This is a genomic window from Pseudomonas sp. ICMP 3272 (assembly GCF_001466905.1).
GTDB lineage: Bacteria > Pseudomonadota > Gammaproteobacteria > Pseudomonadales > Pseudomonadaceae > Aquipseudomonas > Aquipseudomonas amygdali.
Map to the genome: position 1 here is coordinate 1 of NZ_LKEK01000002.1, position 172,183 is coordinate 172,183.

Below are 172,183 nucleotides of genomic sequence, written 5' to 3' on the forward strand. Positions count from 1 at the left end.
CAGGACTCAGCCGTCACTAACGTCGCACTCTGCGTCGTCAGTGCCATCGCGGTTGAAAAGCACTTTAAAGCAGGTGGCTAAGACACGGCTTAGATACTAATGACGATCGTGCCGACGCTCCGCGTCGGCATGCAGTTCGTGACGCTTTGCGTCACACAGCGGTTCTGTGATATCGGGTAACTTGAGGCTCGACTCAGGCCACCTTGTCATTTACACCTACCAGAACCGCTGCTGAGTCAAACGTCCCCACCACTTAGCAGCCAGTTGATCCGCCGAGGTGGCTGCAGCCATCCCCATGCGTTCCTGAAGGCTCTTGCGTTGCACGTAGTGCAGGTGAAACACATCTGCATCCTTGGCGCGCTCGGCCAGGTACTCGTCGCTGGTCTTGAGTTCGTCGACCAGCAGTTTGTCGACCGCTGCCATGCCCAGCCATACCTCACCCGTCGCCACTTCGTCGATGGACAACTGCGGGCGGTAGCTGGCAACGAAGTTCTTGAACAGGTCGTGGGTGATGTCCAGGTCCTGCTGGAATTTCTCGCGACCCTTCTCGGTGTTTTCGCCAAACACCGTCAGGGTGCGTTTGTATTCACCAGCGGTCAGCACTTCAAAATCGATGTCGTGCTTCTTCAGCAAGCGATTGACGTTGGGCAACTGCGCAACAACGCCGATGGACCCGAGAATGGCGAACGGTGCGCTGATGATCTTGTTGCCGATGCAGGCCATCATGTACCCGCCACTGGCCGCGACCTTGTCGATGCATACGGTCAACGGAATACCGGCCTGCCGAATGCGTGCCAGTTGCGAGGACGCCAGACCGTAGCTGTGCACCATGCCGCCACCGCTTTCCAGACGCAGGACCACTTCGTCCTTGTCGGTGGCCAGGGTCAGCAGTGCGGTAATTTCATGACGCATGCTTTCAGTAGCCGAGGCCTTGATGTCACCGTCGAAATCCAGCACATAGACACGGGCTTTTGGCTCGGCCTGCTTTTTTTCTTTTTTCAGGGCCTTGCCCTGCTCTTTGCGCAGTGCCTTGAGGCGCTCCTTGTCGAGCAAGGATTGCTCAAGCCGCTCACGCAGGCCTTTATAGAAGTCATTGAGCCGGGTGACCTGGAGTTGCCCTGCCGTTTTGCGACGCCCCTTGCCACGCATGGACGCAATGGCAACCAGCACCACCACGATGGCGATTACCAGCGTCACGGTTTTAGCCAGAAAACTTGCGTAATCGACAACGAAATCCACGAATATCCCTCATTTGCGTCAGGCCCTTACCAATCAAGGGCCCCAATGAATGCAGCATACCGACGCCCTGTGCGACGCACCAGCTATCGAGCCGTTACAAACCATTAAAACGATGATTTCAAACGAGCGTATGTTTTTTCATTGACAGTCGCCCGGCATCCCTCATAACCTCGACCCACCTTCAACGTACCGAGACGACACGGACGTGGGCAGCATCTACCTGATACGACATGGCCAGGCCTCATTTGGTGCAGACGATTACGACGTCCTGTCGCCTATGGGTGTTCGTCAGTCACAGGTGCTGGGGGCTCACCTCGCGCAGTCGGGCATGACCTTTGACCGGTGTGTATCGGGTGAGCTTCTGCGCCAGAAAGACACCGCACAGCATGTGCTGGGCCAGTACACCGAAGCAGGTATCGAAACGCCTCCCGTGCAGCTCGACAGCGCTTTCGATGAATTCGACGCTGAGGGCGTGATCAGGGCGTTGATACCCGCGATGCTTGTCGATGAGCCGCAAGCGCTGGATATTCTGCGCGACGTCGCTGGCAACCCTGCAGGGTTTCACCGGTTGTTCAACCTGATCACCAAACGTTGGCTGAGTGGCGAGCACGACACGCCGGGGCTGCAAAGCTGGCAAGGTTTCGTGGACCGCGTCAAGGCAGGCCTGGACAGAATTCTTCAGGACGCAGGTCCACATGAGCGCATTGCCGTGTTCACGTCCGGCGGCACCATTACTGCCCTGCTCCACCTTGTTACCGGAATGCCTGCAGCAAAGGCACTGGAGCTGCACTGGCATATCGTCAACACTTCGCTGCATCAGCTCAAATTCAAAGGCAACGACGTTACCCTGGCTTCCTTCAACGGTTACACACACTTGCAACTGCTGAAGACGCCGGCGCTCATTACCTATCGCTGAGCCCGGCCAATCGCGTCCTTGCGGACGCAAGTACTCACCACAAAAGGATCAAGACATGACCTCAGTAGCAGACGCCGTACAAACCATGAAGAACAAGTTCAACCCGGCTGCTGCTGCCGGTCTGGACCTGGTCTTCGGTTTCAATATTACCGACGAAGACAAACACTACGCCCTGATCGTCAAGGACAGCACCTGCGAATTGCAGGAAGGCGAGAACCCGGACGCCAACGTGACCCTGGTCATGGACAGCGCAACCCTCAAGGGCATTGTCAGCGGCGAGACTGATGGCATGCAGGCGTTCATGGGCGGCAAGTTGCGCGCCGAAGGCGACATGATGCTGGCCATGAAGCTCAGCGAACTGTTCCCGGTGTAAACACCTGGCGCTTTGCAGGTAGCACCACCAAAAAACCGAAGCCCCGCCGGCTTCGGTTTTTTTGTCTGTGCCGTTCTGTACAAAGCAGCAATCAGAGCCGCTGATTGCCCGGCAACACGCTAGTCTATAACGCTGCCGCGAGCTTGCTCGCGAATCAGACGATCATTAGATTAGTCAATAGTTTGAGCTGACCATAATAAACACAAGGTATACGTATGGCACTGACTGACCAGTCCACCGGGATTCGCAGCGGCGAAGAACTGGACGCCTCTTTGATAGATCCGTACCTGAAGGCGCATCTGGCGGATCTGCATGGCACCCCGGCGATCAGTCAGTTCCCCGGAGGCGCATCGAACCTGACCTACCTGATTCAGTACCCCGAGCGCGAGTTGGTGCTGCGGCGCCCACCGTTCGGACACAAGGCGCGATCGGCACATGACATGGGTCGTGAATACCGCATTCTCAACCAGCTCAGGAATGCCTTCCCCTACTGTCCGCAAGCGTACCTGCACTGCACGGATGAGTCGGTGATCGGCTCGGAGTTTTACGTGATGCAGCGCGTCAAGGGCATCATCCTGCGCTCTGACCTGCCGCCCGAGCTGGCGCTGGATGCACGACAGACCGAAGACCTGTGCAAGAGCTTCATCAACAAACTGGTGGACTTGCACCGCGTTGACTTCCGGGCGTGCGGCCTGGGTGATCTGGGCAAGCCCCAGGGTTACGTGCAGCGGCAGATTTCGGGCTGGACCGAGCGTTATGAAAAAGCGCGAACCCCTGACGCCCCGGCATGGCAGCAGGTCCAGGCCTGGCTGGCAGACAAAATGCCCGCCGACTCGCCCATCTCCAGCATCGTGCATAACGACTATCGCTTCGACAATGTGATCCTCGATCCTGACAACCCGATGAACATCATCGGCGTGCTGGACTGGGAACTGACCACGCTCGGTGATCCGCTGATGGACCTGGGCAATACCCTCGCCTACTGGGTCCAGGCTGACGACCCGCTACCGGTTCAGTTGACGCGCCGCCAGCCGAGCAATGCGCCCGGCATGCTGACGCGCCAGGCGTTCGTCGACTATTACGCCGAGCGTTCGGGCATCCATATCGACAATTTCGACTTCTACTACACCTACGGCCTGTTTCGTCTGGCCGGTATCGTGCAACAGATTTACTACCGGTTTTTCCATGGACAGACTCAGGACAAGCGCTTTGCCCGGTTCATTGACATGAACAGGCTGCTGGAGCAGATGAGCCTGAATGTGATCACCAAATCCAGCCTTTGACCGCTAACGCCAAGACAAGGAAACGACATGTCCAGAACCCAGCTTTTCGACCTTGATGGCAAGGTTGCTTTTGTTTCAGGTGCCAGCCGGGGAATCGGTGAAGCCATTGCCAGGCTGCTCGCTCAGCAAGGCGCACATGTTGTTGTGTCGAGCCGCAAGCTCGACGGGTGTCAGGCGGTTGCCGACGCCATCATCAGCGAGGGCGGCAAGGCAACGGCGATTGCCTGCCATATCGGCGAGATGGAGCAGATAACCAGCGTTTTCGCCCAGATTCGCGAGCAATTCGGACGCCTGGATATACTGGTCAACAACGCCGCCACCAACCCGCAGTTCTGCAATGTGCTGGACACCGACCTCAGCGCGTTTCAAAAGACCATCGACGTGAATATTCGCGGCTATTTCTTCATGTCGGCAGAAGCCGGCAAGCTGATGCGCGAAGGCGGCGGTGGCAGCATCATCAATGTTGCATCCATCAATGCGGTGTCGCCAGGTGCCTATCAAGGTGTCTATTCAATGACCAAGGCGGCGGTGGTCAACATGACCAAGGTGTTCGCCAAGGAATGCGCCGAGTTCGGAATTCGCTGCAACGCTCTGCTGCCGGGTCTCACAGATACCCGATTTGCATCGGCGCTGGTCAAGAACGATGCGATTCTCAATATGGCTCTGGCGCAGATTCCGCTGAAACGCGTCGCAGCGCCCAGCGAAATGGCTGGCGCGGTCCTGTATCTGGCGAGCGCAGCATCCAGCTACACCACCGGCGTAGCGCTTAATGTAGACGGCGGATTTTTATCTTGATGGCTTGAACTGACTGCCACGCCGAAAAATGAATTAATTTTCCATATTTTAAATTTATGGAATATATTTTCCGCATAACAACAATCCTCTCTGGAGAATGTCATGCGGGAATCCCCTTCTACGTCGCAGGCGCAACTGGGCATCGGGCTGATCGGCACCGGTTTCATGGGCCGTGCCCACGCGCTGGCCTTCGGCAATGCCAATGCCGCCCTTGATCTGCCGGCACGCATTCGGCTGACCGCCGTTGCGGATGCGGACAGCGTCAGGGCCGAGCAGTGCGCCAGCGCCTGGGGCTTCGATCACAGCCACGCTGACTGGCAGCACCTGATCAGTGATCCGCAGGTGCAGATCGTGGCGATCACGACACCCAATCACCTGCACTTCCCCATGGCCATGGCCGCCATCGCTGCAGGCAAGGCGGTGTATTGCGAAAAACCGCTGGCGGTAAGCCTCGCCCAGGCCGACGAAATGCGCCGTAGCGCCAAGGCCGCCGGGGTTGTTACTCAGGTTGGCTACAACTACCAGCACAACCCGATGATCGGCCTTGCCAGGGAAATGATCGACGCGGGCGAACTGGGCGATATCGTCAGTTTTCAGGGTGAGTTCAGCGAGGACTTCATGGCTAGTCCGTCTTCCCCTTGGTCGTGGCGTTGCGAAGCGGCCCATGCGGGCGGCGCGCTGGCCGATCTGGGCAGTCACTTGCTGGCGATGGCTCGCCATTTGCTGGGCGATGTCGAAGCGGTCTGCGCAGACTCCAGCACCGTACACCGCCAACGCCCTGCGAGTAACGGAAGCCAGGAAATGCGCAGCATCGCAGTGGATGACCAGACCCACGCACTGCTGCGTTTTGCCAATGGTGCGCGCGGAACGTTCAGTAGCAGTTGGCTGAAACACGGCTACAAAAACCACCTGAGTTTTGAAATCAGCGGCACCAAGGGCACACTGGCATTCGATCAGGAGCGCCTTAACGAACTGCGCATCTATCGCACTGGCGCAGTTGGGCGCGATGGTTTTCAACGTCTTCTGGCAGGTCCTGCGCAACCCGGTTACGCGGCGTTCTGCCCGGCTCCGGGTCACCAGCTGGGTTACAACGAACTCAAGGCACTTGAGGTACAGGCACTGATTCTTGCGGTATGCGGCAAGGGCAGCCGTGGTCCGGACTTCGAAGAAGCCTGGCAGATCGAGCGTCTGGCGACTGCCATTCGCCTCGCCGCCGCCGAACAGCGCTGGGTTGCGCTCAGCGATATCTGACTTCCTGCAACGCTTGGCAAGGGGGTAGAATGCGCCACATTCAGGCAGCCATTCTGCCCCCTCCCGCCTTTCCTATAAGCACGCTTGCCACCATGCCTTTTGAACTCAGCGTCGACCTGACCACCCTCGCCATTCTTGCTGTCGTTGCGTTCATCGCGGGTTTTATAGACGCCATCGCCGGTGGCGGCGGACTGCTTACCACACCCGCCCTGATGACGGCCGGCCTGCCGCCGCATCTGGTGCTGGGTACCAACAAGCTCAGTTCGACGTTCGGCTCGGCAACCGCCAGCTTCACGTTCTATCGCCGCAAACTGTTTCACCCCAGGCAGTGGATACACGCAGTGGTTGGCACTGCGGTGGGTGCCGCAGTTGGCGCGGTCATTGCGCATTACCTGCCCGCCGAATGGCTGAACCAGATGCTGCCGGTCATTGTCTTCGGTTGCGGGCTGTACTTGCTGTTTGGCGGCACGCCCAAGGCACCATTGGACAGCAACGCGCCGATCAAAAAGAAATGGCAACTGCCACAAGGGCTGGGGCTGGGCTTCTATGACGGTGTTGCAGGGCCGGGTACCGGTGCCTTCTGGACAGTCAGCACGCTGCTGCTTTACCCGGTGGATCTGGTCAAGGCCAGCGGCGTGGCACGCAGCATGAATTTCGTCAGCAATGCCGTGGCACTTTCGGTGTTCATATTTTCCGGCCAGGTGGACTACATCATCGGCCTGAGCATGGGCCTTGCGGTAATGCTGGGTGCCTACTTCGGCGCAGGCACTGCAATCAAGGGCGGTGCCAAGTTCATCCGCCCTGTGTTCATCACCGTGGTATTGGGCCTGACCGTGCGCCTAGCCTGGCAGCACTGGTTCGGGGGCGCCTGAGCGCTCGGCCAGATACGCCTCGATAAGATAGCGGGCGATAGAGCGGTTGGCCGGTAACGGCGGCAAGTCATCGACATGAAACCAGCGTGCGTCTTCGATTTCTTCCACCTGGGGCACTATGTCACCGCTGTCATATTCGGCATGGAAGCCAAGCATCATCGAATGCGGAAACGGCCAGCACTGGCTGCCCATGTATTTCAGATTCTTGATGCGCACCTGCACTTCTTCCATCACTTCGCGGTGCACGCAGTCTTCGGCAGACTCGCCCGGCTCTACAAACCCGGCCAGCGCGCTGTACATGCCGCTGACAAAACGTGGTGAGCGGGCCAGCAGTATTTCATCACCCCGCGTAACCAGCACAATCATACTCGGGGAAATACGCGGGTACAGACGCAGGTTGTCGTGCTCGCAGAACATCGCCCGCTCTCCGCGGATCTGCACCGTCGCACGACCACAGGCCCCGCAAAAGCGATGTTCTCTGGCCCAGGTGCTGACTTGCGCGGCGTAGCCGAGCATCTGGAAGACCGCAAAATCGCCTTCCAGCATGAACTGACGCAAGCCTTGCCAGGAACAGCCCTCGACCGCAACCGAGCGCTCAAGAACCAGCAGGTAGACAGGCTCACCCTCAAAATAGCCGATGCCGTGCTCGCTCTGCACTGGCAAATCCAGCCCCGCCAGCCAGCCTCTGGGGAACATTACCCCGTTGCTATCCAGCAAAAACCCCTGATCACTCTGGACCACAGCCAAACCACCATCGGCCTCGACATCCAGAACTGCAGTTGTCCAACGCTCCGGGCGCGCCATGGAAAAACTCCTTTGCTCAGACTCGAGCTCTATCATGAATCAATTATCGAAGACCGGCTTGTGCTTGTTCATCTGCGCAACCATCGCCAGCTTCAGGTCAGGTGATTGCAGCATGGCTGCGTTCCAGATGGCAACGTGTTCCAGGCCGTCCTCCACTCGGTGATCGCGCATGTAGCTGATCATTTGCTTGGTGCCTTCAATGGCGATGGGTGATTTTCCGGCTATCTCCCGGGCCACCGCGAAGACGCCCTGCAACAGACCTTCCAGGTCATCGAAGGTGCGATTGACCAGACCGATCCTCTGCGCCTCTTCAGCACCGACAGTGCGCCCGGTATAAGCCATTTCGCGCAGCACGCCATCGCCGATGATCCGCGGCAGACGTTGCAGGGTGCCTACATCCGCCGCCATGCCCATGTCGATCTCGCGAATGGCAAACTGGGCGTCGGCGGCGGCGTAACGCATGTCACAGGCCGAAATCAGGTCTATGGCACCACCCAGGCAATAGCCCTGAATGGCAGCCAGAACCGGCTTTCGGCAATTTGCCACTGCCGTGAACGAAGCCTGCATGTCACGGATCTTGCGCCTCAACAGCCGGGCATTACGGCCTGGATCCTTGCCCATCTGGTTGGCAACCGAAGCCAGCAATGCCAGATCGATACCCGACGAAAAGTGCTTACCCGCTCCGCTGAGTATTACTACCCGAACTTCGTCATTGCGCTCGATCCAGTCGAATATGCCGATTATTTCGGTCCAGAACGCCTCGTTCATTGCGTTGAGCTTTTCAGGCCGGTTGATCTGTACGTGAGCAATGCTGTCAGCCAGTTCGACCCGGAAACTTTGATAATCGGTCACGACGTGATCCTCAGGGCATGATGAGTGTTCAGGCGCTGGACTATAACAACAGCTGCGTAATCATCGTAACCGGGCTTAAGTGACATTTGCCGGACCGTCCGCCAGCCGCTCTTCTATATTCACTGTACCCGCTACCGTTAAATAGTGTGAACGGTCAGAATGCAGGGAGGTCCAGTAATCAGTGATAGCAAAACCTATATAGGTTATTAGAGGGCGATACTTGAATACGTCAAAAGCGGCAACCGGTATTGAAGGTCTGGATGACATCCTTGCGGGTGGTCTTTCACGCAGTCATGTTTTTCTCCTTGAAGGAGAACCCGGAACCGGCAAGACAACCGTGGCACTGCAGTTTCTGCAGGCAGGCGCAGCAGCGGGTGAAATATCGCTGTACATCACCCTGTCCGAGACTGAAAGCGAGCTACGCTCGGGTGCCGCCTCACATGGCTGGGAGCTTGACGAGCAAATCAATATCTTCGAGCTGACGCCGCCTGAAAGCCTGCTTGATGCGGACCACCATCAAAGCCTGCTGTACTCCTCGGATCTGGAGCTGGGCGAAGCGACGCGGCAGATATTCGAGGTTGTCGAGCGGGTCAAACCCTCTCGCGTGGTGATCGACAGCCTCTCGGAAATTCGTCTTCTGGCGCAAAGTTCATTGCGCTACAGACGCCAGATTCTGGCGATCAAACATTACTTCACGCGTTATAACGCGACGGTATTGCTGCTCGATGACCTGACCACCGAAGCGCTGGATAAAACCGTACACAGTGTCGCCCACGGGGTTATCCGTCTCGAAGCGCTGACACCTACCTATGGTGCCGAGCGCAGACGGTTGAAGATCGTCAAATACCGCGGCCAGAAGTACCGCGGCGGTTTCCACGACTTCAACATCGCCGAGAACGGCATCCATGTATTCCCACGTCTGGTAGCGGCCGAACACCGTTCCGATTACGCCCGCACTCAGGTCAGCAGTGGCATCACGGAGCTGGACGATCTGCTGGGCGGCGGTATAGAAAGCGGCTCCAGCACGCTTATTCTAGGCCCTGCCGGGACCGGGAAATCGCTCATTTCGCTGGTTTTCGCGGTGCAGGCAGTGGCACGTGGCGAGCGCGTGGGGCTGTTCATATTCGACGAAGAAATGGGCCTGCTGTTCGAACGCATGCTCAAGCTCGGCATTGACCTGCGGGCGCTTCAGGAGACCGGCAATCTGGTGGTCGAGCAGATCGACGCGGCAGAGCTTTCTCCTGGCGAATTTGCGCATCGCGTAAGGCGTGCAGTGGACCGCAAGCAGATAAAAACAGTGATCATCGACAGCATCAATGGTTATCAGGCGGCAATGCCGGAAGAGAGCGCGCTGGTTCTGCACATGCATGAGCTTCTGCTCTACCTCAACCGCCAGGGTGCGTCGACCTTCATGACCGTTGCACAACACGGGCTGGTCGGCGACATGCGCTCACCGGTCGACATAACCTACCTTGCCGACAGCGTTATTCTGTTGCGTTACTTCGAAGCCTTGGGTCAGGTGCGTCGCGCGATATCCATCATCAAGAAGCGCACGGGCACTCACGAGTCCACTATTCGTGAATACCGCATCAGTGCCAGCGGTCTGAAGATCGGTGAGCCGCTTGAAGCCTTTCAGGGCGTACTGCGCGGGGTGCCTTCATACTTTGGCGACAAGAAACCGCTGCTTGAGGATGACGACCTGTGAGTATTCCAGGACTGTTGTCGGAGCGCGCAATCATTCTAGCGCCGAGAGGTCGAGACAGTCAGATCGCTATGCGGATCCTCGATGAGGCCGGCTACCTGGCAACGGTGGCCCAGGACTTGTTCGAACTGGTCAAAGAGTTGAGCGCGGGCGCAGGCCTGGCAATCATCGCCGATGAGGCGTTGCGTAATAGTGACATTAAACCGCTGCTGGACCTCATCGGTCGCCAGCCGGCGTGGTCGGATCTGCCTATCGTCCTGATGACTCATCATGGTGGCCCGGATCATAATCCGTCTGCACGGATGGGTAATCTGCTGGGCAATGTGACCTTTCTCGAGCGCCCCTTTCATCCTGTGACACTGGTCAGCCTGGTCGTCACGGCTGTGCGCGGTCGCAGGCGTCAGTATGAAGCGCGGGCACGCATGGAGGACCTGCACGAAAGTGAAGGCCGTCTGCAGAATGCGCTGAAGGCTGGCAGGCTGGGCTCGTGGTTGCTGGAAGCGGAATACCTCAAACTGACTTGTTCGGATATTACTAAAAGTCACTATGGCCGCAACGAGCAGGACACGTTCAATTACGAAGACTGGCTCGCCGCTGTGTATTTCGAAGATCAGCCCAGAATGCAGTCGGCGCTTCAGCGCAGCCTGGACACCGGTGTCGATCTGATCATCGAATACCGCAACGTCTGGCCGGATGGCTCACTCAGTTGGGTCGATGTGCGCGCTCGCGCCATTCGCGGCAAGAACGGTCTGGTCAGCTCTCTGGCGGGTGTGACCTCGGACATCACCGAGCGCAAGCAAGCCGAGTCGCAATTGCGACGCCTCAATGAAACACTCGAGCAACAGGTTGAAGAACGCACCTCGCAGTTACGCCATAAGGAAGACATTCTTCGTCAGTCACAGAAAATGGAAGCAGTCGGCCAATTGACCGGCGGCATTGCTCATGACTTCAACAACATGCTGACCGGTATCATCGGCAGCCTGGAATTAATAAGAAGACGGCTGGCACGGGGTAATATCGAGGACCTCAACAGCCTGATCGACCTGGGAGTGACCTCGGCGAACCGTGCCGCAGCACTTACCCACCGCCTGCTGGCATTCTCGCGGCGCCAGTCACTGGACTCCAAGCCGGTGGAGATGAACCGCCTGGTCAATGCCATGGACGAATTGCTGCAGCGCAGTGTCAACGAAAGCATACATTTGCAACTGCGCATGGCCAGCGATCTGTGGACCGCAGAAGCGGACCCAAACCAACTGGAGAGCGCCCTGCTCAACCTGGTGCTCAATGCCCGCGATGCAATGCCCGACGGCGGCACGCTGGTGGTCGAGACCTTCAATCAGCAGTTGGACAGGTCGTTTACCAATGCCCATGAGAACCTGCTGCCCGGTGATTACGTGGTGCTGAGCGTCAGTGACAATGGCTGCGGCATGCCGGAAACAGTGATCAGCCGTGCATTTGACCCGTTCTTTACAACCAAGCCTATCGGTCAGGGCACCGGCCTGGGTCTTTCAATGATCTATGGTTTCAGCAAACAGTCGCATGGTCATGTTTCAATCAAGAGTGAAGTAGGCCAAGGCACCACGGTACAGCTGTTCCTGCCGCGCTTTAAGGGGCTTGCAGATGAAGCCGAGCAGAGTTTCCAGAGCAATGCCGTTTACGCCGAAAATGGCGAAACCGTGCTGATCGTCGAAGACGACCCGGCTGTCCGGACGCTGGTCAGTGAGGTACTGAGCGAGTTGGGTTACACCTTCATCGAGGCCGGCGAAGCACTGGACGCCGTGCCGATACTGGAATCAGGCCAGCGTATTGATCTGCTGATCAGCGATGTAGGGCTGCCGGGCATGAATGGCCGGCAGCTTGCAGAAATCGCCAGGCAGCTGCGACCGGAACTCAAAGTGTTGTTCATCACCGGTTATGCAGAGCATGCCGCCGTCCGCGGAGGCTTTCTGGATAACGGTATGCAACTGATTACCAAACCCTTTGCGTTCGACCACCTGACCTCGAAAGTGCGGGAAATGATAGAAGCCTGAGAAACGCTCAGGCTGTGCATGACTCCGACCTGTAAGACGGCCTGCTCACTCGACGGTTAAAGCGCGTCTTCAGGCCAGCAGTTCCTGAATACGCGAATGCAGCGTTTCCATGGTGAACGGTTTGGCGAGAATGGGTGCCTTCAGCGCAATCGGGCTGCCCGAATCGAGTATTTCCGCCGGATAGCCGCTGATGAAGATCACTTTCAACTCCGGTCGAAGCATCACCGCAGGCTCGGCAATCTGTACACCCGAGATACCACCCGGCAGCCGATAATCGGTGATCATCAGGTCAAGGTGGGGTTTGGTCGCCAGAATCTCGAAAGCCTGCTCGCCATTCTCGGCTTTCAGGACACGATAACCCTCTCCAGACAGATAATCGGCCAGAAGCATCAGGATCAGGGGTTCGTCTTCGACGATTAATACGACGTTTTCTGCATCAGCGCTCATTGAACTGCCTTTGATCTTATAAATAGCTGCCATTACGACCACGGCATGCATGGGAGGTTGCGCCGATGTGTGATTAAACTTGATTGCCAGTGGCTATCATCTACATCGCCAGCGGCTTTCACCTGTATCGACAGCAGCTGTCATCTATAAAGGCAGGCAGATACGAAAGACCGAACCCTTGCCCTCTTCGCTCTCTACCTCGATACGACCGCCGTGAGCCATGACGATCTGATCGGAAATGAACAGCCCCAGGCCAAGCCCGGCAACAGCATGGCTACTCGAAACCCGCTCGAATTGCTGAAAGATGCGCTTCTGGTTTTCAGCCGTGATGCCGATGCCCTGATCCCGAACCTCAATGAAGGCCTCACTCTCCCTGCTGTACACATGCACTTCAATCGGTTTGCGCGCACCGTAGCGCAGTGCGTTGGTCAACAGATTGGCAACCACTTGCTCGATACGGAACTCGTCCCAGACACCGATCACCGGCTCGTCGGCAAACCGGGTGATCGTCGAATCGGCGGCGGCGATCTGTGCGGCAAAACTTTCCAGCAACTGACTGACCAGTTCGCTCAAGTCAAACGGGCTCGGCCTGATCGACAACTTGCCGGTGCGAATTCTGGAGACATCGAGCATGTCTTCGATCAGGCGGATAAGGCTCTGAATCTGCCGCTCGTCGCGGTCGACCATTGCCCGCAGCTTTTCCATGGTGAACGCCGACGCGTTGTCCTTGGCCAGGTGCAGCTTGCGCAGCTGGGTCTCCAGAATCAGACCGTTGAGCGGCGTACGCACCTCGTGGGAAACTATGGACATGAAGTCATCACGCATACGGATCGCGTGCTCCAGTTCGCCCTGGGTCGACTGCAGACGCTTGAGCAAGGCTTCCTGCTCCTGACGACTGCGCTCCAGCTCTTCGACCTGCAGTTTCATGGCCTTGCGCTGCCGATACAGATCAACGAAAACATTGACCTTGCTCTTTACCGCATGGATATCCAGCGGCTTGTGCAGGAAGTCCACGGCACCGCTTTCATAGCCCTTGAAGGCATAATTGAGCTCGCGACCGGCAGCACTGACGAAAACGATCGGTATGCTCTTGGTTTTCTCGGTGCTGCGCATCATCTCGGCCAGCTCGAACCCGTTCATCCCAGGCATCTGGACGTCGAGGATGGCCAGCGCGAATTCATGCTGCAACAGCAGAGACAATGCTTCGTCCGCCGAGAGCGCCTTGTAGACGAGTCGATCACCGCGCTTGATCAGCGCCTCGAGGGCCAGCAGGTTTTCCGGCAAATCATCAACGATAAGCAGTTTTGCCTGAATTTCACTTAACATGCGGTTCGTTCCAACTCGACCAGCAAGCGGCCAATATCGTTCAGGGAAAGAAGGTAATCCGGCGAGTGTAACGCCAGGCCCGCCTCGGGCATGGTCGACGCCTGGGCCTGCGAGGGGTCTTGAATCACCGTGAAACCACCATATTTCTTGATCTGCAGCAAACCTTGTGCGCCGTCATTATTGGCGCCGGTCAACAATACGCCAGCCAGTCGCGGGCCGTAGGCATCCGCGGCCGAACCGAACAGAATGTCGATACTGGGCCTTGAGTAAAACACCCTGTCTTCCTGACTCAATGACAGTGAAAAGTCAGACTCCACCGAGACGTGGTAACCCGCTGGCGCAACGTACAAAGTGCCCGGCACGATATCTTCCTTGTCATCGGCTTCCTTGACCGGGATAGCCAAGCGATTCTGAAATACATGGGCCAACTGGCTGCGCCGGTCATCCGGCAAATGCAACACCATCAATATAGGCAGACTGAAACCTGGCCGCAGGTTTCTGAATATTTTCAGCAGGGCCTCTACACCACCCGCTGACGCGCCTACGACAATAGCATCGACCACGGGCAACGGGCCGCAGGACAGGTCATCGTCAAAGGCGGTTCTCATAATTTCCGGTAGATCCGCTCGGGTTTCACCAGCGTCTCGAACGCCCCGCCGTAGGCAGAGAAATCCAGGGTTTCCTTACTGCCCAGCGCCAGAAAGCCGCGATGACACAGCGAATCATGAAATAACCCGAAAGCTCGATCCTGAAGCTTTTTGTTGAAGTAAATCAGCACGTTACGACAGGAAATAAATTGCGTTTCGGAGAATACACTATCTGTGGCCAGACTGTGATCGGCAAAAGTGACGTTCTCGCACAGTGTCTTGTCGAAGATCGCGTAATCGTAGGCAGACGTGTAGTAATCGGCGAAATTGCGCTGCCCTCCCGAGTTACGGTAGTTCTCGGTATAGGTGCGCAGGTTATCCATGGAAAAGATGCCCTGCTTGGCCTTTTCCAAAGAGCTGGGATTGATGTCGGTCGCATAAATGATGGTCCGCTCCAGCAGCCCCTCTTCGCGCAATAGAATCGCCGTGGAATAAACCTCCTCACCCGTACTGCAACCGGCAATCCACACCTTGATCGACGGGTAAGTGCGCAGCACCGGCACGACCTCGTTGCGGATCGCCAGAAAGTGCGAAGGGTCACGGAACATCTCACTCACCGGTATGGTGAGAATCTGCAACAGCTGCATGAACACTGCCGGGTCGTGAAGCACACGCTCCTGCAGGGCCGAGATGGTCGCGCAATCGAACTGGCGCAACGCATGGATCACGCGGCGCTTGATTGACGCACCGGAATAGTCGCGAAAATCGTAGCTGTACTGGAGGTAGATCGCCTCTATCAGCAGGCGCAGCTCGATCTCGATGCTTCGATCAAGGTGCATGATGCCATCCGTTTTTGCGCTCCGGAAAGCGCAGACATTGAGCCCTCATTCAAATGCGCTCCATCTTTGGCAGCCAGACGCGAATCAGTGAGAACAGTCGATCCAGGTCGATGGGCTTGGCCAGGTAATCGTTGGAACCTGCCTGCAGACAACGCTCCTGATCATCTTTCATGGCCTTGGCAGTAACGGCGATGATCGGCAGCTTGCGCCAGCGTGGGTCTTTGCGGATCTCGATGGTCGCTTCGTAACCGTCCATTTCAGGCATCATCACGTCCATCAGGACCAGGTCGATGTCGTCGACCTCATTGAGCTTTGCAATCGCTTCAAGACCATTGCGGGCAATTTCCACCACTGCACCCTTGTGCTCCAGAGCGCTGGTCAGGGCGAAGATGTTACGAACGTCGTCATCGACCACGAGAATCTTGCGCGCTTCAAAGACTTTGTCACGGCTGCGCGCGGTCTTGAGCATCTTTTGCCGCTCGTTGGAAAGTTGCGACTCGACCTTGTGCAGGAACAGCGTGACCTCGTCCAGCAGGCGCTCAGGCGAGCGTGCGCCCTTGATGATGATAGAGCGCGAATATTTCATCAGCTCGGCTTCTTCATCGCGGGTCATGTTGCGCCCGGTATAGACAATCACCGGCGGAAAGGCGCAGATGTCTTCCGTGGACATGCGTTTGAGCAATTCATTGCCGAGCATGTCCGGCAGTTTCAAGTCGATGATCATGCAGTCGTAGACATTATCGCGCAGCAGGTCCAGTGCCTCCTGGGCAAAACCCACCGCAGTGATTTCAATATCATCGTCGCCGATCAGGCGTGCAATGCTGTCACGTTGCAGCGCATCGTCTTCGACCAGCAGGATGCGCTTGACCTTCTGGGTCAGCTTGGCTTCCAGCTTGGCGAACACATCCTTGAGTTCTTCGCGAGTGGTCGGCTTGACGGCGTAGCCAATGGCCCCCATGTGCAGCGCAGCTTCCTGGCGATCCTCGACGGAAATCACATGCACCGGGATGTGTCGGGTAGGTGCCAGCTCCTTGAGACGCTGCAGTACGGTCAGGCCCGAGTGATCCGGCAGGCGCATGTCCAGCAGGATCGCGTCCGGCGTGTAACGTGATGCCAGGTTGAAGCCCTCATCCGCGGCATGCGCGACCAGACAGTCGTAACCCAGTTCATGGGCCAGATCGAAGAGGATCTGAGCAAAGCGCACTTCATCTTCGATGACCAGAATGCAGCGCCGCTGGAACGGTGCCTTGTCACGATCATCGGCGAACACAGCCACAGGTGTTTCCACCGGCAGCGGGGCCGACTGCTGGATGACCGGCGCGGCAGGAACCGGCAACGGTGGCGCGGGAGGCGCGAGTACAACCGCAGACTCACTGCCTGGCTCCTGAGAGCCTTGCTCGACATAGCTTTCCGGCAACACCAGACTGAAAATACTGCCCTGCCCTGGCGCGCTGGTGACACTGATGGACCCACCCAGCAATGCCGCCAGATCACGGGAAATCGACAACCCCAGCCCGGTACCGCCATAACGCCGGTTGGTGGTGCCATCTGCCTGACGGAATGCCTCGAAAATACCCTGCTGATGCTCCTCGGCGATGCCGATGCCCGAGTCGCGCACGATAAACACGATGCCTGCGCCCGGCTGGCGCGAAACGACCATGCTGACAGCGCCCGCCTCGGTGAATTTGATTGCATTGGACAGCAGGTTCTTGAGGATCTGCTCGAGACGCTGGCGGTCCGTGAACAGCATGGTCGGCGCGCCTGCCTGGATGTCGACCGTGAACGCCAGCTTTTTCTCGGCGGCAAGCGGCTGGAACATGCTGCGCAGGCCCTCGACAAGACGAGATACGCTGCTGTTTTCCGGGCGCATTTCGAGCTTTCCGGCTTCGACCTTGGAAATATCCAGAATGTCGTTAATCAGATTCAACAGGTCATTACCCGCCGAATAGATCGACTCGGCAAACTTGACCTGTTCGGCGGTCAGGTTTTCGCCCGGGTTTTCGGCCAGCAGCTTGGCCAGGATCAACGAGCTGTTGAGCGGCGTACGCAGCTCATGGGACATGTTGGCAAGGAACTCGGACTTGTATTTGCTGGCACGCTGCAGCTCGTCCGCTCGCGCCTGCAACTCGGCCTGAGCGATGCTCAGCTCTTCGTTGTTGCGGTCCAGTGCATCACGCTGATCGGCCAGCGCCTGACTTTGATCAGCCAGTTGCTCGTTGGTCTGTTCCAGCTCGGCCTGCTGAGTTTCCAGATGTGCCTGAGACTCCTTGAGAATACGCGACTGCTCTTCCAGCTCTTCGTTGGCCGTGCGTAATTCTTCCTGCTGTACCTGCAATTCTTCGTTGAGTTGCTGGGTCTCGGCCAGCACCTCTTGCAGACGCTGGCGATAACGGGCCGCTTCGATCGAGGTGCCGATGTTGTCCGCAATCAGTTCAAGAAACTCTACATCCTGCTCGGTGAGCGGGCGCAAAAAGCCCAGTTCGATCACCCCGTTGACCTGATCGTCATTGCTGGTCGGCACCACTACTATGCTGCGCGGCGAGCCTTCACCCAGACCGGAAGCCACTTTGAAGTAGTTTTCGGGCAGTTCATCCAGCGTGATGATCCGGTCCTGTTGTGCGGCCTGCCCGACAATGCCTTCATCGCTGTGAATGGTCTGATCCTGCTGCTCCTGTTCGCGAGAGAAACCGTAGGAAGCAGCACGCGTCAAGCCGCCGTGATCCTGGCGAATGTAGACCGCCGCCACCGACGCGCCCAGATACTGAGTCAGAAACTGAAGGATGTTTCGACCCAACATATTGAGTGTCAACTGCCCGAGTACCTGTTCGGCCAGTTCGCTCTGACCGTTGCGCAGCCAGGCGACTTTCTGCAGACGCTCGGCATTGATTTCCTGCAGCCTGAGGTTTTCACTGTAGGTGGCCGAAAGCGAGAGCAAATCCCGTCGCCCGATATACGCCAGGATAGCGCTGACAATGACCACGAATATCAGATACAGGCTGACGGAAAGAATGGTACTGCGCGTGACCTCTGCGTTGCGGGTCAAGCGAAGTTGCTGCTCCATTTCGACAGCCTGATCGTACTCGGTGCGGATCTGATCAGTAATTCGTTTGCCGCGTCCGGCCAGCACGGCGGTTTGATAGTCGCCGTTGTTGCGCCGTAGATTGATCATCTCCTGAGCAAACGCATTCCACTCCTGTTGCATCGTGGACAGACGCCTGAAGCGGTCCTGTTGCGTCGGGTTGTCTTCGACCAGACCCTTGAGCCCTTCCAGCTCGGCAACCAGCAAGGGTTTGGCGATTTCATAGGGGTCAAGAAAATGCTGATCACCGGTTAGCAGAAAACCGCGCATGCCGGTTTCCATGTCTATCGACAGTTTCATCGAGCGGTTGGTGTTATTGATCACCCGGTCAGTGTGCTCGACCCACTGTATGGCCGTGAGCAGATAACTGATCAGCAAAATGAAGAAAACGGCGCTCAGTACCCCCACACCCAATGGCAAGCCGACGTTACGCCCCAGCAGTTTTCGAAAGCGTTGCTCATCGACAACAGACGTCCGATTCATGAAATATCCCTGACGAGTGGATCAAAACCGTAGAGTTTGCCGCAAAGCCACGAAAAACACTCTTATTTCTGACATAGAGGATTGAAATTTCACACATAAATCGGCGATAAGCTCACCCACATATCGCGTTCATGACGTAAAGCCGTCAATCACCCTCACAATTCGCAGTATTTGAACGTTGATTGAACTTCCACCCGGTTTTTATTTACTGATACAAGGACTGTATTAACAGTGGGCAGGCCGCCGCTCGGTTACTCTGAGCTGCCGGGAAAGGATGCATGGCATTCCATGCTGTCTGCGCGATCACCATTTTTCAGGTTTAAGGAGTCAACAATGCCGGACACAGCCCGCACCATTCTCGTGGTCGAAGACGACGCCATTGTGCGCATGCTGATTGTCGATGTGCTCGAAGAGCTGGAATACAAGGTACTGGAAGCCGAGGACGCCACTTCAGCCCTGACTTTTGTTGCTGACGACGCCAGGCACATCGACCTGTTGATGACTGATCAGGGGTTGCCCGACATGAAGGGCACCGCACTGGCCAAAAAGGTCATCGAACTGCGGCCTCAATTGCCGGTACTGTTCGCCAGCGGTTACTCCGAAAACATTGAGGTGCCGCCAGGCATGCACTCGATCGGCAAGCCTTTTTCCATCGACCAGTTGCGTGACAAGGTAAAAAGCATCCTTGACTGATATCAAAACTGTTGTCAGTCACACCGACACGCACGCCAGTACACGCGTACTGATCATCGGCTACGTATGGCCAGAGCCACGCTCTTCGGCAGCCAGCGGGCACATGATGCAACTGATTCAATGTTTCCTCGAGCAGGACTGGCAGATTACCTTCGCCAGCCCTGCCACTGAAGGTGAGCATCGGGCCGATCTGGTCAGCCTGGGCGTCAAGGAAGTACGCATCGCGCTCAACGACAGCAGTTTTGACCTGTTTGTCAGCGAATTGCAGCCCGATGTCGTTGTTTTTGATCAGTTCATGATTGAAGAGCAGTTTGGCTGGCGCGTCGAGCAGCAATGCCCCGACGCTCTGCGCATTCTGGAAACGTCGGATTTCCAGAGCCTGCGCCATGCACGCCATCAGATCCTGAAGGATTCGCTGAACAGTGATTCGGCGGCTGAACGGGGCGATATTTGTGACGCCTCAACGCCTCGGCTTTTCAAGCAGATAGCTTCCAGCGAGCTGGCGCAGCGCGAGGTCGCATCGTTGTATCGCTGCGACCTGAACCTGATGACATCTGACGTTGAAATAGCATTGCTGACCGGTTCCTTTGGGCTGCCCGCCTCGCTGCTGCACTGGTGTCCGCTGATGATTGACGGCGTTCCCGACAGCTTTCGGCCTTTTGCAGAGCGCGCGCACTTCCTCAGCATCGGCAATTTCCGTCACGCCCCCAACTGGGATGCGGTGTTATGGATGAAAACCGCGATCTGGCCGCTTATCCGCCAGCAATTGCCTGAAGCGCAGCTGCATATCTACGGTGCCTACACGCCACCCAAGGCGACGGCGCTGCACAATGGCGCTCAAGGGTTTCATGTGAAGCACTGGGCCGAAGACGCGCTGCAGGTCATGTCATCTGCACGTATTTGTCTTGCGCCGTTGCGTTTCGGTGCCGGCATCAAGGGCAAACTGATGGATGCCATGCTCTGCGGCACTCCGTCAATCACCACTGCGATTGGCGCAGAAGCCATGGGCGGCGGGCTGCCGTGGCCTGGCGTCATTGCCGATAACCCGAAAGACATCGCTGATGCGGCGGTCAGACTCTATAAAGACCAGCCCCGCTGGCTAGAGGCGCAGAGCGCCGGGCTGGCGTTGCTGCAGGCGCGTTACCAGCATCGGCAACACTGCACGAGCCTGATCGAGCGTATTCAGACCCTTCGCAACGGACTGGCAGAGCATCGTCTGGCGAACTTCACCGGCGCCATGCTGCGCCACCATCACCACAAGAGCACCAAATACATGGCGCAGTGGATCGAAGCCAAGAACCGTAACAAGGCTGAAGATACGGTCTAAGCTGGTTTGCGCAGCAGATAGGTATCCATGATCCACCCCCTGCGGTCGCGCGCTTCGGCGCGCAATAGCTTGATCTGCTCGCACACGTCATCGAGCCTGCCAGACACCAGTATCTCGTCCGCGGTGCCCAGATAAGCACCCCAATAGATATCCAGCCCCTGCCCGAGGTAACGCTCGAATGTGCACTGTGCGTCCAGCATCACCACGACATTGCTGTGCTGCTCAAGCGCAGCCGTCGCCAGGCGTCGCCCTGTGGTGATGTGAATCGACTCACCAATGCGATTGAGCGGTATCCGGTGTTGCGCCACCAGGCTCTGAACACTGGTGATGCCGGGAATTACCTGATACTCGAATGATTCCCTGCCGCGCGCCAATACGCGATCAAGGATGCGCATGGTGCTGTCATACAGTGACGGATCGCCCCAGACCAGAAACGCGCCGACCTGATCTGCGCCAAGCTCATCGGTCAACAGCCGTTCGAACAATGCAGCGCGCTGTTCGTGCCAACTCTCGATACCCCGCTCGTAGACGTCAGGGTCGCCTTCGCGCCGTGGGTCCTGAACCTGTACCAGACGGTAGCTCTGATGAGTGATATGGCGCTGGCAAAGCTCTTTGCGCATGCGCAGCAACTCATCGTCGACATAGCCCTTGTCGAGGATGAAGATCACATCGGCACGGTTCAGCGCAGCAATGGCCTGCAAGGTGATCTGCTCGGGATCACCGGCCCCCATGCCGATCAGCAGGATCTGTTTCATCGGATAACCACTCCACTGTGGCAAATCATGTGAGACGCGTGATCGTAGGTGATTTTTGTCAGCGACCGGGCATTGAAGCTGAAAATCAGGCACATTATCGTTCTGGCAACTGCTGAACACGACATAGCCATGAGTAAAACAACAAGAATCGCCGACCCTTCCTACGAACTGATGGACGACCACAACGGGCTGTCGATCATTTATCGCGAGCACGGTTTCCCCTGTCCGCTGGTGCGTTGGCACTTTCACAAGGAATATGAGCTGCATTTGATTGTTGCCAGCTCCGGCAAGGTATTTGTCGGCGATTACATCGGCAATTTCAACCCTGCCAGCCTGTTTCTGACCGGCCCCAACCTGCCGCATAACTGGATCAGCCAGATCGACGAGGGTGAAGTTGTGGCCAAGCGCGACATGCTGGTCAACTTCACCGATGAACTGCTGGAAAGTGGCAATCAGGTGTTTGCCGAACTAAAAACCCTCACCCCGCTGCTGGAACGCGCCCGCTACGGCATCGAATTTCGCTGCAAGCGCACGATTCGTCAGGCCATGAAGCAGATGCAGAAGATTGCCGACTCACGTGGCATCACCCGCCTGGGGCATTTCTTCATTCTTCTCGAGTTGCTGGCCGCCAGCGACGATTATCAGTTGCTCTCCGGCACTGCGGTCGCCCATACCGCGGACGAGCACAGCGTTGATCGCACCAACCGGGCGGTGGATTACATCTTTGCCCACTATGGCCGGGAGCTGCCGCTGGAGGAAGTTGCCGAGTATCTGGGCATGAAGCCAACCTATTTTTCCAGAGTGTTCAAGCAGGCTACAGGCCGATGCTTTGTGGAGTTCGTCAATCGACTGCGCATCAGCAAGTCGTGCGAATTGCTGGCTGATGGCGACAAACCGGTCACTGATGTGTGCTTTGAATCCGGCTTCAACAATATTTCCAACTTCAATCGGCGCTTCCAGCAACTCAAGGGCATGACGCCCTCGCATTATCGCCGTTTGGCCATGCAGCGCCTGACCGAACAAAACCTGTACTGATTCACCCTGCCCTTGCGCCTATCGTCTACGCTGCAGTTGCGGCGAAGCCAGCCTATGGGCGATTCGGCTCTATCGGCCTTTCGTGCGCCAGTGCAAAAAAGTATCAGTCAGAGTGCGGCGCAGGATTTGTCTTTCAGGCCAAACGCCGGTGTAATCAATCCACATCTTCCTCACCTCCGGAAGAGAAAAAAACAATAACCATCCTTCTACTGCTCACTGGGCGTGGAAGAGGAGTGATCAATGAAGAACTCAGCAAAACTTCTGCTCGCCAGTTCCGTCCTCAGCACCTGTTTCGTGTTCAGTGGCAGCGCCACGGCCGGGACCGTGACCATCGCCACGGTCAACAACAGCGACATGATTCGCATGCAGCGCCTCTCCAGGACTTTCGAAGAAAAACACCCTGACATCAAACTCAACTGGGTTGTGCTTGAAGAGAACGTCCTGCGTCAGCGCCTGACCACCGACATCGCCACCAAAGGCGGTCAGTTCGACGTGTTGACCATCGGCATGTACGAAGCCTCACTCTGGGGCGAGAAAGGCTGGCTGCAGGAAATGAAAGACCTGCCTGCCAGTTATGAACTGGACGATGTATTCCCTTCGGTACGTGACGGCCTGTCGGTGGATGGCAAACTGTTCGCCCTGCCGTTCTATGCTGAAGCATCGATCACTTACTACCGCACCGACCTGTTCAAGGCCGCTGGCCTGACCATGCCCGAGCGCCCTACCTGGACACAGATTGCCGAATTCGCTGGCAAACTGACCGACAAGTCCAAGGAACAGTACGGGATCTGCTTGCGTGGTAAGGCTGGCTGGGGAGAAAACATGGCGCTGATCACCACGCTGGCCAACGCCTACGGTGCACGCTGGTTCGATGAAAAGTGGACGCCACAGTTCGATCAGCCAGAATGGAAAAACGCGCTGAATTTCTACGTCAACACCATGAAGCAGTCTGGCCCTCCGGGAGCCTCCAGCAACGGTTTCAACGAAAACCTTGCGCTGTTCAACAGCGGCAAATGCGCGATCTGGGTGGACGCCAGCGTTGCCGGTTCGTTCGTGACCGACAAGAAGCAGAGCAAAGTGGCTGACAGCGTCGGTTTCACCTACGCCCCGCATGAAGTAACCGATAAGGGCTCGTCATGGCTGTACTCGTGGTCGCTGGCGATCCCGACCAGCGCCAAGAACACCAAGGATGCTGCCGAGTTCACCCAGTGGGCCACCTCGAAAGAGTACGCCAAACTGGTTGCCGATACCGACGGTGTGTCCAACGTGCCGCCAGGCACCCGTGCCTCGACCTACACCGATGAATACAAGAAAGCCGCACCTTTCGCCAACATCACGCTGGAGTCGCTGAAGAAGGCCAATCCCAAATCGCCAGCGCTCAAACCAGTGCCTTACGTAGGTATTCAACTGGTCACCATTCCTGAGTTCCAGGCCATCGGCACCAGCGTCGGTCAGCAGTTCTCCGCAGCGCTCATAGGCCAGTCCACTGTGGATCAAGCCTTGCAGAATGCGCAAACAGCGACTGCGCGTGACATGAAACGAGCGGGTTACCCGAAAGAGAAGAAAGAGTAACCGTCCTGTACCAGGGTGAAGGCCAACGCTTTCACCCTGCCGCTAACCTGCGCAACAACTCTGGTGCAATCCGGTTCGGAGCTCCCCATGAATACCTCAGCCTCCCCTGAACGCACGGACCTGTCCGGCGAACAGCAACCGCTCAAAAGCCGTCGATTCAAGCCGGGCTGGTTTCTGGTCAGTCCTTCAGTGGCGCTTCTGCTGGTGTGGATGATCGTGCCACTGGGCATGACCATTTATTTCTCGCTGATCCGCTACAACCTGCTCTCCCCCGGCGAAAACGAATTCGTCGGGCTGGAGAACTTCCAGTATTTCGTCACCGACAGCGGCTTTCTGCCCGGTGCCGGTAACACCTTGCTGCTGGTCGGCAGCGTGCTGGCCATCAGTGTGATCCTCGGCGTGCTGATCTCGGCGCTGCTCGAGGCCAGTGAGTTTTTCGGCCGTGGCATCGTTCGCGTACTGCTGATCTCGCCCTTCTTCATCATGCCCACGGTCAGCGCGCTGATCTGGAAAAACCTGATTTTCCATCCGGTGTCCGGCGTACTCGCGGCAGTGTGGAAGTTCTTCGGCGCGCAGCCCATCGACTGGTTTGCCCATTACCCGATGCTGTCGATCATCATCATCGTGTCCTGGCAGTGGCTGCCGTTCGCGATTCTGATCCTGATGACCGCCATGCAGTCGCTGGACCAGGAACAGAAAGAGGCGGCACGTCTGGATGGAGCCGGCCCCATCGCGATCTTCTGGCACCTGACCCTGCCGCACCTGGCACGTCCGATTGCCGTGGTGGTCATGATCGAGACGATCTTCCTGCTCTCGGTGTTCGCTGAAATCTTCACCACCACCAATGGCGGACCCGGCTTTGCCTCGACCAACCTGGCATATCTGATCTACATACAGGCGCTGCTGCAGTTCGACGTCGGCATGGCCTCGGCGGGCGGACTGATCGCGGTAGTAATCGCCAACATCGCGGCGATCATCCTGATCCGGATGATCGGCAAAAACCTCACCGACAAGTCATGAGGACCTTGCCATGATGACCCTCAAACAATCACGCCGCCTGCAAAGCCTGCTGCTCGGGAGCCTGTCCTGGCTGATCGCTGCGCTGGTGTTTTTTCCGATCTTCTGGATGGTGCTGACCAGCTTCAAGACCGAGATCGACGCATTTGCGACGCCGCCGCAATTGTTCTTTACCCCGACGCTGGAAAACTACCTGCACATTCAGGAACGCAGCGATTACTTTCACTTTGCCTGGAACTCGGTGCTGATTTCCTTCAGCGCCACCGCCCTGGCCATGCTGATCGCCATTCCTGCGGCGTATTCCATGGCGTTCTTCGAAACCAAACGCACCAAAAGCACCCTGCTGTGGATGCTCTCGACCAAGATGCTGCCGCCAGTGGGCGTGCTGATGCCGATCTACCTGCTGGCCAAGACCTTTGGCCTGCTGGATTCGCGGCTGGCGCTGATCATCATCTACACGCTGATCAACCTGCCGATCGTGGTCTGGATGATCTACACCTATTTCAAGGATATTCCCGGCGAGATCCTCGAGGCCTCACGGCTGGACGGTGCCAGCACCCGCCAGGAGATCTTTCGCGTGCTGATGCCGATCTGCAAGGGCGGGCTGGCTTCCACAGCACTGCTATCGCTGATCCTGTGCTGGAACGAAGCGTTCTGGTCACTGAACCTGACCTCATCCGCAGCAGCACCGTTGACGGCACTGATCGCCTCCTACTCCAGTCCCGAAGGGCTGTTCTGGGCCAAGCTGTCGGCGGTCTCGACCCTGGCGTGTGCGCCCATTCTGATTTTCGGCTGGATCAGTCAGAAACAACTGGTTCGCGGCCTGTCGTTCGGCGCTGTCAAATAGCCCGACCCCAAGAACAAGAAGGAATCCAACATGGCTAACCTGAGCATCCGCAACCTGCAAAAAGGCTTTGATGGTCATCAAATCATCAAGGGTATCGATCTGGACGTGAATGACCGCGAGTTCGTGGTCTTCGTCGGGCCTTCGGGCTGCGGCAAATCCACCCTGCTGCGACTCATCGCCGGGCTGGAGGAAGTCACCTCGGGGACCATCGAACTCGATGGCCGCGACATTACCCAGGTCACGCCGGCCAAGCGCGATCTGGCGATGGTGTTCCAGACCTACGCGCTTTACCCGCATATGACGGTAGGCAAGAACCTGTCATTCGCGCTGGACCTGGCGGGTGGCGACAAGGCCGAGATCAAGAAGAAGGTCGATGAAGCCGCGCGTATTCTGGAGCTCGGCCCGTTGCTGGAACGCAAGCCCAAGCAATTGTCCGGCGGTCAGCGCCAACGTGTTGCGATTGGTCGGGCCATCGTGCGCAATCCGAAGATTTTTCTCTTCGACGAACCACTGTCCAACCTCGACGCCGCGTTGCGCGTGCAAACCCGCCTGGAGCTGTCGCGCCTGCACAAAGAGCTGCAGGCCACGATGATTTATGTGACCCACGATCAGGTTGAGGCCATGACCCTGGCCGACAAGGTGGTGGTGCTCAACGGCGGCAAGGTCGAGCAGGTCGGCTCGCCGCTGGAGCTTTATCACCACCCTGCCAATCTGTTTGTCGCAGGCTTTCTCGGCACGCCGAAAATGGGCTTCCTCAAGGGCAAGATCAGTCGAATGGACAACGCCAGCTGTGAAGTCGAACTGGATGCCGGAACCCGCATCAGCCTGCCGGTCAACGGCGCAGGGTTGAGTGTCGGAGCACCCGTGACGCTGGGCATTCGCCCGGAACACCTGAATCTTGCCCAGAACAGCGATTGCCAGTTGCAGGTTATCGCCGATGTCAGCGAACGCCTCGGCAGCGACACCTATTGCCATGTGCGCACCCGCTCGGGCGAGGCGCTGACCATGCGTATTCGTGGCGACCTGGCCAGCCAGTACGGCGAGACGCTGAACCTGCACCTGGACAGTGCCCAATGCCACCTGTTCGACGCTCAAGGTCTGGTGATTGCCAAAGCCTTGCAGACTGTCGCCGCCTGAGTTCCGGAGAGCCCTTCATGAAACTGAGCAAAAACAATCTGTCCCGACTGGACGCCGACATTGCCCTGCCCGCCTACACCGTCGAAAGCACCCGTCAGGGCATTGCCCATATCGGCGTTGGCGGCTTCCATCGGGCGCATCAGGCGTTTTACACCGATGCACTGATGAACAGCGGCGAAGGCTTTGAATGGAGCATCTGCGGCGTCGGTCTGCGCCCTGAAGACAAAGCCGTACGTGACGCACTGGCGCAGCAGGACTATCTGTACACGCTCTACGAACTGGGCGACACGCCAGATACCGAAACCCGCGTGATTGCCTCGATTAGCGGCATGCTGCTGGCCGAAGACAGCCCGCAGGCGTTGATCGACAAGCTGGCCAGCCCGGACATCCGCATCGTCTCGCTGACCATCACCGAAGGCGGCTATTGCATCGACGACAGCAATGGCCAGTTCATGGCGCATCTGCCACAGATCCAGCACGACCTGGCAAACCCGGACCAGCCCAGGACGGTATTCGGCTTCCTCTGCGCCGCATTGGCGCGCCGCCGCGCCGAAGGTACGCCAGCCTTTACCCTGATGTCCTGCGATAACCTGCCGCACAATGGCGCAGTCACTCGCAAGGCGTTGCTGGCGTTTGCCACCTTGCGCGATGCCGATCTGCATGACTGGATCAAACACAACGTCAGCTTCCCCAACGCAATGGTCGACCGCATCACACCCATGACCAGCGCTGCTCACCGACTAAAGCTGGCGGACGAAAAGCACATCGACGACGCCTGGCCGGTGGTCTGCGAACCGTTCGTGCAATGGGTGCTGGAAGACAAGTTCGTCAACGGTCGCCCAGCCTGGGAAAAGGTCGGCGTGCAGTTCACCGATGATGTAACACCCTACGAGGAAATGAAGATCAAGCTGCTCAACGGCAGCCACCTTGCCCTGACCTATCTGGGCTTTCTCAAGGGTTATCGCTTTGTCCACGAAACCATGAATGACCCGCTGTTCGTACGCTACATCCGCGCTTACATGGACCTCGACGTCACGCCGCAGCTGGCGTCGGTGCCGGGCATCGACCTGGAAGGCTATAAAGACACACTGATCGAGCGTTTTTCCAACCAGGCGATCGCTGATCAGCTGGAACGGGTCTGTTCGGACGGTTCGTCCAAATTTCCCAAGTTCACTATTCCGACGATCAATCGTCTGATCGTCGATCAGGGTAATTTCGAACGCGCCTCGCTGGTGGTCGCCGCGTGGGCGCTGTATCTGAAGGGTGTCGACGAGAACGGCACGACCTACAAAATTCCCGACCCACGCGCCGATTTCTGTCAGGCACTGGTGGCCGACGACGCGCTGATTACCCAGCGGCTGTTGCAGGTTGAGGAAATATTTGGCGTTGCCATTCCGAAATCAGCCGAGTTCGTCGCAGCGTTCGAGCAGAACCTCAATGACCTGCGCACGCTGGGCGTCAGCGGCACGCTGGAAAAACTTCTGGCCAACCGCCTTTGAGGTGCGCCCATGTTTCTTGGAATTGACTGCGGCACCCAAGGCACCAAGGTGCTGGTGCTCGATACCGAACGCGGTACTGTACTGGGCGAGGGTTCGGCCTCGCATGGCCTGATCAGCGACCATAACGGCCGCCGCGAGCAGGACGTCGGGCAATGGCTGAACGCGCTGCAACAGGCCACCCGCGATGCTTTGGCGCAATCGGGTGTGTCGGGACAGCAGATTCTCGGCATCGGCGTATCGGGCCAGCAACATGGTCTGGTGCTACTCGATGCTCAAGGTGAGGTGCTGCGCCCGGCCAAACTGTGGTGCGACACTGAATCGGCCCCGGAAAACCAGCGCTTGCTGGATTACCTGGGCGGCGCGCAGGGTTCTCTGCAACGCCTTGGCCTGGTCATTGCGCCGGGCTATACCGTGTCCAAACTGCTGTGGACCAAGGAGCAGTACCCGCAGCTGTTTGAGCGCATAGACAAGGTGCTGCTGCCCCACGACTACCTCAACTATTGGCTGACCGGCCGCTGCTGCACTGAATTCGGAGATGCATCGGGCACCGGTTATTTCAATGTGCGCACCCGTGAATGGGACCTGCCGCTGCTCGCGCACATCGACCCGAGCGGCCGTCTGGGCAAGGCGCTGCCGCAATTGGTGCAAGCACACGAAGCGGTTGGCGTGCTGCGTCCTGAAATCGCCCGATTGCTGGACCTGAACCCCGCCGCACTGGTGTCCAGTGGTGGCGGCGACAACATGATGGGCGCCATTGGCACGGGCAATATCCAGCCCGGTCTGATCACCATGAGCCTGGGCTCGTCAGGCACTGTCTATGCCTACGCCGATGAGGCGCGGGTCAGCGAGCATGAGTCGGTCGCTACCTTCTGCTCATCCTCCGGTGGCTGGTTGCCATTGATCTGCACCATGAACCTGACCAATGCGACCACGGCTATTCGTGAATTGTTCGCTCTGGATATCGTCGGGTTCAACCAGGCCGTCGCCCAAGCGCCAATAGGGGCCGAAGGCGTGCTGATATTGCCTTTTCTGAACGGCGAACGCGTGCCCGCCCTGCCCGATGCTACCGGCAGCATCGTCGGCCTGGACAGCACCAATCTGACCCAGGCCAACCTGTCCCGCGCCGTGGTCGAAGGCACCACCTTCGGCCTTCGCTACGGATTGGACCTGCTGCGCGACAGCGGCATCAAAAGCGAGAAAATCCGCCTGATTGGCGGCGGTTCCAAAAGTGCAGTATGGCGGCAGATCGTGGCTGACATCATGGACACTCCGGTGATCTGCACCGACCACGCAGAAGCCGCCGCGCTGGGCGCGGCCATTCAGGCCGCATGGTGCTGGTCGCATGCCCACGGCAAGGCTGAGGACCTGCAACAACTGTGCGAACGCTGTGTGAGCCTTGATCAAAGCAGTGAGACGCACCCCGTGGTGCATAATGTGGCCGCCTATCAGCAGGTCTATCAGCGTTATCAGGCGCAACTGCGCAAGGTTTGAACCGTTTTTTCATGGAGCACTTATGTTTCTGGTTTGTGGCGAAGCACTGTTCGATATTTTCACCCGCGCTGATGACAGCGGTTCCCTGAACAGATTGGGGTTCGATGCGATTGCTGGCGGCTCGCCGTTCAACGTTGCGATCGGACTGCGCCGTCTGGGTGTGGAAGCCAGCTTTCTTGCCGGGCTGTCCACCGATTACCTGGGTCGTCGGCTGCGTGCCGTGCTGGAAAAGGAAACGGTCAATACCGATCACCTGATCGACTTCGACGCGCCCACGACACTGGCCATGGTCGCCGTGGGCAGCGATGGCTCGCCGACTTACAGCTTTCGCGGCGACGGCTGCGCGGACCGGCAGTTGCGCCTTGAACATCTGTCGGAACTCGATGCGCAGGTACGCGGCATTCACGTCGGCTCGTTTTCGCTGGTGGTGCAGCCGATTGCCGACACACTGCTGGCGCTGGTCGCCCGCGAAAGTGCGACGCGCCTGATTTCACTGGACCCCAACGTGCGCCTCAACCCGGCACCGGACATTCAGCGCTGGCGCAGCCAGGTCGCTACGTTCGCCGAACATGCGCACCTGATCAAGGTCAGTGACGAAGACCTGCACCTGTTGTACCCGGACAGCGATCCACAAAAAATCGCCGAAGGCTGGCTCGGCAAGCGTACGCAACTGGTCATCGTCACCCGCGGCACGCAAGGTGCCAGCGTCTTTACCCGGCAGCATGGTACTTGGTCAGTGCCGGCAAAAACGGTGGTCACCGCCGATACCGTCGGGGCCGGGGATACTTTTCAGGCGGCGCTGCTGACCTTCCTCAGCGAGCGTCAGCTCGATACGCCAGAAGGCTTGTCGACACTGTCACGGGAAACACTGGACGAGATGCTGAATTTTGCCGTCGGCGCAGCGGCGCTGACCTGCACAAAGGTCGGGCCGGATCTGCCGTATCGGCATCAGTTGGGGTGATTCAGTTTTCGACGAGAAACAAAAACAGCGGTACATCCGCAACATGTAACGCATGAAATAAAGTCTTCGTGAGCAAGCTCACTCCCACATTCCGAACCTGTTCCAAGCGGGAGAAGTTTCAGGATTCACTCCCATTTGGAAAGCATTCCATTTGTGGGAGTGAGCTTGCTCACGAAAGAGCCATTACAGTCGCCGAACAAGCAACTGAACCCACTGCCTGGTCAAGCCACCATCCCGGCCTTGATACCTCTGATGCGGGTGTTGATGTCATCCGCAACGTTGTTCTGCTTGTCCTTGAGCGCGTCCTGGACTTTCTGGTCAATGGCCAGTTGGTCCTGAGGTGCCATGGCGTCGTAGTCTTTCTGGGTGACGCCCGTCAGCTTCTCGCGCACTTTCTCTTCGGCTGTCTGCTTCAGAGAGTCCATGAACTTCTGTTCTACCGAACCCGTCGATGCAGTGTCAGTGGTGCTGGTGGCGCTGGCCACTGAACCGATGACACCGTTGTCGCGATCAGCCGTCTTTTCCGACAGTGACGAATCACCGGCAGACTTGAGGTTGATCATCATCCGCGCGAAGGATTCGTTGTAACCGCTGTTGTCCTGCTTGCTGTCTTGCGATGTTGAATTGCTGACCGGCGTGGTAACCGGTGCCGAACCTGATGTCAGGCCAGCGGCGGCAACCGAGCTGAATGCGTCCTGAGACACCTCATCTACGGTTTTGCGCCCAACCACAGCCCGGGAAACAAGCTGCTCAAGCGCACTCGTGCCAATAATCATCTTTCACCTCCTGAGGAACCTGTTGCGCAGGTTCAACAGCAAGTCCAGTGCCAAGTGCGCAATAAATTCATAAGCTACTGATTTTTAAACCTTAAATTCAGAATCTCAGGATCAGCACTGTCAAAAAAACCCATACGTTCTGCCGTTTGCGGCAAACATTCACCGACACAGGCCGCTTTCAGCCTGCCGCACGACCGGTATTGACGTTCAACAGCTCGATCGGCAACGGTTCAGAGAAGTAGTAACCCTGCGCCTGGGTCGCGCCGATCTCGCGCAGCAGCTCGAGTGTTTCCAGATCTTCGACACCTTCGGCGACGACGTTCAGATCAAGGGATTCGGCCATGCGTACGATGGCCCGCACGATGGCCCGGCTGCGTACGCTGGAGGCCAGTCCGAAGATAAACGACTTGTCGATTTTCAAGCCGCTGAAATGGTATTGATGCACATAGCTGAGCGAAGAAAACCCCGCGCCAAAATCGTCCAGCATGACCGACATGCCCTGCTCGGCCAGTTGCTTCATTGACAGGCGTGCCTGCTCGGGGTCGGCCACCAGAGCCCCCTCTGTAAGCTCCAGACACAGACGCCAGGGCGCAACATTCTGTTCAGCTAGCATCGCCAGCACTTCTGCAGCGAATGCCGGACGGGTGATGCTGTAGCTGGAGCAGTTCACATGCACTGGCGGCCAGTGGCCGTTCTCGGGTTGGGCCAGGATGTTCACTACACATTTGAGCATGTAGATATCCAGCCGGCCAATCAGGCGCAACCCCTCCAGCGCGGGCAAAAAGCTTTCCGGCCCGACGATCCGTCCATCCGGCATGCGCCAGCGGATCAGGGCTTCAAACGCCAGCAACTCTCCGGTCCTGACACAGATGACCGGCTGAAAATAGGGGATCAGTTGATCGCTACGCTTCAGGGCCGTGCGCAACGCACCCTCTTGTTCGACCTGATCCGAAACCTCCCGACGCAGAGCCTGATTGAACACCGCGAAACTGTCGCGCCCGCCATTTTTGACCCGGTACATGGCGGTGTCGGCATCGCGCAAGAGATCAGCCGGCTCCTGATGAAAGCGGCTGTCGGCACCCACCACGCCAATACTGCAGGAAGAAAAGACGCTGTGATCGTCGATCACGAACGGCTGCTCGAACGCGGCCAGGATCCGCTGAGCTATGTCCGTACCGGTCTGCAACGGCGTATCGATGCTCAGCACCGCAAATTCGTCACCTCCAAGCCTGGCCAGCAGATCCCCTTCACGCATGCAACTGCGCAGCCGCTCGGCGGCCTGCACCAGGAGGATATCGCCGCAGTGGTGGCCAAGGCTGTCATTGATCATCTTGAAGCGATCCAGATCGATGAACATGACAATCAGCTGCTGGCCGTGCACGCAAAAGTCCTGCCACGCCTGTTTCAGGCGATGTTGCAAGTGACTGCGGTTGGGCAACCCGGTCAACGAGTCGTGGGAGTTTTCATGCTGCAACCTGGCGTTGGCCTGGTCCAGCTCCCGGGTCCGGTCGCGAACCCGGGCTTCCAGGAGCACATTGGCGGTATGGATCGCTTCTGCCGCGCTGCGGCGGGACAGTGCCGTGTCGATGTGGCGAGAGACAAAGGTCAGCAAGTCCTGATCACGCAAGGTATAGCTGACATCCTTCGAATAGCTTTGCACCACCAGCACGCCGCGCACTTGCTCGCCATCGAACAGCGGAATGCCCAGCCAGGAAGAAGAACGACCGGTATTTTTTTGCACCTCGATTTCGCCCAGGCTTTCCAGCCTGCGGGCATCGTCGTAATCGATCAGGCACGGTCGCCGCTGGCCTATCACATACTCGGTAAAGCCGCGCTGCCCACGCCGTGAACGTGGCGGCGTGGGCTGGAATTCGTCGATGTAATAAGGAAAGGTCACTTCGCCTGTAGCGCTGTCGTAAAGGGCGATGTAGAAATTGAGTGCTACCAGCAGCTCGCCGACAATCATGTGCAGGCTGCGAAACAGCTCATTCATATCGCCCGGCTGGCTGGAAAGCTCGGCAATCTGGAACAGAGCACTCTGCAAGTGCTCGGCGCGTTCACGGTCGCGCACTTCCTGGCGCAGGGCGTCGTTGGCTGCCGAAAGCTGTTGCGTGCGCAGTGCCACGATCTGCTCCAGGTCGGTACGCCGCAACAGCCGGTCCAAGGCCATCGCCACATGCCGCGACACCACGGAAAACAACACGCGATCCTGAGCACTGTAGACGCGGGACACGTCATAGACCTGCATCGCGACCATGCCGAATACTTCGTCCGAGGCGTTTTTCAAGGGCGCGCCCATCCAGAACTCCGGCAGACGCCCCACCCAGAAAAAACGACCGTCGGCTTTTGCCCGCTCAATACACGCAGCTTCCAGAAACAAGGGTTGTCCGGTACTCAAGACATACCCGGTGAGCGACATTCGATCGGCGTCGATGAATTCGAACGTCTCGTGCGCCATCGCTTCGTCATCGAAACGGTCGATGTAATACGGGTAAGTGATCTTGCGGCTTTGCTGGTCATACAGTGCGACGTAGAAGTTCTCGGCATCGATCAGCGCACCCAGCTGCTCGTGAATGCCTTGCAGAAAAGCTCCGCGATCCAGCGTGGAACTGGCCAGCAGGCTGATTTCATAAAGAACCCGCTGGGTGTTCTGCGCCCGGATCAACGCAGCGGTCTGCAACAGTGAGCCCAGCCTGGCAGCCAGATCCACCAGCACGGGATGGTCTTTTTCGGCCATTGGCGCCAGCACCCAGCCCAGCACGCCCTCGCCCTGCCCGGCGATTCTGCGATGGAGCTGCAATTGAGCACAGTATGCGTCGAAGTCTTCAGCAGCGATGTGCGCAGGCCAGACGACTGCAGGGTCGCCCTGCCCGAGCAGACATTTCAGCTCGCCTGCAGCGTAGGCCGCCCAGGCGATATCCGGTATCTGTTCCCGTGCAGCGCTCAAAAGTGCGTCGATGGGCGCGTGACTGGCGAATCTGTCATGGTTGGCAGCCAACGTGGTGTCTGGACTGAACGCTACGCTCGGGCATATACCCGTGGCCAGATGTGAGACTGTCATGGAAACACCAGATGCATGAGCCGACGGCGGTCATCTTTAAAAACCATGACCAAAGGTAACAAGTGTGCTGCCGCATTGTTGCAAAGTTCATACCTTTTTGGCAGACCCTTTGCCTGTCAGATGACATCCATGTGACGTAGGGCACTACCCGGCTGCCATACGGGTCAGATTCAGGTGTTTCGCGACCGGCAAGGCAAATGAGCAGAGCTCGGCTATGCTTGCTCGCGGCGTTACACATCCCCCCACTGAACAGGTGACAGTCATGGTCAAGACTTACAGTTACGCAGCGCAGTCTGCTCAGGAAGTGCTCAAACCGTATCAGTTCGAACGCCGCTCACCCGGTGCCGAAGACGTTCAGATCGACATTCTCTACTGCGGCGTTTGTCACTCGGACCTGCATACCGCACGCAATGAGTGGCACAACACACTCTATCCTTCGGTTCCAGGCCACGAAATCGTTGGCCGGGTAACGGCAGTCGGTGCAGACGTCAAACATTTCAAGGTCGGCGACCTCGCGGGTGTCGGCTGCATGGTAGACAGTTGCCAGCAATGTACACCCTGCGCAGAGGGTGACGAGCAATATTGCGAGAGCGGCTTCACAGGCACCTACAACGGCCCGGTATTTGGCGGCGAGAACACCTTCGGCGGCTACTCCGACAAGATCGTGGTCAAGGAGAAGTTCGTCCTGCGCATCTCTCACGACGCCAATCTGGCCGCCGTCGCGCCGCTGTTGTGCGCAGGTATCACCACGTACTCGCCATTGCGCCACTGGAAGGTCGGCCCGGGCAAAAAAGTGGGCATTGTCGGGCTCGGAGGGCTCGGCCACATGGGCGTCAAGATCGCCCACGCCATGGGCGCTCATGTGGTGCTGTTCACCACATCGCCCGACAAGCGTGAAGATGGCTTGCGGCTGGGTGCCGACGAAGTTGTTGTATCCAAAGATGCGGCACAGATGGCAGCTCAGACCAATAGCCTGGACTTCATCCTCAATACAGTCGCAGCACCGCATGATCTGGATGCATTTCTGTCCCTTCTCAAGCGTGACGGCACCATGACGCTGGTCGGCGCACCGGCAGAACCGCACCCGTCACCGGCAGTCTTCAATTTGATCTTCAAACGCCGCAGTCTGGCAGGCTCGTTGATCGGCGGCATCCAGGAAACCCAGGAAATGCTGGATTTCTGCGCCGAACACGGCATCGTTTCAGACATTGAAATGATCGCCATGCAGGACATCAACGAGGCTTACGAGCGGATGCTCAAAGGCGACGTGAAATATCGTTTCGTCATCGACATGGCCAGCCTCAAGCAGGAAATTTCTGCTGACTCAAACGCCGCATGATGCGGGCTGAATGCACCTGAAGAGCCTAGCGCTGCCAAGGACGGCTGCGCGCACAGACATGCCGTACGTCGCAAGGCATGAACTGACTACAGACAATAACCTACTGATACTCATACTCACTGCAAGTGTCGGCAACCGCTTTAAGCCGACACTTGCGCCTGGCTCACGCTGGCATGAGCTTGTCCCGGCCAGAAAAATGAACTATTTATTACATTTTAGTGACTATCACTGACTGCCTTTGGGTCTCAAGTTCACGAAGTCCTTGCAGATACTCATGTCAACGGACGTTTTAACAGGTGAACGAATCATGAAACAACGAGCGACAGTCATCTGCAAACGCGACGGCCAGGTCCTCTACGTGCGCAAACCAAAATCGCGCTGGGCATTGCCAGGTGGCAAGATCGAGGCCGGTGAAACGCCCGCTCAGGCCGCCATGCGCGAATTATGCGAAGAAACAGGCCTGACAAACCTTGATCTGCTCTACCTCGAGGTCTATGAGAAAGATCAGGTTACTCACTACGTATTCACTACGCAGGTCCCGGCCTCAAGCGAGCCTTCGCCGCAGAATGAGATTGCCGCCTGCAAATGGCTGGCTCCGAAGAAACTCGCAGACTTGAAGGCCAGCAGTGCGACCAAGACCATCGTCAAGTCGTATGCCCAGCGGGCCTGAGAGCATCTGGCGCAACGCCAAAGGGTGATCAGCCAGATCGGGTTGAACGGTCAGGCCTGAAGCTGTTCTGAGAGAGCAGACGGTTCATTACCTTCATCCCCGTCTCAGGAGATCCCCTATGACTCAGACCGCCCTGGTTGTTGGCGCAAGTGGCATTGTCGGCAGTGCAATCACACAGTTGTTACTGGAAAACGATTGGCAGGTTGCCGCACTCTCCCGTAGCCCGTCAGCGCGGCCCGGCGTAATTCCGGTGGCTGCAGACCTGCAGAACCCGGAGTCCGTCAGTGCGGCCCTGGCTGATTTGAAACCCACCCACGTTTTCATCACCACATGGTCGCGTCAGGCCACTGAAGCAGAGAACATCCGCGTCAATGCTGCGATGGTGCGCAATGTGCTGGACGCTGTACGCCCCGCTGGCAGTGTGAAACATGTTGCGCTGGTCACCGGGCTCAAACATTACCTTGGTCCGTTCGAAGCCTACGGCAAAGGCACGCTGCCACAGACGCCGTTCAGGGAAACGCAAGCGCGCCTGGATATCGAGAACTTCTATTACGCGCAAGAAGATGAAGTTTTCGCTGCCGCCAAGAAGGACGGTTTTACCTGGAGCGTCCATCGCCCGCACACCGTGACAGGTGTCGCCGTCGGCAACGCGATGAACATGGCGACCACCCTCGCCGTCTATGCCTCGATCTGCAAGGCAACCGGCCGGCCCTTCGTGTTCCCGGGCTCGCGTGTGCAGTGGGACAGTCTGACCGACATGACCGATGCACGTCAGTTGGCCCATCAGCAATTGTGGGCCGCCACGACGCCTGCTGCGGCCAATCAGGCGTTCAATATCACCAATGGCGACGTATTCCGCTGGAGCTGGATGTGGGGGCAGATTGCCGAGTACTTCGGCCTGCAGCCCGCCGAGTTCCCGACCCAGCCTGCCCCGCTGGAAACGCAAATGGCCAATGATCAGGCAGCCTGGACCGATCTTGTCCGCGAGCACCAACTCAAGGAAGGTGATATCAGCCGCCTGATTTCGCCGTGGCACACTGACGCCGACCTGGGTCGCCCGATCGAAGTGGTTACGGATATGTCGAAAAGTCGCAAACTGGGCTTCACGGCGTTTCAGGCGAGTGACGATGCGTTTTTCGAGGTATTTGAAAAGCTGCGCCGTGATCGACTGATCCCCTGAAGCTGCTTGCCCTCTTGTGCCAAGGCTCTGCGTTGGCACAAGAGCGGGCATTTGCTTCGAGCGAAACAGACGCAACAAAAAAGGGTCAACCTCTCGATTGACCCTTTTCTTACCGCCCAGCAGAGCGGATTTTGTCTGGTAGGCGCGATTGGACTCGAACCAACGACCCCCACCATGTCATCCACCACGAGATTGGTTGTGAGCTACGTGCCTGCTGTGGGTCGGCATTCTACGGATATTCAAATGCCTGTCAAATTCTTTTTTGCAGTAACTCTCTGAATACGCGAAATTTTTACCCTGAAGTTCTGCACCCGGAAACAAAAAAGGGCCAGCCTTTCGGCTGACCCTTTTCTTACCGCCCAGCAGAGCGGATTTTATCTGGTAGGCGCGATTGGACTCGAACCAACGACCCCCACCATGTCAAGGTGGTGCTCTAAATCTGGTAGGCGCGATTGGACTCGAACCAACGACCCCCACCATGTCAAGGTGGTGCTCTAACCAACTGAGCTACGTGCCTGCTGTGGGTCGGCATTCTACGGATATCCAGATACCTGTCAACCTATTTTTTCTCTAAGCCTATGAATTACAGCGTTTTTTACCCGTTGACGGGAAGTGACTCTTTTTGCCTGTTGCTGGCAGAGCTTTTGGTTCTCGGGTACGATCGCCACATCGTCAAGAATATTAAACGGAGTCTCAGGATGGCAAATACGCCCTATCCGCAGTCCTACTATGCCGCTTCAGCCAATGCAGCCCCGGAACGCCCGGCGTCGCAGGGTGAAGTCGAGACCGACGTGTGCGTCATCGGCGCTGGCTATACAGGCCTGTCGAGTGCGCTGTTCCTGCTGGAGAATGGATTCCGGGTCACGGTGCTGGAAGCGGCAAAAGTCGGCTTTGGCGCGTCTGGGCGTAATGGTGGGCAGATCGTCAATAGCTACAGCCGTGACATTGATGTGATCGAGCGAACCGTCGGGCCAAACCAGGCGCAGTTGCTGGGGCAGATGGCCTTTGAGGGCGCATCCATCATTCGCGACCGGGTTTCGCGTTACGGTATTCAGTGCGACCTGAAGGATGGCGGTGTATTTGCAGCGCTGACCGGCAAGCAACTGGCGCATCTGGAAGCCCAGCAGCGGCTGTGGGAACGTTATGGCCACACTGGCCTTGAGCTGATGGACAAGCGCCGGATCAACGAAGTCGTTGCCTGTGATCAATACATTGGCGGGTTGCTGGACATGACTGGCGGCCATATTCACCCGCTCAATCTGGCGCTGGGTGAGGCGGCCGCAGTTGAAACCCTGGGCGGCACGATTTACGAGCAGTCGGCGGCCATTCGCATCGAGCGCGGTGCCAACCCTGTGGTCCATACCGCGCAAGGCAAGGTCCGCGCGAAATTCATCATCGTGGCTGGCAACGCCTATCTGGGCAACCTGGTTCCGGAACTGGCTGCCAAGTCGATGCCTTGTGGCACTCAGGTGATCACCACAGAGCCGCTGAGTGATGAACTGGCTAAAACACTTCTGCCGCAGGATTACTGCGTCGAGGATTGCAATTACCTGCTGGATTACTACCGCCTCAGCGCCGACAAACGCCTGATCTTCGGCGGCGGCGTGGTCTACGGTGCCAGAGATCCGGCCAACATCGAAGCCATCATCCGGCCGAAGATGCTCAAGGCATTTCCACAACTCAAGGATGTGAAGATCGACTACGCATGGACCGGCAACTTCCTGCTGACCCTGTCTCGCCTGCCCCAGGTTGGCAGACTTGGCGACAACATCTATTACTCGCAGGGCTGCAGTGGACATGGCGTGACTTATACGCATCTGGCGGGCAAGGTTCTGGCCGAGGCGTTGCGCGGTCAGGCAGAGCGCTTTGATGCGTTCGCCGACCTGCCCCACTATCCTTTCCCCGGCGGACAGATGCTGCGCACCCCGCTTACCGCGTTGGGCGCCTGGTATTACAGCCTGCGTGACCGGCTGGGTTTTTAACTTCGCTGACAGTAAAACGGCACCTTATCGGTGCCGTTTTTGTTTGTGCCGCGTTTATTTCATTTAACGCCGCGTGCCAGCGTTCGTTTCGCCTCGCCCGCCGCCTGCTCCTGTCCGGACTTCGATAAAGCTTCAGCAGCCTGCAACCAGCGCTGCTGATCGACATTGGCGGGCAGCTGCCGGGGCGACTGAACCAGCACCGCCCAACTGCCGGCCTCTTTCCACGCCGATGTGAAGCTGCTGAAACTCATTGAATAGCGACGATCCATGCCCGCATTCAACAACACGGTCTCCTTTACCCGGTTGTAACCGATCAACACGGCATAACGCGGGCCTTTCCACAGTGCAGAACCCTGGGCAAAGCGCAGCATGACCGGATAGCCCGCCGACACCTGAGTCAGCAGGTCCTGTAATTGGCCATCAAGCGGATAGACCATGAAGCCGTATTCCCGCGCAACCTTCTGAATATTCTGTTCGAGGCGGTCTTCGGCACCTGGCAGTTGCAGCGGCTTGTCGAGCAAGCCGGGCGTGGTCTGTACCTGTTGGTTGGCCAGCATGCTTGCCAGCACCATTGGCCCGCTCTGGTAGGCGTTACCCCGGAAGAACGGCACCGACGTCAGTTCGACCCGGTCCGGAAGGCGTTTCATCTCGGGCGTGACCATTGAAGAACAGCCGACAAGACCCATGAGCAAGGCTAAAACCAGCCATGAACGTAATGCACCGGCAGTACCGGAATAGAAAGAGACCGACAAGATGTTCACTCGCTTCAACTGACGCCGGGCAACCCACGACCCGGCCTGGACACCGATCATAGAGCTCTGGGAGTTCAGGGTATAGTCAGGCACTGCGGCTCATCGGGCCGAATGGAGAAAATAGTTCATAGCCCTGCGCCACTGGTCAATTAACCGAAACATGCCTCGTACTAGACTGTCAGTTATCAAGACCGCAACAAAAGCAGGAATGTGGAGGCACTTATGAGCCTGGAACTGACAATCGTGATGCTGCTCGCTTCGTGGCTTGCCGTAGCCAGCGCCATGCTGTGGGGCGTGATGCGCATATCCCGTCGCCATCACCAGCCGCGCAGTGCAGCGCCACCTGCGGCAAAACGGCCGAGCCTGGTAAAGGCTGTCAAAGTACCCGCTGCTGTGGCCAGCTGATAGTTCGTTGTGCCGCTCGGATACAGTTGTCGGCAGTGAAAATGCAAAAAGGTCGACCCGGTTTACCCGGGTCGNAGCCTGGCCTGCTATCAGTGCGCGGAAACCTGAGCAGCAGCCTTTTTGCGTCTTGCTCTGCGTACCAGCATGTTCAGGCCTTCAATGGCTGCCGAGAAGGTCATGGCAGCGTAGATGTAGCCCTTGGGCACATGAGCGCCAAAGCCTTCGGCGATCAGCGTCATACCGATCATGATCAGGAAGCCCAGGGCCAGCATGACCACCGTCGGGTTTTCGTTGATGAACTTCGCCAGCGGGTTTGCAGCAACAAGCATCACGACGACGGCAGTGATTACAGCAATGACCATGATCGGCAAGTGTTCGGTCATGCCCACGGCAGTGATGATACTGTCGATGGAGAACACCAGATCCAGCATAAGGATCTGCACGATGGCCGCGCTCATGCTCAATGCCACGACCGAACCCAGGGCTTTCTCTTCCTCGGTCTTGACGTCCATGCTGTGGTGAATTTCCGTCGTCGCTTTCCAGACCAGGAACAGGCCACCGGCGATCAGGATCATGTCCTTCCACGAGAACGCCTGACCGAACACCTCGAATACCGGCTCTGTCAGTTGCACGATGTACGCCACGGTGCTGAGCAAGCCCAGGCGCATCACCAGCGCCATACCGATACCCAGTTTGCGCGCCTTTTCTCGTTGGTGCTCAGGGAGCTTGTTGGTGATGATCGAGATGAAGATCAGGTTATCGATACCCAATACGACTTCCATGACCACCAGTGTTGCCAGCGCGATCCAGGCTGCCGGACTTGTTGCGAGTTCCAATAGGTATTCCATAGATCACTGCCCTGCCTGAGCCAATATTAGTTGTAAGTCAGATTTATTTATCGGTCTTGCTTTCGGTTTCAGCCGAGCTTTGTGGTGGCTGCTGCACCGAAAGTTCCTGTTTTGCCTCATCAATCGCCTTGGTTGCGGCTTGATGGGTTTCGTCAATCGCCTGTTTTGCAGTGTCGGCTGCAGCATTCACCACATGCTTGGTGGATGACTCTATCTGATCGCATCCAGCCATTACCAGCAGCGAGCAGCCCAGCAGTGCAGCGTAAAGGGGTTTATTCATGGCTTCCTCGGTAAGCAAGGCCGGGCGGCGTGTTCAGCCCGGCGTTGGAAACGGATTCTAGACATTTTGAAACATACGGAAAATTCGATTTTATAAGACTTATACTTCGGTTTTACCGAATCGGCAGAAATCATGCTCAATTACCGTCAGCTTCATTACTTCTGGGTGGTAGCCAAAACCGGGAGCATCGTGCGCGCCTGCGAGCAGTTGAATCTCACCGCGCAGACCGTCAGCGGGCAGATCAGCCTGCTGGAGGCGTCCCTGGGTGTCGATCTGTTCCAGCGCGTAGGCCGGCAACTTGAAATGACTGAAGCGGGTCGCCTGGCCCTGCCTTACGCCGAACAGATGTTTCAGTTGGGCAATGATCTGGAAAACCTGCTGCGCTCGCAGCCCGATGAACAGCAACTGCTGTTGCGCATCGGGGTAGCTGATGTGGTGCCCAAGTCCATCGTGTACCGGCTGATTGCCCCGACCATGAACCTCAGTGAATCCATTCGCATCACCTGCCGGGAAGACAAGCTGGAAAGGCTGCTGGCAGACCTGGCAATCCAGCGTCTGGACCTGGTGATCTCGGACAGCCCCATGCCGCAGCACCTGGATATCAAGGGCTACAGCCAGAAACTGGGAGAATGCGGGGTCAGTTTTTTTGCGACCCGTGAAGTGGCAGAACGTATCGGAAGTGGCTTTCCACAGTGCATGCACGGTGCGCCGCTGTTGATTCCAGGCCAGGAAACCGTCGTTCGCGGCAGGCTGATGCGCTGGTTTGCCGAACAGAGCATCCAGCCGCGTATCATCGGCGAGTTTGATGACAGCGCGTTGATGAAGGCGTTTGGCAAATCCGGCAGCGGTGTCTTTGTTGCGCCCAGCGTCATCGCCGATGAGGTGCAGAGCCAGTATGGCGTACAAGTGATAGGCCACACGGATGCGGTGACCGAATCATTCTACGCCATCACCGTGGAGCGCAAGGTCAAACACCCCGGCGTTGTCGCCATCGCCGAAAGCGCACGAAACCAGCTGTTTACCGACGCAGGTTAGGCGGCAAGCGGGCCGGGATCACGTCTGATCAGCAGCACTGCCAGCACAATCGCAAGAACGATAATGCCAGCGGCGGCGAAACCGACGTTACCCAGACCGAGATGATCAATGACCCTGCCGCCGATCATCGCCCCGATGCCGATGCCAAGGTTTGCTCCGGCGATGTTCAGTGACGCAGCGAACGCAGGTGCTTGCGGTGCGGCCTTGATCAACCGGACATGGCTGACCAGAAACAAGGCGGCCTGGGTGATACCCCATATTGCCAGCGCGACTGGTAAGGCGAACACCGAATGAATGCTGGGCACCACAGCGACCATGCCGACTACCATGAAGGCGCAGAATACCAGGCTGGCAATCAGCGGATGCCGGTCAACCATGCGCCCGCCCAGCGAGTTTCCGAGCAAGCCGACCGCGCCAAACCCCATCAGGCACCAGCCCACCAGGCTGCCGTCGAACCCGGCGAGACGCTCCAGCATGTCCGCCAGATAGGTGTAGGCGGTGAACATGCCGCTGAATACCAGTACCGACAGCAGCACATGCCCCTGCATCATCCGGCTGCGCAAAATGCCGAACTGGTTGAGGATCGACACCGGGTTTTTCTTCGCCGCCGTCCGTGGCAGATAGACCGCCAGCAACAGTGCCTTGGCAAATGCCAGGCCGGCGAGCACCAAAAACGCACTGCGCCAGCCGAAAGCATCGGAAATCAGGGTGCCGATGGGAATGCCGAACACAGTGGCGCAAACGATGCCGAAACCGATTCTGGCAATCGCCCGACCAGCGAACTGCGGCCCGACGATGTCCACGGCGGTCTCACTGGCCAGTGCCCAGAACACCGGCAGCCCCAACGCAGGAATCAGCCGCGCCAGCCCCATCACGGCAATATTGGGTGCCAGCGCTGCCAGTACATTTGAAAAGCCGAACAGCACAAGGATGCTGATAAACAGACGCTTGCGCTCGAAACGCGAGAAGTAGGCAGTCAGAAAGGGACCGAAAGCTGCAACCGTGAATGCGAACAGGGTGACCAGCAGCCCCGCTTGCGAAACCGTGACATCCAGATCGCGGGCAACCGCAGGCAAAAGACCGACAATGACGAATTCTGTGGTCAGCACGGTAAAACCGGCGGCCGACAACAGAAGTATGGGCAACAACATGAATACTCCAGAACAACACTACAGCCCGAAAAACAGGGCTGACACCCCAACAACTCTCGTTGCCACGCTCCGCGTGGCAATGCATTTCGTGACGCTCTGCGTCAGCCAATGCATGCCAATGCGGAGCATTGGCACGATAGTCAGTTGGATTTGCGCATAACGGCAAGGGACGAGAACATCAGCGAGGCTTCAGCCCCGCACGTTTCAGAATCAGAACTTGCCCATGAAGTCGCGCTTGCCGATTTCAACGCCGTTATGGCGCAGCAGGTCGTAAGCGGTGGTGACGTGGAAGAAGAACTGCGGCAAGGCGTAGCTGAGCAGATAAGCCTGACCGTTCAGACGCTTTTCCTTTTCAGTGCCGGGGCGCAGGACGATTTCGATACCCTCCTTGCCGTCGACCTGTTCGGGCGTGATGCTGCCTATGAACGCAAGCGTCTTGGCAAGCAGTGCCTGCAGTTCGGCGAAGGTGGTTTCGGTGTCATCGTATTGCGGGATCTCGACGCCTGCCAGGCGGGCCGAAGCACCCTTGGCAAAATCGACGGCAATCTGCACCTGACGGGTAAAAGGCAACATGTCCGGGAACAGACGCGCCTGCAGCAGCGCTGGCGGCTGGATTTTCTTCTCGGTCGCGTAGGCTTCAGCCTTGGTCAGAACATCGCTCAGCGCATTGAGCATTTGCTGAAAGACAGGAATGGAAGCGGCGTACAGGGAGATAGACATGACATATCCTGATTGAGAAAGGCGCAATTATAGACCCACCTGACGGCAAACACCGTGACACTTTTCAGCGACCCTGCAGATCAGCGCAACAGACACTGGCAATAATATGCGCCACGCCCTACGCTGATCCACCGCCATCACTCAGGGAAGCGTCATGTCCATTGAATCGCCGTCCTCCGAATCCTCCCCGAATGCCGAGGCCCTGCAACTCAACAACACTGAAGTGCGTGTTCTGGGCTGCCTGATCGAGAAACAGGCGACCAACCCGGAAACCTACCCGCTGACCCTTAATGCACTGGTGCTTGCCTGTAACCAGAAGACCAGTCGCGATCCGGTCATGAACCTGACTCAAGGCCAGGTCGGTCAGAGCCTGCGCGCTCTTGAGAGCCGCGGCCTGACGCGCCTGGTGATGGGCAGTCGCGCTGATCGCTGGGAGCACCGGGTCGACAAGACCGTTGAGCTGGTCCCTGCGCAGGTGATACTGACCGGCTTATTGCTGCTGCGCGGCCCGCAGACCGTCAGCGAACTGCTCACGCGCAGTCACCGCATGCACGATTTCGAGGACAGCGAACAGCTCGTCCATCAACTGGAACGGCTCATCGCCAGAGGCCTGGCGATGCTCGTACCCCGTCAGTCCGGCCAACGGGAAGATCGTTACATGCACCTGCTGGGCGATCCGGAGGATCTGCAGGAGCTGCTTGCAGCCCGCCAGCAAGCGCCTGAGCGTAACGCAGCAAACCCGGCTGCAAGCCAGCGTCTTGATGAGCTGGAAGCACGCGTCGCAGCCCTTGAAGAGCGTCTTGCCAGACTGGAGTGATGCCCGCCCCCGTCCGACTCTGTGCGCAGGCCACCACTATCCGGCTCTGGCGAACGCCGCAGCCTGTTGATACTGCTCATCGGTCGGGCGGACGCCGGTATACAGCACAAACTGCTCCAGTGCCTGGATCGCCGCGACTTCATCGCCGCTCACGACGCGCTTGCCCAGGCGGCGGGCAGCCTGGATCAGCGGCGTTTCGGCCGGGGTGGCCACCACGTCGAAAATCGTCTCGGCCGCATCGATGGCCTGCAAGTCAAACGACAACTCGTCAGCCTGGGCACCTTGCATGCCTAGCGGCGTGACGTTGACCAGCAAAGGTGGTCGCACGCTTCCCAGCTCCGCCTGCCAGCGAAAGCCACACGCCTCGGCCAGGCTTTGACCGGCCTGCTCATTGCGGGCCACGATCAGCCCATCGGTGAAACCCGCATCGCGCAACGCGAACGCAACCGCCTTGGCCATGCCCCCGCTGCCGCGCAGGGCAAATGCGCTGCGAGGGACGGCGTGGCTCTCCATGAGTTGCGCAACCGCGATGTAATCCGTATTGAACGCCTTCAAATGCCCGTCGGTGTTGACGATGGTATTGATCGACTGGATGGCGGCGGCGGAAGCATCAAGTTCGTCGACCAGTTCAATGCAGGCTTCCTTGAATGGCATCGAAACCGCACTGCCACGTATCCCCAGCGACCGGATACCCGCCACGGCAGCGGCAAGGTCATTGGGTGAGAAGGTCTTGTAATAGAAGTTAAGGCCCAACTGCTGATAAAGATGATTGTGGAAACGCACACCAAAGTTGCCGGGACGGGCGGCCATGGACATGCACAACAATGTGTCTCTGTTTGCAGTAATGGGCATACGGGTTTCCTCCAGACGGTAATGGCTTGAATATTCGATAAAAGCGTATGCTACGCACCAGTGAACGCGAGGACACGCGCCGCACACCTTACATAAAATTTACTCAGCACTTTCGCAGATTCTTACAATTTCGATGTCATAGTGTTATCCCGTGGCAGTGCTTGAGAGTGATGCAGGCGCGCGACAACGGGTTGAGAGCGAGGAACAATCATGATTCGTCAAATCCCCAAGATCGCCTTGTTTGTAGGTGCCCTGGCCCTTGCTGGCCAGGCGAATGCTGACCGTGGCTGGGGTGGCCCTGCCGTGGTAGGTGCTATCGTAGGCGCTGCCGTTGTCGGGGCGGCGGTATCTTCAAGTCGCGATAGAACCGTGTACGTAGAGCGCGAGCCGGTTTATGTGCAACAACAGCCGGTCTACTACGCACCACCACCGGTCTATTATCAGCCGGCCCCGGTCTACCAGGTTGTCGAGCGCTACCCACCGCCTCCACCGCCAGGCTACTACCATCGCTACGGGCCACCACCAGGCCCGGGCTATTACTACCCGCCACGCGGCCGCTGGTAATCGAACAAAAAACCCGCCTCTTCAGGCGGGTTTTTCATTGGTGTGCTCACACTATCCCCTGCCAATGCAATGTGCCCGACCCTCGTTGTTATCAATGACCACTATTGAGAGTGTCGATTTCTACCTTTCCCGATCAGCCTCTACAGTAGCGGCATGGATTGAGGAGGCAGTTATGACCAAGGTACACATCATGTCCGTCGTCGGAAGTGCAGTTCCAGCGCCACTCAGAGAGCGAGGTCTGCTGGCCTGCTGGTACCTGATTCAGGATGGCGAGCCGGTCAGCGGCCCTCTGGCGTCTTTGCCTGTCGCCGAAGAGTTGTCCCGGCAAATGCAGTGCCAGCCCCTCAACAGCTGATTTTTTCTGCGAACCTCGTGCGTTGCTCCGCACATCCCCTTGCCCGCCTCTTTGAAGGCGGGCTTTTTTTGAGCCAGGGAAAGCAGACGATCCGCCTCAGCCGCGCTCGGCCATAGCGGCATTGACCTGACAACGATGCGCCAGCTTCTGCAGGCGCTTTTCCAGTGCCATGAACACCACACGATCGGTACGACCACTGTCGAGTTCATCGATCAGGTCATTGGCAACCTGACGCAACTCGTGAGCCAGCACCACGCGATCATCGTTCAGGTCCTGTTTGTGAGACTCGAACAAACGATGCAGGTAATCCTGCAACGTGTATTTCAAGCTGTGCCGGTCAGTGGCGCGTAGATGCGTCAGATTGAGACTGATACGGCCCTGCAATTCGCTCAATTCGCCACACAGATACTGCATGCGCCGGGCATAGCCTACTTCGCGGTCGCGTATCTGCTTGCGAGCCTGCTCCGCTTCCTGCTTGCGCTGAATGGCGGGTACAGCCACGGCAACCATCAAGCCCACGATCAGGCCGATGGCCTGCATCCAGCCTGCCCAGTCACTGGGGCGCGATGTAAAGCCGACACCCAGCAGCAGGATGACAACCAGCGAAGCGATGATCACCAGTACCGCGTAATCCTTGCTGACAAACCCCTTGAGCATTGCATGACTCCTTGAATCGGTGACCTGAATGGCATGGAATGCTAATCGGTGCAGGCCTTTCACACCACGACTATTCAATTGTGGTTCGGTTTTAAACAGCTTTGAAAGCAAAAAGCCACTTAACCGCAACTTAACGAAATCCCATTTCCTGCATTTATTAATGAAACGCCCTACGACACCCATCGACATACCGCAAAGTCTGCTCATAAAATGCAGCGTTTTGACGCGATCCCTTCCATTACCACCTTTATCGAGTGAGCCTTGCTCTTGAAAATTCGTCTGTCTCTTCTGGGCCTATTATTTGTACTTACCGGCCCGGCGCTTTCCACTACCACGCTGGCAAACGAATCCGCTGTTCTGAATCGTGATCCTTCCAATCTGCACCTCGCCTCAGGCAGCGCAATGGTCATCGACCTGCAAACCGACAAGGTCCTGTACTCCAGCAACCCGGACGTGATTGTGCCCATTGCCTCAGTCACCAAACTGATGACCGCGATGGTAGTCCTTGATGCCAAACAATCGATGGACGAAGTCATACCGGTCAATATCTCCCAGACCCCGGAAATGAAAGGTGTCTTCTCCCGGGTTAAACTCGGCAGCGAAATGAACCGCCGCGACATGTTGCTGATCACCCTGATGTCCTCGGAAAACCGCGCGGCGGCCAGCCTGGCGCACAGCTATCCGGGCGGCTATCCGGCGTTCATTCTGGCGATGAACGCCAAGGCCAAGGCGCTGGGCATGAAGCACACGGCCTACGTCGAACCCACCGGCCTGTCGGTGTACAACGTGTCGACCGCGCGCGACCTCACCAAGCTGGTGATGGCGGCGCGCAAATACCCGCTGCTCAGTGAACTGAGCACCACCGAGCAGAAGACCGTGACCTTCCGCAAACCGACCTACACCCTCGGTTTCAGCAACACCGATCATCTGGTGCGCAAGGATAACTGGGACATCAAGCTGACCAAGACCGGCTTTACCAACCAGGCCGGTCACTGCCTAGTGCTGCTGACCAGCATGGCCAACCGCCCGGTTTCAGTGGTGATTCTCGATGCGTTCGGCAAGTACACGCACTTTGCCGACGCCAGCCGCATACGCAAGTGGATGGAAACCGGCCAGAGCGGCCCAGCGCCCGAAGTGGCCCTACAGTACAAGAAGGAAAAGAATCTGGTCATGAGACAGACCGGTATTCAAGCCAGAGACTGAGTCACGCTGGCAACGAAAAACGGTCGCGATGCTTGCACATCGCGACCGTTTCTATTTACCCGTTGCGCACTCAGTTGTACTGAGTGACCAGCTTGGTGTTCAGGTAAGCCTCAATGGCCTCGGTGCCACCCTCGGAACCGTAACCGGAATCCTTGATCCCGCCGAACGGGACTTCCGGCAAGCCGATGCCCTGATGGTTGATCGACAGCATGCCCGCCTCAATGTACGTACTCAGCGCCTGAGCGGTCTTCATCGAGGTCGTGAACGCGTAGGACGCCAGCCCGAACGGCACCCGGTTGGATTCGGCAATCGCCTCTTCAACCGTGTCGAACGGCACCAGCAGCGCAACCGGCCCGAAAGGTTCTTCGTTCATGATGCGCATTTGCGGTGTCAGGCCACTCAATACGGTTGGCTCGAAGAAATAGCCCGGCCCCTCGACAGCCTTGCCACCGGCAGACAGGGTTGCACCGCCACGCACAGCGTCTTCGATCAGATCGACCAGCGCAGGAATACGTCGCTCGTTGGCTACCGGCCCCATGGTGGTGCCCGCCTCCAGACCGTTGCCGACCTTGATCTCGCGGGTCAGGCCCACAAATCTCTCGGTGAACGCATCCAGCACCTTGCGTTGCACCAGAATCCGCGTCGGCGATACGCAGACCTGTCCGGCATTGCGGAACTTCGCGGTGGCCAGCACGCGCGCAGCGAGGTCGATATCAGCGTCATCGAACACCAGTGCCGGCGCATGACCACCCAGCTCCATGGTTGCCCGCTTCATATGTTTCCCGGCGAGCGCAGCCAGTTGCTTGCCGACCGGTGTCGAACCGGTAAACGTGACCTTGCGAATCACCGGATGCGGGATCAGGTAGCCAGAGATTTCAGCCGGATCACCGTAGACCAGACCAATCACGCCTGCCGGAACACCGGCATCGGCAAACGCCCGAATCAGCTCGGCAGGCGACGCCGGAGTTTCTTCCGGAGCCTTGACGATGATCGAGCACCCGGCTGCCAGTGCAGACGACAACTTGCGCACCACCTGATTGATCGGAAAATTCCACGGTGTGAACGCCGCAACAGGACCGACCGGCTCCTTGACGACCTTCTGCTCAATGGCCACGCCACGCGAAGGCACGATACGGCCATAGCTGCGACGCCCTTCCTCGGCCAGCCAGTCGATGACATCAGCGGCAGAAAGGGTTTCCATCCGCGCCTCGGCCAAGGGCTTGCCCTGCTCCTGGGTCATGATCCGGGCAATGTTGTCGGCACGCTCGCGAATCAGGTTCGCGGCTTTCTGCATCAGCTTGTAGCGATCATAGGCCGAGGTCGCGCGCCAGGTGGCAAAGCCACGCTCGGCAGCCGCCAGGGCTTCATCAAGGTCGGTGATACCGGCATGCGCCACAGTGCCCAGCGCCTCGCCCGTCGCCGGGTTGATGACTGACAACGTGCGATTGTCGCGGCTTGCGCGCCATTGACCATCGATATAAAGCTGTACGTCTGGATACATGAAAAATCTCCATAGGTAGTTGAAAAAACCGGCGTGGCTGAGCGATCAGATTCGCTGTTCGGCCCCGGCCATCGGTAGAGGGGCGTCGATATCGTGCTCGCCGCCCATGGCCTCGTATTTCTTGCGCAGGGCCCTGAGGTCCTTCTGCGTGAGGCCGTCGAGGTTCAGCAACGAGTTCTGCGCATCCTTGGTCACGCGCAACAGCTCGTCGACTTTCAGGTGCAGGACATCGTTGTCACGGTTCTGCGTGTTCTGGATCAAGAACACCATAAGGAAGGTAATGATGGTAGTCGACGTATTGATGATCAACTGCCAGGTATCGTTGTAGTGAAACCACGGACCAGTGAATGCCCAGAGGCAGATCAGCACGACGGCTGAAGCAAAGGTGGCCGGGCTGCCCGCCCATTTTGAAAGGGACTGGGAGAATCTGGAGAACTTCATCAACAACTGCCTGAACACGGGGTGTCTTACATGGACACCGCTAGCGCCTTGAAATTTCCTGCAACAGGTCGACCTGTTCAGCTGACTGACAGACTTTGACGGCTATTCAAACCTGGGAGGACATGTGTCCGCCCTTCTCACGGGAAATGAGTCGCGGCTGAAATAACGTGCCTGATGCTTCAGAAACGGCACCCGCCAAGGCACCGTTTCAACCGCGCAAACGTTTCATGAATTTACAGAATCGGCTTGCCGCCCGTCACTGCATAACGCGAGCCGGAGATGTAGCTGGCTTCATCCGAGGCCAGCAGCACGTAGATGGGCGACACTTCCACCGGCTGACCTGGACGGCCTAGCGGTGTCTCGCTGCCGAAGCTCTTGACGTCTTCGTCGGTCATGGTCGCCGGGATCAGCGGGGTCCAGATCGGGCCGGGGGCCACGCTGTTCACGCGGATACCCTTGTCACCCAGCAACTGCGCCAGACCACCGGTGAAGTTGGCAATCGCGCCCTTGGTGGTCGCGTATGCCAGCAGCGTCGGCTTGGGCATGTCCGAATTGACCGAACTGGTATTGATGATCGAGCCACCCCGCGGCATATGCGGAACCGCGGCCTTGCAGATACGAAACATCGCAGTGATGTTGATATCGAAGGTCTTGACCCACTCTTCGTCAGAGATTTCTTCCAGCGTTTCGTGATTCATCTGGAATGCGGCGTTGTTGACCAGCACATCGATACGGCCGAATTCAGCCACCGTCTTGCTTACGATGTCTTCGCACTGTTGCTTCTGAGCCAGATCACCCGGCAACAGCAGACACTTCATACCGGCCTCTTCGACCCAGCGCTTGGTTTCTTCCGCGTCTTCATGCTCGTTCAGGTACGAGATTGCAACCTGCGCGCCTTCTCGTGCAAAGGCTATGGCAACAGCGCGACCGATGCCGCTGTCGGCACCGGTGATCAATGCAATCTTGCCCTGCAGACGCCCGGAGCCCTTGTAGCTTTTTTCACCGCAATCGGGATAGGGGTCCATCTTGCCCTGCAACCCCGGAACCTCTTGCGGCTGACTGGCAAACGGCGGCTTTGGGTATTCTTCGTTCATCTGAATAAATCTCCCTGGCTCAATAAAAACTGACTGAATAAAAAATAGTGCTGCCCCTTGTCGCCGGGCACCGCCACACGCGACAAGGGGGTTGATCCGCTGCGGCAATCAAGCACCCGGCTTGAGAACCACCTTGGTCCAGCCTTCATCACGCGCGTCGAAATGCTGGTAGGCCGCAGGACCTTCCTCAAGTTTCAGACGATGGGAAATGATCTGCGAAGGCTTGGCCCGATCATGGTGGATCAGCTCGGCCAGACGGCGGTTGTAGGCCTTGACGTTGGCCTGCCCGGTGCGAATCTGCTGGCCTTTGAACCAGAACGAGCCGAAGTCGAAGGCCATTTTGCCTTCTTTCGCCAGATCGTTATGCGCGCCCGGGTCCTGTGGCACGAAAACACCCACGACACCGATACCGCCAGTGGCCTTGGTCGAGGCCACGAGGTTGTTCATGGTGACGTGATTGGCCTCATGACCATGACGGTCGCAACACTGATAACCCACGCACTCGCAACCGCGGTCGGTGCCTTTGCCATTGGTAAGGTTGAGAATCTGATCCACCGCACCCTGCTCCAGCGAATTGATCGGCGTCGCGCCCATTTTCGCAGCAAGCGCCAGGCGATCCGGGTGGTTGTCGACCACGAAGACTTGCGAAGCACCCTTGATCATTGCCGAGTGCGCAGCCATCAGACCAACCGGACCGGCACCGTAAATGGCAACACTTTCGCCCGGCAGCAAGCCCGCCAATTCAGTGGCATGCCAGCCGGTAGGGAAAATATCCGAGAGCATTACGTAATCGTCTTCGCGCTCGGCGGCGTCTTCGGGTAGCAGCAGGCAGTTGAAGTCTGCATAAGGCACGCGCAGCAACTCGGCCTGCCCGCCTTCGTGGTCGCCCATGTCGGCAAACCCATAGGCCGCGCCAGCGCTGCCGGGGTTGGCGGTCAGGCAATAACCCGTCAGACCCTTTTCACAGTTTTCACAAAAGCCGCAGCCAATATTGAACGGCAGACACACCCAGTCGCCCACCTTGATGCGGTCGACGCCTGCGCCGATCTCGATGACCTGGCCCATGTTTTCATGACCAAAGATACGCCCGGTCTCGAACGACGTACGGCCTTCGTACATGTGTAGGTCCGAGCCGCAGATATTCGTGGAGGTCACTCTAATAAGAGCGTCCGTTGGCTTCTCTATCTTTGCATCCGGTACGTTTTTGACACTGACGTCACGCGGACCGCTATAGACGATGGCTTTCATAGTGGGGCTCTCCTGAAGTGAAAATTCGATTGAGCTTTTTATGACTCACCGAATGTCTGTCACGAGAGAAACAGTCATGTTCAAAGCGATTGCCTTCACACCTGACGAGTGGTCGCCGACAAGGCCGACACAGAGCTGTTTGCACCTACGCTTTTGCACCAGATCAGCCGACCGGCAATGACCGGTGCGAGCCGCAAATAAAGCATTTGCACGCCCAGTCTTATGGTATACCATCAGACGAAATACAACAGCACTCGATCCGGGAGTCGTTCATGAGCTTTGAAATTCGCAAAATCGTCAATTACACCGAAGAAACCTTTATCGAAGGCGGCAAGGCCACCGACAAACCGGTCACCATGATTGGCCTGGCGGTGGTGATCAAGAACCCGTGGCTGGGCCGCGGATTCGTCGAAGACCTGAAACCGGAGATTCGTGCCAACTGCTCGGATCTGGGTGAACTGATGGTCAAGCGCCTCACTGATGCGATTGGCGGTGCAGATAAAATCGAGGCCTATGGCAAGGCTGCGGTGGTCGGCGCGGACGGCGAAATCGAACACGCTTCAGCAGTGATCCATACCCTGCGCTTTGGCAACCACTACCGCGAAGCGGTCAAGGCCAAGAGCTACCTGAGCTTTACCAACAAGCGCGGTGGCCCAGGCACGTCCATCCAGATTCCGATGATGCACAAGGATGATGAAGGCCTGCGCTCGCACTACATCACGCTGGAGATGCACATCGAAGATTCGCCGCGTGCCGACGAAATCATCGTAGTCCTTGGTGCCGCCAACGGTGGACGCCTGCACCCGCGAATCGGCAATCGTTATATCGACCTGGAAGAACTGGCGGCCGAAAAGGCCCAGTAACTCATGAAGGGCTCGTCGCCCGATCACCTTTGTCATCTGCGCAGGAGCGGTCCATGATTCAGCTCACCGCTGAACACACCCAGGCGGGTACCAGCTATCTGGCTACCGGCCAAGGTCACCCCGTGGTGTTGATTCACGGGGTGGGCCTGAACAAGGAAATGTGGGGCGGCCAGATCGTTGGCCTGGCCACGCATTATCAGGTAATCGCCTATGACATGCTCGGCCATGGCGCCAGCCCGCGTCCGGACCCGGACACTGGCCTTCCGGGCTATGCCGAGCAACTGCGTGAGTTACTGGAGCATTTGCAACTGCCTCAGGCGACGGTCGTCGGTTTCTCGATGGGCGGGCTGGTGGCAAGGGCGTTCGCGCTGGAGTTTCCACAGCATCTCGCCGGGTTGGTGATTCTCAACAGCGTGTTCAACCGCAGCCCTGAACAGCGTGCAGGCGTCATTGCGCGCACCAGCCAGGCAGCCGAGCACGGGCCGGACGCCAACGCAGGCGAGGCTTTGTCACGCTGGTTCAGCCGTGAGTATCAGGCGGCCAACCCGGCACAGATTGCGGCCATTCGGCAGAATCTGGCCAGTAACGATCCGCAAGGCTACCTGACTACCTACAAGCTGTTTGCTACTCAGGATATGTACCGCGCCGAGGATCTGGGCGATATTCGCGCACCGACGTTGATCGCCACGGGCGAACTTGACCCGGGATCGACGCCCGAAATGGCCCGCGAACTGGCCGCGCGCATCCCTGGTGCCGATGTCGCGATATTGCCCGATCAGCGTCATATGATGCCGGTTGAATCGCCACGCCTGGTCAACCAGGTATTGCTCGGTTTCTTCGAAAAGATCGGCCTCGACAAACCGGCGTCCGCTCACCATTCGATCAAGGGGATTGTTGCATGAGCCTTACCCGCTTTCAGATGTGCATCGACGGTCAATGGGTCGATGCGTTGTCCGGCAAGACCTTCGACAGCCTCGATCCGGCGCTGGCCGAACCCTGGGCGCAACTGCCGGATGCTGACGAAGCTGACGTCGAACGGGCCGTTCAGGCCGCCCAGAAAGCCTTCGAGGGTCAGGCCTGGCGCGGCCTGACGGCCACGGCACGCGGCAAGCTGCTGCGTAAGCTGGGCGACCTGATTGCCGAAAACAAGGAGCAACTGGCACAGCTGGAAAGCCGCGACAACGGCAAACTGATTCGCGAAACCCGCGGGCAGGTCGGCTATCTGCCCGAATTCTTTCATTACACCGCAGGGCTGGCTGACAAACTCGAAGGCGGCACTCTGCCCCTCGACAAGCCCGACCTGTTCGCCTACACCGTGCACGAACCGATGGGCGTAGTGGCCGGGATCATACCCTGGAACAGCCCGCTGTACCTGACCGCCATCAAGCTGGCCCCGGCACTGGCGGCAGGCAACACCATTGTTCTCAAACCCTCGGAACACGCCTCGGCCACCGTGCTTGAGCTGGCGCGTCTGGCGCTTGAAGCGGGTATCCCGCCCGGTGTGGTCAACGTCATCACCGGTTACGGCCCGAACACAGGCGCGGCCCTGACCCGCCACCCGCTGGTGCGCAAGATTGCCTTTACCGGTGGCGCGGCCACGGCTCGCCACGTGGTGCGCAGCAGCGCCGAGAATTTCGCCAAACTGTCACTGGAGCTCGGCGGAAAATCACCGAATATCATTTTCGCCGACGCCGATCTGGACAGCGCCGTCAATGGTGCAGTCGCAGGCATCTATGCGGCGTCCGGGCAAAGCTGTGTGTCCGGCTCGCGACTGCTGGTGCAGGACGAAATCTACGATGAATTCGTCGAACGCCTGGCCGAGCGCGCCAGTCGTATCAGGATCGGCAATCCGCAGGATGAAACCACCGAAATGGGTCCGATGGCCACGGCCCAGCAACTGGCCGTGGTAGAAGGTCTGGTGGCGGACGCGCTGGCCGAAGGTGCACGCCTGCGTCTGGGCGGCAAGCGCCCGAAGCTGGACAGCCAAGGCTGGTTCTATGAACCTACGCTGTTCGAATGCGACCGCAACTCGATGAAAATCATGCAGGAAGAAGTGTTCGGCCCGGTGGCCTCGGTGATTCGTTTCAAGGACGAAGCCGAGGCGCTGGCCATTGCCAACGACTCACAGTTCGGCCTCGCCGCCGGAATCTGGACCCGTGACCTGGGCCGCGCGCATCGCCTGGCGCGGGATATTCGCTCAGGTATCATCTGGGTCAATACCTATCGTGCCGTGTCAGCCATGGCGCCTATCGGCGGTTTCAAAAACAGCGGCTACGGCCGCGAGAGCGGGATAGACTCCGTACTGGCCTACACCGAATTGAAAACGGTGTGGATCAACCTTTCGCAGGCGCCCATGCCTGATCCATTTGTCATGCGTTAACGAGGCCGCTGCGATGATCGAACCGAGTATCTACAAAGAAGTCATGGCGTCATTCCCTTCAGGCGTCACAATTGTTACCACGCTGGACCCCGAGGGCAATCTGGTCGGTATCACCGCCAGTGCGTTCAGCGCGCTGTCCATCGACCCGGCGCTGGTGCTGTTTTGCCCCAACTACGCATCGGACACTTACCCGGTGCTGCGCGACAGCAAAAAATTCGCCATCCACTTGCTGTCTGCCGACCAGCAGGTCGAAGCCTATGCGTTCGCCAGCAAGGGCAAGGACAAGACCAAAGGCATCGAGTGGCACTTGAGCGAGCTGGGCAACCCGCTGCTGGGCAAGGCAACCGCTATCATTGAATGCGAGCTGTGGCGCGAATACGACGGTGGCGATCATGCAATCATTGTCGGCGCAGTGAAAAACCTGATCCTGCCCGCTGTACCAGTCACACCAATGGTTTATCACCGCGGCAAGATGGGCGCACTGCCAGCCATCGTCTGAGGCTGCGCCGGGCGGTTTTGGTGGTTGCAGGCATCGGCGTGATAAACTCGGCCGCGACCCGGGTTCATCCGTCCGGGCCATGCAGCAGCCCGCGTGGTTCGTGGGCTGCCGACATGAGCGAGACTTTGTTTCCAGCCACGGTTTCCAGTCACGTTTTTACTTTGACAGCCCCATTCCGAGCACACCCGATGAAACGCCTGCCACTCGATGACACCTTCAAGGTCAACCGCAACCCCGTCACCCTGCGGGAGATTGTGCTGGACAAGCTGCGCAGCGCGATCATGAATTTTCAGCTGCTGCCGGGCGATCGTCTGGTCGAGCGTGATCTGTGTGACCGTCTGGGCGTCAGCCGCACCTCGGTACGCGAGGCGCTGCGCCATCTGGAATCCGAAGGCCTGGTCGAGTTCGCCGATGCCAAGGGCCCGCGCGTTGCCATTATCACCCTGGCAGACGCGTGCGATATCTACGAGCTACGGTGCGTACTGGAGGGCCTGATTGTTCAGCTGTTCACCCTGCGCGCCAAGCCCAAGGACATTCGCGCCCTGGAAAAAGCCCTGGAGGAAAATCGCCAGGCGCTCAAGGAAGGCGAGCTGCAGCAAGTGATCGATTCGGTTCAGGGTTTCTATGACGTGCTACTGGAAGGCTCCGGTAATCACGTCGCCGCAACACAGCTGCGTCAGTTGCAGGCGCGCATCAGCTACTTGCGCGCCACCTCGGTCTCCCAGGAAAACCGCCGCGGTGCGAGCAACAAGGAAATGGAACTGATGGTCGAGGCCATCAAGAGCGGCGACCCGATGGCCGCGCATCAGGCTTCGGTCGATCACGTGCGCAACGCCGCACGCGTGGCACTGGAATATTTGAAATCCAAGCAGGACGAAGACACCAAAGTCCGCGAAATCATCGCGCCCGTGGCACTCAAAGAACCCCGCATAGGGCGCTGACATGGTCACACCGCGCTTCTGCCCTCAATGCGGATGCGCTGACCTGGCTCAGCGCGTCCCCGAAGGCGATACCCACACGCGGTTGATTTGCGGCGGCTGCCAGTACATTCATTACGTCAACCCGAAGATCATTGCCGGCTGCATCATCGAGCAGGAAGGCAAATATCTGCTGTGCCAACGCGCCATCCCGCCGCGCCCCGGTACCTGGACACTGCCTGCCGGGTTCATGGAAAGCGGCGAAACCACCGAGCAGGCGGCGCTGCGTGAGGTCTGGGAAGAAACCGGGGTGCGCGCCGAAATCGTCTCGCCCTATTCCATCTTCAGCGTGCCGCGGATCAGCGAAGTCTACATCGTGTTCCGTGCCATCGCGCTGGAAGTCACCGGCCAGTTCGGCCCGGAAACCCTGGACTACCAATTCTTCGCCCCTGAAGACATCCCGTGGGACAGCATCTATTACCCCGCCATCCGCCAGATACTGGAACGCTATATCGAAGAGCGTCAGGCGGGGGTGTATGGCATCTACATCGGCAACGACGACACCGGAAAGGTGCATTTTATTCGTTAAGTGCAGCTCCAGGCGAAGCAGTCCGGGCCGCACCTGGATTTTGTCTGCTGCTCAAGGCTGTCCCTCAACTATCACGATTTCGGCCTTGGCTGCGCCCTGTCGATGGCTCATGGCGTTCTGGTATTGCGGCGAGTGATAGCAGGCAACTGCCTGCTCGTAGGACTCGAATTCGATAATCACCGTGCGTTGTGGCGTCGCACGCCCTTCCAGCGCTTCGGAACGCCCGCCCCTCGCCAGAAATTTGCCACCAAACAGCACGAACGCTGCCGGGGCACGCTGGGTGTATTCACTGTACTGCTGAGGGTCGGTTACATCGACGTGTGCAATCCAATAGGCCTTCATCGTGATCTCACTGTTTCAATGATGGGGAATCTGTGAAATATTCTGTCTTATGGTATACCACGATTCATCTACCCATAAAACCGGGATACTGAACATGGCATTCGACCGCATCGAAGACATCATTGAAGACTACCGCCTGGGCAAGATGGTTTTGCTGGTTGATGACGAAGACCGGGAAAACGAAGGCGATCTGCTGCTTGCCGCCGATTGCTGTTCAGCACAGGCAATCAGCTTTATGGCCCGGGAAGCACGCGGGCTGATTTGCCTGACGCTGACCGATGAGCACTGTCAGCGTCTGGGCCTGGAGCAAATGGTGCCGAGCAACGGCAGTGTCTTCGCCACCGCGTTCACGGTGTCTATCGAAGCGACAACGGGCGTGACCACTGGCATCAGCGCGGCAGATCGTGCGCGTACCGTTCAGGCCGCCGTCAACCCGCACGCAGTACCGGAGGACCTGGTGCAGCCGGGTCATATCTTCCCGTTGCGCGCGCGTGACGGCGGCGTACTGACCCGCGCCGGCCACACTGAGGCGGGTTGCGACCTGGCCAGGATGGCTGGCTTTACGCCTGCGTCGGTCATTGTCGAAGTCATGAATGACGACGGCAGCATGGCAAGGCGACCAGACCTGGAACTGTTCGCCGAGAAACACGGCATTCGTATTGGCACCATCGCCGATCTGATCCATTACCGGCTGAGCACCGAGCACACCATCGTCAGGATCGGCGAGCGCGACCTGCCCACGGTACACGGCACCTTCCGCCTGTTCAGCTACGAAGACCGTATCGAAGGTGGCGTACACATGGCCATGGTGATGGGTGATATCCGCCGCGACGACCCTACTCTGGTGCGCGTGCATGTGGTCGACCCGTTGCGCGACCTGGTCGGTGCCGAATACACCGGCCCGTCGAACTGGACGCTCTGGGCTGCGCTGCAACGGGTGGCGCAGGAAGGTCGCGGCGTGGTGGTGGTGCTGGCCAATCACGAATCCTCACAAGCGTTGCTGGAGCGAATTCCGCAACTTACCCAGCAGCCGCGCCAATACACCCGCTCGCAATCGCGTATCTATTCCGAGGTCGGTACTGGCGCTCAGATATTGCAGGATCTGGGTGTCGGCAAGCTGCGCCACCTCGGCCCGCCACTGAAATACGCAGGTTTGACCGGCTACGATCTGGAAGTGATTGAAAATATTCCGTTTCCCGGCTGACCGACAAAAGTACCGCGGGCACGCCCCACTGCCTGCGCTCGGCAGCCGCATGGGTTTACCGTAAAAACATCCGATGAAGGCATTTTGACAGGGCAAAACGCTTGCAGAAAGTTTGGAATACCATAATATGACATTCCATAAACACACGAATTGGTCAGGCGCGCCCGGCAAGGGACAGCACTAATAACAGCACCTGACCTGTACCAGGTTTCAAGGCCCATTGGACCTACTGCTCCCGATTACGCGGGCAAGAAAAGCCCGCTCAAAACACAACAAATGAGGGCGTGAAAATGGTGTTGAACAAACGTGCAGCAGCAGTTCTGGCGGCCGGCGTGCTGGCTCTCTCGAGTGTCGCCGCGAGCGCCGCCGAGAGCGTCAATTTCGTGAGCTGGGGCGGTTCCACCCAAGACTTCCAGAAAGAAGCCTGGGCAGCTCCGTTCAGCAAGGCCAGCGGCATCACCGTCGTGCAGGACGGTCCCACCGACTACGGCAAACTCAAGGCCATGGTCGAAAGCGGTAACGTTCAGTGGGACGTTGTCGATGTCGAAGCCGACTTTGCCCTGCGTGCCGCCAGCGAAGGCCTGCTGGAGCCTCTGGACTTCAACACCATCAAACGCGACGAGATCGACAAGCGCTTTGTCACCGACCACGGTGCCGGTTCGTTCTTCTTCTCCTTCGTGCTCGGCTACAACGAAAGCAAAGTGGGCGCCAAACCACCCGTCGACTGGGCCGCCATGTTCGACACCAAAACCTACCCCGGCAAACGCTCGCTGTATAAGTGGCCAAGCCCTGGCGTGCTTGAACTGGCTCTGCTGGCCGACGGCGTAGCACCTGACAAGCTCTACCCGCTGGACCTCGACCGCGCCTTCAAGAAACTCGACACCATCAAGAAGGACATCGTCTGGTGGGGCGGCGGCGCGCAGTCTCAACAACTGCTGGCCTCTGGCGAAGTGTCGATGGGCCAGATGTGGAACGGCCGGGTCTATGCCCTGCAACAGGACGGCGCACCGGTGGGTGTGAGCTGGAAACAAAACCTGGTCATGGCTGATTTTCTGGTCGTGCCAAAAGGCGCAAAAAACAAGGATGCCGCGATGAAGTTCATCGCCAATGCAACCAGTGCCAAAGGCCAGGCAGACTTCTCCAACCTCAGTGCCTATGCCCCGGTAAACACTCAGAGCGTTGCACGCCTGGACTCAACACTGGCACCTAACCTGCCGACCGCCCATGTTGCCGATCAAATCACTCTCGACTTCGCATACTGGGCCAAGAATGGCGCGGACATTGCGACACGGTGGAACGAATGGCTGGTCAAGTAAAAATGACAGCGGTCGCGCCTCGTCAACCCATCCCGGCCGGTGGTGCTCCGCGCACCGCCGGCGCGGCACACGACAAGGCGACGAGCATGCAGCGATCTCCTTCCCTCGCTCAGCGCTGGCGTGGCAGCCGCAATCTGCTTCCGGCGCTGATCTTTCTCGGACTGTTTTTCTTCGCTCCGCTGATCGGCCTGCTGCTGCGCGGCGTGCTTGAGCCGGTGCCGGGCCTTGGCAACTACGAACAACTGTTCGCCAACTCGGCCTACTCGCGGGTGCTGCTCAATACCTTTTCCGTCGCCGGTCTGGTGACCTTGTTCAGCCTGCTGCTGGGCTTCCCGCTGGCCTGGGTCATCACGCTGGTGCCGCGTGGCTGGGGACGCTGGATTCTGAACATTGTGCTGTTGTCGATGTGGACCAGTCTGCTGGCACGCACCTACTCGTGGCTGGTGCTGTTGCAGGCGTCCGGAGTGGTCAACAAGGCGCTGATGGCGATGGGCATTATCGATCAGCCACTGGAAATGGTGCACAACCTGACCGGTGTGGTGATCGGCATGAGCTACATCATGATTCCGTTCATTGTCCTGCCGTTGCAGGCGACCATGCAGGCCATCGATCCGATGGTGTTGCAGGCCGGCTCGATCTGCGGTGCCAGCCCATGGACCAACTTCTTCAGGGTATTCCTGCCGCTGTGCCGTCCGGGACTGTTTTCCGGGGGCCTGATGGTGTTTGTCATGTCGCTCGGTTACTACGTTACCCCGGCGCTGCTGGGTGGCGCGCAGAACATGATGCTGCCCGAATTCATCGTCCAGCAGGTGCAGTCGTTCCTCAACTGGGGGCTGGCCAGTGCCGCCGCTGCGTTGCTGGTGCTGATTACGCTGGTGCTGTTCTACTTCTACCTGAAGCTCCAGCCGGAATCCCCGGTCGGTGCCAGTAACGCGAGGTAAACCGCCATGCTCCTGACACCCAATGCCATGAGCCCCGGCCTGCGTACGGGTCTGTACCTGACCACTGGCCTGATCGCGCTGTTTCTGTTGCTGCCGATCCTGTTCATCGTCCTGCTGTCATTCGGTTCATCGCAGTGGCTGGTATTTCCGCCTCCCGGCTGGACACTGAAGTGGTATCAGCAGTTTTTCTCCAACCCGGACTGGATGGCGGCCGCCATGTCGAGCTTCAAGGTCGCGATTCTGACCACCATTGCCTCGGTGGCGCTGGGCCTGCCCACCGCTTTCGCGCTGGTGCGCGGCCGGTTCCCCGGGCGCGATTTTCTGTACGGCGTCTTCACCTTGCCGATGATCGTGCCGCTGGTGATTATCGCTGTTGCCGTGTACGCCCTGTTTCTCAAACTCGGTTACACCGGCACATTGTTTTCCTTCGTCGTCAGCCATGTGATCGTCGCCTTGCCGTTCACCATCATCTCGATCATCAACTCGCTGAAACTGTTCGACCAGTCCATTGAAGATGCCGCGGTGATCTGTGGCGCGTCACGCTTGCAGGCGATCTACAAAGTGACCTTTCCCGGCATCCGTCCGGGCATGATGGCCGGCGCGCTGTTCGCGTTTCTGGTCTCGTGGGATGAAGTGGTGCTGAGCGTGATGATGGCCAGCCCGACCCTGCAAACCCTTCCCGTAAAAATGTGGACCACCCTGCGTCAGGACCTGACGCCGGTCATCGCTGTTGCCTCAACGCTGCTGATCGCCCTGTCGGTGCTGATCATGTTCATCGCCGCGACCCTGCGTCGCCGCAACGAAGCCAGGAGTACTTCATGAGTGCCGTGATCAAAGACCCCACCCATCAGGATCAGAAAACGCTGGTCAGCCTGTGCAACCTGAACAAGCACTACGGTGACTTCGCCGCTGTCGACAACATTTCCCTGGATATTCAGGACGGCGAATTCCTGACCTTTCTCGGCTCCAGTGGCTCGGGCAAAAGCACCACGTTGTCAATGCTCGCCGGTTTCGAGACGCCCAGCTCGGGCGAGATCCTGGTCAGCGGCAAATCGCTGGTCAATGTGCCTCCGCACAAGCGCGACATCGGCATGGTGTTTCAACGCTACTCGCTGTTTCCGCACCTGTCGGTATGCGACAACATTGCTTTTCCGCTGGCGATCCGCAAATTGCCTGCGGCCGAGCGCGAGAAGAAAGTCGATGCGATGCTCAAGCTCGTCCAGCTGGAAGAATTTGCTCACCGCCGCCCTTCACAACTGTCCGGTGGCCAGCAGCAACGAGTCGCCATTGCCAGAGCGCTGGTCTACGAGCCACGCATCCTGCTGATGGACGAGCCGCTGGGCGCACTGGACAAGAAGCTGCGTGAAGACCTGCAGGACGAACTGCGTCAGTTGCATCGTCGGCTGGGCATCACCATCGTCTATGTGACCCACGATCAGGAAGAAGCCATGCGCCTGTCCCAGCGCATCGCGATTTTCAGCCACGGCAAAATCGTCGGTCTGGGTTCGGGTTATGACCTGTATCAGGACCCGCCAAATGCCTTCGTTGCGTCGTTTCTCGGCAACTCGAACTTCCTCAGGCTCAAGGCACAGGGCAACGCAGTAGCAACGTTTGAAGGCCTTGCGCTGGCGATTCGCCTGACCCCGGGCCTGAAGACCGATCAGGACGTTCTGCTCATGGTTCGCCCGGAGAAAGCACAGGCGCTGAGCGTTGAACAAGCTGCTGACATACCACTTGAAGCAGGCTGGAACGAAGTGAGTGCCAAGGTCACTGAGGTGCTTTTTCTCGGCGAGAGCCAGACCTGTTCGGTGGTCACCACAGGCGGCACTGCCATGACTGTCAAAGCGCTTTCAGCGACCGGCATGCTGCTCCGGGCTGGCGACCCGGTGCGGGTGCGCTGGGCCGCTGCCGACGCGTGTATCTACACCGAATGGATGGACAGCGACCTGAACAAGGCAGCGGGGGCGCACTGACGCCGGTAGGCACGCGTCAGTGGTTCGCCGGTGACGGATGCAAAGCGAGGTAGTCACGCAGAAACTCCACCGTGACGCGGACCTTGGCCGAACTCATCAGCGGTGAGGTATGAACCGCCCAGATGTCCGCGTTCTGGCGGTATTCCGGCAGCACCTGAATCAACCGGCCTTCGGCCAGATCAGTACGTACATCCCAAAGCGAACGCAGCAACACGCCGCGCCCGTCCAGGCACCACTGGCGGGCGATTTCGCCGTGGTTGCTGGAAAGGCTGCCGGTCACCTTGACGGTTTCAGCGCCTTGCGGCCCGTTGAGATGCCAGATGCCGAACGGCCGGTCGCGCTCCTTGATCACCAGGCAATCATGGTTGGCCAGCTCACCGATGCTCAGTGGCGCCCCGTGATGTTTCAGGTAAGCGGGGCTTGCGCACAACACGCGCCAGTTACTGGCCAGGTGCTTTGCACGCAGATGCGGGGCAATTTCGTTGCCGACGCGGATGTCCAGGTCGACGCCCTCCTCGATCAGGTCGACCAGCCGGTCCTGAATATCCAGACGTATATCCAGCTTCGGATAAAGCGCCGCCAGCTCTGACAAGGCAGGCGCTACGAAACGGCGACCGAAGCCCTGGCTGCTGACCACTCGCAGCAAGCCGCTGGGCTCGCCGTGCAGCGCAGCAACTTCATCGCCCATCTGCTGCACCGACTCCAGAATGCCCTTGGCCCACTCATAGACTCGCTCGCCGTCTTCAGTGATCGATACTTGCCGCGTTGAGCGGTGCAACAGCACCACGCCCATATTCTGCTCCAGCAGTTTGACCCGCTTGCTGACATAAGCAGCGGACATGCCCAGCTCATTGGCGGCACCCACGAAGCTTGAGCGTCGAGCAACGTGGATGAACACGTTCAGGTCATCAAGGTTTGGATAATTCACGATTCGTGTTTTCTCAATCCATCAATCAACTGATTATCTTTATATCGTGTGCTTATAGCATGGATGGCCTGTGTGACTCATCCCTGACAAGCCGCCGACAAGAGTGCCCGACATGAACAACAAGAAACTGCGTATTGCTGCCATCGCCGGTGACGGCATCGGCCTTGAAGTACTGCCCGAAGGCGTACGTGTGGTTCAGGCTGCCGCCGCGAAGCACGGTCTGGAGCTGGAGTTCGAATACTTCGAATGGGCCAGCTGCGATTACTACCTGAAGCACGGCAACATGATGCCGGACGACTGGTTTGAACAGCTCAAAGGCTTCGATTCGATCTTTTTCGGTGCCGTGGGCTGGCCGGAAAAAGTGCCAGACCACATCTCCCTCTGGGGCTCACTGCTCAAGTTTCGCCGCGAGTTCGACCAGTACGCCAACATCCGTCCGGTGCGGCTGTTTCCCGGCGTGCCCTGCCCGCTGGCCAATCGCGAACCGGGCGACATTGATTTCATCGTGGTGCGGGAAAATACCGAAGGCGAATACTCGTCGCTGGGCGGGATCATGTTTGAAAACACCGAAAACGAGTTCGTGTTGCAGGAATCCGTGTTCACCCGTCGTGGTGTCGACCGTATTCTCAAGTTCGCTTTCGAGAGGGCCAGCAAACGCGAGCGCAAGCACGTGACGTCCGCGACCAAATCCAACGGCATGGCGATCAGCATGCCCTATTGGGACAAGCGCACCGAGGCGATGGCCAGTCAGTACCCGGACATCAGCTGGGACAAGCAACACATCGATATTCTGTGCGCGCGCTTCGTGCTGCAACCCGAGCGCTTCGACGTGGTGGTGGCCTCCAACCTGTTCGGCGACATCCTCAGCGACCTCGGCCCGGCGTGTGCCGGCACCATCGGCATTGCGCCGTCGGCCAACCTCAACCCGGAGCGTAATTTCCCCTCGCTGTTCGAACCGGTGCACGGCTCGGCCCCCGACATCTTCGGCAAGAACATCGCCAACCCGATTGCGATGATCTGGTCCGGCGCGCTGATGCTGGAATTCCTCGGCCAGGGCGATGAACGCTTCACAGCAGCTCATGACGAGATCATCACCGCTATCGAGCAAGTGATTGCCAGTGGCGACGTCACACCGGACCTGGGCGGCAAGCATTCGACCCAGGAAGTGGGTGCAGCGATTGCCGGACGGGTATCTGCCGCGCAGTAACTGCCGACGTTACCTCATCCGGCTTGCGGCGGTCTGGCCTGTTCTTCCAGCAACTCCACGAAGCGAGTCAGGCTGCGCGATACGGTGCCTCGACGCCAGATCAGCCAGGTGTGCAGGTAACGAAACTTTTCGGACAACGGCCAGACACTGACTGTGGCACAACCGGGCATGCTTTCCAGCATGCTGCGTGGCATCAGCGCCAACCCGGCACCTGCGCTGACGCAGGCCAGCATGCCGTGGTATGACTCCATTTCGTGGATCTTGCCCGGTACTGCGGCGTCCTCGGTAAACCAGCGTTCGAAGTGGTGCCGGTACGAGCAGTTGGCACGAAACGCGTAGATGCTTTCACCGCTCACATCCCGCCCGCGCTTGACCGGCGCGTGGTTGAGTGGCGCGATGATGACCATTTCCTCTTCGAATACCGGCACACCCTCGAGTGATGGATGCAGCACCGGCCCGTCGACAAACGCAGCAACCAGGCGCCCGGCAAGCACACCGTCGATCATGGTGCCGGACGGCCCGGTGGACAGGTCCAGTTCGACCTTGGCGTTTTGCTGGTTGTAGACCGCCAGCAACGCAGGAATCCTCACGGCCGCCGTGCTTTCCAGCGAGCCCAGCGAAAAAGGCCCTTGTGGTTCTTCGCCAGAAACCGCCAGCCGCGCTTCCTGTACCAGGTCCAGTATGCGCCGCGTGTAATCGAGAAAATTCCAGCCGGCAGGCGACAGTCGCAAACGGTGTTTTTCGCGAATGAACAGGTCTACGCCCAGATCCTGCTCCAGCTGTTTGATACGCGTCGTCAGGTTCGAGGGCACGCGATGAATATGCTGCGCAGCGGCGCTGATGCTGCCGTGTTCAGCCACCGCCTTGAACATCTCCAGCTGAACCAGATCCATTTCATTCTCCAATCATGAACGATACGCTCATTATTATTCAGTTTTGGAAAGCATTGCACGCCTATATTCTGGTCCCACTTCCCACCTCAACAGGATGGCGCAATGACTACTGTCACCAGCAACACCCATGCAATCTCGATCAACCCTGCCACCGGCGAGCAGATCGGCCACTATGCCTTCGAATCCGCCGCTGCGCTGGATCAAAGCCTGTCGCGCGCGGCGGCCGGTTTTGCCGGCTGGAAGCGCACGCCGGTTCAGCAACGTGCGCAACTGATCATCGCCATGGGTCAGGCCCTGCGCGACGACGCCGAAAACATTGCACAGATGATCAGCCGGGAAATGGGCAAGCCCGTGGCGCAGGCCAGGGGCGAAGTCGAGAAATGCGCACAGTTATGCGATTGGTATGCGGCGCAAGGCCCGGCAATGCTGGTGGCCGAAGCGACTCAGGTCGAGCATGACAAGGCACGCATCGAGTACCGTCCGCTGGGCCCTGTTCTTGCGGTGATGCCGTGGAATTTCCCGATCTGGCAAGTATTGCGCGGCGCAATTCCGACATTGCTGGCAGGCAATACCTACGTGCTCAAGCATGCACCCAACGTCATGGGTTGCGCATACCTGATGCTCGACGCGTTCAAGCGCGCCGGTTTCCCGCAGGGCGTGTTTGAAGTCATCAACGTGGCTGCCGAGGGCGTCTCGAAGGCCATTGCCGACCCACGCATTGCGGCCGTCACGCTGACCGGCAGTGTTCGCGCTGGCCAGGCCATTGGTGCTCAGGCCGGTGCGGCGCTCAAGAAGTGCGTGCTGGAGCTGGGAGGTTCCGACCCGTTCATCGTGCTCAATGACGCAGACCTGGATCAGGCTGTGAAAGCGGCTGTCATCGGTCGTTTCCAGAACACCGGGCAGGTCTGTGCCGCGGCCAAGCGTTTGATCATCGAGCAAGGTGCGGTCGAGGAGTTCACGCGCAGGTTCGTTGAGCAGACTCGCCAGTTGGTGATCGGCGATCCGTTGTTCGGCGAGACCTACATTGGTCCGATGGCACGCTTCGATCTGCGCGATGAACTGGATGCTCAGGTTCAGGACACCCTTGCCGAAGGCGCGAAACTGTTGCTGGGCGGCAAGAAGGCTGATGGCCAAGGCAACTACTACGAGCCGACCGTACTGGGCGACGTGACCGACCAGATGACTTCCTTCAGGCAGGAGCTGTTCGGCCCGGTAGCATCAATCATTACCGCCCGCGACGCGCAGCACGCTCTGGAGCTGGCCAATGACAGCGAATTCGGCCTGACCGCGACGGTTTATACCCGCGACCTGCAACTGGCCGAGCGCATGACCGAGGAACTGGAAACCGGCGGTGTGTTCATCAACGGCTACAGCGCTTCAGACCCGCGCGTGACCTTCGGCGGTGTGAAGAAAAGCGGTTTTGGCCGTGAGCTGTCGCACTTCGGTGTACGCGAGTTCTGCAATGCACAGACCGTATGGCGGGATCGTCACTGAGGGTTGGGAAAATACCCTCTTGACCATGCTGGAGCGTGAGGAACGATGGGTGTCTGGAAAACACCATCGTGCCAATGCTCCGCGTTGGCATGCATTGGGTGACGCTCCGCGTCACAGATCTGCAGCCTGGCTCGGTATCGAGCGCAAATAAGTGTCAGGCTTTGGTGCCGCCTGTTTCTCAGGCCGGATTGAATGATGCACCATGGCTGCAATGTGACGCAGAGCGTCACCCAATGCATTACCACGCGGAGCGTGGGAACGAGCATTATCGGGGGTGTCAGCCCTGTTTTTCGGGCTTTTCAAGTCTGGAGTGACGATGAGCGCTCTGCGTCCGGTCTTCGCAACAGCGCAGAGTGATCATTCGTCGCCCGTTTCCACAATCGCAGGCTCACCAATCGTATAGAAATGCCCGCCCGCCACGTAATGAAGGCTGCGCCATTTCGGGTCGGCCTTTTCGAATTCCCAGTGCCCGTCGTTGAACACACGGGTGTCAGCCCAGGCGCCGATGACCTCGCCAATGAACAGGTCGTAGGTCTGTTGATTGTGCGGCTCCGGGATGACCTTGCAGATCAGCCAGGCAGAGCAACCGACAACCAGCGGCGTGACATGATCTTCAATCAGAAACAGGTCGACATTGGCTTTATCAAGCTTGTCCGGGGTGAAGACCTTGCTCTGGGTGCCGACGTCGAAGGTCATCTGCAATTGATCCAGATTGGGCACCTGCAACGCAAAATAACCGCTCTTCTCCACCAGCCCGCGGGTTTTGGTCATCTTGTCGATCACCAGTGTCACCTTGGGCGGCGAGAAATCCAGCGCACAGGCCCAGGCCGCAGCCATGACGTTGTGAGTGCCTTCATGACTGGAGGACACCAGCACAGTCGGGCCGTGATTGAGCAGACGGTAGGCTTTTTCCAGCTCGACAGGACGAATGTGATTGTCCACTTGAAACCCTCGAAAACATGATTCGTACCGCTACCGGCAGAGCAGCGAAATAAGGCATTCTGCGTACGCCAGCCGTACTGCATGGTGTGGCTGCACACGAACCCTCTCACGACTCATAAGGCATCGGATTGAGCAGCATAGACAGCCAGAACCCCAAAGTGTTCGCCCTGGTACTGGCGGCAGGCCGAAGCAGGCGTTTTGGTGGCGATAAACGACAGGCTGCATTGCCCTGTGGACGTACCTTGCTGACCGCAAGTCTTGAAAACGCTGGAAAAGAATTCAGCAACGTGGGGCTGGTACTGCGTGCCGACGATGACGCTGAAGCACTGGGTATTCCCGCACAGGTAACAATCATCCGCAGCGAACATGCCGACCTGGGCATTGGCCACAGTCTCGCCAGCGGCATTGCCGCCGTAATGGACTCCGCTGCCGAAGCCGTCGCCATTCTGCTTGCAGACATGCCCTGGATAACGCCGCAGACCCTGCGCGAACTGGCCGCACTGGCCAGTCCTCAGCGCATTGCGGTGCCAATGCATGGCGGCCAGCGCGGCCATCCGGTGATCATTGGTCGGCAGTTCTGGCCGGCACTGCTGACGCTGAAAGGCGATCAGGGCGCTAAGGCCCTGATCATGAACAACCCGGAGGTGTGTGACGTACTGAATTGCGATGACCCTGGCATTCTGCGCGACGCCGACACACCGTCAGCGCTGGCGCAAGCCTGTGCGCAATACCTTAAACCTCGGCACGACTGACACCGTTGGCCACGCGCAGGATGTCAGCCATCACCGCAATAGCGATTTCGGAAGGCGTCTTGCTGCCCAGGTTCAGGCCGATGGGGGCATGGATTCTCTCCAGCACCCTGGCATCCAGCCCGCCGATCCGGCCCAGACGCTCCAGACGTTTGCTGCTGGTGCGCATAGAACCCATTGCACCTATGTAGAACGCCTCGGTGCGTACGGCTTCGAGCATGCTCAGATCGTCCAGTTTCGGATCATGGGTCAACGCCAGTACCGCCGTCGAACTGTGACAGCCACCTTCGGCAATGAACACCGCAGGTAATACACCGCGGACCTCGACACCCGGCATCGAAAACCCTGAGGTGACCTCGACACGCGGGTCACAGACGATGACTTCATAGCCCATCGCGACGGCAAAACTGGCGCAGAACTCCGCCACCGGCGATAGCCCGGCAAGCAGCACGCGATACACCGCCCCCATACGAATGCTGATGCGTTCGCCGTCCACCTGCACCCGCGCCTCGCCCATCGTTGCAGGCCCGATTTCTCTCTGCCCACCGCCCAACTGCACGTGCCTGCTGACCAGCTCACGTCCAGCGAGCGCCTGCTCGATAGCCCCCAGATGTGCATCCGCTTGCGGGCTAGGTGCAATGAACTCGATCAACACATCCAGCACACCACCGCACGGCAAGGCCCGCGTTGGCACAAAACCGCCGTCGCCGTAGCGGACCACCTGATTAACCGGCTGAAACTGCCCTGCAGCGACCCGCTCGAGAAAGTCCTCCTCCACACAGCCGCCAGACAGGGAACCGCGGTGCTCACCGCTGCTCAACGCCACCAGCATCGCCCCGGGCCCGCGCGGGGCCGAGCCGAACGTGGAGAGAACCGTGCACAGCCAGACGGCTTTGCCGCCAGCCAGCCAGTCACGAGCCTGTTGCACCACCTGCAAATCGAGCTGTTTCATTGCTACAACCCCGCCATCAGTTTTTCCTTGCTGATCGGCAGGCTACGCACCCGTTTGCCGGTCGCGTGATACACCGCATTGGCCACGGCAGCTGCAAGCCCGGTAACACCGATCTCGCCGATGCCCCGCGCGCCAAACTCACCCAGGTTGTAGTCCGGATAATCGAGCAGCAAGACGTCGATATCCGGCTGATCCGCATGCACCGGCACTACGTACTCGGCATAGTTGTTATTGACCGGCATGCCACTGCGCGGGTCATATTCACCGGCCTCGAACAACGCCATACCAATTCCCATCACGATTGCGCCTTCCACCTGATTGCGTGCTGCCAGCGGGTTGATGACCTTGCCCACATCGATGGCGCTGACTACCCGAGACACGCGCAGGCTGGAAATGCCCGGATCCCAGCGCACCTCGACAAAATGCACACCGAACGAGCGGAACGAATACTTGCCCGCCTCAGGCATGCCACTTTGAAAATTACCCTCAGCGCGCGACAGGCGCTGCCCCTTCAGCACATCGACAAAGCTGGCGCGCTGTTCGCCGATCACCAGTTGCCCGTTTTCGACCTTGATCGACTCGGCGTCCTGCCCGGCGAACACCGCATCCTTGCTGACAGCGTACTGACGCAGCTTCTGCAACGCTTCACGCGTGGCCCCGGCAATCGCCGGCATTACGCTGGCCGTCACCCATGAACCACCGGAAACGGGGCCGGCCGGGAATGACGAACTGCCCAGCTCTACTTCAACACGCTCAACGGGAATGCCGGTCAACTGGCTGACGGTCTGCGCCACGATGGTGTAGGTGCCGGTGCCGATGTCCTGCAAGCCACACTGGGCCAGCGCCGTACCGTCAGAACGCAGAATGACTCGCGCATCGGTAGGCACCTGATAGGCCTCCCAGTTGCAGGCGCCCATGCCGTAACCAATGATTTCATCGCCTTCGCGCATTGAGCCAATGTCGGCCTTGCGCGCGTGCCAGCCGAATCGCTCGGCGGCTTTGTCGATGGCTTCCGGCAAGTGATTGCTGGACCACGGCAAGCCGACGCTCTGATCCTTGTCGGCCAGGTTCAGCTTGCGAAATGCCAGCGGGTCCATGCCACTGGCCAGCGCCATCTCATCAATGGCCGACTCCAGCGCAAAAAGGCCCGGTGCCGCACCCGGCGCGCGCATGGAGGTTGGCGTACCCCGGTTGATAGAGCTGATCTTGTGGCTGACCAGCACGTTGTCGCAGGCATACAGACTTTTGGTCACGCCACCGCAGTTTTCGGTGTAGTCATCCAGCATCGAGGTGTTGTTGAACGACTCGTGACGGATCGACACCAGCTTGCCGCTGGCATCGGTGGCCAGACGCAAGCGCTGGCGGGTCTCCGGACGATGGCCTACGGTGGTGAACATCTGCGCACGCGGCAACACCAGCTGCACAGGGCGCCCGGTGACTTTGGCTGCCGCGCACGCCGCGACCGAATGCGGCCACGGCCACAGCTTGCCGCCAAAGCCCGAGCCTATGAACGGTGCGCGCACTTCAACGCGGTCAGGCGAAAGGTCGAAAACGTTGGCCAGCAGGTTGCGGTGGTTGACCACGCCCTGAGTGCTCTCGTAGACAAACAGCTTGCCGTCCTGCCACCACGCGGTGCTGGCGTGCATCTCCATCGGGTTATGCACTTCAACCGGCGTGGTGTAAGTCTGATCGACTTTGACTTTTGCACTGTCAAACGCACTGTCCGGCTTACCCCGGTTGTGCCCGGCACCGCCATCACGGGCACCGTTGACACGCATGCCTTCGTCAAGGTCCTTGACCGCCGGGCGCTCGTCGTACTCGACCGTCACGCGGTAGGCAGCCGCCCTCGCCTGCTCGTAGCTCTCGGCAACCACCAGCGCCACAAACTGCCCGGGGTAATAGATACGGTCATCTTCGAACGGCAGGCGGTGCTCGTCCGCCTTGCTCGCCGAGAGCATTTTGGCAAAGCTCAGCTTGGTGTTCGGGGTACGGTGCAAAGCAGGAAAATTGCCATGATGGAAGATGTCGACCACGCCAGGCATCGCCTTGGCCTGTTGATCCTTCACGGCAACCACTCGCCCGTTGGCAATCGTGCTGTAGACGCCATAGGCATACAGCATCTTGCCCATCGGGTGGTCAGCGGCGTAGCGCGCCTGACCGCTGACTTTCTTGCCGCCGTCGATACGACGCTGCGGCACACCAATGATGTTTTCGCTCATGAGAGATTCCTACGCCGTGAGGTCACGAAGATTGCGGACGATGACCTGCTGACCCAGCGGGATCTTGAAGGCGTTATGTTCATAGGCCCGTGAGCCCTTCATGGCCAGCGCTGCGACCCGCGCAAAGGTGTCCATGTCGGCACGCTGACCGATCAGTGCACGTTCAGCCTCCACGGCCCGCCACGGCTTGGTACCCACGCCACCCAGCGCGATACGCGCATCGGTGATTCGCTTGCCGTCCATCACCAGAATCACTGCACTGGACGCCAGGGCAAACTGGTAAGAGGTACGGTCGCGCAGCTTGAGATAAGAAGAACGACCACCTGCCAGCGGTGCATCCAGCGTCACGTGGGTGATCAGCTCGTGGGCCGCCAGCGCAGTTTCACGCTGCGGCGTATCACCGGGCAGCAGATGAAAGTCGGCAAAAGGAATATCTCGCGAGCCATTGGCCCCCTGAACGGTTACCTGCCCGCCGATGGCCGCCATGCCGACGCACATGTCCGAAGGATGCGTTGCAATGCAGTGATCGCTGGTACCCAGCACCGCATGCACACTGCGGTTCATGCCGCCGATAGCTGCACAACCGGAGCCCGGCTGGCGCTTGTTGCAGGCTGAAATACCATCGCGGAAATATGGGCAGCGCACCCGCTGCATGACATTGCCAGCGGTGGTGGCCTTATTGCGCAACTGGGTCGAAGCACCTGCCAGAATCGCTTCAGACAACACCGGATAGCGCTGCTGCACCAGTGGATGCCTGGCCAGATCAGTGTTGCTCACCAGCGCGCCGATGCGCAGACGCCCATCGGGCAGCGACTCGACCTGTTTCAACGCCAGATGATTGATGTCCACCAGTTGCTGCGGTTGCATCACATCCAGCTTGACCAGATCAAGCAACGTGGTGCCGCCTGCCAGATAGAAGCGCTGCCCCTCACCCGACGCAGTGCTGAATGCCTGCGCGGGCGATGCAGCCCGAGCGTAATCGAACGTTCGCATCAGGCAGCTCCTCCCATCTTCGAACGCGCAGACTGCACGGCCGAGAGAATGTTCTTGTAGGCACCGCAGCGGCAGATATTGCCGCTCATGGCTTCTCTGACGCTGGCGTCATCGGAAGGGATGTTCGGGTCCTGGAGAATCGCGACCGCGCTCATTATCTGTCCAGACGTGCAATAACCGCATTGATAGGCATCGTGTTCCCAGAAGGCTTCCTGTACCGGGTGCAGCTTGCCGTTCTCGGCCAGGCCTTCGATGGTGGTGATGCTGTCGCCCTGATGCTGGACGGCAATGGACAAGCAGGAATTGATCGCCACGCCATTGACCAACAGCGTGCAAGCACCGCACTGGCCATGGTCGCAGCCTTTTTTGGTGCCCGTCAGTTGCAGGCGGTCACGCAGCACGTCGAGCAGAACGGCGTTGGCCGGAACGTTCAGGGTATGAACCTGGCCATTGACCTTCAACTGGATGCGCTGCTCGCCCGCTGCGGGCGCGTCACTGTCTTCGACTACAGGAGCCACCGGGGCTGCCTGCAGCATGCCGTCGGCGGGTATCCAGGTAGACAGCGTGGCCGCAGCAATGCCGGAAGCACCGAACTTCAAAAAGTTGCGGCGCGAAGGCTGCACGGCACTGCTGTCCACAGCAGAATCCTTGTGCTTCTTGGGCTCACTCATCAGGGTCACTCGGTAATAGCCGACGCTGCTGTAAAGCGACGGGCGTTATTGTCTGGTCAGCGGCCTGGGCGTACTCCTGCTCACGGCGTGCTGCCTTGATCTTTCATCGGGCTTTCATGGGTGATCAGAGCCAAAACGCTATCACCGGTTAAGTGTTTAACTGGCCAGCGCAGGTAAAGTTCCAACTGTTTGACGGGCGTCTGTATCCGGAGATTGCAGCCACCACACACCACAGCCGTGTATTGACACTAGCAGGTGGTCGGGATGCTGATTAGCCAGGCAAATCCACAAACCCTTGTGAAACTGGCTCATGAATGCAGTGCGGCAGGTAAAAATGTATGTGGGCGACGGGGTAAGACCAGCGGATTGCCACATTCTGGCAAGCGGCTAAAGACCCGCGCATAAACGACGATATAGAGGGGGGGCAGGCTGCGAAGCGTCTAAATCAAGGCATTCGCGCCCGATTTGATGATGGCATCTCGCAACCGAGGTGCACATTATGCGAAAATGCCGCGTCTTTGCCGGTATGCCACCTTGGGAATGTCGCGGCACGCGTGCATTAAATTGCACATCAGGCGTGCCTTCATGCCCCGATGCGGCGTCTCAGACTCCGTGAACAGGCTGACCGGGTGTGTTTTATGGAGGGTGCCGAAGGGAGAACATTCCCGGGCGCCGCCGCACACCAACAGAGCAAATGTCACTCATGACGCTGAATCCAATGATGATAAGAAGTCAGCGCAGCAGGACATAAATTGAGGTCTCGAGCGGTATTATATTGGCCTTGTATGTCCACCTCTAGTCCCTGTGGGTGCGAGCGTTTGTCGCAGGCTTCGATGCATGTGACAGGCCGTTTCTTCAGGAGTAGTCGGCGGATGGCGTTTATCAGATGGATGACAGAATGTTTAAAAAAGTGAACACGGCCCTGCTGGGTCTGGCCATTTCCATGGGCCTGATGCCCGTGCAGGCGGCTGAAACCAAGAAAGTCGACGTATTGCTCGTCGGCGGCGGCATCATGAGTGCAACGCTTGCGGTCTGGCTCAACGAGCTGGAGCCGAGCTGGTCGATGGAAATGGTCGAGCGCCTCGATGGCGTGGCCGAAGAAAGCTCCAACGGCTGGAACAACGCTGGTACCGGCCACTCGGCCCTGGCCGAGCTGAACTACACCCCGGAAGACAAGAACGGCAACGTTGACATCTCCAAGGCCATCGAGATCAACGAAGCGTTCCAGATTTCCCGTCAGTTCTGGTCGTGGCAGGTCAAGACCGGCGTTCTGAAGAACCCGCGTTCGTTCATCAACTCCACGCCGCACATGAGCTTTGTGTGGGGCGACAACAACATCCAGTTCCTGCGCAAGCGTTACGCAGCATTGCAGGCCAGCCCGCTGTTCAGCGGCATGCAGTACTCCGAAGACCACGAGCAGATCAAGAAGTGGGTTCCATTGATGATGGAAGGTCGTGACCCGGCGCAGAAGCTGGCCGTGACCTGGAGCCCGATCGGCACCGACGTCAACTTCGGCGAGATCACCCGCCAGTTCGTCGCCAATCTGAAAGCCAAGCAGAATTTCAATCTGCAGTTGTCGAGCGAAGTCGAAGACATCAATCACAACGACGACGGCACCTGGCGCGTCAAGTACAAGAACCTGAAAGACGGTACTGTTACCGAGACCGACACCAAGTTCCTGTTCATCGGCGCTGGCGGTGCTGCCCTGCACCTGCTGCAGGAATCCGGTATTCCTGAAGCCAAGGAATACGGCGGCTTCCCGGTCGGCGGTTCGTGGCTTGTCACCGACAACCAGACTCTGGCCATGCAGCACATGGGCAAGGCCTACGGTATCGCGTCGACTGGCGCGCCACCCATGTCGGTTCCGCACCTGGACACCCGTGTTCTGGATGGCAAGCGCGTAATCCTGTTTGGCCCATTCGCGACCTTCTCGACCAAGTTCCTGAAAAACGGCTCCTACTTCGACCTGCTGACCAGCACCACCACGCATAACGTGTGGCCGATGACTCGCGTTGGTATCGAACAGTACCCGCTGATCGAATACCTCGCCGGTCAGGTGATGATGTCTGACGACGATCGCTTCGCTGCCCTGCAGCAGTACTTCCCGAACGCCAAGAAAGAAGACTGGCGCCTGATGCAAGCCGGTCAGCGCGTACAGATCATCAAGCGTGACGAAGAAAAAGGCGGCGTTCTGAAGCTGGGTACCGAAATCGTTGCTTCCAAGGACGGCTCCATCGCCGGTCTGCTGGGCGCATCGCCAGGTGCTTCGACTGCAGCGCCGATCATGCTGGGCGTGCTTGAGAAAGTCTTCAAGGACAAGGTAGCGACTCCGGAATGGCAGGCAAAACTGCACCAGATCGTGCCTAGCTACGGCACCAAGCTGAACAACAACCCGGATCGCGTTGCCGAGGAATGGGCTTACACAGCCGAAGTCCTGCAGCTGACTCCACCGCCGCCGGTGAACAAGACAGGTAATGCTCCAACACCTGCACCTGCTGCCCAGCCAGCGAAAAGCAATCCAGCCAGTGACATGGCGCTCTAAGGCTTTCACAGCTTGAAGCAAAGCCCCGCCAGACAATGTCTGGCGGGGCTTTTTTGTAATTGGCGCCTTCTGGCCGAAAAAACAGTTAAAGCCACGCGTCCTCTTGGCACCTGTTATGGTGGCACACCTCCTTCACTCTCTGGCTTGCATCAGCAGAGCTGTATTATCCAGGTCTCCACGCCGCACCTTCGCGGCAACCTCGCATTTTCTTGCGCTGTCCATCCGGGCTGTTGGTCGCTCAAAGTTTTGTCGCGGCTGACAAAAACTATCCGAATCGCTCTTTGTGCTTAACGACTGCATGTCGTACCAAGGCAGCGGCAGGCTGTTTCCGGTTGAAATACCCTATGGAGTTCACGCAAATGATCGAGCCCATGCTGGCTACAGGCCCAGATGCAGCGCTTGAAGCCGCGCTTGCCGAGTGTGCCCGTGAACCGATTCGGGTGCCCGGCGCAATCCAGCCTCATGGCGTGTTGCTGAGCGTTGCAGGCAACCCGCTGTGTATCGAACAAGTCAGCGCCAATTGCGCAAATGAGCTTGGGCTGGACAGCGACGCGTTGCTGGGCAGGCCCCTGTCATTGCTGTTATCGCCCGAGCAGGCGACGATTATCGAAAATGCGTACCACCACCCTGCTGCTCCACACATTGATCCGATACGACTGACGCTGGGAAGCGCTCACTACAGTGCTTCGCTGCACCGTACCGATGACGTGCTGATTATTGAACTGGAACCCTTCGTCGAAGCCGGCCACGAACAGTCCAGAATCATTACCCGTGTGTTGCGCAACCTGCAGGCAGCGACCACGCTGGAAACGCTGTTCGATATCAGTGTTCACGAGATTCAGGCACTTACCGGTTATGACCGGGTGATGATTTACCGGTTCGAGCCCGAGGGGCATGGCAAAGTCGTTGCCCAGGCGTTGACCGGGCTGCTGCCCAGTTACAGTGGTTTGAACTTCCAAGGCTCGGATATTCCTGCCCAGGCGCGAGAGCTGTATCGTCTGAACTGGATTCGGGTGATTCCGGATGCAACCTACGTTCCGGTCCCCCTGATACCGACACTGCGACCCGCAACAGGCCAGCCACTCGATCTGGGCTTCTCGACGCTGCGCAGCGTGTCCCCTGTTCACTGCGAATACCTCAAGAACATGGGCGTGCGCTCATCGATGAGCATCTCGCTGCTGGACGGCGGCGAACTTTGGGGTCTTATCGCCTGCGGGCATCCTGAACCGCTGCTGGTGTCCAGAGAGCTGCGCGATGCCTGTGCAATGATCGGGCAACTGTTGTCGGTGAAAATTTCCGCAATTGTCGCAACGGATATCCGGCGCGAACGGGAAGAGAAAGTTGCCCTGCTCGGGCAACTGGCAGATGCAATGAGTCGTGCCGACCATGACATCCTCGACGGGCTGGTGAGCCGACCCGAGCTGCTTCAGTCCTTGACGCTGGCAGACGGCGCCGCGGTTCTGATTGACGACCGGGTTCACCTGTTCGGCGTGTGCCCTGCCACCGAGCAGGTGCACGCGCTGTACCTCTGGATTCGGGACACAGGCCTGGCACGCCAGCAGTCGGCGCAGCGCGCGACAGGTTTGCAGGGGCTGGGCGTTTTTCATACCAACGCCATGCACAAGGAGTATCCCGAAAGCGCCGCCTATAGAGACGTCGCGAGCGGCGTCATAGCCTTTACATTGCCCAAGCCGATTGATAACGCGGTCATGTGGTTTCGTGCCCAACTCACCTCGACAATGAACTGGAGCGGTAACCCGGCCCATCATGTGAGTACCAGCCCGGAGGGCTCCGCCCCCCATCGCCTGCACCCAAGACAGTCTTTCGACGTATGGGAACAGCAGGTAACAGGCATCGCCAGCCCCTGGTCGCGGGGCGATCTTTATGGTGCCGAAGACATCCGCCGCTCAGCCCTGGAGAACGACCTCGAGCGCCAGGTCCAGCGCGAAAAGGAGGCGGTGCGTTTGCGCGATGAACTGGTCGCGGTGGTGTCCCATGACCTGCGCAACCCGATGTCGATCATCATCATGCAGTGCGGCATGATGCAGCGATGGGCAGTCGGCGATACGCACGCTGAAAACCGCAACATCCGACGCGCACTGGGCACCATCGAGAAAGCGACAACCCGCATGAACAGTCTTCTTGAAGACTTGCTCGATACCGCACAGATAGAAGCGGGCCGTTATCAGCTTTCGCGCTTGCCGCTGGGTGTCACCAGCCTGCTTGAAGAGGCGTGCAGCCTTCTGGTCATGCTGACCACTGAAAAGAATATCGAGCTCAATTGCACCGCCGCGCAGGGCCTGGTCATCAATGCGGATCCGGAGCGAATCTTTCAGGTGCTTTCCAATCTGGTCGGCAACGCCATCAAGTTCACCCCCAAAGGTGGCCGAATCAACATCGATGCGGTCGCCAGTGAAAATGAAGTCCTGTTCAAGGTCAGTGATGACGGGATAGGTATCCCGGCGGAACACTTGCCCTATATTTTCCAGCGCTATTGGTCTGTCAAGGAAGGCAACCCGCGAGGCAACGGCCTGGGTCTTTATATATGTCAGGGTATTATTACCGCCCACGGTGGGCGCTTGTGGGCCGAAAGCTCACTCGATTCGGGAAGTGTGTTTTCTTTCACGCTGCCTATGCATCAGGGTCAGGATATCGTTGGTGAGGCGACGTTTTTAAAACAGAGCGGCACGACTTATCGACTGGCGCAATCGATCTCCAGCAAACTGGAGCGCCAGCAACTGGAAGATCGCCTGACCCGCGCGGGGCTGCTGAACGAACTGAACCATCGGGTCAAAAACACCTTGGCAACCGTTCAGGCCATCGCCTCTCTCACGGTCAACAGCTCTGCCTCACTGGAGTCCTTTCGCAAAAGCTTCGATGCACGTCTGTTTGCACTGAGCCAGGCGCATGATGCCCTGGCGCGGGCAGAGTGGATATCCACGGAACTGGTCGACCTGATCGAGCAGCTTCAAGCGGTAAACGCAGGGACGTACAAGATCAGCTTCACAGGCGATCCGGTCACTCTGGAGCCGCGTTTTTCATTGACGCTCTCAATGGTTCTGCACGAACTGATGACTAACGCGGTGCAGCATGGTGCACTTTCATCAGCGGCAGGCCAGGTGACGGTGAGCTCCACCCTGAATGCCGGGCACAACCCTCCTACGCTGAAGATTGAATGGAAGGAAACGGGCGGCGCGCCCGTTGCCGCAAGCACAGTGAAGGGCTTTGGCTTTCGCTTGATACGCCGCAGTATCGAGCGGGAACTCAAAGGCAAGGCCGACATTCGGTTCGCCGGCACAGGCATCATCTGGTCGATGCTGATCCCGTGGCCAGACAAACCGGAAAGCAGCTTATGAGTTCAGAATCAGACGACCAGACCTCGCTCCCCAAAGTGCTGCTGGTCGAGGACGAAACAATGCTCGCAATGCTCATGGAAATGATGCTTGAGGACCTGGGGTTCGCTACCGCTTACCACGCCAGTTCGCTTGGCGAAGGCATTGAATACGCGCGCAACGGCGACTACGACCTGGCCATTCTGGATATTAATATCATCGGCGGTAACTCATTCCCGATCGCAGCGGCCATTGCCCATCGCGGCATACCTTTCATGTTTTGCTCAGGGTATGGGCGACTGGGCATTCCCGAGGTATGGGTTGACCGGCGCTGCGTCGCCAAACCGTTCAGTGCAGAGCAGTTGAATGAGGCCTTGAGCGAACTGCTTCAGGCCTGACCAGGTCCGCTCTCAATCAGCCTGTTATCGGCTGGCGAAGGTTTACGCTCGCGGTAAGTCGCCGCCACCACCAGCACCAGCAACACCGCGAGCAACACGGCGGACGACCCTACCGTGCCGAAATCCAGTCCGCCCTTCTCGTAGGGCTTGGTCAGCACATCGCCCAACGTCGCCCCGAATGGCCTCGTCAACACAAAGGCGATCCAGAAAAGCATGATCGAGGACAGTCTGGTGGTGAAATGCAGGACAACGACCAACGCTATCGCAGAACCGATCAGCACCGCACCTCCGGCAAAGCCGAGCCCCGAGTCGTCGGCCAGGTAATCGCCGAGCGCTGTGCCCAGCGTGTTGGAGATGAGAATCGCGAACCAGTAAAAAAGCTCACCTTTCAGCGTCGAGACTCTGTCTACCGACAACGATTTCTCGCTGACATACCACGCGCAAAAAATGGCCATCAGCAGGGTAATCAGGATTGCAGAACCCGTTGCGTAGCCAAGCCCGAGTGTCCGGTCCATGAAGTCCGACATCGTGGTGCCTGCGGTACTGGTGGAAAGAATGACCAACCAGTAAAGCATCGGGTGATAACGTTTTGCGGCAAGCTGTGTCACGAGCGTGGCTACAAACAGGCTTATCAGTATCAGAGAGCTGATCGCATACCCGACATCAAGCGTCATCGACAATAAGTCGCCCGCCGTTTCGCCAAGTGTGGTCGCGCAGATCTTCATGATCCAGAACGCCAGGGTTATCTGGGGCAGTTTGTTCATTGTGTCTACCTGGATGATCAATGGAGGCGTGTTTCGCAGAGCGCGAATGTCGCCATGATCAGGCTCCAGATGTTTGAAATGTGTGAGGCCGAAATGAAAAACTGATTGAAGCAGGCAGGGATTCGCATAAAAAACAGGCCGGGTTGCCCCAGCCTGTTCACATCACGAAGCGATCGTGGTTTCCTCTGGGCCCGGCCACTCGCTGTCCGGCACATCATAGATGTCGCCGTTCTCGACGCCGTCGATCTCGTACTGGGTCAGGTAGTCCCTGAGGTGATCGGAGAAGCGGTCAACGCGCGTTTCCTGCTTGCCCTCCTCGATCAGACCGGGAATCAGCAACGCCAGAGCGCCCACGCCGGCTGCGGCAATACCAAGGCTGCCAGCGAGCAGCGGCAAGGCACGGACCACGCTGCCCGTCAGTTGCAGAACGCCCGCAGCGCCTTCAGCTGCAGATGCCAGACCTGCCATAGCGCCGAGAGATCCGGCAGTGATGCTCATGCCACCGGCAACCAGCTCGCCTCTTCTGATCGACTTCACTCCATCAAAGATGCCGTAAGCACCCGCAGCCACACCGGCAAGCCCACCGAGCCCCTTCGCAGCGTTTTCCAGTTTCGACAGGTTAGTCGTGATATCCTTGTAAACGTCCGGCTCCAGTACGTCCTTGATGTCCTTGAACATGGTCGTGACGTTCTTGATGCCGCCCTCGACCAGCAACGTTGCGCTTTGTACCGAACCGGTAGTGATGTCGACGATTTGCCGATCAGTCAGGGCCCCCGCGCCATTTGCGCCTTTGGCGATGGTGATACCGGCCATGAACAGGCCGCTGACACCATGCAGGACTCCGGCACCGGAAGCGGCCTTTATCGACGAGTTATCGCTGAACAGGCCCAGCTCGGAAATGGACTTGGTGCCCTGACGCAGCAAATCCCAATTGCCCCTGAAAACGCCAAGAATCTGGTCAGACGTAGCGGGTTTGCCATCGGCATTCATCAGCAGTTCGGGGTTGCTCTTGCTGATCTCGTCGATCAGTGCCTTGACCTTCTCCTCATCCAGCGCTTCACTGCCTTCCTTGCCGAACGCTTTTTTCAGGTCCTCGAAGCTGGCATCGTTGAAGACGTTCTCCTGAGCAATCGCGGTATAGTTCTCTGTCAGCTTGTCGTCGTATTTACCCGTGAACTCTGGGTTCAGCGCGGCGTTGTACATCGCCACTTCCATGCTGAACTGGCTGGTCGCCACTTCAAAGCTTTCAGTTTTCAACAGCTCTTTGAGGCGCTCACCGGACACCAGCGATTTTTCATAGAAGGCCTCGAAATCCTTGTTATGCGAGGATTTCTGCACTGCTTCCTGAATTTCGCCCGGTTTGCTGAAACCCAGCGCACCCTGAACGCTTTGCGCCGAGCTGTAGAACTGAGCAAGCGCTGTCTGCTGGTCGGTCTTGCCATCCTTGGTATTGGCGTCCCACAGCTTGTCCAGCGCAGCACCGGTCTTGATATCGTTGTCGTAAGTACTTTGCAGCGCGCGCTTGAGCCCGTCGCTGCCCTCCAGCACCTTGCTTGCCTCGCTGGTGGCATTCTCGTTATAGAACTTGACTACTGCGGCATCCTTTTCAAGCATCGCTACATGTTTGTTGACATCATCGAGCAGCTTCTGCGCATCGGGATGACTGCGTACATTGTTGGCGATCTGGACCTGGGATTTGTCGTCCTTCCACATCCCGGCACCGCTGCCCTGCACGATCAGACTCTGTGCAGCCTTGAGTTCCTGAAGTACCGCAGCCTTCTGCTCTGCGCTGTAATTTTGCGGGTTATCGAACACATCCTTGTTGAGCGGGTCGGTGTTGACCTTGGCCAGCAGATTGCCTTCGGCAACGGCTTCCAGCAATGTACCTACCGCCCCGACGTCCTTCGGCGAAGCCGTCTTGATGAAGGCCTGAATGTCACCGCGGCTGGCCTTGCCATCTGTGCCCTGCTCCAGGGGACTCTTCGCATTGTCGAGCAACGCAAAGGCACCGGGTTGCGACCAGAAGTCCAACGCTTCCTTGACCTCATCACTCAACTGAGGGTTTTTCTCTTTGTAGGCTGTCAGTGCTTCAGCGTTGAAATCCGAAGAGCCGGTCTTGCCTTTGATCGCGTCATAATTTTCGTCGATGATCGCCGCATATCTGGCGATCTGCTTTGAAGCCTCATCGGCGTCAGGGTTGGCCTTGAGAAAGTCCTTGTAACTACCGATCTCCTCGGTCTTTTTCAGCTCGGGCAGCGCGGCGAAGCCAAGCTTGCCAAAATCCTGCAACCGTCCGGCCTCGGTGCCATGCTTTGCCTCGGCGCCCTTGGTGAAGCCATCAATGCTGCTGTTGAACACCTGGCCACCTGACTGAGCCTCGCCCTTCTCGTTGTACAGGGTCACCCGGTCAAGCACCTGGGCCGCACGAAACGCGGCATTGGCATCTTTTTCGAAATCGCCTACCCGCTCCTTGAGCATGTCCTTGACGCCGCTCTGGTTGCCCAGATTCTTCAACAACGGATTAGCGTCGATGATCTCTTCGGCCGAACGCTTGTCATCCTTGGGCAACTCCCACAAAAAACCGAGTTTCTCGGCCTGTTCACGTGCTTCCTTGTTGTCACCCGCTGATGACACATTGGTCATCTCGCCCTTGAGGCTTGCAAACCCGTCCTTGCCAAAGTCCTGCAGGCGACCGGCTTCAGTACCGTTCTTCGCCTCGCCACTCTTGGTGAAACCGTTAATGCTACCGTTCGCTACATCGCTACCGACAATCCGCACGCCGTTGCCATCGAACTGTTCGATGTGAGCCAGCACCTGGGTCGCGCGATAGGCTGCGTCGGCATCGCGCTCGAAATCGCCGACCTGCTCCTTGAGCATGTCCTTGACGTCACTCTGGTTACCCAGATTTTTCAACAACGGGTCGCTGTCGATTATGGCCTGCGCGTCGCGCTCGTCACCTTTCGGTCGCTCCCACTGAATGCCCAGTTTCTCGGCCTGCTCACGGATGGCAGGGTCGTCAGCCGGGGATCGCACCTCATGCAGTTTGCCTTTCAGACTGGAAAAACCGAACTTGCCGAAATCCTTCAAACGACCAGCTTCGCTGCCATGCTTCGCGTCGCTGCTGCTGGTATACCCGTCGATGCGATTATTGCCGATGTCGTTGCTGGCCAGACGGTTACCATTGGCGTCAAAGGTCTCAATGTGTTCAAGCAGTTGCACAGCCCGGAATGCGGCGCTCGAATCCTTGGTGTAATCGCCCACCTGAGCGATCAGGTTCTCTTTGGCTTCGCCACGGTCGCCTCGTCCGCCCAGACTTTTGAGCAACGGGTTGTCATCAATGATTTCCTGTGCAGAGCGCTTGTCATCTGAAGGTAACTCCCACTGGATACCGGCATCCCTGGACTGCTGCACGGCCTGCTCCCAGGCCTTGGCGTCTACCGGGTCTTTTGGCTTTTCAGTGGTGATTTTGCTGACGGAGGTCATTGTCTTTATCCTTCCATTGGTCACCAGAAAAATCACAGCGACAACTGCTGCCCGCGCAAAAGAGCGAGCTGCGCCATGAGTCAGACTGGTGCGAGCTGGGCCTGACTAAAAGGCAGAGGCACGGGACCTGATCAAAGACCAGGCATCCGCTATCACACGCGATTAAATCGAACTTGCGTTAAGAAGGGATGACACAGACCGGAAAGTTACCTCGAACAGTTATCTCAGCGCCCTCATTACGCAACGCGTTACGGGTAACAAGACGGTTTACTTCTGATGACACCCTGACAAGTCATACAGCCTTGAAGGCACGGTCAATACAGCACATTTCCGGTTTTTCGCGTGAATATCTCAACCGTCCAGGGCCCGAAGTCGTCGAACTCACCGAGACGCTTTATGAGGGTTGTAGAAAATTATCGCTCAGTCGACAGACGGTACTCGGGTTGACCGGCAAATGGTGTCCATTACTACGGGCGTGGTTTATGCATGGCTAACTAAACGGTCACATCAGCTAATTAAGATTCAGCGTCCCACCCGAACAGGCGCGTCAAGCTCACCGAGCTGACGTTACGGGATGTAAGCAGATCAAAAAAACCGTTTACAGATCAATACCTCATGCTCCTGCAAGGTGCGGTAGCACGGCTGTTACTTCTGATACAGGTCTAAGCATGGATTTTGAAACAGGCGGCCCGGGTACAACGGTCGATATCAGAACACGTGACGCTCTCCAGGGGCAGGAAGCTATCCGCTTCGGCTCTTTTGTGCTGCACCCGCAGCAGCAGCTGTTGTTCAGGCACTCGCAGCCGGTACCGCTGGGCAGTCGCGCCATGTCTCTGCTGGTGGCATTCGCAACACGCCCCGGCGAACTGCTGGAAAAGGCCGAATTGCTGGCACTGGCCTGGCCAAAGGCAGTGGTGGAAGAATGCAACCTGCGCGCGCAGATCGTGACGTTGCGCAGAGCGCTGGAAGAGCAGGACGGTTTCACTTATATCGTCACCGTGCCAGGCAGGGGTTATCGATTCAGCGCACCGGTGAGCGTGCAACCAGCAACCGCTCCTGCACTACCTGCACCTACACCTGCAAAGGACACATTTGCTGCGGCACCGGCGATAAAGCGCCAGGTGCTAGGCCGTGACGCGCTGATCCGGCAGCTGCATGAACTGACGCTGGAGCGTCGCTTGCTGACCTTGACCGGTCCTGGCGGCGTGGGCAAGACCACCGTGGCGCTGGCGCTGGCTGATAGCCTGGCTGCACATGCCTCGTTGAGCACGGCGTTCGTCGACCTGACACCGGTCAGCTGCGCTCAGCCTGTCGTGGGCAGGATTGCCTTCGCCCTGGGTTTAAGCACTGAAAACGAACAGCCGCTGCGTGACATCCCGCCCTCACTGGCAAAGCGGCCGCAATTGCTGGTACTGGACAACTGCGAGCATGTACTTGATGAAACCGCCTCTGCCGTAGAAGCATTATTGGCCAATGCCCCACTGTGCTGCGTAGTGGTCACCAGCCGTGAGCCCTTACGCGTACAAGGCGAATGGGTGCATGAACTCAGCCCCCTGCAAGTACCGGACGAAAACCAGACTATCAGCGCCGAGACTGCCATTGCCTACTCGGGTGTGGAACTGTTTGTCACACGTGCCCGAGAGCAGGACCCCGCATTTGTGTTGACTGACAGCGATACCGGAGCGGTCGCAGCCATCTGCCGCAAACTGGACGGCAATCCGTTGGCAATCGAGCTGGCCGCTGCACGCGTCAGGACATTCGGCATTGCCGATCTGGTCGGGCTGCTGGACGGCAGTTTTCGCTTGCAGATGACCGGACTGCGCACCGCGTTACCGCGTCAGCGTTCGCTAAGCGCCACGCTGGACTGGACCTACGGCATGCTCACCGGGCACGAGCAGGCACTCCTGCGTCAACTGTCCATTTTCAATGGCTCATTCACGCTTGATGGCGTCATGGCAATCGTCAATATCGGCTTGCCAGATGTACGCATGACGCTACCGATGCTGGAAAGCCTGCTCGAAAAATCCCTGCTCGGAACCTTTGACCACAGCCAGGGCAAGCGCTTTCGACTGTTGGAAACCACGCGTCTGTATGCTCATGACAAGCTCGTTCAGCTCGATGATGTACCGCGTTTGTGCCGCGCCCACGCCCAGTGGGCACTGCGCCTGCTCAACCAGGCCAGACTCGATCTCGATCAGCTGACACAAGACGTCTGGACCCAACGCTACGCCGCAGAGATCGACACCATTCGCGCAGCACTGACCTGGGCCTTTTCGGCCGCGGGTGATCGACAACTTGGTGTAGAACTGACCCTGAGCAGCTCACCCCTGTGGCTCAGGCTGTCGCTGGTGCGCGAGTACCAGGACTGGGTCAGCCTCGGCATACCGCGTCACGTCGAAGAAAAGGCGCAGATGGATCGTCGTCAGCGTATGCGCTTGTTGACCATGTCCGGCAGTATTTTGATGCTTACCTACGGTGCAGGGCAGAAAATGCGCGAGGTCTGGCAACAGGTCAGTGAGGATGCCGAAGTGCTCAACGACTCCGAGTATCGCCTGCGCGCTTTGTGGGGCCAATGGAACGACCACACCTGTAGCAACAGGCACCGCGAGGCTCAAGAGGTAGCCTTGCGATTCCTCGCGCTGGGCAAGGATTACCGAATCGCCGACTGCCAGTTGCTGGGCAGGCGAATGCGCGCCACCAGCGCGTTTTACATGGGCGATATGAAAACCGCCGGGCAGGCGATCGAAGAAGCTCTGGGCGCTTCAAGGTCTGCTTCGTCACATATCATCGACATGCATTTCGACCAGCGAATTGCCGCACAATCATTGCGTGCCCAGGTACAGTTGCTGGTTGGCAATACCGGCCAGGCGATGGTTGCCCTGGACACCAACGTGAAGCAGGCCATTGCCCTGAGTCACCCCGCGACGCTCTGGTATACCCTGGCCATCAGTGCGATACCCGCAACGCTGATTGCAGGCACGCTGCACAAGACACGTCACTTTCTGGATGTGCTTAAAAAAAGCAGCGAACGGCAACCGCTGCATATCTGGCGTCAGTTGACCAGTTGCTACGAGAGTATCCTGCTGATCCGTGAAGGCAACCCGGCAGCAGGCGTGCCATTGCTGGGAGAAGCCCTTCAACAGCTGCGCAACCATGTGGAAACGCCGCTGTGTTCGATGCTGCACACCGAGTACGTATCAGGTCTGGCCGCACTGCGGCTTGAACCCCTTGCGCTGGAAACGCTGGATGAAATTCACATCAACGCTGTTGAAGACCATGATCGTTGGTATTTGCCGGAGATCATGAGAGTCAAGGCACAGCTGATGCTCAGTCAGCCACACACTCATGCGCTGGAAGAGGTACGCAAGATGCTGACCCAGGCGCTGGACATCGCTCGGCAGGACGGTACACATTTCTGGGCGTGGCGCATCAACGCCGACCTCAACCGCCTGAAAATCGCGCCCGGTACACCAGCCCCTCGCCATTGCCCGGCGGTGCATTGAAACACCGCGTCAGGCGTCAGATCAGCCGCTGCGCCACCAGCGCATCGGCCACTGCCTGAAACGTATTTTCCGGCACCGGATCACCAGCTACGCTGCGCCGGGCGATCATTTCGGCGAGACTTGCGTCGGGCCAGCGGGCAATGCCCAGCGACAAGGCCTCTGCCAGCAAGGTGCTCGAATCCTGTGACGAGGCACGACAGACCACTATCGGCACCGGTGTCTCACCGCGCACATAGCGTACGCCCACCACCCAACCTCCGCTGTCGCCAATCATCAAGGAGGCGCGCCCCAACCCAAGCTTTGTGGCCAGTGCCTGCATTTCGCGACGCTGACGCTGGCGTTCGCGCTTGATCATGGGGTCGCCATCAATATCTTTGCGCTCGCGTTTCTGCTCGCTATGGCTCATTTTCATTTCACGGCCGAACAGCCAGCGTTGCATCAGCACGTCTACCGCGCCGACCAGCAGAAACGCTGCAAGCACGGTGAATACCAGTGGTTTGAGGACCAGATAGAACGTCGACTCGATACAGCCCTCGCCGCATCGCGATGACTCCATCAGGGCCTGAAGCGCCTGGCGGCCGACGACGTAGAATGCCAGTGCCAGTAACACAACCTTGACCAGTCCCTTCAAAAACTCGATCAGGTTGCGCATGGCGAAAATGCGCTTGAAACCCTCGGTCGGGTTGATACGTTTGATATCCGGCTGAATCGGCTCGATCGAAAACACCACGCCGCGCATGGTCACGATGTTGGTCAGGATCACCGCGCCGACAGTCACGGCTACCACTGGCACTGTAATGCCGATGACAATCTGCTCGGCGTGATCGAGCAGCCGTGGCCAGACCTCTGCAAACGGCTCGATATAGATCAGTGCGGTCAGATCTATCAGTGCCTCGACCTGCGCACGTGCCTTGGGCAGCAGCACCGATATGCACAAGGTACACAGCAGGATGACCATGCCCGACACCAGGTCCTGGCTCTTGGCAACCTGCCCCTTCTTGCGAGCGTCGCGCAGCTTCTTGTCCGAGGCCGGCTGGCTTTTTTCCTCGCTCGACTCACTCATCCCGGGCCCTCGCTGGCCAGCGTTTTCAGAACCTCGACCGTTCCTCGAAATTGCGCCAGCTGGTCAATCATGACCGGAATCAGAAACCCGATATAAACTACCATCAACACCGCAAAAAACAGGTTCTTGACCGGCAGTGAAAGGTCAAAAATATGCAGGCTGGGTGCCATGCGCGACAGGTACGCGAGCATCAGATCAGTGATCAGCATCGCAATCAGCAAGGGCGCGACCATCAGCACACCAATGCGCATCACCTGGTCGAGAATGGCCAGAATGGAGGTCAGGGCAGCGCTGCTGAACAACGGCGTGAACTCGGTGACTGGCCAGAGCTGATAGCTGTGGTAGTAACCGTCAACCATCAGAATGAAGCCGCCCGACATGAAAAACAGTGTAATGAGCATGACGGTCAGCAACGTGGCCATCACGCTCGCTTCCCCCTGCCCTAAAGGGTCGACCAGCTGCTCCATAGTCGAACCCCGTTGCAGGTCGATCAGCTCGCCAGCCACCTCGGCAGCCCAGAACGGTATGCCGAACAACAGGCCGATCAGCAGCCCGATCAGCAACTCCTTGATCATCAGCCCCGCGAGGAAAAAACCGCTGTGCTCGGGCATAGAAGTGAACGCCGAGAACACCGGCAAGATCATCGGCACCGAAATCGCCACTGCCACGCAGCCACGGATCATGCCGGTCAGGCCCAGACGATTGAATGCCGGGGTAATGATCACCACACCCATCGCCCGCGAAGCTGCCAGCGATGCGGAACTGATCACCGGATAAGCGATTTCGATGAACGCATTGGTCAGATCAGCGCCCATGACGACTCATCGGGTCCATAAGGGAAAGTTGTCCAGCACCTGATTGCCCAGCTCTGCCACCTGCCCGGCCAGCAACGGCCCGACAAACACGATCACCAGCAATACCGCTACCAGCTTGACCACTTGCGGCAGTGTCTGGTCCTGGATCTGGGTCAGTGCCTGTAACAGGCCCACACTGAGGCCGACGACAATGGCCACGATCAACGCCGGAGCGGAGAGCAGCAAGACAGTCATCAGCGCCTTGTTCATCAGCGAGAGAAAAACATCCTGGCCCACAGCGTCAGCCTCCGTAGCTCAGGATCAGACCGTGCATCAGTCTTGACCAGCCACTGAGCGCCACAAACAGAAAAATCTTCAACGGGATTGAAATCAAGGTGGGCGAGACCATCGACATGCCCATCGCCATGAGCACATTGGAGACCAACAGGTCGACGACCAGAAACGGGATATAGAGCAGAAAACCGATCTCGAAGGCACGGGTCAGTTCAGAACTGACGAACGCCGGAATCAGCACGACAAGATCGTCATCGCGCAGATCGGCTCGCGCCTCGGGCGACCATATGGTTTCGGTGGCCTGGACGAAAAAACCGCGTTCGCTTTCATTGGCAAACTTCGAAAGGTGCGCCTGTAATGGCGGGCGCAAGGCGCTGCCGAGTTCCTCCAGTTGCTGGACATTCTGCAGGCTCAGATCACGGCCTTGCACCTCCCGGTACATGTCGCCGATCAGCGGCGTGGTCACGTACACCGACAGAATCAGCGCAATGCCGTAAAGCACCAGATTGGGCGGCGTCTGCTGCACGCCCAGCGCATTGCGGATCAGAAACAGCACCACGGATATCTTCATGAATCCCGTCAGCGTCACGACGGCCAGAGGAATCAAACCGATAGTAGCGACGACCAGAATGATTTCGATCAGGTTCGGCTGGTAACCGTTCATGAGGCAGTGAAACCCAGCAGTCGCACACCCAGACCGTCGCCGATACTCACCAACTCGCCACGGCCTATACGGCGGCCATTGACCATCAGGTCCACCTCATCGTGCCTCGAACCGGCCAGCGGCAACAGGCTGCCCGGCGCCATCTCGCGCAGTTGCGCCAGCGTCAGTTCAACGCTGCCCAGTTGGCAGACCAGCGTAAGCGGCAGTTCATCCAGGGAAGTATCCAGATCGGAACCGTCGGTCATTTCACTCATCGAATCGTTCCTGTTGAAAGTGTGGGAGACGTAATGGGGACTGACAGTCCGCAGAGGACCCAGCCATTCGAGGGTTTCACCCTGGTGCCTGGCAACCGTCTGGTAGCGCTTGCCCAGCCGCAGCAGCACCTGCGTGTCGGCCAGGGTGTCGAGCATGACCACATCGCCCGGCACCAGACTGTGCAGCTCGGTGGTGGTTAATGGCGCCTGCCCGGCCTCGACACTCAACATGAGCACCAATGCATCAAGCGGCTGCGGTCTTGTAACGGCGTTACGGTCGAGCAGCGCGATGACGTGCCGGGCGCTGTCAGCATTCAAATGTATTTCCAGCGTCTGTGCCTGCCCCTCATCAGGACGCACTTCCAACGCGAGTCTGAGTGGATTTTCGAGCGGATGTGCAGGCCACGGGAGCACCTGAACAGGCTCGCCCGATAATGTTTCCAGAGGCTCGATCCAGCTCAGCCAGGCCTGCTCCAGTAACAAGGTGTCGGTCTGGGTATCGACTGACGCACCTGGCAGCCAGCCCAGCCCTGACAGCTCGAAAAGACGCGACGGAACGACAAGTTCGAGGTAGACCTGTCCGAACCTGATGGCCACCCTCCCCGGTCGGCGACACTCGCCACCTGCGCTGGCCAAGCTCACGTGCATGGGGCGCTGCCCAAGAACGATCCGCCACGGTGCTGTCTGGCGATGCAACAGGTTATGCAAACTCAGCAGATCAGCATCGAACCGGGCAAGCCGGCTTCGGACTGAACCAATGCCTGGAGGCAAAGGCATTGGCTGTACGCACACCGTCATCGCTCGTCTCCAGGTGGGGATCCTTTGACGGGCAGGTCTGCCTGATCGGCCTCATCGCGCTGCTCACTGGCCCGCGCATCGTTGCGCATGCGCTGTTCGACGAGGTTCTGCCAGGCTCGGGACTTTTTCAGCTGTTCAAGGTGCGCCTGCCTGAGCCGCTTGCGTGCCTGCTCTTCAGTCTCAAGGTTCAACACCGCATTATCGGCATCGGCCTGCAATGCCTTGCGTTCGTCATGCAGTTGCTTCAAGCGCTCCTGAACGACCTTCCACTCGCTGACCGACAGGCCCTCGCTGAGCTGGTCGACCGCCTGCTCGGCCTCCTGAGCCAGTTGTTCCCGGTGCAGGCGTAACTTTTCCCGAGCCTGATCCAGCTCGGTGTGGCTATCACGGCAGCGCTCCCGTTGAGCGCCAAGATGAGCGGCAGCGCGCTGCTCACGCAACAGACGCAAGGCTTGCAGGCTATACAGGTCGGCCTTCTTCATCGTTTTTTTCCATAGCAAAGACCAATCGGCGTCGAGTCGTAGAGTGAAGCAGGAGCCGAATCGAAAAACGGGCTCATGCCAGCACCTTGCGCAGGCGGGCCAGAGTTTGCGCAAGGCTGTCATGTTCGGAGGGCGGCTGACGCAGAAATGCCTCAATCAGCGAATGGCGGGCAATTGCCTCGTCGGCTATCGGGTCACTGCCAGCCGCGTACTCACCCACCTGAATCAACAGTTCGATTTCCTGACGACGGGCAATCAACTCACGCAGCCGTGATGCCAGTTGCCTGTGTTCGGCAGTCGCAATGTGGTCCATCAAGCGGCTGCGACTGCGTAAAACATCGATTGCCGGAAAGTGATCCCGCTGCGCCAGTTCGGCGCTCAGCACGATATGGCCATCAAGGATTGAGCGAGTCTCCTCGGCCACCGGGTCCATGGCCGCATCACCTTCGGTCAACACGGTATAAAGAGCCGTGATGCTGCCCTGCGGGCCAGGGCCGGCGCGCTCCAGCAGGCGCGGCAATGCCGAGAAAAAAGAAGGCGGATAACCGCGCCGGGTCGGCGGCTCCCCCACTGCCAGACCAATTTCGCGCTGGGCACGGGCAAAACGGGTCAGGCTGTCCATCAACAAGAGCACATTGCGCCCCTGATCACGGTGATACTCAGCCAGAGTGGTCGCTACGTAAGCCGCCCTGACCCGCTCGGCGGCAGGCCGGTCAGAGGTGGCAACCACCGCCACGGTACGTGCCCGGGCCGTGGCATCGAGTTGCCCTTCAAGCAGTTCGCGTACTTCACGGCCACGCTCGCCAATCAGCCCGATGACGATCACGTCGGCATCGCTATTGCGAACGATACTCGCCAACAAGGAAGACTTGCCCACCCCCGGCTCGCCAAAAATACCCATGCGTTGCCCCTGGCCAAGGGTCAGCAGGCTGTCGATAGCTCGTATGCCCAATGACAGTGGCTTGACGATTCGCTGGCGGCTGAAGGGCACCGGAGGTTCTGCATGCAATGGATAATGCTGCATCCCGAGCGTGGCAGTCGGCGCAGGTCCGTCGAGAAACTCGCCCATAGGGCTGATCACACGACCCAGCAAGGCATCGCCAACCTGCACGCCGAGCGCCTGGCCTGTGGCGATGATCTGGGTGCGCGTCGAAAGGCCCTCCATCGAGCCGATAGGCGACAGGATCGCGTCATCTTCATCGAAGCCGATAACTTCCGCCGACAGCTCTCGGCCGTTACCCGGATCGCGCAGCACACATAACTCTCCAATGCCTACGCCGGCGACGCTGGCGCGCAGCAACACGCCACGAATACTGCGCAGCGTCCCACGCATGGGCCTGGGCTGGGCGAATTGCAAGCGCAAACCGAGGTTGGGCAGCAGCGTCGTCAGGGCCTCAGTCATCGCGAATCACCTTCTGCCAGCGGCAACAGCGCACGGCGCAGATTATCCAGCTGGGCCTCCAGCCCGAGCTCCACGGACCCCGCCGGGCCACCCAGCCGCGCCTGCCCTGCATCAAGCTGATCATCGCCTTCGATACTCAGCGAATGCAGGGGCAGCGGCGCGTGGGCCAGGTGCTGGCGCAGACCTTCGACTTCAGCGCCGGGCACATGCAGAGTCAACGCCTGATCCTGACGAAACGCTGCCAACGCCTGCGCAGTACAGCGCAACAGCCGCTCGCGCTCGTCAATCTCTCCCAGTACCTGTCGGGCGATACCCAGTGCCAGTTCAGCCAGCGAGGTTTCCAGCCCGGCAAGGTAGCGGTCGACATCGACGCTGGTCTGTGCCAGCAATGCAGCGGCCCGTTCGGCGCCCTCCTGTCTGGCATGCTCGAAGCCTTCGGCGCGAGCCTGTTCGAGCCATTGCGCGCTGTTTTCCCGCACGCAACGTGCCTCTTCATGTGCGGCTTCGATGAAGGCAAATCCGTCGATCCAGCGAGCGGCGTCCGCAGCACGCAACACCCGGGAGCCTGGTCGTGTTGGCAGATCACTCATGGCTGCTGATCTCCGTCAGGTGTCGAGCAACGGTTTGCACCACCGTCACCTGTTTTGCATCATCTTGTGCAGCGTGCACAGGTTCAGCCAGCCGCAGCCGCAACCAGGCCTGCAGTTGTGCAGGACAGGACTGCAGCCAGGCGGCCACACAGGCAGCGCCATCGCGATCGATGGCCTGGAGCAACTCGGCAGGTGCACGCAATAGATTGGCCGCACCGGCCAGATGCCGATGAGTGAGGGCCAGCGAGAATGTGTCGTTACCCAGCAGACGACGGTACTCGCTGACCACTTCGCCACGAATTTCCTGACTCAGCGTTGCCGCGTGCCAGACCGCACCGCACAGGCGTGTCAAACGCGAAAAATCGCTTTCGCTCAGCAGCAGTACAGCCAGATCCTGTTCCGCAGGCAGGTCCAGCTGCGCCAGCGGCTGTAGCTTGAAATGTCCGGTCAGCAATTGTTCAAGGCGTGCGGTAAAGCGCGGTGAATCGCGTAACGCTGCAAGTCGGGCCGCATCAACGTCACGTTCAAGGCATTCGGCCAGACAGCGCTCGCGGACAAAGACCAAGGGACGTTCGGCCAGTGCGTGCCACTGGCTGGTCAGCGCCGTGTTCATGACGCTTCACTCAACACGTATGAGCCCTCGCCCCGGCGTCGCTGCCAGAACTGTCGGCCCAGCAGTCCGGCAAGCACCAGCGCAACCAGCAGCAGAGTGCCAAACAGCCAGCGTGCCGCTGGCAGGTCATCTTCAAGCATCCAAAGACCCAGGAAACTGCCCAACTGCGGCTGGGCACTGGCCTTGTCGGGGATGACCGCCTTGATCGCCGTGACTGAAACACCGTCGTAGCCCAGACCGGAGATACCGTTGGCAACCAGCGTCTTGATCTGCGGGATCAGCACATTGATGTCGGTTCGCGGGTCAAAACGGACCAGCACCGATGCCGAGGACGGCGAAATCACTCGTTTGAGTAAATCATTGTCAGGCAGCACCACATGCACCCGCGCGGACAGAATGCCATCGATCTGCGAAACGGTATGGGACAGCTCCTCACTCAGCGCATACACCATCTGCGCGCGCTCCTGCACCGGCGAGGACACCAGGCCATTGCCTTTGAAAATCTCTCCCATATTGGAAAAGCTCTGCCCTGGCAGGCCTGCGTCGTCCAACGCCGCCATCGCCTGGGCAAAGCGCTTTTCGTCGACCATCACCTTGAGCTGACCGTTGTCCTGAACCTTGCGTGACGCCGGGATGCCATCACGCAACAGCACCGCCAGCATGGCGTTGGCCTCACGCTCGCCGAGGTTGGTGTAAAGATCGATATCGCAGGCCTGCAACAGGCTGGCAAGCGTCGCCACTATCAACAGGCGCAAGACACGGCGGCGTTTGGACATGGTTCATTGACCTTTTAGAAGGGTGTTGGCAGAGCCGGATATCTGGGTTGCCCCGCGTACCACCATCTGGGTTTCGATGGAGTAATCGAACATCCGTCCAAGCGACTGGACGATGCGATCGACCTGCGGCTCACCTACCTTGCCCGGCGCCTGAGCAGCGCTGCTGGCTGGGCTCGGAGCATGATTGGCGGACTGCAGCGCATTACCCTGGGTCAGCGCATCGGCCCGCTCTGAGAACTGCCGCGAGCGGTCAATAAAACCATCCAGTCGCTCCATCAGGTTGCTACCGATCTGATGCGGGCTGGCGCCCTGCGGCATGCCTTTGGAAGTCTCGGCCATGTGTTCGAAGAGGTTCTGGGAAGCCTGCGGAACCCCGCCTCCTCCCGGCGAAGGCAAGGCAGCCGCCGCCGGTGATGCAGCTGGATTGACGGTCATGGTCGGAACCTATTCAGAGTCATCGTCAGACTGAGCTTCGTTGAGCATTTCCTGAGCGCGCGGCATGATAATGAACTGCCCGCCAATGGTGACCGCCTGGGTAATCAGGGCATCGTTGAACTCACTGTCGCTGGCAGCCTGCTCGGCGTTTTCGACGGCGGCGTTGAAGCGCGACTCCTGACTGGAAACATTGATGTCTACATTGCTGTCTACGGCGTTGATGGACATGGGTAGTGCTCCTTCTTCGGTTTACTGACGGTCGGTAGCGACTTGAGTGACGACACCGCCACGAAACACCCGCACGCCGCGTTCACGCACTACAGGCGCGATTTCGGCGGCAGGTTGACGATCCACATGGTGCTGAATCTGCGCCAGCCAGGCTGGCGGCCCTGAAACAAAAAGGCTGTCGCTATCGGGGCTGACGCGGCTGGACATCGGCTGGCCGGACACTTCCAGCCGCGCCATATAACGCTGCAACTCTTCAAGCCGTGGCCCTTGCAGGTCGAACACACGGGTGGCGACCTCATCGGCACCGGCGATGTGCAGTACGTTGCCGTCGAAGTACCAGCTCAGTTGATTCGCATCGCACAAGCGGGTGAGAAACTCACCGGCATTCTCGCCACGTACCGTGCCTCGTGCGTTGCCCCGGACCTTCTCGGAAAACACCACGATCAGGCCAAGGTGCTGACCGAACTCAGTCAGCGCACCGCGAATATCCTGGTCGACCAGCACGTAGGCGTAAGGCTCTGAGAACCAGTCTGGCTGACGTTCCGAGGCGGCCTTAAGCACGCCGGATAACAGGCACAGCAGGATCAGCATCAGCAATTTTGAAACTGGCGGGTCAGCCCTGAAGTGCTTCATGACGCCCTCCGTGACAATGCGACGGCCGCTGGCAGACAGGCTTCAGAAAACGGTCGCTATTCAGCGCAGGGGCTATAAAATGGCGCTCGTCCTCAAAGGCTGTCGATGGCTGAAACGCCTCGCCCCGCCCCCTTTCACAAGAGCCCTGCCCATGCCACCTCGTTCCGTCCCCACGTTGTTGTTGCTCGGCTGCCTGAGTCTGGCGGCGTGTTCGACTCAGCCCAAATCCGACGCCAGCTACGAGCGCTTCATGCAACTGGCCGCCGACCTGGAGAAACGCGGCGACTCGACGACGGCAGCGTCGTTCTACCAGCGCGCCACGCAGCAGCCCGAAGCGGGTGTCGAGGCGTGGCGCAAACTCGGTGCAGCCCTGCTCGTCAGCAACGACACGCGTGGCGCAGAGCGCGCTTATCAGCGGGCGCTTGAGCTGAAAGCCGACGACCCGGATGCGCTGCTGGGCCTGGGTACTGCGCAGTTGCGTCAGGGCAAGCTGGAACGCGCAATCGCTGCGCTGACCCAGGCCGCCAATGCATTGCAGCAGCCACAGGCCTGGAACCGTCTGGGCATCGCACACATTCTGAGTGGTCAGGCCGACGCCGCTCAAAGCGCCTTCGGCACCAGCCTGCGCCTGGCCCCGAACGACCTCGACACCCGATGTAATCTGGCTCTGGCATACGCTCTGGGCGATGACGACCAAAAGGCCCTGGAGACCATCCACAGCGTCAGCCAGTCGCCCCTTGCGCAACCCCGGCATCAACGCAACCAGCTGCTGGTCATGGTCCTGGCCGGAAAAGAGAAAGATCTCAAAAACATGACCTTCGACGACATCCCCAAGGCCGAACGCGGCAAGCTGATCGCCGAAGCCCGGCGCGTCAAGGCCATACCGGACCGCACCGAGCAGGCTCGTGAACTGGGGCTGATTGACGCTAACTGAGGTCATCGGGCCTCCTGTGTGTCGGTGCTGGCCTGTTGCTCCGCCTGACGCCGACGCAGCTCTTCGCGGTCATACCCGTCGATGTAAACCTGCGCGGCGCGCCCGACCGGTGCAGCCATGACAGGCCCGGTGTTACGGCCGTGCATGACATCTGCGCGCTGCTCGACCATTTGCAGCAGAATCAGGTTGCTGGCACAGCCCGGCGGCAACAACGGCTGAAAATCCTCACCTACTCCGATCTCGTCCTGTGCAGCTGGTTGCACACAGGCCTGGGGCACCAGCTCCACACGGCCATCGGCACGGGTGATCGCCGCATAATCCGGTGAATAGCTCACTGGGTCGAGGTGGGTCTTGCAGCCTGCCAGCAGACATAAAAGCATCAGAACCGGCGGGCGTGACATAGCGCAGATAAGGTTCATGGCCATTCCCTTTCAGTTCATGTAAAAGCCGAATGCGCCACCACTGCGCGGACCTGCCGACGCGGTACTGGCGGCGCGCTGTTTGTCCAGCGGCGTCGCCACCACGCGATCCTTGACCGGCTCGACCAGATATGGAGTGATCAGAATCACCAGTTCGGTTTCGTTGCGCTGAAAGCGCTTGGAGCGGAACAGATTGCCCAGAATCGGCATGTCGCCCAGCATCGGCACCTTGTCCATGTCCTGGCTGCTTTCACGCTGGAACAGCCCGGCGATGGCAAACGTCTGACCACTGCCGACTTCCACACGAGTGTCGGCACGTCGCACCCTGAACGACGGCACCTGATAGCCGTTAACGTCCAGTGTGGTGGTACTCATCAGGCTGCTGACCTCGGGACGCACCTGCAACGCAATGCGCCCGTTGGGCAGCAACGTCGGGCTGAACAGCAACGACACGCCGTAAGGCTTGTATTCGATACCGACCACTTCGCGGTTGACCGGCACCGGCACCGCCACTTCACCGCCAGCCAGAAAGCTCGCAGTCTGCCCGGTCATGGCGGTAATGTTCGGCTCGGCAAGAACTTCGAGCACACCGTTGCTTTGCAGCGCCTCCAGCATCGCGTCGATGTTGACATTGCCCGACGCAAGCCCGGCGCTGATCACGTTCGACGCGCCGCCCGCTGCATCGGCGGCCAAAGCGCCCCCCGTCAGCAGACCGAATGAAAAAGTGCCGTTATTGAACAAGGCATTCCAGTTCACGCCATACCGCAACAGCTCGGAGCGAGAGACTTCGGCGAAACGCACGCGGATATTCACCTGGGCCGACCCTGCGTAAGTGGCACTGTTTACCGTCGACTGAAAGTTCTGCCCCTCGGTGCTCAGCAAGGCATTAAGATCGGTTGCTTCACCGACATCCTGCACGGAGCCACTGGCAATCACCCGGCTGCCGGAGGCATTGATCCGCGCCTGACTCTGCGGGTGCAACGCCTTGAGCGGGCGTGTCACAGCAGCAGTGCCGCTGCTTACCGCCAGACTCAACGCAGCGGTCTCCCGGCCCTCGCTGTCCAGGGCAATCAGACTGGTCTGCCCTGCGGCCTTGCCGAACACGTAGATGACACCGGGTGACACAACCTGCAAGTCGGCAATACCCGGCTCGGCCACCATCACCGAGTCCACGGGGGCTGAAAAATGCAGAACGCGGCCTTCACCGATGGCCAGATCGACTGTGCCTTTGGCTCCTTTGGCAATGTTTTCGGCAAACGAACCTGTGGCCATGAGCAACGCGCCCACACCCACGAGAAACATCCGGATTACGCTTACTGAGGTCATGAGGCAGTCGCCAGAGGAGTGGCAGCACCGGCCCTGGATGCCGGGCGTGCAAGGACATCGGTCAGGCTGACAGTGCCGACCGCTTGAAGGTTGTATTCACTGGCTAGCTCGCGAAAAGACAGAACCGCCAGTTGCAGCTCGCCGCGCACGATGAGACGGCGCATGCACCGACGCAGCTCCGAATGCACAAGCAACACCGTCGAATCATGTTCCGGCAGCATGTCGCACAGGCGACGCAGCTGTACCAGTACGGTCCGGCCGATGTCATCGGGCAGCGAATCGCGACTCTTTTCCTGGCGAGCCAGCGTGGCGCGCAGTTGTTCTTCGAGCGCAGGTGCCAGTACAAAGGCGCTGATCACCCGGTTGCGATCGGCATACTGATGACTGATCTGCCGCGCAAGTCCTGCGCGCAGATGCTCGGTCAGTCTGCCCGCGTCAGATTCAATACTGCCCCACTCCACCATCGACTCCAGCAGGCCGCGACGATTGCGTATCGATACCCCTTCAGAGACCAGCAAACGCAAGGCCTCTGCGATACGCTGCAGCGGTAGAATGCGCAGCACTTCCTTGATCAGCTCACCGTACTTACCCTCAAGCTGTTCCAGCATCAGGCGGGTTTCCTGAATACCCAGAAAGTCGGCGGCATAACGGCGCAACATACGGTCCAGTACTTCGCGCAACACTTCATCGGCGAACAGAAAACCAATACCGGCATCCTGCAAACGTTCCGCATGCTCACGCCCTGCCCAGCGGCCGGGACGGGAACCGATCGGCGAAGGCGCTTCAAAGGTTTCGACAGAAACCAGTTGTGCATGCACCGGATCGTCCTGCAGCAAAAGCGCCTTGCCGCTGAATTCGCCCTCACTGACGGGTACACCTTCAAGCTCGACCTGGAAACGATCGACTGGCAGGCTGCGGTCCAGATAAACCTCGGGTAGCGGCACCTCGACACCCAGATCGATGCGAATGTCGTGACACAACGCTTCGATACGCTGACGCAGGGGCTGCAACGGGGCGGCCTCGGCCAGTCCGGTTCCGATACTCAACAGCACCTGGCTATCGCGTGGCCGCTCGGCGCTTTCCAAGGCATCTTCCGCAGCATCGTTCGAAGCCCCGGAAGCGCCAGAGGAAGCACCGGGCTCGGCCATCGTTTCATACTCTGGCAGCTCGTCCTTGACCAGTGACCGGGCGGTACGACGATCCCGGCGCCAGAGCACAAACGCACTGCCGCCCAGCACGGCGGCCAGACCGACAAACACCAGCAATGGAAACCCCGGCAGCATGCCTACGCCCAGCAGGATCAGCGCAGTCAGACCCAGCGCACGATGGCTGGCGCTCAGTTGCCTGACAATCTCGGTGCCCAGGTCACGCTCTTCGCCGTCGCTGTTGACGCGGGTCACCACGGTCCCTGCGGCTACAGAAATCAACAGTGCCGGGATCTGCGCGATGAGGCCGTCACCGACGGTCAGTAACGAATAGACATGCGCGGCTTCGGCGAACGGCATACCGCGCTGGACCATGCCGATCATCATGCCGCCCAGCAGGTTGACGAACAGAATCACCAACCCGGCAATGGCATCACCCTTGACGAACTTCATGGCGCCGTCCATGGCTCCGAACATCTGGCTTTCACGCTCCAGGCGTGAACGACGACGTCTGGCCTCGAACTGGTCGATGTCACCGTTGCGCAAGTCGTTATCAATGCTCATCTGCTTGCCGGGCATCGCATCCAGGGTGAAACGCGCAGCGACTTCGGCGACCCGCTCAGCGCCCTTTGTAATGACCACGAACTGGGCAACCGTAATGATCAGAAATACGACCAGCCCCACAACGACCTGACCGGCAATCACGAAATCACCGAACGCCTTGACGATATGACCGGCATTGCCGTCCAGCAGAATCAGGCGAGTGGTGGTGATCGAGAGCGACAAACGAAACAGCGTGCTGAGCAGGATCAGCGGCGGCAGCGCGGAAAACTCCACCGAGTGGTTGATGTAGAACGCGACGATGAGAATCAGCAGGCTCAGGGCGATGTTGACTCCGATCAGCGCGTCCACCAGATAGGTCGGCATCGGGATGATCATCATCGCGATAGCCATCAGCATGAAAGCAACGATGATCACATCTGTGCGTTTAGACGCAGTTACCGCCAGGCGATTCAGGGCATTCATGAGGGTCATTGCGCAGCCCTCCGTGCTTCCAGGTAGCGTCTGAAGCATTGCCGCGCGTCGTCCTTGCGGCCGGCCTTCCACAACGCGCGGCTACGCAACAGAAGCAGCGCGGCGCTCTCGCCTTGCTGCTCGACCAGCCTGTCCAGTGCCGCAATGGCCCGGTCGGTGTCTCCGCTGTCGGTGAACGCCAGCACCAGGCTGTGCAGCAGCGCACTGTTCGTCGGTGCCAGCTGTATCGCAATCAGCAACATCACCAGTGCACGTTGTGGCTGGCCACTGCGCCGGTACAGATCACCCATACCGTGGAGCAACTCTATGCATTCGCGATCCTGACTGATGCTCATGACTGCACCTCGGCGCGCTGCTGTTCCAATAGCAGCCGCATGTCGATCTCTTCACGAATCACGTCTTCGGCGAGTTCGCGGATCTCCGGTTCGGCGTCCAGTGCCGGTAACACTTCGTCCAGCACATAGCGCAGTACTTGTAGCGAACGCGCCGTACCAAAAAGCTGCGCATTGACACCAGAAGCCTGCCCGGTCTGCTCCAGCTCGCCACGCAACGAACGACGAACCTTGCGCTCGCGCTGATCAAGCAGCGCTTCGAAACGGGTTCCCTGACGCGGCTGCGCCGGAGCAACGCGCTCGACTGCGGGCAAAGAATCGGCTGAAGGCGGCGCTACGGGCCGCAGATCGACTTTCATAAAGTGAAGGCAAACCTTTCATCACCGCGCACAAGACGGACCTGATTGCCCTCAATGCTCTCCAGCCTCCAGTTGTCAGGTAACAGTGCGCCGGGATAAACACGCTTGCCATGCTCATCGATCACGTAGGGATTGCGACCGAACCACACCGCCTGAAAACGCACGCGAGGTGCCGCAAGCGCCGCGTTTGCCTGCACGTTGGGCGTCAAGACAATGTGCTGGCCAAACCGAGTGTCAAAGGCCTGTTGAATCTGCAGCCAGCTGCTTTTTTGGGCCGCAGGAAAAGCGCCCTCAACACTGAGCTGCCCGCCCTGTTCCTCAACCCGCAATTGCGTGAGCCTGGCGTCCTGCAACGCGCCCTCGAGCCAGCTTCTAGCCTGGCTAAGTGTAGGGGCGTTCCTGCCGGGCACTGACGAACCAGGGGCGGAATCTGCAATGGAGTGCCGGACCGACTCGGCAGGTGCACGAAAGGCAAATGCAGTGGCACATGTCACCAGCAACAAAAGTGCAGCCAGTGCTGGCCATTTAAGCAGCACCAGGCGGCGGGACACAGCCGGGACGGGTCGGGCACTTCGTGTGCTGCGCAAGCACAGCCTGCTCTGTCCGACCAGCAACTCGACAGGCAAGGAGATTCGTTGACCGTGGCCGACGTTGACAACCCGACGTTGGCCAAGGCTATCGAAAACCGTCACATCGCCGCCCAAGGCTTCTATTGCGACGTGTTCAACGGAGAATCGCAGACGAACATGTTGCTCGGCCACATCAGCATCGCCCAGCACAAGGTCGGCCGGAGCGGCACTGCCAATCACATAGACAGGATTGTCCAGGAGCAGCGAAACGCCCTGATGCAAACCATGAAGAATTTCGAGCCGGGCTACGCCGCTTTCTTGCACAGAAGCGTCGGGCGTTCCGCTCAATGAGATCAAGGCTGTCATGATCGAGTCACCACCGTGTGATCTACCGGAAACGGCATGTCAAAGCCGGGCAAAACTGTCGATCGGAAGAATTTCGATGCGCAGTGAATGCAGGCAGCTGTAGCGCTGCCTGCATGACAACGTCAGTTCTGTGGACGTTGCTTGGTAGCATCCAGCTCTGCTTTCTTGGCAGTGGAGATTTCAGTGATCTTGGCCGATTTCTCGATAGCCATATCAAAGGTCGCCGACATTTTTTCGATTGCTGCGTCTGAATTGCCGGAGCTTACGGGTGGAGTCGAACTCATGTTGTTTCTCCTTGCTTCGAGTAGGGATCTATCTGCGGATTAACAACCGGCTCAAGAACAGGTCAATGTGCCATTACACAACAGCGATGCAGAGACACTACGCTATTTGCCGCGTTGCCAATTAATAGTAATCAGCGAAACTTGTTCGATGCTGTGAAACGTTGTGAAATCAGATTTCACAACAAATTAATACCGCAAACCAACAGTGATATCAAAGTGATATTTATTTCTGGTTTATTTCTGGTGATATTAATTTTTTATGTATCACGAGACGGGGCTCCAACGTTTACGGGGTGTTCGCCAGAGCCTTTATTATTTACCGACGCGTGTGAATTGTTGTGAAAAGAGATTACCGATCCGCCACTTCACTTGTCGGAATGATAGTGTCGGCCCATAAGCCCTGTTCTTTTGATTTGAAAACGAGACGCCGTTCAAACTATTCACGCGAATAAAGAGTTCGTCGTTGAACACAGGGTTTCGTTTGCCTCGTGGCACTCAGTTATTGAGTCGCCTGCTCCACGTCCAGCGGTTAACAACAGGAGTTATATGCTATGTCGACGTCCACGATCAGCCCGGCGCCTGGCCCTCTTCCGCCCCTCGCACCAGGCGCGAATGCCCGAACGCGATTCAACCAGGTGCTGCAGACCAGCAACCGCAATGGCGGCCAATACCGGCCAGCGGGCGCAGACGAAAAGGCACCTGCGCTGGGCAGTTACGCATCGATAGAAAAGCCCGGCACTGTGGCGGCTGACACCGTGCGCTACGTCACTCAGGAAGGCGATCAGGTACTGGTAAGCAAATCCACCAGCCCGGAGCTCTATCGTCAGGTCGTCGAAGACCAACCCCGAGTGGCAGGCTTCAGGGCCAGTGTGGCTGCTGGCTACTCCCCGGCCAAGGCTGATGCTGCCGCGCCAGCGACGCTGAGCGGCTATGCCCGTATCGGAGCACCGGACGAAATGGGGCCGGGGCTGATTCGCTATGAAGCCGCCGATGGCAGCAAGGTCATCGTTTCGCAGCAACAGAACCCGGAACTCTTCAAACAGGTGGAGTCGGATTTCAAATCGCTATCCGGCGTAGGCAGCAGTCAGCGGGAAGGCTACAGGGTGGCAGGTGCGGACGAAAAGCCGCCGGAAAACATTGCAGGCTTTGCAGTGGTCGGCCCGGTGGATGAAGTAGGGCCAGGCGTGATGCGTTATGTCGACCGTGACGGCAATAAAATCGTCGTGGCCAAGAGCGACAATCCTGAGCTGTACAGTGCGGCCAAAGACGCTTTCAATACTCTGACCGGGCTGAACACGAGCGAAGCGCAAGGTTATCGCAGGGCGGGTGACAACGAAGTATGGCCACCCGTATTCGGCACCACCGTCGGCCCGTTGAATGAGGTCGGCCCGGACACTATCCGTTACGAGCACAACGGAGAGAAAGTCGTGGTCACTCGTGACGACAATCCGAAGTTGTTCGATTATCTGGCAGCGCTGCAAACCATAGTGTCGGACCCGCAAAAAAGAACTGCGATGGAAACCGCAGTCAACGAAGGGCAGATTCTTGCTGACCGCAACACTCCCATTCCCAGCTTGAACGACATTACACAGTTCACTTGGGTGTCTGGCCAGGAAGGAAGCCAGATCACCTATCAGAATCAGAGCGGTGAACGGATTGTCGTCACTGAAGCCTTGACCCCTGAACTATTCGACAAAGTAACCACCCTCCATGACGCCTGGAACAAAATCAACAGCAGCCGGGAAGAAGGTTACACGTTGGCTGAGCCTCATGACTTTTTGAAGAATCAGGACATAACCATCGGTTCACCGGACGAATTGGGCGCGGGTCTGATTCGTTTCGAGAACAGCGATGGCAAGTTCATCGTCTCCAGGGATGCCAGCCCGCAGTTGTACGATGATGTGGTGGAAAAATGGAATGAGCTGGGCACCGGCAATATTGGTGAAACCCGCAGTCGGCATAACCTGCCGCCCGTGGCAGAGCTGGATCTGATGGGGCAGAAAACCGGCGTGAAAGCCGATAAGGATGATGAGAATTCTGAAGAGCTGAATGTCGGCGAACTGGCGACCAAGGAACTGCTCGACCAATACCGCGACGGCGTGAACAAAGGGGATATTGCCAAGGATGACCCTCGTGCAAAACTGGTCAGGGCGATCGAGGCGCAGGCTGCTTATGACAACGGTCGCGGCCTGACCGGTTATGAAGAAGCCAAAGGCGCCTTCGGCGGCACCTGGCGCGAATTCGACAGCAAACAGACCCAACTCAGTTCGGCCGACATGCACGACATCATTGATGGCGGCAAGCTGCAAGAACAACTGACCACACTGTTCTCTGATCCGACCGTGCAGCAGGACTACCAGAGCAAGATGACTGATGCACTGGGCAAAGTGCCCAACAAGGACGAAATAAAGCAGAAGCTGCTCGACCTCACCGCCAATCCCGATTACGTACTTTACCTCAAGGACCTGAAAAAGCAGGGCCTTGGTCAAGAGGCGCAGAAAGACCTGAGCGACACCTTGTCCTCACTTGCGCTGGCCGATCCAGAAGGCGCCAGCAAGGCGGCACAGTCTATTCAGGCCGATGGTTTGACCAGCGATCTCAACGATCTGGTCGCCGACCCGTCGAAGATAAGCGACGAGAATAACGCCCTCGCCACCAAGGACCTGTTCGGCCTGCTCAAGGCAGAGCTCAAGGGCTTTCTGGTCGATATGCCGCGCTTCCTGCAGCCCACCTTCGAGAAATTCCTTCAGGAAGGTGTCGTGGGCAACGCCAAGCCCGCAGACATCGCCAAAGCGCTCAAGGAGGTCGGTGATGCCTATCAGAAAAACGGCAAGGTCAGCGAAGCAGACATCAAGACAGCCCTTTCCAAACCCTACATACCGGTCGCTGATCGCGGCAAACTGGGCGAAATCTTCAATACGCTCAATAGCAAAGGCGTCATGGGCTCCGTTGCAGCAGGCGTGTCGCTGTTCTCGGCGATTTATCAACTGGTCGGCAACGGCGGCAAACTGGGCGAGACACCGATTCAGCGCCTGGGCATTGCCAAGGACTTTCTGAGCTTTGCCGGTGGTGCCAGCCATTTTGTACGTCTGGCTGATCAGGTTGGCGACCTGATGGGCAAAGGCGGCCTGGTGGACATGCTGGGGCTGGACAAGACGTTACCGGAGATCTGGGGCAAGGAAAGCTTTGGCAAGGCCAAGGAAGTCAGGGTCAGCGGCATTTCCGCAAGCAAACTGAGCGAGATCCGCACCGCACTGGATGCGACTGATGAATATCGGCTCAATTCGACGCTGGGCGACATGGCTGGCGGTGCAGAAGCGGAACGCCAGGCCATGGGCGGCATCACCCAGCGGCTGGATGACGCCGTGCAGGCTTCAGGGGCCAAGCTGCCCTCTGGAACTGCCAATAAAATCGCAGGCTCGGTCGTCAAAGTGCTGGGGCCTGCAACGGATCTGGCTGGTGGTTTTGCCGATATCGTACTGGGTGCATTCACCATCAAGGACGGCGTGAAGTCAGGTGACAAGCTGGCTCAGGCCGCAGGCGGCCTGCAAATTGCCGGCGGTGCCTTCGGCGCGTCAGCCGGCGTACTGGGAACCGCGGCGCTGGTGGGTGCAGGCGGCGCGGCGGCCACCGCGCTGGCCGGGCCATTCTTCCTCGTCGGCGTTGTGATTGCTGTCGTCGGCGGGATCATTGGCTATTTCGTCGACCATAACAAAAAGCAGAAAGCATCCGAAAAGGAAAACGACTGGTATCGCGATCTGGCGGCAGACGGTTTGCTGCAGTCCGACTGGGGCGACAAGGTCGAATATGCACACTACTCGATCCACCACTATCGCGAACGCGAAGCGCCTGAAGACGACAGCCTGTTCCGCTTCCAGAGTGCCGAGTGGAAGCATTTCGACGAAACGCCGCAGGAAGGCGGCTCCTCCACCAACCGCCTTGATGACACGTTACACGTGGAATACGGCGAGCCACACAAATCTCCGGATCAACAAAAGCGTGACGAATTGAGAGAAGCACCGCGCTGGAGCGGCTCGAAGGTCTGAGCCACTCATGCATGTTCGACAAGCCGCCGTTCAGGCGGCTTTTCGGTTGATCAGGGAGCGCCGAACAGCATGGTCCAGTACACACCGTAATCCGCGTTGGTAGCCGTCGCGTAGGCCGCGCCGACCTCGGTAAACATCGGGTTCATCAGGTTGGCGCAATGTCCCGGGCTGGCCAGCCAGCTGGCCATTGCCTTGCTGACGGTGCTCTGCCCTGCTGCGATGTTTTCACCGATCTGCCGTCCGCCGTAACCCGCTGCACGGGCGCGATCTGCCGGTGAGTCGTTATCAAAGCCGCGATGCGTGAAGTAATTCTCGCTGGCCATCGACTGGCTGTGCCCCTGTGCAGCCATTTCCAGGGTCGTGTTCCAGCTCAGCGGTCTGGCCGAAGGAAACGGCTGCTTGCCACACATGCGCGGCTTGGCACGCGCGGCATTGACCTGCGCCAGAAGTATGCGGCCCGCCGAGCGTGCATCTTCCAGGCTTTCGTCGATCAACGGTTTTGCCAATACCACACGCCAGTCGCCACGCTCGCGAGTGATACCGATGTCGGCGTATTGCGGGTCAAGCAAAGCGCCGCAATAGCGTTTTTCGAGCATGCCGAACGCTTCACCGGCGCCCTGCGCGCCAGCAAGTCGTATGGTCCGGACGGTGACCGCCTGATAACCGGATGCCTTGAGCGCATCGCGTGAACTTCCAGCGAAATTGATCGGCAACGCTACGCTGGCGTTGAGCGTCAGCGCTCTGGAGATTTTTGTCATCCGTGCTTCGCAGCGCTGAGGTTGCCCACGAAAATCGTTGATGGCCTGGACCAGCTGTCGCTCGTCACTGGCACTGGCATGGCTGGCGTACATGGGCAGCAGAGGCACTAAGTACAGGCACATGCGCCAGAAATAACGGTGCGATTCAGGCATGAAGACAGACTCGAAAAGTAAAAGGCATGCCATGAATTTCAAGGCCCGAATAAGACCCTGAAAAAACCTCTTGGTTCATGCTGCATTTTCAAATGCAGGGGGTTATTCAAATACCTGTTCCGGCAAAAAACACCGCTGATCCGGGCCTTTTGCGATCACGTTGAATTTACCCTCACCCTGACGATCTTCCCTTACACAACTCTTATACCTGCCGAGAAAGGATTCTTTCACCATGGCCACTCCTCCCGAAACTCCATCGCTGCGCCGGGCAATCACGGCGCCGATGCTGACACTGTTCATCCTCGGTGACGTGCTGGGGGCCGGCGTCTATGCATTGGCAGGCACTATCGCCGGACGTGTCGGCGGAGCCATCTGGGCACCCCTGCTGATTGCCCTGTGCTTCGCCTTGCTGACCGCTGCGTCCTATGCGGAACTGGTGACCAAATACCCTCGTGCGGGCGGTGCAGCGGTGTATGCCGAAAAAGCCTTCGGCAAACCGCTGCTGTCGTTTCTGGTCGGCTTTTCCATGGTGGCGGCAGGCGTCACCAGTGCTGCCGGGCTGGCAGTCGCGTTTGCCGGCGACTACTTCCAGGCGTTGGTAAGCTGGCCCGCGCAGTGGGTATGTGTGGGCTTTCTGGTGATTGTCGCGCTGTTGAATGCGCGTGGCATCAAGGAGTCGTTGTCGGCCAATCTGGTCATGACCCTGATTGAGTTGAGCGGGCTGGCGATGGTGATTGCGGCCGCAGTCTGGTTCGTCAGTCAGGGCAATGGTGTGCCGCAACGTGTATTCGAACTGGACACGAACTCACCGGCCACCGCGATTCTTGCCGCATCGTTGCTGGCATTTTATTCATTTGTGGGCTTCGAGACGTCTGCCAACCTGGCCGAAGAGATCAAGGATGTGCGCAGGGTTTATCCACGGGCGCTGTTTGGTGCCTTGCTTATTGCAGGCGTGGTTTACATGCTGGTCGGCGTGGGCGCGGCCATGGTGCTGCCCGTCGAACAGTTGAAGGCTTCGCAGGCCCCGTTGATGGACGTGGTCAGTGCGTCGGGGCTGGGGATACCTGCCCCATGGTTCGCGGTGATCGCGCTGATTGCGGTTGCCAATGGCGCACTGCTGACCATGATCATGGCCAGCAGACTGACCTTCGGGATGGCTCGTGAAGGGCTGTTGCCCGCTGTGATGGGCTCGGTTCTGCCTCAACGGCGCACACCCGGCGTGGCCATTTTCGCAACCACAGTGCTTGCCATCGCACTGTCGTTTACCAGCACCCTGACTACGCTCGCTGAAACCGTGGTGTTGTTGCTGCTGTTCGTGTTTCTCAGCGTCAATATTGCGGTTCTGGTGCTCAAGCGCGACAAGGTCGACGCCGGCCATTTTCAGGTTCACTGGATGATTCCGGTATTGGCGATCCTTTCCTGCCTGCTTTTGCTGACCCAGCAAGGCCCTGAAACCTGGCTGCGTGCCGGCATGATGCTCGCTGTCGGAGCCGCGCTTTATGGGCTCACCCGGCTAGGCAGCTCAGTGCTGGTTTCACACCCGCGCTGAACGGCATTTGTGATGCATGCCACGCGCGTGATTAAGGCTCTACTTCAGTGTGTAACGACGATGTCTGAAATCGAATTGCGCCACCGCTCTTCGATTCTCGCGTCGTCTGCTCGATAGCCAAGAGCGATAACCAGCGGTATGACGGCACCACGTGGCAGCTTGAGAAGTTTGGCAACTTTCGCACCTGAAAATCCTTCCATCGGGCACGTATCGATGCCCTTCGCGGCTGCGCCAAGCATGATGGTTTGAGCTGCGAAGATGGCATTGCGTGCCGCCCATTGCCGACCGCCGATATGGCCGATGGGGAGTAGCGAGAGGGTCGGTTGAATCAGCGCGGCAAGCGCAACGGTCGGCGACCATAAAACAGAAGACCCCATTCCGAGAATCTTTTTAAACATACCTATCTGCTTGCGGTAATAGGCCTTTGAATCTGCTCCCAACGCAGACGAACCTTCAACGTGGGCAAGTTGCACGTTGGCTGTGCGCAACCCCAGCGCAGGGCTCGCTACGATCACGATGAGCTCGGCCGCTGATGCCGCAGCTTTCTGGCCGTTACAAGCAACCGCCAGATTCGCTTTGAGTCCAGGATCGCGAACCCAGTGCAGTTGATAAGGCTGCATGTTCCCGCTGGAGGGGGCATAGGCTGCTTCTGCAAGCAGCAACTGAATGTCGCCAGCGACAATGGGGTTCGAGTTGAATTTGCGTATAGCCCGGCGAAAGCGATTGGCTTCCTGAAAGCCATCCCAGGGAAGTAAATATTCCTGTGTGTTCATGGTCATGAGTTCTCGATTCGTGATTAACGTTGTGTTGTCACAATTCAAATCGTAAGTTAAAGCTTAGATTTTAAAAACTCATGTTCTGGAGCTGTCCGTGAGCAAAAGCCGAACACCCGTCAACCCCAGGAAAATCCCGGCTCAGGCGCGTTCGCGCGCGACAGTTGACGCGATTATTCAAGCGGCGACTTACATTTTGACCAAAGTAGGCTGGGAGGGACTGACGACCAACGCGATTGCTGAACGCGCAGGCGTGAACATCGGCTCGCTGTACCAGTTTTTCCCTAACAAAGAAGCAGTCATCGCTGAATTACAGAGACGGCACGCCGCCGACACGCGCACAGATCTGCTCAACGCGTTACAGGTTCTGCCTGATCAGCCGTCGCTTAGAGAGGCGCTAACCATGATCATCGAGATGATTGTCGCTGAACATCGTGTTGCGCCGGCTCTGCACAAGGCCATTCATGAGGAATTGCCACGTACGATCCGGCAGCTGGAGGACGATAACGATTCTCTACAGCTCCAGTTTGCTCAGGTGCTAAGGCCTTTTATGAAGAACGTTCCTGATCCGGATCTCTCGATCTATCTGATGGGCATCGCTGCACACGCAATTATCCACACCGTCACAGCTGATCGGCCGAAGCTCCTCGCACAACCAGGATTCGTTCAAGAGGTAGTGACTTTGCTTGAAAACTATCTTTTCAGGCCTGATTGCAAGGAAGCGGACCGCGCCAACTGATGGATGATGGCAGGAATGAATACCAGCTTTCGACGCATAGCCAGCGTTTTTTAAGCGCCGGACCAGATCACTGACAGCGACATGCAAACGACACACGCCATCGCACACTTAGGCACGTCAGAAAGATCACTCAGAGAGCCGCCGTCATGAAACCGCTTTTCCTTCCCGCGCTGACCGTTGTTGCCTTGCCTGCCCTGTCGTTGCAGCTCGCCCATGCCGAACCGGGCGATTTCAGCCTGGGCCTGGGCGCTGCAATCAGCGAAAGCCCTTATGCAGGCGTCGGTACACAGGTCAATCCGATCCCGTTGATCAACTATGAAGGCGAGCGCTTTTACGTGAAAGGCATAACTGCGGGTTACCACCTGATCAACACCGGATCGTTCTCCCTGGATGCCATTCTCGCCTTGCAGATGGACGGCATTGATCGTGACGATTTTGGTCGCCGCGAACTGGCCAGAAACGGCATCAACCGCGATCTGCTGGAAGACCGCGACAATGGTATCGACGCAGGGCTGGTAGCCAAACTGCGTTGCACTGCAGGGCAGCTTGAGGCGGTCGCCAGGAACGACATCAGCGGTGCAAGCGACGGCTACTCGGTGAACCTCGAATATGCGTACCCCTTCAGCTGGGGCCAGACGCGCTTCAAACCCAACATCGGTGTTACCCATATGTCCGGCAACCTGGTGGATTACTATTACGGCACGCTGAAAGAAGAAGAGCAACGCGGCATTGCCCGATACCGTCCTGGCAGCGCCACGGTTTCCTATGTCGGTCTGGGCTTTTCCCAGCCCCTGGGCAAACAGTGGGAAGTCTCGGGTAACCTGCGCTACAGCGCCCTGCCGGATGAACTGAGCAATAGCCCGTTGGTAGAGCGCGATACCGACAGCTCTACCTCGATGTTCATCGGTATTTCGAGAAAGTTCTGATGCCAAAAACTGCCTGTGCAGCGCCTGGAGTCGACTCACTGTGAGCCCATCATGATCGAACGTTCACTGAGCGTATTAATCGTCGAAGACAACCTGGCGCTGGCCGCCAACATGTTCGACTATCTGGAAGCATGCGGACACACTCTGGATGCTGCGCCCGACGGCAAGTCCGCGATGCGCCTGATTACCGAAAACCATTACGACGTCATTGTGCTGGACTGGATGATGCCGCGTATGGACGGCATCAGTCTCCTGCGTCATCTGCGCACTGAGCTGCGCAATCCGGTGCCAGTGATGTTGCTGACCGCCAAGGATCAACTGGACGACAAGCTGCAAGGCTTTGAATCGGGCGCGGACGATTACATCGTCAAACCACTGGCCCTGCCTGAACTGGAAATTCGTCTGCGGGTGCTGGCCGCACGCAGCCACAAGCGCTCGGATGTACGGCAGGTGCTGGAAATCGCCGATCTGTGCTTCGACCTGAGTACACAAACCATCATGCGTGGCGGCGTGCAGTTACCCTTCTCGCCGATAAGACGAACCCTGCTGGAAGTGCTGATGCGCAACTCTCCAAACGTCGTGACCCGCGCGCAGTTGGAGTCGCTCATCTGGGGTGACAGCGTGCCCGACGGCGACCTGCTGCGCTCGCACATGTATTTGCTCAGAAGGACCATCGATGGCGACCGAGTCAACGAACAAAAGCTACTCCATACGGTTCAGGGCGTCGGTTTTCGCCTGTGCGTGTGCCCATGATCAATCTTCCCGGTCGTCGAGGCAGCCTGCATCGCCTGATCAGTGCAATTCTGCTCGGCTTCGGGCTGTTGATGACCATCGGCCTGACCACTCAGGCGTTCATGAGCCAGGAACTCGTCGATCACCCGATCTGGAAAGAGCTGCTTGAAACTGCGACAAACAATGCTCTCGAAAACTCGCTGCAGCCAGTGCCACAGAAAGCCGGAAGGATTCAGGTCTGGAGACTGTCGGGCGAAACGCCCGCGCCCGGCATGCCGCCCTTACTGGCTTCACTCGCCCCAGGCTTCTACAACGAGGGCGATATGGATCGAAGGGCTTCGAGTTTCACCGATCCCGACTATGCCGTGCTGGTGACGTCGCTGGGCAATGAACGCTTGGTAGCAGCAATCGACATCAGTGATCTGGAGCAGGAGCAGAACCTCATCGCGCTGATCGGTGGCATTTTTCTGATCATGAACCTGATACTGATCATTGCCGTAATCGCCTGGCTATACGTGCGCCTGCACCGCCCGGTTCAGGCGCTCGCGCTAGGCATGAAGCAACTCGATCCGGAAAGCCTCTCGCAACGTCTGCCAGTGCAATACGACCAGGAAGAACTCAAAGACATCGCCTGCGGTATCAACGCACACCTGGAACGGGTCGAGCAATTCATGGCCCGGGAACGCGCCCTTCTGGATCAGGCCAGCCACGAGTTTCGCACACCTATAGCGGTGATCAGCGGTGCGCTGGATGTACTGGCCAGGCAAGCGTTACCCGCGTGTGCAGCGCCACCGATTCAACGCATGCGGGCAACCGTGGACAACCTGACCGAGATCATGGTCGCGCTACTGTATTTGTCACGCGAGCCCATGTCCTCAACGCCGGACGACCCCGTCGAACTGGACCGCCTGTTGCCCGGCCTGATCAAGGATCACCAACACCTTCTGGACGGCAAACCTGTGCAATTTTCAGTGCACATCCACCAGACGCTTTGCCTGCGGGTGCCGGATGCGATGTTACGCATTGCCATCGGCAACCTGTTGCGTAACGCTGCCGAAAACACCTATGACGGAACAATCACCGTGCGCCTCAAGGACAGTGTATTGAGCGTGACCGACTCGGGCGAAGGCTTCGACACTGCGCAGGCGTCCCTTCACTACCTGTCACTGCTGAGAAACTCGACCAGAGCGGGCACCGGGAAAGGCCTGGGGCTTTTCCTGGTGCGGCGCATCTGCGAACGCTTTCAGTGGACGCTGACCCTCGAGTCGATGCCGACGCTAGGCACCCGAGCGGAGCTGGATTTCCGGACGCAGACAGCGCAACAAGCGTGAGTCCTCGACGCCCAGGCCACCGCGCGGTTATCCAGTGCACGCTTGTTCAGTGAATTCCGCGGCAGGCATCATCAAAGCGCAGCCTCCAGTTTACGCCCCAGCACCCGGTGATATTCACTACGAGCAGTCTGCTCGGCAAATTCGCCGGACCATTTGGATACCACCACCGTCGCCACACTGTTACCAATGGTGTTGCAGGTCGCGATGGCCATGGACATGAACCGGTAGACGCCGAACAGCAACGCCAGGCCCTCGACGGGCAGCACGCCAATGGCTGTCACGGTGGCGGCAAACACCACGAAACTGCCACCCGATACCGCCGCCGCGCCTTTGGAAGTCACCAGCATGATCGCGATGATGCCCAACTGCTGCTCCCAGCTCAGCGGTACGCCATAGGCATTGGCGATAAACAGCACGCACAACGACATGTAGATCGACGTACCGTCCAGGTTGAATGCATAACCGGTAGGCAACACCAGGCCGACGCTCTGTTTTGAGCAGCCGAATTTCTCCAGTTTCTGCAACAGGCGCGGCAAGGCGCTTTCCGAGGAAGCAGTGCCCAGCACAATGAAGACTTCGTCCTTGATGTACGTGAGGAATCGCCACAGGCTGAAACCGGAAATTCGGCAGACGATGCCCAGTACGACGAAGATGAAAAACGCGATGCACAGGTAAAACATCAACACCAGATTGGCCAGCGACATGAGCACCGCGGTGCCGTTGCTGCCCACTGCATAGGCCACCGAACCGAACGCGCCCAGCGGCGCAAACTTCATAATCAGGTTGATGAACTCGAAGAAACATTCGGAAATCCGGCTCAGACCTTCTTCGATCACGGCCCGACGCTCTTCCTTGAGTGCCAGCAGGGCAAAGCCGAAGAGTACGGAAATCACCAGTACTTGTAACAGTTGACCACCGGCAAATGCGCCGACGAAATTGTCGGGGAAGATGCCGTAGATGAAGTCCATGGTCGACGCCGGTGCATGCCCCTTGGCAACCGCCGCGGCCGATGCGGCAGCCGTAGCGCTGCTCGGATGGGCGTCATGCATGCCCGAACCGATCTGCAGCAGATTGCCCCACAGCAGGCCGATGGCCAGAGCGATGGTCGACACCACTTCGAAGTAGATCAATGCGCGCAGCCCGACCTTGCCGACACGCTTGATATCGCCCGCCGACGCAATGCCGTGCACCACGGTGAAAAAAACCAACGGCGCAACGGCGGTCTTGATCAGTTTGAGAAAGATGTCGCCAAGGATCTTGAATTTGGCGGCCAGCTCGGGGGCGATAAATCCAAAGGCGATGCCCAACAGCATGGCGGCGACGACCTGAAACGTCAGGTCCCTGTAGAACGGTTTTTTGCTGGATGAAGACATGTCTGCGATCTCGTTGTTGTTATTAAGAGCGGCTGCAGGACTGATCGCCCCGGACTTGTGCCCGGGGCGAGATGACTCAACGCTTCACGGCCCCCGGACGAGCCAGGGCGATGTCCACCATTTGCGGCGCAAGGCCCAGGTAGTTGGCCGGGTCGGTCAGACGCTTGAGTTCTTCGATATCCAGTTGCGCCGTGGCCTCGCCTTGCGCCAACAGCGCATCCAGCAGGCTGATGCGCTGGTCGTTGGCCATGCGGCAGGCGGCATACACAACGTCGTGGGCGACCTGACGGCCGAGCGCTGGCGCGAGGCCCATCATCACGGCTTCGGCAACGATCAGCCCCTGAGTCATGTCCAGGTTCTGACGCATCCGTTCGGTGCGCACCTCAAGCCCGGCCAGCATGAATTTCGCCTGCCCCAGAGACGCTGCGCTGAGGGCGAAGGCCTCTGGAATGGCGATCCACTCGGCTTGCCACGGGCCTGTGGAGCGTTCGAAATCCTGAATCATGGCATCGAGCATCAGCCCGGCGTGCTGGCGTACGCCCTTGGCGGCGGCGTACATCAGTTCACAGGAAATGGGGTTGCGTTTCTGCGGCATGGTGCTGCTGGCACCCCGTCCCTTGACGAAGGGTTCGTACACCTCACCCAGCTCGCTGGTCATCATCATCATGACGTCCAGTGCAATCTTGCCGAGCGAGCCGGTGACCAGGCCCAGGAAGTTGAGTGTTTCCGCAAGGCCGTCACGCGCGACATGCCAAGTGGCCTGCGGCACGCCCAGTTGCAGCTCGTCCATCAGCGCTTGCTGCACGTCCAGCCCCTTGTCGCCCAATGACGCCAGCGTACCGGCCGCTCCGGCAAACTGGCCGATTTCAACACGCGGGCGCAATTCCGCCAGACGCTCTGCGTGGCGGTCGAACATGCTCAGCCACACCGCACATTTGTATCCGAAGGTGATCGGCAGCGCATGTTGCAGGTGGGTACGCCCCGCCATCGGCGTATTGCGATAACGCAATGCCAGGTCAGCAAGCAGGCCACGTACGGCCTGAATATCACGCTCGACGATGGCCAGCGCAGCACGCACCTGCAACACCACAGCGGTGTCCATGATGTCCTGGGTGGTCGCGCCCCAATGCACGTAACGGCCAGCATCGCCGCAGGTTTTGGACAGCTGCTCCACGAGCGGCAGGATGGGGTAACCGACAATCTCGGTTTCATGCTGCATCAGTGCCAGATCAAGTGACTCGTAAGTGGCCAGCGCAGCGATCTGTTCGGCGGCAGCGGCAGGAATCACTCCGCAACGGGCTTCGGCGCGGGCCAGTGCCACTTCTACTTCGATGTAACGTTCGATGAGCGATTTGTCGGAGAACACGGCACGCATTTCGGCGGTGCCGAACATGTCGCGAAACAGGGCGGAGTCAAAAACGGTGCTGGACATGAGCGAGGTCCTGATTATGTTGTTATTGATCGTACATATTTAATATGTCCGTATATAATTGTTACGCTCGCACTGATACACTGTCAACTCGCTAAAGCCACAGAGCTGACAGAAGGCATGAACGAAACACGTTACGCAGTGGTTGCCAGAGACCTGATCGAGGCGATTGCCAGTGGCCGCTACCCGGTCGGCTCACTGCTGCCGACCGAGTTCGAGCTGTGCGAGCTTTACGCAGTCAGCCGCCATACCGTGCGCGCGGCAATCACACAACTGCAGACTCAGGGCCTGGTGTCACGGCGTAAGCGGGTCGGTACGCGAGTCGAATCGGCATCGCCCAGAGGCGGCTATTCACAGTCACTGGCGACCGTTGCAGACCTGGCGCATCTGGCGGAAACCCAGGTGCGCAGCATCCAGAACGTCCGCCATTTCGTCGCGGACATTGCCCAGGCGCGTCGGCTGGGGCTGACGCCGGGGGAGCATTACTTTTGCGTGTCGAGCATCAGGGTCGACTGCGAGAACGTGCTCGCGCCGTTGTGCTGGACCGACGTTTACGCTCAGGATATTTACAGCGAAGTCATCGAACTGGCACGCGAGCAACCCGGCGAACTGATCGCCGCGCTGATCGAGCAGCATTTTGGCCGCCATATCGAAGTGATCGACCAGCAAGTGCGCGCCGTGCTGTTGACGGCTGAAATCGCCAGAAGCCTGAATGCGGAGACAGGTTCGCCGGGGCTGAAAATTCTGCGTCAGTACCGTGACGACGCGGGCGTCGTAATGGTCGTGTCAGAGACAGTCCACCCCGAAGACCGCTTTACATTGGTCACGCAGATGAAGCGCGAGAAGGGATTGAATCCGGTGTGAAGTGACGGCGCTGGTTCATGCAAGCCAGCGCCGCGCCGGTCAGCGACGTTTCAGTCGGTCAATGATCACCGCCAGCAACAGAATCGTGCCGCGAATCACGTATTGGTAGAACGTATCGATATTCTTCAGGTTCATTGCATTCTCGATGATCGCCAGAATCAGCACACCAGCGATTACATGGCGGATCATGCCGATGCCGCCGCTCAGCGAAACACCGCCCAGTACGCAAGCCGAGATGATGGTCAGCTCGAAACCCTGACCGATCATTGGCTGCCCCGAGGTCATACGCGAAGCCAGCACCACGCCAGCCAGTGCCCCGACAAGCCCGTGAACCGCGAAGATGATGATCTTGGTGCGATCAACATGCACACCCGCCAGCAATGCAGCTTCCTGGTTGCCACCGATGGCCATGGTGTTGCGCCCGTAGGTGGTGTAGTTGAGCAACCAGCCGAAGAATATGAAGCAGGCGATGGTGATCAGGATCGGCACTGGCACGCCATATATCTGGCCGTTGCCGAAGATGAAGAAATCCTCGTTGGAGACGCCGACGGCCTTGCCGTTGGAGAAGATATACGCAAGGCCGCGCACGATCTGCATGGTCGCCAGAGTCGTGATCAGGGCATTGATGCGCAGCTTGGCAATCACGATGCCATTGATCAGGCCAACCACCAGCCCCAGCGCCAGCGCGGCAGAAACACCGAGAAACACGCTGTCGGTGTCGCGGATAACAATCCCGGCGATCACCCCGGAACAGGCCAGCACCGAACCGACCGACAGGTCGAAGTGCCCGGACGCCAGACAGAAGAGCATGGTGCAGGCAGCAATGCCTACGGTGGAAATCGCAAGGCCTAGCCCCCGCATGTTCAGCGGTGACATGAAGTTGTCGATGAACACGGCGCACAGCAGGAAGATTCCCACGGCAGCCAGGAGCATCACCCAGTCATCGGCAAAACGACGCAGGTTCATGCCCTGACGGGGAGCCTGCAGGCTGGATTCGGTAGACATATGCACCTCTTTCTTATTGTTCATGGTCAGGGGACCGGTTATCAGCTGCGCGTACGAGGCAGAGCCAATTGCAGGAGTCGCGATTCATCAGCCTCATCGCGGTTGAGTTCACCGGTGATCGCGCCTTCGCTCATCACCAGAATGCGGTCGGAAATACCCATGACTTCCATCAGGTCACTGGACACCACGATGACCGCAATCCCGTCGGCGGCCAGGTCGTGAATGATCTCGTAGATCTCGGACTTGGCACCGACGTCTATCCCGCGGGTGGGCTCGTCCAGCAACAGGACCTTCATCGGCATCGACAGCCAGCGACCGAGAATCGCCTTCTGCTGATTGCCGCCGGAGAGGAACATGATCTGTTGCTCGGGCGATGGTGTCTTGACGTTCATCGACTTGATCTGGCTGCGCGCGTTTTCGCGCTCCCAGCGGCCCTGGATCAGGCAGCCAAGATTTACATGCCGGGGTCGTGCACCGATGTTGATGTTCTCCGCGACGCTGGACAGCGGCACGATACCTTCCTTTTTGCGGTCCTCCGGGCAGAGCAGAATGCCCGCTTCGATCGAGTCACGCGGGGACTTGAGCGTCAATGGCTTGCCGTCCAGCTGCAACGTGCCTGCCGTGCTGCGTGTCAGACCCGACAGCAGACGGAACAGCTCGGTACGCCCGGCGCCCACCAGCCCAAAGAACCCCAGCACTTCACCCTTCTCTACGGCAAAACTCACCGGTTCGTGCAACCCCGGCCCCAGTAACCCGGTCACTCGCAGGCTGGGCCCTTGATGCTGACGCGGACGGTAGTTGTAGATGTCCTGAATATCCCGGCCGACCATGCAGGTCACCAGCCGGTCATGATCCAGATCGGCCATCTGCTCGAAGGTTTTTACAAACCGACCGTCCTTGAATACCGTTACGGCATCACAGACACGGAAGATTTCTTCCATGCGATGGGATACGTAAAGAATCACCCGCCCCTCGTCGCGCAGCCGCACGATGATCGCCATCAACCGGTCAATTTCACGTGCCGACAGGCTGCTGGTGGGTTCGTCAAAGGCGATGACGTGCGCATTGCGTGACATGGCCTTGGCGATTTCCACCAATTGCCGCTGGCCCAGTGAAAGATCACCCAGGCGAGTGCGCGGGTCGATTTCGTCAGCCAGGCCTTTGAGCAACTCGCCTGCCCGACGGTACATCGCGCCACGATTGATCAAACCGAAACGATTGGGCATGTGCCCAAGCAGCAGGTTCTCGGCGACAGTCATTTCCGGCACCAGATGCAACTCCTGGTGAATCACCGCCACACCCGCCGCAATGCTCTCGGCGGTGGATTTGAACTGGTAGCTCTGCTCACCGATCTGCAAGGTGCCGCTATTGGGCTGATAAGAGCCGCCGAGGATTTTCAGCAGCGTGGATTTACCGGCACCGTTCTCTCCCATCAAGGCGTGAACACTGCCGGGGCGCGCTTCGAAACTGATGTCCGAAAGCGCCTTTACGCCGGGGAAAACCTTGCCGATGCCATTGAAGCGCAAGGCACCGTTTATGGATGTTTGCTCGATAGCCTGTTGCATGAAACCAACCTCCTCGCACGTGTGAGGGGCCTGAACATCAGGCCCCTCAGTCAACTCACTTCCACAGACCGATCTTGGTCAATACTTCCTGGAAGTTGGCGCGGGTGATCAGTGTCACATCGTCCATAGCGGTATATTTAGGCGGTTCGACGCCCTCGGTGACCCACTTATACATATACAGCGCGGTGTTGTAGCCTTCCTTGTCCGGGCTTGGCAGCATGGAGCCAAAGAAGCCACTCTCTTTTTTCTTCAGTTCATCAATGGCATCGGTGCCGTTGATGCCGATCCCGATAACGTTTTTCGCGCTGAAACCATTGCTCGCCGTCGCGCGTACGCCACCCAGCACAGTGTTGTCGTTCATGCCGCCGATGATCAGGTTTTTCGCATCGCCCGGCAGTTTTGGCAGCGCCGAGTTGGTGGCGTCCATGCTGCCCGGTACATCAAGGGTTTTCTGCGCGGTGAACAGGATGTGATCTTTCGGCAAACCGGCCTCTTCAAGCGCCTTCACCGAACCGTCAGTGCGTTTCTTGCCGGTGTCCAGCTCGTTGTAAGTGTTGATGATCGCGTAGGTGCCTTTCCACCCGCCCTCATCCCACTTGCGGTTCTTCGCTTCGGTGGCCATGGCGGCACCTTGCTTCTGGCCCACTTCAAAGGCTGCCATGCCCAGATATGGCACGTCCTCCATGAAGTTGCCTTTGGCGTCGACAAAACGATCGTCCACGGCCATGACTTTCAAACCGAGCGCCTTGGCCTTGGCCACGATTGCAGGGCCCAGAGAGACATCAGGCGGGCAGATCACAAAGCCCTTGGCACCGTTGGCGGCCAGGCTGTCGATAGCGGAAAGAGTCTTTTCACCGTCTGGCACGGCAATCTTGAGCACGGTAAAACCATGCTCCTTGCCTGCCTTTTCAGCAAACGCCCATTCGGTCTGGAACCAAGGCTCTTCAGCCTGCTTGACCAGAAAGCCGATTTTGACTTCATCAGCAGCGGAGGTGATGCCACTCATGCCCAGAATGGCGGTGGTGACGGCGGCACAGCACAGGGAACGAATCCCGTGACGACTCAACATAGCTAACTCCTTATTTTTATTGAATAGCTACAGCGTTCAGCGAGGTGGCGGTTGCAAACGCGGGAGCGTCCGAGAACCGATTAAATAGTCATACCATATAATGAATGACCGCTATGTAACCGAATGTCACTCCTGCATTTCCCATCGCGACGCCGCTGCAGAAAAGGCGACGGCGCGGCACTTTTTTCAAGCGCTGAAGCGCTGACACAGCGTTCCTTTGACGCCGACATGCGCCATCAGTACCGCGCCATCGAACCGCCCATGAGCATCGGCAGGCGCTGCACTGGTGACATACAGCGTCTCCAGGTCAGGACCACCGAACACGCAACTGGTGGGATGGCTGACGGGCAGCTCGATAACCCGGTCGACACTGCCGTCGGGGGCAAAGCGGATCAGGCAACTGCCTCCCCAGCGCGCGTTCCAGACATAACCTTCGGCATCCATTGCCGAGCCGTCGGGCGAACCCTGGCTCTGCTCGGCCGCCCATACCTGACGTGGTCCCAGCAAGCCATCTTCCAGCACAGGGTATTGGTAGATCACTTCGTCGAGGGTATCGGCGCTGTACAGCACGCTGCCGTCGGTATTCCAAAGCAGGGTATTGACGATGCCCTGCCCGTCCAGCAAACGCGTCACGCGGGCGTCGGGTTCAACCCGGAACAGCCCGCCTGAACGACGAACCAAAGGTACGTCTTTGCCTTCGGCATCGATATTGTTTTGCATGCTGCCCAGCCACAGGCGGCCGCGCGCGTCGCAACGGGCCTCGTTGGCGCGATTGCCAGGGGTCGGGTCTGCCACGCAGAACAACGCCAGTGAGGTTTTTTCGGATTTGAGGTCCAGGCGATACACACCGCTGGCCAGAGTCACCAGTGCGTCGCCCTGCTCGGTCGGTATAAACGCAGAGACCGGCTCGGGCATGCGCCATTGGCGATACTCCCCGGCAACCAGCCGACAAGCCAGAAAACCGGCAATGTCGACCCAGTACAAGGCCTGCTCTGCGGCGTCCCAGAAGGAGCCCTCGGCCAGCTTGAAACGGTGCTCGGAAACGGGCAACCAGTTCATGAAAAATGTCCTTTGTTATTGTTGTAAAGGCACTTTTTGGATGTTTGCGTCGCAGTCTTGTCCAACCTGCGTGCCCAGTCGACCTGTTTCGCAGGCACCCAGCGGATCGACCGCCACGGGCACCGCGCCTCAGTGAAGCTGGCACTACTAAATAGTATTACAATTTATTTTTCAAGTGGCATTTTATAGGCTATAAATCCATGCATCGGCTTTAATCCGATCAAATAGTCTTACCAATAACAATAAAAGCAGGCAGATCAGATGAAAACACATGCTCTCCTCAGCACCCTTGGACTGTCCTTGATGATCAGCACCTTGACTGCACAGGCCGCGGCACTCTCCAGCGAACACAGCACTTTCGGCCAACTGCCCGACGGCACTGCCGTCGAGAAATTCACCCTGCGCAACAGTCACGGCGTGCAGGCCAGCATCATCACCTACGGCGCGACGCTGCAGTCGCTGCTGGTGCCTGACAAGGCCGGAAAGGTCGAGGACATCGTCCTGGGCTTCGACGATGTTCAGGGCTACCAGAACAACGGCACGGTTTACTTCGGCGCGACCATAGGCCGATTCGGCAACCGCCTGGCAGGCGGCAAGTTCAGCCTGGATGGCAAGACCTACCAGGTCCCGCTCAACGACAAGACCAATGCCCTGCACGGCGGCACTCAGGGTTTTGACAAACGACTCTGGAAGGCAGAAGAAACCAAGACCGGTGATTCGGTCGGTGTGAAGCTGACCTACGTGTCGCCGGATGGCGAGATGGGCTTTCCGGGCACGTTGAAAACCGAAGTCACTTACAGCCTGAATGAGCAAAACGAGCTGAAGATTGACTACCGCGCCACCACTGACAAGCCGACTGTGCTGAACCTGACCAACCACAGCTATTTCAACCTGGCGGGTGCAGGCAGTGGTGATGTCCTCAAACAGGTCGCCACCCTGCACGCTTCGCACTACACACCGGTCAACGACAAGCTGATCCCGACCGGCGAACTGCCTGCCGTCGCAGGCACGCCGATGGACTTCCTCAAGCCCACCGCGTTCGGCAAGCACATCAAGGATGATCACCAACAGTTGAAATATGCCGAACCCAAGCAAGGCGGCTTTGATTTCAACTGGGTACTCGACACTAAGGGTGATGTGAAGAAACTGGCCGCCGAGGTCAGCGACCCGCAATCAGGCCGCAGGTTGCAGCTGTTCACTACCGAGCCAGGCGTACAACTGTATACCGGCAACTTCCTGGACGGCAGCATTCACGGCAAGGCGGGCAAGGTCTACCCGCACTGGGGTGCCTTTACCCTGGAGACCCAGCACTATCCTGATGCGCCCAATCAGCCGAAATTCCCCAGCACACGACTGGACCCAGGCAAAACCTATACCCAGACCACCGTGTTCAAGTTTCTCAATAACTAGTGACGTTGGTTGAAAGTCGCCCAGCCCCTGAAACCCAGGGGCTGGCGACTCTCAAGGTTACTGATTGCGCTTCATTGCCGCAGTCAGGGTGTCGACGTTGTAACGGAACATCTTGGCGTAGGTCGACGCAGGGCCATCGGCTGGCGACAAGGCTTCAACATACAACTCGCCGCCTGGCTGGGCACCACTGGCTTCGGCAATCTGCTTGACCAGACGCGGGTCGCTGGAGTTTTCGAAGAAGTAGGCACTGACATGCTCGGCCTTGATCTGACGAATCAGTTTCGAGACATCAGCTGCCGACGCTTCCGATTCGGTAGACAAGCCCAACGGTGACAGGAAGGTTACGCCATAGGCATCGCCAAAGTAGCCGAACGCGTCATGAGAGGTGAGGATCTTGCGCTTGGCGGCCGGAATCGACTGAATCTGATCGCGGGCGTAAATGTCCAGTTGCTGCAGCTCGACGATGTAGCGATCGCCATTGGCCTGATACTCGCTGGCCCCGTCCGGGTCGGCTTTCTTCAGCGCGGCGATAATGTTACGCACATAAATCACCCCGTTGGCGGCGCTGTTCCAGGCGTGCGGGTCGACAATGCGCTTGCCGTCTTCGTCCATGCTGCGGGTCTTGATCCCTTCAGAGAGCACTACCGGCTTGCCCTTGTAGCCCGACGCTTTGATGAGACGATCCATCCAGCCTTCCAGATGCAGGCCACTGACAAACGCCAGGTCGGCATTTTTCAACGCCTGGGCATCACCTGGGGTTGGCTCGTAGACATGCGGATCGCCGTTCGGGCCGATCAGGGACTTTACGTGAACACGGTCGCCGCCGACCGTACTGACCATGTCCGCGATGACCGTGAACGACGCGACGGCTTCCAGCGGTTTGGCCTGGGCCAGGCTGGCGAATGCAGACAGCGCCAGTGCAGCTATGGAACTCAACACCATCAATCGTTTCATGACGTACCTTTTCAGTTAGCCAGGTGAGGTTTGGGAAACAGCCGGCGCACGATGCCCGTGCGCCCGAACAACAGGGAAAGGCCGTAGAACGCACTGGCGGTAAGCACGATGGCCGGGCCCGAGGCGACGCCAAGGTGGTAGGAAACGATCAGGCCGATCAGGCCTGACAAGGTCGCCAGGAGTGTCGAAATCACCATCAGGCCACTCAGCGAGTTGGTCCAGAAACGAGCCGCGGTTGCCGGCAGCATCATCATGCCCACGGCCATCAAGGTGCCCAGCGCCTGAAAACCTGCGACCAGGTTCAGCACCACCAGCAGCAGGAACAACACGTGGTACAGCGAGCCGCGTCCGCCGACCGCACGCAGGAAGCCCGGATCGAAGCATTCCAGCACCAATGGGCGATAGATCACTGCCAACAGAATCAGCGTGAAGGAAGCGATGCTGCCGACCATGTAGATAGCCGTGTCATCGATGGCCAGAATGGTGCCGAACAGTACATGCAGCAGGTCGACACTGGAGCCATGCAGCGAAACGATCAGCACCCCGGCCGCCAGAGAGGTCAGGTAAAAGCTGGCAAAGCTGGCGTCTTCACGCAGCGAGGTCAACCGACTCACCAGCCCTGAAAGCAAGGCCACTGCCAGCCCGGCGATCAGCCCGCCGAAGCCCATCGCGGGCAACGACAGCCCGGCGACCATGAAACCCACCGCCGCGCCGGGCAGCACCGCATGGCTCATGGCATCGCCCACCAGACTCATACGGCGCAGCATCAGCAGCACGCCCACCGGCCCGGAACCAATCCCCAGCGCCAGGCACGCCACCAGCGCGCGGCGCATGAAACCGAATTCGATAAAAGGCTCGACGACCAGGCTATAGAGCATCATGAGCGCTCGTCCTCGCTATCACACAGCAAGGCGTCCGGGCTCCAGTACTCGGCCATGTTGCGCGCCTTGCGCAGGTTGGCGGCGCTGAGCACTTGCGAGGTTTCGCCCCAGGCAATGGCTTCGCGGGCCATCAGCAGGGTTTGCGGAAAGTGCTGACGCACCTGTTCGATATCGTGCAGGACCGCGATCACTGTGCGCCCCTGCCCGTGCCAGGCGCGCACCAGCTCCAGCAGATCACGGGTGGTGCGTGCGTCGATGGCGGTGAATGGCTCGTCCAGCAGAATCACCGAAGCGTCCTGTAGCAGCAGTCGGGCAAACAGCACCCGCTGGAACTGGCCGGATGACAACGAACCGACGCTGCGCCCTTCAAAGCCCTCCAGGCCGACCGTGCTCAGCGCTTCCCCGGTCAGTCGTGCATGATTGCGTGTCAGGCTGCGAAACGGCCCGATGCTGTGCCAGGCCCCCATCGAAACGGTATCGGCGACGCTCAGCGGAAAACTGCGATCGATTTCTGCGGCCTGGGGTAAGTAGCCTATCGTGCGGGTCGCCAGCCGGCCACGGTCGACGCGCCCCTGAGCGGGCTTCATGGTGCCGGCGATGGCCTTGATCAAGGTCGATTTACCCGCCCCGTTCGGGCCGACGATGGCCGTCAGGCTGCCCGCCTCGAAACGCCCGCTGATGTGGTGCACCGCCGGGCGGCGCTCATAGGCCACAGTAAGGTTTTCCAGAGCAATGGCTGCACTCATGGAATGGCCACCGACCAGCCGATGGCCAGCCAGAGCAATATCAGCACCGCAAGAGAAAACAGGACCCGCTTCCAGGCCGATTGGGCCAGCACGGAGCCTGCTATCGAGGCAAAAGGAGTTTTCACGCGAAAGTAACCTGCAACTATTTGTTACAGTATTACATACCGATCACCTAAATGTTATTAAATAACATTCATCCTTGAGTGCGCCCGTCCGGACAAACCTTCACCCTCGCTGAAAATCGTTAACCCATAGCGATACGTGCAGGCCCGCTGTACGGTACTTGTCGAGCTGCACCCGACCCTATACTGTACATGCAAACAGTAAAGGGGCACTTCATGCAGCTTATCGACAAGCTCAGCATTCTGGCGGACGCCGCCAAGTACGATGCGTCGTGCGCCAGCAGTGGAGCACCCAAGCGCAGCTCGCAGGACAAATCCGGGCTGGGTTCCACCAACGGCATGGGCATCTGCCATAGCTATACGCCGGATGGGCGTTGCGTGTCGCTGCTGAAAATCCTGTTGACCAATTTCTGCTTTTACGACTGCCAATACTGCGTCAACCGCCGCTCCAGCGACGTGCCTCGTGCGCGCTTCACACCCGAAGAAGTGGTCACCCTGACGCTGGACTTCTACCGTCGCAATTGCGTCAGTGGGCTGTTTTTGAGTTCCGGGATCATCCGCTCTGCGGATTACACCATGGAGCAACTGGTCGAGGTCGCCCGGCTGTTGCGCGAAGTGCACGAGTTTCGCGGTTATATCCACCTCAAGACCATCCCCGACGCCGATCCGGCGCTGATCGAAAAGGCGGGGCGCTATGCCGACCGCCTCAGTGTCAATATCGAGCTGCCGACCGACCTGAGCCTGCAAACCCTCGCACCGGAAAAAGACGTCGCGTCGATCAAGCAGGCCATGCAGACCATTTACACCGGCGAGCAGACCGTGCGCAACGAACCGCGGTCGCCGCGCTTTGCCCCGGCCGGGCAAAGTACGCAAATGATCGTCGGTGCCGACGCTACCGACGACAGCACCATCCTGCACAGCGCGCAATCGCTGTACAGCAACTTCAAACTGCGCCGGGTCTACTATTCAGCGTTCAGCCCGATCCCCAACAGCCCCAACAGTGTGCCACTGGCTGCACCGCCGCTGATGCGCGAGCACCGGCTGTACCAGGCCGACTTCCTTTTGCGCGGCTACGGTTTTACTGCAGGTGAATTGCTCAGCGGCCCCGGTGACCTGGCGCTGGACATTGACCCCAAGCTGGCCTGGGCGCTGGGCAACCGGCAGGTGTTTCCGCTGGACCTGAACAAGGCCGACGCGGCGCTGATTGCCCGGGTGCCAGGCATCGGAATTCGTACCACCCAGCGGCTGGTCGAGCTGCGCAGGCAGCGGCGTATCCGCTACGAAGACCTCACCCGCATGCGCTGCATACTGGCCAAGGCCAAGCCGTTTATCATTACCAGCGATTACCACCCGCCGCATGCGGAAACCACCAGCGAATTTCTGCATCACCAGTTGCGTGACAGGCCGCAGCCTCAGCAAATGGGGTTGTGGGGATGATCTGCCTGGACTGCGACGACCTGTTCGGCACCTGGCGGCAACAGGCACGCTGGCTGCTGAGCCATGAAATCGACCCCAGCCAGGTCAGCTGGAAGTCACCGGATGCCGCCGACCTGTTTGGCAGCGAAGAAGAGTACCCGCGGGAACATGGCCCCTTTCAGGCGAGGGTTCCGCTGGAATTGGTGCAACTGCTGGAAAGCGCCTCGCGCTACCGGGGCGATCAGCGCTGGAGCCTGTTGTACGAAGTGCTGTGGCGCGTCACCCACGGTGATCGCACGGCCATGATGGCCGGCGACAAGCTTGGCAGCGAGCTGCACCGTCGTCTCAAGTCGGTCAGACGTGAGGCGCATCATCTGCACGCATTTCTACGCTTTGTCGCCTTGCCGCCTGTCGCTGATGACGCGGCCATCATGCGCCCGCAGTACGTGGCCTGGCATGAGCCAGCGCACGATATTCTGCTCAGTGCCAGTGAGCATTTCATCGGCCGCATGGGCCAGCACCGCTGGATGATCGCGACTCCCCAGGACGGCGTGTATTACGACGGCAAACAGCTGATCCACGAGCGCCGCTGCCCTGAAGCGTGGCAGACCATGGGCCGGCAGGTCGAAGACCCGCATGGCGAGTTGTGGCTCACCTATTACAGCCACATATTCAACCCTGCACGTCTGAACCCAAAAGTCATGGAAGGCCACTTTCCTTCGCGCTTCTGGAAGAACCTGCCCGAAGGCCCTTTGATTCCAGCGCTGATCACCCAGGCCCGGACTGGCAAACAACGCGACGGCCAGGCCAGCGATATCGCCGCCCGACGAGGCAAAAAAATTGCGCACAGAGATTGAGGCTTTCGCTCTCGGGCTCTTGTTACCCGGTATTCCGAGCTCTTCAAGTGTTGTTTATGACGATGAGCGCCTAAAGCGAAACGCGCCCTTCAATACAGGTAACCGTCGAGCCGCCCACCCAGATATCTTCACCTACACGCTGAATGGAGACTCGTCCCTTGCGGCTGAGCGCGGCACCCTGGCTGACGATGTAATGGTCCGGTGCCAGCCCCTCTTCCAGAAACCAGCGAGCGATTCCGGCATTGAGGCTGCCGGTCACCGGGTCTTCCACCACGCCGTCGCCCGGTACAAAAGCGCGCACTTCAAACTGCGCCTCATCACCATCGACTGCCGGGTCCCATGGCGCAACGACGCCGAGTTTCAGGCCGCTCAATAGTGTGTAATCCGGCTGCAACCTCAGAACACTGGCGCGATCTGCCAGCCTGAAGGCGACCCAACCCGGGCCGTTATCTACCCAGCGCGCATCCAGAATCTCGCCCGCCCCCAGCTTCATACCGAGGCGGATCTGCTCGATCAATTCAGGGTCTACGGTGCCCGAACGCAACAAAGGCGGCGCAGTGAATGCCAGCCCGCGGCCCTCGCGACGAATGCGCACCAGACCGATCCCGCACTCCTGGATAATTTCCTCACCCTGCGCTGCACCACCGCTTTCGAGCCAGGCATGGCAACTGCCCAGAGTGGGGTGACCTGCAAACGAAAGCTCTCTAAAGGTCGTGAAAATACGAACACGATAGTCGGCGCGCGGGTCTGTCGGTTTGAGCAGAAACGTGGTTTCACTCAGGTTGGTCCAGCGTGCAAAGGCGGCCATCTGTTCATCACTCAGCCCGTCCGCGCCCAGCACCACCGCCAGCGGATTACCGAGCAAAGGCTGATCGCTGAACACATCCAGCTGTTTGAAATGAAACGAGCGCATTTGAGCTTCCTTGGCAAGACGTTAAAGAACCAAGGTTGCCACGTGTGCCCCCGGGTGGACAACGGTCTATTGAACCAACGCCCGCCTTGGCCGCTCACAGCTCGCACTCGCCTGCTAATCTCGCAGGCACAGGTCCGGACAATACGGGTCATTCGAGGTTTGAAGATGCTGGACACTACAACCTACAGTCAGCTCGAAACACTTTGCGAGACAATGAACGGCAAGTCCTTTCTGGTCGTCACCGGCGCAGGTATCAGCACCGCGTCCGGCATTCCGGACTACCGCGACAAGGACGGCGTGCGGCGTGGCAAACAGCCGATGATGTATCAAGAGTTTGTCGGCAACCCCGCTGCGCGCCAACGTTACTGGGCGCGGGCGATGCTGGGCTGGCCGCGTATTCGCGCGGCGCAGGCCAATGCTGCGCATCGGGCACTGGCTGCATTGCAGGTTGAAAATGCCATCAGCGGACTGATTACACAGAACGTTGATGCACTGCACAGTCAGGCCGGAAGCCAGGACGTCATCGAGCTGCACGGCAGCCTGCACCGTGTACTGTGCCTGGATTGTCAGCAACGCAGCGAGCGGGCGGATATTCAAGAGCAAATGCTCGAGCAAAACCCCTATCTACTCGGCGTTGATGCCAAACAGGCACCCGATGGCGACACCCTGCTGGACCCGGCTTTCGAGGCCGGTTTCAAGGTACCCCGCTGCCCGCATTGCGACGGCGACAGACTCAAGCCGGACGTTGTGTTCTTTGGTGAGAACGTCGCGCCGCAGACCGCTGCCAAGGCAACGTCGAGTGTCGAGCAGGCGGAAGGCTTGCTGGTGGTCGGCACGTCATTGATGGCCTGGTCGGCGTTCCGTCTGTGCAAGGCAATGGTCGAACAGGGCAAACCGGTCTTCGCCATCAACCACGGCAAGACCCGCGCAGACGAATTGCTTGAAATGAAGATCGACGCCTCATGCGAGCAGGTACTGCCGTGGATCGCCGAGCAGCTCGGTGCGCGTTAGAACAAGCCTAATTGCCCGCCGATCAACGTGCTGAAATCGTCGTCGACAAACGGCAGGATCGCATCCGCCAGTGGTTGTAACTGGCGCGCCACGTAATGATCGTAGTCAATCGGCGCGTGACGAATCTCAAGAGGCTCCGGCCCGGCAGTGGTCATCACATAGCTGATCCAGCCGCCGCTCTGATATTGACGCGGACGCCCCTGCTGATCGTTGTATTCATCGGCGAGCCGCGCGGCGCGCACGTGTGGCGGCACGTTGCGCTGATAATCATCGAGCTTGCGGCGCAGGCGCTTGCGGTAGATCAACAGGTCATCCAGTTCGCCTGACAAGGTGCGCTGCACGTAGTCACGCACATAATCCTGATACGGCTGGCGCTTGAAGATGCGCAGGTACAGCTCCTGTTGAAACTGCTGAGCCAGCGGCGACCAGTCGGTGCGCACGGTTTCCAGGCCCTTGTAGACCATCTCCTCGGAACCGTCAGCGCGAGTGACCAGCCCGGCGTAGCGTTTCTTGCTGCCCTCCTCCGCGCCGCGCACAGTTGGCATCAGGAAGCGCCGAAAATGTGTTTCGTATTGCAGCTCCAGCGCACTGTGCAAGCCATATTCATTGTGCAGGTGCTCGCGCCACCACTGGTTGACCTGTTGCACCAGCGTCTTGCCGATGCTTGCCGCTTCTTCCTGCCCGTGAGGACGGCCCAGCCAGACAAACGTCGAGTCGGTATCGCCGTAGATTACGGTATAGCCCTGTGCCTGGATGAGGTCGCGGGTCTTGAGCATGATTTCATGCCCGCGCAAGGTGATCGATGAGGCCAGCCGCGGATCGAAGAACCGGCAGCCACTCGACCCCAGCACGCCGTAGAAAGCATTCATGATGATTTTCAGGGCCTGGGACAACGGCGCATTCTGCTCGCGCTTGGCGGCCTCACGACCTTGCCACACACGTTCCACTATCGCTGGCAGGCTATGGCGAGTGCGGGAAAAGCGCGCGCCGCGAAAGCCTGGCACCGACGCGCTGTCCTCGGGATGACGCATGCCTTCGATCAACCCCACAGGATCGATGAGAAAGGTGCGAATGATCGACGGATAAAGGCTCTTGTAGTCCAGCACCAGCACCGATTCATAAAGCCCAGGCTGGGAATCCATCACAAAACCGCCAGGACTGGCCTCTGGCATGCGTTCGCCCAGATTGGGCGCGACGAAGCCCTGGCGGTGCATCAGCGGAATGTACAGATGGCAGAACGCGGCCACCGAACCACCGCTGCGGTCAGCGGGCAGGCCCGTTACGGTGGCGCGTTCAAGCAGAAAGGTCAGCAACTGGGTCTTGGCGAAGATGCGCGTCACCAGCTCGCAATCCTTGATGTTGTAACGCGCCAGCGCAGGCTTGTCCTCGGCGAACATGCGGTTGATTTCGTCCATGCGCTGGTAAGGCGTATCAATGGCCTTGCCCTCGCCCAGCAGGGTCTGCGCGACATTCTCGAGACTGAACGACGGAAAGCTCCAGGTCGCGGAACGCAAGGCCTCGATCCCGTCGATGATCAGCCGCCCGCTGACCTCGGCAAAAAAATGATTGTTACGGCTGCCATGCTCGCGCCAGCCCATTGCTTCACCGCCACGCCCGAGCCGCAACGGCACTTGCAGACGCTGGGCATGTTCATGCAGAACGCGCAGGTCGAACTGCACAACGTTCCAGCCGATGATTGCGTCAGGGTCGTGCAGCGCCAGCCAGCCATTCAGGCACTCCAGCAACTGCGCGCGGGTATCGCAATAATCGAGCTGAAAATCCAGCACCTCGTCGCCACCATTGGGTGGCCCCAACATGTACACCTGGCGCTGACCACAGCCCTCCAGCGCAATCGAATACAGCTCGCCACGCGCCGTGGTTTCGATATCGAGCGACGCCAGCTTCAGGTTGGGACGGTAATCGGGGGCCGGCTTGATCTGCGCGTCGCAAAGCACGCCCTCAGCATTCGGCGTACCGCTGAATTGCACTGGCGCGGTGATGAAGCGCTCCATCAGGTAGCGCTCGGGTGGGCGAATGTCTGCCTCGTAAACGTCGACATTGCCTCTGCGCAGCAGTTTTTCGATGTTCATCAACTGGCGGTGCTGCTGGCAATACACACCAAGCACAGGTCGATGGCGAAAATCGCAAAGCTCCAGCGGACGCAATTCCACCCCACGCTCGGTACGCAACAACGACCGCGCACGTTCGCCCTGCTCGGCGGGAATAAAGGCGACAGAGGGCTGGCAAGGCAGGCGAATATGGCGAGGCCCCTGATCAGTGGCCAACCAGAAGTCGACCTCGGTCCCGGCGGGCGTATCTTGCCAGTGCCGACTCAGGATGAAGCCCTGCTGTAAATCCAACGCTGCTACCTCGACCGCATGGCGAAACCGTTGATTCTACTTGGCTGTGAGGTCAAGCGCGCGGTCGGCAGTCGAATTCAGGCCATTTTCAGGTGCCGTCAATTAATTGCGTCTATGCCCCTTATCCCTATTTATTTGTTGCTCGACTCTGCGCGCTGCACGATTCTGTAGTGCGCCTGAAAATGCACTACAGCCTTACAGGTCCCGATCACGGAGAGCAGCATGAAAACCGTCGCCCAACTACTGAAATTGAAAGACCTGCAGAACCAGCAAGTGCATACCATCGGCCCGGACCAGATGGTGCTGGATGCGCTCAAGCTGATGGCGGAAAAGAACATCGGTGCGCTGCCGGTGGTCGAGGGCAACGTGGTGGTCGGCGTCGTCAGTGAACGCGACTATGCACGCAAGGTGATCCTCAAGGGGCGTTCCTCGGTCGGCACGCCGGTCAGAGAAATCATGAGCAACAAAGTCATTACCGTCGACTCGCAACAGAGCGTCGAAGCGTGCATGGGGATCATGACCGACAGCCATCTGCGCCATCTGCCGGTCGTGGAAGACGGCCAGTTGCTGGGCCTGCTGTCGATCGGCGACCTGGTGAAGGAAGCCATTGCCGAACAGGCCAGTCTCATTCAGCAGCTTGAGCAGTACATTCGCGGCGAGTGAGCTGAACGGCACACCAGGCGCAGCGCGCGATCACCGCGCGCTGCGTCGGTCACTCAGTCATCCAGCGTCTTGCCAGGTGCCCCGCCCTTGACTGGCTTGGCCGGTTTTTCCGCCGGTGCAGGCTTGGCTTCCGGTTCTGGTGGCGGCGCGGAGGCCTCTTTCTCGCGCATTGGCATCTGGTCGACGGTGGCGAAGATCTCTTTCAGGTCTATCGACTCTGACTTGCCGATAGTCTTATCGATCTTTTTCTCGCCGTCCTTGCCCACCAGAATGACCTTGGTGCCGACACCCGCGCCCAGCTTCAATTCACGAATCAAGGCCATGGTCGACTGGGGGTCCATGCTCTTGCCGTCACGCTCGCCGATAGTGTTCACCACCGTGAACAGCACCATATTGCGCTCTGTGAAGTCTTTATGATTGGCAGACTCCTTCAGCGCGTCCTTGAGGTGGCTCAGCGCCGGATCAGCCGGGCTCGGTGCGATGATGATCAGCGGGCGCGACTTGCCGCGCTCCTGGGCCAAAGGGCCATCGCTGTCAGCGGCAAGCGCTGTACCGGCAGCGACAAGCAGGGTGGCGAGGGTCAGGGACCGGATTAACATGGTGGGCTCCTTTCAAATCCATTGGGTAGCCATCGCGTGCAGACATACGCGATGCTGGACTGTTCTACCGCATATGGGTCATCCCGGTACAGCCCGATGTAGTCCTTTTCCTTAATCCCTTGCTTCAGGCAGAGCGCTCAAGCGATTTGTAAAGGGCGCTGTCGAGGCTCGCCAGCAGGCCTTGAACGATCTGTTCCACCTCGGCAGCGTTCAGCACCAATGGCGGCAGAAGACGGATGACCTTACCGCGCGTGACGTTGATCAACAGGCCGTATTCCTCAGCCGCGATCCGGGTCAACTCGGGTATGGCCTGCCGCAATTCGATACCGATCATCAGCCCCAGCCCACGAATCTCCAGCACCTGCGGGTGAGCACCAAGCACGTTGCGCAGCCGCTCAAGCAAGTGGCGGCCTTGCAGCGCAGCGTTTTTCACCAGTGCCTGCTGTTCGATGATGTCGATCACCGTGCAACCGACCCGACAGGCCAGCGGGTTACCGCCGAACGTACTGCCGTGGCTGCCGGGGGTGAACAATTGCGCCGCCCTGCCCCTTGCCAGACAGGCTCCTATCGGCACACCGTTGCCCAAACCCTTGGCCAGGGTCATGACGTCCGGCACGATGCCTTCGTGCTGAAAGGCAAACCACTTGCCGGTCCGCCCCATGCCGGTCTGGATTTCGTCGAGCATCAACAGCCAGTCACGCCGCGTGCAGCGCTCCCTCAGCGCCTTGAGATACCCAGCTGGCGCGACCTGTGCGCCGCCTTCGCCTTGAATCGGCTCCACCAGTACGGCGGCGATGCGGTGCCCGTAAGTCACGCAGACCTTGTCAAACGCAGCCAGATCGCCAAAGGGTACTTTGATGTAATCCCCCGGCAAGGTACTGAAGCCCAGGCGCACAGCCGGTCCGTCACTGGCCGACAGTGTGCCCAGCGTGCGGCCGTGAAAGGCGTTCTCCATAACCACCACCAAAGGCCGCTCGATGTACTTGTGCCAGCCGTGCAGGCGCGCCAGCTTCAGCGCAGTCTCGTTGGCCTCGGCACCGGAGTTGTTGAAAAACACCCGGTCCAGCCCCGATAAAACGCTCAATTTCTGCGCCAGACGCTGCTGCCAGTCAATGTGGTAAAGATTGGAAGTGTGCAACAGCAAGCCCGCCTGATCCCGAATGGCCTCAACCAGCAGCGGATGCGAGTGGCCGACATTGGTCACTGCCACGCCCGCCACTGCATCCAGGTATTGGCGCCCGTTCTGGTCCCACAGACGCGTACCCAGGCCACGGGTGAAACTCAGGGCCAGAGGTTGGTAAGTGCTCATCAGGCAGGCAGTGGTCATGACGTGAAGCTCCTTGGGTATGTTTCGGTTTTTGCAGTATCGTTAACCACTCCTTATGGATAAACAGCCAAATACTTCAATAATTTTAAAGCAGGGCTTGATAATGGATTTGTTTCAGGCGATGCGTGTGTACGTAAAGGTGGTCGAAGCAGGCAGCCTTACGGCGGCGGCGCAGGCGTGTTCGATTTCTACCACGATGGTTGGCAACCACCTGCGCGCACTGGAACAGCGCCTTGGCGTCAGCCTGTTGCAGCGCACCACCCGCCGTCAGCGCTTGACGGAATTCGGCACTGCGTATTACGAGCGTTGTCTTGAAGTACTGGGGCTGGTGGCCGAGTCCGAGCAATTGGCCGAGCAGGCCCAAGGCGATCCCAGCGGCACGTTGCGCATCACCGCGCCGCTGACGTTCGGTTCGGAAGTGCTGGCCCCGGCCCTTGCCGGGTTCTCGCTGCGCTTTCCCGAGGTCAAACTTGATCTGGTGCTGACCAACCAGCGTCTGGACATGATCGACCATGGTTTCGATATCGCCATACGCTTGGGAAACATCCCGCAATCCTCGCCGCTGATTGCGCGCCCCATGCAGGACTACACCCTGACCATCTGCGCTGCGCCGAGTTATCTGGCTCGCAATGGAGCGCCTGCGCACCCCGAGGACCTTGGTGCGCACAATTGCCTGGCGTTCTCCTACCCGGCAGGAGACGAGTGGCGCACGGCTGGCACCCAATGGCGTATGACCGGCCCCGAAGGCGAAGTGCTGGTGGATGTCGACGGCTCGATGGTTGCCAACACTTCTGCCGGTCTTTATCAGGCGGCGTGCGCTGGAATGGGTGTAGTGATGCTACCGGATGCACTGGTTCAGCGAGACTTGCAGGAAGGCCGACTGGTTGCACTGCTGCCAGGCTATCACTTGCCCAGGCGACCGATGAACCTGCTGTATGTGCAGGATCGTTATCGGCTGCCTAAAGTGAGAAGTTTTGTGGAGTACGCGATCGGGCTCTGGGGGCGGTAAGCGCTTACCGCCCAACTATCATCGAACCGATTCCGGTGCGTGGCATTGCCGACCGCACCGGAGTTTGTCGGGGCTGACAGTCAGACCTTGAAGCGGCTGACCATGCTCTGCAGATGCACACCCAGGCGCGCCAGCTCGACGCTGGACGCCGCGGTCTCTTCACTGGCGGACGCCGTTTGCTCGGAAATGTCGCGCACGTTCAGAACGCTGCGGTTGATCTCTTCGGCAACCGCACTCTGCTCTTCGGCAGCAGCGGCAATCTGGTGGTTCATCGTCTCGATGGTCGAGATCGCCTGGGTCATGTTGTTGATGGAAACGCCTGCATTGCGTGTCAGCTCGACACTGTTTTCAGTCAGAGCCTGGCTGTTGTCGAGAATCGTAGCCACTTGCGATGTACGGCTGTGCAGGCCACTGATCAACGCAGCAATTTCTTCCGTCGATGTCTGCGTGCGCTGGGCCAGGCTTCTGACTTCGTCAGCCACCACCGCAAAGCCTCGTCCGGCTTCACCTGCACGCGCCGCTTCAATGGCCGCATTGAGCGCCAACAGATTGGTCTGCTCGGCAACCGCCTTGATCACGTCCAGCACGCCGCCAATTTTGTTGCTTTCGCTCTTGAGCTCGTCCATTGCAGATTTGGAGTGTTTGACTTCAGTCGCGAGTTTCTCGATCTGGGCAACCGCCTTGGAAACCACACCTTCGCCATCACGGGCTTCCTTCGAAGCATTAACCGCCGCATGGGAAGCCTGCTCTGCGTTGCGCGCGACCTCCTGAACAGTCGCAGACATTTCGTGCATTGCAGTGGCAACCTGATCCGTTTCGCTCTTCTGGCTGTTCACCCCGGCACTGGTCTGCTCTGTGACGGCCGAAAGCTGTTCGGCAGCGCTGGCGATTTGTGTCACGCCATCGCGCAGGCCGCCAATCAGCTCGCGCAGGTTGCTGGTCATGCGCAGCATGCTGCCTTGCAACAAGCCCAGTTCATCCTTGCGCGTGACCGGCTGGTTGTACGTCAAATCGCCATCCGCCACACGCTCGGCCAGCTTCAGTGTGTCCAGCAACGGGCCGACGATCAGGCGAGTGATCACCCAGGCCGCCAAGGCGCTCATGATCAATGCTGCAATCAGCCAGACAGACAGAAGGGTCTTGGCCTCGCCCACGTCTTCTATTCTCAGGTTGACCTGATTTGCCGACAGCTTGTCGGCGGAATCAAACAGAATGGCGATAGTTTTAGTGATCCCCGCCTGTGCCTGATCGATCTTCTCCTGCGCCGCGGTGAACTGAGTCAACGTGTTCTGATAGCCGAGCAGCGCGTCCACAAGGTGCTTGATCGTCGCTGCCTGGCCGTCGAAGCCTTTCAGATTTTTAACAAAATTAATCACCGCGTTCATCGACGCTTCCGCCGGTGCCCGGTTCTCGGTTTTCAGGGAATAGGTGTAACCACGCAAGTCGAAGCGCATTTTCTGAAACAACGTCATCGCCTGAATAATGTCGTCGCGCTGCGCGGCACTGCCGTCATCGGATCGGGCAATGGCGTTCAGCTTTTGCAAATCATCGGCGGCTGCATCAGCGTACTGGCCAAACACTGAACGGGTCGCCTCGCGGGCGGCAGTGGCCTGCATCAGATTGTCGTAGTGGACACGATAATCTTTCATCCCTTCAGCAGAAGCATTTACCAGAGGGGTGTTGAGCGGAGAGTCGAAAACCTTCTGCGCATATTTCACATGGTTTTCGAGACTATCGATAGCTTTCAGCCAGTTGCTGGCGCGCTCGGCATCGTAGTTGAGCGTATAAGCCAGGCGGGCTATACGGACATCACGGGTCAGCGTGCTCAGCTTGCCGATATCGGCAATCCTCTCGCTTCGTTCGCTCAGCGAACTGATCCCCGACCAGCCTGTGAGTGCAATCAGCACGGTCAGCACAATGACCAAGGCAAACCCGAGCACAAGCTTGGACCTTACAGAAATATTGTTCAGCATAGTGTTCACCGTAAATTGCTCTTGTCTGGTCATTGTGGGGGTTATAAGCGGCTTGTCCTTGCCATTGATACAACCCACAGTTGTCGGCGGGGCAGCTTCAAACTTTAAAAGTTGGCGTCAAAATTCATGCTCGAAAATAAACATCGGCTCGTCAAATAACCCGTATGGCCTTTCACGCCAGTCGGTTAGCATGGGCCGCTGTACCTACACATCGAGTATTTCGGAGAATTGCATGAGTCTGGAGTTGACAGCTTCTCGAGACGGCCTGACCACAGAGGAACGTTCTGCGATTGCCGAAATAGAGGCAACGACCAACATTTTAAGGCTGGTCACCCGACTGACAGGCATGCGCTTTGCAAGTATCGCAAAGTTCACCGACGCGGACTGGATCGCCTGTTCTGTATACGACCCGACTGACCTGGGCATCGACGATGGGGACGTGTTCAAACTGGAGACCACGCTGTGCAGTGAGTTTTGCGTCAACCCCGAAGCGTTGTTCGTACCGCAGATCAGCAAAAACGGCCGCTACGCGAACCGGCCGGTAGTAAAGCGCTACGCCATCGAGAGTTATGCAGGCGTGCCGATCCATCTTCCGAACGGACAGTTGTACGGAGCGCTATGTGCGCTCGACTCCGACGTGACGTTGTTTGACGACCCCGATCTGGCGGAAACACTGACTCTGTTTGCCAGATTGATCGGCTGTATTTTCTTCGCCAACATCAGCGAAACAGACTGATGTAGCTGCCGCTTGATGCGGGTGAAAAACACGTTTCATGCGGACGAAGCGTTGATTTTGCAGGAAAGGATGAAGCCGCTCGACTGAAAAATCTCTTCGCCCTGTGTGAAGTTTCCGAGAAGACTTCAGTTGCTTGCGCGGGCTGTATCGAGGATTTAAGGTGCGCCGTCGCTGCAAAATCAGCGGCCGGATTTAGCGATCCGAATACCTCACAGCTAGCTTATGTATGCTTCCAGCCTCAGTGCATTTGAAGCAACTGTTATGGCGGCTGTGCGTCGGAGACTCCAGGGTCTGCCGGCGTTGTGAGGTGCCGGTTCGCTAACCTTCGCACAGCCGCCACCCATTTCGTCCAGTGATGTGCAGGCGGCTCACTTTCATGAAAGGAGCTTTGCCGCGATGGATCTCCCATTCCCCCTTCTTCCCTGCACCGAAAACCACGAACCCACCCTCTTCCTGCGCCACCGTCGCATGTTGCGCGCTGTTGTCATGCAAGCAGAAGCCTGGTTCCCGCTGGAAGATATCGCCCGCCTGATGGGCAAGCGTCTGGACGAGCGCAACACCCGCAAGCTCGACGCCGATCAACGCCGCACCGCATGGTTGTTGACCCACGGCGAATGGCAAAAATGCCTGCTGATCAGCGAGTCTGCGGTATTCGCCCTGTTGATTCACCATTACATCCCGGAAAACCGCGCCCTGCGACGCTGGCTGACACAAGACGTGCTGCCCGCACTGAGCGCCCGCGCCTTTGATATCAATAACGACGGCCCCACTCACTGCCAAATGCAGTGGCAGGGCACAACCCTGGGTACGCTGCAATGGCGCGGGGATATCTGGGTAAAGTTGCGCGACATGCCGGAAATCGTTCAGGTCCGGACGACCGGCAAGAAAGATGGCTGGCTGAAACGCCTGAAGTTGCTGGGCAAACGGGCGGCCTGAGCGCTTCAAGCAGGCTCTGTACAAAAAGTGGCCGCGCTGGCCGACTTTTCGTACACAGCCTTAGGATTACTCTACGGTCGCATACATGGGCACGAGTTCAAGCATGGCGCTACTGAACTGGCTTTCATCAAATTGCGTTCGGTGTCGGGGCGACACAGGTTTGACCGGGCGCTCCCCTTCCAATAACGCCTCGGCAGGCAGATCAATCCCGAAATGAGGAAATGGCTCCTGAGCCACCCAGCCTCCAGCAGCCAGAACCAACAGTAGAAATACGCCCGCAATGGGCTCTTTAGGTCTGCACATTCTCGTTTCTCCAATCCGGCAAAACGATTCAGCTCACAATGAGCAACTCGATATAACAGCCACGGCGTCACCCGTGTGTCGCGCCCGGCAGATCACTCGAAAGGCTCTTCGCCCTGCAACTTGGTGCGGTGCATCATTCGCCCGCACGCGGGGTCGTAAGCTTCCGCACGGTGCATGGTGCCGGTGTTGTCCCATATCACCAGATCACCCGTCTGCCACGCATGGCTATAACTGAACGCCTCGGCTGTGGCCCACTCGCGAAGGCCGACCAGAATCTGCGCGCTTTGCGCCAGGCTGACGCCAACGACCTGCTGCGCAGTGCATCCCAGAATCAGCGACTTGCGACCGGACCGGTGCCTCCAGACCAGCGGCAACTCCTTCTCGCCGATAGCCTGCATGGCCTTGAGCATCGCAAGGCCAGGCTCGGGATTGTAATAGAGTAACGATGCCCATGGCGCGTGAATTACTCGTAAGCTTTCGTAACGTTGTTTATCAGCGCTCGATAATGCTTCGTAAGCCGCATAGGTATTACAGAAACCAGTGTTGCCTCCCCAACTGGCGGGCACCTTGCAAGACAGCAACGACGCCAGAATGGGCACATCGCTGCTCGTACCGTCGATATGCCAGTAGAGCGAGCCCTTGAGAAACTCAGCGCCTGCCGGGTTCTCTTTGACATCAAGGCTGATCTTGGTGATGTTCTGGCCATCACTGGCTTCCGGACAAAAAGTGCCCAGCGTGCGGGTGAAAGCGATCTGCTCTGTATCGGAAAAATCAATCTGCGGAAACACCAGCACACCTCGCTGCTCCAGCAGTTCCCGGATTTCCCCGGCGAATTGACCCGACAGCAGCTCCTGCTTGCTGTTGAAAATACGCGTGCCAATACCTGGCTTGATGGGCTCCTGGGACAGCTGAACGACCGAAGTGGCTAACATGATGCGACCCTCTTCATAAGTGAACACAACGGTACACTTATGGAAAAATCTGCGCAACACCTTATTGAGCAGACTGGCCGCACACCTTGCCTGCGCCTTACACTGGCCAGCCACTGACCGTTCAAGGAATGAATCAACGTGCACGCCCCTGCCCCGCAAATCCTCATTCAGCGCATGGCCGAAATCCACCTTGAAGGCGTCACTGCGCTCTACAGCGAGCCTGCAGTCTGTCGTCAGGTGCTGCAAATGCCTTATCAATCCATCGAAGTGTGGCGCAAACGCCTGGCAGCCAGCACAGAGCGACATGTGAAGCTGGTCGCGCTCAGTGGCGGCGAAGTGATCGGCAGCCTCGGCCTGGAACAATACTCGCGCAGCCGACAAAGCCATGTCGGCGCTATAGGCATGGGCGTAGCGTCCGCCTGGCAGGGCAAGGGCATCGGCTCAAAACTGCTGGCGGCGGCGCTGGACATCGCAGACAACTGGATGAACCTGCACCGGGTAGAACTGACCGTGTTTGCCGACAATGAGGCAGCACAAGGCCTTTATCGCAAGTACGGTTTTGAACAGGAAGGACGCCTGCGCAACTACGCCGTGCGCGATGGCGTATTCGTCGATGCCTTGAGCATGGCGCGGCTGAGGTGAGCGGTGCCCCTGAAGCTACTGCTGAAAGCATGCAAGGATCAGCCAAGAATCAATTTCTCCAAATGACTCGCTTGCGTACCTGCAAACCAGGCCTATCGCATTGGGCGAGCGACACTATATCGCCCTGCCACGAAGCTTTTTGAAGAGATCTTGTTATCTTGCGCTGACCACACCGTGCCCAAACTACGTCGGCAATTGATACGCGCAGAACTACTGATCACCGACGACTTGGGCATCGGCGGCATTGATGCCCAACTCGGTCCGTTACTCTTGGACGTTATCGACCAGCAGTCACAGAACGAGTCACTGCTGATCACAAGCCAGTAACCGAAAGAAAAATGGTATGACCTGTTCTCCGCCCCCACGATTGCCGATGCAATTCTTGACCGTATCGTTCACAAGTACCATGTCATCGAACTAAAGGGCGAATCGATGCGAAGAGTCAAACGTCGCAAGCGGGCGTAAGAGCATTCAGCGGGTGTTTCTGGTGGTCAATACGAATGCAATTGGCCAAGTCGGATGCAAACAGGCCATCCGACCCGGAGCACTATTGGCGTTTTCTTCACTGCGGGTGGTACTGGTCAATTTAGTCGTCTCATCGGTGCTCATCTGGCAAACTCATGCTGAGACAATTAATGAAAGCTAGCCTTGAGCCCGACTGACCGCATTTGGCTGAGAGCTGGCTCTCTGTTGGGAATCATCGCTTGGGATGCCTCTGCCGCCATACGGCATAGGATGCACTCAGGTCAGACTGGAGATCGCGTGCCAATGCATTGCCCTTACTGCAATTCGAATCTTGTCGATGCCGACGATGGTGGGATGCTGTGCTCTTCGTCAGGAGCCTTGCTCAGCGAACCTGTGAGCAAAGTTTTTCGCCTTCGTTACAGCCACTGCCAGACCATTGCCGGGGGCGATGCGGTGCGGCAACCTGCTCATCTTTTTTGCCCTGGCTGTGGCATCCCAATGACGGCAACAGGATGTCGATCATGCGGGCAATCCTTTGAACCGGCGCTTCTGCGACGCCTCATAGAACTCAATCCACATCCCAGATAACCGCCAGCAGATCAACCGCGGTTTTCGGCGCATGCTGGCCAGTCAAGCTTTTATCCCGTAACCGTTGCCGTACGGCAGGGGCTGCGGCGGGTGGCTGAGCGGGGCCGCAGAAACTCGGCTCCTGGCCGATTGCTGCTTTTCGCGACCGGCGGCTATCTGCCAGAAGCGGACCCGCTAAAACGCGCTTCTGGTAGTGAGATGAGGAAGAGTGACGGATCGGTTTTTTGTCAAGTCGATCCGTTTTTAAATTTCAAAAACAGGCCAGCCGCAGTCTCTTCGATAATGCCGATTAATAATGAATTAGCTTCGGACCACGATTATTGTTACGTGGCTCACAGTAAACGATACTAGGGTCGTTTGGCGCTAGCTGATTTTTTTCTTGCTCTAGTACTTTTCAGGCCGAGGTAATTGGTTTCGTATGTTGTAAGTAGTTTCCACATTTGCCGGTCAACTACATCGTGCTTTTCAGGACTCCTAAGTTTTTGAAGAAGCCTGCTAATGAATTTGGCGGGTAGCTTAACAATCAAGCATTGATGAGAGCCATGCATTTCCCTTGTCCAATCTAAATCCTTTCCAGAAGTAAGATTCTCGCTCTCATCCCTATTGATAATAAATCCCAACTTTCCGTACGAGCCTGTCAGATAAGACTGTAATTGACGATATTCATCTGGGCCAAGCTCTTGAAAGTTTTTTGCATCAAACACGATATTCCTACTTTTGTAATCGAGTAAAACCCTACTCCAAAAATCCGATTTACCACGATTTGTCCCAGTTATGTCTCTACGCTGAACAGCAGCACCATTTGGATGTAACTGGAGTCCAACAAGATGAGCGGCGAAGATGACTTTTAGCGCTTCGAGACTCCAGAGCTCAAAATCTCGCTCACCCTCTCGGCCTAACGGGATTTTGTCGAGCTGCGCAACAATCTGACCTATTTTGGTATTTCTGATTTTGGGATTTAGAGAATCCACCTTAATATCATACTCGTCATTTATCTCCTCTGCTTCATCTGGGGCTAATGCGTTACGGCTGAGATTCAAACCTAGCCAGTAACACGGATGTACAAGGATTCTGTCGGCGCTCTCGAACCCTTTATCCGGAGTTCTACCATCATGACAAAATGTGTATGAGGAGAGATTTTGATCGTGCAAGCCAATAAACCCTATACTATATAGCGATTGTAGTAAACCGGTAGGGCCCAGTAAGCGAGCTTCTGCCAGAGAAGCTTGATCATCACTGTCTTCTAATAGCTCGATTGCATGATCAATTTTCGCCATGGCCGCCATAACAGATATTTCAGGCTCTGCATTTTTGAAGGCGGAAGTAACTATCTGAATTGGCGGGAATATTTTTTGGTATTCCTTCCATAGATCTTCAAGTCTAGCCACGGAAATAGACTTTGCTGCGTACTCCAAATCTTCGAGAACTGCAGTGTCTCGTCCATGTCTAAATGAGCAAAAGAAAGATTCATTTAGCAGGGAAAGTAAATCTCTTGGCCGGTACAGAGTGAACTGCAGGCACCTTTTGAATCCATCACGACCCTGCAACTCTCCTGCTGTGCACCTATCCCAAATCCGTTGATCTTTCTCAATATCAAGTTTAAAGCTTAACTTCATTCTTGTTGCCGCCAGCTGTAAAAGGAGCGCCCAATCCCAGTGCAGCCTAATTACTTGGCCTTCCAAGTTCCTAGAGTAGTCAGGATCTTCCTTAGCAAGCGCCCTAAAAACATTATCCCGTAGAAAAATTATAGGTCTTATTAGATGTGATTTCTGATTTAGCTCAACAGCAGCATATGCTAGGCCAGCAATAATTCCGATACCAATCGCATCGGGCTCATAACCCTCGTCGAGCCTATCCATCAATATGACTACTCGTCTATCAGCCTTTTGTAAGATTTTCAAGACGAGATCTTCAATCATACTGAGGTCTAAGTTAAATGGGAGATCGCCTATTGCCTCCTCTGGCGACTCAACCGACAAAAATGCTTTCGCTATTCTCCTGCACTTTGTTAAGAAGGGCGCTTGCGAATCGTTCCAGCGGTCGACGTGCTCCTTTAATTTTGGTTCTTTAGATACAAGATCAGAAAGTTTATAGTGTCCGGAAATGTAGTTGGCGATTTCCATCGACATCGCATAGCGCCAGAGCATTTTAGTGGCGGCTCTGGAAAGGACAAACGAGTTAGAGAAAGGTCGCAATAGCGACCGAAAACCTATTATTTCCGTGTCGTCTGGAGAGAAAGTTAGTGTTATGACCTTTTTGTCGTTGATCCAGTGCCTTCTCAAGTTTATAAAAAGCGCGCTTTTGCCGGTGCCTCGTCTACCTACAACCACAGTCCGATCATCGGATTCAACTAGTGCGCGGAAATCTGGAGTTTCAATGAAGGCGCTAGACAGCATCCTTTCATCATTTTCCGCAGTTGTATCTCCTAACGGGTTTGTACGTACAGCTGAGGCTGCTGCTGTCACTTTAGGCTCTCCTTGGCTTATTTTTTTGTCCAAAACTTGGACTGTCAGCGGCGGTGCTTGGCGTCGTGAGCCCATTTTTATTGCCCCCTTCAAAAATCCAGCACCGCTCGATGGTCAGATTCCTGACGCGATGGCATACCCGTGCTACACAATAGACCTGCCACATTCCCACGTACAAGCCCCAGAGTTGGCAAATCTTTGAGATGGAGCTAATTAGTCTTCTACCCTTGCTGCGAGGTAAATGCTGCCTGCGAAGACATATACTGTTTCTAAGGAAGCCATTCCAAAAGCGCAACTCTCGGCCGATTTATGACCGTTGCGAAGGGCCGCTTCTGGCCGGTTAGCGACCGTTGCTCCGATTAGCCATCCTTGTGCTTCCGCACGTGGAGGACTTGTCATGAATATCATCGCCAACTGCAGACGTCAGCCCTGCAGCAAAGGAAAACTGGTTGGGCAGAAAACCCCACTCCGACTGAGAGACATCTGGGCCATCCGAGTAAGGCTTCAATTGCGGAAAGAACCCGAGATCTGGCTCTCTTCGATCTGGGCGATCGACAACAAGCTTCGAGCCTGCGACTTAACCAAGCTCCGCGTGCGCGATGTTGCTCATGGCGAGCACTTAGCACCACGAGCCATGGTGATGCAGCAGAAAACGCAGCGGCCTGTGCAGTTTGATATCACTGAGTAAACACGATCTGCTCTCGGGGCCTGGATACATCGCGCCCAGCTACGCAGCTAGGATTACCTTTTCCTAACCGGTTGCATACTTCAGACTATCTATCTACTCGTCAATACGCTCGTATCGTCAAAGGCTGGGTGAAAGCCGTGGGTCTTGATCCGGCCATGTATGTCACACACAATGAGACGTACGAAGGCATCACTGATTTATCGTAGGACGAAGAGCCTGCGGGCGGTTCAATTGCTGCTCGGTCATACGAAGCTTTATGGTATTGCAAGCGATGTCATAAGTACCTAGCCGAACGCATGTGATCAGCGCTGACGGTAGAAAAACTCATGTGAATTGACCAATTTTACAATAGTGCATAATATAATATTTCAGAGCGCTTTTTAGCCATGAGGCACTTTGCGCTATGACTGATCTTTATTTGATCAGTGCTGCATCAAAATCAAAGGTTATGCAGCAGGGTAAGGTATCTCAACGGCAAGACTCTTAGCCAACAAAAACCAGTAACTTTAACTGCCAAATGAGGCATGCGAAATGGACTTCTCAGGATTTACAAGTTTTATATTTCAGTTCAGCATCAGGGCTAATCAAGCTCTCGAAAACTTCATAGACTCGATAATGACTGCCTCGCAAGCAGCAATCCTAGACGAAAAGAGCGCGATCTGGGCAACATTAGTAACCGATATAATTACCATTGCCGCAGCCCTCGGCGCGCTTGCACTTCCAATATCTTTAAATGTCATCGAGACAACTAGAACGCGTTACAGAAGCCCCTCACTATTAAAAATAACCTCCTCGCTTTCAGGAATAGATGCCAAAAGGCTAAATCGACATCTATTTATGGTTTTAGCTATTTCCCTCGTAGCGAAGCTTCTTATTTCAATTCGAGCATTCGATTTGATTTCCTTAGTCCCATATTTATGTGGGCTAACGGTTGTGTTCGGCTTTGTGGTGCGCCAAATATACTGCCACCTCAGGTTCACTTACACTTTCATGTCCAATATAGAAGTGATTCACGAACTTATTTATCGGGATATAAATAATTACGCGAAGTCTAGTTTTTTACTGAGCGATGGTAAACATGGCCTGTTTGCTAGGAAGCTGCTAAAAATAAACGGCCTATTCTCTAGTCGGGTAAAAATACGGGATAATATCACTGCCTTGATTGAATTGGAGTCATATCTGCTCTGCGTAGACCCGACCAAAACCGACTTGGATAGCAGAATCAGAACTATTTCGTATAAAGCGTTCAACAATCTAGAAAACCATGATGCAAATGAGTTCGCACGTCATTTGCTAGCCTCCCTTCCTTCTGTCTTAGCGACAGTTGAGGTTTCTAGAGAGGTAGACGTTTATCAATCCATCGCGGGCTTTTATTTGAGTCTTGCCATGATGGCAATTCTCGCCAAAGAAGAATACAGATCACAGATTGGGGTGATTGAAAGAATAGCGAGATTCAGAGAGGATAAACTTCCTTCATACGGTCGTTTTTGCCGAAATGGTCGTTTATTCCTTAGCTTCGCTAACAAAGCTAAATCTGGCAATGAAGCATATACATATCTCCAAGCACACTTTAACTTACTGATCGAGACTTCCGCTCGCGAACAGCCAGAAAACATTCCGGAACTATTGAGAAACATCCGTCAAGTAATACAATTCAAGAGCAACTACAACAAAGGCGCCTGGGATCTTCCTGAAAAGGTTACAGAGTTGTGGGGGTACTCATCCATGCCAGAGCTTGATCAAGACGTTGGCAATACTTATGCTGGAAGAATAACAACAAACGAGCTTGATGAAAAAATAGAGACAAAATACAAGCCCGAGATGCGAGCATATATCGAAGAAAAAATATTAGACAAGATAATAGTCAAAGAAAAGTTTGATGCTATAGATACGGCTTTAGAGGAGTGTTGGCAAGGTATAGCACTAAATAGATTTTCTAGCGAAATAGAAACAGAAACCCTTAGAGCTCTAGCCACTTTGCTATCCACACATCCGGAGATATTCGTAGAGTGTAGGGAATTACGCAATCCAGCAGGATCGCGTTCATTCAACGTGGGTCATTCACCAGTCCCAACTTCGTTGGGCGAGTGCATCGAAGCATTTTTATCCGCGAAGAATTTTTCTGATTTTTATACGGTTCGCAATGACCTCCAAGAATATAAAATAGTAGATGCCATAGGGGCACTTGTAGTATATGAGCTTTGGAACATTTTCATATTGCGTGCAACTGGCGCAACTATCAAGCCTGAGATGTCTACACCAGTGATACCAAGTTGCCAGCTGGGCGAACTAAAAGCTGCAGCACAAAGGGTTCCCCTGCTTAAAACATCACTCCTAAAAACAATGATCAATGCTAGATTTATAGATCGACTTGGAATTCTACCAGAGCAAGCATTAACTTTGCGGGAGTATGCTTGTGAGTTTTGCGACTTGCTGAGTGTTGCACTCAAAGAAAAGACGATATCTCAGATTGCAAATCAAAAGCTGGATACTGCATCTCTAGAAAGATTTAAGTGCGAAGTTACTGAAAAGTTTAGCTCGTCAGTAAAGAGATTTGATTTGTTTAAAAGGCTCACAATAGGTCAAGTATCGCCAATAGTTTCAAATATTAGCCTCCCACGAGAAGCTTTTCTTTCGGGAACCGATACTTATTACGTATTCGACACATACGGCCCAAATCTGGCTCAAGAAGTTCACAGCTGGCTGAGCGTTCAAATACTACTCCACAATCACCGAACTGAAAACTCAGAAATCACACTTCCCACCCGCAAAGCTGAATGGATGATTTGCTCCTCTCACGCGCTGAAGAAATTTCGAGCAGCTGGGTTTACAACTTCGGGTCGAAATATTACATGGCCTGACGGGAAAGGCAGTATGAATTTCTTTGAAATAAATTGTGATGGCTATGGATATTACTTGGTCTTATCTGGCGAAAGTCTGATTACAGTTAGCTACGCTCATCGAAAAAACGAACTTCCGATGAATATCAGCTTTACCGATAATGGTGAACACGTCAGCTTTAAAATTGAATATTATGTTGGTGCGCGGCAATGATACGTAACACTCTGCCTCATATTGTCTCAAAAAATACTTTGGGGGTTATATTGTTATATCAAGTGTTAAACCATCCCTAAGATAGACGCCTAGCATTATGTCGAATATATCCAGCTACCACACTGTCGTGCATACCCTCATACTAGGGCATGGAGTCGAGGGGCAGAGCCACTATGTACTCTATCTCTTTGATGACTATCAGGGCCAACCAACTGCCATGTGGCCATTGCTCGAATATTTTCTTGACCTGGGGCGTACCCGTTCTGCTGCTTGGCAACGAGATGCCTGTAGGGCAGTTGGCCTATTCGTCGACTACCTAAAAGCAAACTAGGTTGATTTCCGCGAACAAAGTTCTAGACCGCAGGTTTTAGCTAGCTTCGCAGAGTCCCTGCTTGGGGAAACTGTAGACCGCAATGGCAACGACCTTACGGGCATATACTGGCAACCAAAATCAATTAACCGTACGACATTCCTGCTGATCGAACCCATCCCGAGTGGGCAGACGAAGTAGTGAAACTCACCGACGGCAAGGGTGTGGACCTATTACTGGACGTAGCCGGTGGCGACGGCATCAATCATTCGATTGCGGCCACCAAAGCGGGCGGGAGCATCGCGCAGATCGGTTTTCTGACCGGCCAGACTTCGGCGCTGAACCTGATGCCAATGATCTTCCGCCAGACCACCTTTCGCGGTATCGCCGTAGCACCTCGCTCGTCGTTTGACCGGATGAACGCCTTTCTCAACGAGCACAAGATTCGTCCGGTAATCGATCATGTCTATTCATTCGAACAAGCTCGCGAGGCATATGAGCACTTGGCCAGAGGCGCGTTTGGCAAGGTGGTGATCAAGGTTGGTCAGGCCTGACACGGTCTTGAGGTTGCGACGCGCGGGTACTTCCTGAGCGTCGCACGCTACAGTCCCCCATCAACCATTCGAACTCAAAGGGTTACACTGCCTCCCTACCCCGCTCCTGACCCGAGGCCCCTGATGAAAGTTGGCGTGATTTCCGACACCCACGGACTGCTTCGTCCTGAAGCCGTTGCGGTACTTGAGGGCTGCGAAGCCATCATCCATGCCGGTGACATCGGCAGCCAGGACATCGTCGACCAACTCAGCGCCATCGCCCCGCTGCACATCGTGCGCGGCAACAACGATGTGGACGCCGAGTGGGCAAAAAATATCGCCGATCACCTGCGCTTCGACATTGAAGGCTGGCAAACCCTGCTGGTCCACGACATCGCTGACGTTCCGGCGCTGCTAGATGAAAGCGTGAAACTGGTCGTCACCGGCCATTCACATAAACCCCTTATCGATTGGCGCGACGACACGTTGTACCTGAATCCGGGCAGCGCCGGGCGGCGGCGTTTCAAGTTGCCGGTGACGCTGGCGCTGCTTGAGATGGGCGCGAATTCGATGGAGCCTGAGCTGGTGCAATTGGTTGACTGACAGGTCAGATCGGCGTCGAGTGCGAGTTCGCTTTCGGATGTCATCAAAGCTGAGCAGGCATACGAAAATCACGTAATACACTCATATCGAACGGATTGGGCGCACGCTGGCTCGACAACAGATAGTTCGCACGCATGCCACCGACATCGGCCTTGAGCACAAGAACATCACGGCCCTTCAGGGGCTCGGTCTGCATCAGGTCAAAGAGGCGGAACAATGACCATGGGCCGCTATTCTTTTCGATGCCCAGCGGCCGGCCGACCATGCCTTCCATCACCAGACTTGTACGTCCATCCTCAGTATCAGCGGGCCACCTGAATAGCATCGGTACGATGGGGCCGTGACGATACTCAAGTGACTGATCACCCAGGCGGAACTCGGCGCGGCGTACAGCAGGGTCGAGGGTGTGAGGTTCAAGAGTGAATTGCACCTGCGGTTCCTGCGTTCGGTGAGCAAAGAAGCTACTGCGGATTTTATAAACACCCGCCATCTGATCCAGATAGGCACGACTCATCGGCAGACTGTGGCCGTCAATCGTGCGCAGTCGATAACGGCCAGGATCGCCACTGACGAAGGGCTTCAGGTAGCTATCGAAGAAGCGCTCGGCTATGCCCTGCGCGCCGAAGAACTCGCGAAAATCATTAAGCGCCACATCACTGCTGCTGTGCGCATGGAACGGATAGCGTTTGGCGAGAGACTGTTCATAGAAACTGTAAAGCTCTGCCTTGTAGCGTTGGTTGAGGTAATGGTGAGACTGATACAGCACAAAGCTCCAGGTATCCTCAGCCAACGCGTTCAACCAGCCGCCCAGAGGCTGGGGTAACACAGTCGCGGCATTGCGCAGATTGCTCAAGGCGTCTCGCTGCCCGGACATTCGTCCCTTTGCCATCTCGTAGGCCGCCAGTTCAGGCTGACCGGAGCGACCCAATGCGGCCATTTGCATCTGCAATTCATTGATGGCGTTCAATGCTGTAATCAGATCGGCGGCAGGACCATTTTCGGCATCCAGCAAGCGGTGCAAAGGATCGAAGCGACGCTGCAATGATTGCTTCGCCGTTGTGGGCAGGCTATCGGTCACCGTCTGCTGCAACGTATCGCCAATCGCGGCAACCTGGGTGAGCGCCACAGGGCCCGGTGCAATCTTTTCAGCCTCGGTTTTCATAGCACCGAGACTGTCTGCAAGGACCGGGAAAAGTGTGTTGTCACGCACCTCGACAAGCAACTGCAGCAAAGGCGAATGCGCTGCCGTCAGCCCGGCCAGTTGCACGGCAGCCTGGCTGGCTCCTTCAAAGGGCTGCAGCGAAACCCGACCGATCGCTTCGGCCCAATGATCGGCATAATCACGAAAGTACAATTTTTCCAGTTCGACCATCAATGCTCGCAACTGATGTGCGTTGTACTGTTCACTTTCACCCAGGACCCAGTTGTCACGCATGATTTCAGTTACCACGGCTGTACCACGGGTAACGAAATACTGCTCGTAGCCCTGGCGTGTATAGAGCCCGGGAATCCGATAGTCAGTACCAGCCAAATGCTTTGCCTGAGGGCCGGTGTGGTGGCCAAGGCTGTAGTCCGGAAGTACACGCGCTTTTTCACGCAATACCCGATAAACCACGTTGGCGAAGGATTCGTTACGCAGCACCTGCCGAGCCTGCGCCACTAATGCGTCGTTTAGCGGATAGGCAAAAGACTGTTCGAGCAAACGCCCAAAATGCTGATTCAACTCGTCCTGAGCCTGTGCATGCCCGACATAACGAATTGACCAGTCGGTCGCCACCCGCTCCTTCAGCGCAGAAGGTATCCGGTGTTCACGCTGAATCAGCATCAGATAGGCGCGCAAGTTGTCCAGTAACTGCTCGCGATCCTGCAGGCTGGCCATTATGCGGGCTTCAAACATCCGCGCCACTCGAGGCAGCAACTGACCCTGCAACTGGGCATGATAAGCGCGTAAAAGCACATCATTTGCAGGCTCGCCCTGATAAAGACCGTTGCGCTCATACAGAGTGACATCACTGCGGTCCGGAAAGACTTGAGCGGCCTGATAAAGGGTGTTCAGGCTATCAAGGACTGTCAGTAGATCATCCTCGGCGGTGAGCGATGAACGTTGTTGCGCCCACTGCTCACCCAGAATACGAAGCCGTTCCAGCCGGTCGTGGTTAGCACTGAAACCGGTCGCCCATAGCACACCAAACCCAGACAAAAACAATAGCGCAGCGCAATACACTGCCCTCTGACGCCAAAGAATCTTTCCGCGTGCTTCCTTGTTGAGCACAGCGAGATCGTACTCAGGGAAAATCACATGTCGCAACAGATCATGAATGAACCGTGCTTTTCCAGGTTGTGGAACCTGTAATCCGGTACCTCCCTCCCCATCAGCTCTTTGAGAGCTCTGAGCAAGTTGCGGCGCACGGGTCAGATAGAACCCACGAAGGTGATTGGCGCGCTGATAGCGATTTCCGGAGAACGCGAGTTCGACAAAAACACCCAGTCTGTGTGCGATACCTCCAAGCAAGTTGGGGAATTCAAGCATTTTGCCGCGGCGCTGGCTGTCTCGTTCCTGATGAATGCGGGTAATGACCTGGCTGCCAAGCCGTTGCAGCAACGTTTCAAACTCCTGAATGAGAACACCGCTATCAGTGCCACTCTGACCGTTTTGAAATGTGCCCCCAAGGACCTGCTCACTTTCCTCGCGGGACAGTTGATCAAAAAAATCATCGAAACCTGCTATCGAATCGGCCTTGGTCAGTATCAGATAAACCGGTACATCAACGTGCAGCTGCTGAAAAACTTCGTCCAGGCGCGCGCGCACATCTTCAGCCATTTTCTCCAGACGCTTGTCACGCTCGTCAACCAAAATGTCCACTGGCAATGTCACCAGCACACCGCTGAGCGGCTGTACGCGGTGGCGGCCCCGTAACAACCCCAGAAGGGTCATCCAGGCGCTGCCGTCGACCTCGGGTACAGGCTGGTCAAGATAGCGGCCCGATGTATCCAGCAAAATAGCCTGCTCGGTAAAATACCAGCCACAACTGCTGGTGCTGCTCGTGTCGTGCGTCAGTTTGCGCCCGACCCTGTCGAGGGGAAAGTCGAGTCCGGAAAAATCCAGCAGGCTGGTCTTGCCGCTGCCCTGCGGGCCGATCAGTGCATACCAGGGCAGCTCGACTCGACCCCGGGCACCCAATTCGCCATACAGCGCAGAATCCTTGAGCACGCGCAGGGCATCATTGAAACGACTGACAAGCTCCAGGTGCTCTTTTTCAACGGCGACAGACTTACGCAGAAGTTCTTGACCTGCATGACTGCCTTGCGCTTGTTTTTTCTGCAAACCAACGCGCCAGTTGTTGAAGACAATCCCGAGCCCCCAAACCAGAAACAACACACTGATCGATACGAGACGCGCAATGGGGCTCTCCCAAAACCTGTTATCCGCCACCGCCAGCAGTGGCCCAAATATCCAGATACAGACAGCCAGCACAAGCACCAACAGCAGCGACCAGGCCCAGGTACTGCACAGCAGCGCGATGAATTTTTTGAGCAGGGTTTTCATTGCATTTCTCATTTCAAGATCGGAGCTCAAGCGCTGCCAGATATGCTGACTGATAGGATTTGAGTACGACCTCACGCTGCTCGCCGAGTACCCAGGTAAATCCGCAATACAGCACAGCCAGGCTGATAACGGTGAACAGCACGACCAGCCATACCGGTACGACACGCAGCCGTTCAGAAGCCCTGGATGGTGCGCCCTGCCAGCGAGGTGAAAGCGTTCGGGACACGTCGCCTCTCACATGCCTTATCTGCCGATAAAGGCTGTCGCGGATGTCTTCCAGTTCATGGCCATTAAGGCGGTGCGAGCGGTATTTCCCCTCGAACCCGAGCGCCAGACACAGGTACATCAGCTCGAGCATGGGCAGATGCTTGAACGGATTGGCAGAAAGCTTTTCGAGGAGTTGAAAGAATTTTTCGCCGCCAAATGTCTCCTTGTGAAAACGGCTCAGCAGACTGATCTTCGACCAGTCACTCTTGCTGCCCCAGGGCGTGTTCAACACAGCTTCATCCACGACCGTACACAGCACGTAACGCGCAGCCAACAGCTGATCATTTTCTATAGCGTTTCGCCGGCCCACGGCCTCGAACAGCTTGATCTGGTCCGACAGCTGTACGTTCAGCAGTGCAATATCGCCAAAGCCTTCGGCTGCAGACAGCCTGGACACCTGAGCCAGCAGTTCGCTCGCGGCAGCAACCAGTGGATTGACATGGATACTGACCCGCTTTTCGGCTACCTGCCGGGGATTGTTGATCAACCGTTCCTGCAGACCTTCGAAAAGATTCGCATCGTGGGGACTCGTGAACATGTCATCACCCGGCCAGACATTGTCCCGGCCATAGGTAACGGCATGGTCTTCGCGACTGCTTTGCATATCCATCACCCTGCTCAATTTCTGATCGCCCAGAACTGCAACTCAAGCCCCGGAAATTCACCTGATACATGGAAAGCAAATCCCCCTGACTTATCGATTCCGCTTTGGTCCCGGTCATCGATATCGAGAATGAAATAGGCTTTTGCAGCGTGAAACGGTATTTGCCGCGGAGCCACAGGCAGCGGCCTGAGCCGCATACCCGGCAAGTGCAGACTCACCAGTTCGCGAATACTTTCCACAGAGCCTACTTTGAGGTGCGAAGGCAGTCGCCCACGCAGCTCTTCGGTATCGCAATCAGCACGAGCGGCAATGACAAATGAGGCATCCCCCAGCAACTCACGATCCACCCGAGGCGACACCAGAACGCCGTACTGTCTGGGCTGCAACTCAAGCTCCTGCGCGTGCTGCTCGATAACCATCGACAGCATTTGTCGAATGGCAAACATTAAACGTTTGAACGTTGCGCCCTGATCACTGTGCTGATAGCTGCCCTCCAGTCGAGGACGTCTGCTTTCATCGCCGAACGTCGACAACTCGCCAAAAAGAGACAACAGCGCCCGATACAGTTCTTCGGGGTGTACCTGCCGGGTATCGAGATAGTGTTGAAGTACCAACGCATTGCGGTTGATCAGTTGCAACATCATGAAATCGCCCGTCTCTGCACCACGCGCCTGGCCGTATGTACCGATGCGCTCGGCGATGATGTCGCCTCGATGCTGCAGCAGACCTACAACCTCCTTGAGGCACGACATCAAGTAGCGTGAACCACTGGCGCTGATGAAAGCCGGTGAAAAACCGGTGTCCAGCGTTATTGCCTTGTCAGGGCTGCAGATAAGAATATGACCCAACTTGAGCAGGGTGTAGGCGTGCTCTCCCCGAGGCTCTCCCACTAACAGACGAAATTCCGGGCGCGCGCAAAACACCGAAGTGGAACAGTCTGCTCCGGCGTTCGAATCCAGGACATCCGTTGCGTAGGCTGTAAAGCGTGCGATCACTTCCGCCTGTTCATGGCTGCGTGCCTCAATGCAATTGCCCGCCATTGTCGGCAGCGCTATGTACACCGGCATGTTTGAAGTGTTTGCAGGAATATCCAGCGCCAATGGACTGTTACGGTCGCGTATGTCGAACACGCTACCGTCCGGCAGGATGCCCGAGGCCTGAGCAAGTACGATCTGTCCCGAGCCCAAAAAGTGCGGATCAATTTCAAGGGCTGTGAACCCCCAGTTGTAGGCGCCCGCCAACTGAGTGCGAACCCGCAATTGATGGTCGTAGTAACGATCGTTATGTTGAAAGTGCTGCGGCCGCAGCAACATGCCTTCCTGCCAGATAACCTTGTGCGCGTTCATGTCGGATTTCCTGTGCCTGTCTGGCTATCTGCCCGTTGAAGGCCGGATTCACCCAGTACGAAAACGGCTCGATTCTGCTGTTTGGGGTGAACCTTGATCACGTGACGCCATTGGGTTTCCGGCAAATTTCGATAGGCAGCCAGTACACCGATGTAACGACTGCCTTGATCCAGTTTCAGCTTCAGTTCAATACTCTCGCCTGGACGAAGTTCAAACTCTTCGCTTGCAATCAGGTCTTGCCCGAGTGCCTGAGCAGTCCGTTGGTAAAGCGAAAAGAAATCCATATTCTCGAAGGTCACCGGACGCCTGAGTTCCAGGACCTTGAGAACAATCGGCGAGGGCCTGCCATTGACATCAGGGTTAAGCTGATTGTCTGCATTCAGTCGAATATCCATACGGGTTTGCGTTGAGTACGGTGAGAGAGCTGAACAACCGTTGAGCATGAGTAACAGCAGTAACAACAGTGACCGTTTGACTCGGCTAACGTGAAGACTCATTGAATTCAGCCCTGTAAATCCTGATGGAGGCAGCGATACAACCGAACGGCGGCTCATAACAGCTCACGCCCATAGAATGCGCTGACACGGGGGTGGGCAATGTCCAGGAGCCCCACACTCGATTCGTCTGCTACTTCGTTTCGGCTGGTGGGTTCAGGGCTGCCCAAAGCCCGGTATTGATCATCGCTGAACTTGAAATGGCCAGTGCACCCTCCAAGGCAAATCATCGCAGCGAGCATAAAAGGCGCAGAGCGCCGACAATGAACGTTCATTGGAAAAAGGTCCCAGATAATGAGTTAGGCAATCGTGGTGATTCAGCAGTTAATCAGGCCGTCCGTGAGCAGCACCGATCTTCAAATGCGCCAGACGATAAAGCAGCGTGCGTCGTGACACCCCGAGAGTGCGTGCTGCACGACTCCGGTTGCCGTTACAATCGCGCAAACACTCAAGCAGTACGTCGCGTTCGAACTGTTCGATGCGCTCACGTAGCGAAAGGCAAGTCGGATTGCTTATCGGGTTGGCGGGGATGGGAAAGTGTTCCGGTTTCAACTCACCGTCTTCGCATAACAACACTGCCCGCTCGACGAACCCCTTCAACTGTCGAACGTTGCCCGGAAAGGCGTATCCCGATAAAGCAGTCACGGCAGCCCGCGACCATTGCAACGGATCTCGTTGTGAGTGCTGGCATGCCTTATCGGAAAAATGCCGGGCCAATATTTCTATATCACCCACGCGTTGACGTAACGGAGGAAGCTCAATGGGAAACTGTGCCAGACGGTAGTAAAGGTCTTCACGAAAACGCCCTTCTGCAATGAGCGTTGGCAAATCGCGATGAGTAGCGGCAATGATTCGCACATCGACCTTGCGAACCTTGTTGGCGCCCAGCGGCCGAATCTCTCCTTCCTGTAACACTCGCAGTAGCTTTGCTTGCAGCAGCATCGGCATATCGCCAATTTCGTCGAGTAGAAGCGTGCCGCCATGAGCAACATCGAACAAGCCAGGTCGATCACGATCAGCGCCGGTAAACGCCCCTTTGCAATAGCCAAACAGCTCGCTTTCCAGAAGAGCTTCGGGAAACGCAGCGCAATTCTGTACAACAAATGCGTTGGAACGGCGAGGTCCGTACTCGTGGATAGCACGAGACACGACCTCCTTGCCCGTTCCGGTCTCGCCAGTAAGCAATACAGTGCAGGTGCTGTCGAGAATCTTGCCCAGAAGATGGGTTGTTCGGCCCAGGGCAGCGCTACGTCCTGTAAGCCCATAGTTATTCGAATTCACAGACAACTCCGCCTGAGCTGTCCAGCGTCGCATGAACTCTGCACAAGGCTTTACCGCTGCTCATGGCGCTGAGCAAACGGTCCGCTATCAACGGGGTCAGGGAGGACTCGAGTAACTGATCGATCAGTCGGGCGCCGCTGTGGCTTTGTGTGCAATGCTCCAGTAGATGACAAACCAGACTCTGCGAGTAGCTGAAGGTGAGGCCACGGGATTCAAGTCTCTCTCCAAGGCGACTCAGCTTTAGTTCGACCAGTTCACGAAGCGCTACACCCGTGATGGGGTAGTAAGGCACAACGCGCATTCTGGCCAGCAATGCCGGTTTGAAATGTGCGCTGAGTACTGGCTCTAGGTGAATCGCCAGCTGTTTGGCATCAGGGAGTGTGCTCTCGTGGCAGTTGGCATGGATCACCTCGGCGCCGAGGTTGGAGGTCATCAGAATGAGTGTGTTGCGAAAATTGATTTCCCGGCCCTCTCCGTCGTTGGCTACGCCTTTATCGAAGATCTGATAGAACAGATTCAGTACATCCGGGTCCGCCTTCTCCACCTCATCAAGCAGAATCACCGAGTAAGGCTTCTGTCGAACAGCGTCAGTCAACATGCCTCCCTCGCCATAACCGACGTAGCCCGGCGGTGCGCCGATCAAACGGGAAACGGTATGTTTTTCCTGAAACTCGGACATGTTGATCGTCGTGAGAAAACGCTCGCCGCCATACAGCAGGTCAGCCAGAACAATAGCTGTTTCGGTCTTGCCGACGCCGCTGGGCCCTACCAGAAGAAATACTCCGGTTGGGGCACCGGGTGTATTCAAACCGGCAGCCGATGCCCTCACCGATTTCTCGATGGTCTGCATCGCCTGCTCCTGGCCCCTGATGCGCAAACGTAGTTCTGAAGAGAAACGGTCAATCCGTTCACTGTGTTCCTGAGCCAATCGCGACACCGGAATTCCAGTCCAGGCACTCACCACTTCTGCGATCAGTCTGGGGCACACTTCAAAGCTCACCAGACGCTCATTCACTTGCGTATCGATCAGGGCCTGTCGGACCTCAGTCAACTCGGACTCCAGCGCCTGCGTGTATTGAGAGTCGCTACCCTCGCCTGCCTGCTGTACTTTTCGGTCGGCCAGTTGACTGCGCAGATCAATGAGCCGCTTGACGGCTGCGAGTTGATCAACCCACCTGCGCTCAAGCGCATCCGCGTCGCTCTGCATTAGTGACAGGTCAGAAACCAGCGTATTCAGCAAGCTTTCATCAACCGACAACCCGGCATTGGCATCACGCTGTATTGCCTCGAAATGCCTTCGTTGCCGAGCAAGTTCACCTCGCAGATGCTCAAGACGTTCAGGCACGGCAACCAGACCGATTCGCACACGAGCACACGCTGTATCGAGCAGGTCAACTGCCTTATCCGGCAACTGACGCCCGGAAAGGTAGCGGGCCGAAAGCCGGGCAGCGGCAACCACAGCGTCATCGCGCAGATAGACGCCATGACTGCGTTCATATAACGGCGCGAGCCCACGCAGAATGGTGATGGCCTGCTCCACCGTGGGTTCCATTACGCGGACCGGTTGAAAGCGACGTGCAAGCGCCGGATCCTTTTCGAAATATTGTCTGTATTCGGCCCACGTTGTCGCTGCAATGGTACGCAGCTCCCCGCGTGCCAGCGCAGGCTTCAACAGGTTGGCCGCATCCGACCCTCCGGCCTGAACACCGGCCCCGATGAGCGTGTGGGCTTCATCAATGAACAGAATGACAGGCCTGAGTGAAGACTGGACTTCCTCAATGACACCCTTCAAACGACGCTCGAACTCACCCTTGATACTGGCGCCCGCCTGGAGCAACCCCATATCCAGAGACAGTAGCTCGACATTCTTCAACAGATCAGGCACTTCACCATGAACGATCCGCAGCGCCAGTCCCTCGACAACTGCGGTTTTGCCGACACCCGCCTCGCCCACCACAATCGGATTGTTCTTGCGTCGACGAGCCAGTATGTCGACCATCTGGCGCAAGCAGTCATCACGACATAGTACGGGATCCAGCAAACCCTCTCGGGCCTGCTGCGTCAGGTTATGAGTGAAACGTGCAAGTAGCGATTCACTTTGATTCAGGGCTGGCTTTGCTACGTCCGGTGATTGCTGGGCAAGGGCGTAATCGCGAAAGCGTTCAATGTTGATCCTGCCCAATAACGACTGGTATGGACGGTCCGCATAGCGCGAAGGATTGCGCAGCAAGGCAAGAATCAACGCAGCCTGGTCAATGAGGCTTTCGCCCAAATCCAGATTGGAAATCAACAGCGCGTCTTGAAGCCACTGAACAAGCTCGGCAGAGAATACCGGGTTACGGATTGCACTTTGCTCGATCGGCTGGCGAAGGAAGCCTGCAAATTCGTCAGCTGCAACATCGGCCTCCAGCAGCGCACGCGCAAGCATTCCATCAGGCCGTTCCAGCAGGGCAACCAGCAGATCCTCAACCGAAATTTTACTACTGCCTCTGGAAACACAACGTTCGGCGGCCCCCTCAAGCTCGCTGCGTGTAGGGGCATCAAGGGCTCTGACGAGCTGCTGCAGGTCTACATCGATCATGAATAGTCCTTATTAGTCGGTCTGTTGAACGTCACAAGCCCTTGGGCATGCTCGCGCCCGAGCCAACTGGTCCAACCCAGGTGGCAGGTGTTCGATTGGCCAATGCGCAGATCCCTGATATCCGAATTAAGAAGCTCGAGACAAACGTCGTAATCCAGTGGATCGCGCAACGTGAACCGCACAAGTGCGCCCAACGGTTGGTAGCTCCGGCCGGCGGGTAGAAATTCGTGGAAGCGCTCCCAATCAAGCTGCTTTATATGAATGCGAAACTTGCCACTCCGATCTGGAACACGCACACCCAGCACCATATTCCGCCCTGGCTGGTTGTTGGCTTTGCCAAGGCAATTGAGCTGAGCACGACTGATCTCAACCGTTCGCTCGACACATTGTTCGATGAACATCCGGGCATGCTTGAAGTAGTAACGAAGCACCGACTCGATCAACGCGGCAGAATGAGCACGCAGGCTCAAGAGCCCCAGATAGGGCAACAGCCGCTTCCAGTTCAACTCGGTTGTTTCTCGAATGCGCGCGCCATGTAAACCGATCAATGCAAAGAGATGTTCGGAAAAAGGATCGGTTGCGCCACTGGCAAACACCGCGTGATAGCGGTACTTGCGCCAGACAGGCAACATCAGTTTTTGCAGGCGATGATTAAAAATATCCAGGAAATCCCGAGTGGCATTAGGCTTGTCCCGTTCCCCCAACGCCTGCTCGGCATAGAAAGCCGGCAGCGGTGAACCGGACCCGACCAGGCTCATCACGTTGAGGTACAACCGGACATACAGGTCAGTGTGCTCATGAAAAAAATCCAGACGTTCTATGTCGCTACATGGAAATCCAAGACTGGGATTTGCCCTTAATTCAAGAAAAGCATGCAGTTGCTCATCATCGGCATCCGGGTGAACTTCACGTAAAACCCCGAGGATCAAAGGAATCGCCTGATACACCGAATATTCCCGTATATGCTGGCTGAGCGTAGTCAGAGCAGCGGCTGCTGCCCCATGCGTGGCGTCCATTCGTAACCACCTCCCTGAGCGGTTTTTACATGCAGTTCATGGAAAGAATTCAAACTGGCATAAAGCGCAAAGAATTCGTTTAGGACTGACGCAAACAGAAACAGACTGGCTTCGTCTGCAAGCGCGCCAGGGGCAATGAGCAGCTCGGTTTTAATGCCTCGCACCGGCCGGCCATCATGCAAGCGATCAACGTGCTGGTGACGTATCGATTTCAGCCCACTTAACAAATGCTGACTGACCTTCTCCGCTTGCTTGTCGTAATAACGCGGCAAGTCGTAGGTCTCGATAATGACCTTTAAAGCTTCGATACTTGCCAGAGACAGATAATTCAGCGACATGTTACTAATGACGCGCCATAGAAAGTCACGTCCAATCGGCGGCGCATAGCTTTTAGTTGCCGGTGTAATATTTCTGAACCGCAGGAAGTCTGGAGTGCCTTCGCACGGCTTGCATATCCCGCCGGCCCTGATCTGCTGTGGAAGATTATGGTTGGTGCAGGTCAATCCAATCGAGATCGTTTCGTTGTCTCGGTCGCCACGCGTATCGAAACTCAGGTAAGTATCCAGCCCTCCATGCGCTACGGAGTCACGATGACGCACGCTGTAATAAGGGGCGTTGCTCTGCACATCGACGGCCGGATCATGTTCGAAGGACTCAAAGGGCACATAGTTCTGATATCCCCTGCCTCCTGGCTGCCATCCGGTGACGCTATCAACCGAGTAAACCCCGCACTTGCCATGACCGTAGTGCGCAGGAATCAGCAGATACTCATCCTGTCGTGCGTCGGCCAAAATGGGGAGTGCATCCTGTTTGAACAAGTTGACCACGGGTGTGCAATATAATTTTATATGTTCAACCTTCGGCCGAAGGTGCAGCATATCCTCGCCATGCATTTCAAAGATTAGCTGAAAGCCACGAGCAACTTTCAATAGATCTTCACCCACTGATGTGATGATCTGAAGACCGCCAATATCAGAAAAAAGGAATTTTTCCGGAAAGCAAAAGTACTCTTGCAGGTAGCGATAACCGCGAAAAGTGTTCAGCGGATAAGGGATCAATGACTCATCTTCTGCAAAGCCCACTGGCTGTACTTGATCTGCAGAAATGCTCAGTTCATATGATTTGCCATCCCCATTCAGAAGCGGCTTGCCCTGTTCATCCAACAGTAATAACTTAACGCTTTTCAGTTTGCGCATGAGGCCAAGATACAGCGCTTGGCTAATAGCGCGATCGCCTGCAAAGTGCAGGCGTAGCCTATTCAGCTCCAGCGCCCCCAGGTGCCCGTCACCTGTCATCTCCAGAGACAACGTCAATGTCGCCGCCTCCGCGCTGGCCGAGTAGGAAACATTTGCCAACTTCAGTGGAAGAATATCGGTTGGAAAACAGGTACGAAATTGACAGACCTGCCCCTTCACGGGCTCACTTTCTACCGGGGTATCGCGCTCGACCCTTATACCAGGTCCTACAGCCATCAACGGATCGAACTGCAACATGCTCACTGCCGGCATCGGTCGCATATAATTGGGCCATAACAATTGCATAAGCGAATGAGTCAACTCAGGCAGATCATCATCGAGTTTTTGACGCAAACGACCCGTCAGGAAAGCAAACCCTTCAAGCAACCGTTCAACGTCGGGATCCTGACCTGCCTGCCCCAAAAAAGAAGCCAATGCCGGATTCCGATCAGAAAACTGCCGGCCCGACTGACGCAGGGCCATCAGTTCCTCTTGATAGTAATGGTTAAATGACAATGCTCACCTGCCGGATCTTGTTTTATGAATGAATAACGGAGTTTAGGTAAAGAAACAGAAAGCAACTGATTCGCGAGAATCACTTGGCATACTCAACTCACCCTTACCCTTCCGGCTTCGCTGACAGTTGCGGAAAACCGAACAGCCTTTTTAATGCCGTCAGCTTTTAAAGTTGCGTCAATAAAAAATTGCAGTGTCAACCTATTTTCCGAGTGCCCTTCAGACATAACGTAAACCTCTGACAAGCGTGGCTCATAGAGCCTGACAGCTTTCTCGATTGCCACTCGGGACTGCCTCAATATATCGTGAGCGCTCATGCTCATGTCATTCAAGTCAGGCAAGCCATAATCAGGTAGCATTTTCACGCTTCCTGCACGAGCGCCAAGCATGTTCGACAAATGTGTCGCTATCGATGCCGTTAACTGTTCTTGCTCAGAAAAGCCTGGCGGCTGTAACCTCACTTCGGCAAGACGTTCAAAAAGACTACCGAGGCCTCTCATGGCATTACCTATTCCTTTTCCATTTTCCCGACCAGCGACAGAGTAAAATCAGCACCCATATATTTGAAATGAGGACGGATATTCAAACTGACACGGTACCAGCCAGGATCACCTTCAACGTCGCTAACAATAATTTGCGCTGAGCGTAACGGGCGTCTTCCTCGCACTTCCGCGCTCGGGCTTTCCTGATCTGCAATGTACTGGCGAATCCATTTATTAAGTTGACTCTCCAGATCCGCTCGCTCTTTCCAGGACCCGATCTGCTCTCGCTGCAACACCTTGAGGTAGTGCGCGAGGCGGTTGACAATCATCATGTAGGGCAGCTGGGTCCCTAGCCTGTAATTAAGCTCGGCTATTTTGCCTTCCGAATGGTTGCCAAAGAACTTGGGCTTTTGCACCGAACTTGCGGAAAAGAACGCGGCGTTATCGCTTCCTTTGCGCATGGTCAGCGCGATAAACCCCTCTTCTGCGAGTTCATACTCTCGGCGATCAGAGACCAGGACCTCCGTCGGAATCTTTGTCTCGATTTCACCCATGCTGTGAAATCGGTGCAAGGGAAGGTCTTCCACCGCACCACCACTCAGTGGCCCGATGATGTTGGGACACCAACGAAATTGGGCAAAACTGTCTGTCAGCTTCGTCGCAAATGCATAGGCCGTATTTCCCCATAGATAGTGCTCGTGGCTATTCGCAACGTTTTCCTTGTAGGCAAACGTTTTTACCGGGTTTTCCTCTGGCTCGTAAGGACTGCGCAGCAGGAAACGCGGCACGGTCAAGGCAAGATACCGAGCGTCTTCTTGCTGCCGGAAGCTCTGCCATTTGGCGAACTGCGGCCCTTCGAAATGATCGCTCAGATCCTTGAGGTCAGGCAGACCGGTGAACTGCTCAAGCCCGAAAAAATTGGCACCCGCAGCAGCGATGAAAGGTGCATGCGCCATACAGGCAACGCTTGAAACGTATTGCATGGTTTTGACATCAGGGGCGCTTGGCGAGAAGAAATAATTGGCGATGATTGCGCCAACGGGATTACCGCCAAACTGGCCGTACTCAGCGGTATAGACGTGTTTATAGAGGCCCGACTGAACCACTTCAGGTGAATCTTCGAAATCCTCTAGAAGATCCTGTTTGGAAACGCTTAATAACTCGATTTTTATATTTTCACGAAAATCGGTTCGATCAATCAGTAACTGTAACCCACGCCATGAAGCTTCCAACGCCTGAAATTCTACATGATGGATGATCTCGTCCATCTGGCGACTCAGCTTGACGTCAATCTCGGTAATCATCCGATCAACCAGCGCTTTTTTGACAGGCTCGTTGTTATTACGCGGCTTCAGCAACTCTTCAATAAATGCTGCCACCCCTCGTTTGGCAATGCCATAGGCGTCGTCACAAGGCTCTAATCGGGTATGCGCAATAATCTGATCGAGAATTCCATGGTGAAGCTCATTTGCGTCGCGCTGCGGTATGGCTTTTGTGTTCATATGTTAATTCCTGACAATAAATCCGACATTACCGTTGCGACGCGACATCCAGGCCAAGCTCATCCAGCACGTTCTTACGCGATGTTTCATCCGTAATGACATGCTCGATGGCCTTGCGAAAAGAAGGCATGTTCCCCAGCGGCCCCTTGAGCGCCATTAGGGCGTTGCGGAGCTCCATCAGCTTTTTAAGCTCCGGAATCTGTTCGACGAGACTGGCAGGGTTGAAGTCTTTCATCGAAGAGACCTTGATGCTGACAGTCAGCTCGTCAGCCCCGCTATCACACTGCAAGCGGTCAGGCACATTCAGTACCAGTTCAAGCTCCTGTTTCGCCAATACATCATCGAAATTATTCTTGTCGATACTGATTGATTTACGCTCTTCAAGCTTTCGCTCGTCCGCGCGTTGTATGAAATCGCCAAGAACCAGCAACTTCAGCGGCAGCTCTATTTCTTCCTGCGCGTCACCAACAGCAGGCTTGAACGTCACGTTAATCCTTTCTTTGGGCGCTACAGAGCCTTCTCTGGCCATTTTATTTCCCCTCAATTCATTCAACTGTACATTAGCTATCAATAAATCGTTCAAGGTCGTAATGACACAGCCTCTGGTAAATTACTTCTTTGCGCGCTGCTGCCTTATCGTTCAGAGCAATTCGCTCATAACAGCTATATAACAAGCGCGATACATCCAGGAAGACCGTGGGTTCCCATACCGGCAAGCGTGCTATTTTAAGTTCTTGATCAAGGTACTCAAGTTGAACCTTCGCCAACTCGTATTTTTTTGCATCTATACAGAGACGTGCGATGCATAGTTTGCAGAAAAATCGCTCTCGCCCACCCTCTACGCCGTTCAAATGATCATTCACCAATCGCACAGCGGCCTTAAGCCCTTTTTTCTGCAAAACAGGCAGGACGTCTTGGTACAACGAACTTTGTTCTGACACGTCATTCTGACGTTCGCTGCTATGTGCGTTACTGACATGGACCTCGGGAAGCAGAATATAAGCGGCGATCCACTGTAACGTCTCCACGTCTGCAAACGGCACACCATCGTGGAAGCGAAGTTCAACAAGGTCTGGAACGCGATTTAAAAGCAAAGCAAATTGAACCTCCACCTCGCGCATTGCCGCTTCGCCACCTAAAGCTTTCAGACAGCTCCAGACCATTCGCTGACCATCAAACCAAAAAGGCGAGCCTGCAAGACTTGCTTCAATATCTACAATAAGGTCTGCGTAAAGACCCTGTTCGAATCGCTCTTGGTAATTACTCAGCTTGTCAGCCGGCAATCTCCTTAACTGCGTTATTTTCTCACTGTTTCTCTCAGGAAGACTGTCCACCGCGTACCAGACCTGCGAGCGACCAAGGCGAAAAGCCCGTGGGTCTGTAGTTTTTTGCTTGAGCCACCATCTGCAAAGGCTGCGTACGGTACTCTCTTGCAGACTTAAAGTTCGCTGAGCATCTCTCTCGTTGTCAATGTCGGAGTCACTTGAAAATAACTGAACCGCAGCCTGCTTGACGCGCTCCACCACCTTGACAGGCTCTTTCTCAACCTGCTCAGCGCGCAGAATCATACGGGCGAGCCGTCTTCTCAACGGCAGCAACAACGGGGCATCACTTCCCAGATACAGATTGAATATTTCATCCAATCCATCAAGCTGTCTGAGCAGTTGCTGGAATTCAGGAAGCTGGTGAGTAATGGAAATATCTTCTCCCAGTGCCTTTTCAAGTTTTAGCAAGAGCCATTGCATGCTCGCCGAACGTGTTCGTAACTTTCTGGGATGAAAAAGCAGCCAATGCTCCTTGCACAAATAATGAATCAATCCCAGGCCCGCAGATAACCCAATAACAGACTCGCATTCATATAGAGCCCAAGCCAGCCAGCTGGCGACGCGTAAGTCTTTGGAGTGGTTTGAAAGAATATGTTCACAGCCCTCTCTGATCCGCAGCCAGTCTACGTTCACCTCCCCGAAAATAGCCTGCGCACCGCCCAACTCACGCTCCAGGACTTCAAATGCCGTAGAAAAACGAATGTCTTCGCCTGCGTAATCGCCCGTCGCGACAGGGTGCCGAGCCAGATCCAGATATAGAATGGAGAGCTTGTCTTTACTGGCCACTGCTCACACCCCCACATAGCGTGCACTTCATTGTGAAAAACTTTTCCAGCCACTCATAAAACCAGGCAGACTTTATCGCCATAAAAACCAGCAAGCAAGGAGACACCCGAAAGATATTAAACTTTCGGAAAATTCTTACACCCGAGCAGAGCAAATATGTAGGAAGCAATTAATTTATGTACCAAAATATTTATAGCTTTAATCATCCATTGACCGGATACGCATGCCACATGCCTATCAGAACTCACAGATGTATTCGATCTAAAATTCACCGAAAGGGACTACTGAACGGCCAACAACCTTGTCAGGAGAACGTGCGAAAAATGTGACCCTCCACACAGAAAGACCAGATATGAAAATATTAATATTTTTAGATGGCCGCTTGGAAAACTGCGCAAAAAAATGATAACGGTGCGCAAAAGCTTGCACAATTTACTTGAAGAAAACTCACTACAAGCGTCTTCTGCATATCCTGTAAATGGCCAAACCAGCTGACATTACTGACTTAAGAGATACCTGGCACGTAACTTGTTATAGCAATGCTTCGATCTCCAAGCCGATTCGCTTGTGAGGCGCCATCGACTGCAAGGAAGGACGTTAATGCCTACACCCGCCTATATGACTGTCATAGACGCCAATCAAAAAACGCTGACAGCTGGAGCTTTCACAGCAGACTCTGTCGGCAACGTCTATCAGGAAGGCCATGAAGATGAAGCGATAATCCAGGCATTCAGCCATAACATTATTACACCCTGTGATACGCAGTCAGGTCAGCCTGCTGGCCAACGCATTCATGGGCCTGCTTGTGTCACAAAAATTTTTGACAAAACCTCGCCATTGCTTCTGGAGGCCCTTTGTTCGGGCTCAACACTGAGCAAAGTCGAAATCAAGTGGTACCGGACGTCTATCGATGGCAAGCAGGAACACTATTACACCACCACCCTTGAGGATGCGGTCATCGTCAACATCAAGTCTTACATGCACAACTGCCAGGATCCAAAGAACTCGCACTTTGGACACCTCGAGGACGTTCAATTCAGCTATCGCAAAATAACCTGGGATCACGTAAAGGCCACTACTACCGGATCTGATGACTGGAGAAGTCCAAAGTCGGCTTAACTCCACTGCCCCGTCGGTCCGACAGGATCGGCGGGGTTTTCATAAACCGGCTAGGCACGGTGGTCCATATGACGCTGAACCCCGCTGATCGACCTTACTTCAGCCTGAGCGTCGACGGCTTTGAGCATGACTTTCAAATCCTTTCATTTACCGGCCATGAGGCCATCAACAAGCCCTTCTGCT

General features: G+C 57.4%; 150 protein-coding genes, 1 tRNA gene and 5 pseudogenes. 69 read left to right on the top strand and 87 right to left on the bottom strand.

What is annotated here, in order from left to right; all coding sequences use genetic code 11:
- Nucleotides 1–216 precede the first annotated feature (216 nt).
- On the bottom strand, nucleotides 217–1,239 hold the full coding sequence (gene sohB, locus AO068_RS01520) for a protease SohB (protein ID WP_058401476.1): 1,023 nt from the start codon (nucleotides 1,237–1,239) through the stop codon (nucleotides 217–219).
- A gap of 205 nt (nucleotides 1,240–1,444) precedes the next feature.
- On the opposite strand from sohB, the gene AO068_RS01525 reads away from it, so the two are divergent.
- From AO068_RS01525 to AO068_RS01550, 6 genes are all read left to right on the top strand, one after another.
- Nucleotides 1,445–2,155, top strand: coding sequence for a histidine phosphatase family protein (locus tag AO068_RS01525; RefSeq protein WP_058401475.1), 711 nt, complete (start codon nucleotides 1,445–1,447; stop codon nucleotides 2,153–2,155).
- A gap of 55 nt (nucleotides 2,156–2,210) precedes the next feature.
- On the top strand, nucleotides 2,211–2,528 hold the full coding sequence (locus tag AO068_RS01530; RefSeq protein WP_058401474.1) for an SCP2 sterol-binding domain-containing protein: 318 nt from the start codon (nucleotides 2,211–2,213) through the stop codon (nucleotides 2,526–2,528).
- Between the two features lie 215 nt (nucleotides 2,529–2,743).
- Nucleotides 2,744–3,811, top strand: coding sequence for a phosphotransferase family protein (locus AO068_RS01535; protein ID WP_058407463.1), 1,068 nt, complete (start codon nucleotides 2,744–2,746; stop codon nucleotides 3,809–3,811).
- A 27-nt stretch (nucleotides 3,812–3,838) separates the two neighbouring features.
- Complete coding sequence (locus tag AO068_RS01540; protein WP_058407464.1) at nucleotides 3,839–4,606, top strand: SDR family oxidoreductase; 768 nt, start codon at nucleotides 3,839–3,841, stop codon at nucleotides 4,604–4,606.
- A 102-nt stretch (nucleotides 4,607–4,708) separates the two neighbouring features.
- Nucleotides 4,709–5,857, top strand: a complete 1,149-nt coding sequence (locus AO068_RS01545; RefSeq protein ID WP_058407465.1) for a Gfo/Idh/MocA family protein — start codon at nucleotides 4,709–4,711, stop codon at nucleotides 5,855–5,857.
- A gap of 92 nt (nucleotides 5,858–5,949) precedes the next feature.
- On the top strand, nucleotides 5,950–6,729 hold the full coding sequence (locus AO068_RS01550; protein WP_058401471.1) for a TSUP family transporter: 780 nt from the start codon (nucleotides 5,950–5,952) through the stop codon (nucleotides 6,727–6,729).
- Here AO068_RS01550 and nudC read toward each other — a convergent pair.
- Both nudC and AO068_RS01560 read right to left on the bottom strand, forming a co-directional pair.
- Nucleotides 6,697–7,533, bottom strand: a complete 837-nt coding sequence (nudC, locus tag AO068_RS01555; RefSeq protein ID WP_058407466.1) for an NAD(+) diphosphatase — start codon at nucleotides 7,531–7,533, stop codon at nucleotides 6,697–6,699. The two genes, AO068_RS01550 and nudC, sit on opposite strands and share 33 nt — an antisense overlap.
- A gap of 39 nt (nucleotides 7,534–7,572) precedes the next feature.
- Nucleotides 7,573–8,385 (bottom strand): crotonase/enoyl-CoA hydratase family protein, encoded by an 813-nt coding sequence (locus AO068_RS01560; RefSeq protein ID WP_058401469.1) that lies wholly within the window; start codon nucleotides 8,383–8,385, stop codon nucleotides 7,573–7,575.
- Nucleotides 8,386–8,605: 220 nt separating this feature from the next.
- Here AO068_RS01560 and AO068_RS01565 point away from each other — a divergent pair, with 220 nt between their 5' ends.
- On the top strand, nucleotides 8,606–10,090 hold the full coding sequence (locus AO068_RS01565; RefSeq protein WP_058401468.1) for an ATPase domain-containing protein: 1,485 nt from the start codon (nucleotides 8,606–8,608) through the stop codon (nucleotides 10,088–10,090).
- Nucleotides 10,087–12,117 (top strand): hybrid sensor histidine kinase/response regulator, encoded by a 2,031-nt coding sequence (locus AO068_RS01570; protein ID WP_058407467.1) that lies wholly within the window; start codon nucleotides 10,087–10,089, stop codon nucleotides 12,115–12,117. Before AO068_RS01565 ends, AO068_RS01570 begins: the two co-directional genes overlap by 4 nt.
- Nucleotides 12,118–12,186: 69 nt before the next feature.
- Here the strand turns inward: AO068_RS01570 and AO068_RS01575 are convergent, their stop codons facing one another.
- The 5 genes from AO068_RS01575 to AO068_RS01595 all read right to left on the bottom strand — a co-directional run bounded on the left by AO068_RS01575 (nucleotide 12,187) and on the right by AO068_RS01595 (nucleotide 18,878).
- A complete protein-coding gene (locus AO068_RS01575; RefSeq protein WP_054986020.1) occupies nucleotides 12,187–12,564 on the bottom strand; it encodes a response regulator in 378 nt (125 codons plus the stop codon).
- Between the two features lie 144 nt (nucleotides 12,565–12,708).
- Nucleotides 12,709–13,890 carry a hybrid sensor histidine kinase/response regulator gene (locus tag AO068_RS01580; RefSeq protein WP_058401466.1) on the bottom strand — a complete coding sequence of 394 codons (1,182 nt, stop codon included), beginning with the start codon at nucleotides 13,888–13,890 and terminating at the stop codon, nucleotides 12,709–12,711.
- Nucleotides 13,884–14,498, bottom strand: coding sequence for a chemotaxis protein CheB (locus tag AO068_RS01585; protein ID WP_058407468.1), 615 nt, complete (start codon nucleotides 14,496–14,498; stop codon nucleotides 13,884–13,886). The genes AO068_RS01580 and AO068_RS01585 overlap by 7 nt, the downstream gene beginning before the upstream one ends.
- Nucleotides 14,495–15,316: a CheR family methyltransferase gene (locus AO068_RS01590; RefSeq protein WP_058401465.1), complete on the bottom strand. Its 822-nt coding sequence runs from the start codon at nucleotides 15,314–15,316 to the stop codon at nucleotides 14,495–14,497. The genes AO068_RS01585 and AO068_RS01590 overlap by 4 nt, the downstream gene beginning before the upstream one ends.
- Before the next feature lie 49 nt (nucleotides 15,317–15,365).
- Nucleotides 15,366–18,878, bottom strand: coding sequence for a response regulator (locus AO068_RS01595; protein WP_058401464.1), 3,513 nt, complete (start codon nucleotides 18,876–18,878; stop codon nucleotides 15,366–15,368).
- A gap of 333 nt (nucleotides 18,879–19,211) precedes the next feature.
- Between AO068_RS01595 and AO068_RS01600 the strand changes: the two genes are divergently transcribed.
- Nucleotides 19,212–19,571, top strand: a complete 360-nt coding sequence (locus AO068_RS01600; RefSeq protein WP_058401463.1) for a response regulator — start codon at nucleotides 19,212–19,214, stop codon at nucleotides 19,569–19,571.
- Nucleotides 19,564–20,898 carry a glycosyltransferase gene (locus tag AO068_RS01605; protein WP_058401462.1) on the top strand — a complete coding sequence of 445 codons (1,335 nt, stop codon included), beginning with the start codon at nucleotides 19,564–19,566 and terminating at the stop codon, nucleotides 20,896–20,898. The genes AO068_RS01600 and AO068_RS01605 overlap by 8 nt, the downstream gene beginning before the upstream one ends.
- Here the strand turns inward: AO068_RS01605 and cobF are convergent.
- A complete protein-coding gene (gene cobF, locus AO068_RS01610) occupies nucleotides 20,895–21,653 on the bottom strand; it encodes a precorrin-6A synthase (deacetylating) (RefSeq protein WP_058407469.1) in 759 nt (252 codons plus the stop codon). The genes AO068_RS01605 and cobF overlap by 4 nt on opposite strands.
- Nucleotides 21,654–21,782: 129 nt before the next feature.
- Between cobF and AO068_RS01615 the strand changes: the two genes are divergently transcribed.
- The 8 genes from AO068_RS01615 (at nucleotide 21,783) to AO068_RS01650 (ending at nucleotide 31,212) form a co-directional block, all read left to right on the top strand.
- Nucleotides 21,783–22,688 (top strand): AraC family transcriptional regulator, encoded by a 906-nt coding sequence (locus AO068_RS01615; protein WP_058401567.1) that lies wholly within the window; start codon nucleotides 21,783–21,785, stop codon nucleotides 22,686–22,688.
- 240 nt (nucleotides 22,689–22,928) lie between these two features.
- Nucleotides 22,929–24,260, top strand: a complete 1,332-nt coding sequence (locus AO068_RS01620) for an ABC transporter substrate-binding protein (protein ID WP_058407470.1) — start codon at nucleotides 22,929–22,931, stop codon at nucleotides 24,258–24,260.
- An 87-nt stretch (nucleotides 24,261–24,347) separates the two neighbouring features.
- Nucleotides 24,348–25,280, top strand: coding sequence for a carbohydrate ABC transporter permease (locus AO068_RS01625; RefSeq protein ID WP_002553634.1), 933 nt, complete (start codon nucleotides 24,348–24,350; stop codon nucleotides 25,278–25,280).
- A 10-nt stretch (nucleotides 25,281–25,290) separates the two neighbouring features.
- Nucleotides 25,291–26,124, top strand: a complete 834-nt coding sequence (locus AO068_RS01630) for a carbohydrate ABC transporter permease (protein ID WP_002553633.1) — start codon at nucleotides 25,291–25,293, stop codon at nucleotides 26,122–26,124.
- A gap of 30 nt (nucleotides 26,125–26,154) precedes the next feature.
- Entirely contained in the window at nucleotides 26,155–27,261 is a 1,107-nt protein-coding gene (locus AO068_RS01635; RefSeq protein WP_058407471.1) for an ABC transporter ATP-binding protein, read from the top strand.
- A 17-nt stretch (nucleotides 27,262–27,278) separates the two neighbouring features.
- On the top strand, nucleotides 27,279–28,760 hold the full coding sequence (locus AO068_RS01640) for a mannitol dehydrogenase family protein (protein ID WP_058407472.1): 1,482 nt from the start codon (nucleotides 27,279–27,281) through the stop codon (nucleotides 28,758–28,760).
- A 9-nt stretch (nucleotides 28,761–28,769) separates the two neighbouring features.
- Nucleotides 28,770–30,251 carry a xylulokinase gene (gene xylB / locus AO068_RS01645; protein WP_058407473.1) on the top strand — a complete coding sequence of 494 codons (1,482 nt, stop codon included), beginning with the start codon at nucleotides 28,770–28,772 and terminating at the stop codon, nucleotides 30,249–30,251.
- Between the two features lie 22 nt (nucleotides 30,252–30,273).
- Complete coding sequence (locus AO068_RS01650; protein WP_058407474.1) at nucleotides 30,274–31,212, top strand: carbohydrate kinase family protein; 939 nt, start codon at nucleotides 30,274–30,276, stop codon at nucleotides 31,210–31,212.
- 221 nt (nucleotides 31,213–31,433) lie between these two features.
- Here the strand turns inward: AO068_RS01650 and AO068_RS01655 are convergent, their stop codons facing one another.
- Nucleotides 31,434–31,988, bottom strand: a complete 555-nt coding sequence (locus AO068_RS01655; protein ID WP_044343996.1) for a hypothetical protein — start codon at nucleotides 31,986–31,988, stop codon at nucleotides 31,434–31,436.
- 178 nt (nucleotides 31,989–32,166) lie between these two features.
- Entirely contained in the window at nucleotides 32,167–35,049 is a 2,883-nt protein-coding gene (locus AO068_RS01660; protein WP_058407475.1) for a bifunctional diguanylate cyclase/phosphodiesterase, read from the bottom strand.
- 262 nt (nucleotides 35,050–35,311) lie between these two features.
- On the opposite strand from AO068_RS01660, the gene AO068_RS01665 reads away from it, so the two are divergent.
- The 3 genes from AO068_RS01665 (at nucleotide 35,312) to AO068_RS01675 (ending at nucleotide 38,238) form a co-directional block, all read left to right on the top strand.
- Nucleotides 35,312–36,388 carry an NAD(P)-dependent alcohol dehydrogenase gene (locus tag AO068_RS01665; protein ID WP_058407476.1) on the top strand — a complete coding sequence of 359 codons (1,077 nt, stop codon included), beginning with the start codon at nucleotides 35,312–35,314 and terminating at the stop codon, nucleotides 36,386–36,388.
- A 307-nt stretch (nucleotides 36,389–36,695) separates the two neighbouring features.
- Nucleotides 36,696–37,058 (top strand): NUDIX hydrolase, encoded by a 363-nt coding sequence (locus AO068_RS01670; protein WP_058407477.1) that lies wholly within the window; start codon nucleotides 36,696–36,698, stop codon nucleotides 37,056–37,058.
- A 118-nt stretch (nucleotides 37,059–37,176) separates the two neighbouring features.
- On the top strand, nucleotides 37,177–38,238 hold the full coding sequence (locus AO068_RS01675) for an SDR family oxidoreductase (RefSeq protein WP_058407478.1): 1,062 nt from the start codon (nucleotides 37,177–37,179) through the stop codon (nucleotides 38,236–38,238).
- Nucleotides 38,239–38,678: 440 nt separating this feature from the next.
- Here the strand turns inward: AO068_RS01675 and AO068_RS01680 are convergent.
- A tRNA-Val gene (locus tag AO068_RS01680) sits at nucleotides 38,679–38,755 on the bottom strand.
- 181 nt (nucleotides 38,756–38,936) lie between these two features.
- Here AO068_RS01680 and AO068_RS01685 point away from each other — a divergent pair.
- Nucleotides 38,937–40,220 (top strand): NAD(P)/FAD-dependent oxidoreductase, encoded by a 1,284-nt coding sequence (locus AO068_RS01685; protein ID WP_058407479.1) that lies wholly within the window; start codon nucleotides 38,937–38,939, stop codon nucleotides 40,218–40,220.
- A 59-nt stretch (nucleotides 40,221–40,279) separates the two neighbouring features.
- Here AO068_RS01685 and AO068_RS01690 read toward each other — a convergent pair whose 3' ends face one another.
- Entirely contained in the window at nucleotides 40,280–40,975 is a 696-nt protein-coding gene (locus AO068_RS01690; protein ID WP_058401566.1) for a peptidase C39 family protein, read from the bottom strand.
- Between the two features lie 219 nt (nucleotides 40,976–41,194).
- Here AO068_RS01690 and AO068_RS01695 point away from each other — a divergent pair, with 219 nt between their 5' ends.
- Nucleotides 41,195–41,377 (top strand): hypothetical protein, encoded by a 183-nt coding sequence (locus AO068_RS01695; RefSeq protein ID WP_058401450.1) that lies wholly within the window; start codon nucleotides 41,195–41,197, stop codon nucleotides 41,375–41,377.
- A gap of 89 nt (nucleotides 41,378–41,466) precedes the next feature.
- On the opposite strand, the gene AO068_RS01700 is transcribed toward AO068_RS01695, so the two are convergent.
- Together AO068_RS01700 and AO068_RS01705 are read right to left on the bottom strand one after the other, a co-directional pair.
- On the bottom strand, nucleotides 41,467–42,225 hold the full coding sequence (locus AO068_RS01700; protein WP_058401449.1) for a TerC family protein: 759 nt from the start codon (nucleotides 42,223–42,225) through the stop codon (nucleotides 41,467–41,469).
- Between the two features lie 43 nt (nucleotides 42,226–42,268).
- Complete coding sequence (locus AO068_RS01705) at nucleotides 42,269–42,505, bottom strand: hypothetical protein (protein WP_057422018.1); 237 nt, start codon at nucleotides 42,503–42,505, stop codon at nucleotides 42,269–42,271.
- 132 nt (nucleotides 42,506–42,637) lie between these two features.
- Here AO068_RS01705 and nhaR point away from each other — a divergent pair, with 132 nt between their 5' ends.
- Nucleotides 42,638–43,540 carry a transcriptional activator NhaR gene (gene nhaR / locus AO068_RS01710; protein ID WP_058401447.1) on the top strand — a complete coding sequence of 301 codons (903 nt, stop codon included), beginning with the start codon at nucleotides 42,638–42,640 and terminating at the stop codon, nucleotides 43,538–43,540.
- On the opposite strand, the gene AO068_RS01715 is transcribed toward nhaR, so the two are convergent.
- Both AO068_RS01715 and AO068_RS01720 read right to left on the bottom strand, forming a co-directional pair.
- On the bottom strand, nucleotides 43,537–44,691 hold the full coding sequence (locus tag AO068_RS01715) for an MFS transporter (protein WP_058401446.1): 1,155 nt from the start codon (nucleotides 44,689–44,691) through the stop codon (nucleotides 43,537–43,539). The genes nhaR and AO068_RS01715 overlap by 4 nt on opposite strands.
- Nucleotides 44,692–44,901: 210 nt before the next feature.
- Nucleotides 44,902–45,411, bottom strand: coding sequence for a DUF1993 domain-containing protein (locus tag AO068_RS01720; protein WP_002553619.1), 510 nt, complete (start codon nucleotides 45,409–45,411; stop codon nucleotides 44,902–44,904).
- A 154-nt stretch (nucleotides 45,412–45,565) separates the two neighbouring features.
- On the opposite strand from AO068_RS01720, the gene AO068_RS01725 reads away from it, so the two are divergent.
- Complete coding sequence (locus AO068_RS01725) at nucleotides 45,566–46,228, top strand: YceH family protein (RefSeq protein ID WP_058407480.1); 663 nt, start codon at nucleotides 45,566–45,568, stop codon at nucleotides 46,226–46,228.
- Nucleotides 46,229–46,264: 36 nt separating this feature from the next.
- Here the strand turns inward: AO068_RS01725 and AO068_RS01730 are convergent, their stop codons facing one another.
- Complete coding sequence (locus tag AO068_RS01730; protein ID WP_058407481.1) at nucleotides 46,265–47,080, bottom strand: shikimate 5-dehydrogenase; 816 nt, start codon at nucleotides 47,078–47,080, stop codon at nucleotides 46,265–46,267.
- 210 nt (nucleotides 47,081–47,290) lie between these two features.
- Here AO068_RS01730 and AO068_RS01735 point away from each other — a divergent pair, with 210 nt between their 5' ends.
- Nucleotides 47,291–47,644: a hypothetical protein gene (locus tag AO068_RS01735; protein ID WP_058401443.1), complete on the top strand. Its 354-nt coding sequence runs from the start codon at nucleotides 47,291–47,293 to the stop codon at nucleotides 47,642–47,644.
- Nucleotides 47,645–47,816: 172 nt separating this feature from the next.
- Complete coding sequence (locus tag AO068_RS01740; protein ID WP_005743550.1) at nucleotides 47,817–47,999, top strand: hypothetical protein; 183 nt, start codon at nucleotides 47,817–47,819, stop codon at nucleotides 47,997–47,999.
- Nucleotides 48,000–48,095: 96 nt separating this feature from the next.
- Here AO068_RS01740 and AO068_RS01745 read toward each other — a convergent pair whose 3' ends face one another.
- Complete coding sequence (locus AO068_RS01745; protein WP_057442399.1) at nucleotides 48,096–48,656, bottom strand: hypothetical protein; 561 nt, start codon at nucleotides 48,654–48,656, stop codon at nucleotides 48,096–48,098.
- A gap of 267 nt (nucleotides 48,657–48,923) precedes the next feature.
- Between AO068_RS01745 and pbpG the strand changes: the two genes are divergently transcribed.
- Entirely contained in the window at nucleotides 48,924–49,859 is a 936-nt protein-coding gene (gene pbpG / locus AO068_RS01750; protein WP_161936570.1) for a D-alanyl-D-alanine endopeptidase, read from the top strand.
- A 70-nt stretch (nucleotides 49,860–49,929) separates the two neighbouring features.
- Here pbpG and AO068_RS01755 read toward each other — a convergent pair whose 3' ends face one another.
- The 4 genes from AO068_RS01755 to AO068_RS01770 form a co-directional block, all read right to left on the bottom strand.
- Entirely contained in the window at nucleotides 49,930–51,360 is a 1,431-nt protein-coding gene (locus AO068_RS01755) for an NAD-dependent succinate-semialdehyde dehydrogenase (RefSeq protein WP_058407483.1), read from the bottom strand.
- 45 nt (nucleotides 51,361–51,405) lie between these two features.
- Complete coding sequence (locus AO068_RS01760) at nucleotides 51,406–51,801, bottom strand: low affinity iron permease family protein (RefSeq protein ID WP_016982075.1); 396 nt, start codon at nucleotides 51,799–51,801, stop codon at nucleotides 51,406–51,408.
- Between the two features lie 233 nt (nucleotides 51,802–52,034).
- Nucleotides 52,035–52,895 carry a glucose 1-dehydrogenase gene (locus AO068_RS01765; protein ID WP_005743546.1) on the bottom strand — a complete coding sequence of 287 codons (861 nt, stop codon included), beginning with the start codon at nucleotides 52,893–52,895 and terminating at the stop codon, nucleotides 52,035–52,037.
- Between the two features lie 108 nt (nucleotides 52,896–53,003).
- Nucleotides 53,004–54,143 (bottom strand): glutathione-independent formaldehyde dehydrogenase, encoded by a 1,140-nt coding sequence (locus tag AO068_RS01770; RefSeq protein ID WP_058401440.1) that lies wholly within the window; start codon nucleotides 54,141–54,143, stop codon nucleotides 53,004–53,006.
- A gap of 272 nt (nucleotides 54,144–54,415) precedes the next feature.
- On the opposite strand from AO068_RS01770, the gene AO068_RS01775 reads away from it, so the two are divergent.
- The 6 genes from AO068_RS01775 (at nucleotide 54,416) to AO068_RS01800 (ending at nucleotide 59,391) form a co-directional block, all read left to right on the top strand.
- On the top strand, nucleotides 54,416–55,006 hold the full coding sequence (locus tag AO068_RS01775) for an amino acid synthesis family protein (RefSeq protein ID WP_058407484.1): 591 nt from the start codon (nucleotides 54,416–54,418) through the stop codon (nucleotides 55,004–55,006).
- A gap of 53 nt (nucleotides 55,007–55,059) precedes the next feature.
- On the top strand, nucleotides 55,060–55,908 hold the full coding sequence (locus AO068_RS01780) for an alpha/beta fold hydrolase (RefSeq protein ID WP_058407485.1): 849 nt from the start codon (nucleotides 55,060–55,062) through the stop codon (nucleotides 55,906–55,908).
- Nucleotides 55,905–57,386 carry an aldehyde dehydrogenase gene (locus AO068_RS01785; RefSeq protein ID WP_058407486.1) on the top strand — a complete coding sequence of 494 codons (1,482 nt, stop codon included), beginning with the start codon at nucleotides 55,905–55,907 and terminating at the stop codon, nucleotides 57,384–57,386. Before AO068_RS01780 ends, AO068_RS01785 begins: the two co-directional genes overlap by 4 nt.
- Before the next feature lie 13 nt (nucleotides 57,387–57,399).
- A complete protein-coding gene (locus AO068_RS01790) occupies nucleotides 57,400–57,885 on the top strand; it encodes a flavin reductase family protein (protein ID WP_002553606.1) in 486 nt (161 codons plus the stop codon).
- 188 nt (nucleotides 57,886–58,073) lie between these two features.
- Nucleotides 58,074–58,826 (top strand): GntR family transcriptional regulator, encoded by a 753-nt coding sequence (locus AO068_RS01795; protein WP_002553605.1) that lies wholly within the window; start codon nucleotides 58,074–58,076, stop codon nucleotides 58,824–58,826.
- A 1-nt stretch (nucleotide 58,827) separates the two neighbouring features.
- Nucleotides 58,828–59,391 carry an NUDIX hydrolase gene (locus tag AO068_RS01800; RefSeq protein WP_044319295.1) on the top strand — a complete coding sequence of 188 codons (564 nt, stop codon included), beginning with the start codon at nucleotides 58,828–58,830 and terminating at the stop codon, nucleotides 59,389–59,391.
- 51 nt (nucleotides 59,392–59,442) lie between these two features.
- Here the strand turns inward: AO068_RS01800 and AO068_RS01805 are convergent, their stop codons facing one another.
- A complete protein-coding gene (locus AO068_RS01805) occupies nucleotides 59,443–59,733 on the bottom strand; it encodes a DUF1330 domain-containing protein (RefSeq protein WP_058401436.1) in 291 nt (96 codons plus the stop codon).
- Between the two features lie 94 nt (nucleotides 59,734–59,827).
- On the opposite strand from AO068_RS01805, the gene ribBA reads away from it, so the two are divergent.
- From ribBA to AO068_RS01830, 5 genes are all read left to right on the top strand, one after another.
- Nucleotides 59,828–60,937, top strand: a complete 1,110-nt coding sequence (ribBA, locus tag AO068_RS01810) for a bifunctional 3,4-dihydroxy-2-butanone-4-phosphate synthase/GTP cyclohydrolase II (protein ID WP_058401435.1) — start codon at nucleotides 59,828–59,830, stop codon at nucleotides 60,935–60,937.
- A 290-nt stretch (nucleotides 60,938–61,227) separates the two neighbouring features.
- On the top strand, nucleotides 61,228–62,253 hold the full coding sequence (locus AO068_RS01815) for an ABC transporter substrate-binding protein (protein WP_005743540.1): 1,026 nt from the start codon (nucleotides 61,228–61,230) through the stop codon (nucleotides 62,251–62,253).
- Nucleotides 62,238–63,194 (top strand): ABC transporter permease, encoded by a 957-nt coding sequence (locus AO068_RS01820; protein ID WP_005743539.1) that lies wholly within the window; start codon nucleotides 62,238–62,240, stop codon nucleotides 63,192–63,194. Before AO068_RS01815 ends, AO068_RS01820 begins: the two co-directional genes overlap by 16 nt.
- Before the next feature lie 6 nt (nucleotides 63,195–63,200).
- Nucleotides 63,201–64,016: an ABC transporter permease gene (locus tag AO068_RS01825; protein ID WP_005733390.1), complete on the top strand. Its 816-nt coding sequence runs from the start codon at nucleotides 63,201–63,203 to the stop codon at nucleotides 64,014–64,016.
- Nucleotides 64,013–65,167: an ABC transporter ATP-binding protein gene (locus tag AO068_RS01830; protein WP_058407487.1), complete on the top strand. Its 1,155-nt coding sequence runs from the start codon at nucleotides 64,013–64,015 to the stop codon at nucleotides 65,165–65,167. The genes AO068_RS01825 and AO068_RS01830 overlap by 4 nt, the downstream gene beginning before the upstream one ends.
- Before the next feature lie 16 nt (nucleotides 65,168–65,183).
- Here AO068_RS01830 and AO068_RS01835 read toward each other — a convergent pair whose 3' ends face one another.
- Complete coding sequence (locus AO068_RS01835; RefSeq protein WP_058407488.1) at nucleotides 65,184–66,095, bottom strand: LysR substrate-binding domain-containing protein; 912 nt, start codon at nucleotides 66,093–66,095, stop codon at nucleotides 65,184–65,186.
- 112 nt (nucleotides 66,096–66,207) lie between these two features.
- Between AO068_RS01835 and AO068_RS01840 the strand changes: the two genes are divergently transcribed.
- A complete protein-coding gene (locus AO068_RS01840) occupies nucleotides 66,208–67,302 on the top strand; it encodes a tartrate dehydrogenase (protein WP_058407489.1) in 1,095 nt (364 codons plus the stop codon).
- Between the two features lie 14 nt (nucleotides 67,303–67,316).
- On the opposite strand, the gene ptrR is transcribed toward AO068_RS01840, so the two are convergent.
- A complete protein-coding gene (gene ptrR, locus AO068_RS01845) occupies nucleotides 67,317–68,195 on the bottom strand; it encodes a putrescine utilization regulator PtrR (RefSeq protein WP_004658151.1) in 879 nt (292 codons plus the stop codon).
- 102 nt (nucleotides 68,196–68,297) lie between these two features.
- On the opposite strand from ptrR, the gene AO068_RS01850 reads away from it, so the two are divergent.
- Nucleotides 68,298–69,689: an aldehyde dehydrogenase family protein gene (locus tag AO068_RS01850; protein ID WP_058407490.1), complete on the top strand. Its 1,392-nt coding sequence runs from the start codon at nucleotides 68,298–68,300 to the stop codon at nucleotides 69,687–69,689.
- Between the two features lie 357 nt (nucleotides 69,690–70,046).
- Here AO068_RS01850 and AO068_RS01855 read toward each other — a convergent pair whose 3' ends face one another.
- Complete coding sequence (locus tag AO068_RS01855) at nucleotides 70,047–70,631, bottom strand: flavin reductase family protein (protein WP_058407491.1); 585 nt, start codon at nucleotides 70,629–70,631, stop codon at nucleotides 70,047–70,049.
- A 128-nt stretch (nucleotides 70,632–70,759) separates the two neighbouring features.
- Here AO068_RS01855 and AO068_RS01860 point away from each other — a divergent pair, with 128 nt between their 5' ends.
- Nucleotides 70,760–71,383 carry a nucleotidyltransferase family protein gene (locus tag AO068_RS01860; protein ID WP_058407492.1) on the top strand — a complete coding sequence of 208 codons (624 nt, stop codon included), beginning with the start codon at nucleotides 70,760–70,762 and terminating at the stop codon, nucleotides 71,381–71,383.
- On the opposite strand, the gene AO068_RS01865 is transcribed toward AO068_RS01860, so the two are convergent.
- The 4 genes from AO068_RS01865 to AO068_RS01880 are packed head-to-tail and all read right to left on the bottom strand — an operon-like array spanning nucleotide 71,364 to nucleotide 76,215.
- The gene (locus AO068_RS01865) at nucleotides 71,364–72,332 is read right to left on the bottom strand and encodes an XdhC family protein (protein WP_058401426.1); all 969 of its coding nucleotides are present in this window, start codon (nucleotides 72,330–72,332) and stop codon (nucleotides 71,364–71,366) included. The two genes, AO068_RS01860 and AO068_RS01865, sit on opposite strands and share 20 nt — an antisense overlap.
- A gap of 2 nt (nucleotides 72,333–72,334) precedes the next feature.
- Nucleotides 72,335–74,551: a xanthine dehydrogenase family protein molybdopterin-binding subunit gene (locus AO068_RS01870; RefSeq protein ID WP_058407493.1), complete on the bottom strand. Its 2,217-nt coding sequence runs from the start codon at nucleotides 74,549–74,551 to the stop codon at nucleotides 72,335–72,337.
- A 9-nt stretch (nucleotides 74,552–74,560) separates the two neighbouring features.
- The gene (locus AO068_RS01875; RefSeq protein ID WP_005777643.1) at nucleotides 74,561–75,544 is read right to left on the bottom strand and encodes an FAD binding domain-containing protein; all 984 of its coding nucleotides are present in this window, start codon (nucleotides 75,542–75,544) and stop codon (nucleotides 74,561–74,563) included.
- On the bottom strand, nucleotides 75,544–76,215 hold the full coding sequence (locus AO068_RS01880) for a (2Fe-2S)-binding protein (RefSeq protein WP_058401423.1): 672 nt from the start codon (nucleotides 76,213–76,215) through the stop codon (nucleotides 75,544–75,546). Before AO068_RS01880 ends, AO068_RS01875 begins: the two co-directional genes overlap by 1 nt.
- Nucleotides 76,216–77,113: 898 nt before the next feature.
- Between AO068_RS01880 and mqo the strand changes: the two genes are divergently transcribed.
- The 3 genes from mqo to AO068_RS01895 all read left to right on the top strand — a co-directional run bounded on the left by mqo (nucleotide 77,114) and on the right by AO068_RS01895 (nucleotide 82,487).
- A complete protein-coding gene (gene mqo / locus AO068_RS01885) occupies nucleotides 77,114–78,757 on the top strand; it encodes a malate dehydrogenase (quinone) (protein ID WP_058401565.1) in 1,644 nt (547 codons plus the stop codon).
- 359 nt (nucleotides 78,758–79,116) lie between these two features.
- Nucleotides 79,117–82,113 carry an ATP-binding protein gene (locus AO068_RS01890; RefSeq protein ID WP_058407494.1) on the top strand — a complete coding sequence of 999 codons (2,997 nt, stop codon included), beginning with the start codon at nucleotides 79,117–79,119 and terminating at the stop codon, nucleotides 82,111–82,113.
- Nucleotides 82,110–82,487 (top strand): response regulator, encoded by a 378-nt coding sequence (locus tag AO068_RS01895; RefSeq protein ID WP_057430892.1) that lies wholly within the window; start codon nucleotides 82,110–82,112, stop codon nucleotides 82,485–82,487. The genes AO068_RS01890 and AO068_RS01895 overlap by 4 nt, the downstream gene beginning before the upstream one ends.
- On the opposite strand, the gene AO068_RS01900 is transcribed toward AO068_RS01895, so the two are convergent.
- A complete protein-coding gene (locus tag AO068_RS01900; protein ID WP_058407495.1) occupies nucleotides 82,478–83,251 on the bottom strand; it encodes a COG4705 family protein in 774 nt (257 codons plus the stop codon). The genes AO068_RS01895 and AO068_RS01900 overlap by 10 nt on opposite strands.
- 162 nt (nucleotides 83,252–83,413) lie before the next feature.
- On the bottom strand, nucleotides 83,414–86,734 hold the full coding sequence (locus AO068_RS01905) for a type III effector HrpK domain-containing protein (protein ID WP_058407496.1): 3,321 nt from the start codon (nucleotides 86,732–86,734) through the stop codon (nucleotides 83,414–83,416).
- Nucleotides 86,735–87,402: 668 nt separating this feature from the next.
- On the opposite strand from AO068_RS01905, the gene AO068_RS01910 reads away from it, so the two are divergent.
- Entirely contained in the window at nucleotides 87,403–90,237 is a 2,835-nt protein-coding gene (locus AO068_RS01910) for an ATP-binding protein (RefSeq protein ID WP_058407497.1), read from the top strand.
- A 16-nt stretch (nucleotides 90,238–90,253) separates the two neighbouring features.
- Here AO068_RS01910 and AO068_RS01915 read toward each other — a convergent pair whose 3' ends face one another.
- The 13 genes from AO068_RS01915 to AO068_RS01975 form a co-directional block, all read right to left on the bottom strand.
- Nucleotides 90,254–91,300, bottom strand: coding sequence for an EscU/YscU/HrcU family type III secretion system export apparatus switch protein (locus AO068_RS01915; RefSeq protein WP_005733369.1), 1,047 nt, complete (start codon nucleotides 91,298–91,300; stop codon nucleotides 90,254–90,256).
- Entirely contained in the window at nucleotides 91,297–92,115 is an 819-nt protein-coding gene (gene sctT, locus AO068_RS01920; RefSeq protein ID WP_004643252.1) for a type III secretion system export apparatus subunit SctT, read from the bottom strand. The genes AO068_RS01915 and sctT overlap by 4 nt, the downstream gene beginning before the upstream one ends.
- Before the next feature lie 6 nt (nucleotides 92,116–92,121).
- A complete protein-coding gene (gene sctS / locus AO068_RS01925; RefSeq protein WP_002553581.1) occupies nucleotides 92,122–92,391 on the bottom strand; it encodes a type III secretion system export apparatus subunit SctS in 270 nt (89 codons plus the stop codon).
- A gap of 4 nt (nucleotides 92,392–92,395) precedes the next feature.
- The gene (gene sctR, locus AO068_RS01930; protein WP_004658168.1) at nucleotides 92,396–93,052 is read right to left on the bottom strand and encodes a type III secretion system export apparatus subunit SctR; all 657 of its coding nucleotides are present in this window, start codon (nucleotides 93,050–93,052) and stop codon (nucleotides 92,396–92,398) included.
- Complete coding sequence (sctQ, locus tag AO068_RS01935) at nucleotides 93,049–94,104, bottom strand: type III secretion system cytoplasmic ring protein SctQ (protein WP_058407498.1); 1,056 nt, start codon at nucleotides 94,102–94,104, stop codon at nucleotides 93,049–93,051. Before sctQ ends, sctR begins: the two co-directional genes overlap by 4 nt.
- Complete coding sequence (locus AO068_RS01940) at nucleotides 94,101–94,586, bottom strand: hypothetical protein (protein WP_058407499.1); 486 nt, start codon at nucleotides 94,584–94,586, stop codon at nucleotides 94,101–94,103. The genes sctQ and AO068_RS01940 overlap by 4 nt, the downstream gene beginning before the upstream one ends.
- Before the next feature lie 73 nt (nucleotides 94,587–94,659).
- Entirely contained in the window at nucleotides 94,660–95,988 is a 1,329-nt protein-coding gene (locus AO068_RS01945) for a FliI/YscN family ATPase (RefSeq protein WP_058407500.1), read from the bottom strand.
- Entirely contained in the window at nucleotides 95,985–96,578 is a 594-nt protein-coding gene (locus tag AO068_RS01950) for a FliH/SctL family protein (RefSeq protein WP_058407501.1), read from the bottom strand. Before AO068_RS01950 ends, AO068_RS01945 begins: the two co-directional genes overlap by 4 nt.
- Nucleotides 96,571–97,191: a hypothetical protein gene (locus AO068_RS01955; protein ID WP_058407502.1), complete on the bottom strand. Its 621-nt coding sequence runs from the start codon at nucleotides 97,189–97,191 to the stop codon at nucleotides 96,571–96,573. The genes AO068_RS01950 and AO068_RS01955 overlap by 8 nt, the downstream gene beginning before the upstream one ends.
- Nucleotides 97,188–97,967 (bottom strand): type III secretion system inner membrane ring lipoprotein SctJ, encoded by a 780-nt coding sequence (gene sctJ, locus AO068_RS01960; protein WP_057412399.1) that lies wholly within the window; start codon nucleotides 97,965–97,967, stop codon nucleotides 97,188–97,190. Before sctJ ends, AO068_RS01955 begins: the two co-directional genes overlap by 4 nt.
- 3 nt (nucleotides 97,968–97,970) lie before the next feature.
- A complete protein-coding gene (locus AO068_RS01965) occupies nucleotides 97,971–98,402 on the bottom strand; it encodes a hypothetical protein (RefSeq protein WP_058407503.1) in 432 nt (143 codons plus the stop codon).
- A 9-nt stretch (nucleotides 98,403–98,411) separates the two neighbouring features.
- Nucleotides 98,412–98,630, bottom strand: a complete 219-nt coding sequence (locus AO068_RS01970; protein WP_002553572.1) for a hypothetical protein — start codon at nucleotides 98,628–98,630, stop codon at nucleotides 98,412–98,414.
- A 21-nt stretch (nucleotides 98,631–98,651) separates the two neighbouring features.
- Nucleotides 98,652–99,263, bottom strand: coding sequence for a hypothetical protein (locus AO068_RS01975; RefSeq protein ID WP_058407504.1), 612 nt, complete (start codon nucleotides 99,261–99,263; stop codon nucleotides 98,652–98,654).
- A gap of 151 nt (nucleotides 99,264–99,414) precedes the next feature.
- Between AO068_RS01975 and AO068_RS01980 the strand changes: the two genes are divergently transcribed.
- Nucleotides 99,415–100,197, top strand: coding sequence for a tetratricopeptide repeat protein (locus AO068_RS01980; RefSeq protein WP_058401412.1), 783 nt, complete (start codon nucleotides 99,415–99,417; stop codon nucleotides 100,195–100,197).
- Nucleotides 100,198–100,199: 2 nt separating this feature from the next.
- On the opposite strand, the gene AO068_RS01985 is transcribed toward AO068_RS01980, so the two are convergent.
- The 7 genes from AO068_RS01985 to AO068_RS28970 all read right to left on the bottom strand — a co-directional run bounded on the left by AO068_RS01985 (nucleotide 100,200) and on the right by AO068_RS28970 (nucleotide 106,032).
- Complete coding sequence (locus tag AO068_RS01985) at nucleotides 100,200–100,616, bottom strand: hypothetical protein (protein ID WP_054072669.1); 417 nt, start codon at nucleotides 100,614–100,616, stop codon at nucleotides 100,200–100,202.
- Nucleotides 100,617–100,628: 12 nt separating this feature from the next.
- Entirely contained in the window at nucleotides 100,629–101,942 is a 1,314-nt protein-coding gene (locus tag AO068_RS01990; RefSeq protein WP_058407505.1) for a type II and III secretion system protein family protein, read from the bottom strand.
- Nucleotides 101,939–104,122: a type III secretion system export apparatus subunit SctV gene (gene sctV, locus AO068_RS01995; RefSeq protein ID WP_058407506.1), complete on the bottom strand. Its 2,184-nt coding sequence runs from the start codon at nucleotides 104,120–104,122 to the stop codon at nucleotides 101,939–101,941. The genes AO068_RS01990 and sctV overlap by 4 nt, the downstream gene beginning before the upstream one ends.
- Nucleotides 104,119–104,457: a tetratricopeptide repeat protein gene (locus tag AO068_RS02000; protein WP_002553567.1), complete on the bottom strand. Its 339-nt coding sequence runs from the start codon at nucleotides 104,455–104,457 to the stop codon at nucleotides 104,119–104,121. The genes sctV and AO068_RS02000 overlap by 4 nt, the downstream gene beginning before the upstream one ends.
- Nucleotides 104,454–104,813 carry a hypothetical protein gene (locus AO068_RS02005; protein ID WP_004660832.1) on the bottom strand — a complete coding sequence of 120 codons (360 nt, stop codon included), beginning with the start codon at nucleotides 104,811–104,813 and terminating at the stop codon, nucleotides 104,454–104,456. Before AO068_RS02005 ends, AO068_RS02000 begins: the two co-directional genes overlap by 4 nt.
- On the bottom strand, nucleotides 104,810–105,748 hold the full coding sequence (locus tag AO068_RS02010) for a SctD/MshK family protein (protein ID WP_058407507.1): 939 nt from the start codon (nucleotides 105,746–105,748) through the stop codon (nucleotides 104,810–104,812). The genes AO068_RS02005 and AO068_RS02010 overlap by 4 nt, the downstream gene beginning before the upstream one ends.
- A gap of 122 nt (nucleotides 105,749–105,870) precedes the next feature.
- Nucleotides 105,871–106,032 (bottom strand): hypothetical protein, encoded by a 162-nt coding sequence (locus AO068_RS28970; RefSeq protein ID WP_003377029.1) that lies wholly within the window; start codon nucleotides 106,030–106,032, stop codon nucleotides 105,871–105,873.
- Nucleotides 106,033–106,583: 551 nt separating this feature from the next.
- Here AO068_RS28970 and AO068_RS02015 point away from each other — a divergent pair.
- Entirely contained in the window at nucleotides 106,584–110,078 is a 3,495-nt protein-coding gene (locus tag AO068_RS02015; RefSeq protein WP_058407508.1) for a hypothetical protein, read from the top strand.
- Between the two features lie 50 nt (nucleotides 110,079–110,128).
- Here the strand turns inward: AO068_RS02015 and AO068_RS02020 are convergent, their stop codons facing one another.
- Nucleotides 110,129–110,989 (bottom strand): CAP domain-containing protein, encoded by an 861-nt coding sequence (locus tag AO068_RS02020; RefSeq protein ID WP_058407509.1) that lies wholly within the window; start codon nucleotides 110,987–110,989, stop codon nucleotides 110,129–110,131.
- A 232-nt stretch (nucleotides 110,990–111,221) separates the two neighbouring features.
- Here AO068_RS02020 and AO068_RS02025 point away from each other — a divergent pair, with 232 nt between their 5' ends.
- Nucleotides 111,222–112,538, top strand: coding sequence for an APC family permease (locus AO068_RS02025; RefSeq protein WP_058407510.1), 1,317 nt, complete (start codon nucleotides 111,222–111,224; stop codon nucleotides 112,536–112,538).
- A gap of 44 nt (nucleotides 112,539–112,582) precedes the next feature.
- Here AO068_RS02025 and AO068_RS02030 read toward each other — a convergent pair whose 3' ends face one another.
- On the bottom strand, nucleotides 112,583–113,317 hold the full coding sequence (locus AO068_RS02030; RefSeq protein ID WP_201022878.1) for a nitroreductase family protein: 735 nt from the start codon (nucleotides 113,315–113,317) through the stop codon (nucleotides 112,583–112,585).
- A gap of 91 nt (nucleotides 113,318–113,408) precedes the next feature.
- Between AO068_RS02030 and AO068_RS02035 the strand changes: the two genes are divergently transcribed.
- The 4 genes from AO068_RS02035 to AO068_RS02050 all read left to right on the top strand — a co-directional run bounded on the left by AO068_RS02035 (nucleotide 113,409) and on the right by AO068_RS02050 (nucleotide 117,039).
- Nucleotides 113,409–114,050: a TetR/AcrR family transcriptional regulator gene (locus AO068_RS02035; RefSeq protein WP_058407511.1), complete on the top strand. Its 642-nt coding sequence runs from the start codon at nucleotides 113,409–113,411 to the stop codon at nucleotides 114,048–114,050.
- Between the two features lie 146 nt (nucleotides 114,051–114,196).
- On the top strand, nucleotides 114,197–114,976 hold the full coding sequence (locus AO068_RS02040; RefSeq protein WP_058407512.1) for a MipA/OmpV family protein: 780 nt from the start codon (nucleotides 114,197–114,199) through the stop codon (nucleotides 114,974–114,976).
- A 51-nt stretch (nucleotides 114,977–115,027) separates the two neighbouring features.
- Nucleotides 115,028–115,729 (top strand): response regulator transcription factor, encoded by a 702-nt coding sequence (locus tag AO068_RS02045; RefSeq protein WP_058407513.1) that lies wholly within the window; start codon nucleotides 115,028–115,030, stop codon nucleotides 115,727–115,729.
- On the top strand, nucleotides 115,726–117,039 hold the full coding sequence (locus AO068_RS02050) for a sensor histidine kinase (RefSeq protein ID WP_058407514.1): 1,314 nt from the start codon (nucleotides 115,726–115,728) through the stop codon (nucleotides 117,037–117,039). Before AO068_RS02045 ends, AO068_RS02050 begins: the two co-directional genes overlap by 4 nt.
- A gap of 71 nt (nucleotides 117,040–117,110) precedes the next feature.
- Here AO068_RS02050 and dctA read toward each other — a convergent pair whose 3' ends face one another.
- Together dctA and AO068_RS02060 are read right to left on the bottom strand one after the other, a co-directional pair.
- Nucleotides 117,111–118,412 carry a C4-dicarboxylate transporter DctA gene (dctA, locus tag AO068_RS02055; protein ID WP_058407515.1) on the bottom strand — a complete coding sequence of 434 codons (1,302 nt, stop codon included), beginning with the start codon at nucleotides 118,410–118,412 and terminating at the stop codon, nucleotides 117,111–117,113.
- A 76-nt stretch (nucleotides 118,413–118,488) separates the two neighbouring features.
- The gene (locus tag AO068_RS02060; protein WP_058407516.1) at nucleotides 118,489–119,844 is read right to left on the bottom strand and encodes a class-II fumarase/aspartase family protein; all 1,356 of its coding nucleotides are present in this window, start codon (nucleotides 119,842–119,844) and stop codon (nucleotides 118,489–118,491) included.
- 117 nt (nucleotides 119,845–119,961) lie between these two features.
- On the opposite strand from AO068_RS02060, the gene AO068_RS02065 reads away from it, so the two are divergent.
- The gene (locus AO068_RS02065) at nucleotides 119,962–120,705 is read left to right on the top strand and encodes a GntR family transcriptional regulator (RefSeq protein WP_058407517.1); all 744 of its coding nucleotides are present in this window, start codon (nucleotides 119,962–119,964) and stop codon (nucleotides 120,703–120,705) included.
- 39 nt (nucleotides 120,706–120,744) lie between these two features.
- Here the strand turns inward: AO068_RS02065 and araH are convergent, their stop codons facing one another.
- The 4 genes from araH to AO068_RS02085 form a co-directional block, all read right to left on the bottom strand.
- Nucleotides 120,745–121,710 carry an L-arabinose ABC transporter permease AraH gene (gene araH / locus AO068_RS02070; RefSeq protein ID WP_004664988.1) on the bottom strand — a complete coding sequence of 322 codons (966 nt, stop codon included), beginning with the start codon at nucleotides 121,708–121,710 and terminating at the stop codon, nucleotides 120,745–120,747.
- A 41-nt stretch (nucleotides 121,711–121,751) separates the two neighbouring features.
- Nucleotides 121,752–123,275 carry an L-arabinose ABC transporter ATP-binding protein AraG gene (gene araG / locus AO068_RS02075; RefSeq protein WP_058401406.1) on the bottom strand — a complete coding sequence of 508 codons (1,524 nt, stop codon included), beginning with the start codon at nucleotides 123,273–123,275 and terminating at the stop codon, nucleotides 121,752–121,754.
- A 55-nt stretch (nucleotides 123,276–123,330) separates the two neighbouring features.
- Nucleotides 123,331–124,344, bottom strand: a complete 1,014-nt coding sequence (locus tag AO068_RS02080; RefSeq protein ID WP_003410036.1) for a substrate-binding domain-containing protein — start codon at nucleotides 124,342–124,344, stop codon at nucleotides 123,331–123,333.
- Nucleotides 124,345–124,530: 186 nt separating this feature from the next.
- The gene (locus tag AO068_RS02085; RefSeq protein ID WP_058407518.1) at nucleotides 124,531–125,403 is read right to left on the bottom strand and encodes an SMP-30/gluconolactonase/LRE family protein; all 873 of its coding nucleotides are present in this window, start codon (nucleotides 125,401–125,403) and stop codon (nucleotides 124,531–124,533) included.
- A gap of 261 nt (nucleotides 125,404–125,664) precedes the next feature.
- On the opposite strand from AO068_RS02085, the gene AO068_RS02090 reads away from it, so the two are divergent.
- A complete protein-coding gene (locus tag AO068_RS02090) occupies nucleotides 125,665–126,813 on the top strand; it encodes an aldose epimerase family protein (RefSeq protein WP_058407519.1) in 1,149 nt (382 codons plus the stop codon).
- A gap of 57 nt (nucleotides 126,814–126,870) precedes the next feature.
- Here the strand turns inward: AO068_RS02090 and AO068_RS02095 are convergent, their stop codons facing one another.
- The 4 genes from AO068_RS02095 to AO068_RS29420 are packed head-to-tail and all read right to left on the bottom strand — an operon-like array spanning nucleotide 126,871 to nucleotide 129,519.
- Nucleotides 126,871–127,767, bottom strand: coding sequence for a metal ABC transporter substrate-binding protein (locus AO068_RS02095; protein WP_058407520.1), 897 nt, complete (start codon nucleotides 127,765–127,767; stop codon nucleotides 126,871–126,873).
- Between the two features lie 11 nt (nucleotides 127,768–127,778).
- Nucleotides 127,779–128,648 carry a metal ABC transporter permease gene (locus tag AO068_RS02100; protein WP_002553554.1) on the bottom strand — a complete coding sequence of 290 codons (870 nt, stop codon included), beginning with the start codon at nucleotides 128,646–128,648 and terminating at the stop codon, nucleotides 127,779–127,781.
- Complete coding sequence (aztA, locus tag AO068_RS02105) at nucleotides 128,645–129,394, bottom strand: zinc ABC transporter ATP-binding protein AztA (RefSeq protein ID WP_005733071.1); 750 nt, start codon at nucleotides 129,392–129,394, stop codon at nucleotides 128,645–128,647. The genes AO068_RS02100 and aztA overlap by 4 nt, the downstream gene beginning before the upstream one ends.
- Complete coding sequence (locus AO068_RS29420; RefSeq protein ID WP_002553552.1) at nucleotides 129,391–129,519, bottom strand: hypothetical protein; 129 nt, start codon at nucleotides 129,517–129,519, stop codon at nucleotides 129,391–129,393. Before AO068_RS29420 ends, aztA begins: the two co-directional genes overlap by 4 nt.
- Before the next feature lie 213 nt (nucleotides 129,520–129,732).
- Between AO068_RS29420 and AO068_RS02110 the strand changes: the two genes are divergently transcribed.
- Nucleotides 129,733–130,953 (top strand): putative DNA modification/repair radical SAM protein, encoded by a 1,221-nt coding sequence (locus AO068_RS02110; protein WP_005744136.1) that lies wholly within the window; start codon nucleotides 129,733–129,735, stop codon nucleotides 130,951–130,953.
- Nucleotides 130,950–131,789, top strand: a complete 840-nt coding sequence (locus tag AO068_RS02115; RefSeq protein WP_058407521.1) for a TIGR03915 family putative DNA repair protein — start codon at nucleotides 130,950–130,952, stop codon at nucleotides 131,787–131,789. Before AO068_RS02110 ends, AO068_RS02115 begins: the two co-directional genes overlap by 4 nt.
- A 70-nt stretch (nucleotides 131,790–131,859) precedes the next feature.
- Here the strand turns inward: AO068_RS02115 and AO068_RS02120 are convergent, their stop codons facing one another.
- Nucleotides 131,860–132,702: a PhzF family phenazine biosynthesis protein gene (locus AO068_RS02120; RefSeq protein ID WP_058407522.1), complete on the bottom strand. Its 843-nt coding sequence runs from the start codon at nucleotides 132,700–132,702 to the stop codon at nucleotides 131,860–131,862.
- Nucleotides 132,703–132,867: 165 nt separating this feature from the next.
- On the opposite strand from AO068_RS02120, the gene AO068_RS02125 reads away from it, so the two are divergent.
- Nucleotides 132,868–133,713, top strand: coding sequence for an NAD-dependent protein deacetylase (locus AO068_RS02125; RefSeq protein WP_058407523.1), 846 nt, complete (start codon nucleotides 132,868–132,870; stop codon nucleotides 133,711–133,713).
- On the opposite strand, the gene AO068_RS02130 is transcribed toward AO068_RS02125, so the two are convergent.
- On the bottom strand, nucleotides 133,710–136,073 hold the full coding sequence (locus AO068_RS02130) for a DNA polymerase II (RefSeq protein ID WP_058407524.1): 2,364 nt from the start codon (nucleotides 136,071–136,073) through the stop codon (nucleotides 133,710–133,712). The two genes, AO068_RS02125 and AO068_RS02130, sit on opposite strands and share 4 nt — an antisense overlap.
- Nucleotides 136,074–136,295: 222 nt before the next feature.
- Between AO068_RS02130 and AO068_RS02135 the strand changes: the two genes are divergently transcribed.
- On the top strand, nucleotides 136,296–136,736 hold the full coding sequence (locus AO068_RS02135; protein WP_058401398.1) for a CBS domain-containing protein: 441 nt from the start codon (nucleotides 136,296–136,298) through the stop codon (nucleotides 136,734–136,736).
- Between the two features lie 53 nt (nucleotides 136,737–136,789).
- Here the strand turns inward: AO068_RS02135 and AO068_RS02140 are convergent, their stop codons facing one another.
- Both AO068_RS02140 and AO068_RS02145 read right to left on the bottom strand, forming a co-directional pair.
- Nucleotides 136,790–137,335, bottom strand: a complete 546-nt coding sequence (locus tag AO068_RS02140) for a DUF4174 domain-containing protein (protein WP_057402320.1) — start codon at nucleotides 137,333–137,335, stop codon at nucleotides 136,790–136,792.
- A 124-nt stretch (nucleotides 137,336–137,459) separates the two neighbouring features.
- The gene (locus AO068_RS02145) at nucleotides 137,460–138,662 is read right to left on the bottom strand and encodes an aspartate aminotransferase family protein (protein WP_058407525.1); all 1,203 of its coding nucleotides are present in this window, start codon (nucleotides 138,660–138,662) and stop codon (nucleotides 137,460–137,462) included.
- Nucleotides 138,663–138,765: 103 nt separating this feature from the next.
- Here AO068_RS02145 and AO068_RS02150 point away from each other — a divergent pair, with 103 nt between their 5' ends.
- Nucleotides 138,766–139,671: a LysR substrate-binding domain-containing protein gene (locus AO068_RS02150; RefSeq protein WP_058407526.1), complete on the top strand. Its 906-nt coding sequence runs from the start codon at nucleotides 138,766–138,768 to the stop codon at nucleotides 139,669–139,671.
- 80 nt (nucleotides 139,672–139,751) lie between these two features.
- On the opposite strand, the gene AO068_RS29555 is transcribed toward AO068_RS02150, so the two are convergent.
- Complete coding sequence (locus tag AO068_RS29555) at nucleotides 139,752–140,624, bottom strand: methyl-accepting chemotaxis protein (RefSeq protein WP_369812059.1); 873 nt, start codon at nucleotides 140,622–140,624, stop codon at nucleotides 139,752–139,754.
- Nucleotides 140,607–141,677: pseudogene (locus AO068_RS29560) on the bottom strand (methyl-accepting chemotaxis protein); the annotation flags it as partial. The gene AO068_RS29555 and the pseudogene AO068_RS29560, both read right to left, overlap by 18 nt.
- Nucleotides 141,678–141,876: 199 nt before the next feature.
- On the opposite strand from AO068_RS29560, the gene AO068_RS02160 reads away from it, so the two are divergent.
- Nucleotides 141,877–142,380 (top strand): GAF domain-containing protein, encoded by a 504-nt coding sequence (locus AO068_RS02160; protein WP_057402324.1) that lies wholly within the window; start codon nucleotides 141,877–141,879, stop codon nucleotides 142,378–142,380.
- Nucleotides 142,381–142,776: 396 nt separating this feature from the next.
- Nucleotides 142,777–143,316 (top strand): BRO-N domain-containing protein, encoded by a 540-nt coding sequence (locus AO068_RS02165; protein WP_058401394.1) that lies wholly within the window; start codon nucleotides 142,777–142,779, stop codon nucleotides 143,314–143,316.
- A gap of 66 nt (nucleotides 143,317–143,382) precedes the next feature.
- On the opposite strand, the gene AO068_RS28975 is transcribed toward AO068_RS02165, so the two are convergent.
- Nucleotides 143,383–143,619 (bottom strand): hypothetical protein, encoded by a 237-nt coding sequence (locus AO068_RS28975; RefSeq protein ID WP_054077285.1) that lies wholly within the window; start codon nucleotides 143,617–143,619, stop codon nucleotides 143,383–143,385.
- 92 nt (nucleotides 143,620–143,711) lie between these two features.
- The gene (locus AO068_RS02175) at nucleotides 143,712–144,551 is read right to left on the bottom strand and encodes a TauD/TfdA dioxygenase family protein (protein WP_058407541.1); all 840 of its coding nucleotides are present in this window, start codon (nucleotides 144,549–144,551) and stop codon (nucleotides 143,712–143,714) included.
- Between the two features lie 138 nt (nucleotides 144,552–144,689).
- Between AO068_RS02175 and AO068_RS02180 the strand changes: the two genes are divergently transcribed.
- A complete protein-coding gene (locus tag AO068_RS02180; RefSeq protein ID WP_058407528.1) occupies nucleotides 144,690–145,193 on the top strand; it encodes a GNAT family N-acetyltransferase in 504 nt (167 codons plus the stop codon).
- A gap of 66 nt (nucleotides 145,194–145,259) precedes the next feature.
- Nucleotides 145,260–145,658: pseudogene (locus AO068_RS02185) on the top strand (ATP-binding protein); the annotation flags it as partial.
- Between the two features lie 382 nt (nucleotides 145,659–146,040).
- On the opposite strand, the gene AO068_RS28980 reads toward AO068_RS02185, so the two are convergent.
- Both AO068_RS28980 and AO068_RS02190 read right to left on the bottom strand, forming a co-directional pair.
- Nucleotides 146,041–146,181 carry a hypothetical protein gene (locus AO068_RS28980; protein ID WP_162839822.1) on the bottom strand — a complete coding sequence of 47 codons (141 nt, stop codon included), beginning with the start codon at nucleotides 146,179–146,181 and terminating at the stop codon, nucleotides 146,041–146,043.
- 412 nt (nucleotides 146,182–146,593) lie between these two features.
- On the bottom strand, nucleotides 146,594–148,786 hold the full coding sequence (locus tag AO068_RS02190; RefSeq protein ID WP_235592534.1) for a P-loop ATPase, Sll1717 family: 2,193 nt from the start codon (nucleotides 148,784–148,786) through the stop codon (nucleotides 146,594–146,596).
- Nucleotides 148,787–149,108: 322 nt separating this feature from the next.
- Between AO068_RS02190 and AO068_RS29145 the strand changes: the two are divergent.
- From AO068_RS29145 to AO068_RS02210, 4 genes and pseudogenes are all read left to right on the top strand, one after another.
- Nucleotides 149,109–149,654 (top strand): annotated as a pseudogene (locus AO068_RS29145) (tyrosine-type recombinase/integrase); the annotation flags it as partial.
- A gap of 360 nt (nucleotides 149,655–150,014) precedes the next feature.
- A complete protein-coding gene (locus AO068_RS02200; protein ID WP_236717203.1) occupies nucleotides 150,015–152,453 on the top strand; it encodes a hypothetical protein in 2,439 nt (812 codons plus the stop codon).
- 480 nt (nucleotides 152,454–152,933) lie between these two features.
- Nucleotides 152,934–153,317 (top strand): annotated as a pseudogene (locus AO068_RS02205) (zinc-binding dehydrogenase); the annotation flags it as partial.
- A 123-nt stretch (nucleotides 153,318–153,440) separates the two neighbouring features.
- Complete coding sequence (locus AO068_RS02210; RefSeq protein WP_058407531.1) at nucleotides 153,441–153,899, top strand: metallophosphoesterase family protein; 459 nt, start codon at nucleotides 153,441–153,443, stop codon at nucleotides 153,897–153,899.
- Between the two features lie 43 nt (nucleotides 153,900–153,942).
- Here AO068_RS02210 and tssM read toward each other — a convergent pair whose 3' ends face one another.
- The 12 genes and pseudogenes from tssM to tssA all read right to left on the bottom strand — a co-directional run bounded on the left by tssM (nucleotide 153,943) and on the right by tssA (nucleotide 170,881).
- A complete protein-coding gene (gene tssM / locus AO068_RS02215) occupies nucleotides 153,943–157,446 on the bottom strand; it encodes a type VI secretion system membrane subunit TssM (RefSeq protein WP_058407532.1) in 3,504 nt (1,167 codons plus the stop codon).
- 13 nt (nucleotides 157,447–157,459) lie between these two features.
- A complete protein-coding gene (icmH, locus tag AO068_RS02220; protein WP_058407533.1) occupies nucleotides 157,460–158,323 on the bottom strand; it encodes a type IVB secretion system protein IcmH/DotU in 864 nt (287 codons plus the stop codon).
- Between the two features lie 8 nt (nucleotides 158,324–158,331).
- Entirely contained in the window at nucleotides 158,332–159,663 is a 1,332-nt protein-coding gene (tssK, locus tag AO068_RS02225; protein ID WP_058407534.1) for a type VI secretion system baseplate subunit TssK, read from the bottom strand.
- Complete coding sequence (tssJ, locus tag AO068_RS02230) at nucleotides 159,660–160,160, bottom strand: type VI secretion system lipoprotein TssJ (protein WP_058401386.1); 501 nt, start codon at nucleotides 160,158–160,160, stop codon at nucleotides 159,660–159,662. The genes tssK and tssJ overlap by 4 nt, the downstream gene beginning before the upstream one ends.
- Before the next feature lie 321 nt (nucleotides 160,161–160,481).
- Nucleotides 160,482–161,423, bottom strand: a pseudogene (locus AO068_RS02235) (sigma-54 interaction domain-containing protein); the annotation flags it as partial.
- Between the two features lies 1 nt (nucleotide 161,424).
- Nucleotides 161,425–164,019, bottom strand: coding sequence for a type VI secretion system ATPase TssH (gene tssH, locus AO068_RS02240; RefSeq protein WP_058407535.1), 2,595 nt, complete (start codon nucleotides 164,017–164,019; stop codon nucleotides 161,425–161,427).
- Nucleotides 164,016–165,035 carry a type VI secretion system baseplate subunit TssG gene (gene tssG / locus AO068_RS02245; RefSeq protein ID WP_010204080.1) on the bottom strand — a complete coding sequence of 340 codons (1,020 nt, stop codon included), beginning with the start codon at nucleotides 165,033–165,035 and terminating at the stop codon, nucleotides 164,016–164,018. Before tssG ends, tssH begins: the two co-directional genes overlap by 4 nt.
- Entirely contained in the window at nucleotides 164,999–166,786 is a 1,788-nt protein-coding gene (gene tssF / locus AO068_RS02250; protein WP_058407536.1) for a type VI secretion system baseplate subunit TssF, read from the bottom strand. The genes tssG and tssF overlap by 37 nt, the downstream gene beginning before the upstream one ends.
- A 92-nt stretch (nucleotides 166,787–166,878) precedes the next feature.
- Complete coding sequence (tssE, locus tag AO068_RS02255; protein ID WP_058407537.1) at nucleotides 166,879–167,286, bottom strand: type VI secretion system baseplate subunit TssE; 408 nt, start codon at nucleotides 167,284–167,286, stop codon at nucleotides 166,879–166,881.
- Between the two features lie 8 nt (nucleotides 167,287–167,294).
- Nucleotides 167,295–168,770, bottom strand: a complete 1,476-nt coding sequence (gene tssC / locus AO068_RS02260) for a type VI secretion system contractile sheath large subunit (protein WP_058407538.1) — start codon at nucleotides 168,768–168,770, stop codon at nucleotides 167,295–167,297.
- 28 nt (nucleotides 168,771–168,798) lie between these two features.
- Nucleotides 168,799–169,299 (bottom strand): type VI secretion system contractile sheath small subunit, encoded by a 501-nt coding sequence (tssB, locus tag AO068_RS02265; protein WP_058401379.1) that lies wholly within the window; start codon nucleotides 169,297–169,299, stop codon nucleotides 168,799–168,801.
- Nucleotides 169,300–169,330: 31 nt separating this feature from the next.
- Entirely contained in the window at nucleotides 169,331–170,881 is a 1,551-nt protein-coding gene (gene tssA, locus AO068_RS02270; RefSeq protein ID WP_058407539.1) for a type VI secretion system protein TssA, read from the bottom strand.
- A gap of 600 nt (nucleotides 170,882–171,481) precedes the next feature.
- Here tssA and AO068_RS02275 point away from each other — a divergent pair.
- Nucleotides 171,482–172,000: an Hcp family type VI secretion system effector gene (locus AO068_RS02275; protein ID WP_058401377.1), complete on the top strand. Its 519-nt coding sequence runs from the start codon at nucleotides 171,482–171,484 to the stop codon at nucleotides 171,998–172,000.
- Nucleotides 172,001–172,183 lie beyond the last annotated feature (183 nt).

Coding starts and splice junctions, on each gene's coding strand:
- AO068_RS01530 (WP_058401474.1), top strand. CDS start 2,211: ATGACCTCAGTAGCAGACGCCGTACAAACCATGAAGAACAAGTTCAAC.
- AO068_RS01535 (WP_058407463.1), top strand. CDS start 2,744: ATGGCACTGACTGACCAGTCCACCGGGATTCGCAGCGGCGAAGAACTG.
- AO068_RS01540 (WP_058407464.1), top strand. CDS start 3,839: ATGTCCAGAACCCAGCTTTTCGACCTTGATGGCAAGGTTGCTTTTGTT.
- AO068_RS01545 (WP_058407465.1), top strand. CDS start 4,709: ATGCGGGAATCCCCTTCTACGTCGCAGGCGCAACTGGGCATCGGGCTG.
- AO068_RS01550 (WP_058401471.1), top strand. CDS start 5,950: ATGCCTTTTGAACTCAGCGTCGACCTGACCACCCTCGCCATTCTTGCT.
- nudC (WP_058407466.1), bottom strand. CDS start 7,533: ATGGCGCGCCCGGAGCGTTGGACAACTGCAGTTCTGGATGTCGAGGCC.
- AO068_RS01575 (WP_054986020.1), bottom strand. CDS start 12,564: ATGAGCGCTGATGCAGAAAACGTCGTATTAATCGTCGAAGACGAACCC.
- AO068_RS01580 (WP_058401466.1), bottom strand. CDS start 13,890: ATGTTAAGTGAAATTCAGGCAAAACTGCTTATCGTTGATGATTTGCCG.
- AO068_RS01585 (WP_058407468.1), bottom strand. CDS start 14,498: ATGAGAACCGCCTTTGACGATGACCTGTCCTGCGGCCCGTTGCCCGTG.
- AO068_RS01590 (WP_058401465.1), bottom strand. CDS start 15,316: ATGCACCTTGATCGAAGCATCGAGATCGAGCTGCGCCTGCTGATAGAG.
- AO068_RS01595 (WP_058401464.1), bottom strand. CDS start 18,878: ATGAATCGGACGTCTGTTGTCGATGAGCAACGCTTTCGAAAACTGCTG.
- AO068_RS01600 (WP_058401463.1), top strand. CDS start 19,212: ATGCCGGACACAGCCCGCACCATTCTCGTGGTCGAAGACGACGCCATT.
- cobF (WP_058407469.1), bottom strand. CDS start 21,653: ATGAAACAGATCCTGCTGATCGGCATGGGGGCCGGTGATCCCGAGCAG.
- AO068_RS01615 (WP_058401567.1), top strand. CDS start 21,783: ATGAGTAAAACAACAAGAATCGCCGACCCTTCCTACGAACTGATGGAC.
- AO068_RS01620 (WP_058407470.1), top strand. CDS start 22,929: ATGAAGAACTCAGCAAAACTTCTGCTCGCCAGTTCCGTCCTCAGCACC.
- AO068_RS01625 (WP_002553634.1), top strand. CDS start 24,348: ATGAATACCTCAGCCTCCCCTGAACGCACGGACCTGTCCGGCGAACAG.
- AO068_RS01630 (WP_002553633.1), top strand. CDS start 25,291: ATGATGACCCTCAAACAATCACGCCGCCTGCAAAGCCTGCTGCTCGGG.
- AO068_RS01635 (WP_058407471.1), top strand. CDS start 26,155: ATGGCTAACCTGAGCATCCGCAACCTGCAAAAAGGCTTTGATGGTCAT.
- AO068_RS01640 (WP_058407472.1), top strand. CDS start 27,279: ATGAAACTGAGCAAAAACAATCTGTCCCGACTGGACGCCGACATTGCC.
- xylB (WP_058407473.1), top strand. CDS start 28,770: ATGTTTCTTGGAATTGACTGCGGCACCCAAGGCACCAAGGTGCTGGTG.
- AO068_RS01650 (WP_058407474.1), top strand. CDS start 30,274: ATGTTTCTGGTTTGTGGCGAAGCACTGTTCGATATTTTCACCCGCGCT.
- AO068_RS01655 (WP_044343996.1), bottom strand. CDS start 31,988: ATGATTATTGGCACGAGTGCGCTTGAGCAGCTTGTTTCCCGGGCTGTG.
- AO068_RS01660 (WP_058407475.1), bottom strand. CDS start 35,049: ATGACAGTCTCACATCTGGCCACGGGTATATGCCCGAGCGTAGCGTTC.
- AO068_RS01665 (WP_058407476.1), top strand. CDS start 35,312: ATGGTCAAGACTTACAGTTACGCAGCGCAGTCTGCTCAGGAAGTGCTC.
- AO068_RS01670 (WP_058407477.1), top strand. CDS start 36,696: ATGAAACAACGAGCGACAGTCATCTGCAAACGCGACGGCCAGGTCCTC.
- AO068_RS01675 (WP_058407478.1), top strand. CDS start 37,177: ATGACTCAGACCGCCCTGGTTGTTGGCGCAAGTGGCATTGTCGGCAGT.
- AO068_RS01685 (WP_058407479.1), top strand. CDS start 38,937: ATGGCAAATACGCCCTATCCGCAGTCCTACTATGCCGCTTCAGCCAAT.
- AO068_RS01695 (WP_058401450.1), top strand. CDS start 41,195: ATGAGCCTGGAACTGACAATCGTGATGCTGCTCGCTTCGTGGCTTGCC.
- AO068_RS01700 (WP_058401449.1), bottom strand. CDS start 42,225: ATGGAATACCTATTGGAACTCGCAACAAGTCCGGCAGCCTGGATCGCG.
- AO068_RS01705 (WP_057422018.1), bottom strand. CDS start 42,505: ATGAATAAACCCCTTTACGCTGCACTGCTGGGCTGCTCGCTGCTGGTA.
- nhaR (WP_058401447.1), top strand. CDS start 42,638: ATGCTCAATTACCGTCAGCTTCATTACTTCTGGGTGGTAGCCAAAACC.
- AO068_RS01715 (WP_058401446.1), bottom strand. CDS start 44,691: ATGTTGTTGCCCATACTTCTGTTGTCGGCCGCCGGTTTTACCGTGCTG.
- AO068_RS01720 (WP_002553619.1), bottom strand. CDS start 45,411: ATGTCTATCTCCCTGTACGCCGCTTCCATTCCTGTCTTTCAGCAAATG.
- AO068_RS01725 (WP_058407480.1), top strand. CDS start 45,566: ATGTCCATTGAATCGCCGTCCTCCGAATCCTCCCCGAATGCCGAGGCC.
- AO068_RS01730 (WP_058407481.1), bottom strand. CDS start 47,080: ATGCCCATTACTGCAAACAGAGACACATTGTTGTGCATGTCCATGGCC.
- AO068_RS01735 (WP_058401443.1), top strand. CDS start 47,291: ATGATTCGTCAAATCCCCAAGATCGCCTTGTTTGTAGGTGCCCTGGCC.
- AO068_RS01740 (WP_005743550.1), top strand. CDS start 47,817: ATGACCAAGGTACACATCATGTCCGTCGTCGGAAGTGCAGTTCCAGCG.
- AO068_RS01745 (WP_057442399.1), bottom strand. CDS start 48,656: ATGCTCAAGGGGTTTGTCAGCAAGGATTACGCGGTACTGGTGATCATC.
- AO068_RS01755 (WP_058407483.1), bottom strand. CDS start 51,360: ATGTATCCAGACGTACAGCTTTATATCGATGGTCAATGGCGCGCAAGC.
- AO068_RS01760 (WP_016982075.1), bottom strand. CDS start 51,801: ATGAAGTTCTCCAGATTCTCCCAGTCCCTTTCAAAATGGGCGGGCAGC.
- AO068_RS01765 (WP_005743546.1), bottom strand. CDS start 52,895: ATGAACGAAGAATACCCAAAGCCGCCGTTTGCCAGTCAGCCGCAAGAG.
- AO068_RS01770 (WP_058401440.1), bottom strand. CDS start 54,143: ATGAAAGCCATCGTCTATAGCGGTCCGCGTGACGTCAGTGTCAAAAAC.
- AO068_RS01775 (WP_058407484.1), top strand. CDS start 54,416: ATGAGCTTTGAAATTCGCAAAATCGTCAATTACACCGAAGAAACCTTT.
- AO068_RS01780 (WP_058407485.1), top strand. CDS start 55,060: ATGATTCAGCTCACCGCTGAACACACCCAGGCGGGTACCAGCTATCTG.
- AO068_RS01785 (WP_058407486.1), top strand. CDS start 55,905: ATGAGCCTTACCCGCTTTCAGATGTGCATCGACGGTCAATGGGTCGAT.
- AO068_RS01790 (WP_002553606.1), top strand. CDS start 57,400: ATGATCGAACCGAGTATCTACAAAGAAGTCATGGCGTCATTCCCTTCA.
- AO068_RS01795 (WP_002553605.1), top strand. CDS start 58,074: ATGAAACGCCTGCCACTCGATGACACCTTCAAGGTCAACCGCAACCCC.
- AO068_RS01800 (WP_044319295.1), top strand. CDS start 58,828: ATGGTCACACCGCGCTTCTGCCCTCAATGCGGATGCGCTGACCTGGCT.
- AO068_RS01805 (WP_058401436.1), bottom strand. CDS start 59,733: ATGAAGGCCTATTGGATTGCACACGTCGATGTAACCGACCCTCAGCAG.
- ribBA (WP_058401435.1), top strand. CDS start 59,828: ATGGCATTCGACCGCATCGAAGACATCATTGAAGACTACCGCCTGGGC.
- AO068_RS01815 (WP_005743540.1), top strand. CDS start 61,228: ATGGTGTTGAACAAACGTGCAGCAGCAGTTCTGGCGGCCGGCGTGCTG.
- AO068_RS01820 (WP_005743539.1), top strand. CDS start 62,238: ATGGCTGGTCAAGTAAAAATGACAGCGGTCGCGCCTCGTCAACCCATC.
- AO068_RS01825 (WP_005733390.1), top strand. CDS start 63,201: ATGCTCCTGACACCCAATGCCATGAGCCCCGGCCTGCGTACGGGTCTG.
- AO068_RS01830 (WP_058407487.1), top strand. CDS start 64,013: ATGAGTGCCGTGATCAAAGACCCCACCCATCAGGATCAGAAAACGCTG.
- AO068_RS01840 (WP_058407489.1), top strand. CDS start 66,208: ATGAACAACAAGAAACTGCGTATTGCTGCCATCGCCGGTGACGGCATC.
- ptrR (WP_004658151.1), bottom strand. CDS start 68,195: ATGGATCTGGTTCAGCTGGAGATGTTCAAGGCGGTGGCTGAACACGGC.
- AO068_RS01850 (WP_058407490.1), top strand. CDS start 68,298: ATGACTACTGTCACCAGCAACACCCATGCAATCTCGATCAACCCTGCC.
- AO068_RS01865 (WP_058401426.1), bottom strand. CDS start 72,332: ATGAAACAGCTCGATTTGCAGGTGGTGCAACAGGCTCGTGACTGGCTG.
- AO068_RS01870 (WP_058407493.1), bottom strand. CDS start 74,551: ATGAGCGAAAACATCATTGGTGTGCCGCAGCGTCGTATCGACGGCGGC.
- AO068_RS01875 (WP_005777643.1), bottom strand. CDS start 75,544: ATGCGAACGTTCGATTACGCTCGGGCTGCATCGCCCGCGCAGGCATTC.
- AO068_RS01880 (WP_058401423.1), bottom strand. CDS start 76,215: ATGAGTGAGCCCAAGAAGCACAAGGATTCTGCTGTGGACAGCAGTGCC.
- mqo (WP_058401565.1), top strand. CDS start 77,114: ATGTTTAAAAAAGTGAACACGGCCCTGCTGGGTCTGGCCATTTCCATG.
- AO068_RS01890 (WP_058407494.1), top strand. CDS start 79,117: ATGATCGAGCCCATGCTGGCTACAGGCCCAGATGCAGCGCTTGAAGCC.
- AO068_RS01895 (WP_057430892.1), top strand. CDS start 82,110: ATGAGTTCAGAATCAGACGACCAGACCTCGCTCCCCAAAGTGCTGCTG.
- AO068_RS01900 (WP_058407495.1), bottom strand. CDS start 83,251: ATGAACAAACTGCCCCAGATAACCCTGGCGTTCTGGATCATGAAGATC.
- AO068_RS01905 (WP_058407496.1), bottom strand. CDS start 86,734: ATGACCTCCGTCAGCAAAATCACCACTGAAAAGCCAAAAGACCCGGTA.
- AO068_RS01910 (WP_058407497.1), top strand. CDS start 87,403: ATGGATTTTGAAACAGGCGGCCCGGGTACAACGGTCGATATCAGAACA.
- AO068_RS01915 (WP_005733369.1), bottom strand. CDS start 91,300: ATGAGTGAGTCGAGCGAGGAAAAAAGCCAGCCGGCCTCGGACAAGAAG.
- sctT (WP_004643252.1), bottom strand. CDS start 92,115: ATGGGCGCTGATCTGACCAATGCGTTCATCGAAATCGCTTATCCGGTG.
- sctR (WP_004658168.1), bottom strand. CDS start 93,052: ATGAACGGTTACCAGCCGAACCTGATCGAAATCATTCTGGTCGTCGCT.
- sctQ (WP_058407498.1), bottom strand. CDS start 94,104: ATGACGGTGTGCGTACAGCCAATGCCTTTGCCTCCAGGCATTGGTTCA.
- AO068_RS01940 (WP_058407499.1), bottom strand. CDS start 94,586: ATGAAGAAGGCCGACCTGTATAGCCTGCAAGCCTTGCGTCTGTTGCGT.
- AO068_RS01945 (WP_058407500.1), bottom strand. CDS start 95,988: ATGACTGAGGCCCTGACGACGCTGCTGCCCAACCTCGGTTTGCGCTTG.
- AO068_RS01950 (WP_058407501.1), bottom strand. CDS start 96,578: ATGAGTGATCTGCCAACACGACCAGGCTCCCGGGTGTTGCGTGCTGCG.
- AO068_RS01955 (WP_058407502.1), bottom strand. CDS start 97,191: ATGAACACGGCGCTGACCAGCCAGTGGCACGCACTGGCCGAACGTCCC.
- sctJ (WP_057412399.1), bottom strand. CDS start 97,967: ATGTCCAAACGCCGCCGTGTCTTGCGCCTGTTGATAGTGGCGACGCTT.
- AO068_RS01965 (WP_058407503.1), bottom strand. CDS start 98,402: ATGACCGTCAATCCAGCTGCATCACCGGCGGCGGCTGCCTTGCCTTCG.
- AO068_RS01970 (WP_002553572.1), bottom strand. CDS start 98,630: ATGTCCATCAACGCCGTAGACAGCAATGTAGACATCAATGTTTCCAGT.
- AO068_RS01975 (WP_058407504.1), bottom strand. CDS start 99,263: ATGAAGCACTTCAGGGCTGACCCGCCAGTTTCAAAATTGCTGATGCTG.
- AO068_RS01980 (WP_058401412.1), top strand. CDS start 99,415: ATGCCACCTCGTTCCGTCCCCACGTTGTTGTTGCTCGGCTGCCTGAGT.
- AO068_RS01985 (WP_054072669.1), bottom strand. CDS start 100,616: ATGAACCTTATCTGCGCTATGTCACGCCCGCCGGTTCTGATGCTTTTA.
- AO068_RS01990 (WP_058407505.1), bottom strand. CDS start 101,942: ATGACCTCAGTAAGCGTAATCCGGATGTTTCTCGTGGGTGTGGGCGCG.
- sctV (WP_058407506.1), bottom strand. CDS start 104,122: ATGACCCTCATGAATGCCCTGAATCGCCTGGCGGTAACTGCGTCTAAA.
- AO068_RS02000 (WP_002553567.1), bottom strand. CDS start 104,457: ATGAGCATCAGTCAGGATCGCGAATGCATAGAGTTGCTCCACGGTATG.
- AO068_RS02005 (WP_004660832.1), bottom strand. CDS start 104,813: ATGAAAGTCGATCTGCGGCCCGTAGCGCCGCCTTCAGCCGATTCTTTG.
- AO068_RS02010 (WP_058407507.1), bottom strand. CDS start 105,748: ATGACAGCCTTGATCTCATTGAGCGGAACGCCCGACGCTTCTGTGCAA.
- AO068_RS28970 (WP_003377029.1), bottom strand. CDS start 106,032: ATGAGTTCGACTCCACCCGTAAGCTCCGGCAATTCAGACGCAGCAATC.
- AO068_RS02015 (WP_058407508.1), top strand. CDS start 106,584: ATGTCGACGTCCACGATCAGCCCGGCGCCTGGCCCTCTTCCGCCCCTC.
- AO068_RS02020 (WP_058407509.1), bottom strand. CDS start 110,989: ATGCCTGAATCGCACCGTTATTTCTGGCGCATGTGCCTGTACTTAGTG.
- AO068_RS02025 (WP_058407510.1), top strand. CDS start 111,222: ATGGCCACTCCTCCCGAAACTCCATCGCTGCGCCGGGCAATCACGGCG.
- AO068_RS02030 (WP_201022878.1), bottom strand. CDS start 113,317: ATGACCATGAACACACAGGAATATTTACTTCCCTGGGATGGCTTTCAG.
- AO068_RS02040 (WP_058407512.1), top strand. CDS start 114,197: ATGAAACCGCTTTTCCTTCCCGCGCTGACCGTTGTTGCCTTGCCTGCC.
- AO068_RS02045 (WP_058407513.1), top strand. CDS start 115,028: ATGATCGAACGTTCACTGAGCGTATTAATCGTCGAAGACAACCTGGCG.
- AO068_RS02050 (WP_058407514.1), top strand. CDS start 115,726: ATGATCAATCTTCCCGGTCGTCGAGGCAGCCTGCATCGCCTGATCAGT.
- dctA (WP_058407515.1), bottom strand. CDS start 118,412: ATGTCTTCATCCAGCAAAAAACCGTTCTACAGGGACCTGACGTTTCAG.
- AO068_RS02060 (WP_058407516.1), bottom strand. CDS start 119,844: ATGTCCAGCACCGTTTTTGACTCCGCCCTGTTTCGCGACATGTTCGGC.
- AO068_RS02065 (WP_058407517.1), top strand. CDS start 119,962: ATGAACGAAACACGTTACGCAGTGGTTGCCAGAGACCTGATCGAGGCG.
- araH (WP_004664988.1), bottom strand. CDS start 121,710: ATGTCTACCGAATCCAGCCTGCAGGCTCCCCGTCAGGGCATGAACCTG.
- araG (WP_058401406.1), bottom strand. CDS start 123,275: ATGCAACAGGCTATCGAGCAAACATCCATAAACGGTGCCTTGCGCTTC.
- AO068_RS02080 (WP_003410036.1), bottom strand. CDS start 124,344: ATGTTGAGTCGTCACGGGATTCGTTCCCTGTGCTGTGCCGCCGTCACC.
- AO068_RS02085 (WP_058407518.1), bottom strand. CDS start 125,403: ATGAACTGGTTGCCCGTTTCCGAGCACCGTTTCAAGCTGGCCGAGGGC.
- AO068_RS02090 (WP_058407519.1), top strand. CDS start 125,665: ATGAAAACACATGCTCTCCTCAGCACCCTTGGACTGTCCTTGATGATC.
- AO068_RS02095 (WP_058407520.1), bottom strand. CDS start 127,767: ATGAAACGATTGATGGTGTTGAGTTCCATAGCTGCACTGGCGCTGTCT.
- AO068_RS02100 (WP_002553554.1), bottom strand. CDS start 128,648: ATGATGCTCTATAGCCTGGTCGTCGAGCCTTTTATCGAATTCGGTTTC.
- aztA (WP_005733071.1), bottom strand. CDS start 129,394: ATGAGTGCAGCCATTGCTCTGGAAAACCTTACTGTGGCCTATGAGCGC.
- AO068_RS02110 (WP_005744136.1), top strand. CDS start 129,733: ATGCAGCTTATCGACAAGCTCAGCATTCTGGCGGACGCCGCCAAGTAC.
- AO068_RS02115 (WP_058407521.1), top strand. CDS start 130,950: ATGATCTGCCTGGACTGCGACGACCTGTTCGGCACCTGGCGGCAACAG.
- AO068_RS02120 (WP_058407522.1), bottom strand. CDS start 132,702: ATGCGCTCGTTTCATTTCAAACAGCTGGATGTGTTCAGCGATCAGCCT.
- AO068_RS02125 (WP_058407523.1), top strand. CDS start 132,868: ATGCTGGACACTACAACCTACAGTCAGCTCGAAACACTTTGCGAGACA.
- AO068_RS02135 (WP_058401398.1), top strand. CDS start 136,296: ATGAAAACCGTCGCCCAACTACTGAAATTGAAAGACCTGCAGAACCAG.
- AO068_RS02140 (WP_057402320.1), bottom strand. CDS start 137,335: ATGTTAATCCGGTCCCTGACCCTCGCCACCCTGCTTGTCGCTGCCGGT.
- AO068_RS02145 (WP_058407525.1), bottom strand. CDS start 138,662: ATGACCACTGCCTGCCTGATGAGCACTTACCAACCTCTGGCCCTGAGT.
- AO068_RS02150 (WP_058407526.1), top strand. CDS start 138,766: ATGGATTTGTTTCAGGCGATGCGTGTGTACGTAAAGGTGGTCGAAGCA.
- AO068_RS29555 (WP_369812059.1), bottom strand. CDS start 140,624: ATGCTGCGCATGACCAGCAACCTGCGCGAGCTGATTGGCGGCCTGCGC.
- AO068_RS02160 (WP_057402324.1), top strand. CDS start 141,877: ATGAGTCTGGAGTTGACAGCTTCTCGAGACGGCCTGACCACAGAGGAA.
- AO068_RS02165 (WP_058401394.1), top strand. CDS start 142,777: ATGGATCTCCCATTCCCCCTTCTTCCCTGCACCGAAAACCACGAACCC.
- AO068_RS28975 (WP_054077285.1), bottom strand. CDS start 143,619: ATGTGCAGACCTAAAGAGCCCATTGCGGGCGTATTTCTACTGTTGGTT.
- AO068_RS02175 (WP_058407541.1), bottom strand. CDS start 144,551: ATGTTAGCCACTTCGGTCGTTCAGCTGTCCCAGGAGCCCATCAAGCCA.
- AO068_RS28980 (WP_162839822.1), bottom strand. CDS start 146,181: ATGATCGACATCCTGTTGCCGTCATTGGGATGCCACAGCCAGGGCAAA.
- AO068_RS02190 (WP_235592534.1), bottom strand. CDS start 148,786: ATGGGCTCACGACGCCAAGCACCGCCGCTGACAGTCCAAGTTTTGGAC.
- AO068_RS02200 (WP_236717203.1), top strand. CDS start 150,015: ATGACTGCCTCGCAAGCAGCAATCCTAGACGAAAAGAGCGCGATCTGG.
- AO068_RS02210 (WP_058407531.1), top strand. CDS start 153,441: ATGAAAGTTGGCGTGATTTCCGACACCCACGGACTGCTTCGTCCTGAA.
- tssM (WP_058407532.1), bottom strand. CDS start 157,446: ATGAAAACCCTGCTCAAAAAATTCATCGCGCTGCTGTGCAGTACCTGG.
- icmH (WP_058407533.1), bottom strand. CDS start 158,323: ATGGATATGCAAAGCAGTCGCGAAGACCATGCCGTTACCTATGGCCGG.
- tssK (WP_058407534.1), bottom strand. CDS start 159,663: ATGAACGCGCACAAGGTTATCTGGCAGGAAGGCATGTTGCTGCGGCCG.
- tssJ (WP_058401386.1), bottom strand. CDS start 160,160: ATGAGTCTTCACGTTAGCCGAGTCAAACGGTCACTGTTGTTACTGCTG.
- tssH (WP_058407535.1), bottom strand. CDS start 164,019: ATGATCGATGTAGACCTGCAGCAGCTCGTCAGAGCCCTTGATGCCCCT.
- tssG (WP_010204080.1), bottom strand. CDS start 165,035: ATGGACGCCACGCATGGGGCAGCAGCCGCTGCTCTGACTACGCTCAGC.
- tssE (WP_058407537.1), bottom strand. CDS start 167,286: ATGAGAGGCCTCGGTAGTCTTTTTGAACGTCTTGCCGAAGTGAGGTTA.
- tssC (WP_058407538.1), bottom strand. CDS start 168,770: ATGAACACAAAAGCCATACCGCAGCGCGACGCAAATGAGCTTCACCAT.
- tssB (WP_058401379.1), bottom strand. CDS start 169,299: ATGGCCAGAGAAGGCTCTGTAGCGCCCAAAGAAAGGATTAACGTGACG.
- AO068_RS02275 (WP_058401377.1), top strand. CDS start 171,482: ATGCCTACACCCGCCTATATGACTGTCATAGACGCCAATCAAAAAACG.